Source organism: Sabulicella flocculans (assembly GCF_045449635.1).
Lineage (GTDB): Bacteria > Pseudomonadota > Alphaproteobacteria > Acetobacterales > Acetobacteraceae > Roseococcus.
The window spans coordinates 1-166,281 of the sequence record NZ_JBJJBR010000005.1 but is presented as its reverse complement, the minus strand read 5'-3'; the positions used below and the strand labels follow the sequence as shown (position 1 = coordinate 166,281).

General features: G+C 74.7%; 166 protein-coding genes, 3 tRNA genes, 1 other RNA gene and 1 pseudogene. 102 read left to right on the top strand and 69 right to left on the bottom strand.

All coding sequences use genetic code 11. The annotated features are described in order from the left end of the window. Window positions 1-294 (bottom strand): annotated as a pseudogene (locus ACI6QG_RS08375) (hypothetical protein); the annotation flags it as partial. Between the two features lie 147 nt (window positions 295-441). Here ACI6QG_RS08375 and ACI6QG_RS08370 point away from each other — a divergent pair. After that, window positions 442-2,238 carry a PHA/PHB synthase family protein gene (locus tag ACI6QG_RS08370; protein ID WP_491630721.1) on the top strand — a complete coding sequence of 599 codons (1,797 nt, stop codon included), beginning with the start codon at window positions 442-444 and terminating at the stop codon, window positions 2,236-2,238. A gap of 75 nt (window positions 2,239-2,313) precedes the next feature. Beyond that, a complete protein-coding gene (locus tag ACI6QG_RS08365; protein WP_407024135.1) occupies window positions 2,314-2,697 on the top strand; it encodes a c-type cytochrome in 384 nt (127 codons plus the stop codon). Window positions 2,698-2,721: 24 nt separating this feature from the next. Here ACI6QG_RS08365 and ACI6QG_RS08360 read toward each other — a convergent pair whose 3' ends face one another. The 5 genes from ACI6QG_RS08360 to ACI6QG_RS08340 form a co-directional block, all read right to left on the bottom strand. Further along, window positions 2,722-3,378: a GOLPH3/VPS74 family protein gene (locus ACI6QG_RS08360; RefSeq protein ID WP_407024134.1), complete on the bottom strand. Its 657-nt coding sequence runs from the start codon at window positions 3,376-3,378 to the stop codon at window positions 2,722-2,724. Window positions 3,379-3,461: 83 nt separating this feature from the next. Then, complete coding sequence (locus tag ACI6QG_RS08355; RefSeq protein WP_407024133.1) at window positions 3,462-4,025, bottom strand: GNAT family N-acetyltransferase; 564 nt, start codon at window positions 4,023-4,025, stop codon at window positions 3,462-3,464. Beyond that, the gene (locus ACI6QG_RS08350) at window positions 4,025-5,323 is read right to left on the bottom strand and encodes an RsmB/NOP family class I SAM-dependent RNA methyltransferase (RefSeq protein WP_407024132.1); all 1,299 of its coding nucleotides are present in this window, start codon (window positions 5,321-5,323) and stop codon (window positions 4,025-4,027) included. Before ACI6QG_RS08350 ends, ACI6QG_RS08355 begins: the two co-directional genes overlap by 1 nt. Further along, the gene (locus tag ACI6QG_RS08345; protein ID WP_407024131.1) at window positions 5,320-5,964 is read right to left on the bottom strand and encodes a haloacid dehalogenase type II; all 645 of its coding nucleotides are present in this window, start codon (window positions 5,962-5,964) and stop codon (window positions 5,320-5,322) included. The genes ACI6QG_RS08350 and ACI6QG_RS08345 overlap by 4 nt, the downstream gene beginning before the upstream one ends. An 80-nt stretch (window positions 5,965-6,044) precedes the next feature. Then, a tRNA-Gln gene (locus ACI6QG_RS08340) sits at window positions 6,045-6,118 on the bottom strand. A gap of 133 nt (window positions 6,119-6,251) precedes the next feature. Here ACI6QG_RS08340 and ACI6QG_RS08335 point away from each other — a divergent pair. From ACI6QG_RS08335 to guaB, 3 genes are read left to right on the top strand one after another with little or no spacing between them, the layout of a single operon-like run. After that, window positions 6,252-7,259 carry a Ppx/GppA phosphatase family protein gene (locus ACI6QG_RS08335; protein ID WP_407024130.1) on the top strand — a complete coding sequence of 336 codons (1,008 nt, stop codon included), beginning with the start codon at window positions 6,252-6,254 and terminating at the stop codon, window positions 7,257-7,259. A gap of 9 nt (window positions 7,260-7,268) precedes the next feature. Beyond that, complete coding sequence (locus ACI6QG_RS08330; protein ID WP_407024129.1) at window positions 7,269-7,949, top strand: RlmE family RNA methyltransferase; 681 nt, start codon at window positions 7,269-7,271, stop codon at window positions 7,947-7,949. Between the two features lie 35 nt (window positions 7,950-7,984). After that, on the top strand, window positions 7,985-9,469 hold the full coding sequence (gene guaB / locus ACI6QG_RS08325; RefSeq protein WP_407024128.1) for an IMP dehydrogenase: 1,485 nt from the start codon (window positions 7,985-7,987) through the stop codon (window positions 9,467-9,469). On the opposite strand, the gene ACI6QG_RS08320 is transcribed toward guaB, so the two are convergent. Both ACI6QG_RS08320 and ACI6QG_RS08315 read right to left on the bottom strand, forming a co-directional pair. Beyond that, window positions 9,454-9,747 (bottom strand): hypothetical protein, encoded by a 294-nt coding sequence (locus ACI6QG_RS08320; RefSeq protein WP_407024127.1) that lies wholly within the window; start codon window positions 9,745-9,747, stop codon window positions 9,454-9,456. The genes guaB and ACI6QG_RS08320 overlap by 16 nt on opposite strands. Then, window positions 9,744-10,679 carry a LysR family transcriptional regulator gene (locus ACI6QG_RS08315; protein ID WP_407024126.1) on the bottom strand — a complete coding sequence of 312 codons (936 nt, stop codon included), beginning with the start codon at window positions 10,677-10,679 and terminating at the stop codon, window positions 9,744-9,746. Before ACI6QG_RS08315 ends, ACI6QG_RS08320 begins: the two co-directional genes overlap by 4 nt. Before the next feature lie 76 nt (window positions 10,680-10,755). Between ACI6QG_RS08315 and ACI6QG_RS08310 the strand changes: the two genes are divergently transcribed. Genes ACI6QG_RS08310 through mepA form a run of 3 tightly spaced genes read left to right on the top strand, consistent with a single transcriptional unit; the run spans window position 10,756 to window position 15,481 of the window. Further along, a complete protein-coding gene (locus tag ACI6QG_RS08310; RefSeq protein WP_407024125.1) occupies window positions 10,756-12,270 on the top strand; it encodes a proton-conducting transporter transmembrane domain-containing protein in 1,515 nt (504 codons plus the stop codon). A gap of 8 nt (window positions 12,271-12,278) precedes the next feature. Beyond that, window positions 12,279-14,642: a YbcC family protein gene (locus ACI6QG_RS08305; protein ID WP_407024124.1), complete on the top strand. Its 2,364-nt coding sequence runs from the start codon at window positions 12,279-12,281 to the stop codon at window positions 14,640-14,642. A 17-nt stretch (window positions 14,643-14,659) separates the two neighbouring features. Then, on the top strand, window positions 14,660-15,481 hold the full coding sequence (gene mepA, locus ACI6QG_RS08300) for a penicillin-insensitive murein endopeptidase (protein WP_407024123.1): 822 nt from the start codon (window positions 14,660-14,662) through the stop codon (window positions 15,479-15,481). Here mepA and ACI6QG_RS08295 read toward each other — a convergent pair. Then, window positions 15,472-15,978, bottom strand: coding sequence for a DUF1269 domain-containing protein (locus ACI6QG_RS08295; RefSeq protein ID WP_407024122.1), 507 nt, complete (start codon window positions 15,976-15,978; stop codon window positions 15,472-15,474). The two genes, mepA and ACI6QG_RS08295, sit on opposite strands and share 10 nt — an antisense overlap. Window positions 15,979-16,082: 104 nt before the next feature. Between ACI6QG_RS08295 and lgt the strand changes: the two genes are divergently transcribed. The 6 genes from lgt to purU are packed head-to-tail and all read left to right on the top strand — an operon-like array spanning window position 16,083 to window position 21,262. After that, window positions 16,083-16,886, top strand: a complete 804-nt coding sequence (gene lgt / locus ACI6QG_RS08290) for a prolipoprotein diacylglyceryl transferase (RefSeq protein WP_407024121.1) — start codon at window positions 16,083-16,085, stop codon at window positions 16,884-16,886. 7 nt (window positions 16,887-16,893) lie between these two features. Further along, window positions 16,894-17,844, top strand: coding sequence for a class I SAM-dependent methyltransferase (locus tag ACI6QG_RS08285; RefSeq protein ID WP_407024120.1), 951 nt, complete (start codon window positions 16,894-16,896; stop codon window positions 17,842-17,844). Continuing rightward, window positions 17,844-18,572 (top strand): peptidoglycan editing factor PgeF, encoded by a 729-nt coding sequence (pgeF, locus tag ACI6QG_RS08280; RefSeq protein WP_407024119.1) that lies wholly within the window; start codon window positions 17,844-17,846, stop codon window positions 18,570-18,572. Before ACI6QG_RS08285 ends, pgeF begins: the two co-directional genes overlap by 1 nt. Next, complete coding sequence (locus ACI6QG_RS08275; protein ID WP_407024118.1) at window positions 18,569-19,453, top strand: hypothetical protein; 885 nt, start codon at window positions 18,569-18,571, stop codon at window positions 19,451-19,453. Before pgeF ends, ACI6QG_RS08275 begins: the two co-directional genes overlap by 4 nt. 34 nt (window positions 19,454-19,487) lie before the next feature. Next, complete coding sequence (locus tag ACI6QG_RS08270; RefSeq protein WP_407024117.1) at window positions 19,488-20,420, top strand: ribose-phosphate pyrophosphokinase; 933 nt, start codon at window positions 19,488-19,490, stop codon at window positions 20,418-20,420. Continuing rightward, window positions 20,417-21,262 carry a formyltetrahydrofolate deformylase gene (gene purU, locus ACI6QG_RS08265; RefSeq protein WP_407024116.1) on the top strand — a complete coding sequence of 282 codons (846 nt, stop codon included), beginning with the start codon at window positions 20,417-20,419 and terminating at the stop codon, window positions 21,260-21,262. Before ACI6QG_RS08270 ends, purU begins: the two co-directional genes overlap by 4 nt. Here purU and ACI6QG_RS08260 read toward each other — a convergent pair whose 3' ends face one another. Further along, complete coding sequence (locus tag ACI6QG_RS08260) at window positions 21,263-21,643, bottom strand: VOC family protein (protein WP_407024115.1); 381 nt, start codon at window positions 21,641-21,643, stop codon at window positions 21,263-21,265. Between the two features lie 206 nt (window positions 21,644-21,849). On the opposite strand from ACI6QG_RS08260, the gene ACI6QG_RS08255 reads away from it, so the two are divergent. Further along, window positions 21,850-22,452, top strand: coding sequence for a hypothetical protein (locus ACI6QG_RS08255; protein WP_407024114.1), 603 nt, complete (start codon window positions 21,850-21,852; stop codon window positions 22,450-22,452). An 18-nt stretch (window positions 22,453-22,470) separates the two neighbouring features. Here the strand turns inward: ACI6QG_RS08255 and ACI6QG_RS08250 are convergent, their stop codons facing one another. The 6 genes from ACI6QG_RS08250 to ACI6QG_RS08225 are packed head-to-tail and all read right to left on the bottom strand — an operon-like array spanning window position 22,471 to window position 28,441. Further along, window positions 22,471-23,832: an amidohydrolase family protein gene (locus ACI6QG_RS08250; RefSeq protein WP_407024113.1), complete on the bottom strand. Its 1,362-nt coding sequence runs from the start codon at window positions 23,830-23,832 to the stop codon at window positions 22,471-22,473. Continuing rightward, the gene (locus ACI6QG_RS08245) at window positions 23,829-24,785 is read right to left on the bottom strand and encodes an ABC transporter substrate-binding protein (RefSeq protein ID WP_407024112.1); all 957 of its coding nucleotides are present in this window, start codon (window positions 24,783-24,785) and stop codon (window positions 23,829-23,831) included. Before ACI6QG_RS08245 ends, ACI6QG_RS08250 begins: the two co-directional genes overlap by 4 nt. Window positions 24,786-24,790: 5 nt before the next feature. Next, the gene (locus tag ACI6QG_RS08240) at window positions 24,791-25,540 is read right to left on the bottom strand and encodes an ABC transporter ATP-binding protein (RefSeq protein WP_407024111.1); all 750 of its coding nucleotides are present in this window, start codon (window positions 25,538-25,540) and stop codon (window positions 24,791-24,793) included. Continuing rightward, window positions 25,540-26,283, bottom strand: coding sequence for an ABC transporter permease (locus tag ACI6QG_RS08235; protein WP_407024110.1), 744 nt, complete (start codon window positions 26,281-26,283; stop codon window positions 25,540-25,542). Before ACI6QG_RS08235 ends, ACI6QG_RS08240 begins: the two co-directional genes overlap by 1 nt. 32 nt (window positions 26,284-26,315) lie before the next feature. Beyond that, window positions 26,316-26,861 (bottom strand): hypothetical protein, encoded by a 546-nt coding sequence (locus ACI6QG_RS08230; RefSeq protein WP_407024109.1) that lies wholly within the window; start codon window positions 26,859-26,861, stop codon window positions 26,316-26,318. After that, window positions 26,861-28,441 (bottom strand): ABC transporter substrate-binding protein, encoded by a 1,581-nt coding sequence (locus tag ACI6QG_RS08225; protein ID WP_407024108.1) that lies wholly within the window; start codon window positions 28,439-28,441, stop codon window positions 26,861-26,863. The genes ACI6QG_RS08230 and ACI6QG_RS08225 overlap by 1 nt, the downstream gene beginning before the upstream one ends. Before the next feature lie 77 nt (window positions 28,442-28,518). Here ACI6QG_RS08225 and ACI6QG_RS08220 point away from each other — a divergent pair, with 77 nt between their 5' ends. From ACI6QG_RS08220 to ACI6QG_RS08195, 6 genes are read left to right on the top strand one after another with little or no spacing between them, the layout of a single operon-like run. Further along, complete coding sequence (locus ACI6QG_RS08220) at window positions 28,519-29,442, top strand: tripartite tricarboxylate transporter substrate-binding protein (protein ID WP_407024107.1); 924 nt, start codon at window positions 28,519-28,521, stop codon at window positions 29,440-29,442. Then, a complete protein-coding gene (locus ACI6QG_RS08215) occupies window positions 29,439-30,656 on the top strand; it encodes a CaiB/BaiF CoA transferase family protein (RefSeq protein WP_407024106.1) in 1,218 nt (405 codons plus the stop codon). Before ACI6QG_RS08220 ends, ACI6QG_RS08215 begins: the two co-directional genes overlap by 4 nt. Further along, complete coding sequence (locus tag ACI6QG_RS08210) at window positions 30,653-32,047, top strand: amidase family protein (protein WP_407024105.1); 1,395 nt, start codon at window positions 30,653-30,655, stop codon at window positions 32,045-32,047. Before ACI6QG_RS08215 ends, ACI6QG_RS08210 begins: the two co-directional genes overlap by 4 nt. Before the next feature lie 56 nt (window positions 32,048-32,103). Then, window positions 32,104-32,946 (top strand): fumarylacetoacetate hydrolase family protein, encoded by an 843-nt coding sequence (locus ACI6QG_RS08205; protein WP_407024104.1) that lies wholly within the window; start codon window positions 32,104-32,106, stop codon window positions 32,944-32,946. Window positions 32,947-32,963: 17 nt separating this feature from the next. Next, window positions 32,964-33,101, top strand: coding sequence for a hypothetical protein (locus tag ACI6QG_RS08200; protein ID WP_407024103.1), 138 nt, complete (start codon window positions 32,964-32,966; stop codon window positions 33,099-33,101). Window positions 33,102-33,148: 47 nt separating this feature from the next. Then, entirely contained in the window at window positions 33,149-34,120 is a 972-nt protein-coding gene (locus ACI6QG_RS08195; protein ID WP_407024101.1) for a tripartite tricarboxylate transporter substrate binding protein, read from the top strand. A gap of 2 nt (window positions 34,121-34,122) precedes the next feature. Here ACI6QG_RS08195 and ACI6QG_RS08190 read toward each other — a convergent pair whose 3' ends face one another. Then, a complete protein-coding gene (locus tag ACI6QG_RS08190; RefSeq protein ID WP_407024100.1) occupies window positions 34,123-35,037 on the bottom strand; it encodes a PepSY domain-containing protein in 915 nt (304 codons plus the stop codon). 114 nt (window positions 35,038-35,151) lie between these two features. Between ACI6QG_RS08190 and ACI6QG_RS08185 the strand changes: the two genes are divergently transcribed. Next, the gene (locus ACI6QG_RS08185) at window positions 35,152-35,685 is read left to right on the top strand and encodes a PadR family transcriptional regulator (RefSeq protein WP_407024099.1); all 534 of its coding nucleotides are present in this window, start codon (window positions 35,152-35,154) and stop codon (window positions 35,683-35,685) included. After that, a complete protein-coding gene (locus ACI6QG_RS08180) occupies window positions 35,682-35,972 on the top strand; it encodes a DUF2218 domain-containing protein (protein ID WP_407024098.1) in 291 nt (96 codons plus the stop codon). The genes ACI6QG_RS08185 and ACI6QG_RS08180 overlap by 4 nt, the downstream gene beginning before the upstream one ends. On the opposite strand, the gene ACI6QG_RS08175 is transcribed toward ACI6QG_RS08180, so the two are convergent. The 6 genes from ACI6QG_RS08175 to ACI6QG_RS08150 all read right to left on the bottom strand — a co-directional run bounded on the left by ACI6QG_RS08175 (window position 35,969) and on the right by ACI6QG_RS08150 (window position 40,940). Then, complete coding sequence (locus ACI6QG_RS08175; protein ID WP_407024097.1) at window positions 35,969-36,658, bottom strand: CBS domain-containing protein; 690 nt, start codon at window positions 36,656-36,658, stop codon at window positions 35,969-35,971. The genes ACI6QG_RS08180 and ACI6QG_RS08175 overlap by 4 nt on opposite strands. Before the next feature lie 63 nt (window positions 36,659-36,721). Continuing rightward, the gene (locus ACI6QG_RS08170; protein WP_407024096.1) at window positions 36,722-38,458 is read right to left on the bottom strand and encodes an ABC transporter ATP-binding protein; all 1,737 of its coding nucleotides are present in this window, start codon (window positions 38,456-38,458) and stop codon (window positions 36,722-36,724) included. Between the two features lie 16 nt (window positions 38,459-38,474). Beyond that, the gene (locus ACI6QG_RS08165; RefSeq protein WP_407024095.1) at window positions 38,475-39,647 is read right to left on the bottom strand and encodes a CCA tRNA nucleotidyltransferase; all 1,173 of its coding nucleotides are present in this window, start codon (window positions 39,645-39,647) and stop codon (window positions 38,475-38,477) included. Further along, window positions 39,644-39,856, bottom strand: coding sequence for a hypothetical protein (locus ACI6QG_RS08160; protein WP_407024094.1), 213 nt, complete (start codon window positions 39,854-39,856; stop codon window positions 39,644-39,646). Before ACI6QG_RS08160 ends, ACI6QG_RS08165 begins: the two co-directional genes overlap by 4 nt. Then, a complete protein-coding gene (locus tag ACI6QG_RS08155) occupies window positions 39,856-40,449 on the bottom strand; it encodes an NUDIX hydrolase (RefSeq protein WP_407024093.1) in 594 nt (197 codons plus the stop codon). The genes ACI6QG_RS08160 and ACI6QG_RS08155 overlap by 1 nt, the downstream gene beginning before the upstream one ends. Beyond that, window positions 40,446-40,940, bottom strand: coding sequence for a DUF1285 domain-containing protein (locus ACI6QG_RS08150; protein WP_491630720.1), 495 nt, complete (start codon window positions 40,938-40,940; stop codon window positions 40,446-40,448). Before ACI6QG_RS08150 ends, ACI6QG_RS08155 begins: the two co-directional genes overlap by 4 nt. A gap of 201 nt (window positions 40,941-41,141) precedes the next feature. Between ACI6QG_RS08150 and ACI6QG_RS08145 the strand changes: the two genes are divergently transcribed. Genes ACI6QG_RS08145 through ACI6QG_RS08130 form a run of 4 tightly spaced genes read left to right on the top strand, consistent with a single transcriptional unit; the run spans window position 41,142 to window position 47,757 of the window. Next, window positions 41,142-42,140: an AAA family ATPase gene (locus ACI6QG_RS08145; protein ID WP_407024091.1), complete on the top strand. Its 999-nt coding sequence runs from the start codon at window positions 41,142-41,144 to the stop codon at window positions 42,138-42,140. Window position 42,141: 1 nt separating this feature from the next. Next, complete coding sequence (locus ACI6QG_RS08140) at window positions 42,142-42,990, top strand: DUF58 domain-containing protein (protein ID WP_407024090.1); 849 nt, start codon at window positions 42,142-42,144, stop codon at window positions 42,988-42,990. A 22-nt stretch (window positions 42,991-43,012) separates the two neighbouring features. Then, window positions 43,013-45,673, top strand: coding sequence for a DUF4159 domain-containing protein (locus ACI6QG_RS08135; RefSeq protein ID WP_407024089.1), 2,661 nt, complete (start codon window positions 43,013-43,015; stop codon window positions 45,671-45,673). Then, the gene (locus ACI6QG_RS08130) at window positions 45,673-47,757 is read left to right on the top strand and encodes a hypothetical protein (protein ID WP_407024088.1); all 2,085 of its coding nucleotides are present in this window, start codon (window positions 45,673-45,675) and stop codon (window positions 47,755-47,757) included. Before ACI6QG_RS08135 ends, ACI6QG_RS08130 begins: the two co-directional genes overlap by 1 nt. 3 nt (window positions 47,758-47,760) lie before the next feature. Here the strand turns inward: ACI6QG_RS08130 and ACI6QG_RS08125 are convergent, their stop codons facing one another. The 3 genes from ACI6QG_RS08125 to ACI6QG_RS08115 all read right to left on the bottom strand — a co-directional run bounded on the left by ACI6QG_RS08125 (window position 47,761) and on the right by ACI6QG_RS08115 (window position 50,532). Further along, window positions 47,761-48,165 carry a hypothetical protein gene (locus tag ACI6QG_RS08125; RefSeq protein ID WP_407024087.1) on the bottom strand — a complete coding sequence of 135 codons (405 nt, stop codon included), beginning with the start codon at window positions 48,163-48,165 and terminating at the stop codon, window positions 47,761-47,763. A gap of 145 nt (window positions 48,166-48,310) precedes the next feature. Continuing rightward, a complete protein-coding gene (locus tag ACI6QG_RS08120; RefSeq protein ID WP_407024086.1) occupies window positions 48,311-49,855 on the bottom strand; it encodes an AMP-binding protein in 1,545 nt (514 codons plus the stop codon). Further along, the gene (locus ACI6QG_RS08115; protein ID WP_407024085.1) at window positions 49,852-50,532 is read right to left on the bottom strand and encodes an SDR family NAD(P)-dependent oxidoreductase; all 681 of its coding nucleotides are present in this window, start codon (window positions 50,530-50,532) and stop codon (window positions 49,852-49,854) included. Before ACI6QG_RS08115 ends, ACI6QG_RS08120 begins: the two co-directional genes overlap by 4 nt. 89 nt (window positions 50,533-50,621) lie before the next feature. Between ACI6QG_RS08115 and dctP (ACI6QG_RS08110) the strand changes: the two genes are divergently transcribed. The 4 genes from dctP (ACI6QG_RS08110) to ACI6QG_RS08095 all read left to right on the top strand — a co-directional run bounded on the left by dctP (ACI6QG_RS08110) (window position 50,622) and on the right by ACI6QG_RS08095 (window position 55,679). Further along, window positions 50,622-51,650, top strand: coding sequence for a TRAP transporter substrate-binding protein DctP (gene dctP / locus ACI6QG_RS08110; protein WP_407024084.1), 1,029 nt, complete (start codon window positions 50,622-50,624; stop codon window positions 51,648-51,650). 2 nt (window positions 51,651-51,652) lie between these two features. Beyond that, a complete protein-coding gene (locus ACI6QG_RS08105; protein ID WP_407024083.1) occupies window positions 51,653-52,162 on the top strand; it encodes a TRAP transporter small permease in 510 nt (169 codons plus the stop codon). Beyond that, window positions 52,159-53,445 (top strand): TRAP transporter large permease, encoded by a 1,287-nt coding sequence (locus tag ACI6QG_RS08100; protein WP_407024082.1) that lies wholly within the window; start codon window positions 52,159-52,161, stop codon window positions 53,443-53,445. The genes ACI6QG_RS08105 and ACI6QG_RS08100 overlap by 4 nt, the downstream gene beginning before the upstream one ends. A 71-nt stretch (window positions 53,446-53,516) precedes the next feature. Next, window positions 53,517-55,679 carry an acetate--CoA ligase family protein gene (locus ACI6QG_RS08095; RefSeq protein ID WP_407024081.1) on the top strand — a complete coding sequence of 721 codons (2,163 nt, stop codon included), beginning with the start codon at window positions 53,517-53,519 and terminating at the stop codon, window positions 55,677-55,679. Here the strand turns inward: ACI6QG_RS08095 and ACI6QG_RS08090 are convergent. Genes ACI6QG_RS08090 through ACI6QG_RS08080 form a run of 3 tightly spaced genes read right to left on the bottom strand, consistent with a single transcriptional unit; the run spans window position 55,611 to window position 57,731 of the window. Then, complete coding sequence (locus ACI6QG_RS08090; protein ID WP_407024080.1) at window positions 55,611-56,306, bottom strand: sulfite exporter TauE/SafE family protein; 696 nt, start codon at window positions 56,304-56,306, stop codon at window positions 55,611-55,613. The genes ACI6QG_RS08095 and ACI6QG_RS08090 overlap by 69 nt on opposite strands. A gap of 54 nt (window positions 56,307-56,360) precedes the next feature. Then, window positions 56,361-57,272, bottom strand: a complete 912-nt coding sequence (locus ACI6QG_RS08085) for a class I fructose-bisphosphate aldolase (RefSeq protein WP_407024079.1) — start codon at window positions 57,270-57,272, stop codon at window positions 56,361-56,363. 36 nt (window positions 57,273-57,308) lie between these two features. Further along, a complete protein-coding gene (locus ACI6QG_RS08080) occupies window positions 57,309-57,731 on the bottom strand; it encodes a hypothetical protein (RefSeq protein WP_407024078.1) in 423 nt (140 codons plus the stop codon). 16 nt (window positions 57,732-57,747) lie between these two features. Here ACI6QG_RS08080 and ACI6QG_RS08075 point away from each other — a divergent pair, with 16 nt between their 5' ends. The 12 genes from ACI6QG_RS08075 (at window position 57,748) to ACI6QG_RS08020 (ending at window position 65,336) form a co-directional block, all read left to right on the top strand. Then, the gene (locus ACI6QG_RS08075; RefSeq protein WP_407024077.1) at window positions 57,748-57,966 is read left to right on the top strand and encodes a hypothetical protein; all 219 of its coding nucleotides are present in this window, start codon (window positions 57,748-57,750) and stop codon (window positions 57,964-57,966) included. Then, window positions 57,966-58,319: a cell division protein ZapA gene (locus ACI6QG_RS08070; protein ID WP_407024076.1), complete on the top strand. Its 354-nt coding sequence runs from the start codon at window positions 57,966-57,968 to the stop codon at window positions 58,317-58,319. Before ACI6QG_RS08075 ends, ACI6QG_RS08070 begins: the two co-directional genes overlap by 1 nt. Beyond that, window positions 58,319-59,614 carry a hypothetical protein gene (locus ACI6QG_RS08065; protein ID WP_407024075.1) on the top strand — a complete coding sequence of 432 codons (1,296 nt, stop codon included), beginning with the start codon at window positions 58,319-58,321 and terminating at the stop codon, window positions 59,612-59,614. Before ACI6QG_RS08070 ends, ACI6QG_RS08065 begins: the two co-directional genes overlap by 1 nt. A gap of 36 nt (window positions 59,615-59,650) precedes the next feature. Further along, window positions 59,651-59,807, top strand: a non-coding RNA gene (ssrS, locus tag ACI6QG_RS08060) — 6S RNA. A gap of 40 nt (window positions 59,808-59,847) precedes the next feature. Next, the gene (locus ACI6QG_RS08055) at window positions 59,848-60,375 is read left to right on the top strand and encodes a 5-formyltetrahydrofolate cyclo-ligase (protein WP_407024074.1); all 528 of its coding nucleotides are present in this window, start codon (window positions 59,848-59,850) and stop codon (window positions 60,373-60,375) included. Further along, entirely contained in the window at window positions 60,372-61,181 is an 810-nt protein-coding gene (locus ACI6QG_RS08050) for a TIGR00282 family metallophosphoesterase (RefSeq protein ID WP_407024073.1), read from the top strand. The genes ACI6QG_RS08055 and ACI6QG_RS08050 overlap by 4 nt, the downstream gene beginning before the upstream one ends. A gap of 61 nt (window positions 61,182-61,242) precedes the next feature. Next, entirely contained in the window at window positions 61,243-62,070 is an 828-nt protein-coding gene (locus ACI6QG_RS08045) for an NAD(P)H-binding protein (RefSeq protein WP_407024072.1), read from the top strand. 21 nt (window positions 62,071-62,091) lie between these two features. Continuing rightward, window positions 62,092-63,258, top strand: a complete 1,167-nt coding sequence (locus ACI6QG_RS08040) for a M20 aminoacylase family protein (RefSeq protein ID WP_407024071.1) — start codon at window positions 62,092-62,094, stop codon at window positions 63,256-63,258. Beyond that, window positions 63,255-63,785: a chromate transporter gene (locus ACI6QG_RS08035; RefSeq protein ID WP_407024070.1), complete on the top strand. Its 531-nt coding sequence runs from the start codon at window positions 63,255-63,257 to the stop codon at window positions 63,783-63,785. The genes ACI6QG_RS08040 and ACI6QG_RS08035 overlap by 4 nt, the downstream gene beginning before the upstream one ends. After that, entirely contained in the window at window positions 63,782-64,294 is a 513-nt protein-coding gene (locus tag ACI6QG_RS08030; protein WP_407024069.1) for a chromate transporter, read from the top strand. Before ACI6QG_RS08035 ends, ACI6QG_RS08030 begins: the two co-directional genes overlap by 4 nt. Further along, a complete protein-coding gene (locus tag ACI6QG_RS08025; RefSeq protein ID WP_407024068.1) occupies window positions 64,291-64,812 on the top strand; it encodes a chromate transporter in 522 nt (173 codons plus the stop codon). Before ACI6QG_RS08030 ends, ACI6QG_RS08025 begins: the two co-directional genes overlap by 4 nt. Then, window positions 64,809-65,336 (top strand): chromate transporter, encoded by a 528-nt coding sequence (locus ACI6QG_RS08020; protein WP_407024067.1) that lies wholly within the window; start codon window positions 64,809-64,811, stop codon window positions 65,334-65,336. Before ACI6QG_RS08025 ends, ACI6QG_RS08020 begins: the two co-directional genes overlap by 4 nt. A 7-nt stretch (window positions 65,337-65,343) precedes the next feature. Here ACI6QG_RS08020 and ACI6QG_RS08015 read toward each other — a convergent pair whose 3' ends face one another. From ACI6QG_RS08015 to ACI6QG_RS07995, 5 genes are read right to left on the bottom strand one after another with little or no spacing between them, the layout of a single operon-like run. Continuing rightward, window positions 65,344-65,985: an MBL fold metallo-hydrolase gene (locus ACI6QG_RS08015; protein ID WP_407024066.1), complete on the bottom strand. Its 642-nt coding sequence runs from the start codon at window positions 65,983-65,985 to the stop codon at window positions 65,344-65,346. A 49-nt stretch (window positions 65,986-66,034) separates the two neighbouring features. After that, window positions 66,035-66,421 carry a hypothetical protein gene (locus ACI6QG_RS08010; RefSeq protein ID WP_407024065.1) on the bottom strand — a complete coding sequence of 129 codons (387 nt, stop codon included), beginning with the start codon at window positions 66,419-66,421 and terminating at the stop codon, window positions 66,035-66,037. A gap of 5 nt (window positions 66,422-66,426) precedes the next feature. Then, complete coding sequence (locus tag ACI6QG_RS08005) at window positions 66,427-66,735, bottom strand: hypothetical protein (protein ID WP_407024064.1); 309 nt, start codon at window positions 66,733-66,735, stop codon at window positions 66,427-66,429. A 33-nt stretch (window positions 66,736-66,768) separates the two neighbouring features. Continuing rightward, complete coding sequence (locus ACI6QG_RS08000; RefSeq protein ID WP_407024063.1) at window positions 66,769-68,094, bottom strand: ATP-binding protein; 1,326 nt, start codon at window positions 68,092-68,094, stop codon at window positions 66,769-66,771. After that, the gene (locus ACI6QG_RS07995; protein ID WP_407024062.1) at window positions 68,091-68,822 is read right to left on the bottom strand and encodes a response regulator; all 732 of its coding nucleotides are present in this window, start codon (window positions 68,820-68,822) and stop codon (window positions 68,091-68,093) included. Before ACI6QG_RS07995 ends, ACI6QG_RS08000 begins: the two co-directional genes overlap by 4 nt. Window positions 68,823-68,899: 77 nt before the next feature. On the opposite strand from ACI6QG_RS07995, the gene ACI6QG_RS07990 reads away from it, so the two are divergent. The 6 genes from ACI6QG_RS07990 (at window position 68,900) to ACI6QG_RS07965 (ending at window position 74,363) form a co-directional block, all read left to right on the top strand. After that, a tRNA-Leu gene (locus ACI6QG_RS07990) sits at window positions 68,900-68,985 on the top strand. Window positions 68,986-69,292: 307 nt separating this feature from the next. Continuing rightward, window positions 69,293-69,796, top strand: a complete 504-nt coding sequence (locus ACI6QG_RS07985; RefSeq protein ID WP_407024061.1) for a YciE/YciF ferroxidase family protein — start codon at window positions 69,293-69,295, stop codon at window positions 69,794-69,796. Window positions 69,797-69,862: 66 nt separating this feature from the next. After that, window positions 69,863-71,680: a CocE/NonD family hydrolase gene (locus ACI6QG_RS07980; protein ID WP_407024060.1), complete on the top strand. Its 1,818-nt coding sequence runs from the start codon at window positions 69,863-69,865 to the stop codon at window positions 71,678-71,680. 18 nt (window positions 71,681-71,698) lie between these two features. Further along, window positions 71,699-72,634, top strand: coding sequence for a Bug family tripartite tricarboxylate transporter substrate binding protein (locus tag ACI6QG_RS07975; RefSeq protein WP_407024059.1), 936 nt, complete (start codon window positions 71,699-71,701; stop codon window positions 72,632-72,634). A 15-nt stretch (window positions 72,635-72,649) separates the two neighbouring features. Then, window positions 72,650-73,759 (top strand): S-(hydroxymethyl)glutathione dehydrogenase/class III alcohol dehydrogenase, encoded by a 1,110-nt coding sequence (locus tag ACI6QG_RS07970; protein WP_407024058.1) that lies wholly within the window; start codon window positions 72,650-72,652, stop codon window positions 73,757-73,759. A gap of 76 nt (window positions 73,760-73,835) precedes the next feature. After that, complete coding sequence (locus ACI6QG_RS07965; protein WP_407024057.1) at window positions 73,836-74,363, top strand: hypothetical protein; 528 nt, start codon at window positions 73,836-73,838, stop codon at window positions 74,361-74,363. Between the two features lie 3 nt (window positions 74,364-74,366). Here ACI6QG_RS07965 and ACI6QG_RS07960 read toward each other — a convergent pair whose 3' ends face one another. Then, a complete protein-coding gene (locus ACI6QG_RS07960; RefSeq protein WP_407024056.1) occupies window positions 74,367-75,335 on the bottom strand; it encodes a TAXI family TRAP transporter solute-binding subunit in 969 nt (322 codons plus the stop codon). A gap of 143 nt (window positions 75,336-75,478) precedes the next feature. Between ACI6QG_RS07960 and ACI6QG_RS07955 the strand changes: the two genes are divergently transcribed. Beyond that, on the top strand, window positions 75,479-76,177 hold the full coding sequence (locus ACI6QG_RS07955) for a CBS domain-containing protein (RefSeq protein WP_407024055.1): 699 nt from the start codon (window positions 75,479-75,481) through the stop codon (window positions 76,175-76,177). A gap of 82 nt (window positions 76,178-76,259) precedes the next feature. Continuing rightward, window positions 76,260-77,246, top strand: a complete 987-nt coding sequence (locus ACI6QG_RS07950) for a cyclase family protein (RefSeq protein ID WP_407024054.1) — start codon at window positions 76,260-76,262, stop codon at window positions 77,244-77,246. Here ACI6QG_RS07950 and ACI6QG_RS07945 read toward each other — a convergent pair. Beyond that, window positions 77,238-78,467, bottom strand: a complete 1,230-nt coding sequence (locus tag ACI6QG_RS07945; RefSeq protein ID WP_407024053.1) for an MFS transporter — start codon at window positions 78,465-78,467, stop codon at window positions 77,238-77,240. The two genes, ACI6QG_RS07950 and ACI6QG_RS07945, sit on opposite strands and share 9 nt — an antisense overlap. Continuing rightward, complete coding sequence (locus tag ACI6QG_RS07940; RefSeq protein WP_407024052.1) at window positions 78,464-82,897, bottom strand: NAD-glutamate dehydrogenase domain-containing protein; 4,434 nt, start codon at window positions 82,895-82,897, stop codon at window positions 78,464-78,466. Before ACI6QG_RS07940 ends, ACI6QG_RS07945 begins: the two co-directional genes overlap by 4 nt. 97 nt (window positions 82,898-82,994) lie before the next feature. On the opposite strand from ACI6QG_RS07940, the gene ACI6QG_RS07935 reads away from it, so the two are divergent. The 12 genes from ACI6QG_RS07935 (at window position 82,995) to cysG (ending at window position 97,560) form a co-directional block, all read left to right on the top strand. Then, window positions 82,995-84,215, top strand: a complete 1,221-nt coding sequence (locus tag ACI6QG_RS07935) for a cupin domain-containing protein (protein ID WP_407024051.1) — start codon at window positions 82,995-82,997, stop codon at window positions 84,213-84,215. Then, a complete protein-coding gene (locus ACI6QG_RS07930) occupies window positions 84,212-84,643 on the top strand; it encodes a hypothetical protein (protein ID WP_407024050.1) in 432 nt (143 codons plus the stop codon). The genes ACI6QG_RS07935 and ACI6QG_RS07930 overlap by 4 nt, the downstream gene beginning before the upstream one ends. A gap of 128 nt (window positions 84,644-84,771) precedes the next feature. After that, window positions 84,772-85,323: an ANTAR domain-containing response regulator gene (locus tag ACI6QG_RS07925; RefSeq protein ID WP_407024049.1), complete on the top strand. Its 552-nt coding sequence runs from the start codon at window positions 84,772-84,774 to the stop codon at window positions 85,321-85,323. A 179-nt stretch (window positions 85,324-85,502) separates the two neighbouring features. Beyond that, complete coding sequence (locus tag ACI6QG_RS07920; protein WP_407024048.1) at window positions 85,503-86,441, top strand: ABC transporter substrate-binding protein; 939 nt, start codon at window positions 85,503-85,505, stop codon at window positions 86,439-86,441. Continuing rightward, on the top strand, window positions 86,438-87,685 hold the full coding sequence (locus ACI6QG_RS07915; protein ID WP_407024047.1) for a CmpA/NrtA family ABC transporter substrate-binding protein: 1,248 nt from the start codon (window positions 86,438-86,440) through the stop codon (window positions 87,683-87,685). The genes ACI6QG_RS07920 and ACI6QG_RS07915 overlap by 4 nt, the downstream gene beginning before the upstream one ends. Before the next feature lie 5 nt (window positions 87,686-87,690). Continuing rightward, window positions 87,691-88,551 carry a nitrate ABC transporter permease gene (gene ntrB / locus ACI6QG_RS07910; protein ID WP_407024046.1) on the top strand — a complete coding sequence of 287 codons (861 nt, stop codon included), beginning with the start codon at window positions 87,691-87,693 and terminating at the stop codon, window positions 88,549-88,551. A gap of 5 nt (window positions 88,552-88,556) precedes the next feature. Beyond that, entirely contained in the window at window positions 88,557-89,342 is a 786-nt protein-coding gene (locus ACI6QG_RS07905; RefSeq protein ID WP_407024045.1) for an ABC transporter ATP-binding protein, read from the top strand. Further along, window positions 89,342-90,502, top strand: a complete 1,161-nt coding sequence (locus tag ACI6QG_RS07900; protein WP_407024044.1) for an NAD(P)/FAD-dependent oxidoreductase — start codon at window positions 89,342-89,344, stop codon at window positions 90,500-90,502. Before ACI6QG_RS07905 ends, ACI6QG_RS07900 begins: the two co-directional genes overlap by 1 nt. Continuing rightward, on the top strand, window positions 90,502-92,175 hold the full coding sequence (locus ACI6QG_RS07895) for a NirA family protein (protein WP_407024043.1): 1,674 nt from the start codon (window positions 90,502-90,504) through the stop codon (window positions 92,173-92,175). Before ACI6QG_RS07900 ends, ACI6QG_RS07895 begins: the two co-directional genes overlap by 1 nt. Then, the gene (locus ACI6QG_RS07890) at window positions 92,175-93,704 is read left to right on the top strand and encodes a sulfite reductase subunit alpha (protein WP_407024042.1); all 1,530 of its coding nucleotides are present in this window, start codon (window positions 92,175-92,177) and stop codon (window positions 93,702-93,704) included. The genes ACI6QG_RS07895 and ACI6QG_RS07890 overlap by 1 nt, the downstream gene beginning before the upstream one ends. Further along, window positions 93,704-96,214 carry a nitrate reductase gene (locus ACI6QG_RS07885; RefSeq protein WP_407024041.1) on the top strand — a complete coding sequence of 837 codons (2,511 nt, stop codon included), beginning with the start codon at window positions 93,704-93,706 and terminating at the stop codon, window positions 96,212-96,214. Before ACI6QG_RS07890 ends, ACI6QG_RS07885 begins: the two co-directional genes overlap by 1 nt. Then, the gene (cysG, locus tag ACI6QG_RS07880) at window positions 96,214-97,560 is read left to right on the top strand and encodes a siroheme synthase CysG (protein WP_407024040.1); all 1,347 of its coding nucleotides are present in this window, start codon (window positions 96,214-96,216) and stop codon (window positions 97,558-97,560) included. The genes ACI6QG_RS07885 and cysG overlap by 1 nt, the downstream gene beginning before the upstream one ends. Before the next feature lies 1 nt (window position 97,561). Here cysG and ACI6QG_RS07875 read toward each other — a convergent pair whose 3' ends face one another. The 3 genes from ACI6QG_RS07875 to ACI6QG_RS07865 are packed head-to-tail and all read right to left on the bottom strand — an operon-like array spanning window position 97,562 to window position 100,693. Beyond that, on the bottom strand, window positions 97,562-98,299 hold the full coding sequence (locus ACI6QG_RS07875; RefSeq protein ID WP_407024039.1) for a proteasome-type protease: 738 nt from the start codon (window positions 98,297-98,299) through the stop codon (window positions 97,562-97,564). Window positions 98,300-98,303: 4 nt separating this feature from the next. Further along, on the bottom strand, window positions 98,304-99,242 hold the full coding sequence (locus tag ACI6QG_RS07870; RefSeq protein ID WP_407024038.1) for an alpha-E domain-containing protein: 939 nt from the start codon (window positions 99,240-99,242) through the stop codon (window positions 98,304-98,306). Then, window positions 99,236-100,693, bottom strand: a complete 1,458-nt coding sequence (locus tag ACI6QG_RS07865; RefSeq protein ID WP_407024037.1) for a circularly permuted type 2 ATP-grasp protein — start codon at window positions 100,691-100,693, stop codon at window positions 99,236-99,238. The genes ACI6QG_RS07870 and ACI6QG_RS07865 overlap by 7 nt, the downstream gene beginning before the upstream one ends. 134 nt (window positions 100,694-100,827) lie before the next feature. Here ACI6QG_RS07865 and ACI6QG_RS07860 point away from each other — a divergent pair, with 134 nt between their 5' ends. Beyond that, window positions 100,828-102,423 carry a thiamine pyrophosphate-dependent enzyme gene (locus ACI6QG_RS07860; RefSeq protein ID WP_407024036.1) on the top strand — a complete coding sequence of 532 codons (1,596 nt, stop codon included), beginning with the start codon at window positions 100,828-100,830 and terminating at the stop codon, window positions 102,421-102,423. Further along, window positions 102,420-103,313: a hypothetical protein gene (locus ACI6QG_RS07855; RefSeq protein WP_407024035.1), complete on the top strand. Its 894-nt coding sequence runs from the start codon at window positions 102,420-102,422 to the stop codon at window positions 103,311-103,313. Before ACI6QG_RS07860 ends, ACI6QG_RS07855 begins: the two co-directional genes overlap by 4 nt. Window positions 103,314-103,319: 6 nt before the next feature. On the opposite strand, the gene ACI6QG_RS07850 is transcribed toward ACI6QG_RS07855, so the two are convergent. After that, on the bottom strand, window positions 103,320-104,066 hold the full coding sequence (locus ACI6QG_RS07850; RefSeq protein WP_407024034.1) for an enoyl-CoA hydratase: 747 nt from the start codon (window positions 104,064-104,066) through the stop codon (window positions 103,320-103,322). Continuing rightward, entirely contained in the window at window positions 104,063-106,378 is a 2,316-nt protein-coding gene (locus ACI6QG_RS07845) for a bifunctional salicylyl-CoA 5-hydroxylase/oxidoreductase (RefSeq protein ID WP_407024033.1), read from the bottom strand. The genes ACI6QG_RS07850 and ACI6QG_RS07845 overlap by 4 nt, the downstream gene beginning before the upstream one ends. Before the next feature lie 100 nt (window positions 106,379-106,478). On the opposite strand from ACI6QG_RS07845, the gene ACI6QG_RS07840 reads away from it, so the two are divergent. Genes ACI6QG_RS07840 through ACI6QG_RS07800 form a run of 9 tightly spaced genes read left to right on the top strand, consistent with a single transcriptional unit; the run spans window position 106,479 to window position 113,800 of the window. After that, the gene (locus ACI6QG_RS07840) at window positions 106,479-107,162 is read left to right on the top strand and encodes an SDR family NAD(P)-dependent oxidoreductase (protein WP_407024032.1); all 684 of its coding nucleotides are present in this window, start codon (window positions 106,479-106,481) and stop codon (window positions 107,160-107,162) included. Further along, on the top strand, window positions 107,162-107,638 hold the full coding sequence (locus tag ACI6QG_RS07835; protein WP_407024031.1) for a MarR family winged helix-turn-helix transcriptional regulator: 477 nt from the start codon (window positions 107,162-107,164) through the stop codon (window positions 107,636-107,638). The genes ACI6QG_RS07840 and ACI6QG_RS07835 overlap by 1 nt, the downstream gene beginning before the upstream one ends. Beyond that, a complete protein-coding gene (locus tag ACI6QG_RS07830) occupies window positions 107,635-108,426 on the top strand; it encodes an enoyl-CoA hydratase family protein (protein ID WP_407024030.1) in 792 nt (263 codons plus the stop codon). Before ACI6QG_RS07835 ends, ACI6QG_RS07830 begins: the two co-directional genes overlap by 4 nt. Next, complete coding sequence (locus ACI6QG_RS07825) at window positions 108,426-109,565, top strand: acyl-CoA dehydrogenase family protein (protein WP_407024029.1); 1,140 nt, start codon at window positions 108,426-108,428, stop codon at window positions 109,563-109,565. Before ACI6QG_RS07830 ends, ACI6QG_RS07825 begins: the two co-directional genes overlap by 1 nt. Next, on the top strand, window positions 109,565-111,154 hold the full coding sequence (locus ACI6QG_RS07820; RefSeq protein ID WP_407024028.1) for an AMP-binding protein: 1,590 nt from the start codon (window positions 109,565-109,567) through the stop codon (window positions 111,152-111,154). Before ACI6QG_RS07825 ends, ACI6QG_RS07820 begins: the two co-directional genes overlap by 1 nt. Further along, window positions 111,151-111,546, top strand: a complete 396-nt coding sequence (locus tag ACI6QG_RS07815; protein ID WP_407024027.1) for a RidA family protein — start codon at window positions 111,151-111,153, stop codon at window positions 111,544-111,546. The genes ACI6QG_RS07820 and ACI6QG_RS07815 overlap by 4 nt, the downstream gene beginning before the upstream one ends. Next, window positions 111,543-112,577 carry a tRNA epoxyqueuosine(34) reductase QueG gene (gene queG / locus ACI6QG_RS07810; protein WP_407024026.1) on the top strand — a complete coding sequence of 345 codons (1,035 nt, stop codon included), beginning with the start codon at window positions 111,543-111,545 and terminating at the stop codon, window positions 112,575-112,577. The genes ACI6QG_RS07815 and queG overlap by 4 nt, the downstream gene beginning before the upstream one ends. Further along, window positions 112,570-113,271: a 7-cyano-7-deazaguanine synthase QueC gene (queC, locus tag ACI6QG_RS07805; protein ID WP_407024025.1), complete on the top strand. Its 702-nt coding sequence runs from the start codon at window positions 112,570-112,572 to the stop codon at window positions 113,269-113,271. The genes queG and queC overlap by 8 nt, the downstream gene beginning before the upstream one ends. Further along, window positions 113,252-113,800 carry a VUT family protein gene (locus tag ACI6QG_RS07800; RefSeq protein WP_407024024.1) on the top strand — a complete coding sequence of 183 codons (549 nt, stop codon included), beginning with the start codon at window positions 113,252-113,254 and terminating at the stop codon, window positions 113,798-113,800. Before queC ends, ACI6QG_RS07800 begins: the two co-directional genes overlap by 20 nt. 4 nt (window positions 113,801-113,804) lie before the next feature. On the opposite strand, the gene ACI6QG_RS07795 is transcribed toward ACI6QG_RS07800, so the two are convergent. Together ACI6QG_RS07795 and ACI6QG_RS07790 are read right to left on the bottom strand one after the other, a co-directional pair. Beyond that, entirely contained in the window at window positions 113,805-114,248 is a 444-nt protein-coding gene (locus tag ACI6QG_RS07795) for a hypothetical protein (RefSeq protein WP_407024023.1), read from the bottom strand. Continuing rightward, on the bottom strand, window positions 114,245-115,711 hold the full coding sequence (locus ACI6QG_RS07790) for an N-acyl-D-amino-acid deacylase family protein (protein ID WP_407024022.1): 1,467 nt from the start codon (window positions 115,709-115,711) through the stop codon (window positions 114,245-114,247). The genes ACI6QG_RS07795 and ACI6QG_RS07790 overlap by 4 nt, the downstream gene beginning before the upstream one ends. A gap of 177 nt (window positions 115,712-115,888) precedes the next feature. Between ACI6QG_RS07790 and dctP (ACI6QG_RS07785) the strand changes: the two genes are divergently transcribed. From dctP (ACI6QG_RS07785) to ACI6QG_RS07755, 7 genes are all read left to right on the top strand, one after another. Continuing rightward, the gene (dctP, locus tag ACI6QG_RS07785; protein WP_407024021.1) at window positions 115,889-116,839 is read left to right on the top strand and encodes a TRAP transporter substrate-binding protein DctP; all 951 of its coding nucleotides are present in this window, start codon (window positions 115,889-115,891) and stop codon (window positions 116,837-116,839) included. Window positions 116,840-116,843: 4 nt separating this feature from the next. Continuing rightward, window positions 116,844-117,431 carry a TRAP transporter small permease gene (locus tag ACI6QG_RS07780; RefSeq protein WP_407024020.1) on the top strand — a complete coding sequence of 196 codons (588 nt, stop codon included), beginning with the start codon at window positions 116,844-116,846 and terminating at the stop codon, window positions 117,429-117,431. A 29-nt stretch (window positions 117,432-117,460) separates the two neighbouring features. Then, window positions 117,461-118,738, top strand: a complete 1,278-nt coding sequence (locus ACI6QG_RS07775) for a TRAP transporter large permease (protein WP_407024019.1) — start codon at window positions 117,461-117,463, stop codon at window positions 118,736-118,738. A 71-nt stretch (window positions 118,739-118,809) separates the two neighbouring features. Continuing rightward, a complete protein-coding gene (locus ACI6QG_RS07770) occupies window positions 118,810-120,066 on the top strand; it encodes an ABC transporter substrate-binding protein (protein WP_407024018.1) in 1,257 nt (418 codons plus the stop codon). Window positions 120,067-120,070: 4 nt separating this feature from the next. Then, entirely contained in the window at window positions 120,071-121,312 is a 1,242-nt protein-coding gene (locus ACI6QG_RS07765) for a serine hydrolase domain-containing protein (protein ID WP_407024017.1), read from the top strand. Between the two features lie 52 nt (window positions 121,313-121,364). Further along, window positions 121,365-121,535 (top strand): hypothetical protein, encoded by a 171-nt coding sequence (locus tag ACI6QG_RS07760; protein WP_407024016.1) that lies wholly within the window; start codon window positions 121,365-121,367, stop codon window positions 121,533-121,535. A gap of 39 nt (window positions 121,536-121,574) precedes the next feature. Continuing rightward, window positions 121,575-122,093 carry a biotin transporter BioY gene (locus ACI6QG_RS07755; protein ID WP_407024015.1) on the top strand — a complete coding sequence of 173 codons (519 nt, stop codon included), beginning with the start codon at window positions 121,575-121,577 and terminating at the stop codon, window positions 122,091-122,093. A 1-nt stretch (window position 122,094) separates the two neighbouring features. On the opposite strand, the gene ACI6QG_RS07750 is transcribed toward ACI6QG_RS07755, so the two are convergent. Beyond that, the gene (locus tag ACI6QG_RS07750; protein ID WP_407024014.1) at window positions 122,095-123,459 is read right to left on the bottom strand and encodes a hypothetical protein; all 1,365 of its coding nucleotides are present in this window, start codon (window positions 123,457-123,459) and stop codon (window positions 122,095-122,097) included. A 29-nt stretch (window positions 123,460-123,488) separates the two neighbouring features. After that, window positions 123,489-124,421 carry a glycosyltransferase family 2 protein gene (locus ACI6QG_RS07745; protein WP_407024013.1) on the bottom strand — a complete coding sequence of 311 codons (933 nt, stop codon included), beginning with the start codon at window positions 124,419-124,421 and terminating at the stop codon, window positions 123,489-123,491. Window positions 124,422-124,466: 45 nt separating this feature from the next. Between ACI6QG_RS07745 and ACI6QG_RS07740 the strand changes: the two genes are divergently transcribed. Then, window positions 124,467-126,008 carry a hypothetical protein gene (locus ACI6QG_RS07740; protein ID WP_407024012.1) on the top strand — a complete coding sequence of 514 codons (1,542 nt, stop codon included), beginning with the start codon at window positions 124,467-124,469 and terminating at the stop codon, window positions 126,006-126,008. Here ACI6QG_RS07740 and ACI6QG_RS07735 read toward each other — a convergent pair. Beyond that, window positions 126,001-127,125, bottom strand: a complete 1,125-nt coding sequence (locus tag ACI6QG_RS07735) for an alpha-D-ribose 1-methylphosphonate 5-triphosphate diphosphatase (RefSeq protein WP_407024011.1) — start codon at window positions 127,123-127,125, stop codon at window positions 126,001-126,003. The two genes, ACI6QG_RS07740 and ACI6QG_RS07735, sit on opposite strands and share 8 nt — an antisense overlap. After that, window positions 127,122-127,862 carry a phosphonate metabolism transcriptional regulator PhnF gene (gene phnF, locus ACI6QG_RS07730; protein WP_407024010.1) on the bottom strand — a complete coding sequence of 247 codons (741 nt, stop codon included), beginning with the start codon at window positions 127,860-127,862 and terminating at the stop codon, window positions 127,122-127,124. The genes ACI6QG_RS07735 and phnF overlap by 4 nt, the downstream gene beginning before the upstream one ends. A 66-nt stretch (window positions 127,863-127,928) precedes the next feature. On the opposite strand from phnF, the gene phnG reads away from it, so the two are divergent. From phnG to ACI6QG_RS07690, 8 genes are read left to right on the top strand one after another with little or no spacing between them, the layout of a single operon-like run. Then, on the top strand, window positions 127,929-128,351 hold the full coding sequence (gene phnG, locus ACI6QG_RS07725) for a phosphonate C-P lyase system protein PhnG (protein ID WP_407024009.1): 423 nt from the start codon (window positions 127,929-127,931) through the stop codon (window positions 128,349-128,351). Next, a complete protein-coding gene (phnH, locus tag ACI6QG_RS07720; RefSeq protein ID WP_407024008.1) occupies window positions 128,348-128,908 on the top strand; it encodes a phosphonate C-P lyase system protein PhnH in 561 nt (186 codons plus the stop codon). The genes phnG and phnH overlap by 4 nt, the downstream gene beginning before the upstream one ends. After that, on the top strand, window positions 128,908-130,011 hold the full coding sequence (locus ACI6QG_RS07715; RefSeq protein WP_407024007.1) for a carbon-phosphorus lyase complex subunit: 1,104 nt from the start codon (window positions 128,908-128,910) through the stop codon (window positions 130,009-130,011). The genes phnH and ACI6QG_RS07715 overlap by 1 nt, the downstream gene beginning before the upstream one ends. Further along, on the top strand, window positions 130,008-130,841 hold the full coding sequence (locus ACI6QG_RS07710) for an alpha-D-ribose 1-methylphosphonate 5-phosphate C-P-lyase PhnJ (RefSeq protein ID WP_407024006.1): 834 nt from the start codon (window positions 130,008-130,010) through the stop codon (window positions 130,839-130,841). Before ACI6QG_RS07715 ends, ACI6QG_RS07710 begins: the two co-directional genes overlap by 4 nt. Continuing rightward, on the top strand, window positions 130,838-131,593 hold the full coding sequence (gene phnK, locus ACI6QG_RS07705) for a phosphonate C-P lyase system protein PhnK (protein WP_407024005.1): 756 nt from the start codon (window positions 130,838-130,840) through the stop codon (window positions 131,591-131,593). The genes ACI6QG_RS07710 and phnK overlap by 4 nt, the downstream gene beginning before the upstream one ends. Next, window positions 131,590-132,270 (top strand): phosphonate C-P lyase system protein PhnL, encoded by a 681-nt coding sequence (phnL, locus tag ACI6QG_RS07700; protein ID WP_407024004.1) that lies wholly within the window; start codon window positions 131,590-131,592, stop codon window positions 132,268-132,270. The genes phnK and phnL overlap by 4 nt, the downstream gene beginning before the upstream one ends. Further along, window positions 132,267-133,391 carry an alpha-D-ribose 1-methylphosphonate 5-triphosphate diphosphatase gene (locus ACI6QG_RS07695; RefSeq protein WP_407024003.1) on the top strand — a complete coding sequence of 375 codons (1,125 nt, stop codon included), beginning with the start codon at window positions 132,267-132,269 and terminating at the stop codon, window positions 133,389-133,391. The genes phnL and ACI6QG_RS07695 overlap by 4 nt, the downstream gene beginning before the upstream one ends. Then, the gene (locus ACI6QG_RS07690; protein WP_407024002.1) at window positions 133,388-134,050 is read left to right on the top strand and encodes a DUF1045 domain-containing protein; all 663 of its coding nucleotides are present in this window, start codon (window positions 133,388-133,390) and stop codon (window positions 134,048-134,050) included. Before ACI6QG_RS07695 ends, ACI6QG_RS07690 begins: the two co-directional genes overlap by 4 nt. Here ACI6QG_RS07690 and ACI6QG_RS07685 read toward each other — a convergent pair whose 3' ends face one another. The 4 genes from ACI6QG_RS07685 to cydD all read right to left on the bottom strand — a co-directional run bounded on the left by ACI6QG_RS07685 (window position 134,051) and on the right by cydD (window position 138,455). Next, window positions 134,051-134,638, bottom strand: a complete 588-nt coding sequence (locus ACI6QG_RS07685) for an EF-hand domain-containing protein (RefSeq protein WP_407024001.1) — start codon at window positions 134,636-134,638, stop codon at window positions 134,051-134,053. 113 nt (window positions 134,639-134,751) lie between these two features. Beyond that, window positions 134,752-135,126 (bottom strand): OmpA family protein, encoded by a 375-nt coding sequence (locus tag ACI6QG_RS07680; protein ID WP_407024000.1) that lies wholly within the window; start codon window positions 135,124-135,126, stop codon window positions 134,752-134,754. Between the two features lie 52 nt (window positions 135,127-135,178). Further along, entirely contained in the window at window positions 135,179-136,810 is a 1,632-nt protein-coding gene (gene cydC / locus ACI6QG_RS07675; RefSeq protein WP_407023999.1) for a thiol reductant ABC exporter subunit CydC, read from the bottom strand. Then, window positions 136,800-138,455, bottom strand: a complete 1,656-nt coding sequence (cydD, locus tag ACI6QG_RS07670) for a thiol reductant ABC exporter subunit CydD (protein ID WP_407023998.1) — start codon at window positions 138,453-138,455, stop codon at window positions 136,800-136,802. The genes cydC and cydD overlap by 11 nt, the downstream gene beginning before the upstream one ends. Before the next feature lie 45 nt (window positions 138,456-138,500). Between cydD and ACI6QG_RS07665 the strand changes: the two genes are divergently transcribed. From ACI6QG_RS07665 to ACI6QG_RS07655, 3 genes are read left to right on the top strand one after another with little or no spacing between them, the layout of a single operon-like run. Continuing rightward, window positions 138,501-139,409, top strand: coding sequence for a polysaccharide deacetylase family protein (locus ACI6QG_RS07665; protein ID WP_407023997.1), 909 nt, complete (start codon window positions 138,501-138,503; stop codon window positions 139,407-139,409). Next, window positions 139,406-139,936, top strand: coding sequence for a lipocalin family protein (locus ACI6QG_RS07660; RefSeq protein WP_407023996.1), 531 nt, complete (start codon window positions 139,406-139,408; stop codon window positions 139,934-139,936). Before ACI6QG_RS07665 ends, ACI6QG_RS07660 begins: the two co-directional genes overlap by 4 nt. Beyond that, window positions 139,933-140,520 carry an HD domain-containing protein gene (locus ACI6QG_RS07655; RefSeq protein WP_407023995.1) on the top strand — a complete coding sequence of 196 codons (588 nt, stop codon included), beginning with the start codon at window positions 139,933-139,935 and terminating at the stop codon, window positions 140,518-140,520. The genes ACI6QG_RS07660 and ACI6QG_RS07655 overlap by 4 nt, the downstream gene beginning before the upstream one ends. Before the next feature lie 68 nt (window positions 140,521-140,588). Here ACI6QG_RS07655 and ACI6QG_RS07650 read toward each other — a convergent pair whose 3' ends face one another. The 3 genes from ACI6QG_RS07650 to ACI6QG_RS07640 form a co-directional block, all read right to left on the bottom strand. Then, complete coding sequence (locus ACI6QG_RS07650) at window positions 140,589-141,566, bottom strand: Bug family tripartite tricarboxylate transporter substrate binding protein (protein WP_407023994.1); 978 nt, start codon at window positions 141,564-141,566, stop codon at window positions 140,589-140,591. Window positions 141,567-141,671: 105 nt separating this feature from the next. Continuing rightward, the gene (locus tag ACI6QG_RS07645; protein ID WP_407023993.1) at window positions 141,672-142,301 is read right to left on the bottom strand and encodes a GOLPH3/VPS74 family protein; all 630 of its coding nucleotides are present in this window, start codon (window positions 142,299-142,301) and stop codon (window positions 141,672-141,674) included. Beyond that, window positions 142,298-143,854, bottom strand: coding sequence for a gamma-glutamyltransferase (locus ACI6QG_RS07640; RefSeq protein ID WP_407023992.1), 1,557 nt, complete (start codon window positions 143,852-143,854; stop codon window positions 142,298-142,300). Before ACI6QG_RS07640 ends, ACI6QG_RS07645 begins: the two co-directional genes overlap by 4 nt. A 110-nt stretch (window positions 143,855-143,964) precedes the next feature. Here ACI6QG_RS07640 and ACI6QG_RS07635 point away from each other — a divergent pair, with 110 nt between their 5' ends. Continuing rightward, complete coding sequence (locus tag ACI6QG_RS07635; protein WP_407023991.1) at window positions 143,965-146,106, top strand: malate synthase G; 2,142 nt, start codon at window positions 143,965-143,967, stop codon at window positions 146,104-146,106. Window positions 146,107-146,122: 16 nt separating this feature from the next. Here ACI6QG_RS07635 and ACI6QG_RS07630 read toward each other — a convergent pair whose 3' ends face one another. Both ACI6QG_RS07630 and ACI6QG_RS07625 read right to left on the bottom strand, forming a co-directional pair. Continuing rightward, entirely contained in the window at window positions 146,123-147,121 is a 999-nt protein-coding gene (locus tag ACI6QG_RS07630; protein WP_407023990.1) for a lipid A deacylase LpxR family protein, read from the bottom strand. 38 nt (window positions 147,122-147,159) lie between these two features. Next, on the bottom strand, window positions 147,160-147,354 hold the full coding sequence (locus tag ACI6QG_RS07625) for a DUF2842 domain-containing protein (protein WP_407023989.1): 195 nt from the start codon (window positions 147,352-147,354) through the stop codon (window positions 147,160-147,162). Between the two features lie 126 nt (window positions 147,355-147,480). Here ACI6QG_RS07625 and ACI6QG_RS07620 point away from each other — a divergent pair, with 126 nt between their 5' ends. Both ACI6QG_RS07620 and ACI6QG_RS07615 read left to right on the top strand, forming a co-directional pair. Continuing rightward, a complete protein-coding gene (locus ACI6QG_RS07620; RefSeq protein ID WP_407023988.1) occupies window positions 147,481-148,005 on the top strand; it encodes an adenine phosphoribosyltransferase in 525 nt (174 codons plus the stop codon). A gap of 7 nt (window positions 148,006-148,012) precedes the next feature. Then, window positions 148,013-150,016, top strand: coding sequence for an ATP-binding protein (locus ACI6QG_RS07615; RefSeq protein ID WP_407023986.1), 2,004 nt, complete (start codon window positions 148,013-148,015; stop codon window positions 150,014-150,016). Between the two features lie 50 nt (window positions 150,017-150,066). Here the strand turns inward: ACI6QG_RS07615 and ACI6QG_RS07610 are convergent, their stop codons facing one another. Genes ACI6QG_RS07610 through ACI6QG_RS07600 form a run of 3 tightly spaced genes read right to left on the bottom strand, consistent with a single transcriptional unit; the run spans window position 150,067 to window position 151,699 of the window. Continuing rightward, window positions 150,067-150,429, bottom strand: a complete 363-nt coding sequence (locus ACI6QG_RS07610) for a MerR family transcriptional regulator (protein ID WP_407023985.1) — start codon at window positions 150,427-150,429, stop codon at window positions 150,067-150,069. Further along, window positions 150,426-150,728 (bottom strand): integration host factor subunit alpha, encoded by a 303-nt coding sequence (locus tag ACI6QG_RS07605; RefSeq protein WP_407023984.1) that lies wholly within the window; start codon window positions 150,726-150,728, stop codon window positions 150,426-150,428. Before ACI6QG_RS07605 ends, ACI6QG_RS07610 begins: the two co-directional genes overlap by 4 nt. A gap of 53 nt (window positions 150,729-150,781) precedes the next feature. Continuing rightward, window positions 150,782-151,699: a TIM44-like domain-containing protein gene (locus ACI6QG_RS07600; protein WP_407023983.1), complete on the bottom strand. Its 918-nt coding sequence runs from the start codon at window positions 151,697-151,699 to the stop codon at window positions 150,782-150,784. A 117-nt stretch (window positions 151,700-151,816) separates the two neighbouring features. Between ACI6QG_RS07600 and ACI6QG_RS07595 the strand changes: the two genes are divergently transcribed. Further along, a complete protein-coding gene (locus tag ACI6QG_RS07595) occupies window positions 151,817-152,011 on the top strand; it encodes a hypothetical protein (RefSeq protein ID WP_407023982.1) in 195 nt (64 codons plus the stop codon). Here the strand turns inward: ACI6QG_RS07595 and ACI6QG_RS07590 are convergent. Continuing rightward, the gene (locus ACI6QG_RS07590; protein ID WP_407023981.1) at window positions 151,983-153,971 is read right to left on the bottom strand and encodes a TRAP transporter permease; all 1,989 of its coding nucleotides are present in this window, start codon (window positions 153,969-153,971) and stop codon (window positions 151,983-151,985) included. The two genes, ACI6QG_RS07595 and ACI6QG_RS07590, sit on opposite strands and share 29 nt — an antisense overlap. A gap of 177 nt (window positions 153,972-154,148) precedes the next feature. Here ACI6QG_RS07590 and ACI6QG_RS07585 point away from each other — a divergent pair, with 177 nt between their 5' ends. Both ACI6QG_RS07585 and ACI6QG_RS07580 read left to right on the top strand, forming a co-directional pair. After that, complete coding sequence (locus ACI6QG_RS07585) at window positions 154,149-155,372, top strand: NADP-dependent isocitrate dehydrogenase (protein WP_407023980.1); 1,224 nt, start codon at window positions 154,149-154,151, stop codon at window positions 155,370-155,372. Between the two features lie 4 nt (window positions 155,373-155,376). After that, on the top strand, window positions 155,377-156,066 hold the full coding sequence (locus tag ACI6QG_RS07580; RefSeq protein ID WP_407023979.1) for a DUF599 domain-containing protein: 690 nt from the start codon (window positions 155,377-155,379) through the stop codon (window positions 156,064-156,066). Here the strand turns inward: ACI6QG_RS07580 and ACI6QG_RS07575 are convergent. Next, on the bottom strand, window positions 156,063-156,536 hold the full coding sequence (locus ACI6QG_RS07575; protein ID WP_407023978.1) for an Lrp/AsnC family transcriptional regulator: 474 nt from the start codon (window positions 156,534-156,536) through the stop codon (window positions 156,063-156,065). The genes ACI6QG_RS07580 and ACI6QG_RS07575 overlap by 4 nt on opposite strands. A gap of 100 nt (window positions 156,537-156,636) precedes the next feature. Here ACI6QG_RS07575 and phhA point away from each other — a divergent pair, with 100 nt between their 5' ends. Both phhA and hppD read left to right on the top strand, forming a co-directional pair. Continuing rightward, complete coding sequence (phhA, locus tag ACI6QG_RS07570) at window positions 156,637-157,461, top strand: phenylalanine 4-monooxygenase (protein WP_407023977.1); 825 nt, start codon at window positions 156,637-156,639, stop codon at window positions 157,459-157,461. A 12-nt stretch (window positions 157,462-157,473) separates the two neighbouring features. Further along, window positions 157,474-158,574 carry a 4-hydroxyphenylpyruvate dioxygenase gene (hppD, locus tag ACI6QG_RS07565; RefSeq protein ID WP_407023976.1) on the top strand — a complete coding sequence of 367 codons (1,101 nt, stop codon included), beginning with the start codon at window positions 157,474-157,476 and terminating at the stop codon, window positions 158,572-158,574. Between the two features lie 25 nt (window positions 158,575-158,599). Here the strand turns inward: hppD and ACI6QG_RS07560 are convergent, their stop codons facing one another. The 3 genes from ACI6QG_RS07560 to ACI6QG_RS07550 form a co-directional block, all read right to left on the bottom strand. Next, window positions 158,600-159,076: a hypothetical protein gene (locus ACI6QG_RS07560; protein WP_407023975.1), complete on the bottom strand. Its 477-nt coding sequence runs from the start codon at window positions 159,074-159,076 to the stop codon at window positions 158,600-158,602. A gap of 31 nt (window positions 159,077-159,107) precedes the next feature. Continuing rightward, a tRNA-Pro gene (locus tag ACI6QG_RS07555) sits at window positions 159,108-159,184 on the bottom strand. A gap of 35 nt (window positions 159,185-159,219) precedes the next feature. Next, window positions 159,220-160,278: an alcohol dehydrogenase gene (locus ACI6QG_RS07550; protein ID WP_407023974.1), complete on the bottom strand. Its 1,059-nt coding sequence runs from the start codon at window positions 160,276-160,278 to the stop codon at window positions 159,220-159,222. 100 nt (window positions 160,279-160,378) lie between these two features. Here ACI6QG_RS07550 and ACI6QG_RS07545 point away from each other — a divergent pair, with 100 nt between their 5' ends. Continuing rightward, the gene (locus tag ACI6QG_RS07545) at window positions 160,379-162,619 is read left to right on the top strand and encodes a fused MFS/spermidine synthase (protein ID WP_407023973.1); all 2,241 of its coding nucleotides are present in this window, start codon (window positions 160,379-160,381) and stop codon (window positions 162,617-162,619) included. Here the strand turns inward: ACI6QG_RS07545 and ACI6QG_RS07540 are convergent, their stop codons facing one another. From ACI6QG_RS07540 to ACI6QG_RS07525, 4 genes are all read right to left on the bottom strand, one after another. After that, entirely contained in the window at window positions 162,620-163,105 is a 486-nt protein-coding gene (locus tag ACI6QG_RS07540; RefSeq protein WP_407023972.1) for an RNA pyrophosphohydrolase, read from the bottom strand. Continuing rightward, window positions 163,102-164,127, bottom strand: a complete 1,026-nt coding sequence (locus ACI6QG_RS07535) for a divergent polysaccharide deacetylase family protein (protein ID WP_407023971.1) — start codon at window positions 164,125-164,127, stop codon at window positions 163,102-163,104. Before ACI6QG_RS07535 ends, ACI6QG_RS07540 begins: the two co-directional genes overlap by 4 nt. A gap of 9 nt (window positions 164,128-164,136) precedes the next feature. Beyond that, window positions 164,137-165,513: a S41 family peptidase gene (locus ACI6QG_RS07530; protein WP_407023970.1), complete on the bottom strand. Its 1,377-nt coding sequence runs from the start codon at window positions 165,511-165,513 to the stop codon at window positions 164,137-164,139. Between the two features lie 142 nt (window positions 165,514-165,655). Further along, the coding region (locus ACI6QG_RS07525; RefSeq protein WP_407023969.1) for a murein hydrolase activator EnvC family protein at window positions 165,656-166,281 on the bottom strand (626 nt) is incomplete at its 5' end.

Below are 166,281 nucleotides of genomic sequence, written 5' to 3'. Positions count from 1 at the left end.
AGCCATGACCGGCGCGCCGGGCACCGGCCCGTCCGGCAGGGTGGGCGCGGCCGGCGGGGCGGGCTGGGCGGCGGCGGCGCGGTCGGCCTCCAGCGCGCGGGTCAGCGCCTGGCGGGTGGTGGTGTCCGGCCGCTCCGGCGGCGGCGGCACGCTGGCCAGGCTCGGCGTCGGGCGGTCCATCCCGGGCGGCAGCAGCCGCTGGTCGGCGGCGGCGCCGGTGGCGTCGCGCAGGAAGCGCAGGGGGTCGGGGCGGGTTTCCGGCGCGCCGCAGGCGGCGAGCGCCAGGCAAGCCATCGCTTGCAGCGCCCAGGCGCGCCGCCTACCTTCGGGGCGAGGATTCCTGCGGATCGGGGCACTCATCGGCGGCGGCGGTCCCTGCGGGATGGCGCCCCTCCCTAGAGCGCCGCGGCCCGCCGCGCCAGAGAGCGAAAGGGGCGAAGCTTGAGCCAGAACGACACGGGCCCCGATGTGAAGCTGCCCGACCCCGCCCTGGTGACGCGCACCATGGCCGAGGTGGCGGAGCGCGGCCAGCGCATCGTCGCCGACTTCCTGAAGCGCCAGGCGGAGGAGAGCCCGCAGGCCGACCCGCTGAACATCGGCAACGCCTTCATGGAGATGACGGCGCGGCTGATGCAGAACCCGGCGCGGCTGGTGCAGGCGCAGATCGGCTTCTGGCAGGACTACCTGACTCTGTGGTCCAACACCGCCCGCCGCATGATGGGCGAGAGCGTGGGCCCGGTGATCGAGGAGCCCAAGGGCGACCGCCGCTTCAAGGACGACGCGTGGCGGGAGAACGAGGTCTTCGACTTCATCCGCCAGTCCTACCTGCTCTCGGCCCGCTACTTCACCAGCGCGGTGAACGCGGCCGAGGGGCTGGACCCCAAGACGGCGCAGAAGGTGGATTTCTACACCCGCCAGTTCGTGGACGCGATGAGCCCGGCGAACTTCGTGATGACCAACCCGGAGGTGCTGCGCCGCACCGCCGAGACCGGCGGCACCAACCTGCTGAAGGGCCTGAGCAACCTGCTGGGCGACCTGGAGCGCGGCAAGGGCAAGCTGCGCATCCGCATGACGGACGACACCAAGTTCAAGGTGGGCGAGAACATCGCCGTCACTCCTGGCAAGGTGGTGTTCGAAACGCCGCTGATGCAGCTGATCCAGTACGCCCCCGCCACCGAGACGGTGCTGAAGCGCCCGCTGGTGATCTTTCCGCCCTGGATCAACAAGTTCTACATCCTCGACCTGCGGCCCAAGAATTCCTTCATTCGCTGGGCGGTCGAGCAGGGCCACACCGTCTTCGTCTGCTCCTGGGTCAACCCGGACGAGGCGCTGGCCGAGAAAGGTTTCGAGGACTACATGACGGAGGGCGTGCTGGCCGCGCTGGACGCCATCGAGAAAGCCACCGGCGTGCGCGAGGTGAACGCCATCGGCTACTGCCTCGGCGGCACGCTGCTGGCCACCACCCTGGCGCACATGGCCGCCCGCAAGGACCACCGCATCAAGTCCGCCACCTACTTCGTGACGATGACCGACTTCGAGGAAGCGGGCGAGCTGGGCGTCTTCATCGACGAGGAGCAGCTGAAGGCGCTGGAGGACAAGATGAACCGCCGGGGCTTCCTCGACGGCTCGGAGATGGCGACCACCTTCAACATGCTGCGCGCCAACGACCTGATCTGGTCCTTCGTGGTGAACAACTACCTGCTGGGCCAGGACCCCTTCCCCTTCGACCTGCTCTACTGGAATGACGACAGCACCCGCATGCCCGCGCGCATGCATTCCTTCTACCTGCGCCGCATGTACCAGCAGAACGACCTGGTGAAGCCCGGCGCCATCTCCCTGCTGGGCACGCCGATCGACCTGCGCCGCATCAAGGTGCCCACCTACATGATCTCCACGCGCGAGGACCACATCGCGCCGTGGAAGAGCACCTACCGCGGCACGCAGATCTACTCCGGCCCGGTGCGCTTCGTGCTCGCCGCCTCGGGGCACATCGCGGGGGTGGTGAACCCGCCCGATTCCGGCAAGTACGGGCATTGGGTGAACGAGGACCTGCCCCCCTCGCCCGACGACTGGTTCAAGGGCGCCACCGAGATGGCGGGCTCCTGGTGGCCGGACTGGCAGCGCTGGGTGACCAAGCTGGGCGACGAGCGCGTGCCGGCCCGCGTGCCGGGCGGCGGCCAGCTGCCGGTGCTGGAGGACGCGCCCGGCCGCTACGTCCGGGTGATGGCGAGCGACTGAGCCACGCCCGCCAACCCGGCTTGCGCCCGGCACGTTCGGTCCCATGATGCCCATGACCACCAAAGGAGTCGCCGCATGCGTGCCCTGATCGCCGCCGCCACCCTGTTGCTCGCCCCCCTGGCGCCCGCCGCGGCGCAGGACGCCGATGCCGGACAGCGTGTGTTCAACCAGTGCCGGGCCTGCCACACCATCAACCAGGGCGGCCGCAACGGCGTCGGCCCGAACCTCCACGGCGTCTGGGGCCGCGAGGCGGCGAAGGTCGAGGGCTTCCGCTACTCCACCCCGATGCGCGAGCGCGCGGCGGCCGGGCTGAAGTGGGACGAGGCGACGCTGCGCGCCTACCTCGCCGACCCCAAGGCGGTGGTGCCCGGCGGCTCCATGAGCTTCGTGGGCATCCGCAACGAGCAGCAGCTGAACGACCTGATGGCCTATCTCCAGCGCGCTTCCACCGCGCAGTAGAGGCCCCTGCCCGCCCGGCGCGCCTCAGTGCGCGCCGGCGAAGGCCAGCATCATCGCGTAGACCTCCTTGGTGACGGAGGACAGCGAGCGCCCCAGCTCCTCCAGATCCGCCACCTGGTCCACCCGCGCCGCCGCGCCTTCCTGCTCGGCGGGCGAAAGGATGAGCGGCACCAGCCCCGCCGCGCGCGCCAGCCCGATCATCAGCGACTCGCGCGGCTCGGGGATGGTGTCCTCCAGCAGCACCTCGCGCAGGCGGGCGCGCACCTCCTTCACCTCGGCGGCGCCCTCGGCGCCCTTGGGATAGCGGCGGTCGGGGAAGACCCAGAGGAAGCGCCCCTCCTCCTTGCGCAGCACGCCCTTGCCGGCCAGGCTTTCCAGCACGCGCTCGCGGAAATGGGTGGCGCGGCGGCCCAGCTCGACGATCCAGTGCTTGCTGTCGCGCACCACCGGGCTGGCGGCGATCATCGCCAGCGCCTCGTCCAGCGCGTCGTCGCCGGTGGGGGCGGCGTTGGCCACCACCAGCCGCTCCATGTCGGTGTCCACCCGCCCCTGCAAGGACAATTCCATCAGCATGGCGCTGGCCAGCGCGTAGTCGCCGGCCGGCGCCGGCAGCCCGATCGGCCGCCCGGTGCGGTCATCGAGCAGGAGGAGCATGATCTCCTCCGGCATGGTCAGCTGCATCGCGGGTCCCCTGTCTCTCCTTCCCAGGGTGGAGGGCCGGCGCGGCGCCGGTCAACCCGCCCTTGCCATTGTGGGGAAGGAGGTCAGCCGCCGCGCGGGCTGGCGGCGGTGGCGGTCAGCAGGGTGTGGATGGCCTCCCACGCGTAGGCGCGCTGCGGCAGGGCCGCCCCGGCGAAGCGGATCTCCTCCCGCGCCGCCGGCCGCGCGCCCAGGCGCTCGTAGAAGAAGCGGCTGGGGTTCTGCTCCAGCACCCAGGCGAAGGCGCTCGCCGCGCCCAGGCTCGCGAGGTGGCTGGCCATGGCGCGCATCAGGCGCCGGCCGATGCCGCGCTCGCGGAAGTCGTCCAGCAGGTAGAGCGTCTCCACCTCGCCCTCGGCGATGCCGGGGCGGCGCGCCAGGCCCCCGGTCACGAAGCCCACCACGCCGCCGCCCGGGGCCTCGGCGCCGTCGGCCACCGCCAGGAAGCCGGCATGCCCACCGCGGCCCATCGCCAGCCCGTGCTGGTAGCCCGCCGCCTCCTGCGTCACCGACAGCCCAGCCAGGTAGGCATCGGGCAGGATGCCGGGATAGGTGGTCCGCCACGCCGCCACGTGCACGCGTGCCATCGCCAGCGCGTCGGACGGGCGGGCGCGGCGGATGGTCACCATCACCCGGCGCGCTCCAGCACCGCGCAGAAGAAGCCGTCCGTGCCGTGCGCCGCCGGGCTCAGCGCCAGGTGCGGGCCGTCGCAGGGCGGCGCGCCGGGCAGGCCGGCCTCCGCCCAGGCGCGCGACAGCGGCACGGCCTGGAAGGCCGGATTCGCGGCAAGGAAGCGCTCCACCTGGTCCTCGTCCTCCTCGGGCAACAGCGAGCATGTGGCGTAGGCCAGCCTACCGCCGGGCCGCACCAGCTGCGCCGAGATGGACAGAATTTCACCTTGCTTGGCCACCAGCTCCGCCAGGTCGGCGCCGGTGGTGCGGACCCGCGCGTCGGGATTACGGCGCCAGGTGCCGGTGCCGGTGCAGGGCGCGTCCACCAGCACGCGGTCGAACTGCCCGGCGCGCCGCTTGGCCCAGCGATCCCCGGGCGAGAGCAGGTGCGTCTCGGCGTTGTGCACGCCGGCGCGGCGCAGGCGCTTGTCCGCCCCGGCCAGCCGGGCGGCCGAGACGTCGCAGGCCACGATGCGCCCGCGATTGTCCATGCTCGCCGCCATCGCCAAGGTCTTCCCTGCCGCACCGGCGCAGTAATCCGCCACCCGCATGCCCGGTTGCGCCCCCACCAGGGCGGCGATCAGCTGGCTGCCCTCGTCCTGCACCTCCACGGCGCCGTCCTTGAACAACGGGTGCGCCGCCACGGAGGTGCGCGGCGGCAGCCGCACCCCCCAGGGCGAGAACCGGGTGGCCTCGGCCGGCGCACCCAGCCCGGCCAGCACGGCGGCGCGGGTGGCCTTCAGGGCGTTGGCGCGCAGGTCCAGCGGCGCCACGCCCTCCAGCGCCGCGGCCTCGGCCGCCAGCGCCTCGCCGAAGCGGCGGCGCAGCCCGGGCAGCGCCCATTCGGGCAGGTTCAGCCGCGGGCCCTCGGGCATGGCGGGGTCGGCCAGCGGGCGGCCTTCAAGGGCGCGGGCGGCGGCGGCCTCGGCCGGGCTGGCGGCCTCGGGGCCGAAGCGGCCGCCGGCGAAGGCGCGCAGCGCGGCGGCGGCCGGCACCTTCTGTCCCAGCACCATCTGCGCCAGCACCAGCAGCCGCGGGGTGGCCGGCGCACCAACCGCGGCCAGGTGCCATTCCAAGCGCAGGCGCTGGCGCAGCGCGCCCCAGGCCAGGTCGCTCACCGCCCGCCGGTCGCCGCCACCGATGAAGCGGCGGGCGCGGAAGAACTCGGCGGCGATGGCGTCGGCCGGGCGGCGGGGCTGCGCCGCCACCCCCTCCAGCAACGCGATGGCGGCGGCGATGCGCGCCTCGGGCGTCATGGCAGCGCCTCCAGCGAGGCGATGGGCGTCGCGATGCCGTCCAGCCCGTACTCCACCGGCCCGCCCGTCCGGTTCAGCCAGAAGGCGCGGAAGCCGAAGCGCGCCGCCCCAAAGGCGTCCCACGCATTGGCGGAGACGAAGGCGATGTCCTGCGGAGCCGCCCCCAGGCGGGATGCCGCCATGGCGTAGACCTCCGGATGCGGCTTGTAGCGGCGCAGGCCATGCACGCTCATCACCTCCTCCAGGGCCAGCCCGGCGGAGGCCAGCCCCGCCGCCAGCATCGCCGGCTCGCCATTGGACAGGATGGCGGCGCCCCGCCCGGCCGCACGCAGCCGCGCCAGGGTCGGCGCGGCGTCGGGGAAGGCGTCCAGGCGGCGATAGGCGTCGAGCAGCGCCTCCTCCAGCGCAGCGTCGCGCAGGCCGTGGCTGTCCAGCGCGAAGCGCAGGGCGCGCGCGGTCAGCACGGCGAAATCCTCGTAGGCGCCGGTGGCGGACAGCACCCAGGAGTATTCCAGTTGCTTCTGCCGCCACAGGGCGGAGATGGCCGGCGCGGCCCCGCCCAGCCGCGGCGCATGGCGCGCCACGGCGGAATGCACGTCCAGCAGCGTGCCATAGGCGTCGAAGACGACATGTCGGGTCATCGGTGCATCCTGCCCCGGAAGCGCCGGCACGCCCACCGGGTGCCAGGGCTTGGGGATGCTCGCTCGGGAAGGAAGGGGATTGGCTGGGGGACCTGGATTCGAACCAAGGCTGCCCGGGTCAGAGCCGGGAGTTCTACCGCTAAACTATCCCCCAGCACGGGATCGCTTCGCGCGGTCGCGGGCCACATAGCGCGGCCGCCCCCGCGCCGCAACCCCCGGCCATTTCCGGCTTGCGCGCCGCCCCGCCATGCCCGACCATCGCGCCCGGTCAGACACCCTGGAACCACATGCGCGCCCCCGCCCTCCTCGACTCCCGGAGCGGGGCCGAGGACGGTGCGCTCTTCGCCGCCCTCGACCTCGGCACCAACAACTGCCGGCTGCTGGTCGGCGTTCCCGCCCGCGGCGGCTTCCGCGTGGTGGACAGCTTCTCGCGCATCGTCCGCCTGGGCGAGGGGCTGGCGCGCACCGGCGCGCTGTCCGACGCCGCGATGGACCGCACGCTGGAGGCCATGGCCGCCTGCGCCGAGCGCCTGACCCGCCGCCGCGTGCGCCACTTCGCCGCCGTGGCCACCGAGGCCTGCCGCCGCGCCTCCAACGGCGCCCCCTTCCTGGCCCGCGTCGCCGCCGAGACCGGCCTGCGCCCCCGCGTCATCACCCCGCGCGAGGAAGCCGAGCTGGCGATGGAATCCTGCGCCCCGCTGCTGGCCCCGGGCGACCGCCGCGCCATCCTGTTCGACATCGGTGGCGGCTCGACCGAGATCGCCTGGATCCGCGCCGGCCGCGCGCCGGAGCTGATCGGCTACGCCTCCATCCCCTACGGCGTCGTCACCCTGGCCGAGCGCGCGGGCGCCGATTGCTACTCGCCCGAAGGCTTCCTGGAGGTGGCGGACGAGGTGACGGAGCGCCTGGCCGCCTTCGACCGCCTGCACTGCATCCGCCAGGAGGTGGCGCGCGGCGGCGTGCGGCTGATCGGCACCTCCGGCACCGTCACCACCCTGGCCGGCGTGGTGCTGGACCTGCCGCGCTACCGCCGCCAGTTCGTGGACGGGATCGAGCTGCCGGGCCACGCGGCCGACACCGCGCTGGCCCGCCTGTTCTGCATGGGCCGCGACGGCCTCTCCCTGCACCCCTGCGTCGGCCCGGAACGGGCGGATTTCGTGCTGCCGGGCTGCGCCGTCTACGCCGCCATCCGCCGCCTCTGGCCGGTGGAATCGCTCACCGTGGCCGACCGCGGCCTGCGCGAGGGGATGCTCATGCGCCTGATGCGGGGTGACGGGCGGCGCCGGGCTCACTAAGTCCCCCCGATGGCCGAGCGCAACCTCCACGTGAACGTCAAGACGGCGAAGGCGCGCTCCAACGCCTCCGCCCGCTGGCTGGCGCGCCAGCTCAACGACCCCTACGTCAAGCGCGCCAAGGCCGAGGGCTGGCGCTCGCGCGCCGCCTTCAAGCTGCTGGAGCTGGACGCCAAGTTCCACCTGCTGAAGTCCGGCCAGCGCGTGGTTGACCTGGGCGCCGCCCCCGGCGGCTGGACGCAGGTGGCGCTGAGGGTGGCGGGCGAGCGCGGCCGCGTGGTCGGCCTGGACCTGCTGGAGATGGACCCCATCCCCGGCGCCACCCTGCTGCAGGGCGACTTCACCGAGGAAGCGGCGGAGCGCGCGGTGCTGGACGCCCTGGGCGGCCCGGCCGACCTCGTGCTGTCGGACATGGCGCCCAACACCACCGGCCACGGCGCCACCGACCACCTGCGCATCACCGCCCTGGCCGAGCTGGCGCTGGACTTCGCGGAACGCACCCTGGCCCCCGGCGGCGCCTTCTGCACCAAGCTGTTCGCCGGCGGCGCCGAGCGCGGCATGCTGGCGCGCATGAAGGCCGGCTTCGCCAAGGTGGCGCACGCCAAGCCGCCGGCCAGCCGCAAGGGCTCCTCCGAGCTCTACGTGGTCGCCATGGGGTTCCGAGGGATGGACGCGCTGCCGCCCCGGGCGTAGGAAGGCGCGCCAAGGCATCCCGAGACCGCACCGCCATGGCCACCCCCGCCGTCGAACCCATCCGCATCGCCGAGGCCTACGCCTTCGACGACGTGCTGATGCTGCCCGCCTACTCGCAGGTCCTCCCCTCCCAGGCCGACACCCGCACCCGGCTGACGCGCGAGATCGCGCTGAACATCCCCCTCGTCTCGGCGGCGATGGACACGGTGACGGAAGCGCCCATGGCCATCGCCATGGCCCAGCGCGGCGGCATCGGCGTCATCCACAAGAACCTGTCCGCCGAGGAGCAGGCCGAGCAGGTGCGCCAGGTCAAGCGCTTCGAGTCCGGCATGGTGGTGAACCCGGTGATGGTCCACCCGGACCAGACCCTGGCCGACGTGCTGGCGCTGAAGCAGCGCCACCGCATCAGCGGCTTCCCGGTGGTCGAGCCCGGCACCAACCGCCTGGTCGGCATCATCACCTCGCGCGACCTGCGCTTCGCCACCGACCCCTCGCTGCGCGTCTACGAGCTGATGACGCGCGAGAACCTGGTGACCGCACGCGAGGGCGTGACGGCCGAGCAGGCCCGCGCCCTGCTGCACCGCCGCCGCATCGAGAAGCTGCTGGTGGTGGACGAGCAGAACCGCTGCGTCGGCCTGGTGACCGTGAAGGACATGGAGAAGAGCGAGGCCTTCCCCGCCGCGGTGAAGGACGCCATGGGCCGGCTGCGCGTCGCCGCCGCCACCGGCGTGGGCGAGGACGGGCTGAAGCGCGCCGAGGCACTGGTGGCCGCCGAGGTGGACGTGGTGGTGGTGGACACCGCGCATGGCCACAGCCAGGGCGTGATGCAGGCCATCGAGCGCATCAAGCGCCTGAGCAACACCGTGCAGGTCATCGCCGGCAACGTCGCCACGCCCGAGGCCGTGCTGGCCCTGGCCGAAGCCGGGGCGGACGCGGTGAAGATCGGCATCGGCCCGGGCTCCATCTGCACCACGCGCATCGTCGCCGGGGTGGGCGTGCCGCAGCTGACGGCGGTGATGGAGGGCGCGGCGGCGGCGCGCGAATCCGGCGTGCCCTGCATCGCCGACGGCGGCATCCGCAACTCGGGCGACATCGCCAAGGCGCTGGCGGCCGGCGCCTCCGCGGTGATGATGGGCTCCCTGTTCGCCGGCACCGACGAGGCGCCGGGCGAAACCTTCCTCTACCAGGGCCGCTCCTACAAATCCTACCGCGGCATGGGCTCGCTGGGCGCCATGGCGCGCGGCTCGGCCGACCGCTACTTCCAGGCCGACATCCAGGACCAGATGAAGCTGGTGCCCGAGGGGGTGGAGGGCCGCGTGGGCTACAAGGGCCCGGTCGGCGCGGTCATCCACCAGATGGTGGGCGGGCTGAAGGCGGCGATGGGCTACACCGGCTCCGCCACCATCGCCGACCTGCAGGCCAATGCCCGCTTCCGCCGCATCACCAACGCCGGCCTGCGCGAGAGCCACGTCCACGACGTGAGCATCACGCGCGAGGCGCCGAACTACCGGGCCGAATAGCCCCAACCGCCATGGCCGCGCTGCGCGTCCCGCAGCCCGGCCTCGTAGGCCCGGCGCGCCTCGATCTCGCGCTGCTGGCGCCAGTATTCGCGGCGCATCTCGCGGCGCTCCATGCGCCGCTCCCACTCCGCGCGTTCCCATTCCCCGTGCTGCCAGTCGCCCGGCTGCTGCCAGCCCCAGCCGGGCGGCCTGGGCGCCTCCCAGCCCCAGCCCTGCGCCTGCGCGGCGCCCGAGAGGGACAGCGCCGCGGCGGCGGCCAGCGCGATGCGTCGGATCATGTCACCGGGCCTCCTGCGCCCTTGCCGCGCATGCTGCGCGCCGAGGATGGCGCCGCCGGGGCGTCCTTCGCCGCAATCCCGCCACCGAGCATCTCCGCCACCAGCGGGTTGGGGAAGCGCCGGCGCGGGGTGACGGCGTAGAAGCCCTCGCGCAGGCCGGGCACCTTGGCGCGCTCGGCCAGCAGCCCGGCGCGCAGCTCGTCCTGCACCACGATGGGCGGCACCAGGGCGATGCCGTGCCCCTCGCGCGCCAGCAGGCGCAGCAGGGCCATGTCGTCCACCTCCGCCACCACGCGCGGGCGCACCCCGGCCTGGTCCAGCCACAGCTCGAAGCCCTGGCGCACGGCGCTGTCCGGGCCGGGCAGCAGCAGCGGCACCCCGGCCAGCCCGTGCGGCAGCCGCAGCCGCTTGCCGGGGCGGCCGACCAGCGCCAGCGGCTGCTCGGCCAGCAGGGTGTTGGTGCGCCCGGCCTCCGCCACCGGGGCGTTGGTCAGCACCAGGTCCAGCGCCAGCGCGTCCAGCAGCGCCAGCATCTCCCGCAGCGTGCCGGAACGCAGGGCCAACTCCACGTCGCCCCGCCCCGCGAAGGGGCGCAGCACGCCCAGCACGAAGTTGCGCGACAGCGTGGCCACCGCGCCCACCCGCAGGATGCGGCGCTGCGCCGTGCCCTGGCCGCGCAGCACGTCCAGCAGCTCGCCCCCGGTGCGGAAGATGGTCTCGGCGTGGTCCAGCGCGATGCGCCCTGCCTCCGTCAGCTCCATCCGGCGCGACCGGCGCTCGAACAGGGGCTGGCCCAGCTCCGCCTCCAGCGCCCGCAGCGCGGCCGAAAGGGCGGAGGGCGCGACGTGCAGCACCGCCGCCGCCCGCGTCAGCCCGCCCTCGCGCGCGATGGTCCAGAAATGGCGCAGGTGGTGGTAGTTCAGGCTGGGCATGCTTCGGATTCCGCGAACGGTCGGTTGCAATCTTTGTCATTCCGCGAAGCATCACGAAAGGGTAACAGCCCGGCCCATGCTCGACCTGCTGCCCTGGTTCGCCGCCCTGGCCCCGCTTTCCCTGCTGCTGCCCGCCCTGGTGCCCGAGGCCCTGGCCGACCGCCACGCCGCCCGGCTGCGCCAGTGGGCGCTGGTGGCGGCGCTGGCCGCCTTCGCGGTGGCGGCGCTGACCGTGGCCACCCTGCTGGCCGGCGGCCGCGCCGTGCCCGGCCCGGTGGTGACGCTGGACGCCGTCTCGGCGCCGATGTTCCTGCTGGTATCGGGCATCGGGGCGGTGGTGCTGGCTTATTCCCGCCGCTACCTGGATGGCGAGCCGCGCCAGGGCACCTTCGTGAAGTGGCTGTCGCTGGCGCTGTTCTGCACCCTGGCGCTGGTGCTCTCGGGCAACTTGGTGCTGCTGGTGCTGGCCTTCATCGGCACCGGCTGGGCGCTGGAGCGGCTGTTCCTGTTCTATCCGGGCCGTCCGGGCGCGGTGCTGGCGGCGCGCAAGCACCAGCTGGCCGCGCGCGGCGCCGATCTCTGCCTGGTGCTGGCCGCCCTGGCGCTGTGGGCCTGCCTGGACGCGGCCACCATCCCCGGCATCCGCGCCGCGCTGACCCCCCCGCCGGCCGAGGCGCCCTGGCTGCTGCACGCCGCCGCCCTGGGTCTGGCGCTGGCCGCGCTGCTGAAATCGGCCCAGTTCCCCGCCCATGCCTGGCTGACCGAGGTGATGGAGACGCCCACCCCCGTCTCCGCCCTGCTGCACGCGGGCATCATCAACGCCGGCGGCTTCCTGCTGGTGCGCCTGGCCGACGTGGTGGCGCTCTCGGCCGGGGCGCTGGACCTGCTGCTGCTGGTGGGCGCCTTCACCGCCATGTTCGGCGCGGCGGTGATGCTGACGCAGACCAGCGTCAAGGTGAACTTGGCCTGGAGCACCATCGCCCAGATGGGCTTCATGGTGATGCAGGTGGGGCTGGGCGCCTTCGCCGCCGCGCTGCTGCACATCGTGGCGCACGGCATCTACAAGGCGCACGCCTTCCTGGCCGCCGGCGGCGTGGCCCAGGGCCCCCGCCCCGGCACGCCGGACCCGCTGCCGCTGCGCGTGGTCATCCCCGCGCTGGCCGGGGCGGTGCTGCTGACGCTCACCACCGGCGCGGCCCTTGGCATGCCCGCCACCACCGACCCCGGCCCCGCCGTGCTGGGCGCGGTGCTGGTGATGGCGCTGGTGCCCACCCTGGCCGGGGCGGCGATGTCGGGCGGCGCGGCGGGCTTCCGCGCGCTGCTGATCGCCACCGCCGTCGCGGTTGCCTGGTTCGGCCTGCAGGCGCTGGCGGCGCGGCTGTTCGGCCCCGCCCTGCCCCTGCACGCGGTGGAGCGCTCCATCCTCGCGCCCCTGCTTTCCGTGCTCGCGGTGCTGTCCTTCGCGGCGCTGCTGGTGCTGAACGTGGCGCGCCGCGCCCGCACGCCCTCGCGCCGGGTCGCCGCGCTCTACGTGCACCTGCACCACGGCTTCTACGTGAACGCCCTGCTGAACCGCTGGCTGGCGAAGTGAGCGCGACGATGCCCGACATGACCCACGCCCTGCCCCCCGCCGCGCTGGACGCCGTGCTGGACCGCGTCGCGTCCCTGGTCGCGCCGCTGTGGCCGCTGCGGGACTTCGTGGCGGTGAACCCCTTCCTGGGCCTCGCCGGCCTGCCCTTCGCCGAGGCCGCCGCCACCCTGCGCACCCTGCAAGGGACGGAGCTGCTGCCCCCGCGCGCCTTCGCCCGCGCCGCCCTGGCCGAGGGCCGGCTGGGCGCCGCCGACCTCGCGGAAGCCGGCGCCGACCCCGCCCTGCTGCACGAAACCCGCCCCTCCCCCACGCCCGAGCCCCTTCTGGTGACGGACGTGCTGGACGCCACCCTGGGCACCGCCTGGGGCGCCTTCGCGCTGGAGGAGATCTCCCGCTGGGCCGCCGCCTGGGCCGACGAGGGCCAAGCCGCCTGGGCGATGCCCTGGCGCGACCTGCCGCTGCACGCCGCCTGGCGCGCCGCCATGCGCCACGACCGCGCCGCCGAGGTCGCCGGGCTGCGCGGCTTCCGCGCCGCGCTGCGCGCCCTGCCCGCCGCGCCGCGCGACTGCATCGCCGCCTGCCTGGCGCAGCTCGGGCTCGATGCCGCGGCCGCCGGGCCCTACCTGCACCGGGCCCTGCTTTCCGTGTCCGGCTGGGCCGCCCTGCTGCGCCAGCGCGGCTGGCCCGCCGCCACCGACGAGGTGCTGGAGCTGCTGGCGGTGCGCGTGGCCTGGGACGCCACGCTGCACGCGCTGCACGAGGCGCCGGCCTTCCGCGCCGCCTGGGCCGCCCGCCTCGCCGCCCCGCCCCGCCCGCAGCCCGACATGTCCGGCGACCTGGCGCTGCTGGAGGCGATGGAGGCCGCCCATCGCCGCCGCCTCGCCGCCGCCCTGGCCGCCCCCGCCCCCGCCCGCCCGGCGCCGGAGGCCCAGGCCATCTTCTGCATCGACGTGCGCTCCGAGCCGTTCCGCCGCGCGCTGGAGGAGGTGGCCCCGGCAGTGGAGACGCTGGGCTTCGCCGGCTTCTTCGGCGTCGCGCTGGACTGGATGCCCTTCGGCGAGGACCGCGCGGTCCTGCAGGCGCCCGTCCTGCTCCAGCCCTCGCTGCTGGTGTGCGAGGGCGTGGCCGGCGCCGGCCCGGCAGGCACCGAGCGCGCGCTGGCGGCGCATGGCCTGCGCCGCAAGGTGCGCGACACCTGGGACAATTTGCGCGCCTCCGCCGTCTCCTGCTTCGCCTACGTGGAGACGGCGGGCTTCGCCGCCGCGGCCGGGCTGCTGCGCGGCGCGCTGAACCGCCCGGCGGAGGAAGCGCCGCTGGCCCGCCTGCTGCCCGCCATCGCCCCCGGCGAGTGGCGCGGCCGCCCCGCCGGCCTCTCCACCGAGGGCCGCATCGCCGCCGCCGAATCCATGCTGCGCGCCATGTCCTTCACGGGCGGCTTCGGCGGGCTGGTGCTGCTGGTGGGCCACGGGGCGCGCACGGTGAACAACCCGCACGCCGCCGGGCTGGATTGCGGCGCCTGCGGCGGCCATTCGGGCGAGCGCAACGCCCGCGTCGCCGCCGCCATCCTGAACGACCCGCTGGTGCGCGAGGGGCTGCGCGCGCGCGGCATCGCCGTGCCCGCCGACACCTGGTTCCTCGCCGCCCTGCACGAGACGGTGACCGACACGGTGCGCATCCTGGACGCCGAGCGCATCCCCCCCTCGCAGCAAGCCCTGCTGGACCGGCTGAGCGACCGGCTGGAGGAGGCCGGCCGGCTGGCCCGCGACCGCCGCGCCCCCGGCCTGGGCATCCCCGAGGAGGCCGACCCGCACGCCGACCTCGCCCGCCGCAGCCGCGACTGGTCGGAGGTGCGGCCGGAATGGGCGCTGGCCGGCAACGCCGCCTTCGTCGCCGCCCCGCGCGCCCGCACCCTGGGGGCGGACCTGCAGGGGCGCGCCTTCCTGCATTCCTACGACTGGCGGGCGGACCAGGGCTTCGGCACGCTGGAACTCATCCTCACCGCGCCGCTGGTCGTCGCCTCCTGGATCAACCTGCAATACTTCGCCTCCACGGTGGACAACGCCGCCTGGGGCTCGGGCAACAAGGCGCTGCACAACGTCGCCGCCCGGCTGGGCGTGCTGGAGGGGGTGGGTGGCGACCTGCGCGCCGGCCTGCCCTGGCAATCCGTGCACGACGGCACCCGCTTCCGCCACGAGCCGCTGCGCCTGCAGGCGGTGGTGGAGGCGCCGGAGGCCGAGATGGACCGCGTCATCGCCCGACACCCCCACCTGCGGGACCTGGTGGAGAATGGCTGGCTGCGGCTGCACTCGATGGAGGATTCGGGCGCGCTGCGCCTGCGCCACGCGGCGGGCGACTGGCGCCCCCTCGGCTGAGGGTCCATCCTGGGCGGGTGCTGCGCCCCCTGCTCCTCGCCATGGCCCTGGCCGCGCCCGCCGCGGCGCAGCCCGCCCAGCCCTGGGCCGCCGTGCCCGGACCGTCGGCAGGGCCGGCGCGCTCGGTCGGCGGCGCCGCCCTGGGCTGCCTGGCCGGCGCCGCGCAGCTGCCGCCGGAAGGGCCGGGCTGGCAGGCGGTGCGCCTGTCGCGCAACCGCCACTGGGCGCACCCGGACACGGTGCGCTGGGTGCAGGGCTTCGCCGCCCGCGCCCGCGCCGCCGGCCTGCCCGACATCCTGGTGGGCGACATGTCGCAGCCGCGCGGCGGGCCGATGCCCTACGGCCACGCCTCGCACCAGACCGGGCTGGACGTGGACATCTGGCTGGACGCCACGCCCGGCCGCGGCCCGCTGTCGCGCGCCCAGCGCGAGGACTGGCCGGTCGCCTCCCTGGTGCTGCCCGACCAGTCGGGGCTGGACCCCGCGCGCTTCACCCCGGCGCACGAGCGCCTGATCCGCCTCGCGGCCGAGGCGCCGGGGGTGGACCGCGTGCTGGTGAACCACGGCATCAAGCGCGGCCTGTGCGCCCGCCACCCCGGCGCGCCCTGGCTGCGCAAGCTGCGCCCCTGGCGCGGCCACGACAGCCACATGCACGTGCGCCTGCCCTGCCCCGCCGGCAGCCCGGACTGCCTGCCCGCCCCGCCCATCCCGGCGGGGGATGGCTGCGACGGCAGCCTGGACTGGTGGCTGACGAAGGAGGCCCGCCGCCCCGCCGCCCGCCCGCCCGGCCCGCCGCCGCGCCTGCCGGCGGCCTGCGCGTCGCTGCTGCGTCAGCCCTGAGGGGCGGCGGTCGCGGCGGCGGCCAGGGCCTGCTTCAGCCGGTATTCCTGCTCGTCCGTCAGGTTGGTGCGCAGGATGGTGCCGCCCAGCTTCGCCATCTCCGGCACCACCTTGTCGGCCGTCACCTTGCGCACCAGCACGCACAGCGCCGCCTGGCCGGGCGCCAGCGCCTCCGCGGTGGACTTCATGAAGTCGTCCTTGATGCCGATGTCGGTCATCCAGCCCGACAGCGCGCCCGCACCGGCGCCCACGGCGGCGCCCAGCAGCGGGTTCAGGAACAGCATCCCCACCAGCATGCCCCACAGCCCGCCGGAGGCCGCGCCCGCCGCCGTCATGTTCACCAGCTGGTTCAGCTTCACCGTGCCGTCATCCTGGCGCACCGCCACCACGGCGTCGCCCAGCTCGATCAGGTACTCGCCCTGCAGCTCCATGATGCGGCGGCGCGCGGCCTCGGCGGCGGCTTCGTCGGGATAGGCGATGACGACCAGGTCGGCCATGGGGTGCTCCTCGGCTTGCTTGCCCTGGCATCCTGCCCCCGGCCGGGCGCCGCTGTCACCCGCCCCCTGGCAGGGCCGGGACGCAGGGCCTACACCCTGCACGCATGATTGATCCCGTCGCCCTCCAGATCGGGCCGCTGGCCATCCGCTGGTACGCGCTGGCCTACATCGCCGGCATCGTCATCGGCTGGCGCATCGCCCGCCGGCTGGTGGAGGCCGCCCCGCGCGCCGCGACGAAGGAACAGGTGGACGACTACGTCACCTGGGCCACGCTGGGCATCATCCTGGGCGGGCGGCTGGGCTACGTGCTGTTCTACCGCCCCGGCCACTACCTCCAGCACCCGCTGGAGGCGCTGATGGTCTGGCAGGGCGGCATGTCCTTCCACGGCGGCGCGCTGGGCGTCATCCTCGCCACCTGGCTGTTCACCCGCCGCCATGGCCTGGACCCGCTGCGCTTCGGCGACCGCGTGGCGGTGGTGGTGCCCATCGGGCTGTTCTTCGGCCGCCTCGCCAACTTCGCGAACGGCGAGCTGTGGGGGCGCGCCACCGACGTCCCCTGGGCCATGGTGTTCCCGCACGACCCCACCGGGCTGCCCCGCCACCCCTCGCAGCTCTACCAGGCGGGGCTGGAGGGCATCGCGCTGTCGGCCCTGTTGTGGTTCCTGTGGTGGCGCACCGACGCGCGCGCGCGCACCGGCACCCTGACCGGCGCGCTGGTGGCGGGCTACGGCGTGGCGCGCATCATCGGCGAGTTCTTCCGCCAGCCCGACGCCAACCTGGGCTTCCTGGCCGGCGGCGCCACCATGGGCCAGCTGCTCTCGCTGCCGATGGTCGCCGCCGGGCTGTTCCTGATCCTGCGGGCGCGCCGGGGCGCGGGCGCGCCGGGGGGCCGCCGTGGAGCGGCTTGACGCCTTCATGGCCCGCGCCGCGGCCGCCTATTACGGCCAGGGCGCGGGCATCGGCGCCGACTTCACCACCGCGCCCGAGATGTCCCAGGCCTTCGGCGAGTGCCTGGGCCTGTGGTCCGCCGTGACCTGGGCGGCGATGGGACGGCCGGCGCGCGTGGTCTGGGCCGAGGCCGGGCCGGGCCGCGGCACGCTGATGCAGGACGCGCTGCGCGCCGCCCGCCAGATGGCGCCCGATTTCGCCCAGGCCGCCGAGATCCACCTGGTCGAGACATCGCCCGTGCTGCGCGCCATGCAGAAGGGCCGCCTGGGCGCCGCCGTCGCCGCCTGGCACGACCGGCTGGAGGAGCTGCCCCCCGGCCCCACCCTGCTGCTCGCCAACGAGTTCCTGGACGCCCTGCCCATCCGCCAGCTGGTCCGCCGCGCCGATGGCTGGCAGGAGCGCTGGGTGCAGGACGGCGCCTTCGTCGAGCGCCCCTCCCCCCTCGACCCCGGCCCGGCGCCGGAGGGCGAGGTGCGCGAGCTGGGCGAGGCCGCCCAGGCCGTCGCCGCCTGGTGCGCCGCCCGGGTGACCCGCCACGGCGGCGCCGCCCTGTTCCTGGACTACGGCCCGGCGCGATCCGCACCCGGCGACAGCCTGCAGGCCATGCTGGCCGGCCGCCCGGCCAGCCCGCTGGCCCCGCCCGGCAGCGTGGACCTGTCCGCCCATGTGGACTTCGCCGCCCTGGCCCGCGCCGCCGCCGGGGCGCGCGTGCACGGCCCCATCCCGCAGGGGGTGTTCCTGGCCCGGCTGGGGCTGAACGCGCGCTCCGCCCTGCTGGCCCGTGCCGCGCCCTCGCACGCGCGCGCCATCCTGTCCGCCGCGCAGCGGCTGCTGCTGCCGGAATCCATGGGCCGGCTGTTCAAGGCGATCTGCCTGGCCCACCCCGCCCTGCCCATCCCCGAAGGTTTCCGCGACTGATGGCCGAATCCCTCACCCACCCGGCGCTGGCCGGCTTCCGCCACGGCTTCTTCACCCGCCGCGGCGGCGTCTCCGCCGGCGCCTATGCCAGCCTCAACGCCGGGTTGCGCTCCGGCGACGACCCGGCGGCGGTGGAGGAGAACCGCCGCCGCATCGCCGCCGCGCTGGGCGGCGGCGCGCTGCGCGCCCTGCGCCAGGTGCACGGCGCCCACGCGGTGGACGCCACCGCCGCCTGGGAGGAACTGCCCGAAGCCGACGCCATGGCCACCGGCGCGCCGGGCATCGCGCTGGGCGTGGTCACCGCCGATTGCGCCCCGGTGCTGTTCGCCGACGCGCACGCGCGCGTGGTCGGCGCCGCCCATGCCGGCTGGCGCGGCGCGGTGGCGGGCGTGCTGGAGGCCACGGTGGCGCTGATGGAATCGCTGGGCGCCGCGCGCGGGCGCATCGCCGCCGTCATCGGCCCCTGCATCGCCCAGGCCAGCTACGAGGTGACCGGGGAGCTGCGCGAGGCGGTGGGCGACGGGCGCTTCTTCGCCCCCGGGCGGGATGCGGCGCACTGGCAGTTCGACCTGCCGGCCTATTGCGCGCACCGGCTGTCTGGCCTTGGCGCGGTGCATGTGCTGGGCCTGGACACCCTGGCCGACGAGGCGCGCTTCTTCTCGCACCGCCGCCGCACCCTGGCCGGGGGCGGGGCGCTGGGCCACCAGCTTTCGGGGATCGCGGCATGACGCGCCTGCTGCTCGCCGCCCTGCTGCTGCTGGGCGCCTGCGCCGACATCCCGCGCCCGCACCGCGGCAACCCCGGCGGCAACGCCCTGGTGCTGCGCATCCCCCTGGCGGTGCGCCTGGCGGTGCCGCCGCCGCCCGAGGCCCTGCTGGCCGACGACGCCGCCCGGCTGCTGAGCGAGGAGCTGGCCGCCGCCCTGCAGGCCGAGGACGTGCCCGCCGCCGCCACCGCCGCGCCGCTGCCGCTGGACTGGCGCCTGCTGGTGCTGGCGGAATCGCGCGGCAACACGGTGCAGCCGCGCCTGGTGATCACCGACGCCGACGGCCGCGAGCAGGGCGCGGTGGCCGCCGCCCCCGTGCCGGCGCGCGACTGGGCGGAGGGCAACCCGGCGGTGCTGCGCGCCCTGGCGCAGCAGGGCGGGCCGCGGGTGACGCAGCTGCTGCTGTCCGTCCAGTCGGCCCGCGCCGCCACCACCCCGGCGGCGCTGACCGCCGGGCCGCCGCGCCTGCGGCTGATCCCCGTCACCGGCGCGCCGGGCGACGGCAACGCCGCCCTGACCAACCGCCTGCGCGAGTTCCTGTCCAACCGCGGCTACGTGGTGCAGGAGCTGGCGGAGGGCGCCAACCACGCCGTCACCGCCCAGGTGGCGGTGGCCCCCGGCAGCCCCGGACACCAGCGGGTGGAGATCCAGTGGATCGTCTCCCGCCGCGACGGGCACGAGCTGGGCCGCGTGCTGCAGCTGAACGAGGTGCGCGCCGGCAGCCTGGACCGCTTCTGGGGCGACATCGCCTACGCCGCGGCGCAGGAGGCCGCGGGCGGGGTGGTGGAGATCATCCGCAACGCCTCCTCCGCCCCGGTTGAACCGGCGGGGGGGCGCCGCTAAACGCCTTGGCGGCAAGGACTGGGGACCGCGTGGCATGAAGATCGTCGCCTGCAACAGCAACCGCCCGCTCGCGCAGGCGGTGGCGGACATCCTCGGCACCAAGCTGACGGAGGCCAGCGTCCGCCGCTTCGCCGACATGGAGATCTTCGTGGAGATCCACGAGAACATCCGCGGCGAGGACGTGTTCGTCATCCAATCCACCTCCTACCCCGCCAACGACCACCTGATGGAGCTGCTGATCACGCTCGACGCGCTGCGCCGCTCCTCCGCGCGCCGCGTCACGGCGGTGGTTCCCTACTTCGGCTACGCGCGGCAGGACCGGAAGTCGTCGCCGCGCTCGCCCATCTCGGCCAAGCTGGTGGCCAACCTGATCACCCAGGCCGGGGCGGACCGCCTGCTGACGCTGGACCTGCACGCCGGGCAGATCCAGGGCTTCTTCGACATCCCGGTGGACAACCTCTACGCCGCGCCGATGTTCGCGCGCGACATCCAGGCCCGCTACGCCGGGCGCGACCTGATGGTGGTCTCCCCCGACGTCGGCGGCGTGGTGCGCGCGCGCGCCATCGCCTCGCGCCTGCACACCGACCTCGCCATCATCGACAAGCGGCGCCCGCGCGCCGGCGTGAGCGAGGTGATGAACGTCATCGGCGACGTCTCGGGCCGCGACTGCATCATCATCGACGACATCTGCGACAGCGGCGGCACCCATTGCAACGCCGCCGCGGCGCTGATGAAGAACGGCGCGCGCTCCGTCTCCGCCTACGTCACCCACGGGGTGCTGAGCGGCGCGGCGGTGCAGCGCATCGCCGACAGCCCGATCGAGGCCATGGTGGTGACGGATTCCATCGCGGCGACCGAGGCGGTGCAGCAGTCGCGCAACATCCGCCAGCTGCCGGTGGCGCCGCTGATCGCCGAGGCGATGCGCCGCATCTCCGAGGAAGCCTCCGTCTCCTCCCTCTTCGAATGAGCGCGCTGGTCCTCACCCTCTCCTGCCCCAACCGCCCGGGCATCGTGGCCGGCGTGGCCGGTGCCATCGCCGAGGGCGGCGGCGACATCCGCGAGGCGCAGCAATACGACGACGCCGCCACGGGCCGCTTCTTCATGCGCGTGGTCTTCGCGGCCGAAGGTGGGCCCGAGGCCTGGCAGCCCCGCCTCGCCCCGCTGGCCGAGCGCTTCGCCCTGCGCTGGGCGCTGCGCGACATGGCGGTGCCGCGCCGCGTGCTGGTGCTGGTCAGCAAGCCCGACCATTGCCTGGCCGACCTGCTGTATCGCCGCCGCATCGGCGAGCTGCCGATGGACCTCGTCGCCGTCGCCTCCAACCACCCGCGCGCCACCTTCGCCCATCACGACCTGGACGGCGTGCCCTTCCACCACCTGCCCGTCACGCCCGAGACCAAGATGGAGCAGGAGGCCGCCCTGTGGGCCCTGGTGCAGGAGACGCGGGCCGAGCTGGTGGTGCTGGCCCGCTACATGCAGGTGCTGTCCTCCGGCCTCGCCGCCAAGCTGGCGGGCCGCTGCATCAACATCCACCACTCCTTCCTGCCCGGCTTCAAGGGCGCCAGGCCCTATCACCAGGCGCATGAGCGCGGCGTGAAGCTGATCGGCGCCACGGCGCACTACGTCACCGGCGACCTCGACGAAGGCCCGATCATCGAGCAGGACGTGGAGCGCGTGACCCACCATGACGCGCCCGAGGCGCTGGTCCGCAAGGGCCGCGACATCGAGCGCCGGGTGCTGGCCCGCGCCGTCGCCTGGCACCTGGAGGACCGGGTGCTGCTGAACGGCCACAAGACGGTGGTCTTCGCCTGATCAGCCGCGCTGCAGCAGCTCCACCTGCACGCCATCGGGCGCCTGCACGAAGGCGATGCGCACGCCGGGGCGGATCTCCGTCGGCTCCAGCGTGAAGCGCACGCCCTTGGCCTTCAGCGCCGCGGCGGCCGCCTCCAGGTCATCCACGCGCAGGCCCAGGTGCTCCAGCCCCAGGAAGGGCGGCGCGGGCGGGGCGCCGGTGCCCTCCGGCACGCCCTCCAGGAAGATGGGCAGCCCGCCGAGGTCCAGCATGACGCGCAGGTTGCCCTTGGGCTGGACGGCGCGGCCGGTTTCCGTGGCGCCGAACATCTCCACGTAGAAGTGGGCGGCGGCGTCGGCATCGGTGGAGCGGAAATGCAGGTGGTCGGGGCTGTATCGCATCCGCGCAGACTAGCCGCTGCCGTGGGCTCCGCCACCCCCGGAGGCTGTCGGGAGAATTTTGCACCCGGCTTGTCGGGCGGAACATGTTTGCACGCCAAGTCATTGTTTTTACGGCTTTCACGTGCTCTGGCATGTTTATTGCAATTTCGTTCCGAGAGCGCCCCGAACCACTCCGGGCGGGGGCTCCCAAGGAACGGGAAGACGACATGATGACGCCACGCCACGCCCTCTGCGCCCTCGCCGCCGCGGCCGCCATCTCCCTCGCCGCGCCGGCCCGCGCCGACATCGTCTTCACCATCGGCAACGTGCCCCAGACGGACGAGAACGTGCTGCTCAACTCGGGCGAGACCGGCAACACGGTGTTCGGCGAGACCAACCAGACCTCCACCGTCGTGCGCTTCGATTCCACGCAGACGATCACCCTGCCGGCCAACGGCCAGGCCCGCGTCGAAGCGGACATGGGCGACCTCACCAACGTCGCCATCAGCGTGCCCGGCTTCAGCTTCACCAGCATCATCTTCAACCCGCGCTCCGGCGACGGCGACCTGGATGTGACGGTGAGCGCCTCCGACGGGGTGTTCGGCTTCTCCTACCCGCTGGGCAACGGGCAGAACTTCCTCACCATCACCGCCATCAACGGCGAGACGATCTTCTCCGTCGCGCTCAGCGCCGATGACGGCTTCGCGGACCTCCGGCAGGTTCGCATCGGCGGACTGGCCGCCATCGTGGACGTGCCGGTGCCGATGAGCCTCGCGCTGTTCGGCATGGGCCTCGCCGGCCTCGGCCTCGCGGTGCGTCGCCGGGCCTGACGGCCACGCGCGGGGGCCTCAGCGCCCCCGCCGGACGGCGGAGCGGTGCGCCGCCGAATCCGCGTGCAGCTTGACGATGGGCGCCTTCGCCACCGCCGCCTCCACCCGCGCCGCCACCTCGCGCATCAAGGACCGCCCGTCCCAGCCGACGGGCCAGCCCCGCCACAGCCGCGGCACGCCATCCACCACCACCGCCGTGATCTGGTCGCGGTTGCCGAAGCGCACCAGCTCCCACGCCAAGTCGCGCGAGGGCATGAGTTCCGGCACGTCGAGGTCCACCAGCAGGTAGTCCGCCGCCAGCCCCGGCGCGATGCGCCCGGCCACCGCGCCCATGCCGGCGGCATCGGCGGCGCCGGAGGTCGCGGCCTCCAGCCAGGTCCAGCCGGCGCCCTGCGAGAAATCGCCCTGCGCCAGCCCGTAGGCGACGCGGCTGACGGCCTCGCCCGCATCCATCAGGCGGAAGGCGTCGGCGCGGGTGGCGTCGGTGCCCAGGCCGAAGCGGATGCCCATCTCCCCCATCAGCAGGGCGGGCGCGGCGGCGTTGCCCTTCCATTGCGTCGCCACCGGGCAATAGGCCACGGCGGCGCCGGCATCGCGCAGCATGCCGAGTTCGCGCGGGGTCAGCAGGGTGGCGTGCGCCAGCAGCGCGGCCGGGTTCAGCGCGCCGGCGGCGTGGAGGTGCTCCACCGGGCGCAGGCCGCGCGCAACGATGGAGCGCTCCACCGCCACCAGGTGCTCGTTGGCGTGGGTCTGGAAGGGGGCGCCGGCCTCCAGGCACAGCGCCGCCAGCCGCGCCATCGTGGCATCGGTGCCGAGTTCCGGGATGGACACGGCCAGCGACGGCCGCACCATGCCGGACCAGCGCGCCAGATGCGCCTCGGCGCGCGCCAGCACCGGCGCGGCCTCCTGCCCGGCATCGTTGCAGATCAGCCCCAGCACGCAGCGCAGCCCGGCCTCCTGCGTGGCCCGCGCCACGATGGCCGCGCCGGTTTCGTGCCGCGTGCCGGCATCCACCACGGTGGTGAAGCCGCCGCGCAGCGCCTCCAGCGCCGCCAGCTTGGCGGAGAGGAACACCGTCTCCTCATCCAGGTGCGATTCCAGCGGCACCCAGATGCGGCGGAAGATTTCCGAGGGCTCGCCGAAGGCCAGCGCCTTGCCGAAGCCTTGCGTCAGGTGGGTGTGCGCGTCCACGAAGCCGGGCAGCAGCGCGTGGCCGGGCAGGCGCAGCGGCTCCAGCCCTTCGAAGCTGTGCAGCGGCGCCACGGCGGCGAAGCGCCCGCCCTCCACCAGCACGCCCATGCCCGCGGCGAAGGCGCCGTCCAGCCAGCAGCGGGCGGGGGCCAGCAGCAGGCGGTCGGCGGAAAGCGCCTCCGGCGTCACAGCGCCACGCGCGCGGCGTCCACCGCGTGCAGCGGCGCTTCGGCGACGACGGCGCGCATCAGCGCCACCGTGCTTTCCTGCCCGCGGGCGGCGCCGCGTTCCACCAGCCAGGCGCCCTGGCGCTGCATCAGCGACACCAGCGCCGCATCCAGCACGGTGCGGACCTGGTAGTCACCCCAGTTCTCGCGGATGGCGTCGGCGGTTTGGGCGCGGCCGGCGATGCGGCCCACCGCGGCCTGGGCGGCGGCGGTGTCGGCGGCGACCACCGCGTCGCCCCGCACCAGGGCGCGCAGCACGCGCTGCGCCGCCTCGGCATCGTTGCGCAGGAAGGCCTCGCTGCCGGCGATCAGGTAGGTGGGCTGGTAGCCGCGCACCGGGATCTCCGCCAGGTCCGCGCCCACCGCCCGCCGCGCCCCGGCGTAGAAGGAGGGGAAGGAGGCGATGGCGTCCACGTCGCCGCGCACCAGCGTGGGCACCAGGTCGGCCGGGCCGGCATTGACGATCTCGGCGGTGATGCCGGCCGCGGCCAGCTCGCCCGCCAGCATGAAGTGGGTGTTGGTGCCCACCGTCACCCCCACCTTCTTGCCGGCCAGCGAGGCGACGGTCTCGGTGATGCCCGCGCGGCGGCGGCCCATGATGCGGCTGGCGGTGTAGCGGCTCAGCACCGCCATCACGCCGAAGCGCTGGCCGCGCAGCGCGCCGACCACCGCCGGGAACTCCGTCATCAGGGCGACGTCGAGCTGCCCGCCCACCAGCGCCTCGAAGGCCTCGCGCCCGGTGGGGAAGTTGGTGACGGCGGGGTTCACGCCGGCCTCGCGGAACAGGCCGCGCTCCAGCGCCACGGCGTATTGCGGCGCCTCCGCCGCCAGCCCGCCGCCCACGCGGACGGCGCGCTCCTGCGCTTGCGGGATGGCGGGCACGGCCAGGGCCGCGAACAGGCTGCGTCGGAACATCGGTGTCACTCCTCGCGGTGGCGCAGCAGGGCGATGATGCGCCTGCGGTGGTCCATGTAGGCGGGGCCGTCGCGCGTGGCGCGGTCCCCCAGCTCGATCGTCTCGATGATGCGGCCCGGGCCGGAGGCCATGACGTGGATGCGGTCGGCCAGGGTCAGCGCCTCGTCCACGTCGTGCGTCACGAACAGCACGGTGGTGCGGCGGCGCTCCCACACGCCCAGCAGCAGCTCGTGCATGGATGCCCGCGTCTGCGCGTCCAGCGCGCCGAAGGGCTCGTCCATCAGCAGCACCTTGGGGCGGGCGGCGAGCGTCCGCGCCAGCGCCACGCGCTGCTTCATCCCGCCCGAAAGCTGCGCCGGGAAGGCATCGCCCCGCCCATGCAGGCCGACCTCGGCCAGGGCGGCATCGGCCTCGGCGCGGCGCTCGGCGCGCGGCAGGCGCAGGCGGCGCAGGGCGAACTCCACGTTGCCGCGCGCGGTGAACCAGGGGAACAGCGCGTATTGCTGGAACACCACGCCGACCTCCGGCGACGGCCCCGTCACCTGCGCGCCATCCACCGCCACCCCGCCGGCGGCGGGCTGCACGAAGCCGGCGATGGCGTTCAGCAGCGTGGACTTTCCGCAGCCCGAAGGCCCGATCAGCGCGGTGAAGGAGCCGGGCGCCAGACGCAGCTCGGTGGGCGCCAGCGCCTCCGTCCAGGCGCCGCGCGCCTTGAAGCGGATGGACACGCCGCTGCACTCGACCAAGCCCGCCATCAGGCGCCTTCCCAATGCACCACGCGCCGGGAGACGGAAACGAAGGCCGCGTCCAGCAGCGCCCCCAGCACGCCCAGCAGGATGAGGTTCACGAACATCACCTCGGTCTGCATGAACTGCCGCGCCTCCTGGATGCGGAAGCCGATGCCGGCGGAGGAACCCGTCAGCTCCGCCGCCACCAGCGACAGGAAGGCGAGCGCGGCGCCCATGCGCAGCCCGGCGGTGATGTGCGGCGCCGCCGCGGGAAGCACCACCTCGAAGAACTCGCGCGCCGCCCCGGCGCCGAGGCTGCGCGAGGCGCGGATGAAGGTGCCCGGCACGTGGGAGGCGCCGTGATGCGTGTTCAGCCACACCGCGAGGAACACGGTGTAGGCGATGACGAACCACTTGGACCCCTCGCCGATGCCGAACCAGACGATGGCCAGCGGCACCAGCGCGATGGCCGGGATGGGGCGCAGCAGCGTCAGCACCGGCGTCACCGCCGCGCCGATGAGGCGCGTGCGCGCCGTCAGCAGCCCCACCAGCACGCCCAAAGCCGAACCGATGCCGAAGCCGATGGCCGCGCGCCCGAGCGAGACGCGCAGATCGGCGCCCATGGTGCCGTCGTTCCACAGATCCACGGCGGCGGCCCAGACCAGCGCCGGGCCGGGCACCAGCACCGGGTTCACCTCGCCGAAGGTGGTCGCCGCCCACCACACCAGCAGCACCCCGCCCAGGGAGGCCGCGACTTTCCCGATGCCCATGCTGCCTGCCCTTTCCTGCCAGCGGGCCGATGCTAGGGGCTGCCGGACGGCGGCGCAGCCACTTGGCCGGGTGCCGAGGGTCGCGCCACACCGGCGCTGCCTGCCGGAGTGGCAGCACGGCCTTCCGTTGTCCACCACCATGCCGCCGTCAGGGGCAGCAGCGCCAGCAGCGCCAACCGACCTGCCGCCCAGGCAAGGTCATGGATGGCCCGTGCGTCCTCCCGATCGTCGAAGAAGCGGGGGACCATGCTGACCTGCCAGAGCGCCAGCACCCCCCACGCCACCGCGAGGAGCGGCACCAGCATGAGCGGCACACGCCCCAGCGCGCGCCACGCCGTGCCCGCCGCGAGGCTGGTCGTCAGCATCGGGATCGAAGTCCCAAACATGATGATGAAGGCCGCGAGCAGGGGGGAGGCCAGGGTCTCGGCCAGCACCTGCGTCCAGGGATGGTCGAACTGAACCGCCTTCCACCACAGATGGAGCAGCGCCGCGCCCGTCATGGCAAGCGCCTGCGCCGCGATGAAGACGACGAAGACGTGGCTTCCCGAACGCCCGCCGCGCCGCGCGCGCCGGATCATCACCCCTTCCTGACGTTCCAGAACAGCGGCGCCCCGCTCAGCAGCCCCGTCACGTTGCGGCGATGCGCGGTGGCCAGGAAGTACTGCCCCACCGGGATCATCGGCACGTCCTGCCACGCCTGGGCCTGGATGCGCCGCGCGATGGCCTGCTGCGCCGCCAGCCCATCGGCGGCGAACCAGGCGTCGCGCAGCCGCTCCAGCTCCGGCGCGTTCGGCCAGCCGATCCAGGCATTGGGCCCGTTGCCGCGCAGAGTCGAGGCCCCGGCCGGCGAGGCCAGGTCCAGCCCGCCGGTGAAGGTGTAGAAGCAGGACCACCCGCCGCGCTCCACCGGCTCGCGCGAGACGCGGCGGGCCAGCACCGTGCCCCAGTCCAGCGACTGCACCTCCAGGTTCACGCCCAGGCGGCGCATCATGTCGGCGCCCACCTCGCTCAGCCCGCGCACGATGGGCAGGTCGGTCGCCACCAGCATCACCACGCGCTCGCCGCGATAGCCCGCCTCCTGCAAGGCGCGGCGGGCGGCGGCGAGGTCGCGCGGGCCGGTCAGCACCGACAACCCCTCGTCATTCGCCAGCGGCGTGCCGGGGGTGAAGATGCCCACGCCGTCATTCCACATGGCGCGGTCGGCGCCGGCCACCGCCTGCATGTGGTCGGCCTGGTTCACCGCGCCCAGGAAGGCGCGGCGGATGGCAGGGTTGTCGAAGGGCGGCTGCAGGTGGTTGAAGCGCAGGATGCCCATCCAGCCGGCGGGGTCGTTGCGCGTCACCTCCACGTTGCGGTTGCGGCGCAGCAGCGGCAGCAGGTCGGTGCTGGCCTGCTCCCACCAATCCACCTCGCCGTTCTGCAGGGCGGCGGCGGCGGTGGCGGCGTCGGGCATCACCACCCATTCCACGCGGTCCAGGTGCGCCACCTTGCCGCCGGCGGTGAAGCTCGGCGCGCCCTCGCGCGGGACATAGGCCTCGTTGCGGGCATAGACGGTGCGCGCGCCGGCCACGCGCTCGCCCGCCACGAAGCGGAAGGGGCCGGAGCCGACCATCTCGCTCACCTGCGTCGCCGCGTCCACGCGCGCCAGCCGCTCGGGCATGATGAAGGGCACGGTGACGGTGGGCTTGCCCAGCGCCTCGGGCAGCAGGGGGAAGGGCGCCTTCAGCCGGAAGCGCAGTCGCCGGTCATCCAGCGCCGAGAGCTCGTCGGTGGCGGCCAGCAGCGCCTGGCCGAAGGCGTCGCGCGCGCCCCAGCGGCGGATGCTGCCCACGCAGTCAGCCGCGCGCACCGGCTCCCCGTCGTGGAAGCGCAGGTTGGGGCGCAGGGTGATGGTCCAGCTGCGGCCGCCATCCTCGACCACGTGGCCCTCGGCCATCTGCGGCTGGGCGCGGTATTCGGCGTCCATGCCATACAGCGTGTCGTAGACCAGGTAGGCGTGGTTGCGGCTGACGAAGGCGGTGGACCACAGCGGGTCCAGCACCGTCACGTCGCTTTGCGGCACGAAGCGCAGGGTGCGGGCATTGGCCGGCTGCGCCAGCGCGGGCGCGGCCAGCAGGGCGGCGGGAAGGGCGAGGGCGGCGCGGCGCGTGGCGTTCATGGCCCGCATGGTGGGGCCACGCCGCACCCCGCGCGCAAGGGTTTTCACGCGCCGGGCGGCGGCGCATCCTGCCGCGCATGCTCCGCCGCGCCATCCTCGCCCTTCCCTTGGCCGCCCCTGCCCTCGCCCAGCCGGCGCGGCCGGTGCGCATCGTCGTGCCCTTCCCGCCCGGCGGCTCCAACGACGTCATCGCCCGCCCGCTGGCCGAGCGCCTGCAGGCCCGCATGGGCGTGCCGGTGGTGATCGAGAACCGGCCCGGCGCCGGCGGGGCCATCGGCGCCGGGCAGGTGGCGCAGGCACCGCCGGACGGCACGACGCTGATGGTCACCTCCAGCTCCTTCGCCGCCTCCGCCGTGGTGCAGCGCCTGCCCTATGACGCGCAGGCCTCGTTCCAGCCGGTGGCGCTGCTGGCCCGCGCGCCCTTCCTGGTGCTGACCCACCCGGACTTCCCGCCGCGCGACATGGCGGCGCTGCTGGCCTACGCGCGCGCCAACCCTGGCCGGGTGGACTACGGCAGTTCCGGGCCAGGCGGCATCAACCACCTCATCACCGAACTCCTGGCGCAGAAGGCAGGGGTGCGGCTGAACCACGTGCCCTATCGCGGCATGCCGCCGGCGGTGACGGACCTCGTCGCCGGCCATGTGCCGCTGCTGCTGACCACCATCGCCAGCGCCTCCGGCCCGGTGCGCGAGAACCGGGTGCGCGTGCTGGCCGCCACCGCGCCCGGCAGCGGCCTGCCGGTGCCCACGGTGCGCGAGGCGACCGGGCTGGACTACGAGGCCAGCATCTGGTGGGGCCTGCTGGCGCCGCGCGGGACCGCGGCCGACGCGCTGAACGCCCATGTCCGCGCGGTGCTGGAGGACCCCGCCATCCGCCGCCTCTACGAAGCGGAAGGCGCCACCCCCGCCCCCTCCAGCGCGGCCGAGTTCGCCGCCGCGCTGGCCGAGGACATCGGGCGCTTCCGCGAGGTGGCGCGCGTGGCGAACATCACCGTCGAATGATCCCGCGCAAATCCTTCGACCCCGCGGCGCGCGGCCCGCTGCACGGGTTGCGCGTGGTGGACCTCTCGCGCCTCGTCGCCGGCAACACGGCGACGCGCGTGCTGGCCGATGCCGGGGCCGAGGTCATCAAGGTGGAACCCCCCGAGGGCGACACGCTGCGCGCCTGGCGGGTGGAGGGCATCGAAACCTCCTGGAAGACCATCTGCCGGAACAAGCGCTCGGTCTGCCTGAACCTGCGCGAGCCCGAGGCCATCGCCGTGGTGAAGCGCCTCGTCGAAGGTGCGGCGATGCTGGTGGAATCCTTCCGCCCCGGCGTGCTGGAGGCGATGGGCCTCGGCCCGGAGGTGCTGCACGCCATCAACCCGGCGCTGGTGGTCCTGCGCGTCTCCGGCTGGGGCCAGGACGGCCCGTTCCGCCACAAGCCCGGCTTCGGCACGCTGGTCGAGGGCTATTCCGGCTTCGCCGCCATCAACGGCTTCGCCGACCGCGAGCCGGTGCTGCCGCCCATGTTCATGGGCGACACCTATGCCGGGCTGCACGGCGCCGCGAGCGCGATGATCGCCCTGCGCCACGCCGAGGCCACCGGCGAGGGCCAGGTGGTGGACCTTTCCCTGTTCGAACCCCTGTTCGCCGTGCTGGACCCGCAGATGGCGAACTGGCGCCTGACGCGGCGGAAGAAGCCGCGCACCGGCAGCCGCTCCACCAACACCGCCCCGCGCAACGCCTATGCAACCAAGGATGGCGGCTGGGTCTGCCTCTCCGCCTCCACCCAGGGCATGACGGAGAAGCTGTTCCGCGCCATCGGCCGCGAGGAGCTGGTGAAGGACCCGCGCTACGCCACCAACCCGCAGCGCCTGAAGCACGCGGCGGAGCTGGACGCCATCATCGGCGGCTTCGTCGGCGCGATGACGCTGGCCGAATGCTGCGCCTTCTTCGACCGGGCCGGCGTCACCATCGGCCCGATCATGGACACCGAGCGCCTGGAGCAGGACCCCTACGTGCTGGGCCGCGAGGCGCTGGTGGAGGTGCCGGATGCCGACATGCCCGATGGCTGGCTGCCCATGTCGGGCGAGACGCCGCGCCTGTCGCGCACGCCCAACACGCTGCGCGGCGCCGCCCCCCGCCTGGGCGAGCACAATGACGCGGTGCTCACGCCCCTGCTGGGGGCGGAGGAAGTGACGCGGCTGCGCGCCGCGGGCATCCTGCGCCCATGAGCACGACCGACCCGGCGCTGATGACCGCCGAAGACCTCCTCGCCCACTACGCCACCCGCCGCCTCTCGCCGGTCGAGGCGCTGAAGGCGGTGACCGAGCGGGTGGCGCGCATGAATCCCTGGGTCAACGCCTTCGCCTGCCTCAACCCGCGCGCCATCCAGCAGGCGGGAGAGAGCGAGGCGCGCTGGATGGCCGGCCGCCCGATGGGCGCGCTGGACGGCGTGCCCGCCACGGTGAAGGACCTGCTGAACCTCGCCGGCTTCCCCACCCGCCGCGGCTCCCGCGCCACCGACGCCACCCCGGCCACGGAGGACAGCCCCTCCGTGCTCGGCCTCAAGCAGGCGGGCGCCGTCATCATCGGCAAGACCACCACCACGGAGTTCGGCTGGAAGTCGCCGGGCGACTGCCCGCTGCACGGCATCACCCGCAACCCGTGGGACCGCGCGCGCACGCCCGGTGGCTCCTCCTCCGGCGCCGGCGCGGCGGCGGCGGCCTGCTTCGGGCCGCTGCACATCGGCACCGATGCCGGCGGCTCCATCCGCATCCCCGCCGCGTGGTGCGGGGTGGTGGGGGTGAAGCCCTCCTTCGGGCGGGTGCCGCAATGGCCGCTGGGCGCCTTCTCCGGCGTCGCGGTGGCGGGGCCGATGGCGCGCTCCGTGCGCGACTCGGCGCTGATGCTCAACGCGCTGGCCCGGCATGACCGGCGCGACCCCTTCTGCCTGCCCGACGATGCGCGCGACTGGCGCGACGGCATCGAAGGCGGCGTGCGCGGCCTGCGCGTGGCGGTGGTGCGGCGCCAGGGCTTCGACGCCTTCTGCGACGCCGAGGGCTGGGCCGCGCTGGACGCCGCCGCCGCCGCCCTGGAGTCGCAGGGCGCCATCGTCGAGGAAGCCGAGCCCGCCCTGCCCGACGTGCGCGCCATCTTCGGCCGCGTCTGGGGCGTCGCGCTGGCCAGGCTGGTGGCGGGAATTCCCGAGGAGCGCCGCGCCCTGCTGGATGCCGGCATCCTGGAGGTGGCGCGCGACCAGTCCTCCATGACCGCCGCCGAGTTCCTGGGCGCCGAGGCGCTGCGCATCGAGGCCGCGCACGCCATGGCGCAGTTCCACGCAGGATTCGACCTGCTGCTGACCCCCTGCACCCCCACCGCGGCCATCGCCGCCGACCAGCCCACCCTGCACCCGCAGCAGGCGCTGTGGCGCGACTGGGCGCCCTGGACCTTCCTGTTCAACCTGTCCCGCCAGCCGGCCATCTCCGTGCCGGTGGGCCTGGATTCGGCCGGGATGCCGCGCGCCGTGCAGGTGGCGGCCGCCCTGTACCGGGATGACCTGGCGCTGCGCGGCGCGCGGGCGCTGGAGGCCGCGGTGCAGGCCCCCGCCGCACCGGACTTGTAACGTCAACGTAAACATGCTTCACGCCGCCGCGGCTGGGAACACGGGGCGGAACGCGCATGCGGCTGGTCACCTTCGATTGCGGCAAGGGCCCGCGCCTGGGCTGCCTGACGGCCTCGGGCATCCGGGACCTGGCGCCGCGCACGATGATGGACGCCATCGCCGACCTCCCGGCCGTCCGCGCCGCCTGCGAGGGCGCGCCGGTGGTCACCGAGTGCAGGCTGCTGGCCCCGCTGCCGCGCACGCCCAAGAACATCTTCTGCGTCGGCAAGAACTACCACGAGCACGCCAAGGAATTCGCCGGCTCGGGCTTCGACGGCGGCGCCAAGGACGTGGTGCCGCCCTTCCCGGTGGTGTTCTCCAAGCCGCACACCTCCATCATCGCCCATGGCGAGCCCATCCTCTCCGCCCTCGACCCCACCGGTGGCCTGGACTACGAGGGCGAGCTGGCGGTGGTCATCGGCACCGGCGGCCGCGGCATCGCCAAGGCGGACGCGCTGCGCCACGTCTTCGGCTACACCATCGTCAACGACGTCACGGCGCGGCACCTGCAGAAGCGCCATTCCCAGTGGATCCTCGGCAAGGGGCTGGACAGCTTCTGCCCCATGGGCCCCACCATTCTGACGGCGGATGAGGTGCCGGACCCGGCGGCGCTGACCGTGTCCACCTACGTCAACGGCCAGCGTCGGCAGCACGCCCCGGTGGCGGACCTCATCTTCGACATCCCCACCCTGATCGAGGCGATCTCCGCCGGCATCACGCTGGAGCCGGGCGATGTCATCGCCACCGGCACCCCGGCGGGCGTGGGCATCGGCTCCAACCCGCCGGTCTTCCTCCAGCCCGGCGACATCGTGCGCATCGAGGTGCCGGGAATCGGCGTGCTCGAGAACCCGGTCGCGTAGTCGGAAGGTCCCCTGCCATGCTCCGCCAGCCCCTCGCCCAGGCCGCGCGCCGCCGCCTCGCCGCTGCCCCGCCGCCGCCGCCGCGGCCGCCCGCGCCCTTGCAGGCCGGCGCCCCGGTGAAGCCCGCCCCCGCCCCGGCGCAGAAGGCGGGCTGACAGGCGGCCGCCGCCCGGGCAGCATCGCGCCCGGAGGAACCTCGCCCATGACGCCACGCCGCCCCCTGCTGGCCGCGCCCGCCCTGCTGCTGCCCGGCCTGGCCCGCGCCCAGGCCGCCTTCCCGGACCGCGCCCTGACCATGGTGGTGGGCTTCCCGCCCGGCGGCCAGGCGGACCTCGCCGCGCGCCCGGTGGCCGCGGCCATGGAGCGCGCGCTGCGCCAGCCCGTGGTGGTGCAGAACCGCCCGGGCGGCGCCGGCGCCATCGGCAGCGGCGCCGTGGCCCGCGCCGCGCCGGACGGCCACACCCTGCTGATGGCCCTGTCCTCCCTCGCCGTCATCCCGGAGGCGGAGCGCCTGTGGGGCCGCCCGGCGCCCTACGAGGTGGCGCAGTTCGCCCCCATCGGCCTGGTCAACGCCGACCCGACCATGCTGGCGGTGCCGGCCAACGCCCCCTGGCGCACGCTGGAGGATTTCGTGGCCGCCGCCCGCGCCCGCCCGGGCGACATCCCCTATGGCAGCTCCGGCGCCTACGGCACGCTGCACGTGGCGATGGAGATGTTCGCCGCCGCCGCGGGCGTCCGCCTGCTGCACGTGCCGTTCACCGGGGCGGGGCCGGCCATCACCGCGCTGCTGTCGGGCAACATCCAGGCCCTGGCCTCGGCGCCCGGCACGCTGACCCAGCACGTGCAGGGCGGGCGGGTGCGCGTGCTGGCCTGCTGGGGCCGCGAGCGCGCCCCCGCCTTCCCCGAGGTCCCCACCTTCATGGAGCGCGGCCTGCCGGAGGTGGAGTTCTACATCTGGGCCGGGCTGATGGCCCCCGCCGCGACGCCGGCCCCCATCCAGGCCCGGCTGCGCGAGGCCTTCGCGGGCGCGATGCGTGACCCCGAGGCGCTGCGCGCCTTCGAGGCCGCCGGCAGCCCGCCGCGCTACCTCGACGCGCCGGACTTCGCCCGCTTCCTGGCCGAGGACAGCGCGCGCCTGGTGCGCGCCGTCCAGCGCATCTGCCGGGTGGAGTAGCCTCAGACCGTGCGGGCGCGCAGCAGCGCCGCGCGCATCCGGCGCCGCCGCAGCCACAGCCACACGCCGCTCACGCCCAGCATCAGCAGCGCCAGTGCGGTGGCGATGTTCACCACGGCCCCCCAGGCGCCGCCCCAGGTCCCTTCATGGAGGATGCGCGGCCAGTTGGCGGGCAGCGGCTCCAGCCCCGCCGGCGTGACGCGATAGACCAGGGCGGTGCCGCTCGGCGGCGTTATCCGCGCCAGCCGCGCGCCGCCGCCCACCGGCCGCACCCAGTCCAGCCCGTCCAGCCCGTGGCGCTGCTCCAGCTGCCGCAGCACCTCGCGCAGCGGCAGCGGCGGGCCGGCGGCGGGAGCCGGCGGAGGCGCGGCGAGGGTGATGCCCCAGGCCAGCGCCAGGCCGGTGAGCGGCGAGCCGATGAGCAGCGGCAGCCCCGCCCAGCCTACCCCCTGGTGCCAGCCGCGCAGGGACTGGCGCAGGCGCGGCCAGCCCAGCAGCAGCCCCAGCGGCGCCAGAAGCACCAGCGCCAGGGTGGAGGCGACCACCAGCCAGCCGAGGTCCAGCAGCAGCGTCTCGTGCAGGCGGCGGCTGGACTGAAACAGCCGCGCCAGGCGACCCGGCTGCTCCAGCCGCCGGCCCGTTTCGAGGTCGAAGACGCGCGGCTCCTGGCCGCGCCCGCCCAGCGCCGCCGTGCTCTCATAGGCGCGGATGAACAGGGCGCCGCGCGCCGCCTCCGGCCCGGCGGCGTCCAGGACCGCTTCCAGCCGCGCGAGCGTCACGGTGCCGGGTGGGGCGGCCTGCTTGGCGAGGGGCTCGACGGCCAGCACCAGCCCGGTGGCGGTGACGGCCAGCAGCGGCAGGGCGAAGAGCAGAGCGGCCCAGCGATGGAGCCGCAGCGCGAGGGGTTTCCATGTCATGCGGGGAATTTCTGCCGGGGCGGCCCGGCGGCGGGAACCACCCAGCCTGTGACGAAATGCAACCGACTCGCATCCGCAATTGAAGGGGGCAGGGGAAGATATATCTTCAGTGACATGCATCAACATCACCTCCGGCGCCGCCACGCGCGCCCCGACCACCTCCTGCACGGCCCGCGCGGACCCCACCGCGGCGGCAGCCGCCGCTTCCTTTCCCCCGGCGAGCTGCCGCTGCTGCTGCTGCGCCTGCTGGAGGAGCGGCCGCGCCATGGCTACGACCTCCTCAAGGCCATCGAGGAGGCAACGGGTGGCGCCTATGCTCCCTCGCCCGGCATCATCTACCCCACCCTGGCGATGCTGGAGGAAATGGGCCGGCTGCAGGCCGCGCCCGACGCCGCCGGCCGCCGCCTGCACGCCTTGACGCCGGAGGGCGCCGCCGCACTGGCGGCGGAGCGCGCGGCCGCCGAGGCGCTGCTGCTGCGCCTGGCCGAGGCCGGCCGCCGCGCCCCGCGGCCGGAGGTGGTCCGCGCCATGGAGAACCTGAAGACCGCGCTGCGCCTGCGCCTGTCCGGCCCACCACTGGACGCCGCCCAGTCCGCCGCGGTGGCCGCAGCGCTGGATGTCGCGGCCCTGGCGCTGGAGCGCGCATGATGGCCGCCTCCGCCGCTGAGGTCGCGCTGGACCAGCCCGGCCGCTTCCTTTCGCAGCTCTGCCGGCACTTCGCCCACCGCCTGCCGGTGACGGAGGACGGGGCGCGGGGAAGCATCGCCTTCGCGGGCGGCACCTGCACCCTGCGCGCCGCGCCCGGCGCGCTGCACCTGCGGCTGGAGGCTGAGGACGCCGCCACCCGCGCCCGGCTGGAGGAGGTGGTGGCGAGCCACCTCCTCCGCTTTGCCTTCCGCGACCCGCCGGAGGTCCGCTGGGTGCCGGGAGCCTAGGAAGCCACCATCAGGAAGGGCGGCGGCGGGGCGATGTCCACCTCGACGCTGCGCACGCCCGGCACCTCCTCCGCCAGCACCTTCAGGGCCCGCGCCACGTCGGGCGAGCGCGCGAAGCCGCTGATGGTCACCGCCCCGCCCTGCACCTGCAGGTACACGTAGTTGCGGTCCACCCAGGGCTGGGCGCGCAGCCGCCGGTTCAGCTCCTCGCGCAGGGCCGCGTCGTCGGCGGCGGTGTCGGCCGGGCTTTCCGCCAGCAGCGCCTTCAGCAGGTCGGCGCGCGAGACGACGCCCAGCAGCACCCCCTCCTCCACCACCGGCAGGCGGCGGATGTTGTTGCGTTCCATCATCGCGGCGGCCGATTCGACCGGCGTGCCGGGGCTGATGGTGGTGACGTCGCGCGTCATCACGTCCTCCACGCGGCGGCCATGCGCGCGGGCGTAGCGCGCCGCGGCGTCGCCGGGCTCGCCGAACAGGCGGGTCAGCAGGCCGGGCTTGCCGTCGCGCGCGGCGGCCAGACGGCGCATCAGGTCGCTTTCCGTCACCAGCCCCAGCAGCTTGCCGGCCGCATCCACCACCGGCACGCCGGAGATGCCGCGCTCGCTCAGCAGCGCGGCCAGGGCGGCCACCGGCATGTCGGGGCGCACCGTCACCAGGTTCCGGGTCATCACGTCGCGGGCAATCATGGCATCCTCCATCCAAGATGCCCGCAAGGTGACACGCGCGTCATCCATGCGCATTGACGGACATCAAGCCTCCGCGAAGGCCTGGGAGCGCACCAGCCGCGCGTAGAGACCATCCATCGCCACCAGCGCGGCGTGGGTGCCCTGCTCCACCGCCCGCCCGTCCTCCATCACCACGATGCGGTCGGCGTCCTTCACCGTGGCGAGGCGGTGGGCGATGACCAGGGTGGTGCGGCCCTGGCGCAGCCGGGCCAGCGCCGCTTGGATGGCGGCCTCGTTCTCCGCGTCCAGGGCGCTGGTCGCCTCGTCCAGCAGCAGGATGCGCGGGTCGCGCAGCAGGGCGCGGGCCAGGCTGATGCGCTGGCGCTGCCCGCCGGACAGCACGCCGCCGCCGCTGCCGAGCATGGTGGCGTAGCCTTGCGGCAGGGCGGCGATGAAGCCGTGCGCCCGCGCCGCGCGCGCCGCCGCCTCCACCTCCGCCGCCGTGGCGCCCGGCCGCCCGCAGGCGATGTTGGCCAGGGCGGTGTCGTCGAAGATGACGGCCTCCTGCCCCACATAGGCGATGGCGTCGCGCAGGGAGGCCAGGGTCACCTCGCGGATGTCGGCGCCGTCCACGGTGATGCGCCCCGCCGTCACGTCGTGCAGCCGCGGCAGCAGCGCGATGGCGGTGGACTTGCCGGCGCCCGAGGGGCCGACCAGCGCCACCGTCTCGCCCGGCGCGGCGGCGAAGGACAGGCCCTCCAGCGCCGCCTCGCCGCGGCCGGCGTAGCGGAAGCCCACCTCCTCGAAGGCGACGCGCCCCGGGCCGGCCGGCAGCGGCCGGGCGCCCGGCGCGTCGGCCACGCGGCGCGGCGCGTCCACCACGGCGAACACCCGCGCCAGCCCGGCCAGCCCTTCCTGCAAGGAGGCGTTGAGCGAGCCCAGCGCCCGCACCGGCCGCGCGGCGATCAGCAGCGCGGCAACGAAGCCGGTGAACTCGCCGATGGTGCCCTGCCCGCTCACCACCCGCCAGCCGACGAAGCCCAGCACCACGCCCACCGTCAGCCCGCCCAGCGCCTCCAGGATGGGGTCCACCCGCGCGCGCGTGCGCGCGATGCGGAACAGCGAGGCGCGCAGCTCGGCGAAGGCGCGCGCGGCCCGGCCCTCCTCCGCCTCCTCCAGCCGGTAGGCGCGCACCACGCGGGCGGCGCCGAAGCTCTCGTTCAGCAGGGCCGAGGTCTCGGCCATGCGGTCCTGCATCCCCGACGAGGCGCGGCGGATGCGCTGGCCCAGCGCCAGGATGGGCCACAGCGCCACCGGGTAGAGCACGGCCGCCATCAGCGCCAGCTGCCAGTCCAGCCACAGCATGGAGGCGACGAGGCCGATGATGGTCAGCCCGTCGCCCAGCCCGTTGACGCTGCGGCTCATCGCGTCGCGTATGGCCACGGCGTCGGAGGTGAAGCGCGCCACGTGCCGCGCCGGCGCCTCCGCCGCCACGGCGGCGTAGTCGGCGCGGGTCAGCGCGCGGAACAGGCGGTTCTGCACGTGCTCCACCGTGCGCAGCACCGCGCCCTGGATGGTCACCTGCTGGGCGTACATGAAGGCGCCGCGCGCCGCGGTGACGGCGACGATGACCGGCGGCAGCAGCCACACCGTCGCCGCCTCGCCCCGGCCGAACATGTCGAAGGCCTGCTGGATGATGATGGGATAAAGCGCGGTGACGCCCGAGAGCGCGGCCGTCAGGAGCACCGCCAGGGCGAAGCGCGCGCGCTGGTGGCGCATGTGGTCGCGCCAGAAGCGGCGCAGCAGGGGAAGGCTGTCCATGTCGGGGCCGTGCCTATCAGGCGCGGGCGCGCGCGACCAGTTCGGCCAGGCATTGCTCGCGGCCCGCCGCCGCGCCGCCGGCGATCCACCATTCCCGCACCTCCCCCAGCAGCCGACCCAGCGCCGGGCCGGGCGGCAGGCCGGCGGCCAGGGCGTCGCGCCCCTGCAAGGGGAAGTCGGCGCCCGCCGGCAGGTCGAACAGCGCCGCCCAGGGACCTTGCGGGTCCTCGGCCGCCGCCACCCGCGCCACCTCGCCCGGCGCGGCGGCGGGCGAGCGCGCGCGCAGCCGCGCCGCCATGCGCCGGCGGGCCAGGGCGTCCGTGCGGGGCTCCAGCGCCGCCACGTCGTGCAGGGCACGCATCCGCGCCAGCTCCGCCCCCGACCAGCGCAGCCGCGCCGACAGCGAGGCGAGGTCGGTGCCCGGGGGCAGCAGCGCGGCCAGGCGCAGCAGCGGGTCGCGCGTGTCCAGCACCGGGTCCAGCCGCCCCGGCGACCCGGCCTCGGGCAGCACGGCGCCGAGCACGCCAGATCCGGCCATCAGCGCCAGCGCCCCGCGCGGGTCGGGCGCTTCCAGCAGGCGCTTGAGCTCCATCCACACCCGCTCGGCCGACAGGCGCGCCAGCAGCGGCACCGCGCCGCGGATGGCCTCGAGCGCCGCCGCGTCCGGCGCGCCGCGCCCGTAGCGGGCCTGGAAGCGGAAGAAGCGCAGGGCGCGCAGGTGGTCCTCGCGCAGGCGGATGGCGGCGTCGCCCACGAAACGCACCCGCCCGGCCCGAAGGTCCGCCGCGCCGCCGAAATGGTCGTGCAGCGCGCCGTCGGCGCCCAGGGACATGGCGTTGATGGTGAAGTCGCGCCGGGCCGCGTCCTCCTGCCAGTCGTCGGTCCATTCCACCGTGGCGTGGCGGCCGTCGGTGGCCACGTCGCGGCGCAGCGCCGTCACCTCGATGGGCAGGTGGTCCAGCACGGCGGTGACGGTGCCGTGCGCCAGCCCGGTGCCGAACACCTTGAACCCCGCCGCCTCCAGCGCCGCGGCGATGGCCTGCGGCGGGCCGGGGGCGGCCATGTCCAGGTCGTGCAGCGGCAGGCCGGCCAGCCAGTCGCGCACGCAGCCGCCGACGGCGCGGGCCCTGGGCAGGGCGCGGAACACCGCCTGCGGCGCCGGCGCCAGCAGCGCGGGCGGCAGGCTCACCGCACCTGCCCGTCCCGCAGCACGGCGGGCACGTAGCGCTCGCCGCGCTCGATGCCGCGGCCCAGCCCCCACCAGGCCAGCGCGGCCACGGTGGCCAGCACCAGCACCGCCAGCACCGCCAGCGTGCCGCGCGAGGGCAGCCGGCCCTGGCCCAGCCGCATCCACAGCACGAAGGCCACCAGCGGCAGCAGGAACAGCAGCGCCGCCATCACGCCCCCCGCAAGGCCGCGGCGAGGTTCACCAGGATGCGCGCCGTGGCGCCCCACACGTGGTGCTCGCCGTGCGGCCAAACCCAGTATTCGCGCATCCGCCCCTGCCACATGGCGGATTCGCGGCGCGGGGCATCCGGGTCCGTCACCACCGCCACCGGCAGCTCGAAGGCGGCCGCGACCTCAGCCGGGTCGGGCGTCAGGGCGATCGGCGGCTCCACGCTCGCCAGCACGGGGGTGATGACGTAGCCGGTGCCGGTGGTGTGCCGCGGCAGCCGACCGTGCAGCACGGGCAGGCGGGGGTCCAGCCCCACCTCCTCCGCCGCCTCGCGCAGGGCGGCGGCCTCGGCGGTCTCGCCGGGCTCCATGCGGCCGCCGGGGAAGCTCACCTGCCCGGCATGGGTGGACAGGTGGGCGGCGCGGCGCGTCAGCAGGATGCCCGGCGCCGCGTCGTGCAGCACGCAGCACACCAGCACGGCGGCGGGCTTGATGCTCGTCTCGCTCAGCCCCTCGGCGTCGTCGGAGAAGCTTTCGGGCAGGCCGGCCAGCAGGCCCGGCCGGGCCAGGGCGGCCCGCAGTTCCGCGGTGGTCACTCGGCGGCGGCGTCCAGCGCGGCGACCTCGTCGATGGGGAAGAAGGCGCCCTCGCTCCAGACGCCCAGCACCTCGCGCCCGTCCACGCGCTCGGGCACCGCCAGCGCCACCATCTCGTAGAAGACGGCGCGGGTGATGCGCGCCTCCAGCCCCGGGCGAACCGTCACGTAGGGGCGCGGCTCGCGCGTGCGGGGGTCCAGCGCCACGCGGATCGGGTTCTCCGCGCTGGCGGTCACCACCTCGTCGCAATTGGTGCGGAAGCTCAGGCACTGGCGCGGGGCGCCGTCGCCGCAGGGGCAGTCCTTCCAGGCGAGCTCGACGGCGATGAAGGGCGCGTCCTCCACCTCGATGATGCCGCGCTCGACCGGCGTTTCCAGCACGTAGGCGCCGTCGGCCTCGCGCCGCAGCACGGAGGCGAACAGGCAGACCAGCTCCTTGCGGCCGATCGGGCTGCCCTTGTAGTGCCAGGTGCCGTCGCGGGCGATGCGCATGTCCAGCCGCCCGCAATCATGCTTGGGCCGCCTGGCCCATTCCGGGGCGGGCGTGGGCCGCGCCTCCCTCGCCTGAGGGAGCTTTCCACTGGGCGCTTTGATCCGGCGTTCCGTCAGCATAGGCTTTCCTGAGACCCACCGTGAGCCTGCCAGAGGGGCAACCCGCCCTTCCTGTCCAGGCAATATGGGAGAGGCTGCCGGATGAATGAAGTGCCCCCCGCACAATCCCTGATCGGCGAGGTCGAGGCCCTGTCCGACCGGCTGGCCCGCGCCCGCGCCGCCATCGGCCGCGTCATCTTCGGGCAGGAGGCGGTGGTGGAGCGCGCGCTGGTCACCCTGCTGTCCGGCGGGCACCTGCTGCTGGTGGGCGTGCCCGGCCTGGGCAAGACCAAGCTGGTGGAGACGCTGGGCACCGTGATGGGCCTGGATTCCGGCCGCGTGCAGTTCACCCCCGACCTGATGCCGGCCGACATCCTGGGCTCGGAGGTGCTGGAGGAGGACGCGCAGGGCAAGCGCGGCTTCCGCTTCATCCCCGGCCCGGTCTTCACCCGGCTGCTGATGGCCGACGAGATCAACCGCGCCTCGCCGCGCACGCAATCCGCGCTGCTGCAGGCGATGCAGGAGCACAAGGTCGCCATCGGCGGGCGCATCCTGCCCCTGCCCGCCCCCTTCCACGTGCTGGCCACCCAGAACCCCATCGAGCAGGAGGGCACCTACCCGCTGCCCGAGGCGCAGCTCGACCGCTTCCTGCTGGAAGCCCAGGTGGACTACCCGGACGAGGACGCCGAGCGCGCCATGCTGCTGGCCACCACCGGCGCGCAGGAGGCCCGCCCGCAGCCGGCGATGACGGCCGAGGAGCTGCTCTCCGCCCAGGCGCTGATCCGCCGCATCCCGGTGGGCGAGCAGGTGGTGGACGCCATCCTGCGGCTGGTGCGCGGCGCCCGCCCGGGCACGGAGGGCGCCCTGCCGGAGGTGCAGGCCCACCTTTCCTGGGGCCCCGGCCCGCGCGCCGCCCAGGCGCTGATGCTGGCCACCCGCGCGCGGGCGCTGCTGGACGGGCGCCTGTCGCCCTCCGTCGAGGACGTGCGCGAGCTGGCCGAGCCGGTGCTGCGCCACCGCATGGCGCTGAGCTTCGCCGCCCGCGCCGACGGCGTGCGGCTGGAGGAGGTGGTCGCCGCCCTGAAGGCCCGCATTGGATAGGGTGCTGCCCGCGCGGGCGGAGGCCGCCGCCGCCGCCCTGCCGCCCCTGGTGGTGGAGGCCGAGCGCGTGGCCGCCACCCTGCTGCAGGGCGCGCATGGCCGCCGCCGCGCCGGGCAGGGCGACGCCTTCTGGCAGTTCCGCCCCTACCTGCCCGGCGACGCCGCCGCGCGCGTGGACTGGCGCCAGAGCGCCAAGGCCGACCGCCTGTTCGTGCGCGAGACGGAATGGGAAGCCGCGCAGACCGTGGTGCTGTGGCGCGACGGCAGCGCCTCCATGGACTGGCGCTCCTCGCCCGCGCTGCCGGCCAAGCGCGCGCGGGCGGAACTGCTGCTGCTGGCGCTGGCCGCGCTGCTGCTGCGCGGGGGCGAGCGCGTGCGCCTGCTGCCGGGCCCGGCGCGCGCCTTCGCCGGGCGCGGCGCCCTGCCGGCCCTGGCCGATGCCCTGTCCCGCGCCGGGGATGCGCCGCCGCAGGCCGACGCCGCCCTGCCCCGCCACGCCCGCGTGGTGCTGTTCGGCGACTTCCTGGCCCCGCCGGCCGAGGTGCAGGCGGCCTTGTCGGGCTTCGCCGCGCGCCCACTTCGCGGACAGATGATGCAGGTGCTCGACCCCGCGGAGGAAACCCTGCCCTATGCCGGCCGGCTGCGCTTCGAGGGGCTGGAGGGCGAGGCCCCGGCCCTGGTGCCGCGCGCCGAGGCGGTGCGCGGCGTCTATGCCGAGCGCCTGTCCGCCCACCGCGCCGCGCTGTCCGGCTTCGCCCGCGCCGCCGGCTGGGGATTCGCCACCCACCGCACCGACCAGCCGCCGCAGCTCGCGCTGCTGGCGCTGTGGCAGGCGCTGAGCCCGGCATGAGCCGCATGGGGTCCGCGCCGTGATGTCCTTCGCCGCGCCCTGGCTGCTGCTGGCGCTGCCGGCCCTGCCGCTGCTGTGGTGGCTGCTGCGCGTCACGCCGCCCACCCCGCGCCGGCAGGACTTCCCCGCCGCCATCCTGCTGCAGGACCTGCCGCGTCCGGAGGAGGTGCCGGCCCGCACGCCCTGGTGGGTGCTGCTGCTGCGCGTGGCCGCCGCCGCGCTGCTCATCCTCGGGCTGGCGCGGCCGGTGCTGGGCCCGCCGCCCGGCACGCCCGGCGCCGGGCCGCTGCTGCTGGTGGTGGATGACGGCTGGGCCGCCGGCCCCGACTGGCCGCGCCGCCTGGCCCTGGCCCAGGCCGAGCTGGAGCGCACCGCGCGCGAGGGCCGCGCCGCCGCCCTGCTCGCCACCGCCCCCGGCGAGGGCGGCGCGGCGCCGCGCGTGGTGGGCCCGATGCCGGCGGCCGACCTGCTGGGCCGTCTGGCGGCGCTGCGCCCCCGCCCCTGGCCGCCCGACCGCGCCGCCGCCCTGGCCGCGCTGCGCCCCTGGCTGCGCGGCACCCCCGGCGCCCAGGCGCTGTTCCTGTCCGATGGGCTGGACCACGGCGACGCCGCGGGGGCCGCCGCCTTCCTCGCCGCCCTGCCCGAGCCCGTGCTGGCCCGCGCCGAGGACCGCCCGGTGCGCCTGCTGCTGCCCCCGCGCGCCGAGGGCGACCGCCTGCTGCTGGCGCTGCGCCAATCGCCCCTGGCGGTGGCGACGGAGGCGCAGGTGGTGGCCCGCGCCCAGGACGGCGCCGCCCTGGCCTCCGCGCGCGTCGCCGTGCCGGCCGGCGCGGCCGAGGGCGGCGCGGCGCTGGACCTGCCGGTCGAGGTGCGCAACCGCGTCTTCCGCCTGGACATCGCCAGCGAGGGCGGGGCCGGCGCCACCGTGCTGCTGGACGAGCGCTTCCGCCGCCGCCCCGTCGGCCTGCTGCCCGGCGCCGAGCAGGGCGCCGACGCCCCCCTGATCGGCGAGCTGTTCTACCTGGAGCGCGCCCTGGGCCCCTTCGCCGAGATCCGCCGCGGCGAGGCCCCGGCGCTGCTGGCCCGCCCGCTTTCCGTGCTCATCCTCGCCGACCGGCCGCTGGAGGGCCCGGAGCTGGCGGCGGTGACCCGCTTCGTCGAGGGCGGTGGCACGCTGCTCCGCTTCGCCGGCCCGCGGCTGGCCGAGGCGCCGGACGCCCTGTTGCCGGTGCGCCTGCGCGCCGAGCGCCAGCTGGGCGGCGCCCTGTCCTGGGAGCAGCCGCAGCGCCTGGCGCCTTTCCCCGAGGGCTCGCCCTTCGCCGGGCTGGCGGTGCCGCCGGAGGTGACGGTGGCGCGCCAGGTGCTGGCCGAGCCCTCGGCGCAGCTGGCCCCGCGCATCTGGGCCCGGCTGGCCGACGGCACCCCGCTGGTGACCGGCGAGGCGCGCGGGCAGGGCCGGGTGGTGCTGTTCCACGTCACCGCCAACGCCGAATGGTCGGACCTGCCGCTGTCGGGCCTGTTCGTGCAGATGCTGCGGCGGCTGGTGGCGCTGTCCGCCGGGGTGGCGGGCAACGAGGCGGAGGGGATGCTGCCGCCGGTGGAGTCGCTGGACGGCTTCGGCCGGCTGGGCGCGCCGCCGCCCGGCGCCCAGCCCATCCCGGCGGCGGGCGAGGCCGCCATCGGCCCGCGCACCCCGCCCGGCTGGTACGGCAACGAGGGGCTGCGCCGCGCCGTGAACCTGGGCGGCGCCATCCCCGCGCCCACCCCCTTCGCCGTGCCGCCCGGCACCGCCACCCGCCCCATCGCCGGCATCCCGCCCGAGCGCGACCTGGGCCCCTGGCTGCTAGCCGCCGCGCTGCTGCTGCTGGCCGCCGACCTGCTGCTGAGCCTGCGGCTGCGCGGCATCCCCCTGCTGCGCGCCGCCGTCGTGCTGCTGGCCCTGCTGGCCGCCCCCGCCGCCGCGCAGGACCCGGCGCCGGAGGGCGCGAACGCGCTGGTCACCCGCCTCGCCTTCATCGCCACCGGCGACGGCGCGACGGACGAGGCGGCGCGCGCCGGGCTGGCCGGCCTGTCGGACTTCGTGAACCGCCGCACCTCGGCCAGCCTGGCCGAGCCGGTGGCGGTGACGCCGGGCCGCGACGACCTCTCCTTCTTCCCGCTGCTGCTGTGGATCATCCGCCCCGAGGCCCAGGCGCTCGACGCCGCGGCGCGCGAATCGCTGAACGCCTTCATGCGCGACGGCGGCATCCTTTTGCTCGACACCCGCGACGAGGGCTCGGGCGAGGGCTTCGCCCCCGGCGCGCGCGCCGCGCTGCGCCGCGTGACCCAGGGCCTCGCCATCCCGCCGCTGATGCCGGTGCCGGAGGAGCACGTGCTGCGCCGCGCCTTCTACCTGCTGCCCGAGCTGCCGGGCCGCTTCGCGGGCGGCACCGTCTGGGTCAGCCGCGTCGAGGACCGTGCCAACGATTCGGTCTCGCCGGTGGTGATCGGCGGGCATGACTGGGCCGCGGCCTGGGCGTCGGACGCGCGCGGCAACGCGGTGCACGCCGCCGTGCCAGGCGGGGCGCGCCAGCGCACCCTGGCGCTGCGCTTCGGCGCCAACCTCGTCATCTACGCGCTCACCGGCAACTACAAGGGCGACCAGGTGCACGTGCCCGCCATCCTGGAAAGGCTCGGCAACTGATGGACCGCACGCGCCTCGCGCTGGATTTCGCGCCCGTCCTGCCGCCCTGGCTGCTGGCGCTGCTGGCGGCGGCGGCGCTGCTGGCCCTCGCCCCGGCGCTGTGGCGGCGCGCGCGCGGCGCGTGGTGGCGCGCGCTGGCCTTCGCGCTCATCCTCGCCGCCCTGTCCGGCCCGCGGCTGGTGGAGGAGACGCGCGAGGTCCGCCCCGACATCGCCCTGCTGCTGCTGGACCGCACGGACAGCATCGGCGCCGCCCCCGGCCGCGCCGCCGCGCTGGAAGCGGCGCGCGAGCAGCTGGCGCAGCGCCTGGGCCGCCTGCGCGACCTGGAGGTGCGCACCGCCGAGGTGCCGGAGGGCGGCAACCAGGGCAGCCGCGCCTTCGCCGCCATGGAGCGCGCCCTGGCCGAGATCCCCGCCGCGCGCCTGGCCGGCGTGTTCCTGCTCAGCGACGGGCAGGTGCATGACGCGCCCGCCGCCTGGGCGCCGGGGCCGGAGGTGCCGCTGCACCTGCTGATGCCCGGCCGCCCCGGCGAGGTGGACCGGCGCATCCGCCTGGTCGAGGCGCCGGGCTTCGGCATCGTCGGCCGCGCGGTGGAGCTGAAGCTGGTGGTGGAGGATCTGGGCGCGCCGCGGCCGGAGGGCACGGCGCTGCTGACCATCCGCCGCGACGGCGCCGCCCCAGTGACCGAGACGGTGCCGCTGGGCCGCGAGCACACCCTGTCCATCCCCGTCGAGCGCGCCGGCCCCAACGTGCTGGAGCTGCTGGCCGAGGCGCGCCCCGGCGAGGTGTCGGACGCCAACAACCGCGTGGTGCTGAACCTGAACGGCGTGCGCGACCGCCTGCGCGTGCTGCTGGTGAGCGGCGAGCCCCATGCGGGCGAGCGCACCTGGCGCCGCCTGCTGAAGTCCGACCCCGGGGTGGACCTGGTGCACTTCACCATCCTCCGCCCGCCGGAGAAGGACGACCTGACCCCGCTGAACGAGCTGGCGCTGATCGCCTTCCCGGTGCGCGAGCTGTTCCAGGTGAAGCTGCGCGAGTTCGACCTGATCGTGTTCGACCGCTTCGCCAACCGCGGCATCCTGCCGCCTTCCTACCTGCGCAACATCGCCGACCACGTGCGCCTGGGCGGCGCGCTGCTGCTGAGCGTCGGACCGGAATACGTGGGCGGGGCCAGCCTGTTCTCCACCCCGCTGGGGCAGGTGCTGCCGGCGCGCCCGCTTTCGCCCACCCAGGCCATCCTGGAAGGACCCTTTCGGCCGCGCGTCACCCCGCAGGGGCTGCGCCACCCGGTGACGGAGGGCCTGCCCGGCGCCAACGCCGAGGGGCGGGAGGCGCAATGGGGGCGCTGGTACCGCACCGTCCGCGCCGAGCCGCGCGCGGGTTCCGTGCTGATGTCCGGCGCCGGCGACGCGCCCCTGCTGGTGCTGGACCGCGTGGGCCAGGGCCGGGTGGCCCTGATGCTGAGCGACCACATCTGGCTGTGGTCGCGCCAGCACGATGGCGGCGGCCCGCAGGCCGAGCTGCTGCGCCGCATCGCCCACTGGCTGATGCGCGAGCCGGAGCTGGAGGAGGAGGATCTGGTGGCGCGGGTGGAGGATGGCCGCCTGCTGGCCACCCGCCGCTCGCTGGACCCCGCCCCGCCGCCCGAGGCGGTGGTGACCGCCCCCGACGGCACCGAGAGCCGCGCCCCCTTCGCCCCGCAGGGCGGCCGCGCCGTGCTGGACATCCCGGCCGGCGCGCCGGGGCTGTGGCAGGTGACGGACGGAAGGCGCGTCGCCTTCGCCGCCGCCATGCCCGCCAACCCGCCGGAATGGGAGGATTTGCGCGCCGATGCCGGACGGCTGGCGGCGCTGGTGGAGGCATCGGGCGGCACGGCGCGCCATGTGGGCGACGGGCGCGCGGTGCCCGACCTGCGCCGGGTGGCCCCGGGCCGCGACGCCGGCGGCGCGAACTGGGCCGGGCTGCGCCAGCGCGGCGACCACACGGTGACCGGCATCGCCGCCCTGCCGCTGCTGCCGCCCTGGCTGGCCCTGGCGCTGCTGCTGGGCGTGGCCGTCATCGCGTGGCAGCGGGAAGCGCGGTAGCGCTCACTCCGCCGGCAGGGCCTCCAGGTACAGGGCCGCCATCAGCAGCACCGCCAGCGCCGCGCCGACCGCCAGCGCCACCGAGCCGCCCAGCGCCGCCAGCCCGGCGGCCAGCCCCGCCGTCCCCGCCGCCATCAGGCGCGAGACGGCATCGGCCGCCATGCGCCGCGCCGGGCCCATGCGCGGCATCAGCGAGGCGTGCAGCCCCGCCAGCACCGTCGCCGGCCCCACCAGCAGCGCGGTCGCCGTCCAGGCCCCGCTCTCGCGCGCCGCCAGCACCAGGAAGGCGAAGCCGGTCACCGGCAGCGCGGCGGCGCACCACCCCGCCAGGTCGCGCGCCGGGCGGCGAGCGGCCTCGGCCAGGGCGGCGTGGGCCGCGAGGATGGCGTGGTCCAGCGAAATCGACATGGGCCGGGGCAAGGCAGTCGTCCTTTTCCATCTGTCCCAGGATGCGGGACGGCGCGCATTCTTGGCGCAGCGCGCTTTTGCGGCGCCGCAGCAAAGCGGCCAAGACCGGGGAATTTGCGCAGGGTGCGGCATGCACGCGGGGCGTTCATGCGAAGGAAATCCCTTCCTGCGCCAACCGTTCGCGCAGCAGCGCCTTGGGCACCTTGCCGTAGGCCGATTTCGGCAGCGCCTCCCAGGCCACGGCGTTCAGCGGGTGCTTGTACCGCGCCAACTGCCCGTCCAGCGACGCCAGCACCGCCGCGGGCGGCGTGGCGTCGCGCAGCACCAGGCAGGCCACGCCGGCCTCGCCCCATTTCGGGTGCGGCAGGCCGACCACGGCGCATTCCGCCACCGCCGGGTGCAGCAGCAGCGCCTCCTCCACCTCGCGCGGGTACACGTTGGAGCCGCCGGAAATGAACATGTCGCTCGCCCGGCCCGTGATGGTCAGGAAGCCGTGGTGGTCGAGGTGGCCCAGGTCGCCGGTGTGGAACCAGCCGCCGCGGAAGGCCTGCGCCGTCGCTTCCGGGTTGTTCCAGTAGCCGGCGAACACCGCGGGGCCACGCACGCAGACCTCGCCGGTTTCGTCCGCCGGCAGGCGGGTGCCGTCCTCGGCCAGGATGGCCACCTCCATTCCCGTGCGCGGCTGCCCGCAGGACAGCGCGCCGGGCGCGGCATCGTCGGCGCTGTGCTGGTCGGCGCGCAGCACGGTGATGTTGCCCGTCACCTCGCCCAGGCCGAAATACTGCACCAGGCACGGGCCCAGCCGCGCCAGCGCGCGCTTCTGGTCGGCGCGGTACATCGGAGCGCCGGCGTAGATGACGTGGCGCAGCGCGTACGGCGCGGCCTCCGGGTGCTCCGCCAGCGCCGAAAGGATGGTGGGCACGGTGAACATGTTGGTGACGCGGTGCGCCGCCACCAGCCGCCACGCCTCGGCCACGTCCAGCCGCTCGCCCGGCAGCAGCACGGATGGCGCGCCGCGTGCCACGTTGGACAGCAGGTGGATGCCCGCCCCGTGCGACAGCGGCGCCACCACCAGCGAAGCGTCGCGTTCCGTCAGCCCCGGCATCAGGTCGGCCAGGTGGTTGGTGACGACGAAGTTCATCTGCCCATGGGTCAGCACCGCCGCCTTGGGCCGGCCGGTGGTGCCGGAGGTGAAGAAGAACCAGGCCGGATGCTCCGGCGCCACCGCTTCCTCCGCGTCGCGCGGCCAGGGGGCGGCGGCGGCCAGCGCCGCCTCGTAGTTCTCCTCCTCCGCTTCGGCGTCGCCCACCGCCAGCACGCGCGCCACGCCCGCCGCCTCCGCATGGGCGCGGAAGCCGTGGTCGCGCAGCATCAGCGCGGCGCCGGAGGATTGCGCCACGAAGGCCACCTCCGGCGGAGTGAGCCGGACATTGGTGGGCACCCAGGCGGCGCCGGCCTTCCAACAGCCCCACATGCTCTCGACCATGGCATTGCTGTTGCGCGAATGGACCAGCACCCGGTCGCCCGGCGCGATGCCACGGGCGCGCAGCACGGCGGCCAGGCGGCTGGCGCGGTCGTCCAGCTCGGCCCAGCTCCAGCGGCGGTCGCGCCACAGCAGGGCGGGCGCATCGGGCAGGCGGCGCGCGGTCTGCGCCAGCAGCCGCGCGAGGTTGGCGGTGGGGATGCTCACGCCATCAGCCCGGTGCCGGCGAAGCCGCCATCCACCGCCAGCGCGTGGCCGTTGACGTAGCCGCTGCGCGCCCCGTCCAGCAGGAACAGCGCCGCCTCGGCGATCTCGTCCGGGGTGCCGTAGCGGGCCATGGGGATGCGCGCCGTCCAGCCCGCGCGCGTGGCGGCGTCGTGCAGCGTCGCCACCATCGGCGTCTCGACCGGGCCGGGGCAGATGGCGTTCACCCGGATGCCGCGCGGCGCCAGGTCAATCGCCATCACCTGCGCCATGTTCACCACCGCCGCCTTGGACGCGCCATAGGCCACCCGCCCCTTCGAGCCGCGCAAGCCGGAGACGGAGGAGATCAGCACGATGGACCGGCCCGGCGCCATCCGCCGCGCCGCCGCCTGGGCGCAGAGGAAGGAGCCGATGACGTTCACCTCCAGGATGCGGCGGAAGGCGTCGGCGGTGGTGTCCAGCACCGGCGTGTCGGCGGAGATGCCGGCGCAGGTGACCAGCCCGCTCACCGCCGGCAGGGAGGCCATCCAGGCGTCCACCGCGGCCTCGTCCGTCACGTCCAGCGCGGCGATGCCGGGCACGGCGGTGCGGTCCGCCCCCGCCACCGCCCAGCCCTGCGCGGCGGCGCGCGCCAGCAGCGCGGCGCCCAGGCCCGAGGCGGCACCGGTGATGGCCAGCATGGTCCCCTCCCTTGCGCGGCGCGGCCCGCGCGCGGCATGGTGGCGCCGATGAAGCGGCGCGTGCAAGCCGCCGCCCCGAGGAGACGCCCATGCCCGCCATCACCCGCCGCGCCGCCCTGGGCGGCCTGCTCGCCACGCCGCTGGTCGCCGGCGCCCAGCCCGCCTACAGGCCCGAATACAAGGTGTCTGTGGTGGCCAACCGCCCCATCCCCTTCGCCGAGGGCGCCTTCCAGTGGGCCGAGCTGGTGAACGAGCGCTCGGGCGGGCGCATCAACATGCGCGTCTATCCGCAATCCCAGCTGGTGGGCGGCGACCAGACGCGCGAGCTGCTGGCGATGCGCCAGGGCATCATCGACATGTGCGTGTTCAGCACCATCAACATCGCGCCGCAGGTGCGCGAGGCGGGCATCTTCCAGCTGCCCTTCCTGATGCCCGACCACCGCGCCTTCGACGCGCTGGTCAACGGCGAGGTCGGGCGCGACCTGAACGCGGTGATGGACCGCCGCGACGTGGTGCCGCTGGCCTGGGGCGAGAACGGCTTCCGCGAGATCAGCAACTCCCGCCGCGCCATCGCTGCCCCCGGTGACCTGCGCGGCCTGAAGATCCGCTTCGCCGCCGGGGCCATCTTCAGCGACATCTACAACGCGCTGGGCGCCAACCCCCTGCAGATGAGCTTCGCCGACCTGCAGCCGGCGTTGAGCACCGGCGCGGTGGATGGGCAGGAGAACCCGGTCAACCTGTTCCTGGCCTTCCGCATGGACACGCTGGCCCAGCGCCACCTGACGGTGTGGAACTACGTGAACGACGCGCTGATCTTCGGCGTGGCGAAGTCGGTGATGGCCCAGTTCACCCCGCAGGACCAGGAGCTGCTGCGCGAATGCGCGCGCGAGGCGGCGCGGCGCAACATCGCGCTGGCCCGCAACGGGCTGGGCATCCCCGGCACCGACGACAGCGCCATGCAGGAGCTGCGCCGCCGCAACGTGGAGGTGACGTCGCTCACGCTCCAGCAGAAGCAGGCCTTCGCCCAGGCGCTGCGCCCGGTCTACGAGAAGTGGTCCGCCACCGTGGGCAACGACCTCACCCGCAAGGCCGAGGCGGCGATCCGCGCGCTGTCCTGACCTTGGCGGCGGATTTCGACCCCACGGCGCCGGCGCCCGAGCCGCGCACGCGCATCCCGCTGACGCTGGAGCGCGTGCTGCTGGCCGGCTGCATGGCCGCCATGGCGCTGATCACCTTCGCCAACGTCGTCACCCGCTACCTGACCGACATCTCGCTCGCCTTCACCGAGGAATACTCGGTGGCGCTGATGGTCGTCGTGGCGCTGGTGGGCACGGCGCTGGCCACCGCGATGGACCGGCACATCCGCATCGGCTTCTTCGTGGACAAGCTGCCCCCGCGCGGCCGCCGCGCGGCGGAGATCATCGCCATGGCGCTGCTGGTGCTGTGCTTCGGCCTCATCGCCTACTACGGCGCCTGGATGACCTGGGACGAGTACGATTTCGAGGCGCTCTCCCCCGGGCTGGGCCACCCGCAATGGCTCTACACGGTCTGGCTGCCGGTGCTCTCGCTGCTGGTGATGGCGCGCGCGCTGGGGCGGATTGTGCGGCTGGCGCGGGGCCGCGACATTTGATCGGCAGCATCCTCTTCCTCGCCTTCCTGGTGATGCTGCTGGGCGGCGTGCCGATCGGCGTGGCGCTCGGCCTCGCCGGCGCGCTGGCGATCACGCTGGCGGACCAGTCCATCATGGCCATGCCAACCAACGTCTATGCCGGCATCGCCAAGTATCCGCTCATCGCCATCCCGATGTTCGTGCTGGTCGGCTGCGTGTTCGACCGCACGGGGGTGGCGCTGCGGCTGGTGCGCTTCGCCACCGCACTGGTGGGTGCGGGGCGCGGGGCGCTGGCCTCCGTTTCCATCCTCGTCGCCATGGTCATCGGCGGCATCAGCGGCTCCGGCCCCGCCACCGCGGCGGCCGTGGGCAAGGTGGTGACGGAGGGCATGGTGAAGGATGGCTACCCGCGCCCCTTCATCGCCTCCACCGTCGGCGCGGCGGCGGCGACGGACATCCTCATCCCGCCCTCCATCGCCTTCATCGTCTATGCCGTCATGGTGCCCGGCGTCTCGGTGCCCGCCATCTTCATGGCCGGGATGCTGCCGGGCATCCTCGCCGGCTGCGCGCTGCTGGTGCCCATCCTGCTCATCTCCTGGCTGCGCGACTTCGGCGGCAAGAACCCGGACCGCGGGGCGCTCTCGGTCTGGCGCACCTTCAAGGAGGCGTTCTGGGGGCTGATGGCGCCGGTGGTGATCCTGGGCGGCATGCGCATCGGCGCCTTCACCCCCACCGAGGCCGCGGTGATGGCGGTGTTCTACGGCCTGTTCATCGGCTTCTTCGTGTATCGCTCGATGACGCTGCGCGACCTCTACGAGATGATGGTGGAGGCCGGCGAGATCTCCGCCGTCATCCTCGTCATCGTCGCGCTCGCCTCCGTCTTCGCCTGGAGCACGGCGACGCTGGGCATCGTGCAGCCCATCGCCGGCTGGATCGTCGGCCTCGGCCTGGGGGAATACGGCACCATCGCGCTGCTGATGGTGGCGCTGGTCTTCATCGGCATGTTCCTGGACGGCGTCTCCACCTTCCTGATCCTGCTGCCGGTGTTGATCCCCATCGCGCGCAGCTTCGGCTGGGACCTGACCTGGTTCGGCGTCATCCTCACCATGAAGATCGCCATCGGCCAGTTCACCCCGCCGATGGCGGTGAACCTGATGGTGTCCTGCCGCATCGCGCAGGTCAGCATGGAATCCACCCTGCCCTGGGTGCTGTGGCTGATCCTGGCGATGTTCGCCGCGCTGGCGCTGGTGGTGGCCTTCCCCGGCATCGCGCTGTGGCTGCCGGCGGCGATGGGCGTGCTGTAGCAGCCAGGGGGGTCTTGCCCTCCCGCCCGTCCTGGCACGCAATGCGGGCAAACGCATCACGGAGGAAACCCATGGACCCGCTCCGCACGCCCGGCAGCCTGCGCTGCCTGCTCTCGCCGCGCTCGGTCGCCGTCATCGGCGTCTCGGCCGAGCCCACCGGATTCGGCGCGCGGACCGTGCAGAACATGTCCGGCTTCGCGGGCGACGTCTGGTGCGTGAACCCGAAATACGCCGGGCAGGAGCTGCACGGCCGCCCTTGCGTCGCCAGCGTCGCCGACATCCCGGGCGTGCCGGATTCCGCCGTCATCGCCCTGCCGCGCACCGGCGTGCTGGCGGCGGTGGAGGCGCTGGCCGCCAAGGGCGCGGGCGGCGCCGTGCTCTACGCCTCCGGCTACGGCGAGACCGACCTGCCCGAGCGCGCGGAGGAGGAGGAAGCGCTGCGCGCCCGCGCCCGCGCCCTGGGCTTCCCGCTGCTGGGCGCCAACTGCCTGGGCTTCGTGGACCACGTGCGCCGCTGCGGCGCCACCTTCATGCCAGACTACGCCAAGATGACGGCGCCGGCCGGCGGGGTGGGCATCGTCAGCCAATCCGGCGCCATGGGCTACGCGCTGATGCAGGCGGCCGAGCGCGGCTTCGCGGTGGCGCACATGCTCACGGCCGGCAACAGCACCGACCTCGACGTGTGCGACCTCGCGGCCTTCCAGCTGGCGATGCCGGAGGTGCGCAGCATCGCGCTGGCGGTGGAGGGCGTGCGCGACGCCCGCCGCCTGCTGGCGCTGGGCGAGCAGGCGCGCGCCGCGGGCAAGCCCATCGTGGTGCTGAAGCTGGGGCGGGGCAGCGTCGGCGCCGCCGCCGCCATGTCGCACACCGGCTCGCTGGCCGGCGCCACCGAGGCGTGGTCGGCCGGCTTCCGCCGCGCCGGGCTGCTGGAGGTGGAGGATTTCGACGCCCTGCTGGAGACCGCCGGCTTCCTCGCCAAGGCGCCGCCGCCGCGCGGGCGGGGCGTGGGCATCGTCACCCCCTCCGGCGGCGCCGGCATCATGGCGGCCGACCACGCGGAGGCCGCGGGGCTGGACCTGCCGCAGCCGCGCCCGGACACCGCGGCGACGCTGAAGGCCTCCATTCCCGAATTCGGCTCGCCGCGGAATCCCTGCGACCTGACGGCGCAGGTGGCCACCAATCCGAAGCTGTTCGAGGACTGCATGGCGGCGATGCTGGAGGACGACCAGTACGCCACCGTCATCTTCCCCATCGTCTACCACAACCCCGGCACCACCCCCTCGCGCATGGTGACGCTGGAGGAGATGGCGGCGAAGGCCGGCAAGCCCATCTGCATCATGTGGATCCCCGAGAGCCTGGAAGGCCCGGGCGCCGAGGCCGCCGACACCGCGCCGCACCTGGCGCTGTTCCGCTCCACCCGCCGCATGATGGCGGCCATCCGCCTGTGGCTGCAGCACCACGCCGCCGTGGCCGAGGCCCCGGCCCCCGCCCTGCCCGCCCCCGCCCTGCCACCGGGCGCCGCCACGCTGATGGAGGCCGAGGCCAAGGCGCTGTTCCGCCAGGCCGGCCTGCCGGTGGGCGAGGAGCGCCGCGCCGCCGATGCCGGGGGCGCGGTGGCCGCGGCGCAGGCCATCGGCTTCCCCGTGGTGCTGAAGCTCGACAGCCCGGACGTGGCGCACAAGACGGAAGTGGGCGGCGTGCAGCTCGACCTGGGCGACGCCGGGGCGGTGCGCGCCGCCTTCGCCCGCATCATGGACGGCGCGCGGACGCACGCGCCCCAGGCGCGGGTGGCGGGCGTGCTGGTGCAGCGGATGGAGCCGCGCGGGGTGGAGCTGATCCTCGGCGCGCGGCGGGACCCGCAATGGGGCACCCTGCTGCTGGTCGGGCTGGGCGGCGTGCAGGCGGAGCTGTGGAAGGACGTGCAGATGGACGTCGCCCCGGTCTCGCCCGCGCGGGCGGGGGCGATGCTGCGCGCCCTGGCCGCCTGGCCCTTGCTGGACGGCTTCCGCGGCGCGCCGAAGGTGGATGTGGACCGGGTGGCGGAGGCCATCAGCCGCTTCAGCGCCTTCGCCGCCGCCTGCGGCGCGCGGCTGGAGGAAGCGGAGATCAACCCCCTGCTGTGCCGCCCCGACGGCTGCGTGGCGGTGGACGGGCTGATGACGCTGTCACCCGCGCCCGAGCAGCCACAGGCCCAGCGCCAGCAGGCCCAGCAGGAAGCAGCGGCGGAAGCCTGATTCCGAGAGGCGGCCGCGCACCGCCTCGCCCAGGCGCTGGCCCAGCAGGGCCGGCGCCACCGCCAGCAGCCCCGCCCAGCCCAGCGCCGCCAGTTGCGGCCACACCAGCCCGGCCAGCGCCAGGGTCGAGACGGTGAAGGACAGGCCCAGGGCGCGCACCAGCCCGTCGCGCCCCAGCCCCTGCGCCTGCAGCCAGGGCACGGCAGGCAGCACGAACACGCCGGTGGCCGCCGTCACCGCCCCCGTCGCCACCCCCACCGGCAGGGCGGCCGCCGGCGGCAGATGCGGCTTCCAGCCCGACAGGCCCAGCGCGGCGTACAGCGCCAGCATGCCGCCCAGCGCGGCCCCCGCGTGCCGCCCGCCCAGCCCGCCCCACAGCCACAGCCCCAGCAGCGTGCCGCCCACCACCCCGGCCAGCAGGCCGCGCAGCCGCCAGCCCAGCCTTGCCGCTTCCCGCCAGGGGCGCACCTGCACCAGGTTGGTGACCAGCGAGGGCAGCACCAGCAGCGCGGCGGCCTCGGCCGGGGCCATCGCCAGGGTCAGCAGCCCCATCGCCACCGTGGGCAGCCCCAGCCCGATGACCCCCTTCACGAAGCCCGCGAGGAGGAAGACGCCCAGAATCAGCATGGCCCGGAGGATGCCCCCCGGGCCACGCGCGACGCTTCGTCCGGTGGCGAAGCCTCAGGAACGGTAGATGTCCACCATGTCGCCCAGCAGCTTCAGCGCCTCGTCGCGCGGACGCTGGAAGGCGTTGCGGCCGACGATGGAGCCGTTGCCGCCGCCGGCATGGATGGCCCGCGCCTCGCCGAGCAGCGCGTCGGCGCCCTTGGCCTCGCCGCCGCTGAACACCACCAGGCGGCGCCCGTTGAAGCAGGCCTTCACCACATGGGCGATGCGCTTGGCGGCGTCGTCCTCGACCGGCGAGGAATCGTAGGTCTTCTTCGCGGCATCCAGGCTGATGGCGCCGGTGGGCGGCTTCACCTTGATGATGTGCGCGCCGACCAGCGCGGCCATGTGCGCGGCATAGGCGCAGATGTCCAGCGCCGTCTCGCCCGTCTTGTCCAGCATCGGGCCGCGCGGGTAGGACCACACCACCACGGCCAGCCCGGCGGCCTTGGCCTCGGCGGTCAGCTCGCGCAGCTCCTCCATCATCTCGAACTGGTACTCGCTGCTCGGGTAGATGGTGAAGCCGATGGCCGAGCAGCCCAGGCGCAGCGCGTCGTCCACGCCCGCCGTCACCGCCTGGTCCTTGGTGGTGGACAGCGAGTTGGAGCTGTTCACCTTCAGGATGGTCGGGATGGAGCCGGCGAAGGTGGAGGCCCCGGCCTCGATCATCCCCAGCGGCGCGGCGTAGGCGTTCAGCCCGGCGTCGAGCGCCAGCTGGAAGTGGTAGTGCGGGTCATAGGCGGCGGGGTTCGGCGCGAAGGAGCGCGCGGGGCCGTGCTCGAAGCCCTGGTCCACCGGCAGGATCACCATGCGCCCGGTGCCGCCGAGCTTCCCCTCCATCAGAATGCGGGCGAGGTTCGCCTTGGTGCCGGGGTTGTCGCTCTCGTACCAGGAAAGGATTTCCTTGACCTTGTGCGTCAGCTGCATCGCCGGTGTCCTTCGCGGAAAGGGGATGGCGGGCGCTTAACCCAACTCCGGCGCGTCGGGAAGGCCCAGGGCCTGGCGCAGGAAGGCGCGCCCGCGCGGCGTGTCCAGCCGCACCCCCGCGAGGTCCAGCGCCGGCGGGCGCGCGGGCAGAAGCGCGCAGCCCGCCTCGCCCGCCAGCCCGGCCAGCGCGGCGAAGCCCGGCACGGCAGGGTCCAGCACCAGCCCGCGGGCGCCCAGGCGCAGCGCCGCCAGCGCGTGCCCCGGGGCGCGGCCGCAATCCAGCACCGCGCGCAGCCACGCGGCCTCGCCCACCAGGGCGCGCCAGCCCGGCGCGCCGAGGAAGGCGCCCGCCCCGGGCACCGAAAGGAAGGCGGCTTCCGGCCACAGCGCCAGCACCGCCGCGCGCTCGGCGGCGCGGCGCAGGACGACATGTCGCGGTTGACCATGCGGGGGGGCCATGCGAACGCTCTGCACCATGCCAGGCGACGCCCCGTCCAGCCCCGATCCCGCCCTCGCCGCCCTCGACCGGCTGGAGGCGGCGCTCGATTCCCTGTTCGACCGGATCGAGGCGCGCTTCGCCCGGCTGGAGGAGGACCGCGTGCCGCGCGCCGAGGTCGAGGACCTGTCGCGCCGGCTGGACGAGGCGCTGGGCCGCCTCAAGCTGGCGATGAGCGAGGGGGAGGAGCCGAACTGATGGGCCAGGTCACCGTCAAGCTGAACGGCTACACCCACACCATCGGCTGCCAGGACGGCGAGGAGGACCACGTCCGCAACCTCGTGCAGCAGCTGGAGGAGAAGGTCCGCGCCGTGCGCTCCATGGGCGGGCAATGGAGCGAGCAGCGCATGCTGCTGCACGTCGCCCTGCTGCTGGCCGACGAGGGGCACGACCTGCGCGCCGAGCTGCAGCGCCTGCGCGCCGGCCAGCCGCCCGCCTCCGTCGGGCTGGTGCCGCCCGGCCCCGCCCTGCCCCCGGCCGACCCGCGCGTGGCCGAGCGCCTGGCCGCCCTGGCGGAGCGCATCGAGGCCATGGGCCGCAGCATCGGCTGATGGCCCTGCGCGCCGCCCTGCTGGCCGCCCTGCTGCTGGCGCCGGCGGCGGCGCGCGCGGCGCTGGAGCCCGCCGCCTGCCCCGCCGGCCTGCCCGCCGGCACCGAATGCTTCCGCGGCCGCGACGCCCAGGGCGCCTTCGTGACCGCCGCCCGGCCGCCCGGCGCCCATGGCGGGCTGGTGGTGCACAGCCACGGCGGCCCGCGCCTGGACGCCCCCACCGCCGCCACCGCCGACGAGGACCTGCTGCGCTTCCGCGAGTTCCTGTCAGAGGGCTGGTCCTGGGTGCAGTCCTCGCGCAGGCGCGGCGGCTTCGGCGTGGCAATGGGCGGCGAGGACACGGAGGCGGCGCGCCGCCTCTACGTCGCGCGCTTCGGCCCGCCGGCGCTGACGGTGGCGCACGGCCAGTCCTACGGCGCGCTGGTGACGGCGCTGCTGCTGGAGCGCCACAACGAGCCCGGGCCGGATGGCCGCCGCCCCTATGACGCGGCGCTGCTGACCTCCGGCGTGCTGGCGGGCGCCACCCGCGCCTACGACATGCGCATGGACCTGCGCGCCGCCTTCCAGGCCATCTGCGGCACCCATCCCGGCCCGGAGGAGGAGCCCTACCACCTCGCGCTCGGCCTGCCGGAGGAGGCGCGGATGACGCCCGCCGACCTGCGCGCCCGGCTGGAGGGCTGCACCGGCGGCGCCGCGCCCACCCCCGCCCAGGCCGCCGCCGCCCGCGCGCTGAGCGCGGCCAGCCGTGTGCCGGAGCGCGCCCTGGCCGGCCACCTGAACTGGGCCACCTTCGGCTTCCGCGACGTGGCGCGCCACGTGACGCAGGGCCGCCCGGCCTTCGGCAACGACGGCGTGCGCTACGCCGACCCGGCGCTGGACGCGCGCATCCCGCGCTTCGCCGCCGACCCCGAGGCCCGCGCCGCCCTGGCCGCCGACGCCGACCCCACCGGCCGCACCGGCGCCCTGCCCACCCTGGTGCTGCACGGCGCGGGCGACGCCACCGCCTTCGTCGAGCACGCCGCCGCCTACGCCGCCACCCGCGCCGCCGCCGGCACCGGCGGCAGCCTCGCCGCCCTGTTCGCCGACGAGGTTGAACACTCCAAGATGTCCGCGCCGCTCTACCCGGCGGCGCTGGCGCTGCTGGCGGAATGGGCGCGCGGCGGCCCGCGGCCCGGCCACGCCGCCCTCGCCGCCCGCTGCGCGGCGATGCAGTCCCGCCACCCCGGCGAATGCCGCCTGATGCCCGAGGGCTGGGCGCCGCAGCCGTGGGAGGCGCGGGTCAACGCGCCGCGCTGACTTGCCGCGCCGCCCCGTCGCGCCTATGTCATCGGGGCGAGGCTGCCCGGTTCGTGCGGCACAGACATCCCCAGGGCCAATAAGCAACTCCCGGGAGCTGGCTCTGGCCGGGCCGTGGTCCGGTCATCTGGCGCCCACCTGTCTTGGCAGGCCTTGGGAGGATGCGTTCGCCCACGGCCAGGGTGGCTTCGCACTTGCGCCCGGCGCGCCCCGGCGGCACAGCCCGCCGTAGCATGGACAAGCCCGAACTCCGCCGCCACGCGCTCGCGCGCCGCGGCGGCTCGCCCGATGCCCCCCGGCGCCTGCTGGCGCACCTGCTGCCGCTGGTGCCGCCCGGCGCCGCCGTGGCCGGCTTCTGGCCGCTGCCGGGCGAGCTGGACCTGCGCCCGGCGCTGGCGGCGCTGCATGCGCGCGGCCACGCCCTGGCCCTGCCCTTCACCCCGCCGCGCGGCCAGCCGCTGCGCTTCCGCCGCTGGGCGCCGGGCGAGGCGCTGGCCCCCGGCCCCATGGGCACCGCCCACCCGGCGGCGGAGGTGCCCCTGGTGCCGGGGGTGGTGCTGGTGCCGCTGCTGGCCTTCGACCGCCGCGGCGGCCGGCTGGGCTATGGCGGCGGCTACTACGATCGCACGCTGCCGCTGTTCCCGCATGCCCGGCGCCTCGGCATTGCCTTCGCGGCGCAGGAGGTGGATGAGGTGCCGATGCAGCCGCACGACATCTTCCTGCACGCCATCGTCACCGAGGAGGGCGTGACCCGCCCGTGAGGATCCTGTTCCTGGGCGACGTGGTCGGCCGCGCCGGCCGCGACGCCGTGGTCGCCGCCCTGCCCGCCCTGCGGCAGCGCCTGCGCGCCGAGCTGGTGGTGCTGAACGGCGAGAACGCCTCGCACGGCTTCGGCCTGTCGCCCGACATGGCGCGCGCCTTCCTGGCGGCGGGTGCGGACGTCATCACCCTGGGCAACCACGCCTGGGACCGGCGCGAGATCATCCCCTACCTGGAGGAGCAGCCGCGCGTCATCCGCCCGCTGAACTTCCCCCCCGGCACGCCCGGCCGCGGCGCGGTGGAGGTGGCGCTGCCCGACGGCCGCAAGGCGCTGGTGATGCAGGCCATGGGCCGCCTGTTCATGGACCCGCTGGACGACCCCTTCCGCGCCATCCAGGCCGAGCTGGCGAAGCACCGCCTGGGCGTGACGGTGCAGGCCGCCATCCTCGACGTCCATGCCGAGGCGACGAGCGAGAAGCAGGCCATCGCCCATTCCTTCGACGGCATGCTCTCGCTGGTGGTGGGCACCCACACCCACGTGCCCACGGCGGACCACCGCATCCTGCCCGGCGGCACCGCCTTCCAGACCGATGCCGGCATGTGCGGCGACTACGACAGCGTCATCGGCATGGGCAAGGGCGTGGCGGCGCTGCGCTTCTGGCGCAAGATGCCCGGCGAGCGCCTGGCGCCGGCGGAAGGCCCCGCCACCCTGTGCGGCCTGCTGGTGGAGACCAGCGACGCCACCGGGCATGCGCTGTCCGTGCGCGCCATCCGCCAGGGCGGCGGGCTGGAGGAGTGCTCGCCGTGAGGGGCGCGGGAACCGCATCCACCAAGCCTCCCGGCCTGGCCCGGGCCGCGGCGGGCCGCCCGTGATCGCCCTGGTCGGCGCCACCGGCCGCTCCGGCGCCGCACTGGCGCGGGCGTTGCACGCGCGCGCCATCCCGTTCCGCGCCGTGGTGCGCGATGCGGCGCGATGGGCCGCGCTGGGCATCCCCGCCCCCCACGCCCTCGCCGACCTCGCCGATGCCCGTGCCCTGCGCGCCGCGCTGGCCGGCGCGGCCACCGTTGCCTCCTGCGCCCATGCGCGCCACGCGCCGGCCCTGCTGGCCGCCACCGGCGCGCCCCTGGTGCTGATGGGCTCCACCCGCCGCCATTCCCGCTGGCCCGACGCCCATGGCGACGGCGTGCGGCTGGGCGAGGCCGCCTTCCGCGCCGATGGCCGCCCGGGCGTGCTGCTGCACCCCACCATGATCTACGGCGCCCAGGGCGAGGACAACGTGCAGCGCCTGGCCGCGCTGATGCGCCGCCTGCCCGTGCTGCCCCTGCCCGGCGGCGGCCGCGCCCTGGTGCAGCCCATCCACCAGGACGACGTCACCGCCTGCCTGCTGGCCGCCCTGCGCATCGCCCACCAGGGCCCGCGGGTGCTGGACGTGGCGGGGCCGGAGGCGCTGCCCTACCGCGACTTCTGCGCCGCCGTCGCCCGCGCCGCCGGGCTGCGCCCGCGCCCGGTGGTGCCGCTGCCCGCCGCCCTGCTGATGGCCGCCGCCCCGCTGGCGCGCCTGGCCGGGGTGCGGCTGGGCCGCGACGAGGTGCGCCGGCTGACGGAGGACAAGGCCTTCGACACCGCGGCGATGCGGCATGTGCTGGGCGTCATCCCCCGCCCCCTTGCCGAAGGGCTGCGCCTGACCTTTGCTTGAGGGCGAAGGAGTCCCCCCGCCATGCCCGTGCTCAACCGCATCGCCGAGTTCCACCCCGAGATGACGGCGTGGCGCCACGACTTCCACCAGCACCCCGAGCTGGGCTTCGAGGAGCGCCGCACCGCCGGCATCGTCGCCGCCAAGCTGCGGGAGTTCGGCTGCGACGAGGTGCACGAGGGCATCGCCACCACCGGCGTGGTGGGCGTCATCCACGGCCAGGGCGGTCCGAACGGCAGGGCGGTGGGCCTGCGCGCCGACATGGACGCCCTGCCCATCGAGGAAGCCACCGGCAAGCCCTGGGCCAGCACCGTGCCCGGCAAGATGCACGCCTGCGGGCATGACGGCCACACCACCATCCTGCTGGGCGCGGCGAAGTACCTGGCGGAGACGCGCAACTTCTCCGGCACCGTGCACCTGATCTTCCAGCCGGCGGAGGAGAACCTGGCCGGCGGCGGCGTGATGGTGAAGGAAGGCCTGTTCGAGCGCTTCCCGATGCAGCGCGTGTTCGGCCTGCACAACTGGCCGGGCGGCGAGCCCGGCACCTTCCTGTGGAAGGAAGGCCCGATGATGGCCGCCGTCGCCAACCTGGAGATCGAGCTGAAGGGCCGCGGCGCGCACGGCGCCATGCCGCACCAGGGCAACGACCCGGTGGTGGTGGCCGCCGCCATCATCCAGGCGCTGCAGACCGTGGTGGCGCGCAACGTGGAGCCGGTGGACGCCGGCGTCATCACCATCGGCTGCATCCAGGGCGGGCACACTTACAACGTCATCCCCGAGACGCTGAGGATGCTGGGCACCGCCCGCTGGTTCCTGCCCGAGGTGGGCGACCTGCTGGAGCGCCGCTTCGGCGAGATCATCCAAGGCATCGCCGCCGCCTTCGGGGTGGAGGCGACGCACCGCTTCCTGCGCGCCTACCCCGCCACGGTGAACAACCCCGAGAGCACGCGCCTACTGCTGCCCGCCGCCGAAGCCATCGTCGGCGCCGACAAGGTGAAGGAGCTGCCGAAGCCCACCATGGGGGCGGAGGACTTCTCCTTCATGCTCAACGCCTGCCCGGGCTCCTACGTGTTCCTGGGCGGCGAGGGCAAGGCGCCGGTCCACCATCCGCTCTACGATTTCGACGACGCCATCCTGCCGGTCGGCGCCTCCTTCTTCGCCACGCTGGTCGAGCAGCAGCTGCCGCGTTGAGGCTGCGCGACCTCTTCCTCGGCTACGCCAGGATCGGGCTGCTGGGCTTCGGCGGCGTGGCCGTCATCGCCCGCCACGTCATCGTGGAGGAGCGGCGCTGGCTGACCGAGCGCGACTACGCCGAGGTGCTGGGGCTGGGCCAGGTGCTGCCCGGCCCCAACGTGGGCAACGCCGCCATCATGATCGGCCGGCGCTTCCGCGGCCTGCCCGGCGCGCTGGCCGCCACGGCGGGGCTCTACGCCGCGCCGCTGGCCATCCTGGTGGCGCTGGCCAGCTTCTACGGCGCCTTCGGCCAGGACCCGCGGGTGGCGCCGGTGATGCGCGGCATCGCCGCCGCCGCCGCGGGCATGGTCATCGGCATGGCGCTGAAGATGGGCACGCGGCTGAAGCCGCCGCCGGAACTGGCCGCCATCGCCCTGCTGGCGCTGCTGGCCGGCGCCTGGTTGCGGTTGCCGCTGCCGCTGATCGTGCTGGGGCTGGGGCCGCCGGGCATCTGGCTGGCGCTGCGCCGGGCGCGGGCGGCGTGATCGCGGCGCTGTTCTGGGCCTTCGCCGGCCTGTCCCTGCTGGCCATCGGCGGCGCCAACGCCGTGCTGCCGGAGATGCACCGCCAGCTGGTCGAGATCCACGGCTGGATGGACGACGCCACCTTCGGCCAGCTCTTCGCGCTCGCGCAGGCGGCGCCGGGGCCGAACATCCTGGCGGCCTCCGTCATGGGCTGGCACATCGCCGGCCCGGCCGGGCTGGCGGCGGCGACGCTGGGCATGCTGCTGCCGGCCTCCGTGCTGGCCTGGGGCGTGGCGGGGCTGACCCAGCGGCTGGCCAAGGCGCCCTGGCTGAAGCCGGCGCAGTTCGGGCTGGTGCCGGTGGCGGTGGGTCTCATTGCCGCCTCGGGCGTCATCATGGCCGAGGCGGCGGGAACCGGCTGGCTGCCCTGGCTGGTCATCGCCGCCTCCGCCCTGTTCATCTGGCGGACCGGCTTCTCGCCGCTCTGGGTGCTGGCGGCCGGGGGCGTGCTGGGCTTCCTGTTCCCGTGACGCCGACGCGCGGGCAGCTCTTCCTCGCCTACCTGCGCATCGGCCTGACCGGCTTCGGCGGCGTCAACGCCTGGGCGCGGCAGTTGCTGGTGGAGGAGAAGGGCTGGCTTTCCGACCAGCAATACGCCGAGGCGCTGGGCATGGGGCAGGTGCTGCCCGGCCCCAACGCGCTGAACTGCGCGATCGCCATCGGCGCGCGCTTCCACGGCGCGGCCGGTGCGGCGCTGGCCTGCCTGGGGCTGCTGGCCGGGCCGATGGCGGTGCTGGTGCTGGTCGCCGCCGCCTATGACCGCTACGGCCAGCTGCCGCTGGTGCGCGCGGTGCTGACCGGCATCGCCGCCGCCGCCGCCGGCATGGTGCTGGGCACCGCGGTGAAGATGGCGGTGAAGCTGCGCCCGACGCCGCTGCTGTGGCTCACCGGCGCGTTGGCGCTGGGCCTGGCCATGCTGCACGTGCCGCTGCCCCTGGTGCTGCTGGGGCTGGCGCCGCTGGGCATCTGGGCGGCCTCGCGCCGATGAGCGACGACAGCGGCCTGCACGCCCTGGTCGTCACCTTCCTGGGCCTGTCGCTCGTCTCGGTGGGCGGCGGCATCGCCGTGCTGCCGGAGATGTCGCGCCTGGTGGTGCAGGAGCACGGCTGGATGAGCCAGCTGCAGTTCGCCAAGCTGTTCGCGCTGGCGCAGGCGGCGCCGGGGCCCAACATCATGGTGGTCGGCCTGATCGGCTGGCACGTGGCGGGCGCGGCGGGGATGTTCCTGGCCATGCTGGCGATGTGCGGGCCGACCTCGCTGCTGGCCTACGCCTTCTCCCGGCTCCAGCGGCGCGAGCTTCCCTGGCTGCGCCGCGCCGAGCGCGGGCTGGTGCCCATCGCCATCGGCCTCATCGCCGCCTCCGGCCTGCTGCTGGCCGAGGGCACGGTGAGGGAGGCGCCGCCGGTGCTGGCGGTGGTGCTGGCCTCCTTCCTGTTCGTCTGGCGCACGCAGCGCTCGCCCCTCTGGGTGCTGCTGGGCGGCGCGGGCTTCGGCGCGGCGCTGCTGCGCTGAGGCGCGCTCAGCCGCGCAGGAAGGGGTTGGTCCGCCGCTCCGTGCCGAAATCGCCGCCGGGGCCGTGGCCGCAGGTGAAGCGGACGTCGTCGCCGAGAGGCAGCAGCTTGGTGGTGATGGCGTTGATCAGCGCGGCGTGGTCGCCATAGGGGAAGTCGGTGCGGCCGATGGAGCCGCGGAACAGCACGTCGCCCACGATGGCGAAGCGCAGCGCGGCGGAGAAGAACACCACCGAGCCCGGCGAATGCCCCGGGCAATGCAGCACGGCGAATTCCTGCCCCGCGATGGCGACCTCCTCGCCTTCCTCCAGCCAGCGGTCGGGGGTGGCGTTGCGCGCCCCGTCCAGGCCGTAGGCGCGGCCCTGCTGCTCCAGGTGGTCCAGCAGCATCTGGTCGGCGCGGTGCGGGCCGATGACCGGGATGCCGCCGGCGCGCTCCTTCAGCTCCAGCGCCCCGCCGGCATGGTCGATGTGGCCGTGGGTCAGCACGATCTGCTCGGCCGTGAGCCCCTCGGACTCCAGGGCCTGGAGGATGGTGTCCACGTCGCCGCCCGGATCCACCACGGTGGCCGCCCTGGCGGCGTCGTCCCACACGATGGCGCAGTTCTGCGCGAAGGCGGTGACGGGGATGATGGCGGCCTTCAGGGACATGGCGGTGCTCCTCCGCGCCGGGGGCGGCGCGGAGGGGTGTGTGCCCGGCCTACCAGCGCCGGTCCAGGTCCCGGCGCTCGCGTTCCAGCTGGCGGCGTTCCCGCTCCAGCTCGCGCTCGCGCTCGGCGAGGCGGCGTTCGTCCTCGCGGTAGGCGCGGCGCTCGGCGCGGTCGGGGATGCCGTCGCGGTCGCGGTCGCGGCCATAGGCGCGGCGTTCCTCGCGGTCGTCCACGCCGTTGCGGTTCTGGTCCACCCGGCGGCGGTTCTCCTCCCAGTCGGGCACGCCGTTGCGGTTGCGGTCATCCGCCTGGGGCTGCGGCACCAGGCCCGGGGCGATCTGCTGGATGATCGTCCCCAGGTCCTGCGCCTGGGCGGCCGGCGCCGCCCAGGGAGCAAGCAGGCCCAACGCCGCCGCGCCCAGGATCAGCGGGCGCACGGCCCTCACTGCCGCCGGTTGGAGGGCACGCCATGCCCCTGGCGGATCAGCTCGGCGCGCTCGCGCTCCCACTGGCGGCGCTCCTGCTCGCGCAGGGCATCCCAGGAGGCGCGGTCCATCGCGGTCGGCATCTGCGCCATCGGCGCGGCCGGCATCGCCATGGGCGCGACGGGGGCCATCGGCACGGGGGCCAGCGCGGGCTGGCCCTCGTACAGCGTGGCGGAAGGCTGCGGCACGCCCATGTTCTGGGCCATGGCGGCGGAGCCGAGGAGGGCGGCGCCGGCCAGGACCGGCGCGAGGAGCAGCTTGTTCATGGCGGTCCAAACGGCGGGCGTGGCGCGCCGGTTTCAACCGGGCAGGGAGAGTTCCGCCCGCAGCCCGCCACCCGGGCGGTTGCGCAGCAACAGTTCCCCGCCATGGGCGCGGGCGATGGAGCGCGCGATTGTCAGCCCCAGCCCGGTGCCGCCCGTCTCGCTGTTGCGGCTCTCCTCCAGGCGGTGGAAGGGGCGGAACACCTCCTCCAGCGCCGCCTCGGGGATGCCGGGGCCGTCATCCTCCACCGCCAGCAGCGCGCCGCGCGGCCCGCGCGCCAGCGTGATGCGCGCGGCGCCGCCGTAGCGCAGGGCGTTGCCCACCAGGTTGGCCAGCGCCCGCTTGGCCGAAAGCGGGCGCAGCGGCAGCACCAGGCGGTCGGGCCCGGCATAGGCGGTGACGGCACCCTCCTGCCCGTCCGCCGCCTCGTCCAGCACGGTGCGCGCCAGCGCGGCGAGGTCCAGCGGCACCGCCTGCTCCTGCGCCGCGTCGTCGCGCGCGAAGGCCAGGGTGGCGGCGATCATGCGCTCCATCTCCTCCAGGTCGCGCAGGGTGCGCTCGCGCAGGCGGTCATCCTCCATCAGCTCGGCGCGCAGGCGCAGGCGGGTGATGGGGGTGCGCAGGTCATGGCCGATGGCGGCCAGCATCTGCGTGCGGTCGGCCACGAAGCGCCGGATGTTGCCGGCCATGGTGTTGAAGGCCGCCGCGGCGGTGGCGACTTCGCGCGGGCCGGCCTCCGGCAGCGGCGGGGCGTTGACGTCGCGCCCCAGGCGCTCGGCGGCCGCGGCGAGTTCCGCCACCGGCCGGGTCAGGCGGCGCACCGCCCACAGGATCAGCAGCGCCGCCGCGGCCGACATCAGCGCAAAGGCGATGGCGAAGGTGGGCGAATGCCAGGGGCGCGGCCGCGGCGGCGACACCTCCAGGTTCAGCCAGCCGCGGTCGGGGAAGCGCAGGGACACCAGCACGCGGCCGCGCTCGGACCCGCTCAGCACCTCGGCCGGGCGGAAGCGGCGCCCCGGCCCGGGCGATGGCGGGCCGTCCAGGCGGAACAGGCCGGAGAGGCGCTCAGGCACCGGGCGCATGCCGGGCGTCACCGACGGCGCCTCGTCCAGCGTGGCGGCGAGGCCGGGCGGCAGGTCGGTTTCCGCCAGCAGGGCCGGGCGGCGCTCCGGCGCGGTCGTCACCAGGGCGCGCCACAGCGCCACGGTGCGGAAGGACACCTCCCGCGCATCCTGCCGGCGCTGCAGGTCCACGCGGTCCAGCGCGTGGATGGTCAGCCCCGCCGCCTGCACCGCCATCAGCGCCAGGATCAGCACCAGCGCCGTGCGCCCGGCCAGGGTGCGCGGCCAGAACCGCCTCATGCGCGCTCCACCGTCGCGGCCAGCACGTAGCCGCCGCCGCGCACGGTCTTGATGATCTGCGGGTTGCGGCCGTCATCCTCCAGCTTGCGCCGCAGGCGGGACACCGCGACGTCGATGGCGCGGTCGAAGGGGCCCGGCTGGCGGTTGTGCAGCAGGTCCATCAGCATGTCGCGCGTCAGCACGCGGTTGGGGCGCTCGACCAGGATGGTCAGCAGGTCGAACTCGCCGCCCGTCAGCGGGATCTCCACGCCCTGCGGGCTGAGCAGGCGGCGGCGGGCGGTTTCCAGCTCCCAGCCCCCGAAGCGGAAGCGGCGGTCGGGCGGGCCGCCGGGGGCGGCGGCGCCCTCGGCGCGGCGCAGCACGGCGCGGATGCGCGCGAGCAGCTCGCGCGGGTTGAAGGGCTTGGCCATGTAGTCGTCGGCGCCGAGTTCCAGCCCGACGATGCGGTCGGTCTCCTCGCCCATCGCGGTCAGCATCACGATGGGCACCTGGGAGTTGGCGCCGCCCTGGGAGCGAAGCCAGCGCGCCACGTCCAGCCCGCTCTCGCCGCCCGGCAGCATGAGGTCCAGCACCACCAGGGAGAAGGCGGCCCCGGGCCACAGCCGCCGGAACTCCCGCGCGTCGCGCGCCAGCGTCACGCGCAGGCCCTGGCGCTCCAGGAAGGCGCCCAGCAGCTCGCGGATCTCCCGGTCGTCGTCCAGCACCAGGATGTGGGGGGTGGTGTCCATCGCGGCCCCGAATGTAACAGCGGGGATTGTAACGCGGGGTGACGAAGCGTGGCGGGGCTGCTATCCCCCCGTCGCACGGGGGCGTGCCGGAACGGTAGACGGACTCGGCTCAAAATCGAGCGGCCTCGCGGCCATGGGGGTTCGAGTCCCCCCGCCCCTACCAGGACGCGTCGCGCGCGGCCGGAGGTGTTTCTGATGCCTTCATCTCCGCCCGCCTGGAGCGGGCGGCCGCGCCGGGCGCCCGCTCCACGGGCCTTGCTGCAGCCCCCTGGAGGGAGCCGGCGCGTGCCGTGCGCGCGCATCCTGCTTGCCGCGGTGGGGCCTTGGCAGGGCGGTGGAGGCTGGCCGGGCTTGCCTTCGGCATTGCCCTGTGGCGGCTGCGCTGTGCTGGGGCCGCCGGCCAACCCCAGACCAACCCGGCGCCCGGCCGGGCGTTCCCCAGCCTCCACGCACAGCAACGGAGGCGCGCCATGGGCCTGTTCAGCAAGAGCATCAAGACGCTGGACGACCTCTTCGTCCACACCTTGCAGGACATCTACTACGCCGAGCAGCAGATCGAGAAGAACCTGCCCACCATGATCGAGAAGGCGCAGGACCCCAGCCTCAAGCAGGGCCTGCGCCAGCACCTGGACGAGACGCGCGGCCAGATCGGCCGACTGGAGCAGGTGTTCCGCCAGCACGGCCACGACCCCAAGGGCGTGCAATGCGCCGCCATGGACGGCATCCTGGCCGAGGCCAAGGAAATCCTGGGCGACGTCTCCGACCCCGAGGTGACGGACGCGGCCATCATCTCCTCCGCCCAGGCGGTCGAGCATTACGAGATGACGCGCTACGGCACCCTCATCGCCTGGGCCAAGCAGCTCGGCCGCGCCGACTGCGCCGCCCTGCTGCAGGCCAACCTGGATGAAGAGAAGGCGGCCGACGCCAAGCTCACCATGGTGGCCGAGACGCGGGTGAACCGCGCCGCGGTGTGACCGACCGCCCCGGCGGCTTGGCGAAGCCAGCCGCCGGGGCCAAGCTGCCGTCCATCACCGGCAAGGATGGATGGCGTGGCGGACGGCGATGCGGGCAGCACGGCTTGGCAAGAGGCACCCTCGGCCTACTGGGCCAGGCGTTCCGCGGACTTCACCGTCCCATCCAGGCCGCTCTCGCGCTACCTGCCGATGCGCGACGGCTGCCGGCTGGCGCTCGACGTCTGGCTGCCACAAGGCGCCGACGGCCCGGTGCCCGCCATCGTCATCCTGACTCCCTATTACCGCAGGTTCGCGCTGGCGCCGGGCGCCGTGGCGGAGCCCTGCCCCAACGCCGCCAAGTTCCGCGACGCCTTCGTCCCGCGCGGCTATGCGCTGGTGGTCGTGGACGTGCGCGGCACCGGCGCGAGCTTCGGCACGCGCGACAGCTTCCGCTCGCCGAAGGAACGCGACGACTCGCGCGAAGTGGCGGACTGGGTCATCGCCCAGCCCTGGAGCGACGGGCGCATCGGCGCCACCGGCATCTCCTATCCTGGCGCGGCAAGCGACTTCCTCGCCAGCACAGGCCACCCGGCGGTGAAGGCCATCGCGCCGCTTTTCGCCGTATGGGACACCTGGGGCGACCACTACTATCCGGGCGGGATTTATCTGAACCGGCTGGCACAGGTGTACGACGACCTGATGGTGGCGATGGACCATGACCGGCGCGACCTGCTGCGCCGCTTCAGCTACTTCGCCGACCCCGCCCTGGCCGGCCCGCACCCGGTGGACGAGGACACGGACGGCGCGCTGTGCCGCGCCGCGGTGGTCGGCCATCTCGGCAATTTCCGCCAGCCCGACTTCATGGGCGACCTGAAGTTCCGCGAGGATCCCCTGCCCTCCGACCCCGGCTTCTCCTCGGCGGACATCAGCCCCTATGCCGCCAGCCCCGGCATCCGCGACGACGTCGCGGTGCTCTGCGTCTCCGGCTGGATGGATGGCGCTGGCTACGCGAACAGCGCCATCGCCCGCTTCCTGACGCTTGAGCGCAACCCGCGCCACCTGCTGCTGGGCCCGTGGGATCACGGGGCGCGCTGCAACACCTCACCCTGGCGCGGCGGCGTCGAGCCGGAGTTCGCCCTGCTGGCCGAGGTGACGCGCTTCTTCGACGAATACCTCATGGGCCGCGACACCGGCTTGCGCCGCGAGGCGCCGATCCACTACTTCGCCCAGCACGAGGAGGCATGGCACGCCGCACCCGCATGGCCGCCAGCCCCGCAAGGCAAACGCCTGCACCTGGCCGAGGGCGGCGCGCTGCAGCCGGCCCCTGCGCCGCTGGCCGCCGCCGTGCAGGCCGATTTCGCCTGGGGCAGCGGCGACGGCACGCGCTACGAGCGCATCGCCGGCATCAACAGCACCACCTACCACGCCGACTGGACCCAGCGCGCCGCCGCCCTGCCCTGCTTCGACAGTGCACCGCTGGAGGCGCCGCTGGACCTTGCCGGGCACGCGGTGGCGGAGGTGACGCTGGAGTGCTCGGAGAAGGACGGGGCCCTGGTGCTCTACCTTTCGGAGGTGGAGGCGGACGGCACGGTGCGCTACGTCACCGAAGGGCTGCTGCGCCTGCTGCACCGGCGGGAAGGCACCCCGCCACCCACCTACCGCTGCGCCTGGCCGTGGCGTTCCTTCCACCGGGCCGACGCCGCGCCGATGGCGCCGGGCATCGCCGAGACCATCCGCCTCGCGCTGCTGCCCACCGCATGGCGCTTCGCGGCCGGCAGCCGGATCCGGCTCTCGGTGGCCGGGCACGACGCCGACCACTTCGTGCAGACGCCTCATGGCCGCCCGCCCGGCCTCACGCTGCGCGCGCCCTCCTTCCTCGACCTTCCCCTTCGTGCCGGAGCCTGAGCCATGCTGCGCCGAACCTTGATCGCCCTCCCCCTCGCCGCGCCGGCCCTGGCGCAGACGGCGGCGGGCGGAAACGCACTGCGGATGATTCTCACCCAGGCGCCCGGCTCCTCCAACGACATGGTGGGGCGCATCATCCAGGACCCGGTTTCCGCCGCTCTGCGGGTGCCGGTGGTGATCGAGAACCGGCCCGGCGCCAATGGCGCGGTCGCGGTGAATGCGTTGAAGGCGGCGCGCAACGACGGGCAGACCGTGCTGTTGACCGGCGTCTCGCAGCTTGCCTTCAACCCGCACCTGTTCCGCAACCTGCCCTACGACGTGCAGCGCGACTTCACGATGATCGCGCCCGTCACCGACACGCCCTTCGTGCTCATCGCCTCCAGGAAGTCGGGCATCACCAGCCTGCGCGCCCTGGTGGAGGCGGCGCGCACGCGCGACCTCTCCTTCAGCAGTGCCGGCATCGGCAACTCCACCCACCTGGCGATGGAGATGCTGACGGACCGCGCCGGGGTGCGGATGACCCACGTGCCCTATCCTGGCACGGCGCAAGGCGTCACCGCCGTCCTGACCGGCGAGGTGGATGCGATGATTCCTACCTTCGGCGTCGCCTTCCCGCAGATCCAGGCCGGCGGGGTCAACGCCCTGGCGGTGGTGGCGCCGCAACGCATGCCCCAGTTGCCTGAGCTGCCGACCCAGGCCGAGGCTGGGCTGGACGTGCCGGTGATGCCGGGCTGGTTCGCCCTGGTCGGGCTGGCGGGAATGCCGGCGGAGGCGGTATCGCGGCTGAACGCAGCCGTCACCGGTGCCCTGGCCGATGCCGGCGTGCGCCGCCGCCTGGACGAGCAGTTCCTGATTCCCCTGCAAGGCAGCGCCGCTGCCATGCAGGACCGGCTGGACCACGAAAGCCGCCTGTGGGGAGACTTCATCCGCGGCCGCCAGCTGACCGTGCAGTAAGGAAGGACGCCCAGCATGAAGACCCGCGCCGCCGTCGCCTTCGAGGCGAAGCGCCCGCTCGAGATCGTCGAGGTGGACCTCGAAGGCCCCCGCGCCGGCGAGGTGCTGGTGGAGATCATGGCCACCGGCCTGTGCCACACCGACAAGTACACCCTCTCCGGCGCCGATCCTGAAGGGATGTTCCCCGCCATCCTGGGCCACGAGGGCGCGGGCGTGGTGCGCGAGGTCGGGCCGGGCGTCACCTCGCTGAAGCCGGGCGACCACGTGATCCCGCTCTACACGCCCGAATGCCGGGAATGCGAGTACTGCCTGAACCCCAAGACCAACCTCTGCCAGAAGATCCGCACCACCCAGGGGCGTGGCGTGATGCCCGACGGGACCTCGCGCTTCTCCTACAAGGGCACGCCGATCCTGCACTACATGGGCTGCTCCACCTTCAGCAACTTCACCGTGCTGCCGGAGATCGCGCTGGCGAAGGTGCGGGAGGACGCCCCCTTCGACAAGGTCTGCTACATCGGCTGCGGCGTCACCACCGGCATCGGCGCCGTGCTGTGGACGGCGAAGGTCGAGCCGGGCGCCAACGTGGTGGTGTTCGGCCTGGGCGGCATCGGGCTGAACGTCATCCAGGGCGCGCGCATGGCGGGTGCGGCCATGATCGTCGGCGTGGACCTGAACCCCGGCCGCGCCGAGATGGGCCGGGAGTTCGGCATGACGCACTTCGTCAACCCGGGTGACGTCACGGGCGACCTGGTGGCGCACATCGTGGAGCTGACCGGCGGCGGCGCCGACTACTCCTTCGAATGCGTGGGCAGCACGGCGCTGATGCGCCAGGCGCTGGAATGCGCGCACAAGGGCTGGGGCGTCTCCACCATCATCGGAGTGGCGCCCGCGGGCGCGGAGATCAGCACCCGACCCTTCCAGCTGGTCACCGGCCGGCGCTGGCAGGGCAGCGCCTTCGGCGGCGCGCGCGGCCGCACCGACGTGCCGAAGATCGTGGACTGGTACATGCAGGGCCGCATCGAGATCGACCCGCTGATCACCCACACCCTGCCGCTGGAGCGCATCAACGAGGGCTTCGACATGATGGCCCGCGGCGAAAGCATCCGCACCGTCGTGCTGTTCTGAGCCGGGCGTCCCGGCCCGTGGCGCGCCGTCCCGCGCCGCTGGACGGCGCGGGACGCGGCCGCGCACCCTCGGCGGCATGGTGAACTGGGACGCCCTGACCCCCATCCTGGCCGGCACCGGCGTGCTGCTGGCCAGCTTCGTCACCCTGGCCGTCACGGTGTTCTCCCTGCGGCGCAACCACCGCAAGGACGTCTCGCTGCGCCTCGCCGAGCACCGCCTGCGGCGCATGGACGAGCTGGCGGCGGAAATGGCGAACTACCTGGGCGCCGTCGCGCGCCTGTCCATGCGCGGCAAGGCCAGCGAGCGCGCGGTGCAGGAATACGCCCGCGCCGCCACCAAGGTGCAGCTCCTCCTCAACCACGAGGACCAGGAATACGCCCGCCTCGACGCGCTGATGGAGGAGGTGGACCTGCTGCTGGCCGACGCCAAGCGTGGCGGCACCGAGCCGCCCTCGGCGGAGGTCGAGCGGCTGGACGACGCCTTCGTCGCCATCGCCGACCGCGTGATGCAGCGCGAATGGACCCGCACGCAGGAAGCCCTGCGCGCCGACACCGGGGATGCGCGCGCGCTGTCCGCCCTTTCGGGGCGCAAGCGCGCGCGCTGAGCGCTACAGGCTGGCGCCCTGGCCGCGCCAGAACGCCTCGGCCGCCGGGTGCCAGGGCACGCCGGCCGCCGCCGTCTTCTGGGCGCCCAGGTTGAAGTTCCGCGCCTCGGCATGCACGCGCGCCCAGTCCTCGCGCTGGCCCCACAGGGTGTTCAGCACCCCGGTCACCAGCGCGGCCGGCGCGTCCTCGCGCATCGCCAGGATGTTGGCCACCGAGAGCTGCTTGTTCGGCGCCGTCTGTCCCGGATAGGTGCCGGCGGGAATCTCCTCGGCGAAGTAGACCGGCCCGTGCTCCTGCACGATCGGCCCCAGGTGCTCGGCGTGGTCCACCAGCACCATGGTGGTGCCCGGCGTGGCGGCGAGGTCGGTGATGGCGCTGGTCGGCACGCCGGAGACGAAGAAGTAGGCGTCGATCTTGTTGTCGCGGATGGCGTTGGTGCTTTCCGCTGGGCTCAGCCGCTCCACCCCGCGGAAGTCGCGCTCGATGTTCAGGCCGGCGGCGGCGATCAGGCGGCGGGCGAACAGCTCGGTCGCGCTCTGCGGCGCGCCGGTGGAGACGCGCTTGCCCCGCAGGTCGGCCATGGTGCGGATGCCGCGGTCGGCCGTGGTCACCACCTGCATGCGGTTGGTGTAGAGCACCGCGATGGCGCGCGTGGGCACCTGCCGGCCGCGGAACTGCCCGGCGCCGCGGATGCTGTCCACCGCCGCGTCCACCTGCCCGAACACGATCTGCGCCCGGTTGGCGCCCAGCAGCTGGAAGTTGGCGGTGGAGCCCGCCGTCACCTCGGCGGTGGCGGAGGTGTTGGGCAGCCCGCGCGACAGGTAGTTGGCCAGCGCGCCGCCGAGCGGGAAGTACACGCCCCCCGTGGTGCCGGTGCCGATGACGAGCTGCTGGGAGGATTGCGCCAGGGCGGGTGCGGCCAGCGCGGCGGCGGGCAGCGCCAGCGCGGCGCGGCGGGTGATCTCGGACAACGCGTTTCTCCCCTTGGAAACTTCACTTCCCATCCAGATAGGGCGGCCCCACCCCCGCGGGAAGCCCCGATGTTGCGCCGGATCAAGGCGCGGCCCCGGCGAGGGCGGCACCCTGGCGGCCGAGATCCAGGGAGACCCCCGCCATGAATCGCCTCACCGCCCGCGACCTGATGACGCCCGACGTCGTCACCGTCCCCCTCGCCACCCCCGTGCTGGCCATCGCCCGCCTGCTGGCCGAGCGCGGCATCTCCGCCGTGCCCGTGCTGGGCGAGGCCGGCGACGTGATGGGCGTGGTGACGGAGGCCGACCTGATCCGCCGCCTGGCCGGCGAGGCCGAGAAGCCCGCCGCCTGGTTCCGCACCCTGTTCGCCAACCCGGCGCAGGAGGCCGAGCGCTTCGCCCGCACCCACGGCCTGCGCGCCGCCGACGTGATGACGGAGGAGGTCGTCTCCGTCACCGGCGACACCCGCGCGAGCGAGATCGCCGCGCTGATGGAGGAGAAGGGCATCCGCCGCGTGCTGGTGATCGAGGACGGGCGCCTGGCGGGCCTGGTCTCGCGCGCCGACCTGCTGCGCGCCCTGGTCGCCGAGCCGCCGGAGATGGCCGACTGCTCGGACGACCGCATCCGCCGCGCCGTGATGGCCCTGATGCGCAAGCAGCCCTGGGTGGACAGCTTCCACACCCTGGTCGAGGTCAAGGACGGCGTGGTGGAGTTCCACGGCTTCATGCGCGACGAGGGCGTGAAGCGCGGCCTGCGCGTGCTGGCGGAATCCGTGCCCGGCGTGCGCGCCGTGCGCGACGAGACGATGCCCATGCCGGCCTACCTCTACACCGGCGTCTGAACGCGCTGGACGCCGCGCGCCCGCGCGTGGCAGCGTGGCCGGGCGCTGAGCCGGGCCGCGCGCAACGCGGAGGGAACGCAACATGAAGGGTCTTTCGCGGCGGGCGCTGTTCGGCGCCTGCCTGGCCTGCGGCACGGGCCACCTCGGTCTCCAGGCCAGCGCGCAGCCGGCACCCGGCGGCGCCTGGTCGCCGCCGGCGCCGCAGCAGCGCTGCCCCTCGCGCTGGGGCGCCGCCGACCGCCGCGGCTCGCTGAACACCATGACGCCCGAGCGCATGCGCGACGCCGCCGCGATGATCCGCGAGGGCCGCAAGATCGAGATCGGGCACGAGCTGGCGCAGTCCATGCCCTTCTTCGGCACGCGCCGCTTCGACGTCCACCTCAAGCGCACCTTCATGAACCCCGAGGCCAACCAGCGCGGCTCCAACGAGGAGCTGGTGGTGGGCGAGATCGCGCAGGTCGGCACGCAGTTCGACGGCTTCCCGCACCAGACCATCGGCGACCTGACCTACAACTGCGTGGACGTCGCCTCTATCGCCACCCGCGGCGGCTTCCGCGAGATGGGGATCGAGACGGTGGGCAGCATCCTGGCCCGCGGCGTGCTGATGGACGTGGCCGGGCTGAAGGGCGTGCAGACCCTGCCCGACGACTACGAGATCACCGTGGCCGACCTGGAGCAGTGCCTCTCCCGCCAGCGCCTCGAGCTGCGCGAGGGCGACGCGATGATCGTCAACACCGGCTGGGGCCACCTGTGGGGCCGCGACAACGCGCGCTACGTCCGCACCTGCCCCGGCCTGGGCATCGCCGCCGCCGAGTGGCTGATCCAGCGCAACCCGCTGCTGCTGGGCGCCGACAACTGGCCGGTGGAATGCGCGCCTTCCAAGACCATGCCCAACGCCTCGCTGCCGGTGCACCAGATCGCGCTGGTGGTGAACGGCGTGCACCTGCTGGAGAACATGAACCTGGTCGAGCTGGCGGCAAGCGGGCGCAGCGAGTTCTGCTTCATGATGCAGCCGCTGCGCATGCGCGGCTTCACCGGCAGCACGGTGGCCCCCGCCGCCCTATTCTGAGGGGCGCACGGCGGCCAGCAGCAGCGCGCCGCCGCCCAGCAGGGCCAGCACCACGGCCATGCCCCAGCGCTGGCTCTGCGTCGCCGCCGTCACGGTGGCGAGCAGGGCGGGGCCGAGGAAGGAGGTGGCGCGGCCCGACAGGGCGAACAGGCCGAAATGCGCCGCCACCTCGCCCTGCGGCGCCATGCGCGCCATCAGCGAGCGCGAGGCCGCCTGCGCCGGGCCGAAGAACAGCCCCAGCGCCACCCCCAGCACCCAGAACAGCGCCTTGTCCTGCACCAGCAGCATCGCGGCGCCCAGCGCCATCAGCGCCACCAGCGACAGCAGCACCGTCTCGCGCGCGCCCAGCCGCTCCTCCAGGAAGCCGCCGGCCAGCGCGCCGATCCCGCCGGTGACGTTGAGCGCGATGCCGAACAGCAGGATCTCGGTGAAGCCCATGCCGAAGGCGCCGGCGGCGAACACCGCGCCGAAGGCGAACAGGGTGTTCAGCCCGTCGGTGTAGAGCAGGCGCGCCAGCAGGAAGCGCAGCAGGGCAGGCCGCCCTGGCAGGCGGCGCAGCACGCCGCCCAGGGCGCGCAGCCCGCCGCGCCAGTCGCCGCCGCGCGCCTCCGGCGGGGCGTGGCGCAGCAGCGGCAGGGCGAACAGCAGGGTCCAGCCCGCCACCAGCAGGGCGGTGGCGCGCACGTGCTCGGCCCGCGCGCGGTCCAGCCCGAAGGGCGAGGGGTCGGGCTGCACCAGCAGGACCAGGCACAGCCCCAGGCAGGCCAGCCCGCCCGCGTAGCCCAGCGCCCAGCCGATGCCCGAGACGCGGCCCAGGCGTTCCGGCGGCGCCACCTCCGGCAGCATGGCGTTGTAGAACACCGTCCCCAATTCAAAGCACAGCGTCGCCAGGCCGACGCAGGCCAGCGCCCACAGCGCCCATTCCGCGCCGGGCTGCGCGAACCAGATGCCGGCGGTGAACAGCGCCGTCAGCCCGGTGAAGCCGGCCAGGAAGGCGCGCCGCCGCCCCCCGGCATCCGCCATCGCCCCCAGCAGGGGCGAGAGCAGCCCGATGCCCAGCCCCGCCAGCGCCTGCGTCCAGCCCCACCACACCTGCCCCGTCACCGGGTCCGGCGCCAGGCCGCGGGTGACGTAGGCGGCGATGACGAAGGTGGAGACGACGGTGGGGAAGGCGCTGTTCGCCCAGTCGAAGGAGGCCCAGGCCCATTCCTGCCGCGTCATGCCTCCGCCAGCGCCCGCACCGCCACGGAGGCGGCGGCGAAGTCGGGCGTGCGCGCCGCTTCCGCCAGCAGGACGCGCAGCTCCCGCGCCTCCGGCAGGCCGCCGCGCAGCGCCTGGGCGGCCAGCCGGGCCTGGGCGTCGCGCACCCCGCCCAGCAGGGCGGCGCGGGCGCGGTCGGCGAAGGGGCCGCGCAACGGGGCGCGGCGGATGGCGTCGCGCAGCGCTTCCAGCGCGAAGCCCTCGCCCGCCTCGCGCCATGCACGGGCGGCGTCCTCCGGTGCGGCGCCCGTCTCGCTGGCCAGGCGCAGGATGGCAGGGGCGGCGGCGCCCTCGCCGGCCAGGGCCGCGAAGCCGGGGCGCAGCCGCGCCAGCGCTGCGCCCGGCCCCTCGGCGGCGAAGGGCAGCAGCTCGGCGGTGGCGGCTTCCATCAGGGCGCGCAGGGCGTCCTGCGCCGGCAGGCGCTCGGCCACCGGCAGGGCCTCGGCTTCCGCGAAGCGCGCTTCCAGCCCGTAGAGCTCCCTGGCCAGCCAGGCGGCGGCGACCACCTCGGCCGGGGCGGCGGCGGCGGCCAGCCGGCCCAGCGCGGCCGGGCCCAGCCGGTTCACCACCATGTTGCCCAGCGCGGTGGCCACCAGCTCCCGCCGCAGCCGGTGGCGCAGGATGCCGGGGTCGTCGCGCAGCGGGGCGGGGAAATAGGCGCGCAGCAGCCCCTCGAACACCGGGTCGTCCGGCAGGGGGCCTGCCTCCAGCGCCTCGTTCAGCCACAGCTTGGCGAAGGGCATCAGCGCCGCGACCTCCGGCCGGGTCAGCGGCTCGGTGCGCGCGGCCATGGCGGCGGCGTCGGGCAGGCCGGCCACCGCGCGGTCCAGCACGCCCGCCTTCTCCATCTGCGCCATCAGGGCCGCCTGGGCCGGCAGGGCGGCGGCGCCCGCGCGCTCCTCCAGCGTCATCGCCACCGATTGCAGGTGGTTGTCGGCCAGCACCAGGGCGGCGACCTCGTCGGTCATCGCCGCCAGCTGCTCGTCGCGGGCGCGGCGGGTCAGGCGGCCCTCGGCCTCGGCGGCGGCCAGCAGGATCTTGATGTTGACCTCGTGGTCCGAGGTGGAAACGCCGGCCGAGTTGTCCATCGCGTCGGTGTTGATGCGGATGCCCTGGCGCGCCGCCTCGATGCGCCCGGCCTGGGTGACGGCCAGGTTCGCCCCCTCCCCCACCACCTTGGCGCGCAGCTCCTTGCCGTCCACGCGCAGGGCGTCGTTGGCGCGGTCGCCGGCCGCGGCCTGGCTCTCGGCGCTGCCCTTCACGTAGGTGCCGATGCCGCCGAAATACAGCAGGTCGCACGGCATGCGCAAGATGGCCTGCATCACCGCCGCCGGCTCGGCGCTGTCGCCTTCCAGCCCCAGCATCTCCCGCACCTGCGGCGAGAGCGGGATGGACTTGGCGTTGCGCGGGAAGACGCCGCCGCCGGCGCTGATGCGCGCCGCGTCGTAATCGGCCCAGGAGGAGCGCGGCAGCGCGAACAGCCGCGCCCGCGCCTCCCACGAGGCCGCGGGGTCCGGGTGGGGGTCGAGGAAGACGTGGCGGTGATCGAAGGCGGCGCGCAGCCGCGCCTGCTTCGACAGCAGCATCCCGTTGCCGAACACGTCGCCCGACATGTCGCCCACGCCGGCCACGTCGAAGGGCGCGTCGTGGATGGAGCGTCCCAGCGTCTCGACGAAGTGGCGCTCGATCATCACCCAGGCGCCGCGGGCGGTGATGCCCATGCGCTTGTGGTCGTAGCCGGCCGAGCCGCCGGAGGCGAAGGCGTCGCCCAGCCAGAAGCCGTATTCGGCCGACAGCGCGTTGGCGATGTCGCTGAAGCTGGCGGTGCCCTTGTCGGCGGCGGCGACGATGTAGGGGTCGTCGCCGTCGCGGCGGCGGATGCCGGGGGGCGTCACCACCTCCTCGCCGCGCAGGTTGTCCGTCAGGTCCAGCATGCCGCGCACCAGCGTGCGGTAGGCGGCGACGCCGGCCGCCTGGAAGGCCTCGCGCCCCTCCGGCACGGCGCCCTTCAGCACGAATCCGCCCTTGGCGCCGGTGGGCACGATGACGACGTTCTTCAGGCGCTGCGCCTTCATCAGCCCCAGGATCTCTGTGCGGAAATCCTCCCGCCGGTCGCTCCAGCGGATGCCGCCGCGCGCGACCGGGCCGGCGCGCAGGTGGGTGCCCTCCATGCCCGGGGAATGCACGAAGATCTCCCGCCACGGGCGCGGGCTGGGCATCTCGCCCGCGCGGGCGCTGTCCAGCTTGAAGGCGAGGTAGTCCTTGCCCTGGAAGAAGTTGGTGCGCAGCATGGCGTCCAGCACGCGCTTCAGGCGGCGCAGGATGCGGTCGGCGTCGGCGTCCTGCACGCCGTCCAGCGCGGCCAGCAGCGCGGCCTCGGCGGCGGCCTCGTCGCCCGCCTCGCCGAAGCGGGCGTGGAACAGCGCCAGCAGAAGCCGCGCCGCCTCGCTCTCCCTGGCCAGGGCGTCGGCCACGCTTTCCTGGGCGAAGGGGAAGCCCACCTGCTTGGTCCAGCGGAACAGGGCGCGCAGCAGCCAGCACTCCCGCCAGGACAGCCCGGCGCGCAGCACCAGCCGGTTGAAGCCGTCCGCCTCCGCCCGCCCGGCCAGGAGGGCGGACAGCGCCTCCAGCAGCAGCGGCGCGCGCTGCGGGTCCCAGGGCACGCCGGCCTCCAGCTGGAAGACGTGCAGCGTCGCGCCGTCGGAGCCCTCCGGCTGCAGGCGGTGCGGCACTTCCTCCATGGCGCGGAAGTCCAGGCTCTCGAACAGCGGCAGGGCGTCGGCCAGGGCCAGGGGCGTGCCGGGCATGGCCAGGCGCAGCTCCACCCGGCGCTCCGGCTGGCCCGGCTCGCGGCGGATCACGGCGCGCGGGGCTCCCTCCGCCAGGGCCTGCTCGGCCAGGGCGAGGTCGGCGGCGGCCTGGGCGGCGCCCTCCATGTCGCGGTAGCCGGGGGGGAAGGCGTCGCGCCAGGCGGCCAGCGCCTCGCCCGCCGCGGCCTCGCCGCGCCCGGCCACCAGCGCCTCGCCCAGCCGCTCGGTGAAGGAGCGCGCGGCCTGCGCCACCGCGGCTTCCAGCGCCACGGGGTCGGGGCGCTGCGCCGCGCGCGGGTCGGTGCCGATGATGTAGTGCACGCGCGCCAGCGGCGCGTCGCCCAGCGCGATGTAGAAGGCGCTCAGCCGCCCGCCATGGGCGCGGGCCAGCAGCTCCCCCACCTTCTGGCGTAGCGCGGTGTCGAAGCCCTCGCGCGGCAGCCAGGCGATGGCGGAAACGAAGCGCCCGAAGGGGTCGGCGCGCAGGTACAGCGCCGGGCGCGGGCGGATGGACAGGTCCAGCGCCTTGCGCGCGCCTTCCAGGATCTCCGCCTCGCCGGCCTGGAACAGCTCGTCGCGCGGCCAGGTGTCCAGGATGTTGCGCAGCGCCCGCCCGTCATGGGTGCCGGCCGAGACGCCGGCGGCGTCCAGCACGCGCTCCACCTTGCCGCGCAGCAGCGGGATGGAGCGCGGGTTGCGGTTGTAGGCCGCCGCGGCGAACAGGCCCAGGAACAGGCGCACGCCATCCGGCCCGCGCACCGCCACCACGTCGGCGTGCTGCGGGCGGTGGACGGTGGCGCGCATGTTGGCCTTGGCCACCGTCACCGCCGGGCCTTGCGCCAGGGCGGCGCGGGCGGCGGGCGGCAGCACCGGCAGGGCGGCCAGCGCGTCGAACACCGGAAGGGCCGCCTCGCGCAGCAGGCCCAGGTTCTCGGCCTCCACCTGGGCGGCGCCCTCGCCCTCCAGCACCAGGCGGCGGTGGCCCAGCAGCACGAAGTTGTCCTCGCGCATCCAGCGCAGGAACTCGGCCTCCTCGCCGGCCAGGGTGGCCTCGGCGGCGCGCAGGTGGGCCAGCATGGCGGGGAAGTCGTCCACGGCGGCGCGGGTGTCGGCCAGGGCGCGGGCGATGGCGGCCTCCACCTGCGCCCAGCCGCCGGGCCGCATGCCGGGCAGCAGGTTGCCCGGGGCGGCGGCGACCACCACGCGCATCAGGCTCTGCCCCTCCAGGATGGGGTGCAGCAGCTCCTGCACCACGCGGCCCTGCTGGGTCAGCGCGCCCAGCACGCTGTCCACCAGGAAGGGCATGTCGTCCGTGGCGATCTCGATCACCGCGGGGCCCGGGCCGGGCGGCGTCAGCCGCAGCGCCGCCGCCCCGGGGGCGCGCCCGGCGGCGAGGTCGGCCAGCGAGGCGGCGGCGGCGGCCAGCGCCTCCGGCGGGCGGGCGGCCAGCTCAGCGGTGGGCAGGGCGGCATGCAGGGCGGGCAGCAGGCGGCGGGCGGGACCCCCCTCGGGCAGCCGGGCCTCGGCGGCGGCCAGCACCTCCGCGCGCAGGGCGTCGGTCGGGTGGGGGGCTTCGGGCATGCGGTTCCTCCGTGCTGCGGCGACCATGGGCCAGGGGCGGCGGCGGCGTCCAGGCCGCCGTTCCCCAATGCGCCGCGGGCCGCTAGGATTTCATCCCATGAGCATGACCCTCGCCGAGCTGCTGGCCCCGATGAGCCCCGAGCAGTTCTTCGCCGAATACCATGACAAGCAGCCGCTGCACCTGAAGGGCGCGGCGGGGAAGTTCGCCTCCGTGCTGTCATGGCGCGGCATCAACCGCCTGCTGGACATGACCCACATCTGGACCTCGCGCTCCCTGATGCTGGTGCTGGACGGCAAGCCGGTGCCCGCGGCCGAGTACTGCGAGGCGCAGACCGCGCGCGACGCCAACGAGCGCCTGATGCAGCCCGTGGTGGGCAAGGTGCGCGACTGGGTGCGGCGCGGCGCCTCCGTGGTGATGAACGACGTGGACAGCCTGACGCCCGGCCTGGCGGGGGTGAGCGAGGCGCTGGAGAATGCGGGGCTGGGGAAGGCGCAGGCCAACGTCTACATCTCCTGGCAGTCGCACAAGGCCTTCCCGGCGCATTACGACACCCACGACGTCTGGGCGGTGCAGGTGGAGGGCGAGAAAAGCTGGAACATCTGGGAGGGCCGCGCCGAATGGCCCATCTCCCACCCCGTGTTCCGCTCCCAGACGCAGGAGCACCATGAGCAGGCCAAGGGCCGGCTGCGCGCCAAGGTCACGCTGAAGACCGGCGACCTGCTCTACCTGCCGCGCGGCTGGTACCACGACGCCCTGGCCGAGGCCCCGGCCTCCGTCCACGTCGCCTACGGCGCGCACGCGCCGCTGGGCATGGACCTGATGACCATCCTGGGCGAGCGCGTGCTGTACGACGCCGCCTTCCGCCAGCCGCTGCCGCGGCAGGACGGCACTGCGGCGGCGAAGTTCGCCCTGACCCAGCGCGCCGGCCAGCTCGGCGCCCGCCTTGCGGAGCTGTGCAAGGACCCCAAGGTGCTGGAGGTGCTGACCGGCTTCGTCGCCAGCTACCGCTACGGCCGCGGCGGCAACGACCTGCTGGGCTGGCGCGGCATGGCGCCCGAGGGGGCGGAGGCCGGCGATGGCGGCGATTCCCCCAGCTTCCGCGTGGTGGCCGCCGGGGCGAAGCCGGTGCGCCGCGGCGCCGACTGGGTGCTGAAGGGCGCCGGCAGCCCCGTGGCGCTGACCCCGCCCGAGGCCGAGGCCGCCGCCTGGGCGCTGGCGCGCGGCGAGGTGACGGAGGCGGAACTGGCCAAGGCCCACCCGGCGGCGCCGGCCACGCTGGCGAAACTGCGCGAGGCCGGGCTGGTTGTGGCGGCATGATCCGCCCTGCCCTGCTGCTGCTGCCCCTGCTGCTCGCCGCCCCGGCCCAGGCGCAGGTGCGCGACTTCTCCTGCGTCGGCGCCGAGCAGCTGGAGGGCGTGGTGCTGGAGTTCCCGCAGGGCCGCGACCGCGCCGGCCTCGACGCGCTGGCGCCGCTGGTCGAGCGCGCGAAGGCGGAGCAGGCGCTGAACCTCTGCGTGCTGGGCTTCGCCGGCGCCGGCGAGGGCGGGGCCGAGACCGCCTCGCGCCTCGCCGCGCGGCGGGCGCGCTTCGTGGCGCAAGAGCTGGCGAAGCAGGGCGTGGAGCGCGACCGCATCCGCGCCGAGGCGCGCACCCGCGGCTTCCTGGACCCCGCCCGCCGCGGCGGGGAGGGCGGGGTGCGCCGCGCGCCGGGCGTGCGCGTGGTGCTGATGCCGGTCGCCGGCTAGCCGGCGCGGCGCTCGTTTCCCGTCTCCCTTCCGGATGATTCCCTCGCCGCCCGCCTTGCTGTAGCATCGGCGCACGGGGAAGGCGCCGGCACGCCTGCGAAGGGTGGCCGAGGCTGAAGGTTCTGCTGGTGGACAACGACGCCGCGCGCGCCGCGGCGGTGCGCGAGGGGCTGGAGGCCGCGGGCTGCGCCGTGGTCGCCATCGCCCCCGATGCCGCGCGCCTGACCGCCCGGGTGCGCGAATGCGGCGCCGACGTCATCGTCTGCGACCTCGACGACCCCTCCCGTGATGCGCTGGAGGCGATGCGCGCCCTGAACCGCGACGAGCCCCGCCCGGTGGTGCTGTTCGCCGAGCGCGGCGCGCCGGAGCAGATCGCCGCCGCGCTGGAGGCCGGGGTCGCCGCCTACGTGGTGGAGGGCCTCTCGCCCGCCCGCGTGCGCCCGGTGCTGGAGGTCGCCATCCTGCGCTTCCGCGCGCACGAGGCGCTGCGCGCCGAACTGGCGCAGGCCCGCGCCACGCTGGAGGAGCGCGACCGCATCGCCGCCGCCAAGCGCCGCCTGATGCGCGACGAACGCCTGAGCGAGCCGGAGGCGCACCGCCGCCTGCAGCGCCTGGCGATGGCGCGGCGCATCCCGCTTGGTCAGGCCGCCGCAGACTACCTGGCTGATTTCAGGGCATGATGCGCGCTTTTCAGGCTACACACGTCTTGATGCGCTGATTCAGGGCAGAAATGCCTTGCTGCACCCGCGAACAACCTCCTAGGTTGCGCTGGTGGGCGGGGTGCAATGGCGCATCCCATCGCGGCCCATCCCCTTCCCGGCGGCCCAGGATGGCCCGCCCGAGAGCCCGGTCGCCGCGCGTGCCCCTGGACCTGCCCGCCCCCAACCTGCGCCCCGACGCCCCCGCCCTTCGGCTGGGCCACCTGCCGCTGATGGACGCCGCCCCCCTGCTGGTGGCGGAAGCCAAGGGCATGTTCCGCGCCGTCGGCCTGCGGGTGGCGCTGGACCCCGAGACCGCCTGGGCCGCGCTGCGCGACCGGCTGGCCTTGGGTGCGCTGGACGGCGCCCACCTGCTGGCGCCGCTGGCCCTGGCGCTGGCGGGCGGCGCCGGCGGGGTGCGGGCGGAACTGTCCATCGGCTGCACCCTGTCGGCTAATGGCAACGGCATCTTCCTGTCGGCGGCGGCGCTGTCCGGCGGGCTGCGGCCCGGGGCGCGCTTCGGCATCGTCCACCCCTTCTCGGCCCATCACGTGCTGCTGCGGCGCTGGCTGGAGCGCCAGGGGCTGCGCGACGCCACGCTGGTGGCGGCGCCGCCGCCCGCCATGGCAGGGCTGGTCGCGGCGGGGGAGCTGGACGGCTTCTGCGCCGGCGCCCCCTGGCCCGCGGCGGCCGAGGCTGCGGGGCTGGGCCGCGTGGTCGCCGGCACCGCCGAGGTGTGGCCGGACCACCCGGAGAAGGTGCTGGCCTTCCGCGCCGACCGGCGGCGCGAGGTGGCGCTGGCCGCCACCGCCGCCGTGCTGGCCGCCGGCCGCTGGCTGAACGAGGACGCCAACCGCGCCGAGGCCCTGGCGCTGCTGCGCGACCGCCTGTTCCCCGGGATGCCGCAGGTTGTCCTGGCCTCGGCCTTCGACGCCACCCATCGCATGCGCTTCGTCCCCGGCACCGACCGCGCCGCCGCCGCGCTGTTCCTGCCCGACCTGCCGCCGATGGACCCCTCCGCCGCCCTCGCCCCCTGGGACCGCTGCCTGGAAGCGCAGGCCGGCGCCCGCCTCTCGACACCCACGGAGTCACCCGTATGAACCGCCGCGCCCTCCTCGCCACCGCCGCCACCCTCGCCGCCGTCCCGCGCATCGGCGTCCAGGCCCAGGGCTCCTCCGCGCCGGAGGTGCGCAAGGCCACGCTGGGCTACATCGCGCTGACCGACAGCGCGCCGCTCATCATCGCGCGCGAGAAGGGCTTCTTCGCCAAGCACGGCCTGCCGGAGGTCGAGGTCTCCAAGCAGGCCAGCTGGGGCGCCACGCGCGACAACATGGTGCTGGGCGGCGGCGCGGGCGGCATCGACGGCGCGCACCTGCTGACGCCGATGGCCTACCTCATCCACACCGGGCGCATCGTGCAGAACGGCCAGCCGGTGCCGATGGCGCTGCTGGCGCGGCTGAACACCAACGGGCAGGGCATCTCCATCGCCGCCAAGCACGCCGCGCTGGGGGTGAAGCTGGACAGCGCCCCGCTGAAGCGCGCCGTGAACGCCGACAGCAAGGTGGCCATGACCTTCCGCGGCGGCACGCACGACCTGTGGATCCGCTACTGGCTGGCGGCCGGCGGCGTGAACCCGGAAACCGACGTCTCCACCATCGTGGTGCCGCCGCCGCAGATGGTGGCCAACATGCGCGTGGGCACCATGGACGCCTTCTGCGTCGGCGAGCCCTGGAACGCGCAGCTGGTGAACCAGCGCCTGGGCCACACCGCGCTGGTGACCGGCGAGCTGTGGAAGGACCACCCGGAGAAGTGCCTGGCCATGCGCGCCGAGTGGGTGGAGCGCCACCCCAACGCCGCCCGCGCCCTGACCGCCGCCGTCATCGAGGCCGCGCAATGGTGCGACCTGCCCGCCAACAAGGAGGAGATGTGCAGCATCCTCGGCCGGCGCGCCTGGTTCAACGTGCCGCCCGCCGACATCATCGGCCGCATGCGCGGCGAGGTGGACTACGGCGACGGCCGCCGCGTCACCAACACCGACATCACCATGAAGTTCTGGCGCGACCACGCCAGCTACCCCTTCCGCTCGCACGACCTGTGGTTCCTGGCGGAGAACCAGCGCTGGGGCATCCTGCCGATGGACCTCGACCTCAACGCCCTGGTGGCGCAGGTGAACCGCGAGGCGCTGTGGCGCGAGGCCGCCGAGCGCGCCGGCGTGCCCGCCGCCGATACGCCGCGCGGCACCAGCCGCGGGCGGGAGACCTTCTTCGACGGCAAGGTCTTCGACCCCGAGAACACCCGCGCCTGGATCGAATCCCAGCCGATCCGCCGGGCGCAGGGGGCCTGAACGCCATGACCGTCTCCGCGCCCCGGCCCGCCCCGGCCAAGCCCCTGCTCTCCCTGCCGCGCCGCACCATCCTGGGCGAGAGCGCCTGGGCGGGGCGGGCCCGCGCGGTGCTGCCGCCGCTGCTCGTCGTGCTGCTGCTCGGCCTGGTGTGGGAAGCGGCGATGCACGCGCCCGGCGCCACCCTGCCGCCGCCCTCCAAGGTGTGGGCCGACAGCCACGCGCTGATCACCGACCCGTTCTTCGACAATGGCGGGCTGGACAAGGGGCTGTTCTGGCACCTCGCCGCCTCGCTCTCGCGCGTGGCGCTGGGCTTCGCCATCGCCGCGGCGGTGGGCATCCTCACCGGGTTGCTCATCGGCACCTCGCCGCTGGCGATGCGCGGGCTGGACCCGATCTTCCAGGTGCTGCGCACCGTGCCGCCGCTGGCCTGGCTGCCGCTCTCCCTCGCCGCCTTCCGCGAGGCGCAGCCCTCGGCCATCTTCGTGATCTTCATCACCAGCGTCTGGCCGGTCATCATCAACACCGCGGTGGGCGTGCGCAACGTCCCGCAGGACTACCGCAACGTCGCCGCCGTCATCCGCCTGAGCGGCGTGCAGTACTTCTGGCGCATCCTGCTGCCGGCCGCGGCGCCCTTCATCTTCACCGGGCTGCGCATCGGCATCGGCCTGTCCTGGCTGGCCATCGTGGCCGCGGAGATGCTGATCGGCGGCGTGGGCATCGGCTTCTTCATCTGGGACGCCTGGAACTCCTCCAACCTGTCGGACATCTGCGTGGCGCTGGCCTATGTCGGCCTGACGGGCTTCTGCCTGGACCGGCTGGTGGCGCTGCTCGGCCGCCTGGTCACCCGCGGCACGTCGGAGGGCTGAGCGCCATGGCCCCCTTCCTGGAGATCTCCCGCCTTTCCGTCGCCTTCCCGCGCGCGCCGCTGCCGGTGCTGCACGACGTGGAGCTGCGCATCGCGCGCGGCGAGTACGTGGCGGTCATCGGCCATTCGGGCTGCGGCAAGTCCACCCTGCTGAACGTGGTGGCCGGGCTGCTGCCGGCCTCCCTCGGCGGGGTGCTGCTGGAAGGGCAGGAGGTGACGCAGCCCGGCCCCGACCGCGCCGTGGTGTTCCAGAACCACTCCCTGCTGCCCTGGCTGACCGCCTACGAGAACGTGCGCCTGGCGGTGGACCGCACCCTGGGCGCCGCCATGTCCCGCGCCGAGCGCCACGCCTGGACGCTGGAGAACCTGGAGCTGGTGCGGATGTCGCACGCCCGCGACAAGCGCCCGGCGGAGATCAGCGGCGGCATGAAGCAGCGCGTGGGCATCGCCCGCGCGCTGGCGATGAAGCCCAAGGTGCTGCTGCTGGACGAGCCCTTCGGCGCGCTGGACGCCCTGACCCGCGCCCACCTGCAGGACGAGGTGATGCGCATCCACGCCGGGCTGGGCACCACCGTCATCATGATCACCCACGACGTGGACGAGGCGGTGCTGCTGAGCGACCGCATCGTGATGATGACCAACGGCCCCAACGCCACGGTGGGCGAGGTGCTGGAGGTGGAGCTGCCCCGCCCGCGCGACCGCCTGCGGCTGGCGCACGACGCCCGCTTCCAGGGATACCGCGCGCAGGTGCTGGAGTTCCTGCACGCCCGCCACGCCCAGCCGGTGCCCTGATGCGCGCGCTGGTCATCGGCGCCGGGCCGGCGGGGGCGCGCTGCGCCACCCGCCTGGCCGAGCGCCTGCCCGGTGCGGCGGTGACGCTGTGCGGGGCCGAGGCCGCCCTGCCCTATGACCGCGTGGCGCTGGGACGCTGGCTGTCCGGCGCCTGCGCCGGCGCCGACCTCGTCACCCACCCGCTGGCGGCGATGCGGACCCTGGGCATCGCCTTCCGCCCCGCCACCCCCATCCTGGCGCTGGAGGGACAGGAGGCCGTCACCGCCCGCGGCGAGCGCCTCCCCTTCGACCGCGCGGTCATCGCCACCGGCTCGCGCGCCATCCGGCTCGACGTGCCGGGGGCGGGGCTGCCGGGCGTCGTCGCCTACCGCTCCTTCGCCGATGTCGCGGCGATGCGGCGCTCCGAGGGGCCGGCGGTGGTGGTGGGCGGCGGCTTGCTGGGGCTGGAGGCCGCCGACGCCCTGGCGGCGCGCGGGCTGGAGGTGACGGTGGTGCACCCGCTGGGCTGGCCGATGGAGCGCCAGCTCGACGAGGGCGCCGGCACGCTGCTGGCCCGCCGCCTGCAACGGCGGCGCATCCGCTTCGCCATGCCCGCCGGCCTCGCCGCCATCGAGGGCGAGGGGCGCGCCACGCACGCGGTGCTGTCCGACGGGCGGCGCCTGCCGGCGCGGCTGGTGGTGATGGCGGTGGGCATCCGCCCGGAGGTGGAGCTGGCGCGGCGCAGCGGCCTGGCTGTGAACCGCGGCATCCTGGCCGACGCCTCCCTGCGCACCTCGCGCGAGGACGTGCTGGCCATCGGCGAATGCGCCGAGGTGGAGGGGCGCTGCATCGGCCTGGTGGCGCCGGCGCTGGAGCAGGCGGAGGCCGCCGCCGCCACCCTGGCCGGCGAGGCGCGCGCCTGGGCGCCGCGCCCGGACTCCGCCTCGCTGAAGGTCAGCGGCACCGCCGTGTGGTCGGCCGGCGAGATCGCCCCGGAGGCCGAGAGCGTGACGCTGCACGATGCCGGGGGCGACACCTACCGCCGCCTGTTCCTGCGCGACGGCCGGCTGGTGGGCGCCGTGCTGTACGGCGACACCGCGGCCTCGGGCTTCTTCCTCGACTGCATCGCCTCCGGGCGCGCCATCGGCTCGCGCGCGGACCTCGTGCTGGGAGCGACGTGATGGACGGCCAGGGCTTTTCCCCCGAGCAGCAGAACTACCTCCAGGGCTTCATGGCCGGCGTCGAGGCGCGCCGCGGCGGCCTCGCCCCCGCGCCCGCCGGGAGCGCCGACCCGCTGCGCGCCGCGCAGGACCGCGCGCTGGCGGCGGGCGGCACGCTGGTGGCGCAGGAGCAGGCCAAGCGCGACCGCCACCCGCTGGACCGCTGGGACGAGATCACCGCCCGCGCCGAGCAGGGCGCCTTCCCCAAGCCGCTGGACGACTTCATCGGCCGCTACCACGGGCTGTTCTTCGTCGGCCCGGCGCAGGACGCCTTCATGTGCCGCCTGCGCATCCCCGGCGGCATCCTCACCGCCGCCCAGGCCATCGAGGTCGCGGCCATCGCGGAGGAGTGCGGCGGCGGCTACGTGGACTGCACCACCCGCGCCAACCTGCAGATCCGCCTCATCCCCGCGCACAAGGCGGCCGAGGTGGTCGAGCGCCTGGGCATGGCGGGGCTGCTGCCGCGCGGCACGGGCGCGGACAACATCCGCAACATCACCGCCTCGCCCACCGCCGGGATCGACGCCACGGAATGGCTGGACACGCGGCCGCTGGTGCGCGCGCTGCACACCCACATCCTCAACAGCCGCGACCTGTTCGGCCTGCCGCGCAAGTTCAACATCAGCCTCGACGGCGGCGGCCGCGTGGCGGTGCTGGAGGAGACCAACGACATCGCGCTCTCCGCCATCCGCCTGCCGGATGGCGAGGTGCGCTTCCGCCTCGGCCTGGGCGGCATCACCGGCCACCAGGACCTGGCGCGCGCCAGCGACGTGGCGGTGCCGGCGAAGGACGTGGTTCGGCTGTGCGACGCCATCCTGCGCGTCTTCCTGGCGCATGGCGACCGCACCGACCGCAAGAAGGCGCGCCTGAAGTACCTGCTGGACCGCTGGGGCCACGACCGCTTCCTGTCGGAGGTCGAGGCGCTGTTCGGCCCGCTGCCGCGCGTCGCGGCATTCGAGGCGCTGCCGCCAAAGGACCGCACGGCGCACCTCGGCGCGCAGCCGCAGGGGGATGGCGCGCACTGGCTGGGCGTGGTGGTGCCGGCCGGCCGCCTTTCCGCCGCCCAGCTGCGCGGCCTGGCCGCCCTGGCGCCGGAGCTGCGGCTGACGGTGTGGCAGAACCTGCTGCTGCCCCATGTGCGCGACCTCGACGGCACGCGCGCCGCGCTGGCCGCGCTGGGCCTCACCACCGAGGCCAACAGCCTGCGCGCCGGCCTGGTCGCCTGCACCGGCAGCGCCGGCTGCAAGTTCGCCGCCGCCGACACCAAGGGCGACGGCCAGCGCATCGCCGCCTTCCTGGAGACCCGCATCGCCCTGGACGCGCCGCTGAACATCCACCTCACCGGCTGCCACCATTCCTGCGCGCAGCACTTCATCGCCGACATCGGCCTGCTGGGCGCGAAGGTCGAGCAGGGGGAGGACAGCGTGCCCGGCTACGACATCCACCTGGGCGGCGGCACCGCGCAGGACGCCGCCATCGGCCGCCTGATCCGCCCCAGGGTGGCGGCGGAGGCGGTGGCGCCGCTGCTGCTGAACCTGCTGCGCCACTTCCAGGCGCAGCGCGCGGCGGGCGAGGGCTTCCAGGATTTCTGCGCCCGGCACGACGACGCCGGGCTGGACGGGATGCTCGGCTGATGGACATGCTGGCCCAGCACTTCGGCACCCCCGCCCCGGTGCCGCTGATCCCCGAGACCGCGCCCTTCACCGCCGAGCAGCGGGCCTGGCTGAACGGCTTCCTGGCCGGCCTCTACGGCGGCGCGGCGCAGGGCGCCCCCGCCGCCGCCCCGCCCGCCGCGCCGGAGGACTACCCCTGGCACGACCCGGCGCTGGAGCTGCCCGAGCGCCTGGCGCTGGCGGAGGGCAAGCCCCCCGCCCGGCGCCTGATGGCCGCCATGGCGCAGCTCGATTGCGGGCAATGCGGCTACGTCTGCAAGACCTACGCCGAGGCACTGGCCACGGGGGGCGAAACCTCGCTCTCCCTCTGCCAGCCCGGCGGCAAGCCGACGCGCGACGCCATCAAGGCGCTGCTGGCCGAGGCGAGGCCCGCCGCCGCGCCCGCCGCCGCGCCCGCCGCCGCCGCACCCAAGGCCCCGGCCGGCCCGGCGGCCGAGACAGTGCCCGTCCGCCTCAGCCAGCGCCTGACGGGCGAGGGCAGCGGCAAGGACGTGCGCCGCATCGCGCTGGACCTGTCCGGCACCGCGCTGCGCTACGAACCCGGCGACAGCCTGGGCGTGGCCGCGCGCAGCGACCCGGTGCTGGTGGAGCAGGTGATGGCCGCCCTGGGCACGGAGGACGCGGAGCTGCGCGAGGCGCTGCTCGCCCGGCACGACATCGCCCGCCCGCTGGACCGCACCACCGACCTGCTGGCCGGCGCCGCCACCGACCCCGCCGAGGCCGCCGCCCTGCGCCGCCTGAGCGACGGCGAGGACGGCGTGCTGGACGGCTTCGACCTGCTGGACCTGCTGCGCGCCTTCCCCTCCGCCCGGCCGCCGCTGGCGGACCTGCTGGCCTCGCTGCCCACGCTGAAGCCGCGGCTCTACTCCATCGCCTCGTCGCCGCTCGCGGTGCCGGGGCAGGTGGAGCTGTGCGTGGGCGTGGTGCGCGAGGAACGCCGCGGGCGCCGGCGCGAGGGCGTGGCCAGCACCCACCTGGCCTTCCGCGCCGCGGCGGTGCCCGCCTTCGTGCAGCCCAGCCATTTCCGCCTGCCGCAGCGCCCGGAGGCGCCGGTCATCATGGTGGGCCCCGGCACCGGCATCGCGCCCTTCCGCGCCTTCCTGCAGCACCGCGCGGCCCAGCGGCTGAAGGGCCGCACCTGGCTGTTCTTCGGCGACCGCCACCAAGCCACCGACTTCCTGTTCCGCGACGAGGTCGCCGCCTGGCAGGGCGACGGCACGCTGGAGCGCCTCTCCCTGGCGTGGTCGCGCGACGGCGGCGCCAAGGATTACGTGCAGCACCGCATGCTGGAGCAGGCGCCCGACCTGTGGCGCTGGCTGCAGGACGGCGCGCACTTCTACGTCTGCGGCGACGCCTCGCGCATGGCAAAGGATGTGGACGCCGCGCTGCGCCAGGTGGCGATGCAGCAGGGCGCCATGGACGCCGAGGGCGCGCGGCAATGGGTGGTCGCCCTGGCCAGGCAGGGGCGCTACCAGCGCGACGTGTACTGATGCCGGACGGCACCCTGCCCCTGCCGGGCGAGACCCGCACCACCTGCCCCTATTGCGGCGTCGGCTGCGGGGTGCTGGCCACCGCCGCCGGCGCGGTGCGCGGCGACCCGGCGCACCCGGCCAATGGCGGCCGCCTGTGCTCCAAGGGCACCGCCCTGGGCGAGACGCTGGGCCCAGAGGGCCGGCTGCTGCACCCGGTGGTGAACGGGCGGCGCGCCTCCTGGGACGCCGCGCTGGACGCGGTGGCCGAGGGCATCCGCAAGGCCCTGGCCGAGCGCGGGCCGGAGGGGGTGGCGCTCTACGTTTCCGGCCAGTTGCTGACGGAGGACTACTACGCCGCCAACAAGCTGGCGAAGGGCGTGCTGGGCACGGGCAACATCGACAGCAACTCCCGCCTGTGCATGGCCAGCGCCGTGGCCGCCCACCGCCGCGCCTTCGGCGAGGACCTGGTGCCCGGCGTCTACGACGACCTGGAGCAGTGCGACCTGCTGGTGCTGGTGGGCTCCAACCTCGCCTGGTGCCACCCGGTGCTGTTCCAGCGCGTGATGGCCGCCAAGGCGGCGCGGCCCGCGCTGCGCGTGGTGGTGGTGGACCCCCGGCGCACCGCCACCTGCGAAGGCGCGGACCTGCACCTGCCGCTGCGCCCCGGCACCGACGTGGCGCTGTTCGGCGCGCTGCTGCGCCACCTGCGCGGGCAGGCGTGGGACGCCTCCGCCACCGGCCTGCCGCGCTCTCAGGTGGCCGCCTTCCTGGCCGAATGGGCCGCCACCGAGAAGGTGGTGACGCTGTGGTCGCAGGGGGTCAACCAATCCTCCGCCGGCACCGACAAGGCCAGCGCCATCCTCGACGCCCACCTGGAGACGGGGCGCATCGGCCGCCCCGGCATGGGCCCGTTCAGCGTGACCGGGCAGCCCAACGCCATGGGCGGGCGCGAGGTCGGGGCGCTGGCCAACATGCTGGCCGGCCACCTGGACTGGGCGGACGCGCCGCACCTCGCGCGGTTCTGGGGCATGCCGCATCTGGCCACCCGGCCGGGGCTGAAGGCGATGGACCTTTTCCGTGCCGCCGGGCAGGGCGGCATCGGCGCGCTGTGGGTGATGGCCACCAACCCCGCCATGTCCCTGCCGGATGGCGAGGCCGCCCGCCGCGCCCTGGCCCGCCTGCCCTTCCTGGTGGTGAGCGACTGCCACGCCGGCACCGACACCCAGCTGCACGCGCACGTCCTGCTGCCCGCCCTGGGCTGGGGCGAGAAGGACGGCACGGTGACGAACAGCGAGCGCGTCATCTCCCGCCAGCGCCCCTTCCGCCCCGCTCCGGGCGAGGCGCGGGCCGACTGGTGGATCATCGCCCAGGTGGCGCGGCGCCTGGGCTGGGGCGACGCCTTCGCCTGGGACGGCCCGGCCGCCATCTTCCGCGAGCACGCGCAGGTCACCACCCTGGCGCGCCCGGCGCCGCGCCTGTTCGACCTGGGCGGCCTCGCCGCCATCACCGACGCGCAATACGCCGCGCTGCGCCCGGTGCAGTGGCCGGTGCCGGCGAACGGCGCCTGGGGCGGCCGCCTGCTGCCGCCCACCCGCCGCCTGGTGGAGCCCGCCTACCGCCCGCCCGCGCATCCCGGCGCGCTGGTGCTGCTCACCGGCCGCCTGCGCGACCAGTGGCATTCCATGACGCGCACCGGCCGCGTCCCCCGCCTGATGACCCACGCCCCCGAGCCGGAGCTGGTCGCCCACCCGGCGGACGCGCCGGGGCTGGCGGATGGCGCGCTGGTGGAGGTGCGCTCGGCCTGGGGCGCGGCGGTGCTGCGGCTGCGGCTGGACGCGCGCCAGCGCCCCGGCGCCTGCTTCGCGCCCATGCACTGGACGGCCGAGCTGGCGCCGCGCGCGCGGGTCAACAGCGCGGTGAACCCCGATGCCTGCCCCGAGAGCGGCCAGCCCGAGCTGAAGCACACCCCCGTGGTGCTGACGCCCTTCCACGCCCGCAACCACGGCTTCCTGCTGGCGCGCACCCGGCTGGACCCGCGCGTGGCCGCCTGGGCCGCCATCGCCCCCTGCGCGCACGGCGCGGTGCGCCACGAGCTGGCGGGCGCCGACCCCGCCCGGCTGGCCGGCGCGCTCGGCCTGGGCGAGCCGTGCCTGCGCCTGGACGCGCCCGACGCGGGCGAGCACCGCTGGGCCTGGCTGAAGGATGGCCGGCTGGAGGCGGTGCTGATGCTGGCACCCCCCGACGCGCCCCTGCCGGCGCGGGACTGGCTGCTGGCCCGCTTCGCCGAGGCCGGGCTGGCGCCGGAGGACCGCGCTGCCCTGCTGCGCGGCGCGCTGCCCGGCGGCCCGCCGCCCTCTCCCACCGTGTGCGCCTGCCACGGGGTAAGCAAAGACCACATCCGGTCGGCGATTGTGGGAGGCGCGCTGGATGTGGCAGCCATTGGCCATGCCTGCGCCGCGGGCACGGGTTGCGGCTCTTGCAAGCCCGAACTGGCCGCCCTGCTGGCGGAGACGCTGGAGTCCGCCTGATGCGCCACTTTCCGGCCTTCCTGGACCTTTCGGGGCGCACCGCCCTGGTCCTCGGCGCGGGCGAGGCCCTGCAGGCCAAGGCGGAGCTGCTGCGCCAGGCCGGCGCGCTGCTGCTGCCGGCCGAGCGCTTCCACCCCGCCCTGCTGGAAGGCGTGGCGCTGGCCGTCGCCGCCGGCGCGCCGGAGGAGGAGCTGTCGGCGCTGCACGCCGCCTGCGTGGCGCGCGGCATCCCGGTGAACGTGGTGGACCGGCCGGAACTCTGCTCCTTCATCACGCCCGCCATCATCCGCCGCGACGACGTGACGGTGGCGGTGTCCACCGGCGGGGCGGCGCCGGTGCTGGCGCGCCTGCTGCGCCAGCGCATCGAGGCGGTGCTGCCGCCGCTGCTGGGGCGCGTCGCCGCGCTGGGGGCCAAGTTCCAGTCCCGCGTGCGCGCGCGCATCCCCGCCCTGCCGGCCCGCCGCGCCTTCCTGGAGCGCGCGCTGTCCGGCACCCCGGCCAAGCTGGCCGAGGCCGGCCGCCAGATGGAGGCCGAGGCCGCCTTCGCCGCCATGCTGGACGACGCCGAGGCGACGCCGCGCGGCTTCGTGCAGCTGGTGGGCGCCGGCCCCGGCGCGGCCGACCTGCTGACGCTGCGCGCCCTGCGCGCCCTGGGCGAGGCCGACGTGGTGGTGCACGACCGCCTGGTGCCCGAGGGCGTGCTGGAGCTGGCGCGCCGCGACGCCCGGCGCATCTACGTCGGCAAGCGGCGCGCCGAGCACTGCGTCCCGCAGGAGGGCATCAACACCCTGCTGGTGGAGCTGGCGCGCGAGGGGCTGCGCGTGGTGCGCCTGAAGGGCGGCGACCCCTTCATCTTCGGCCGCGGCGGCGAGGAGGCGCAGGCCCTGCACGAGGCCGGCATCCCGCACGAGGTCATCCCCGGCGTCACCGCCGCGCTGGGCTGCGCCGCCCAGGCCGGCATCCCGCTGACGCACCGCGACTGCGCGCGCATGCTCACCCTGGTCACCGGCCACACGCGCGACGGCGTGCTGGAGCTGGATTTCGGCGCCCTTGCGCGGCCGGGCCAGACGCTGGCGGTGTACATGGGCCTCAGCACCCTGGACGCCCTGCACCAGGGGCTGATCTGGGAAGGCTACGACGAGACGACGCCCGCCATCCTGATCGAGCGCGGCGGCAGCGAGCACCAGCGCGAGCTGCGCGGCACCCTGGCCGAGATCGTGGAGGCCGCGCCCGGCTGGGCGGGCGACGGCCCCGTGCTGCTGCTGCTGGGCGAGGCGGTGGGCATGGGCGCGCCGCCCCTGCCGGCCGCGGCGGCCGCCGCCGCCGCCAGCCTGCCCCTGCCCTGACTCAGACCGCCGGGAAATCCGGCTTGGGCAGGTTGAGGTAGGCTTCGCGCAGCGCGCCGGCCCAGCCTTCGCGGATGGCGCGGTAGTAGGCGTCCTCCTCGGTGATGCGCTTGCGCGTGCCCACCGCCAGCGCGTCCCGCCGGATGACGGCGAGGTCCAGCGGCAGGCCGACCGAGAGGTTGGAGCGGATGGTGCTGTCCATGGAGATCAGCGTCAGCGCCACCCCCTCGCTCAGCGAGGTGCCCATGTTCAGCACGCGGTCCAGGATGGGCTTGCCGTACTTGTGCTCGCCGATCTGCAGGAAGGGCGTGTCCTCCGTCGCCTCGATGAAGTTGCCGGCGGAGTAGACGAGGTAGAGGCGCGGCGGCCCGCCCGCCACCTGCCCGCCCAGCAGCAGCGAGCACTCGAAGGCGAAGCCCTGGGCCAGCAGCGCGGGGCCGTCCATCTGCTGCACCTGGCGCACCGCCGCGCCCACCAGCCGCGCGGCGTGGAACATGTCGGGCACCGTCTCCAGCCGGCGCTGCTGGCCATCCAGCCACACGCCCTGCTGCAGCAGGTTCCACACCGTCTGCGTCACCGCCAGGTTGCCCGCGGTCATCAGCACCAGGGCGCGCTCGCCCGGCACCTCGGCCACGAACATCTTGGAGAAGGAGGAGATGTTGTCGAGCCCGGCATTGGTGCGCGTGTCGGAGAGCATGACGATGCCCTCGTCCACGCACAGGCCCACGCAGTAGGTCATCGCCTCACTCCCCGCGGATGTAGAAGGCCTCGATGGCCGAGCCGAGCTGCGCGGTGCGCTCGATCAGCCGCGTCAGCCATTCGTGCAGGCCCCCGGCCAGGATGTCCTCCAGCCGGCCGTAGCGCAGGGAGGCGGCGATCTCGCCGGCCAGGCGGTGGCACTCGCCGCGCCGCCCGCCCTGCCCGGCGGCGATGGCCTCCAGCACCTCGCCCACGCGCGCGTGGCACGCCAGCAGGGAGCGCGGCAGCTCCGGCCGCAGGATCAGCAGCTCGGCGATCTTGGCCGGGTCCAGCCGGTCGCGGAACACCCAGTGGTAGGAGCGCAGCGCGGAGGCCGATTGCAGGATGGCCTGCCACTGCGCGTATTCGGCCGCGCCGTGGGTGCCGTGCGCCAGCAGGTCCGCCTTCACGTCCAGCAGGCGGGCGGTGTTGTCCGCGCGCTCCAGCGCGGTGCCCAGCTGCACGAAAAGGAAGGCCTCGCCGCGCAGCATGGTGTCCTGCGCGGCGCCGTTGAACAGCAGCACGCGCTCGCGCACGCGGTCGATGAAGCCGGGCAGGCGCTCGCCCTGGAAATCCGCCTCGCCGGCGTCGCGGAACTGGGACCAGCTCTCGTTCAGCGCGCTCCACATGTCCACCGTCAGCGCGGTGCGCACCTGCCGGCCGTTGGAGCGCGCGGCGGCGAAGCAGGACAGGATGCCCGAGGGGTTGCCGGGCTCGCGCACCAGGAAGTCCACCGCGGCCTCGGGCGTCACCGCGCCGTGCCGCGCGGTGAAGCCCGGCTCGCATCCGGTGGCGATCAGCAGGCGGCGCCACTCGTCCCCCCTGGCGTCGCCCGTGCCCAGCCCGGCCATGCGCCAGGCGACGTTGAGGCCGCGCGCGACGTTGGCCGCGCGCTCGGTGTAGCGGCCCAGCCAGAACAGGCAGTCGGCGGTGCGGCTCAGCATGACACGTAGCCCTGGCTCTGCACCTGGGCCGAGGGCGCGTCGTCCAGCACCCAGGTGTCCTTGGTGCCGCCGCCTTGGGAGGAGTTCACCACCAGCGAGCCCTCGCGCAGCGCCACCCGCGTCAGCCCGCCGGGCACGATGCGCACGCTGTCCCTGGTGCTCAGCACGAAGGGGCGCAGGTCCACGTGGCGGGGCGCGATGCCGGCCTCCACCAGCGTGGGCACGGTGGACAGCGCCAGGGTGGGCTGGGCGATGTAGTGCGCCGGGTTGGCCTCGATGCGCGCGCGGAACTCCTCGCGCTGGGCGCGCGTCGCGTGCGGGCCGATCAGCATGCCGTAGCCGCCCGACCCCTGCGCCAGCTTCACCACCAGCTTGTCCAGGTTGGCCAGCACGTGGGCGCGGTCCTCCGCGCGCTCGCACAGGAAGGTGTGGACGTTGGCCAGCCGCGGCTCCTCGCCCAGGTAGAAGCGGATCATCTCCGGCACGTAGGGATAGATGGCCTTGTCGTCGGCGATGCCGCAGCCCGGGGCGTTGGCCAGCGCCACGTTGCCGGCGCGGTAGGCGCGCATCAGCCCCGGCACGCCCAGCATGGATTCCGGCTTGAAGGCCTCGGGGTCCAGGTAGTCGTCGTCGATGCGGCGGTAGATGACGTCCACCCGGCGCGGGCCGGCGGTGGTGCGCATCATCACCACGTCGCCGTCCACGCAGAGGTCGGCGCCCTCCACCACCTCCACGCCCATCTCGTCGGCCAGGAAGCAGTGCTCGTAGTAGGCGCTGTTGTAGTGGCCGGGCGTCAGGATCACCACGGTGGGGTCGTGGCCGGCGCGCTCGGGCGCGGCGGCCTTCAGCGTGGCCAGCAACTCCTCCGGGTAGCGGCTGACCGGGGCGATGCGGTGGGCGGCGAACAGGCGTGGGAACAGGCGCAGCATCGCCTCCCGGTTCTCCAGCATGTAGGAGACGCCGCTGGGCGTGCGGCAATTGTCCTCCAGCACGTGGAACTCGTCCGGTCCCGTGCGCACCAGGTCGATGCCGGCGATGTGGGTGTACACGCCGCCGGGCGGCGCGAAGCCGGCCATCTCCGGCCGGAACTGCTCGTTCTGGCGCACCAGCGCGGCGGGGATGCGCCCGGCGCGCAGGATCTCCTGCGCGCCGTAGCAATCGGCCAGGAAGGCGTTGAGCGCGCGCACGCGCTGGGACAGGCCGGTGGCCAGGCGGTCCCACTCCGCGCGGGCCAGGATGCGCGGGATGATGTCGAAGGGAATCAGCCGCTCGGGGTCGCCGCCCTCCCCGTACACGGCGAAGGTGATGCCGACCTTGCGGAACAGGTACTCCGCCTCCGCCCGCTTGGCTTCCAGCGCCGCTGCGGGCGTGGCCGCCAGCCAGCGGGCGATCTCGGCATAGGCGGCGCGGAGCTGCGGCCCCTCCCCCATCTCGTCGAATGCGGCTCCCATCGCGGCTCCCTGGCAATGCCGTGCGTTGGGCGCGATTGCAGCCCGCCCGGCCCGGCCTGTCCAGCGGGACGGCTTGCGCCGCGCCCCGCCCTGCGGTGCAGTCGCGCCACGGGACTGCCCAGGGGGAAAGCAGGGTGAACGGTGCGGAAGCGATCGCGGCGGCCTTCGCGGCGGCGGGGGTGCCGGCGGTGTTCGGGGTGCCGGGCGGCGGCTCCTCGCTGGACCTGCTGGCGGCGGCCAAGGCGCGCGGCATCCCCTTCCACCTCGCGCGCACCGAGGCCGGGGCGGTGACCATGGCGCTGGCCACGGCCGAGCTGGCCCACCGCCCCGCCGCGGCGCTGGTGACGCGCGGCCCGGGCGTGGCGGCCGCCGCCAACGGCCTGGCCAATGCCAGCCTGGAGCGCGCGCCGCTGGTGCTGGTGGCCGACGGGCTGGGCACCGCCGAGTCGCGCTTCGCCACCCACCAGCGCTTCGACCAGGCGGCCATGGCCGCGCCGCTGACGCGCGCGCAGGCCCATGCCGGCGAAGGCGCGGGCGCCGCCGCCCACCGCGCCCTGCTGGCGGCGCTGGGCGCGCCGCGCGGCCCCGCCTACCTGGAACTGCCCGGCGACGCCGCCCGCGCCCCGGCCGAGCCCCCGCCGCCCTGGCGCCCGCCCGCCCTGCCGCCCCCGTCCTCCGACGCCGTGGCGCGGGCGCGGGCGATGCTGGCGGCGGCGCGTCGCCCCGCCATCATCGCGGGCCTTGAGGCCACGGCGCCGGCCCGCTGCGCCTGGGTGCGCGCCCTGGCCGAGGCGCTGCACGCCCCCGTGCTGGTCACCTACAAGGCCAAGGGCGTGCTGCCGGACGCCCACCCGCTGTTCGGCGGCGTGTTCACCGGCGGCGCGGCCGAGGCGCCCCTGCTGCACGAGGCCGACCTCATCCTCCTGGCGGGCGCCGACCCGGTGGAGTTCATCCCGCAGCCCTGGCGCTTCGCCGCGCCGGTGCTGGACCTCGCCGACTGGGAGCGCGGGATGGACTACGCCGCGCCCGCCCTGCGGCTGGCCGGCGCGTGGGAGGCCGCCGACCTCGCCCCCACCCGCGCCGCCTGGCCCGACGGCGCCATCGCCCGGCATCGCCGCGCCTGGCTGGCGGCGCTGGAGAACGGGCCATCCGGCAACCGGGGGCTGTCGCCCTCGGCCATCGTGCGGGGCGCCCAGGCGGCGGCGCGGCAGGCGGGCGCGGACCCGCGCGCGGCGGTGGATGCCGGGGCGCACATGTTCCCCTGCACCTCGTTCTGGCAGGCCGAGCGCCCGGGCGACCTGCTGATCTCCAACGGCCTCGCCACCATGGGGCACGCGCTGCCCGCCGCCATCGCCGCCGCCATCCACGACCCCGGGCGGGGCGCGCTGGCCTTCACCGGCGATGGCGGCCTGCTGATGGCGATGGGCGAGCTGGCGACCGCCTGCGCGCTGCGCCTGCGGCTGGTGGTGGTGGTGTTCAACGACGCCGCGCTCTCGCTCATCGGCATCAAGACCGGCGGGCGGGACCTGCCGGCGCGCAGCCTGGACTGGCCGGAATGCGACTTCGCCCAGGTGATGCGCGGCCTGGGCGGCCAGGCCTGGCGCGCCGGCAACGAGGCGGAGCTGGCCGCCGCGCTGCGCGCCGCCTTCGAGTGCGCCGGCCCGGCGCTGGTGGATGCGCGCTGCGACCCGTCCTCCTACGCGCGGCAGATCGCGGCGCTGCGCGGATGAGGGCGCTGCTGGCCCTGCTGCTGCTGGCCGGCTGCGCCGGGCGCGAGCCGCTGCGCGCGGGCATCGAGAGCGAGCAGGCCTGCGCCCTGCCCGCCGTGCCCCCCGCCGCCCCGCTCCCCCCGGCCGCGCCGCCCGCCGCGCTGGAAGCCGCCGCCGCCCGACTGTCCCTGCCCGCCGAAGCGACGGAGGCGGCGGACACGGTCGGCGCGCTGCCGGCCCTGGAGGCGCTGGCCGCCCCGCCCGCCCCCGGGCTGCGCGGCGAGGTGGCGCGGCTGCGGCTGCGCCAGGAGGTGCAGCGCCGGGTTCTGCTGGGCATGCTGGACGTCGCCGGCACCCTGGCCGCGCTGGATTGCGAGGGCGAGCGCGGCGACCAGCTCCGCGCGCTGCTGTCAGCGCGGGAGGCGCGGCGCGGCCGGGCGCTGAACCTCGCCGCCATCGCCTTCGGCGCCGGCACCGCGGCGGTCAGCGGCGGGCTGGCGCTGGCGGGCTCCACCACGGCGGCGGATGCGCTGTCGCTGGGCGGCGGCATCGGCGAGGGCGCGGCCGGCGCCGGGCTGCTGTTCAACCGCTCCCGCGCCGAGCTGCGCCACGCCCGCAACATGCTGCGCGAGGTGCTGGACGGGCCGGAGCAGGCGGAGCACTTCCCGCCCCTGGTGTGGCGCCACCTGGTGCGGCCGCGCCCGGACGGCACCACCGGGCGCGGCCGCATCCTGGCGCAATGGCGCGCCGGCGGCTTCCTGGGCGAGGACGCCCAGGCGGCGCTGCTGCTGGGCGCCGGCGGCCGCTACGGCGTGGATGAGCTGGATGCGCGCGACGAGCTGCTGGGCGCGGTGGAGGCGGAGGTCGCCACCCTGCACCGCGGCCTGGCGCTGCTGCTGCGGTCGGAGTGAGCCGCCCTACCGCTTGCGCGCCAGGAAGGCACCCAGCATCCGGCGCGGCTCCTCCGTCGCGAAGGCGGCGGCGAAGCTGTCCACCCCGGCCTGGATGGCGTCGTCCAGCCCCAGCCCTTCCCAGCGCGAGATCAGCGCCTTCTGGTGGCGGATGGCGCGCGGCCCGGCCTCCGCCAGCAGATGCAGCCATTCGTCCAGCGCCTGGTCCAGCGCGTCATGCGCCACCACGCGCTCCACCAGGCCCCAGGCTTCGGCGGTGGCGGCGTCGAGCGTCTCGGCCAGCAGCAACAGGCGGCGGGTGCGTCCCCAGCCGATGAGGCCGGGCAGCAGCGCCGCCTCCACCACGCTGGGGATGCCCACCCGCACCTCCGGCATGCCGAACTGCGCGCGGTCGCTGGCCAGGCGCAGGTCGCAGGCTGCGGCGATCTCCAGCCCGGCGCCCAGGCACCAGCCCTGGATGCGCGCCACCACCGGCACCGGGCAGGCGCAGATGGCCGCGCACGCCTGGTGAATGCGCGTGATGAAGGCCCGCGCCTGCTCCGGCGAGGCGATGGCGCCCATCTCGCGGATGTCGGCGCCGCCGATGAAGGCGCGCGGCCCCTCGCCGGCCAGCACCACGGCGCGCACCTCCCCGCCCACCGCGAAGGCGCCGGCCAGCGCCTCCAGGATCGGGGTGTTGACCGTGTTCAGCTTGGCGTCGTTGCGCAGCGTGACGTGGCGGATGCCCGCGCTCTCCGTGACCTCGACGCTCATTCGGCGGCGTCGCGCAGCGGGGCGGGGGCGTGGCTGGCGGGGCGGGCCTTGCGGCGCAGCTCCATCAGCTCCTCGCGCTCCTTCTGGCGCTGGCGGAACAGCGCCTGCTTGCCGTACTCGTACTGCACCGGCGTCGCCACCGCCCGCACGCCGTAGTCGGCGGCGGCGTGCAGGGTGAAGGCGGGGTCGGTGAGGTGCGGGCGGCCCAGCGCCACCAGGTCGGCGCGGCCGGCGGCGAGGATGGTGTTCACCTGGTCCGCCGTGGTGATGGAACCCACGCACATCACCGCCATGCCGCCCTCGTTGCGGATCATGTCGGCCCAGGGCAGCTGGAACATGCGGCCATACTGGGGCGCGGCATCGGCCACAGTCTGCCCGGTGGAGACGTCGATCAGGTCGCAGCCGGCGTCTCGGAAGGCGCGGGCGATGGCCAGGGTGTCGGCGTCGGTGATGCCGCCATCCGCCCAATCGGTGGCGGACAGGCGCACGGACATCGGCCGGTCCTGCGGCCAGGCGGCGCGCAGGGCGCGGAACACCTCCAGCGGGAAGCGCAGGCGGTTCTCCACGCTGCCGCCGTATCCGTCCGTGCGCCGGTTGGTCAGCGGCGAAAGGAAGGAGGCCAGCAGGTAGCCGTGGGCGCAGTGCAGCTCCAGCAGGTCGAAGCCGCATTCGGCGCCGCGCCGGGCGGCGGCCACGAAATCGTCGCGCACCGCGTCCATGTCGGCGCGCGTCATCTCCCTGGGCACCTGCGAGTGCGCGAAATAGGGGATGGGGCTGGCCGAGAGGATGGGCCAGGCGCCGTCCTCCAGCGGTTGGTCCATGCCCTCCCACATCAGCTTGGTGGCCCCCTTGCGCCCGGCATGGCCCAGTTGCAACGCCATGCGCGCCCCGGCGGCGTGGACGTTGCCGACGATGCGCGTCCAGGCCGCCTGTTGCGCGTCGTTCCACAGCCCGGTGCAGCCGGGGGTGATGCGCGCCTCCGCGGAAGGGCAGGTCATCTCGGTGAACACCAGCCCGGCGCCGCCCATGGCGCGGGCGCCGTAGTGGATCAGGTGGAAGTCGCCCGGCACGCCGTCCTGCGCCGAGTACATGCACATCGGCGAGACGACGACGCGGTTGGGCAACTCCAGCCCGCGCAGGCGCAGCGGCTGGAACATCGGCGGGTGGCGCGGCTCGCCGCCCGGCGTCTCGGCGGCCACCAGCGCCTGCACCTCGCCCACGAATTCCGGCGCGCGGAGCTGCAGGTTGTCCCAGGTGATGGCCTTGGAGCGCGTCATCACCCCGAAGGCGAAGCGCGCCGGGGCGAAGTGCCAGAAGCGCTTCACGTGCTCGAACCACACCAGGGAGACGTTGGCGGCGTGCTGGATCTTCTCCACCTCCTCGCGCCGGGCGCCCTCGTAGCGGGCGAGGCATTCGGCGATGCTGCCGCCGGCCATCAGGGCGCGGTGCAGGCCGATGGCGTCCTCCATCGCCAGCTTGGTGCCGGAGCCGATGGAGAAATGCGCGCTGGCCTTGGCGTCGCCCAGCAGCACCAAGTTGCCGCGCACCCAGCGCGCGCAGCGGAAGGCCGGGAAGTTGCGCCAGTTGGAGCGGTTGGTGAGCAGACGGTGGCCCTGGAGTTCCTCGGCGAAGACCTCCTCCAGGAAGGCGGCGGACTGCGCCTCGTCCATCGCGCCCAGCCCGGCGCGGGCGAAGGTCTCAGGGTCCGTCTCCATCACCCAGGTCGAGCGGCCGGGCTCGTACTGGTAGCAATGGGCGATGAAGATGCCCTCCGCGCGCTCCTTGAAGAAGAAGGTGAAGGCATCGAAGGGGCGGGTGCTGCCCATCCAGGCGAAGCGGTTGGGGCGCAGGTCCAGCTGCGGCTGGAAGTGGTCGCGCCAGCGCTCGCGGATGGGGGAGTTGATGCCGTCGGCGGCCACCACCAGGTCGGCGTCGGGGAAGTCCTCCGGCTGGGCTTCGCGGCGGAACTCCAGCTCCACGCCCAGGCGGCGGGCGCGCTCCTGCAGCAGCAGCAGCAGTGTGCGGCGCGAGCAGCCGCAGAAGCCGTTGCCGCCGATGCGGTGCTCGGCACCCTTGGCGGCCACCACGATGTCGTCCCAATAGGCGAAGGACTGGGTGATGGCGCGGTAGGAGGGCTCGTCGGCATCCTTGAACACGTCCAGCGTGGCGTCGCTGAACACCACGCCGAAGCCGAAGGTGTCGTCGGGCTGGTTGCGCTCCACCGCGGTGACGCGCGCCTGCGGCATGTCGCGCTTCACCAGGATGGCGAAGTAGAGGCCGGCGGGGCCGCCGCCGATGATGGCGATGCGCATGGGCGCTGCTCCTTGCTGCCTCCACAATATGCTTGCGGGGGCGCGGGCCGCAATGCTTTAAGCTCAAAGCATGTGGCGGCTGGATGGCAGGACGGCCCTGGTGAGCGGCGGAGGCACCGGCATCGGCCTGGCCTGCGCCCGCGCCCTGACGGCCGCCGGCGCGCGCGTGACGGTGCTGGGCCGGCGGGAGGCACCGCTGCGGGAAGCGGTGGCGTCCGGCGCCGCGGCGGATTGGCTGGCCGGCGATGCCTGCGCCCCGCCGCCCCTGCCCGCCTGCGACGTGCTGGTGAACGCCGCCGGTGCCGCAGTCTCGGCCCCCTTCCTGCGCACCGATGACGCGGCCTTCCGCGCCGCGCTGGACGCCAACCTGCTGTCCGCCGTGGCGCTGACCCGCGCCGCGTTGCCGGGCATGGCGGCGGCGGGCTGGGGGCGGGTGGTGAACGTCGCTTCCACCGCCTCGCTGAAGGGCTACGCCTATGTGGTGCCCTACGTGGCGGCCAAGCACGCGCTGCTGGGCTTCACCCGCGCCCTGGCGCTGGAAGTGGCCCGGCAGGGCGTGACGGTGAACTGCGTCTGCCCCGGCTTCACCGAGACGCCGCTGCTGGAGGAGAGCGCGGCGCGCATCACGCAGAAGACCGGCAAGGACGGCCGCGCCGCCCTGGCCGCCAGCAACCCGCAGAACCGCCTGTTCACGCCGGAGGAGGTGGCGGAGGCGGTGCTGTTCCTGTGCGGCGCGCCCGGGGTGAACGGCGCGGCGCTGACGGTCAGCGGGGGCGAGGTGTGATGGACGCCGAGACCGGCCTCGCCGACCTGCCGCCCGGCCACCGGGACGCCCTGCGCCTGTGGCTGCGGCTGCTGACCTGCGCCACGCTGATGGAGGGCGAGATCCGCCGCCGCCTGCGCGTGCAGTTCGCCACCACCCTGCCGCGCTTCGACCTGCTGGCGGCGCTGGAGCGCGCGCCGGAGGGCCTGACCCTGGGCGAGATCGGGCGGCGCATGATGGTGAGCAACGGCAACGTCACCGGCCTGGCTGCCCGGCTGGAGGAGGAAGGCCTGGTGGAGCGCGGGGTGGACGCCGCCGACCGCCGCGCCTTCCGCCTGCGCCTGACCGCGCGCGGCCGCGCCGAGTTCGCCCGCTGGTCGCGGGCGCATGAGGGATGGGTGGACGCGCTGCTCGGCGGGATGGACCACCACGACCGCGCGGCGCTGCACGCCCTGCTGGGCCGCGCCAAGCACAGCATCCGGGAGGGCATGGGATGATCGCGCCGCAGCACCTGCGCATGGAGAGGGAAGGCGGCGTGGTGACGCTGACGCTCGACCGCCCCGAGCGCAAGAACCCGCTGACCTTCGACAGCTACGCCGAGTTGGTGGGCATCTTCCGCGCCGCCGCCGCGGAGGACGCCATCCGCGCCTTCGTCGTCACCGGGGCGGGGGGCAATTTCTGCTCGGGCGGCGACGTGCACGAGATCATCGGCCCGCTGCTGGAGCGCGACACCAAGGGGCTGATGCGCTTCACCCAGATGACCGGCGACCTGGTGAAGGCGATGCGCGCCTGCCCGCAGCCCATCATCGCCGCGGTGGACGGCGTGGCGGCCGGGGCGGGCGCGATCATCGCCATGGCCAGCGACATCCGCCTCGCCACGCCGCGCGCCAAGGTCGCCTTCCTGTTCAACCGCGTCGGGCTGGCGGGCTGCGACATGGGGGCCTGCGCCATCCTGCCGCGGCTGATCGGCCAGGGGCGCGCCAGCGAGTTGCTGTTCACCGGCCGCGCCATGCGCGCGGAGGAAGGCGAGCGCTGGGGCTTCTTCAACCGCCTCTCGGACCGGGTGCTGGAGGACGCGCAGGCCCTGGCCGCCGAGATCGCCGCCGGCCCCGGTTTCGCCCACGGCATGACGAAGCGCATGCTGGCGATGGAGTGGGCCATGGGCGTCGAGCAAGCCATCGAGGCCGAGGCGGTGGCCCAGGCGCTGTGCATGACCACCGCCGATTTCCGCCGCGCCTACGAGGCCTTCGCCGCGAAGCGCACGCCCGTCTTCCAGGGGGATTGATGGCCGACCGCGATTTCCTCCGCTGGCCCTTCCTGGAAGACGCGCATCGTGATTTCGCCGCGCGCGTCGAGGCCTTCGCCGCCACCCTGCCGGCGCATCACGACGACGCGGATGCCGCGACGCGCGACCTCGCGCGCGCGCTGGGCGAGGCCGGGCTGCTGGCCGCCGCGGTGCCCGAGGATGGCCGGCTGGAGGTGCGCAAGCTGTGCCTGGCGCGCGACATCCTGGCGCGGCATTCGGGGCTGGCCGACTTCGCCTTTGCCATGCAGGGGCTGGGCACCGGCGCCATCACCCTGTTCGGCAGCGATGAACTCAAGGCCCGCGTGCTGCCCGGCGTGCGCGCCGGCACCACCCTGGCCGCCTTCGCGCTGAGCGAGCCCGAGGCCGGCAGCGACGTCGCCGCCATGGCCACCACCGCCACCCGCGATGGCGAGCACTGGGTTCTGGACGGCGAGAAGACCTGGATCAGCAATGGCGGCATCGCCGGCAGCTACGTGGTTTTCGCCCGCAGCGGCGAGGCGCCGGGCGCGCGCGGCCTGTCCTGCTTCTGGGTGCCGGGCGAGGCGATGCGCGTGGTGGAGCGCATCCACACCGCCGCGCCGCACCCGCTGGCCCGGCTGGCGCTGGACGGCGTGCGGGTGCCGGATGCGCACCGCATCGGCGTACCGGGCGATGGCTTCCGCATCGCCATGTCGGTGCTGGATGTCTTCCGGTCCACCGTGGGCGCCGCCGCGCTGGGCTTCGCCCGCCGCGGCCTGGACCTGCTGCTGAAGCGCGCCACCACCCGCCGCCTGTTCGGCGCGCCGCTGTTCGAGCAGGGCCAGGTGCAGGCCGCCATCGCCGACGCCGCGATGGACGTGGAGGCCTCCGCCCTGCTGGTCTATCGCGCCGCCTGGCTGAAGGACCAGGGCACGCCGCGGGTCTCGCGCGAGGCGAGCATGGCCAAGCTGCACGCCACCGAGGCCGCCTTCCGCGTGGCGGATGCCGCCGCGCAGTTCCACGGCGGGCTGGGCGTCGTCGCCGGTTCCGCACCGGAGCTGCTGACGCGCGAGGTGCGGGCGCTGCGCGTCTACGAGGGCGCGTCGGAGATCCAGCGCGTGGTGATCGCCCGCGCCGAGAGGGACAGGAGGGCCGGGTGATGGACAGCTTCTGCCGCGACAACCTGCCGCCGCCGGAGGAATGGCCGGTGCTGACGCCCCTTCCCTACCCAGCGCGGCTGAACTGCGCGGTGGAGCTGCTGGACCGCAACCTCGCCACCCGCGCCGACCACCCCGCCATCGTCACCCCCGAGGAGACGCTGACATACGCCCAGCTGGCCGCGCGGGTGGACCGCATCGCCCACGTGTTGGTGCAGGAGACGGGGCTGGTGCCCGGCAACCGGGTGCTGCTGCGCTCGGCCAACAACGCTTGGATGGTGGCGGCGTATTTCGCCGTGCTGAAGGCCGGCGGCGTGGTGGTCGCGACCATGCCGCTGCTGCGCGCCAAGGAACTGGGCGAGATCCTCCGCAAGGCCCGCATCACCCACGCCCTGTGCGACGCCCGGCTGCGCGACGAGCTGGCGAAGGCGGACGCGCCGGACCTGTGCCACGTGCTGCACTGGGGCGATGGCGAGCTGGAGGCCGCCTGCGCCCGCCAGCCCGCGCAGTTCACCGCGGCCGACACCGCCAGCGACGACATCTGCCTGATCGGCTTCACCTCCGGCACCACGGGCGAGCCCAAGGGCACCCTGCACTTCCACCGCGACATGCTGGCCATCTGCGACCACTACGCGGCGCAGGTGCTGAAGCCGACGGCGGAGGACCGCTTCATCGGCTCGCCGCCGCTGGCCTTCACCTTCGGCCTGGGCGGGCTGGTGCTGTTTCCCTTCCGCGTCGGCGCCACCGGCATCCTGCTGGAGAAGGCCTCGCCCGACGACCTGGGCGCCGCCATCGGCCGCCACCGCGCCACCATCTGCTTCACCGCGCCCACCGCCTACCGCGCCATCGCGGCGAAGGCGCGCGAGTTCGACCTGTCCTCGCTGCGCAAGTGCGTCAGCGCGGGCGAGCACCTGCCGCGGCCCATCTTCGAGATGTGGCAGGCCGCCACCGGGCTGAAGCTGATGGACGGCATCGGCGCCACCGAGATGCTGCACATCTTCATCGCCGCCCCGGAGGAGGCGATCCGCCCCGGCGCCACAGGCCTGCCGGTGCCGGGCTACGAGGCGCGCGTCATCGGCCCCGACGGGCTGGAGGTGCCGCGCGGCACGCCCGGCCGGCTGGCGGTGCGCGGGCCGACCGGCTGCCGCTACCTGGCCGACCCGCGCCAGCGCAACTACGTGCAGGATGGCTGGAACATCACCGGCGACACCTTCCTCCAGGACGCCGACGGCTACTTCCACTACCAGGCACGCAACGACGACATGATCGTCAGCAGCGGCTACAACATCGCCGGCCCCGAGGTGGAGGCCGCCCTGCTGTCGCACCCCTGGGTGCGGGAGGCCGGCGTGGTCGGCACGCCCGACGAGGCGCGCGGCATGGTGGTGACCGCCTTCGTGGTGCTGCACGACGGCGTGCCGGAGGACGAGGCCACCGCCAAGGCCCTGCAGGACCACGTGAAGGCGGAGATCGCCCCCTTCAAGTATCCCCGCCGCATCGAGTTCCGCGAGGCCCTGCCGCGCACCGAGACGGGCAAGCTGCAACGCTTCGCCTTGCGCGGCGCCGCAACCCCCGCCACAAGCCCCGTGCCATGACGCTGACGCCGCTGCATCCCAAGGGCTGGCCCGCCCCCAAGGGCTACTCGAACGGGCTGATGGGCGAGGGGCGCCTGGTGATCCTGGGCGGGCAGATCGGCTGGGACGCGCAGGGCCGCTTCGCCGAGGGCTTCGTGGCGCAGGTGAAGCAGGCGCTGGCCAACATCCTGCTGGTGCTGGCCGAGGCCGGCGGCCGCGCCGAGCACATCGCCCGGCTGACCTGGTACGTCACCGACATCGCCGCCTACCGCGCCTCGCTGGCTGAGCTGGGGCCGGCCTACCGCGCGGTGATGGGCCGCCATTTCCCGGCGATGACGCTGGTGCAGGTGGTGGCACTGGTGGAGCACGAGGCGATGGTGGAGATCGAGGCGACCGCCATCCTGCCGGCGTGAGGCCCGTGAAGGAGGAGATCCGCGCCGAGGCCCTGCGCCTGGGCTTCGACGCGGTGCGCTTCACCGCCGCGACCCTGCCGCCCGAGGCGCGGCAGCGCCTGGACGCCTTCCTGGCCAGCGGCGCGCACGGCACCATGGACTGGATGGAGCGTCGCGCCGAGCAGCGCGCCCACCCCCGGGCGCTGTGGCCGGAGGCGGTGAGCGTCATCGTGCTGGGCACCAACTACGGCCCCGCCTACGACCCGCTGGAATCCCTGGCCTGGAGGGACCGCGCCACCCTGTCCTGCTACGCCCAGGGGCGCGACTACCACGACGTGGTGAAGAAGAACCTGAAGGCGCTGGGGCAATGGATGGCGCGGCGGTTCCGCGACCAGCCGCTGAAGGTGTTCGTGGACACCGCGCCGGTGATGGAGAAGCCGTTGGCGCAGCAGGCCGGGCTGGGCTGGCAGGGCAAGCACACCAACCTGCTGTCGCGCGAATGGGGCAACTGGCTGTTCCTGGGCGAGGTCTTCACCACCCTGTCGCTGGAGCCCGACGCCCCGGAAGGCGAGCATTGCGGCTCCTGCACCGCCTGCCTGGAGGCCTGCCCCACCGCCGCCTTCCCTGCGCCGTTCCGGCTGGATGCGCGGCGCTGCCTGTCCTACCTCACCATCGAGCACCGCGGGCCCATCCCGGCGGAGTTCCGCAGGCCGATGGGCAACCGCATCTACGGCTGCGACGACTGCCTGGCCGCCTGCCCCTGGAACAAGTTCGCCCGCCGCAGCCGGGAGATGCGCTTCGCCCCCGGCGGCGACCGCGCCCCGCCCCTGGCGGAGCTGGCGGCGCTGGACGATGCCGGCTTCCGCGCGCGCTTCGCCGGCTCGGCGGTCAAGCGCATCGGGCTGGCGCGGTTCCGGCGCAACCTGGCCATCGCCATCGGCAACAGCGCCGACCCCGCGCTGCTTTCCGCCGCCCGCGCCATCGCGCAGGATGCCGACCCGGTGGCGGCGGAGGCCGGCGTCTGGGCGGCGGGGGAACTGGCCCATGGATGAGGGGGCGCCCGGGGCGCTGGTGCTGTTCAGTGGCGGGCAGGACAGCGCCACCTGCCTGGCCTGGGCGCTGCGCGAATTCGCCCGCGTCGAGACGCTGGGCTTTGACTACGGCCAGCGGCACCGGGTGGAGCTGGATGGCCGCGCCGCCTTGCGCGCCGGCATGGCCTCGCCCCGGCTGGGGCCGGACCACCTGCTGCGCCTGCCCGTGCTGGGCGCCATCAGCGAGACGGCGCTGACGCGAGACAGCGAGATCGCGATGCAGGCCAATGGCTTGCCCTCCACCTTCGTGCCCGGGCGCAACCTGGTGTTCCTGACCCTGGCCGCCGCGCTGGCCTACCGGCGCGGGCTGCGCCACATCGTGCTGGGCGTCTGCGAGACGGATTATTCCGGCTACCCGGATTGCCGGGACGACACGGTGAAGGCCATGCAGGTGGCGCTGAACCTGGGCCTGGACGCCCGGCTGGTGCTGCACACCCCGCTGATGTGGCGCGACAAGCGGGCGACCTGGGAACTGGCCCACGCGCTGGGCGGCGATGCGCTGGTGGAGCTGATCCGGCGGGACAGCCATTCCTGCTATCGTGGCGAGCGCACGGCGCATCCCTGGGGCGCCGGCTGCGGCCGCTGCCCGGCCTGCGACTTGCGCGCCCGGGGCTGGGCGGCCTATGCGGCGGGGCATGACCAAGCAGCGCGCTGAAGGCTTCCTGTTCCTGGCGGGCTTCGGCCTGTGCATCCCCGCGGCCAACTGGCTGATCGGCCATGCCGGCACCGTGTGCGTGCCGCAGGGCCCGTGCCTGATCCCGGTGGCGCCCGGCGTCATGGCGCCCTCGGGCGTGCTGATGATCGGGCTGGCGCTGGTGCTGCGGGACCTGGTGCAGCGGCGCCTGGGGGTCGGCTGGGCCTTCGGCGCCATCCTGGCCGGCGCCGCGCTTTCCGCCCTGCTGGCGCCGCCGGCGCTGGTGGTCGCCTCCGCCCTCGCCTTCCTGCTCAGCGAGCTGGCGGACCTCGGGGTCTACACCCCGTTGCAGCGCAAGGGGCTGGCGCGGGCGGTGCTGGCCTCCTCCGCCGTGGGGCTGGTGGTGGACAGCGTGGTGTTCCTGTGGCTGGCCTTCGGCTCGCTGGACTACCTGGCGGGGCAGGTCATCGGCAAGGCGTGGATGGTGCTGCTGTCGCTGCCGCTCATCGCGCTGCTGCGGCGGCGGGACCACCGGCTCGGCCTCGCCTGAGGCTTCAGGGCAGGCGCCCCTCGCGCATCGTCACCGCCATTCCGGTCATCCGGCCCTCCGCCACGGTCAGCACCGCGTCGCTGTCCAGCATGCGGCGGGATTCCAGCGGCCGCCGCAGGTGGCAGCGCCAGGCGCCCTCCGTCCCGCCCGGCGCCTGGCAGGTGAAGCCCAGCGCGATCAGCCGCTGCACCGCCGGGCCGGCATCCTGCCCGGCGGGCGACAGGGCGGACAGGTCGCGCCGCAGCGCCTCCGCGCCCGCGTTGCGGCCCATGCGGAGGTAGGCGTCCATCGGGTGGCGCGGCGCGCCGCCGGCCCAGAACGCGGCGAAGACCACGCCGGCCCCGAAGATCAGCGCCGCCATCAGCAGGGCGCGCGGCAGGGTGCCGCCCTCCAGCGTCCCCGCCACCATGCGCCAGCCGAAGCGCCGCTGGCTGTGCGGCGCCGTCACGCCGCGCGGCGCCGGGGGTTGCCGAGGAAGCGGCCAGGTGCCGCGCCGGGGCTGGGCGCGCCCTCGCGGAAGGTGGTCTCGCCGTTGCACCAGACGCGGCGGATGCCCTCGCTGATCGCGTCCGGGTTGGCGTAGGTGGCGTGGTCGCGCACGGTGGCGGGGTCGAACAGCACCAGGTCGGCGGAGGCGCCGGGGCGCAGCGTGCCGCGGTCGGGCAGGCCGAAGACCTGGGCGGTGCGGCCGGTCATCTTGTGCACCGCGGTTTCGAGCGAGAACAGGCCGACGTCGCGGACGTAGTGCCCCAGCACGCGCGGGAAGGTGCCCCAGAGGCGCGGATGCGGCTTGGCGTCGTGCGGGATGCCGTCGGAGCCGATCATGGAGCGCGGATGCGCCATGATGCGGCGCACATCGGCCTCGTCCATCTGGAAGTAGATGGCCCCCGCTGGCAGCAGCTTCTCGGCCGTGGCCTTGCGCGTCATGCCCCAGTCGCGGGCGATGGCGTCGAGGTCGCGGCCCGCCTGCTCGGGGTGGGGGACGGACCAAGTGACCTGGACGGGCACGTCCTGGCGCAGCCGCTCGGGCATCAGCACGGTGGAGCCGGCGGGGTAGGGATAGACGTCGAAGGCCAGCGGCTGGTCCTGGCCCAGCGTGTCGATCAGCGCCAGCGTCTCGCGCGAGCGGCCGAAATTCTCCGGCATGGAGCATTTGTGGTGGGAGATGACGACCTCGATCCGCCCCGCCTCGCGGCCGATGCGCGCGGTCTCGCGGATGCTTTCGGCCACGCGGTCGGCCTCGTCGCGCATGTGGGTGGCGTAGAGGCCGCCCTCCTGCGCCACCACCTCGGCCACCGCGATCACCTCCTCGGTCGGCGCGTGCATGTTGGGGGGGTAGTAGAGGCCGGTGGAGAAGCCGCCCGCGCCCTCGCGCAGGCTCTCGCGCAGGCGGTCCTGCATGCGCGCGATCTCGCGGTCCGTCGCCGGGCGGTAGACGTCGCCCTCCATCGCTTCCACGCGCAGGGATTGGTGGCCGCAGAAGGCGAAGGTGTTGACGGCGGTGGGGCGCCGCGCCAGCGCCTCGGCGTATTCGCCGAAGCCGCCCAGGGTGAACCAGCTCTCCTCGCCCAGCAGGTCGAGCGGCGGCGGCGGGCGCTTCGCCAGCCGCAGCGGCGCCAGCGAGACGCCGCAATTGCCGACCACGACGGTGGTGACGCCCTGGCTGGTCTTGCAGTGCACGCATTCGGGGCCGCACAACACCAGCCGGTCGTCATGGGTGTGGGCGTCGATGAAGCCGGGCGCCAGGGCCAGCCCCGCCGCATCCACCTCCTCGGCGCCGCTGACGGAGCCGAGGTCGCCGACCGCGCGGATGCGGTCGCCCTCCACCGCCACGTCGCCGGTGAAGCGCGGCGCGCCGGTGCCGTCCAGGATGGTGGCGTGGCGGATCACGAGGTCGCAGCGCAGGGTCATGCGGCGCAGCTTGCCCCAGGGCGCCCAGGCGCGGAAGCGTCCCCGACACTCGCGGAAGCGCCCGGCGCGTTCGCGGAGGCGCCCCGGCCCATGGCGGGCCGATGGACGGCGGCGGCGCGATGCGCTAGGGGCGCGGGGTCCAGAATGCATCCGGGAGGTTCATCCATGTTGCGTCGCATGCTGCCCGTCGCCGGCCTACTGGCGGCGATGTCCCTGCCCGCCGCCGCGCAGACCCAGGTGACCATCCAGCACCCGCTGCCGCTGAACAGCCACTACGGCGCCGGCGCCACCGCGGTGAAGGAGGCGTTCGAGCGCGCCACCAACAACCGCTTCCGCGTCAACATCCAGCGCAACGACAACGAGCGCGAGGCGATCGAGTCGGCGCAGATCGGCACCATCGAGTGCTACCTGGGCTCCACCGGCCCGGTCGGCAACTTCGTGCCGGAGGTGCGGGTGCTCGACGTGCCCTTCCTGTTCCGCGATTCCGCCCATGCCCGCGGCGTGCTGGATGGCGAGATCGGCCAGGGCCTGCTGGCGCGCTTCCAGCCGCGTGGGCTGGTCGGCGTGGCCTGGATGGAGAACGGCTTCCGCCACCTGACCAACAGCCGGCGCGAGGTGAACACGCCCGGCGACATGCGCGGCATGAAGGTCCGCACCATGGAGAACCAGGTGCACATGCGCGCCTTCTCCGCCCTGGGCGCCCTGCCGACGCCGATGGCCTTCAGCGAGCTGGTGCCCGCCCTGCAGCAGGGCACGGTGGATGGGCAGGAGAACCCGATCCCCGTCATCGTCGCCAACAACCTGAACCAGGTGCAGCGCTTCCTGACGCTGACCAGCCACGTCTATTCGCCGGCCATCCTGATCTGCAACCCGGCCTTCATGGGCCGGCTGAACGCCGCCGACCGCGCCGCCTTCACTGAGGCCGCACGCGCGGGCGCCGCCGCCAACCGCGCCCGCGTGACGGCCGACGAGCAATCGGGCGTGGAGGAGCTGCGGCGCCGCGGCATGACGGTGGTGACGCAGGTGGACAACGGCGCCTTCCAGTCCGCGCTGGCCCCGCAGGCGGCGCAGATCGAGCAGCAGCTGGACCAGGCGCTGCTGCGCCGCATCCGCGAGTGGCGCCAGTAAGGGCATGAACCCGGCCAACCTCGTCCCGCTCCAGGTCATCGGGGCGCTGAGCCTCGCCGCCGTCGCGCTGGCGCTGTGGGTCGGCGCGCGTGGCGGCGCCCTGCGCGCCGCCGTGCTGGCGGCCGACCGCTGGGTGACGGGGCTGGCCGGGGCGCTGGCCTGCCTGGCGCTGGCCATCGCGGTGCTGGCCGGGCTGTGGCAGGTGGTGGCCCGCTTCGCCACCGAGACGCCCTCGATCTGGAGCGAGGCGCTGGTGCGCACGGCGCTGATCTGGATGGCCTATCTGGGCCTCGCCGTGGCGCTGCGAACCGGCGCGCTGGTCTCCATCGACGTCGCGCACCGCTACACGCGCGGGGCGGTGCGGCGGGCGGTGGAAGCCTCGGCGCTGGCCTTCTCGCTGGCGCTGATGGGCGTGCTGTTCTGGTTCGGCTGGGCGATGGCCGAGCGCGTGCAGTTCCAGGAGATGGCGGGGCTGGAGGTCTCGATGTCCTGGGGCTACGCCGCGCTGCCGGTGGGCGCCGTCTTCGCCGCGGTGGGCGCGCTGGCCAACTTCCTCGACCGCCGCGCCGAAGAACTGGAGAACGCGGTCTGATGCACCGCCACGCCTGGGGGATGCGATAGATGTCGGGCGCCATGCTCACCATCATGCTGGTGCTGTTCGCCGCCGCGGTGCCGGTGGCGGTCGCCATCGGCATCGCCGCCGTCTGGGGCATCGCCGGCCATACCAGCTTCCCGCTGGTGGTGGCGGCGCAACAGCTCTTCGTCTCGCTCGACAAGTTCCCGCTGGCGGCCATTCCCTTCTTCATCCTGGCCGGCAACCTGATGGACGTGGGCGGCATCTCCCGCAGGCTGGTGGACTTCGCCAAGTCCATCGTCGGCGGGGTGCAGGGCGGGCTGCCCTGCACCTGCATCATCACCTGCATGATCTTCGCGGCCATCAGCGGCAGCAGCGTCGCCACCACCTTCGCCATCGGCGCCATCATGATCCCGGCCCTGGTCAAGCACGGCTACCCGGTGGCCTTCGCCGCCGCGCTGCAGGCCACCTCGGCCGAGCTGGGGGTCATCATCCCGCCCTCCATCCCGATGATCCTGTTCGGGGTGACGACGCAGACCTCCATCCCCGAGCTGTTCATGGCCGGCTTCGGTCCCGGCCTGCTCATCGGCGGGGCGCTGATCGCCACCGTGCTGGTGTGGTGCCGCCTCAAGGGCTGGGGCAAGCAGGATGGCGACGGCCGGCTGCCCGTGGGCCTCGCGCTGCGCCAGGCCGGCTGGGCGCTGTTCATGCCGGTGGTGGTGCTGGGCGGCATCTATGGCGGCATCACCACGCCCACCGAGGCCAGCGTGATCGCCGTGGCCTACGCCATCCTGGTCGGCATGTTCATCCACCGGGAGCTGGGCTGGCGCGACCTCTACGGCATCATGCGCAAGTCGGTGATCTCCTCGGCGGTCATCATGTTCATCATCGCCTGCGCGGGCCTCTTCTCCTGGCTGCTGAACCGGCAGGGCGTGCCCGACCTCGCCGCCGCCTGGCTGGTGGAGACCTTCGACGGGCCGGGCTGGTTCCTGCTGGGCGTCAACCTGTTCCTGTTCGTGGTGGGGATGTTCGTGGAGACCTCGGCCTCCATCATCGTGCTGGCGCCCATCCTGCAGGAAGCGGCGGAGCGCTTCGGCATCGACGGCGTGCATTTCGGCACGGTCATGGTGGTGAACCTGGCGCTGGGGATGATCACGCCGCCCTTCGGCGTCAACCTGTTCGCTGCCGCCCAGGTCGCCGGAACCTCGATCGACCGGATGATGAAGTACCTTCCGGTGTTCATCGGCGTGATCTTCCTGTGCCTGATGGCCATCACCTACGTGCCGGCCATCGCGCTGTTCCTGCCGCACCTCGTGTTTCGCTGAGGCCGGGCCCCGGGGGCGTTGACGCGCCGCCCCGCGGGGCGGCACGCTCCCCCGAAACCGGAGGAAGCACCATGCACAGCATCACCCGCCGCGCCGCCCTCGGCGCCGGGGCCGGGCTGGCCGCCCTGCCCGCCGCCGCCCAGCCGGCGCGCGACGCCACGCCCCGCCCGCCCGCGCAGGACACCATCCGCATCGGCGTGCTGGCCGATTTCTCCGGCCCCTACCGCGACACCTCCGGCCCCACCTCGGTGGCCGCCGTGCAGCAGGCGGTGGAGGATCTGGGGCTGGGCCAGCGCGGCATCAACGTCGAGGTCATCCAGGGCGACCACCTGAACCGTCCCGACGCGGCGCTGGCCATCGCCCGGCAATGGGTGGACCAGCGCGGCGTGGACATGATCTGCGAGGTCAACAACAGCGCCATCGCGCTGGCGGTGGCCAACCTGGTGCGGGAGAAGGACAAGGTCCAGCTCGCCTCGGGCGCCGCCTCCTCCGCGCTCACCGGCGCGCAGTGCTCCTCGCACACCATCCAGTGGACCTACGACACCTGGATGTTCGCCAACGTGGTCGGCGGCGCCTCCGTGCGCTCGGGCGGCGACACCTGGTTCATGCTCACCGCCGACTACGCCTTCGGCCACCAGCTGGAGCGCGACGTCACGGGCTTCGTGCAGCGGGCCGGCGGGAGGATGCTGGGGGCGGCGCGCTTCCCCTTCCCCGGCACCACCGACTTCAGCAGCTACCTCCTGCAGGCCCAGGCCAGCCGCGCCAAGGTGGTGGGGCTGGCCACCGCAGCGCAGGACACGGTGAACGCCATCAAGCAGGCGCGCGAGTTCGGGCTGACGCGGCGCGGCCAGCAGCTGGCCGGGCTGGTGATGTTCATCACCGACGTCCACGCCATCGGGCTGGAAACGGCGCAGGGCCTCATCATGAGCGAGGTGTTCTACCACGACCTGAACGACCGCACGCGCGGCCTGGCGCGCCGCATCCTGCGCCGCACGCCGACGAACATGCCCAACCAGGAGCACGCCGGCACCTATTCCTGCGCCATCCACTACCTCAAGGCGGTGGCGGAGGTCGGTGCGGCGCGGGCCAAGCAGTCGGGCGCGGCGGTGCTGGAGGTGATGCGCCGCATGCCGACCGACGACGACGCCTTCGGCCCCGGCCGCATCCGCGAGGACGGGCGCAAGATGCATCCCGCCTACCTGTTCGAGGTGAAGAGCCCCGCCGAATCCAGCGGCCCGTGGGACTACTTCAAGCTGCGCGCGACGGTGGGAACGGAGGAAGCCTGGCGGCCGCTGAGCGAAGGCGGCTGCCCCCTGGTGAGGAGCTGAGACGATGATCGCACGACGCACCCTGCCGGTCCTGGCCGGCGGCCTGCTGGCCACCCCCGCCCTGGCGCAGACCGAGGCGCTGCGCCGCGGCTTCTCGCCCGCGCGGCTGGACCGCTTCGCGCCCGCCATGGCGCGCGAGATCGAGCGCGGATCCTTCCTCGGCGCCGTGGCCCTGGTGGCGCGGGAGGGCGAGGTGGTCCACCACGCCGCCTACGGCCACCGCGACCAGGCCCGGCGGCAGGCGATGACCAACGACAGCGTCTTCCTCATGGCCTCCATGACCAAGCCGCTGACCAGCGTGGCGGCGATGATGCTGGCCGAGGAAGGGCGCATCCAGCTGCGCGACAACATCGCGCAGTACCTGCCGGAGCTGCGCTCCCTGGTGGTGCACACCCCGCAGGGCGACCAGCCGCTGGCCCGCCCGGTGACGGTGCAGGACCTGCTGCGCCACTCCTCGGGCTTCGTCTACGCCGACGCCGCGCCCGAGCGCATCCGCGACCTCTACCGCCAGCACGACATCGAGGCGCGCAACGGCCTCCTGCCGGGCGACGAGATGCTGCGCCGGCTGGGCACCATCCCGCTGGCCTTCCAGCCCGGCACGCAGTTCTTCTATTCCATCAGCACCGACGTGCTGGGGCTGCTGCTCGAGCGCGCCGCAGGCGAGCGGCTGGACCGCATCATCGAGAGCCGCCTCACCGGCCCGCTGGGCATGCGCGACACCGTCTGGTTCGTGGACGACGCCCGCGCCGCCCGGCTGGCCGAGGCGCCGGACGCCGACCCGCTGAAGGCCGGCATGTGGGCCTCCTACCGCATCCGCCAGGACGAGCGCGAGCGCTCCTACCTCAAGGGCGGGGCGGGGATGGTGGGCACCGCGGCCGACTACCACCGCTTCTGCCAGATGCTGCTGGACGGCGGCACGCTGGACGGGCGGCGCTACCTCTCGCCCAGCACCGTGCGCTTCATGATAAGCAACCACATCGTGGGCATGGCGGGCTCGCCCATGGCGTCCACCGGGCCGGGCTACGGCTTCGGGCTGGGCTTCGGCGTGCGGCTGGACCACGGCATGGGCCACGCGCCGGGCAGCCCCGGCGACGCCATGTGGGCCGGCGCCTGGGGCACCTCCTTCACCATCGACCCGGCGCAGCGGCTGGTGGGCGTGTTCATGGCCCAGGGCCCGTCGAACCGCGTGCACACGCGCATGCTGTTCAAGAACCTGGTCTACGGCGCGCTGGTGGAGAACGGTTGACCCCGGCCGGCGCCGCGCCATCTTCCCCCCAGGCAAGACGGAGGATGGCGCGATGATCCTGCGACCGATGGGCGCGACGATGGGGATGCTGTCCCTGGCGCTGGTGGCGAAGTGGGCTTTCCTGGCGGGGATGGCGGCGGGCTCGGTGGCGATCGGCGCGCTGTGCGCCCTGCGGGGCCGCCGCACGGCCGCGCCCACGATGGACGAGCCGCCGCCGGCCTGACGCTGGACGGCGGCGCGCCGCCGTGGCAGGGCGCGGGGGATGATCCAGACCCTCTCCTCCGCCGCCGGCCTGCGCTTCGCGGCCCTGGCCTTCCTCGGCTCCCTCGTGCTCGCCGCCTCGGCGCAGGCGGCGGTGCCGCTGTGGCCGGTGCCGATGACGCTGCAATCCCTCGCCGTGCTGCTGCTCGGCGCGCTGGGCGGCGCGCGGCTGGGCGCGGCTTCCGTCGCGCTCTACCTGGCGGAAGGCGCGCTGGGCATGCCGGTCTTCGCCAATGGGCAGGGCGGGCTGGCCGCGCTGGCGGGCCCCACGGCGGGCTTCCTGCTGGGCTTCCTGCCGGCCGCCGCCCTGGCCGGGCTGGCGGCGCGCGGCCCCTGGTGGCGCCAGGGCGGCGCCCTGCTGGCGGCGCACCTGGTGCTCTTCGTGCCGGGCGTGCTGTGGCTGGCGGGCTTCGTCGGGCTGGAGCGCGCCTTCTGGGCCGGCTTCGTGCTGTTCATCCCGGGCACGCTGGTGAAGGTGGCGCTGGCCCTGGCGACGCTGCGGGCGCTGCCCCGGCGCTGAATCAGCGCAGGCGGCAGTCGCGGCCCATCTCCAGCACCAGGCTGCCGGCCTCCGCCGACCCGTCCAGCGAGAGCTGGACCGGCGGCCGCCCCTCGCTTCCGTCGAAGGCCGGGCGCCCGAAGATGGCGCGGCGCACCACCCAGTCCGGCGCGTCCGCCGCGAAGCGCAGGGTGAGCGACGGCGCGCCGGCCGCCGCGGCGAGGCCCGCCTCCAGCGCCGGCAGGACCACCGCCTGGCAGGCGCCGCCGCGGAAGATGCGCCACTGAATGAGCGCCTGGTTGGCCAGCATCAGCGTCGCGGCGAGGCCCAGCGCGGCCAGCGCGGCGCCCCGGCGGCGCCACGCCTCGCGCCCCAGCGCGGCCAGCAGCAGCGCCAGCGGCGCCGCGGCGGCGTAGAGGTAGTGCGCCGCCGGTTCCGGCAGCGACAGCACCGGCAGCAGGAACACGAAGTAGGCCACGAGGTAGAGCGGCACCACCCGCCAGCCGAACCAGCGCCCCGCCAGCGCCAGCAGCCCGGCATGCAGCAGCCCCGCGGCCAGGAAGGCCGGCAGTCCCAGCCGCGACTGGCGCGGGAAGTCGGTCAGGTGCGGCAGGAAGGGGAAGGCCCAGTAGCCGGACAGGTTGCGGTCCAGGAAGCGGCCGCCCGGCGCGTAGTAACCGGCGCCGGTGCGCCCGGCCAGGGTGGCCTCGATGGCGGGCAGGCGGGCCAGCAGGTAGGCCGCCACCGGCAGCGCGCCCAGCGCCAGCACCGCCGCCGCCCGCCGCCACGAAAAGCCCCCCGGCGCCGGGGCCAGGGCGCGCTGCGCGGCGATGGCCAGCATCAGCGCGAGGGGCAGCGCGGCCGCGGCCTCCTTCGACAGGATGGCCCCGGCTGAGCACAGCAGCAGGGCGGCGCCGCGCCGCGCGTCCAGCCCCGCCGCCATGATGCGCCAGGCGGCCGCCGCCGCCAGGATGGCGAAGAAGGTGAACCAGCGGTCGAAGGAGGCGCCGACCCAGCCGGTAGCCGCGGTGGCCAGGGGCGAGGCGACGAAGGCCAGCCCGGTGCCCAGCGCCAGCCCGCGCGGCGCGCCCAGCTGCGCCAGGGCCAGCATCAGCGCCGCCGCCACGCCTCCGTGCATCAGCAGGTCCAGCCCGTGCACGGCCTGGGGCGAACGCTCCATCAGCAGCGCCCACAGCCCCTGCTGCAGGAAGCCGATGGGCCGCACGGGATGGCCGAAATCCGGGCCGGGATGCACCTCGGCGTAGCGGCGAGCGTAGTCCCACCAGCCGGCGCGGCGGATGTGGTCCAGCCGTTCCCACTCGTCGTGGGAGAAGAAGCCGGGGTTGAGCAGCAGCAGCGGGTGCAGCAGCAGCGCCGCCGCCAGCATCGCCGGGACGGCCCAGGCGGGCAGGCGCGTCAGCTTCCCGCCGCCAGGTAGGCCAGGCGCTTCATCTCGCGGCGGCTGTGGGTGACGGCGGCGAGGATGAGCCCCACCGCCAGCGCCAGCAGCGCCGACAGCACCAGCCCGGAGGCCAGCACCGCGGTAGGCAGGCGCGGCACCAGCCCAGTGGACAGGAATTCCAGCACCACCGGCAGGCCCAGCCCCAGCCCGGCCAGCAGCAGCAGCGCCGCCACGGCGCCGAAGAACTCCAGCGGCCGCTCGCGCTGCACCAGCACGCCGATCAGGCGCAGGATGACGAAGCCGTCGCGGTAGGTGGCCAGCTTGGAGGTCGAGCCCTCGGGCCGCTCGCCGTAGGGGGCGCTGATCTCGCCGACCGGGAGCTTCAGCTCCAGCGCGTGGATCATCAGCTCCGTCTCGATCTCGAAGCCCGCCGACATCGCCGGGAAGGACTTCACGAAGCGGCGGGAGAACACCTTGTAGCCGCTCAGCATGTCGTTGGTCTGCTGGCCGAAGACGCGGCCCACCAGCCCGGTCAGCATCCGGTTGCCGAAGCGGTGGCCGCGGCGATACGCCTTCTGCCCCGTCTCCTCGCGCGCGACGTTCACCATGTCCAGCCGGTGCGCGATGGCGTGGTCCACCAGCCGCCGCGCGGCGGAGGCGTCGTAGGTGGCGTCGCCGTCCACCATCACGTACCAGTCGGCCTCGATGTCGGCGAACATGCGGCGCACCACGCTGCCCTTGCCGGGGCGGGTCTCGGCGCGCACCTCGGCGCCCGCGGCGCGCGCCGCATCCGCCGTGCCGTCGGTGCTGTTGTTGTCGTACACGTAGATGACGGCGCCGGGCAGCGCGGCGCGGAAGCCGCGCACCACCTCCGCCACCGTCAGCGCCTCGTTGTGGCAGGGGACGAGGACGGCGATGGCGGGCCGGGGCGGGTTCGGTTCAGGCACGCGGGTCGTCTAGCGGCGGCAGGCGGCTTGTTGCAATACGGCCCCATGCGCCGCCTCCCCCTCCTGCTGCTCGCCTGCTGCCTGGCCGCGGGGCTGTGGTCGGTGCTCGCCGGCACCGACCGCAACTGGGACCTGCGGAACTACCAGCTCTACGTCGCCTTCGCCTGGCTGGAGGGGCGCCTGTTCCAGGACGTCGCGGCGGCGCAGATGCAGGCCTTCTACAACCCCGTGCCCCACCTGCCCTGGTATGGCCTGCTGCGCGGGCTGAACGATTACCCGCGCCTGTTCGCCTTCGTCGGCGGCCTGCCGGCGGGGGTGCTGGCCTTCCTGTTCCTGCGCGTGGCCCACGCCCACGCGGCCGTGGTGGTGCCCGGGCGGGGGGTGGCGCTGCTGCTGGCGGCGGTCGCGGGGCTGGCGGGGCTGACCGGCGCGGCCTTCGTGCCGGCCATCGGGCTCTCCTCCGCCGACGCGGCGGTGGCGGTGCCGGTGATGGCGGCCTACGCCCTGGTGCTGCGCGCCGCCCTCCGCCGCGGCACCATCGGCGAGCGGCCCAGCCTGGCCGCCATGGCCGGCGCCGGGCTGCTGCTGGGCCTGGCCGGCGGGCTGAAGATGACGGCCGCCCCCTTCGGCGCCGCCATCGGCCTGATGATCCTCGCCACCCTGGGGCTGCGGGCCGCCGCGGCGGCGGGGCTGGCGCTGGCGGCCGGCTTCCTGCTGACCTGGGCGCCGCATGCGCTGACCCTGTGGCGGGAAACCGGCAACCCGCTGTTCCCGCACTTCAACCACGTCTTCCGCTCGCCGCTGCTGCCGGCGGAGGCCATCCGCGACGAGCGCTTCCTGCCGCGCTCGGCCTTGCAGGCGGTGCTCTACCCCTTCTGGTGGCTGCGCGAGACCTCCGGGCTGGTGACGGAACTGCGCTTCCGCGACTGGCGCATCCCGCTGGGCTACCTGGCGGCGCTGGCGGCGCTGCCGCCGCTGCTGGCCGGGCGCGCCGGGGCGGGGGCACGGGCCGCCTGGCTGCTGCTCGGCGCCTGCGCCCTCTCCTACGCGCTGTGGGCGTGGCTGTTCGGCGTCTATCGCTACCTCATCGTGCTGGAGATGCTGGCCTGCCTGCTGCCGATGCTGGCGGCGGCGCTGTGGGCGCGCGGGCGGTGGCGCCCGGTGCTGGCGGTGGCGCTGCTGGCCGCCGTGGCGGCCCTGGCCACCACGGTGCGGCCGAACTGGGGGCATGGGCGGCACGGCGCGCAGGTCATCTCCGTGCCGCCGCTGCCGGTGCCGCCCGGCGCGCTGCTGCTGGCCACGGGGGACGAGCCGCACGGCTACCTGGCGGTGTTCATGCCGCGGGACGCCCGCATGATGAACCTGGGCGCCAACTTCATCACCCCCGCCGAGACCGCCCTGGTGCGCCGCATGCGCGAGGTGCTGGCGGCCCACCAGGGGCCGGTCTGGTCGGTGTCCCTGCCGGAGGCCGCGGCGCGGCGCGACGCCACGCTGGCACGCTTCGGCCTGGCCATCGCCGGCCCGTGCGAGACGGTGCGGACCAGCCTGGACGCGCACGCCTTCTGCCCGCTGCGCAAGTTCAACTGAGGCGCGGCGCCGCCCCCGGCGCCAGCCACGCCAACTCCCCGCCCGCCAGCACCGCCACCGCCGCGCCCCCCGGCGTCGCCAGCAGCACGTCCGCGCGCATGCCGTCCTCCAGCGTGCCGCGGTCGTGCAGGCCCATCGCGGCGGCGGGGTGCGCGCTGGCCAGCGCCCAGGCGGCGGGCAGGTCCATCGCGCCGCGCGCGGCCAGGACGAAGGGGGCGCGCAGCAGGGCGGGCCAGTGGTAGTCGCTGGCCAGCACCGTCACCAGCCCGCGCTCGGCCAGGGGCGCGGCGCTGGCCCAGCCCAGGTGGCTGCCGCCGCGCACCACGTTGGGCGCGCCCATCACCACCGGCTCGCCGTGGGCGCGGGCGTCCTGCGCCACCGCCTCGGCCATGGGGAACTCGCAGCAGCGGGCCCCAAGGGCACGGAAGGCGGCGCGCTGCGCCGGCGTGGCGTCGTCGTGGCTCAGCATGGGCACGCCGGCGGCGGCGCAGGCGGCGGCCAGCCGCGCCTGGCTGGCCGGCACCTCCGCGTGGCGGGCGGCGGCGGCGCGGGCCAGGGCGGCGAACTCGGCCTCCGCGCAGCCGGCGCGGCCGGCGTACTTGCCCAGCTGCTTCGGGTCCTCCAGGCGGCGCAGGATGCCGGGCGTGTGGTCGTTGAAGCCCAGCACCGCCACGCGCCCGGCGGCGATGGCGGCCAGGGCGTCGGGCTCGGCGTCGAGGTTGTCGGCCTCCCAGCGCAGGTGCAGCCGCAGGTCGGGGCCGGGCGGCGGCGCCGCCAGCGCGTCCAGCAGCGCGCGGAAGCTGGCCAGCGAGCGCAGCCCCGGCTCCCAGGACAGGGTGACGCCCAGCGCGGCGGTGGTGATGCCGCTGGCCAGCATCTGCGCCGCGGCGTCGGCCAGGGCGAAGGGCGCGGGGAAGGCGACGCCCGGGCGGGGCTGCAGGCAGCGCTCATGCGCGTCGCCGTGGATGTCCACCAGTCCGGGCAGCACCAGCAGCCCGCTGGCGTCCAGCCGCCGCCCGCCGGGGGCGCCGATGACGCCGCCCTCGATGCCCAGGGTGGCGGGTTCCAGGCGGCCGCCGCGCAGCACGCGCCCGCCCGCGATGCGCCAGCCCGTCATGCCTCCCCCACCACCAGCTGCGCCCGCCCGGCGGCGTAGCGCGTCACCGTCGCGTCTACCGGCCGCGCCTCGCCGTCCACGTTCACCGCCTCGCTCACCAGCACCGGGCGGGCGCGGGATTGCGCCAGCGCCTCCGCCTCCTCGGCCGTGGGCATGCGCGCGGTGATGCGCGTCACCTGCCGGCGGTAGTCCGGCACGCCGCAGGCGGCCAGCGCGCGGGTGATGGAGGGGTCCTGCCGCAGCAGGTTGGCGATGCGCCCGAAGCGCGCGGCGGGGAAGTGGTGCGCCCCCAGCGCCACCGGGCGGCCATCGGCCATGGCCAGGCGCTCGGCCAGCACCACGCGGGCGCCCTTGCGCAGCCCCAGCAGCTCCGCCACGCGCGCATCGGCGGCGATCTCGGCCAGGCGCAGCAGGCGGCCCTGCGGCTCGCGGCCCTGGCGCTGGATGATCTCGCTGAAGCGGGTGCGCGGGCCCAGCGGGTAGTCCAGCACGTCCTCCGCCACGAAGGAGCCGCGGCCCTGCTCCACCCGCACGACGCCCTGGGACTCCAGGTGCTCCATGGCGCGGCGCAGGGTGTGGCGGTTCACGCCGAAGCGGGCGGCCAGCTCGCCCTCCGTCGGCAGGCGGGCGCCCGGGGCATGGCGGCCGGCGGCGATGGCGCCGGCCAGCGCCTCGGCGATCTGCCGCCACAGCGCGAGGCCGGAGCCGCGGTCGAGCGTCACGGAATCTTCAACCAAGACCGGACCTCCAGCCCGTACATCCGCGTTGACCCTGGCATGGCAGATGTGTAGCTGTCTAGACCTATGAGTACGCGAGCGGAATGGATGGCGGTGCTGGCGCGGGCCGACGGGCCGGCGCTGCGCGCGGCGGCGGGGCCCCTGCCCCCCTGGCGCCGGGTGCGCGGGCCCGAGGCCGGGCTGACCATGCTGCGCGGCCGCGCCGGCGGCGACGGCGCCCCCTTCAACCTGGGCGAGGCGACGGCGACGCGCTGCACCGTGGCGCTGGCCGACGGCACGCTGGGCCATGGCTGGCGCCTGGGCCGCGACAAGGACGCCGCCGAGGTCTCGGCGGTGCTGGACGCGCTGCTGCAAGGGCCGCAGGGCGCCGCGTGGCACGCGCGCGTGGTGGCCCCGCTGCGGGAGGCGCTGGCGGCGGCGGCGGCGCGCGACGCCCGGCGCGCCGCCGCCACCGCGGTGCGCTTCGCCACGCTGGGGACGATGCGATGAGGGCCGGCTTCGCGGACCCCGTGCTGGGCGCGCAATCCGCCTTCCGCGCGGCGATGGAGGCGACGGCCCGGCCCGGCAGCATCCAGGCCCTTCCCGTGCTGCCCGACGCCCCGCCGGGGCTGGACCTCGCGGCGGCCGCCCTGCTGCTGGCCCTGGCGGACGACACCACGCCGCTGTGGACCGCGGCCGGGGCGGAAGCGCGCGGCTGGCTGGCCTTCCATTGCGGCGCCCCCTTCGCCCTGCCCGCGGCCGCCGCCTTCCTGCTGGGACCGCCTCCGCCGCTGGCGACGCTGGGCCTGGGCAGCGACGAGGCGCCGCAGGACGGCGCCACCCTGCTCCTCCCCGTCGCCGCGCTGGAGGATGACGGGCCGCTGCTGCTGCGCGGGCCGGGCATCCGCGGCGAGCGCCGCCTGGGCGTGGCCGGGCTGCCGGAAGGCTTCTGGGCGGCGCGCGCCGCGCTGGCGCCGCTGGCGCCGCGCGGCCTGGACGTCTTCCTGTGCTGCGGGGCACGGCTGGCCGCCCTCCCGCGCTCCACCCGCGTGACGGAGGCCGGCTGATGTACGTGGCGGTGAAGGGCGGCGAGGCCGCCATCGCGGCGGCGCACCGCTGGCTGGCGCACGAGCGCCGCGGCGACCCTGCCCTGCCGGAGCTGGGCGTGGCGCAGCTGGAGGCGCAGCTCGGGCTGGCGGTGGAGCGCGTGATGGCCGAGGGCTCCTGCTTCGACCGCGGGCTGGCGGCGCTGGCGGTGAAGCAGGCGCGCGGCGACCTCATCGAGGCGGCGTTCCTGCTGCGCGCCTACCGCACCACCCTGCCGCGCTTCGCGTCCGCGCAGCCGCTGGACACCGGCGCCATGCGGGTGCGCCGGCGCATCAGCGCCACCTACAAGGACCTGCCGGGCGGGCAGGTGCTGGGACCCACCTTCGACTACACCCACCGCCTGCTGGACTTCGCCCTGGCCGCCGAGGGCGCGCCCCCCGCCCCGCCGGAGGAGGAGGAGGCCGGCGCGGCACCCATGCCGCGGGTGACGGAGATCCTGGCGCAGGAGGGCCTGATGGCGCGCGACGACGCGGCCGCCGCCGAGGCCCCGCACGACCTGACGCGCGAGCCCCTGCCCTTCCCCGCCGGTCGCGACGCCCGCCTGCAGGCGCTGGCGCGCGGCGACGAGGGCTTCCTGCTCGGCCTGGGCTATTCCACCCAACGCGGCTACGGCAACGCCCACCCCTTCGTGGCCGAGCTGCGGGTGGGCGAGGTGGAGGTGTTCGTGGAGCCCGCCGAGCTGGGCTTCGCCGTCAGCCTGGGCGAGGTGACGGTGACGGAGTGCCAGATGGTCAACCAGTTCGCCGGCGCGAAGGAGCGCCCGCCGCAATTCACCCGCGGCTACGGGCTGGTGATGGGCCACAACGAGCGCAAGGCCATGGCCATGGCCCTGGTGGACCGCGCCCTGATGGCGCGCGAGCTGGGCGAGGAGGCCGGCGCCCCGGCCCAGGACGAGGAATTCGTGCTGCTGCACGCCGACAACGTGGAGGCCACCGGCTTCGTGGAGCACCTGAAGCTGCCGCACCACGTGGACTTCCAGAGCGAGCTGGAGAAGCTGCGCTCCGTCCGCGCCCGCTGGGAGGCGCAGCGCGCCGCCCCGCCGGCGCAGGAGGCCGCGGAATGAGCCACGACCCCGGCTACAACTTCGGCTACCTCGACGAGGCGACCAAGCGGATGATCCGCCGCGCCATCCTCAAGGCGCTGGCCATCCCCGGGCACCAGATCCCCTTCGGCGCGCGCGAGATGCCGCTGCCCTATGGCTGGGGCACCGGCGGCATCGCCGTCACCGCCGCCGTGCTGGGCCCGAGCGACGTGCTGAAGGTGATCGACCAGGGCGCGGACGACACCACCAACGCGGTGTCCATCCGCCGCTTCTTCGCCCGCGTGGCCGGGGTGGAGACCACGACGGAGACCGCCCGCGCCACCGTCATCCAGACGCGCCACCGCATCCCGGAGCGCCCGCTGGCGGAAGGCCAGGTGATGGTGTTCCAGGTGCCGATGCCCGAGCCGCTGTTCCGCCTGGAGCCCCGCCTGGCCGAGACGCGCCGCCTGCACGCGCTGGGCGACTACGCCCTGGCGCAGCTGCGCCTCTACGAGGACATCGCGCACCAGGGCGAGGGCGGCTCCTCCTACAACCACCCGGTGATGGTGGCGGGGCGCTACCTGATGTCGCCCTCGCCCATCCCCGGCTACGACAACCCGAAGCTGCACATGTCGCCCGCCACCCTGCTGTTCGGCGCGGGGCGGGAGAAGAAAATCTACGCCGTGCCGCCCTGGACGGAGGTGCGCAGCCTGGACTTCGACGACCACCCCTTCACCCCGGTGCGCGCCCGCCAGCCCTGCGCCTTCTGCGGCAGCCCGGACAGCTACAAGGACGAAATCGTGGCCGATGACCGCGGCGGGCGCGTCTTCGTGTGCTCCGACACCGACTTCTGCCGGGAGAACCAGGCATGAGCCCGCTGCTGGAGGCCGCGGGGCTGCGGCTGCGCTTCGGCGCCACCCGCGCGCTGGACGACGTGGCGGTGGCCATCTGGCCCGGCGAGGTGGTGGCCATCGTGGGCGAGAGCGGCTCGGGCAAGTCCACCCTGCTGCGGGTGCTGTCCGGCCAGCAGGCGCCCGACGCCGGCAGCGTGCGCCACGCCGGCGAGGAGGTGCACGACCTGCCCGAGGCGCGGCGGCGGCGGCTGATGTGCACCGAATGGGGCTATGTCCACCAGAACGCGCGCGACGGGCTGCGCATGGGCGTCTCGGCCGGGGGCAACATCGGCGAGCGGCTGATGGCTGCCGGCGGCCGGCACTATGGCGGCATCCGCGCCGCCGCGGCGGAATGGATGGCCCGCGTGGAGCTGGACCCGGCGCGGATGGACCAGCTGCCGCGCACCTTCTCGGGCGGGATGCAGCAGCGGCTGCAGATCGCCCGCTGCCTGGTGACGCAGCCCCGGCTGGTGTTCATGGACGAGCCGACCGGCGGGCTGGACGTCTCGGTCCAGGCGCGGCTGCTGGACCTGGTGCGCCGCCTGGTGAGCGAGCTGGGGCTGGCGGTGTTCTTCGTCACCCACGACATCGCCGCCGCGCGGCTGCTGGCGCACCGCATCCTGGTGATGCGCCACGGGCGGGTGGTGGAGGAAGGCCTGGCCGACCGCGTGCTGGACGACCCGCGCCACCCCTACACGCAGCTGCTCGTCGCCTCGGTGCTGGCGGCATGAGCGTGCTGCTGTCCGTCGAGGGGCTGGGCAAGTCCTTCACCCTGCACCTGCAGGGCGGCCTGACGCTGCCGGTGCTGCGCGGCGTCTCGCTGGAGGTGCGCGCGGGGGAATGCGTGGCGCTGTCCGGCCCCTCGGGGGCGGGGAAGTCCACGCTGATGCGCTGCCTGCAGGGCAATTACGGCGCCGATGCCGGGCGCATCCGCATCCGCCACCGCGGCGCCTGGCTGGACCTCGCGGAGGCCGACGCCCGCGCGGTGCGCGAGGTGCGGGCGGAGACGCTGGGCTACGTCTCGCAGTTCCTGCGCGCCATCCCGCGCGTCCCGGCGCTGGAGCTGGTGATGGAGGAAGGGCTGGACCGCGCCGCCGCCGCCGCCCTGCTGCGCCGCCTGAACCTGCCCGGGCGCCTGCACGGCCTGCCGCCCGCCACCTTCTCGGGCGGGGAGCAGCAGCGGGTCAACCTGGCGCGCGGATTCGCCCGCCCCCGCCCGGTGATGCTGTTGGACGAGCCCACCGCCAGCCTGGACGCCGCCAACCGCGACGTCGTCGTCGCCCTGATCCGCGAGGCCAAGGCGGCCGGCAGCGCCGTCATCGGCATCTTCCACGACGCCGAGGTGCGCGACGCCGTGGCCGACCGCCTCTTTCCCGTGCTCCCGCTCGCCGCTACCGAGGCCGCATGATCCTGACCAACGCGATGCTCGTCCTGCCCGACGAGGTAGTGCACGGCACCGTCCACCTGGAGGACGGGCTGATCCGCGACATCCAGCCCGGCCCGGCCCGCCACCCCGGCGCGCATGACCTGGAGGGCGACCTGCTGATCCCGGGCATCGTGGACCTGCACACGGACAACCTGGAGCGCCAGGTGCAGCCGCGCGCCAACGCCCGCTGGCCCTCGCGCTCCGCCTTCCTGGCGCATGACGCGCAATGCGCGGTGGCCGGCGTGACCACCGTGCTGGACGCGCTGTGCCTGGGCGACCTGGGCTTCGACCAGGGCCGCGACCAGACCTTCCAGGAGGGCGTGGGCGACCTGACCCACTGGTCCGGCACCGGGCTGCTGCGCGCCGAGCACCTGCTGCACCTGCGCTGCGAGCTGCCGGCCAAGGACATGCCGGCCCTGCTGGACGGCGTGGCCGAGCACCCGCTGGTGGCGATGGTCTCGCTGATGGACCACTCGCCGGGCGTGGGGCAGTACCGCGACCTAGAGCGCTACAAGGCCATGCGCATCAAGCAGACGCGCATGACCCCGGCCGAGGTGGACCAGCGCATCGCCGAGCTGCAGGCCAACCGCGACGCGACGCTGGAGAAGCAGCGCCGCTGGGTGCTCGACCGCCTGGCCGACCGCGGCATCCCCCTGGCCTCCCACGACGACGAGAGCGCGGCGCAGGTGCGCCGCAACGCCGCGGACGGCATCCGCATCAGCGAGTTCCCGGTGACGCGCGAGGCCGCGGAGGCGGCGCGCGACATCGGCGTGGGCGTCATCGCCGGCGCGCCCAACGTGGTGCGCGGCGGCTCGCACAGCGGCAACGTGGCGGCGATGGAGCTGGTGCGCGCCCGCGCGGTGGACGCCCTGGCCAGCGACTACGTGCCCCCCGCCCTGGTGGAGGCCGCCTTCCTGCTGGCCGGGGAAACCGGCCTGCCCGCGGCGGTGCGGACGGTGACGGAGGCCCCGGCCCGCATGGCCGCGCTGCACGACCGCGGCGCCCTGCGCCCCGGCCTGCGCGCCGACCTGGTGCGCGTGCGCCGGCACGAGGGGATGCCGGTGGTACGCGCCACCTGGCTGCGCGGCGCACGGGTGGCATGATGCGCGCGGCGCTGTACTGGGCGCCGGATGTGGCGGACCCGCTGCACGCCGCCGGCTCCGCCTGGCTGGGCCGCGACGCCGAGACCGGCGCCACGCTGCCGCAGCCCGACGACCGGCGCGAGGTGACGGCGGAGGCGCGGTCCTACGGCCTGCACGCCACGCTGAAGCCGCCGTTCCGGCTGGCCCATGGCTGGGGCCCCTTCATGGAGGACGTCCAGGCCTTCGCCGCGCGCCTCGCCCCCTTCGCCCTGCCGCCGCTGGCGGTGATGGACCTGAAGGGCTTCCTGGCGCTGCGCGAAGCCGCGCCCTGCGCCGCGCTGCACGCCCTGGCGGACGCGGCGGTGCAGGAGCTGGACGCCCATCGCGCCCCCGCCCCGCCGGAGGAGCTGGCCCGCCGCCGCCGCGCCGGGCTCTCGCCGCGGCAGGAGGCGCACCTGGCCGACTGGGGCTACCCCTGGGTGCTGGACGAGTGGCGTTTCCACGTGACGCTGACCCGGCGCCTGGACGCCGCCGAGCGCCCCCGCTGGATGGCGGAGGCGCAGGCCGTGCTGGGCGAGGCCGCCGCCCGCCCGCGGCTGGTGCGGGAGGTCTGCGTCTTCACCCAGGCGGGGCCAGGGGCGCCGTTCCTGGTGGCGGAACGGCTGCCCCTGGGCGGGTAGTCAGCGCGCTGGCGCGTCGCCGCGCGGGCCGCCGTGGTGCGGGCCGCCGTGGTGCAGGCCGTGGCCATGCCGGTAGCCACCGCCATGCCGGCCCATCCGCGGCAGCTCCGCCCGGTCCACCGCGCCGTCGCCATTGGCGTCCATGGCGCGGAAGCGGGCCGAGAGCGGCGCCTGCATCTCCGCCAGGGTCAGGTTGCCGTCGGAATTGGCGTCCAGGGCGCGGAACATCGCGGCGCGGCGCTCAGAGCCGCGCTGCAGGTGCTCGGGGCGCGGGCCGGGCTGGGCGGCGGCGCCGTCGCGGCCCGGGGCGCGCAGGTTGCCGAACTCGGCGAAGGACAGGCTGCCGTTGCGGTCGGCGTCGGCGGCGCCGAAGCGCTCCTGCGCCACCGCCCATGCCTCGTCCCAGGCCACGCGGCCGTCGCGGTTGGCGTCCAGGCGCTCGAACATGCGCTCCAGGCCGCCGCGGGGGCCGGTGGCCTGCGCGCCGGGGCCGGCGCCCTGCGGGGCGGGGGCGGCGGGCTGGGCCAGCACGGGGGCGGCGGCGAGCAGCGCGGCGCCCATCGCCAGGAAGGCCTTGGTCTTGGTCATCTCGGTCATGCTCCTGTCGGGGCCAGGGAAGGCGGCCCCGTCACCAGCAAGATGGGCGGGGCATGTAACGCCCACCCCGCCGCTGCGGTGACGAAATGCAACGGCCGCCGCCCTCAGTCGAAATGCACCTCCACGCGGCGGCTCTCCACCGGGGCCAGGTCGAACGGCACCTCGCCGCGGGCGGAAACGGTGATGCGGCCCGGCGCCACCCCGGCCTCGCGCAGCCCGGCGGCCACCGCCTCGGCGCGGGCGCGGGACAGGGCCTGGTTGGCGGCGCTGTCGCCCGCCGGGCCGGTGTAGCCGCGAACGGTGATGCGGCTGTTGGGGAAGCGGCGCGCGCGGCCGGCGGCGCCCGCCACCACCTGCCGCGCCGCCGGGTCCAGCGCGGCGCTTTCCGGGGTGAAGAAGACGGTACGCACCGGCTCGTCGTCCACCGTGGCGCAGGCGGCCAGGACGGCAAGCGGGGCGAGCAGGAAAAGGCGGCGCATGGTTTGGTCCCTCCAGCGGTTCCTGGGGGGAACGGTGCGCGGCAGGGAAGGTTTACCCCAGGCTCTCCACCAGCCGCCCTTCCACCAGGCGGAACACGCGGTCCAGCCGCTCCACCCCCGTCAGCCGGTGCGTCACCAGCAGCAGGGAGCGACCCTCGGCGGCGGTGTCCAGGGTCTGGAGGAAGGCGCGCTCGGTGGCGGCGTCCAGGCCGGCGGTGGGCTCGTCCAGCAGCAGGATGGCGGCGGGCGGCAGCAGGGCGCGCGCCAGGACCAGGCGCCGGCCCTCCCCGCCCGACAGCAGCGCGCCGCCCTCGCCGCAGCGGGTCCGCAGGCCATCCGGCAGGGCTTCGACCTTGCGGGCCAGGCCGGCGCGCGCCAGGGCCCGCCACAGCGCGGCGTCCGGGGCGTCCGGCGCGGCGAGGCGCAGGTTGGCGGCCACCGTGTCGTCGAACACCCGGGCATGCTGGGACAGCACGACCAGCCGCCGGCGCAGCGCCGCCGCGTCCCATTCGCGCAGGTCCAGCCCGCCCAGGGTGATGCGGCCGGCATCGGGGTCGCGCAGGCGTTGCAGCAGCGCCGCCAGCGAGGACTTGCCGGCGCCGGACGGCCCCAGGATGGCCACGCGCTCGCCCGGCGCCAGCGTCAGGTGCACGCCGCGCAGCACCGCCGCGCCAGGCGCCCAGCCGAAATGGACGCCCTCCAGGCGCAGGGTGGCATCGGCCGGCTCCCCCTGCGGCGCGGCGGGGGGCTGCACGGGCGCGGGGGTGTCGGCGGCGTCGAACAGGCGGCGGGCGCCGGCGGCGGCCAGGGCCAGGGCGGCGCCGGCGCGCGGCATCACGCCCAGCGCCTCCGCCGCCGCCACGCCCAGGAACAGCGCCAGCACCGCCAGCGGCGGCGCGCCCCCGGCCAGCCCCCAGCCCAGCGCACCCAGCAGCGCCGCCTGCACCAGCAGCCCGCCCAGCGACCCGGCCAGCGCCGAGCGCGCGGCGAAGCGGCGCTGCGCCCGCATCATGGCGGTGCCGGCTTCCTCAAGCCGGGCGGCGGCACGGCCCTCGCCGCCCGCCGCCAGCACGTCCTCCACCCCGGCCAGGGGGTCGGTGGCGGCGGCGCGCAGGGCGCCGCGCGCCTCGGTGGCGCGGTGCGCCGCGCGGGCGGCGGCGGGGGCCAGCACCAGGGGCAGCGCCAGGGCCAGCGCCAGCGGCAGCGCCACCAGGGCCAGGAGCGCCGGCTCGGCCCCCAGCAGCGCGGCGATGGCCAGCACCACCGCCAGCGCCGCCGCCGCCGGGGCCAGCGCGGCGAGGTAGAGGCGGTCCAGCGCGTCCACGTCGGCGATCAGCCGCCCCAGCAGGTCGCCGGAGCCGCGGTGGCCGATGCCGCCCGGCATGCGCTCCGCCAGCCGGCGGAAGAACCAGACGCGGGTGTCGGCCAGCGCCGCGAAGGCGGCCGCGTGAGTGACGTAGCGCTCGGCCCAGCGCAGGGCGGGGCGCAGCGCCACGAAGGGCCGCACCCAGACCAGCGCCGCCAGCCCGGCCGTGCCCGCCACCCCGGCCGCGACGCCCCGCCCGGCCAGCGCCAGCAGCGCCACCGCCGACAGCGCCGAGAGCACCGCCACCGCCGCGCCGGCCCACAGCGCCGCCCGCCGCGGCCGCCACAGCGCCAGCACCCGCCGCAGGTCAGCCCACATGGGACAGCTCCATCACGCGCGCCGACAGGGCGCGGAAGGCGGGCGAATGGGTGGCGATCACGGCGGTGCGCCCGGCCACCAGGCGGCCGATGGCCTCCACCAGCCCGGCCTCGGTGGCGGGGTCCAGGTGGGCGGTCGGCTCGTCCAGCAGGATCAGGGGGGCGTCGCGCAGGAAGGCGCGGGCCAGCGCCACGCGCTGCGCCTGCCCGCCCGACAGGCCGAAGCCGCCCTCGCCCACCAGGGTGTCCAGGCCCTGCGGAAGCCCGGCGGCGAAGGCGTTGACGCGCGCGGCCTCCGCGGCGCGGTCCAGCTGGGCCGGGGTGGCGTCGGGGCGGGCCAGCAGGATGTTCTCGCGCAGGGTCCCGGCGAACAGGTGCGGGCGCTGGCCGACGAAGGCGATGGCGCGGCGCAGCTCGGCCGGCGCCAGCCGCCCGGCATCCTGGCCGTTGAGGGCGATGCGCCCGCCATCCGGCCGCGCGAAGCCCATCAGCAGCCGCAGGATGGAGGTCTTGCCCGAGCCCGACGGCCCCATCAGCAGCAGCGTCTCGCCTGGGGCGACGGCGAAGGTGACGCGCTGCACCGCCGGGGGGCGGGCGGGGTCCGGCCGCCAGGTCAGGTCGGTCACCGCCAGGGCCACCCGCGGCGGCACGGCGTCCAGCGCCAGGCCGGGGCGGGGCGCCGCTTCCAGCAGGGCGCGCAGCTCCCCGGCGGCGCCGGCGGCGGATTGCGCCTCGTGATAGGCGGCGGAGAAGGCGCGCAGCGGGGCGAAGAAGGCGGGCACCGCCAGGATGCAGAACAGCGCGCCCACCGGCGCCTCGTGCCGCGCGCCCAGCAGCGCGCCGTGCCGCCAGGCGAGGTAGGCCAGGGTGCCGGCAGCCAGGAATTCCAGCGCGGTGGAGGACAGGAAGGCCACGCGCAGCACGCGCAGGGTGCGGGCGCGGAACTCGGCCGCCGCCTCGCCCAGGGCCTTCGCCTCGGCCTCGGCCCGGTTGAACTGCACCAGGGTGGCGAGGCCGCGCAGCCGGTCGAGGAAGCGCGAGCCCAGCTGGTCCAGCGCGGCCATCTGCCGCCGCGCCTCGCGCGCCGCGCCGATGCCGGTCACCGCCATGGCCACGGGCACCAGCAGCCCCATCACCGCCAGCACCAGGGCGGACACCCAGTCGAACCACGCCACCGCCGCCAGCACCAGCAGCGGCGAGAGCACCGCCAGCGTGGCGGAAGGCAGCCAGCGGGCGAAGAAGCCGTCCACCGCCTCCACCCGGTCCACCACCAGGGCGGACTTGGCGCCCAGGCCGCGCCCGTCCAGCGGGCCGGCATCCAGCAGGCGGGCGAAGGCGTCGCGGCGCAGCCGGGCGCGGGCGGCCTCGCCCGCCGCCAGCTGCGCGCGCTCCTGCACGGTGGACAGGGTGGCGCCCAGCAGGGCGAAGGCGGCGGCCAGCGCCAGCTCGGCCCAGCCGCCGCCCTCCGCGAAGCCCAGCAGGGTGGCCAGCACCCGCGCCACCAGCAGCGCGAACAGCAGGGCGCAGCCGGTGCCGGCGAGGCCCAGCAGCACGGGACGGAGCAGGTGCGCCCGCTGGCCGCGCGCCTGCCGCATCAGCCAGGCCCGGGCCGCGCGGCCTTCGGCGGGCGAGTCCATGGGCGCCATGTAACCAGCCTTGCGGGGCGGCGCCATCCCGGCCATGTCCGGCCCATGCAGCTTCCCACGCATGGCCGCTTCCCCTACCGCCCCTGGCGCGGGCGCCCGCAGGAATCCTGGCCCGGCGGGCGCAAGCTGGCCGTCTACCTGGGGGTGAACCTGGAGCACTTCGCCTTCGGCGAGGGGCTGGGGGCGGAACTGGCGCCCGGGGCTGGCAGCGGCGCCGGCCCGCAGCCCGACGTGCTGAACTACGCCTGGCGCGACTACGGCAACCGCGTCGGCGGCTGGCGCCTGCTGGAGCTGCTGGACGAGCTGTCCCTGCCCTGCACCGTGCTGCTGAACACCGCCATGTACGACCACGCGCCGGAGCTGGTGGCGGCCCACCGCGCCCGCGGCGACGAGATGGCCGGGCATGGCCGCACCAACAGCGAGCGCCAATCCACCCTGCCGGAGCCGGAGGAAGCGGCGCTGATCGCCGAGTCCACCGCGCGGATGCGGGCCGAGGAGGGCGTGGCCCCGCGCGGCTGGCTCTCGCCCTGGATCGCCGAGAGCCGGGTGACGCCCGACCTGCTGCAGGAGGCGGGCTACGGCTACAGCCTGAACTGGTGCCACGACGACCAGCCGGTGTGGAAGCGCACGCGGGGCGGGCGGATCCTCAGCATCCCCTACCCGCAGGAGGCCAACGACATCCCGGCCATCATCGCCCGCAAGGACGGCGCGCGCGCCTTCGCCGAGCTGGTGCAGCAGGACTTCCGCGAGCGCCTGCGGCAGGTGCGCGACGGCATCCCGCAGGTGATGGGCATCGCCCTGCACCCCTACATCGTCGGGCAGCCGCACCGCATCCGCGCGCTGCGGCGCACGTTGGCGGAGGTGGCGGCGCGGCGCGAGGAGGTGTGGCTCACCACCGCCGGCGCGGTGTTCGACCACGTGACGACGCAATGGGCGGAGGATTCCATCCCGTGAAGAAGCTGGCCTTCCTGGCGTTCCTGGGCCTGGGCGGCTGCGCGGTGCCGCAGCCCGACGCCACCACCCCGCGCACCGTGGCCGCGGTGGACCTGGCGCGCTACGCCGGCACCTGGCACGAGGTGGCGCGCTTCCCGCAGCGCTTCCAGGACAACAGCCGCCTGCGCTGCGAGGAGGTGACGGCCACCTACACCCCGCGCCCCGACGGCCAGCTGGAGGTGCTGAACGCCTGCGCCAACGCGCTGGCCGAGGGCCGCCCCCGGCGCGAGGCGCGCGGCGTGGCCTATGCCGTCGAGGGCTCGGACAACGCCCGGCTGCGCGTCAGCTTCTTCCGGCCCTTCTACGGCGACTACTGGGTCCTCGGGCTGGATCCGGACTACCGCTGGGCGGTGGTGGGCAGCCCGGACCGGGATTCGCTGTGGGTGCTGTCGCGCGCCAAGCCGATGGCGGAGGCGGACTTCCAGGCCGCGCTGGCGGTGGCGCGGCGCGAGGGGTTCGACCTGTCGCGGCTGCAGCGGACGCCGTGACGGCCCCGGTGGCCGGCGCGCGGCCGGCGGCGTGGTCCAGTCTCGCGGAGGCGGCGTCCCTGGCCTTCCGGCTGCACGGACCGCAGCGGCGCAAGGGCACCGCCATCCCCTACGTCTCGCACCTGATGGCGGTGGCGGCGCTGGTGCTGGAGCATGGCGGCGACGAGGAGCAGGCCGTCGCCGCCCTGCTGCACGACGCCATCGAGGACTGCGGCGCGGAGCACGAGGCGGAGATCGCCGCCCGCTTCGGGCCGCGCGTGGCGGCCATCGTGCGCGCCTGCACCGATGCGGAGGTGCTGCCCAAGCCGCCCTGGCGGGCGCGCAAGGAAGCGTACCTGGCACACCTGGAAGGGGCCGGCGCGGACGCGCTGCTGGTTTCCGCCTGCGACAAGCTGCACAACGCGCGGGCCATCGTGGAGGACCTGCGGGAACTGGGCCCCGGCATGATGGCACGCTTCAACGCGGGGCGCGACGGCACCTTGTGGTACTATCGCGCCCTGGCCGAGGCCTTCGCCCGCCTGCTGCCTGGCAGGCTGTCCGCGGAACTGGGGCGGGCGGTGACGGAGATGGAGGCCCTCGCCTAGATCATGATCAAGCCTTTGCTGAGAGGACGATTCACCGCCTTGATGCTTCCATCAAGGCGGGTCGTGCTCTAGCTGGCGACGATGTTGAAGCGGCGCGCCACGGCGGTCCAGGCCGCGCGGTCCTCCTCGATGACCTTCACGAATTCGGCGCCGACCGGGGGCGGGTTGCGCGGCAGCGTCTGCAGGTCGCTGAAGCGCTCCATCAGCGCCGGCTGCTTCAGGATGTCGGGCACCAGCGCCGCCAGCCGCTCGGTGATGGGCGCCGGCAGCCCCTTGGGCGCCGAGAGGCCCAGCCACTGCGCCGAGGTGAGGCGGCCGTAGCCCAGCTCGGCGAAGGTCGGCAGGTTGGGGAAGGCCGGCAAGCGCTGCGGCGAGGAGACGGCGAGCGCCCGCAGCGTGCCGTCGCGCATCATCGCCACGTTGGTGGTGATGGGGTCGATGAAGCTCTCGATCTGGTTGGCCATCAGGTCCTGCAGCGCGGGGGCGGAGCCGCGGTAGGGCACATGGTCCAGGTTGGCGGCGTTGCTCTCGCCGGCCAGCATGGCGCCCAGCATGTGCGGCGCCGAGCCGATGCCGGAGGAGCCGTAGCGCACCGGCTGGCGGCGCGCCGTCTCGATGTACTGCGCCAACGTCTGGATGGGCGAGGCCGCGCGCACCAGCAGCACGTTCGGCGCCTCGACCAGGTGGGCGATGTGGGTGAAGTCCGCCACCGGGTCGAAGGGCATGGCCGGCAGGGTGGCCGCCGCGAAGACGTGCACCGAGGCATGGGAGACCAGCAGCGTGTAGCCATCGGCCGGCGCCTTGGCGACGAAGTCGGTGCCGATGACGCCGCCGGCGCCCGCCCGGTTCTCCACCAGCACCGTCTGGCCCAGCGCGGAGGACATGAAGGGCGCCATCAGGCGCGACACCGTGTCCACCAGCCCGCCGGGCGGGAACTGCGCGATGAGGCGGATGGACCCGCGCGCCGGCCAGGCGGCCTGCGCGTGGACCGCCGGCGCGGCCAGCAGGCCGGAAGCGGCGAGAAGAAGGGTGCGGCGCTGCATCATCGAGAGGCTCCTGCGCGGGGGCGCGGCACCCTACTGCCCGGATGGTGGGCAGAAAGCCGGCGCAGGCCCCCGATGCCTCACTTCTGTGCAATCACCATGCCATGTTCAGCCGGAAAGTCGGGATACCCGCAAGTCGGCCACCACGTCGCCCAAGGAGCAGCCCAGCGCCTCCAGCCCGGCCAGCCAGCGCAGGCGGTCCTGGCGCTGCTCCAGCAGGGCGGGCGGCAGCAGCACCGGCAGCAGCCCGGCCGCCCGGGCAAGCGCCACCAGCAGCGCCTCGCGCGGGTCGGGGATGTGGGCGCCTTCCAGGGCGCGGCGCAGGCGGGCCAGCGCCTCGGCGGGCTCGGGCCGGTCCTCCGCCTTCACCCAGCGGCGGGAGGGGAACAGCAGCAGCACGCGCCCTTCCTCGCGGCGCAGCAGGCCGCGCGCCTCCAGCCCGGCCAGCACCGCGGCGCGCAGCCGCGGCTCCTCGCGGGCCAGCAGCAACAGGGCGCCGCGGCTGTCCGGCGCCTCCGGCAGCAGGGGCAGCGCCAGGTCCAGCACGGGGTCGCCGGTGGGGGCGTCGGAGACGCGGTGCAGGGCGTGGCGGTCGGTGTCCACCCGGCCGGCCAGGGCCAGCTCCATCATCACCGCCCCGGCCAAGGCCAGCGAGGCGGCCAGGCCCTGCCGGCCCAGCGGCCGCCCGGCCTCGTCCAGGGTGAGGAGGACGGCCTCCTCCGGCAGGGAGAGCGTCATTCCGCCACGGCGGCCGACCAGGGGGACATGACGTCGGTGATGCCCACCCGCGTGCCGCCCTGCTGGAGGATGAGGTTGGGGCAGGCGAAGTTCACCGGCATCACCGCGTGCTCCACCACCTCGACCGGCGCCTCGGCGGCCAGCGCGGCGATCACCGCCTCGCCCAGGCGCGCGTCGGCGGTCACGCCCTCGGGGCCGCTGACGTCCAGGCGCGGCAGGTGGGCGGCGGCCTCCGGGTCCATGCCGAAATCCAGCACGTAGGACAGCATCTGCACCACGGAGGCCATGATGCGCCGCCCGCCGGAGGCGCCGGCCGCCAGCAGCGGCGCGCCATGGGCGTCCAGCGCGATGACCGGGCACATGTTGCACAGCGGGCGCTTGCCGGGCGCGATGGCGTTGGGCGTGCCCGGCTGCGGGTCGAACCACATCACCCCGTTGTTCATCAGCACGCCGGTGCGCGGCAGCACCATGCGCGAGCCCATGGAGGACAGCAGCGTGGTGGTCATCGCCACCATCATGCCGTCGCGGTCGGCCACCGTCAGGTGGGTGGTGCAGGAATCGGCGCCCTGCGGCTCGGCATCGCCCAGGCCCTGCAGGCGCTCGGCGTAGCCCTCGCGCAGGGCGCGGGCCAGGTGGGCGTACCAGGCGGCGTCGGGCGCGCCGCTGAACGGCGCTTCCTCCAGCTTCGCCAGCACGGCGCGCAGGGTGGGCGCGGCGGTCAGGCCATTGGCCAGCATCAGGCGGCGGCAGCGATACGGCGCCTCCATCGCCGGCAGGAAGCGCGCCTGGCAGTCGCGCAGGTCCTCCGCGGCGACGAAGCCCTCCATCTCCCGCATGTCGGCGGCCAGCTCGCGGGCGATGTCGCCCTCGAAGAAGTCGCGCAGGCCGGCGCGCGCCAGGCGCTCCAGCGTGTCGGGCAGGCGGCCCAGGCGGAAGAAGCCCGGCTTGCCCTGGTAGGGCGGCACCGGCGGCAGCCCGTTCGGCAGGTAGATGCGCGCCGATTCGTCGTAGAGGCGCAGCACGGCGGCGCTGTTGGCCACCTTCAGCGTGGTGAACCAGTCCTGCGGCAGGCCGCGCCTCGCTAGGGCGATGGCGGGCGCCAGCACGTCGGCGATGGGCAGCTTGCCGAAGCGCTCGTGCAGCAGGGCGTAGCCCGCCACGGCGGAGGGGATCAGCGCCGATTTCGGCCCGTGGATGTTGGCGTCGCCCGCCACCTCCGGCCAGGCGAACAGGTCCTGCTTCATGCGGCCGGTCAGCGGATAGGCCGCCGGGTCCAGGCCGCGCGGCGCCCGCGGGCCGAAATCCAGCGTCTCGCACGCTCCGCCCGGCGCCATCACCTGCGCGAAGCCGATGCCGCCCAGGCCGCTGTTCCAGGGCTCCACCGCCGCCAGGGCGAAGGCCGCGGCCACCGCGGCGTCCGCCGCCGTGCCGCCGGCACGCAGCATGGCCGCCCCGGCCTCGGCCGCATCCCGGGCCTGGGAGGCGACGATGCCCTTCTCGCCGCGCGCGGCGGGCTTGCGGAGCTGCCAGTGCTGGGTGGCGTATTGGTCCATGCCGGGGCGTCCTTCGTGATTCGCCGCATGGTCGGGCCGCGCTGCGCCCTTCCGCAAGTGGGCCGGAGGCCCTAGATGGCCCCCAAGCTGAACGACTGGGAGAGTCCGGCATGAGCCTGCACGTTGCGCCCGAGCTGAAGCGCTTCATCGAGGAGGAGGCCCTGCCGGGCACGGGCGTCGAGGCCGCGCGCCTCTGGTCCGGGCTGGAGGCCCTGCTGCGCGAGCTGGCGCCCCGCAACGCCGCCCTGCTGGCCAAGCGCGACCGCCTGCAGGCCCAGATCGACGAGTGGCACCACGCCAACCCGGCCCGCCCGGTGGACGTCGCCGCCTATGGGGAGTTCCTGCGCGAGATCGGCTACCTGCTGCCCGAGCCGGCGGACTTCCAGGTGAGCACCGCCAACACCGACCCGGAGTTCGGCCAGGTGGCGGGCCCGCAGCTGGTGGTGCCGGTGTCCAACGCCCGCTACGCGCTGAATGCCGCCAATGCCCGCTGGGGCAGCCTGTACGACGCGCTGTACGGCAGCGACGCCATCCCCGAGGCCGACGGCGCCGAGAAGGGCCAGGGCTACAACCCCGCCCGCGGCGCGCGCGTCATCGGCTATGCGCGGCGGGTGCTGGACCAGGCCGCCCCGCTGGCCGGCGCCGGCCACGCCGAGGCGCTGAAGTATGCGGTGAAGGACGGCGCGCTGTCCGTCTCTCTGCAGGGCGGCGGCGCGGTGGGGCTGAAGGACCCGGCGCGCTTCGTGGGCTTCCGCGGCGAGGCGGCCTCCCCCACCTCGCTGCTGTTCCGCAACAACGGGCTGCACCTGGAGCTGGTGCTGGACCGCGAACACCCCATCGGCAAGGGCGACGCCGCCGGCGTGGCCGACCTGGTGCTGGAAAGCGCGCTGTCCACCATCCAAGATTGCGAGGACAGCGTCGCGGCGGTGGACGCCGAGGACAAGGTGCTGGTCTACCGCAACTGGCTGGGGCTGATGCGCGGCGACCTGTCGGCCGACTTCCCCAAGGGTGGCAGGACCGTGACGCGGCGCCTGAACGAGGACCGCTCCTGGACCACGCCGGACGGCGCGGGCACGCTGACGCTGCCCGGGCGCTCCGTCATGCTGGTGCGCAACGTCGGCCACCACATGCTGACCGACGTGGTGACGCTGGACGGCCACGAGGTGCCGGAAACCATGCTGGACTGCGTGTTCACCAGCCTGATTGCGCTGCACGACGTGAACGGCCGGCGCATGAACTCGCGCGCCGGCTCGGTCTACATCGTCAAGCCCAAGCTGCACGGGCCGGAGGAGGTGGCGCTGGCCAACGAGCTGTTCGCCCGTACCGAGGACCTGCTGGGACTGCCGCGCGACACGCTCAAGATGGGCATCATGGACGAGGAGCGGCGCACCACCGTCAACCTCAAGGCCTGCATCAAGGAAGCGGCCAGCCGCGTCGCCTTCATCAACACCGGCTTCCTGGACCGCACGGGGGACGAGATCCACACCTCCATGGAAGCGGGCGCCATGATCCGCAAGAACGACATGAAGGGCACCGCCTGGATCAAGGCCTATGAGGACTGGAACGTGGACATCGGCCTGATGTGCGGGCTGCGCGGCCGCGCGCAGATCGGCAAGGGCATGTGGGCGATGCCCGACGCCATGGCCGCGATGCTGGAGCAGAAGGTGGCCCACCCCAGGGCCGGCGCCAACACCGCCTGGGTCCCCTCGCCCACCGGCGCCACGCTGCACGCCCTGCACTACCACCAGGTGGACGTGAAGGCGCGGCAGGAGGAGATCGCCCAGGGCGGCCGCCGCGCCCGGCTGGAGGACCTGCTGACCGTGCCGGTCGCCACCGCCACCAACTGGGCGCCCGAGGCCATCCAGCAGGAGCTGGACAACAACGCCCAGGGCATCCTGGGCTACGTGGTGCGCTGGGTGGACCAGGGGGTCGGCTGCTCCAAGGTGCCCGACATCAACGACGTCGGCCTGATGGAGGACCGCGCGACGCTGCGCATCTCCGCCCAGCACATCGCCAACTGGCTGCGCCACGGCATCGTCAGCGAGGAGCAGGTGATGGCGACGATGCAGCGCATGGCCGCGAAGGTGGACGCGCAGAATGCCGGCGACGCCGCCTATGTCCCGATGGCGCCGGGCTTCGACGGCGTGGCCTTCCGCGCCGCCTGCGCCCTGGTGCTGGAGGGCACGACGCAGCCCAACGGCTACACCGAGTTCCTGCTGACGCGCTTCCGCCGCGAAGCCAAGGCGGCCTGAGCCGCCGCGGCGGGATTCAGAAGCGGAAGCTCAGGTTCACCGAGCCGAAGCTCTGCATCCCGCCGCGCTGGCCGTAGAATTCCTCCGTGCGCCACACCTGGGTGTAGGAGACGCGCACGCCCCGCCACGTCATCGCCGCGCCGGCAGTCAGGTCCATCACCACGGGGCGGGCGTCCACCCCGCGGTTGGCGCCGCGCCCGGCCAGCGTCAGGTCATGCGCCACGCCGCGCGCCTCGCCGCCGCCGAACACGTACCAGCCCAGCGCGTCGTAGGGGCGGTCGGCCGGCGGCTGGAAGAAGGCCGAGCCGGCCAGCGAGGGGCGGATGCGCGGCGGGCCGAAATCGCCCTCCAGCCCCTGGCCCAGGCGCAGGATGCCGCCGGCCGCGGCGTGGATGTTCAGGTTGCCCGCCACCAGGGTGACGTTGGGCACCGCCTCGGTCTCCAGCCCGCCCAGCCGGCCCAGCGGCGTGCGCCAGCGCCGGTCCAGCGCCAGGTTGACCACCGGCGTGTTGGGGATCTGCGACGACCAGCCCTGCGCCTTGCGGACGCCGATCAGCGCGTGCCAGTTGTTCTGCACCTGCTCGCCCCCCGCCGCCGGGCCGAGGATGCCGGCCTGGAACTCCACGGTGGACAGGCTGGAGGCGGTGACGCGGTGCAGCGACAGCGAGCCCAGCAGCAGCCCGGCATAGGGCCGGTCGCGCGGGTCCGGCACGGCGGCGCGGATGTCCTGCGGGGTGAAGATGGCGTGGTTCAGCGAGGCGCCCCAGCGCAGCACGCCCGGCCCCTGCAAGGCGTCAAGCTGCCGGTCCAGCCAGGCCAGCGGCGCCGGCAGCCCGGCCGAGGAGGAGCCGAGCGCCAGCAGCAGCCCGTTGGAGTAGTAGCGGTCGGTCCCGCCGCCGAAGACATCGTTCTCCACCCCCAACGACAGGGTGGCGCGCGTGTCGGGGCGCGGCGGCGCCGGCTGGGCGAGCGCGGGCGCGGCGAGGAGGCAGAGGACGGGCAGCAGGGTGCGCATGACGGGGGGAAGCGGGCGCGGCCGGCGCCGGTTGCGTCTCACGCCCGCTTTCCCGCGGCCCAGAACATCAGCCACTTGGCCGGCCACACCCAGGCGATGCCGGCCAGCGCGTAGAACGCGAACTGCAGGGCCCAGTGGCGGTGCACCACCCAGTCGCCCAGCACCATCACCCCCGCGACATAGAGCAGGAAGCCGAGGACGCCGGACAGGGAAGCGAGGAGGACGCGCGACATGCCGGGCAGATGGCGCGTCCCGCCGGGCTTGCCAAGCCGCATCCTTGCTGGACGCGCGCGGTCTTCGGGGCCTAAGCTGCCCCGGCGCCCATGGCGCGCCATCCCCGACAGCGCATCCAGGACATCGTGACCGAAGACGAGCTCAAGTCGCACATCCGCGGCATTCCGGATTTTCCCAAGCCGGGCATCCTGTTCTACGACATCTCCACCCTGCTGCGGAACGGCCCGGCCTGGAAGCAGGCCAGCGCCCAGCTGGCCGCCCGCGTCGCCGTGCACAAGCCCGACCTGCTGGCGGGCATCGAGAGCCGGGGCTTCCTGCTGGCGGCGCCGCTGGCGCTGGAGCTGGGCCTGGGCTTCGTGATGCTGCGCAAGCGCGGCAAGCTGCCCGGCCGGACGGTGGGCCTGGACTACGCCCTGGAATACGGCACCGACCGCATCGAGATGCAGGAGGACGCAGTGGCGCCCGGCCAGCGCGTGGTGGTGCTGGACGACCTGCTGGCCACCGGCGGCACCATGAAGGCCGGGGTGGAGCTGCTGCGCCGGGCCGGCGCCGTGGTGCCGGCAGCTGCGGTGATGATCGAGCTGTCCTTCCTGGAGGGCCGCCGCCGCCTGGACCTGCCCGTCGAGGCGCTGATGGCCTACGGCAGCTGAGCCGGTGATGGTCGCCGCCCCCCTGCCGCGCATCCGCACCGACGGGGGCGGCAACGCCCTGCTGGATGGCGGCGAGGGCGCGGTGGCGGCCGCGGGGCTGGACGGCATCCTGGCGCTGGCGGTGGCCGCCGCGCCCACCGGCATCGTGGTGGCCGACCCCTCGCTGCCCGACTGCCCGCTGGTGTTCGTGAACCCGGCCTTCGCCCGCATCACCGGCTACGCGCCGGAAGACGCGCTGGGCCGCAACTGCCGCTTCCTGCAAGGCCCGAGCACGGAGCGCGAGGCGGTGCGCGCCCTACGCCGCGCCACCGCGCAGGCCGAGGCGGTGACGGTGGAGCTGACCAACCACCGCAAGGACGGCAAGCGCTTCGTCAACGAGTTGCGCATGGCGCCGGTGAAGGACGCGCGCGGCCGCGTCGTCGCCTTCGTGGGCATCCAGCACGACGTCACCGCCCGCAAGCGCGCCGAGAAGGAAGCTGCCCGCGCCCGCAAGGCCGCCGAGAAAGCCAGCCAGGAGAAGAGCGACTTCCTGGCCTTCGTCTCGCACGAGGTGCGCACGCCGCTGCACGGGGTGATGGGCACGCTGTCGCTGCTGCTGGACACGCCGCTGGACGCCGAGCAGCGCGCCTACGCCGAGACGGCGCGGCGCTGCGGCACCACCCTGCTGCGCACGGTGAACGAGCTGCTGGACCTCAGCCGCATCGAGGCCGGCAAGCTGGTGCTGGACCCCCAGCCCTTCCCCCTGGCCGAGGTGGTGGGCGAGATCCTGGACCTGCTGGCCCCCGCGGCGGCCGAGAAGGGGCTGGAGCTCAGCGCCAGCCTGGACCACCAGCTGCCCGCCCGGATGGTGGGCGACGCCAACCGCCTCCGCCAGGTGCTGATGAACCTGGCCGACAACGCGGTGAAGTTCACCCATCGCGGCACGGTGGAGGTGCGCATCGCCGCCCTGCCCGACGGCCATGTGGGCTTCGCGGTGACGGACACCGGCATCGGCATCCCGCCGCGGCTGCGCGCCTCGCTGTTCACCCGCTTCGCCCAGGCCGAGCCGGTGGGCGAGCAGTCGGGCTCCGGCCTGGGGCTCGCCATCTGCAAGCGGCTGGTGTCGCTGATGGGCGGGCAGATCGCGGTGGACAGCACGCCCGGACAGGGCTCCACCTTCTTCTTCGACCTGCCCCTGCCCGCGGTGCCCGAGAGTGGCACCCCGCCCACCCGTCTGGCGCCGGCGCCGGAGGCCCCGCCCCTGCCCGCCGCCCATGGCCGCATCCTGCTGGCGGAGGACGGCAAGGCCAATGGCCTGGTCGCCGCCGCCATCCTGCGCAAGGCCGGCTACACGGTGGAGCTGGCGCGCGACGGCAGCGAGGCGCTGGCCGCCGCGGAATCCGCCGATTTCGACCTGGTGTTGATGGACCTGCGCATGCCGGTGCTGGACGGCTACGCCGCCACCCGCGCCATCCGCGCCCTGAAGGGGGCGCGGGCCCGCGTGCCCATCATCGCCATGACCGCCAGCGTCATGCCCGGCGACGAGGAGCGCTGCCTCCAGGCCGGCATGGACGGCCACCTGGCCAAGCCGCTGGACCGCGCCTCGCTGCTGTCGGCGGTGCAGAAGGCGCTGGACCGCCGCCCGCGCCGCCCCCGCGCCGCCGCCCCCGCCGCCGAGCCCGGCGCCACTGCCCCCCTGCTGGACCGCGAGACGCTGGAGGAGCTGCGCGCCGCCGTGGGCCCCGGCCGCCTGCCCCGCCTGCTGGCCGTCTTCGCCGAGGAGACGCGCGGCCGGGTGCGCCGCATGCAGGGGATGGAGGACGTGAAGGCGCTGGAGGACGAGGCGCATGCGCTGAAGGCCGCCGCCGCCACCTTCGGCGCCGCGGCGCTGCGCGACGCCGCCCAGGCGCTGGAAACCGCCAGCCGCGCCGCCCCGCGCGACGAGCTGGCGCGCCGCGTGCGGTCCCTGCCCGAGCTGGTGGAGCGCACGGTCGCCGTGCTGCCCAAGGCCCGCGCCCGCGAGCGCGAGTAGCGGAAGCGCGCTGCCGCCCCGGCCTCGCCGGGGGCGCTGCGCCGCCTTCCCTATCCGCGCCGGCTCAGGCGGCGCAGGGCGGCGGCGATGGCGTCCAGCTCCTCCATCACCCCGGCCTCCGGGCTGGCGGGCGGCGGTGCCTCGCTGTCCTCCAGCAGGCGCTGCACGCCCTTGATGGTGTAGCCCTGGGTGTAGAGCAGGTCGGCGATGCGGCGCAGCAGCGCCAGGTCCTCGGGCCGGTAGTAGCGGCGGCCGCCGCCGCGCTTCAGCGGCTGCAATGTGGGGAACTTGGTTTCCCAGAACCGCAGCACGTGCTGCGGCACGTTCAGCTCCTCCGCGGCCTCGCTGATGGTGCGGAAGGCGCCGGCGGCCTTGCGCGGGCGGGCCCCGTTGGCATGGGCCACGGCGCTCATGCCGGAACCGCCTCGCGCGGGTTGATGCGGCCGCGCAGCTGCTGCGAGGGGCGGAAGGCCAGCACCCGGCGGGGCGGGATGGGCACCTCCTCGCCGGTCTTGGGGTTGCGGCCGACTCGCTGGCCCTTGTGCCGCACCGCGAAGGTGCCGAAGCCGGTGATCTTCACCTGCTGGCCGTCCTCCAGCGCGGCCGACACCGCCTCCAGCACCGCTTCCAGCAGCGCGGCGCTTTCGCTGCGCGAGAGGCCGACCGCCGCGTAGATCGCCTCGGCAAGGCCCGATCGGGTAAGGGTCTCCATCGAATCCTGCGAAGTGGCTGGAATCGCAGGGAAGCCGCTGGAGGCCCTGCCCGTCAACCTGTCTGCTGGATCGCCGACAGCTGCCAGGGCCCGCCGGGCACGCGGACGAAGGTCCACAGCTCCGTCGCCACGTCGCGGCGCTCGGGGTCGCCCTCCGTCACGCGGCCGGTCGCGGTCTCGCGCGTCACGTCCACCAGGGAGAAGCGCATGGCCACGGTGGCGTATTCGCGCGCGCCCTCCCGCCATGTCTCGGCGAGGTCGCCCTGCTCCAGCCGCACGTCGCGCGTCTCGTTGCGCCAGCCGCGGGCGTCCAGCGCGGCGTAGTCGTCGCGGAAGTAGCCCACCATCTCCGGCGTCGCGAGGCGCGACAGGGCGGACAGGTCACGGGCGGACCAGGCGGCGTTGACGTCGCGCAGCAGCGCCTCGAAGGCGGCGTAGTCGGCCTGGGCGATGGAGACCGGCGCCGCGGCCGCGCCGGCGGAGCCGCCAAGGCGTGGCGCCCCGCCCTCCATGGTGCGGGCCATGCCGGCCGGGGCCGGCTGGGCGCGGCGCCGCAGCACCGCCATCAGCAGCAACACCAGCCCGGCGATGAGGGCGAGCTGCAGCATGACCCCGAGCAGGCCGGCGAACCCGCCGGACAGGAAGCCGCCGCCCAGCATCAGCCCCAGCAACCCGCCGCCCAGCAGCCCGGCGAGGAAGGGGTTGCGGCCGAAGAAGCCGCCCTGCGCCCCTTGCGGGCGCAGCGCGCCGGGGGCCGCCTGCGGGGCGGCCGGGCGCGCGGCCTCGGTCTGGGTGCGCTCGAACGGGCGGGCCTGGTTGGGCGCGGTGTTGGTCGGGGGAGGCGCCTGGTAGGTGCGCGCCCCGCGCGAACCGGAGGACGCCCTGCCGCCCGGCCGGGCCTCGGCCAGCACGGGGGCCAGCGCCAGCAGCGCGGCGGCGGCGATGGTCAGGATGCGGGCAGGGCGGCGCATGGGGCGGCGATTCCTTCGGCTTCTCTCAACTGTGACATAAATGGTGCGGGACATCCCCGATTGCGAGGGCATGCACCGCTCTGTCATCCTGGCCCAATGCGGGACAGGAGGGTTCGGATGCGCAGGATGGCGCCGCTGGCGGTGCTGCTGGCCGTGGCGGGATGCGCGGCGAGCCCCATCCCGCCCTGGCCGCGGGCGGGGATGATGCCGCCCTCCCCCCACATGCCGGTGCCGCTGGACCGCGACGATGACGAGGAGGAGGAGGGCGTGATGCTGGCCGGCCTCATCCCCCGGCCGGGGCCGGCGGCCTGACGCGCCGGGCCCACTGGGCCGCCAGCAGCAGCGCCCCCAGCCCCAGGCCGACCCAGTGCGGGGCGGGGATGGAATCCCGCGCCACCGCCTCGACGATGGCGGGGAACACCATCAGCAGCCCGGCCAGGCCCATCAGCCAGCGCTCCCACACGGGCATGACGCGGATGGCGAAGCCCTGGCAGGCGGCGGCCAGCGCCGCCAGTCCCAGCGTGGCCAGCACCACCTGCCAGGCCACGTCCACCCAGGTCATGTCGCCCACGAAGTTCAGCAGCAGCCCCACCCCCTGCGGGTCGGTGACGAAGACGAAGGGCAGCACGAAGGCCGGCAGGGTGTACTTCCACGCCATCAGCGTGGTGCGGTAGGGGCCGGCCCCGGTGATGGCGGCCGCCGCGAAGGGCGACAGCGCCGTCGGCGGCGACACCTCGCTCAGCACCGCGTAGTAGAACACGAACATGTGCGCCGCGTAGTCCGGCACGCCCAGCTTGATGAGGGCGGGTGCGGCCACCACCGCGCAGATGATGTAGGAGGCGGTGACCGGCACCGCGAGCCCGACGATCCACACGATCAGCGCGGTGTAGAGCGCGGTGACGATGAGCGAGCCGCCGGCCGCCTGGATGGCGATGTCGCTGAACTTCAGCCCCAGCCCGGTCAGCGTGATGCAGCCCACGATGATGCCGGCGCAGGCGCAGGTGGCGGCGATGCCGATGGCCTGTTCGGAGCCGTTGGCCAGGGTGCGGACCAGGCGCAGCGGCGTCAGCGCCGTCTCGCGGTCCAGGAAGGACAGCGCCACGGCGAGGCCCATGGCGTAGAGCACGCTCAGCGTCGCCGAGTAGCCCAGCGCCATGAAGCCGATGATCGCGACCAGGGAGGTGAAGTGGTACCAGCCGCGGCGGAACATCGCCCCCGCGCGCTCGGTGGCCAGCGGCGCGTCGTCCAGAGCGGCGTCCCCGCGCGCGGCGCGGATGCGGCGCTGGTCCAGCTCCACCATGAAGATCAGCGCGGCGTAGTAGAGGACGGTGGGGATGAGGGCCATCACCAGCACGTCGAGGTAGGAGATCTTGAGGTACTCGGCGATCAGGAAGGCCGCCGCGCCCATGATGGGCGGCGAGATGATGGCCCCCAGCCCGCCCGCCGCCAGCAGCCCGCCGGCGTCGTGCGGCGTGTAGCCCACCTTGCGCATCATCGGCCACGCCACGGTGCCGATGGTCACGGTGGTGGCCACGCCCGAGCCCGAGGGCCCGCCCAGCAGGAAGGCGCTCAGCACCACGGTGCGCCCCGCGCTGGACGGCTTGCCCCCGGTGGCGGCGAAGGAGAAGTCCACGAAGAACTTGCCCGCCCCCGTCGCGCCCAGGATGGCGCCGTAGATGGTGAACAGGATGATCAGCGTGGCCGAGACGTCCACCGCCGTGCCGAACACCCCTTCCAGCGTGATGGCGAGGTGGGGGATCAGGCGCTCGGCGTCGTAGCCGCGGTGCTGCCAGGGCGGCGGCAGCAGGTTGCCGAAGGAGGCGTAGAGCAGGAAGCAGATGGCCACCACCGGCATGATCCAGCCGGTGCAGCGCCGCGTCACCTCCATCACCAGGGCCAGCAGCAGCCAGCCGACGGCGAGGTCCATCGGCTCGGGGAAGATGATGCGGTCCTGCAGGTCGTCGCCGCCCGAGATCAGGTACCAGGTGACGTAGATGCCCGCCGCCACCAGCGCCCAGTCCCAGGGCATGAAGCGGTCGCGGAAGCGCCGCGCGGCGGGGAACAGCAGGAAGCCCAGCACCAGCGTGAAGCCCACATGGGCGAAGCGCAGCGTGGTGGTGGGGACGATGCTCCAGGCGGCGTAGAGGTGGAACAGGCTCATCAGCAGGGCGATGCCCACGGCCACCTTGCCCAGCAGGCCGTGGAAGCGGTTCATCGCGCCTTCCTCGGCCTCGATGAGCTGCTCCACCCGCGCCGCGGTGGCGGCGTCCATTCCTGGCGTCTGGCTCATCGCCGCGACTCCCCCTGCTTGCGCCCTCTGTGCCGCAATGCGCGGCCGGCGGGAAGCCCGGCTTGATGGCGGCCCCCCGGGGTGCGATGGTCCGCCGCGCTGACGGGCAGCGAGGCGCCGGGGGAAGCCGGCCGATTTCAAGCTAGGGCAAGGACGAGCATGGCCAAGATCAAGGTCAAGACGCCGGTCGTGGAGATGGACGGCGACGAGATGACGCGCATCATCTGGGGGTTCATCAAGGACCGCCTGATCCTGCCCTACCTGGACATCGACCTGAAGTATTACGACCTGGGCATCGAGTACCGCGACCAGACCGACGACCAGGTGACGGTGGACGCCGCCCACGCCACCAAGCAGTACGGCGTGGCCGTGAAGTGCGCGACCATCACCCCCGACGAGGCGCGGGTGAAGGAGTTCGGCCTCAAGAAGATGTGGCGCAGCCCGAACGGCACCATCCGCAACATCCTCGACGGCACCATCTTCCGCGAGCCGATCATCTGCTCCAACGTGCCGCGCCTGGTGCCGCACTGGAGCAAGCCGATCGTCGTCGGCCGCCACGCCTATGGCGACATCTACCGCGCCGCCGAGACCAAGATCCCCGGCGCCGGCAAGGCGACGCTCACCTGGACCCCCGCCGGCGGCGGCGAGGCGGTGACGCTGGAGGTGACGAACTTCCCGGCCGGCGGCGGCGTGCTGATGGGCATGCACAACACGCGCGCCTCCATTGAGGGCTTCGCGCGCGCCTGCCTGAACTATGGGTTGGCCCGCAACTACCCGGTTTACCTGAGCCACAAGAACACCATCCTCAAGGCCTATGACGGCGAGTTCAAGGACATCTTCCGCCGCGTCTTCGACACCGAGTTCGCCGACCGCTACAAGGCCGCCAGCCTCACCTACGAGGACCGCCTGATCGACGACATGGTCGCCTGCGCCCTGAAGTGGGAAGGCGGCTATGTCTGGGCCTGCAAGAACTACGACGGCGACGTGCAGAGCGACATCGTGGCGCAGGGCTTCGGCAGCCTGGGCCTGATGACCTCCGTGCTGCTGTCCCCCGATGGCGCCACGGTGGAATCCGAGGCGGCGCACGGCACGGTGACGCGCCACTACCGCCAGCACCAGAAGGGCCAGGAGACGAGCACCAACCCGATCGCCTCCATCTTCGCCTGGACGCGCGGCCTCGCCTATCGCGGCAAGTTCGACAACACGCCCGACGTGGTCGCCTTCGCCGAGGCCCTGGAGAAGGTGTGCGTGGACACGGTCGAGGGCGGGCAGATGACCAAGGACCTCGCCATCCTCATCGGCCCGGAGCAGCCCTGGCTGAACACCCAGGCCTTCCTCGCCGCGCTGGACGAGAACCTGAAGAAGGAAATGGCGAAGGCCTGACGCCATGTGGGGCGTGCCGGCGCTGGACCTCCTGGCGCTGGCCGTCTTCGCCCTGTGCTGGGTGGGCTACGCGGCCATCGTGGACCGCGTGCCCGCCATCCGCGCCCGCTCGGTGATCGCCGCGATGGACGAGCACCGGCGGCGCTGGATGCTGGCGTTGCTGGAGCGCGACAACCGCATCCTCGACACGCAGATCGTCGGCAACCTGATGAACTCGACGAGCTTCCTGGCCAACACCTCTATCTTCATCCTGGGGGGCCTGGTGGCGCTGCTGGGCGCGCCTGACCTGGGGCGGCGCGTGCTGTCCTCCCTGCCCTTCGCCGAGCCGCCGACCAACGACTGGGCGTGGGAGATCCGCATCGGCCTGCTGCTGCTCATCTTCATCCGCGCCTTCTTCGAGCTGACCTGGGCGCTGCGGCACTTCAACTACGGCTCCATCGTCATGGGCTCCATCATGCCCGGCAAGGCCGACCGCACGCGGGCGCTGGCGGCGGCGGAGGTGATGAACCGCGCCGGCCGGCACTTCAACACCGGGCTGCGCGCCTACTACTTCGGCCTCGCCGCCCTGGCCTGGATCGTGCACCCGGTGGCGCTGATGCTCGCCTCGCTGCTGGTGGTGCGGGAGCTGCACCGGCGGGAGTTCAAGTCGGTGCTGCGCGAGGCGCTGACGCGCGAGGCATCGCGCGGCTTCTAGACCGGCACGCGCCCCGGCGGCTTCAGCGTCGCCAGCACGAAGCTGCTGCGCGTCTCCTTCACGCCGGGCAGGCGCAGCAGGGCGCGGGTGGCGAAGTCGCCGAAGGCGTCCATGTCGGGCGCCAGCACGTGCAGCAGGTAGTCCATGTCGCCGCTCATCGTGTAGGCGGCGATCACCTCCTCGCGCTGCGCCAGGGCGGCGTGGAAGCGCTCCACCACCTCCTCGGCGTGGCTCACCAGCGCCACCTGCACGAAGGCCTGCAAGGGCAGGCCCAGCCGCCGCGGGTCCAGCCGCGCGCCATAGCCCTGGATGACGCCCTCCTCCTCCAGCCGGCGCACCCGGCGCTGGCAGGGCGTGGCGGAGAGGCCCACCTGCTCAGCCAGCGCCACCACGGGCAGGCGCCCATCGCCCTGCAAGGCGCGCAGGATGCGGCGGTCGGCGGCGTCCAGCGCCACCGGAGGGGATTTCACCACGCAAGCCTTCCTTCTGGGTGATTTCGCGCTGCACAAGAGCTGGCAACGGCGCATCTTCGGCGAAAACCGTCATCCGTGGTAGGGTATTCCTGGAGGCATGAACGCGATCGCCCCCGCCCCGAACCTGCGCGGCGACTACGCAGCCGCCGCGCCGGACTACACCCTGCCGCAGCGCCACGCCGCCATCCCGCCGGCCGACCACGCCACCTGGCGCGAGTTGCACCGCCGGCAATCGGCGCTGTTTCCCCGCCACGCCGCCCGCGCCTCTCGGGACGGGCTGGCGCTGCTGGACTGCGCCGATGGCGTGCCCGACCTGGCGCGCGCCTCCGCCGCGCTGGGCGCGCGCACCGGCTGGTCGCTGGTGGCGGTGCCGGGGCTGATCCCAGAGGACGCCTTCTTCGCCCACTTGGCGGCGCGCCGCTTCCCGGTGACGCACTGGATCCGCCGGCCGGAGGAGATGGACTACCTGGAGGAGCCGGACATCTTCCACGACTTCCTGGGCCACGTGCCGCTGCTGGCCCATCCGGACTTCGCCGACTTCCTGCAAGGCTACGGCGCGCATGGCGCCTTCGCGCAGCGCCACGGCGCGTTGCGGCCGATGGCGCGGCTGTACTGGCACATGGTGGAGTTCGGCCTGATCCGCGAGGAAGGTGGCGTGCGCGCCTACGGCGCCGGCATCCTGTCCTCCGCCGCCGAGACGGTGTTCGCCACCGAGAGCGCGGTGCCCCGCCTGCGCTTCGACGCCGCGCGGGTGCTGCGCACCGAATACCGCATCGACGACCTCCAGCCGCTCTACTTCGTCATCGAGCACTACCGCGAGCTCTTCGCCCTGCTGGACGGGCTGGAAGGCGCGCTGCTGGCCGCGCGCGACGCCCCGCCCATCCCGGTCGGCGCCGTGCTGCCCACCGACACCCGCATCTGAGAAGGACCGACCATGGACATCCCCCCCGACCGCACCGCCGACGCCGGGACCATCACCGACCTCAACCCGATGGGCACCGACGGCTTCGAGTTCGTCGAGTTCACCGGCCTCGACCAGGCGCAGCTGCGCGCGGTGTTCGAGCGGCTGGGCTTCAGCATGGTGGCGCGGCACCGCTCCAAGGACGTCTCGCTGTGGCGGCAGGGCCAGGTGAACTTCATCCTGAACGCCGAGCCCTCCTCCTTCGCGCAGGCCTTCGGCAAGGTGCACGGCCCCTCAGCCTGCGCCATGGCCTTCCGCGTGGCCGACGCCACCTACGCCTATGACCGCGCCATCCAGCTCGGCGCGCGGCCCTTCCACGGCAAAGTGGGGCCGATGGAGCTGAACATCCCGGCCATCGAGGGCATCGGCGGCAGCCTGATCTACTTCGTGGACCGCTATGGCGCACACGGCTCCATCTACGACGTGGACTTCAAGTTCCTCGACGGCGTGGACCCGCACCCCAGGGGCCACGGGCTGACGGTGATCGACCACCTAACGCACAACGTGCATCGCGGCCGCATGGACGCCTGGGCCGGCTTCTACGAGCGCCTCTTCAACTTCCGCGAGATCCGCTACTTCGACATCGAGGGCAAGCTGACCGGGCTGAAGTCCAAGGCGATGACCTCGCCCTGCGGCCAGATCCGCATTCCCATCAACGAGTCCAGCGACGACAAGAGCCAGATCGAGGAATACCTGCGCGCCTATGGCGGCGAGGGCATCCAGCACATCGCCATGGGCACGGAGGACATCTACGCCTCCGTCGAGGGACTGCGCGAACGCGCGGTGCGCTTCCTCGACACCCCCGACACCTATTACGAGCTGTTGCCGCAGCGCCTGCCGGACACCGGCGAGGACCTCGCGCGCATGGCCCGCAACCGCATCCTGATGGATGGCTCGCCCTCCGGCGGGCGCTTGCTGCAGATCTTCACCGAGACGGTGATCGGCCCGATCTTCTTCGAGCTGATCCAGCGCAAGGGCGACCAGGGCTTCGGCGAGGGCAACTTCCGCGCCCTGTTCGAATCCATCGAACTCGACCAGGTGCGGCGCGGCGTGCTGAAGCCGGCCGCCGAGTAGGCCGGCGCCCGGGGCGCCGCCCGCCTCAGCGACGCGGCGCCTCGGCGATCCCGATGCGGAAGGCCGCCGGGCTGGACCGCGAGCGCCAGCGCAGCCCCAGCCCGCGGCTGCCGGGCGGAATGCGCTCCGCCTCGCTGTTCTGCACTTCGATGGCGTTGCCCGCGGCATCGAGGAACGACACCTCGGCCAGGATGTCCACCGCATCGAAGGAACAGGATTCAACGGTGACGGACACTTCCGCCGTCCCGCCGGGCAGGCGGGCCGCCGCGACCTCCGTCACCAGCAGCGCGCGGTTCAGCGCCGCGCCCTCCACCACGGCGCCGCGCCGGCCGCGATTGGCCATCGGTTCCGGGCCCGCGGGCAGGATGCCGGGGGCGCTGGCCGTCTCGGCATTCACCAGGGGCGCGGCCTCGCAGGGGCCGGAGGCGGTGCGCAGCGTCGCCATGCCGTCGCCGCAGGCGGAGAGGGCGAGCAAGGGCAGCAGGAACAGGCAACGGTTCAAGGACGACCTCCGCGTCACGCGCGGGGCCGGATGGTCGGAGCGGCGGGATTCGAACCCACGACCCCCAGTCCCCCAGACTGATGCGCTACCAGGCTGCGCTACGCTCCGACTGGCGCCGCCTGTAGCACCGCTTCGCCGGCGGCTCAACCCGCCGTCAGGATGATGCGCCCAGTCACCTTGCCCTCGCGCAGGCGGTTCAGCGCCCAGTCCGCTTTCTCGAAGGGCTCTTGCGAGACGGGGATGGGCGGCACCTGCCCCTGCTGCGCCAGCCCCACCAGCTCCCGCAGCTCGGGCAGGGAGCCGACATAGCTGCCCTGGATGGTCAGCGCCTTGATGGGCATCAGCGGCAGCGGCACCCGCATCTCGCCGCCGAACAGCCCCACCTGCACCAGCTTGCCGCCCTTGCCCAGCGCGTCGAAGGCCGCCGCGGCGGTGGCCGAGCCGTTCACCAGGTCCATCACCGCCATCACCGGCCCGCCGCAGGCGGCCAGGATGCGCTTGGCCGTGTCCTCGCCCGCCTGCACCGTGGCGCTCGCGCCCTGGGCGGTGGCGGCCTCCAGCTTCGCCGGGTCCAGGTCCACCGCGCAGATGGCGCGGTGGCCCAGGGCGCGCAGGATGGCGATGGCCTGCAGCCCCAGCCCGCCGGCGCCCACCACCACCACGAATTCCTCCGCGCCCAGCGGCATCAGCTTGCGGATGGCCGAGAACACCGTGACGCCCGAGCACGCGTAGGTGGCTGCCAGCGCCGGATCCAGCCCCTCGATCGGCACCAGGTGCTTCCAGTGCGTCGCCAGCACGTGGGTGGCGTAGCCGCCGTGCTGGTACACGCCCAGCGCGCGCGGGCGCACCGCGCACATGTTCTCCTCCTCGGCGGCGCAGCGCGCGCAGGTGCCGCAGCCCACCCAGGGGAACACCAGCCGCACGTCGCCCGCCTTCACCCGGCCCTCGGCGCCCGGTCCCCACTTGGCGACGCGGCCGACGATCTCGTGCCCCATGGCCAGCGGCAGGGACAGGCCGCGGTCGGCCATGCGCAGCTTGCCGCGCGCGCCCAGGTCGTACTCGCCCTCCCAGATGTGCAGGTCGGAATGGCAGACGCCGGCATGCGTCACCTCCAGAAGCACCTCGTCGCCCTGCGGCTCGGGCGTGGGCAGCTCGATCTCCTGCAGCGGCTTCCCGTTCTCGACGACGGCCCAGGCCTTCATGGACGTTCCCCTTTTCCTTGCCCGACAGATGGGAAACCCCGCGCGGCGGCGGGTCAAGCGGCTTGCCGCACGCCGCGCCCGCCAGCAATCTGGCGCGCACATGACGCGCCTGATGACCGCCTTCTTTCTCTCCGGCTTCGGGGCGCTGCTCTGCCAGATCGTCTGGCAGCGCATGCTGGGGGTCTTCGCCGGCTCCGACACCATCTCCGCCGCGCTGGTGGTCGGCGCCTTCCTCACCGGGCTGGGGCTGGGCTCCATCATCGGCGCCAAGTGGGCGGACCGGCTGTCGCCGCGCGCCGCCCTGCTGGGCTTCGCGCTGTGCGAGGCGGGGGTGGCGGGATTCGCGCTGCTGTCCAAGCCAATCCTCTACGACCTCATCGCCATGCGGCTCTCCGCGCAGGTGTCCAGCGCGCCGGCCACCTTCGCCCTGTGCTTCGCCGCGCTGGTGGTGCCCACCACGCTGATGGGCGCCTCCCTGCCCTTCCTGGCGCGCGCCATCGCCACCAGCCTGGACACGGTGGCCGAGCGCATCGGCGCGCTCTACGGCATGAACACCCTGGGCGCCGGGCTGGGGGCGCTGCTGGGCGGCTGGCTCATCGTCGGCAAGCTGGGCTTTCCCGGCGCGCTGGGCCTCGCCGCGGGGCTGGACCTGCTGGCCGCCGCGCTGGCGCTGACCCTGCTGCGCGCCACCCCGGCCACCGCCCCCGCCCCGCCCGCCCGCGCCGCCGCCACCGGCGCGGCGGCGCCCTTCGGCGGGCTGCCCCTGTGGTGCGTGCTGGTGTTCCTGTCGGGCTACGTCATCGTCGCGCTGGAGATCGTGTGGGTGCGCGTGCTGGGCCAGTTCGGCCAGTACCACGCCTACCTGTTCCCCACCGTGCTGGGGGTGTTCCTGCTGGCCGACGGCGCCGGCATGGCCCTGGCCGCGCGCATGGTCCGCCGCCTGTCCGACCCGCGCCCGGCCTTCTTCCTCACCCAGGGGCTGGGCTTCGTGCTGGGCGCGGCGCTGCTGGGCGCGCTGTGGCTCGCCATCGGCCTGCCGCCGCTGCGCGACTGGATGGGGGCCGACTTCGACCGCTTCGGCGGGCGCGAGGTCGCGCTGTCCACCGCCATCATCGTGCTGGTGGTGGCGCCGCCTTCCTTCGTCATCGGCATGACCTTCCCCTTCGTGCAGCGCGCCGTCCAGCAGGACCTGGCCAGCGTCGGCGCGAGGGTGGGCTGGGTGCAGCTGGCCAACATCCTGGGCAACGCCGCCGGCTCCCTGCTCACCGGGCTGGTCACCTTCCACCTGCTGGGCACGGCGGGGACGATGACGCTGCTGGCCGTGCTGTCGCTGCTGCTGCTGCTGTTCTGGCTGGCGCAGTCCCGCGCCGCCCGCGCGCCGATGCTGGCCCTGGCCGCCGCCACCGCCGCCATCGCGCTGCTGACGCCGGCCAACGCCGCCTTCTGGCGCCGCATGCACGGCGTCACCGGCCCCACCTTCGCCACCTGGGGCGAGGACCGCTCCGGCGTCGTGCTCTACCGCGAGCGTGCCACCCTGCCGGGGCGCGAGGACGGGCGCTTCTTCATCATGGGCCACGGCCAGGGCTTCGTGCCCTTCCTGGACACCCACATCCTGCTGGGCATGCTGGGCCCGGTGCTGCACCCCGCGCCGCGGCGGGTGCTGGCCATCGGCATCGGCTCCGGCGGCACGCCCTACGGCGCCACCTTCAACCCGCGCACGGAGGAGGTGCGCGCCATCGAGCTGGTGGGTCCCGTGCTGGATTCGCTGCGCGCCATCGCGCGAGAACGCCCGGACGGCCCGGTGGCCGCCCTGCTGGACGACCGCCGCGTCACCCTGGAATACGGGGATGGCCGCCGCGCCCTCACCCGCGGCGAGGGCCTCTACGACGTCATCGAGGCCGACGCCATCCGCCCGCAATCCTCCCATTCCGGCCTGCTGTATTCGGCCGAGTTCCTCCAGCAGGTGCGCGCGCGGCTGGCCCCGGGCGGCCTCTACGTGCAGTGGGCGCCGACCTGGCGGGTGGTGGACACCTTCGCCGCCGCCTTCCCGCATGCCGTGCTGCTGACGCCGGTGAACGTGATGATCGGCAGCGACCGCCCCATCCCGCTGGACCAGCCGGCCCTGCTGGACCGCCTGCGCGCCCCCGACGCCACCGCCTTCGCCCGCCGCGGCAACCCGGCCTCCACCGACCTCGCGAAGCTGGTGGAGGGCCCGGTCACCGCCTGGACGCCGGCCACCCCGCGCGTGGCGCCGCCGCTGACGGACATGTTCCCGCGCGACGAGTTCTTCCTGAACCACACCCACCTGGACAGCTGGCGCCCGCGCGACGCGCCGCGCTGATCACCCCGCCGCGAAGCGCGCGAAATCCGCCGCCAGCCGCCCGTAGATGGCGCGCTTGAACGGCACCGCCATCGCCGGCAGCTCCGCCAGCGGCGCCCAGCGCCAGGCGTCGAATTCCGGATGCGGGTCGAGGTCCAGGCGGATCTCCGCATCCGTGCCCAGGAAGCGCAGGGCGAACCATTTCTGCGCCTGCCCGCGCCACTTGCCGCCCAGCGCCACGCCGACCAGGTGCGCCGGCAGGTCGTAGCGCAGCCATTCCGGGTGCTCGGCGAGGATCTCGGCGTTGCGGGTGCCGATTTCCTCCTCCATCTCGCGCAGCACGGCCACCGCCGGGTCCTCGCCGGGGTCCATGCCGCCCTGGGGCAGCTGCCAGCCGCCGGCTGCGCCCTCGGCATTGGGCAGGTCGGCGCGGCGGGCCACCAGCACCAGCCCGGCGCGGTTGAACAGCACGGCGCCCACATTGGGGCGATAAGGCAGGTCGCTCACCGCGTCGCTCCGGGCAGGGGGATTCGCACCAGGGCGGAGGGCGGGGCCAGCACCAGCCCGCGCCCCTCCAGCCCCGCCGCCCAGGCGGCGATGCGCCCCACCGCCACCGGCGAGGCGTCGCCCACGTAGCCCAGCGCCGAGCCGCGCTCGCGCGCCACGCGCTCCAGCTGCGCCAGCCGGGCCTCGATCTCGCCGCGGGTCGCCGGCTCGTCCACCACCAGGTCGGTGCCGCGGCCGAGGGCGCGGCCGGGCGGCGGGCTGCCGGGGCGGGGGTCGAAATACAGCAGGCCGCGGCGGCCCAGCGCCTCCTGCAAGGCGCCGAACGGCTCCGGCGCGGCGGCGAAGCGCTCGCCGCGCATCGGCCCCAATGCGCCCACCGCCCCGGCATGGCCGGGGAAGCGGCTCAGCAGCCAGTCCAGGCGGTTGGCGTTCTCGCCCGGCGGCAGCACGGTCAGCAGGGCGCGGTCGCCGGGGTCGTTCAGCGGGAAGCCGGTGGGCTCCAGCGGCAGGGCCAGCAGCGTCTCGAAGCCGCGCGCGCGCGCCTGCTCGATCAGCGGCCGCGCCCAGGAGGCATAGGGGCTGAAGGCCAGCCCGGTGGCCGGCGGCAGCGCGGCGATGGCCTGCTCGGTCAGGGCGGCGTTCATGCCCAGCCCGCCGACGATCAGCGCGATGCGCGGCCGCGCCTCGCGCTGGTCGAAGGGGCGCGAGTACACCAGCATGGGCGAGCGGCCGTCGGGCGCGGCGCGCGGCAGCAGGCCCCAGGCGGAATTTTCCACCAGGTCACGCTCCACCATCGGCGGCAGCGGACCGGCGGGCGGGGTGGGCAGGGCGGCGGCGGGCGGCAGCGGCGCCACCGGCGCGGCGGGGGCGGGAGGGGCGGGCGTGGCTTCAGGCGCGGCGGCGGTCGCCCGCGGCCCGGGCGGCCCGAGCCAAGCCAGCACGGCGGCCCCGCCGCCCAGCAGCAGCAGGATGACGAGCCAGAACCCGGCCAGCGCCCGCCAGCCGGGCACGCGCAACGCCATGCCGGGCCCTCAGCGCGCGGCGCGGCGCTGCGGCTGCGCGCCCAGGGCGCGGGCCAGCACCAGCGCCTGCTGGAGCTGGAAGTCGGTTTCCGGCTTGGTCGGGTCCAGCGTGGGGAAGCCCTCAGGGGGCTGGCGCTGCACGCGGTCCAGCACCGCGGCGGGCAGGTTCAGCGGCGGCGGCGCCGCCTGGGCCTGCGGCGTGCCGCCCTCGTTGCGCAGCGAGCGCCGGAGGTCCGCCTCGCGCTCGCGCGCCGGGGCGGCGGCCTGGGCGTCCTGCCGCGTGGCCCGCACCTCGATGTCCGGCTCGATGCCGGTGTTCTGGATGGAGCGGCCGGAGGGCGTGTAGTAGCGCGCCGTGGTCAGCCGGATGGCGCCGTTCTGGGCGCCTAGCGGGATGACCGTCTGCACCGAGCCCTTGCCGAAGCTGCGGGTGCCGATCACCACCGCGCGCCGGTGGTCCTGCAGCGCGCCGGCCACGATCTCGGAGGCGCTGGCCGAGCCGCCGTTGATGAGGATGACCAGCGGGATGCCGCCGGTGATGTCGCCCGCGCGGGCGTTCCAGCGCTGCGCGTCCTCGTTGCGGCGGGCGCGGGTGGAAACGATCTCGCCCTGCTCCAGCAGGTCGTCCGTCACCTGCACCGCCTGGTCCAGCAGGCCGCCGGGGTTGTTGCGCAGGTCCAGGATGATGGCCCGCAGCCCCTGCCCGCCCTGCGAGCGGATGCTCTGCACCGCGCGGCGCAGGTTGACTTCCGTCTGCTCGTTGAAGGAGGACATGCGGATGTAGCCGACGTCGTTGCCCTCCATGCGGAAGCGCACCACCTGCGGGCGGATGACGTCGCGGGTGATGGACAGCTCGATCGGCCGGGCCTCGCCCTCGCGCCGCACGGTGAGGCGGATGGCGGTGCCGCGCTCGCCCCGCATCTGCTCCACCGCCTCCTGCAGGGTCAGCCCCTGGGTGGAGTTGCCGTTCAGGTGGGTGATCATGTCGCCGGGCTTGATGCCCGCCCGCGCCGCCGGCGTCTCGTCGATGGGGGAGATGACGCGGATGAAGCCGCCCTCCTGCGTCACCTCGATGCCCAGGCCGCCGAACTCGCCGCGCGTCTGCACGCGCATGTCCTCGAAGTTGCGGGGGCTGAGGTAGGAGGAATGGGGGTCCAGGCCCGAGAGCATGCCGTTCAGCGCGTTCTCGATCAGCTCGCGGTCGCGCACCGGCTCCACGTACTCGGCGCGCACCCGGCCGAACACGTCGCCGAACAGGGACAGCAGGCGGTAGGTCTCGGCGCGGCCGCCATCGGCCTGGGCGAAGGCGCCGACCACGGGCCCGGCGACCAGCCCGGCGGCGAAGGCCCCGGCGACGGCAACGGTGATCCCCAGCTTGGACTTCATCGCGGAATGGCCCCAATCCGGCCCGGTGGAGCCGGACCTTTCCCTGTCATCATAGACGCGCCCCGCCCATCGGGGAAACGCCGGATATCTCCTATGTGGCCCCGGACATGGCGCCATCCACCCTCGGGACATGATGAAGCCGTCAGGAAGGGCGCAGCCAGGGGCGCGGGTCGGCCGCCTCGCCGCGCCTTCGGAGCTCGACATACAGCACCGGGCGGCCTTCGCGCGCCATGACGCCCAGCGGCTCGCCCGCGCCCAGACGCGCGCCCATTCCGACGTCCAGCCGGTCCAGCCCGGCCAGCACCCAGTGCTGCCCGCCGCCGCAATCCAGGATGACCATGCGCCCGTAGGAGCGGAACGGGCCGGCGAAGGCGACCGGCCCGGCGCAGGGCGCGGTGACGCGCGCCCCCGGCGGCGCGGCGATGCTCAGCCCGCGCGACGGCCCGCCCTCGCCCGCCTGGCCCCAGCCGCGCAGCAGGGTTCCGGCCACCGGCCAGGCGCCGGGCTGGGCGGGGGGCTCGGGCGCCGGGCGGGGCTCCGGCCGTGGTTCGGGGCGCGGCGCGGCGGGGCGGCGCGCCGCCTCCAGCCGGCCGCGCGCCTCCTGCCGGTTGCGCTCGGCCTCGATGCGGGCCAGCGCTTCCTCCAGGGTGCGGGCGCGGGCCACCTGCATCTCGGCGCGCAGCAGGGCCTCGCGCTCGGCGGCGCTGCGGCGCTCCGCCTCGCCGCGCGCCTCCGCGATCTGGCGGTCCAGCGCCCCGGCGGCGGCCG

Excerpts from the sequence above, each read along its gene's own strand:
- ACI6QG_RS08365 (WP_407024135.1), top strand. The coding sequence starts at position 2,314 with ATGCGTGCCCTGATCGCCGCCGCCACCCTGTTGCTCGCCCCCCTGGCG.
- ACI6QG_RS08360 (WP_407024134.1), bottom strand. The coding sequence starts at position 3,378 with ATGCAGCTGACCATGCCGGAGGAGATCATGCTCCTCCTGCTCGATGAC.
- ACI6QG_RS08355 (WP_407024133.1), bottom strand. The coding sequence starts at position 4,025 with ATGGTGACCATCCGCCGCGCCCGCCCGTCCGACGCGCTGGCGATGGCA.
- ACI6QG_RS08350 (WP_407024132.1), bottom strand. The coding sequence starts at position 5,323 with ATGACGCCCGAGGCGCGCATCGCCGCCGCCATCGCGTTGCTGGAGGGG.
- ACI6QG_RS08345 (WP_407024131.1), bottom strand. The coding sequence starts at position 5,964 with ATGACCCGACATGTCGTCTTCGACGCCTATGGCACGCTGCTGGACGTG.
- ACI6QG_RS08335 (WP_407024130.1), top strand. The coding sequence starts at position 6,252 with ATGCGCGCCCCCGCCCTCCTCGACTCCCGGAGCGGGGCCGAGGACGGT.
- ACI6QG_RS08330 (WP_407024129.1), top strand. The coding sequence starts at position 7,269 with ATGGCCGAGCGCAACCTCCACGTGAACGTCAAGACGGCGAAGGCGCGC.
- guaB (WP_407024128.1), top strand. The coding sequence starts at position 7,985 with ATGGCCACCCCCGCCGTCGAACCCATCCGCATCGCCGAGGCCTACGCC.
- ACI6QG_RS08320 (WP_407024127.1), bottom strand. The coding sequence starts at position 9,747 with ATGATCCGACGCATCGCGCTGGCCGCCGCCGCGGCGCTGTCCCTCTCG.
- ACI6QG_RS08315 (WP_407024126.1), bottom strand. The coding sequence starts at position 10,679 with ATGCCCAGCCTGAACTACCACCACCTGCGCCATTTCTGGACCATCGCG.
- ACI6QG_RS08310 (WP_407024125.1), top strand. The coding sequence starts at position 10,756 with ATGCTCGACCTGCTGCCCTGGTTCGCCGCCCTGGCCCCGCTTTCCCTG.
- ACI6QG_RS08305 (WP_407024124.1), top strand. The coding sequence starts at position 12,279 with ATGCCCGACATGACCCACGCCCTGCCCCCCGCCGCGCTGGACGCCGTG.
- ACI6QG_RS08295 (WP_407024122.1), bottom strand. The coding sequence starts at position 15,978 with ATGGCCGACCTGGTCGTCATCGCCTATCCCGACGAAGCCGCCGCCGAG.
- lgt (WP_407024121.1), top strand. The coding sequence starts at position 16,083 with ATGATTGATCCCGTCGCCCTCCAGATCGGGCCGCTGGCCATCCGCTGG.
- ACI6QG_RS08285 (WP_407024120.1), top strand. The coding sequence starts at position 16,894 with ATGGCCCGCGCCGCGGCCGCCTATTACGGCCAGGGCGCGGGCATCGGC.
- pgeF (WP_407024119.1), top strand. The coding sequence starts at position 17,844 with ATGGCCGAATCCCTCACCCACCCGGCGCTGGCCGGCTTCCGCCACGGC.
- ACI6QG_RS08275 (WP_407024118.1), top strand. The coding sequence starts at position 18,569 with ATGACGCGCCTGCTGCTCGCCGCCCTGCTGCTGCTGGGCGCCTGCGCC.
- ACI6QG_RS08270 (WP_407024117.1), top strand. The coding sequence starts at position 19,488 with ATGAAGATCGTCGCCTGCAACAGCAACCGCCCGCTCGCGCAGGCGGTG.
- purU (WP_407024116.1), top strand. The coding sequence starts at position 20,417 with ATGAGCGCGCTGGTCCTCACCCTCTCCTGCCCCAACCGCCCGGGCATC.
- ACI6QG_RS08260 (WP_407024115.1), bottom strand. The coding sequence starts at position 21,643 with ATGCGATACAGCCCCGACCACCTGCATTTCCGCTCCACCGATGCCGAC.
- ACI6QG_RS08255 (WP_407024114.1), top strand. The coding sequence starts at position 21,850 with ATGATGACGCCACGCCACGCCCTCTGCGCCCTCGCCGCCGCGGCCGCC.
- ACI6QG_RS08245 (WP_407024112.1), bottom strand. The coding sequence starts at position 24,785 with ATGTTCCGACGCAGCCTGTTCGCGGCCCTGGCCGTGCCCGCCATCCCG.
- ACI6QG_RS08240 (WP_407024111.1), bottom strand. The coding sequence starts at position 25,540 with ATGGCGGGCTTGGTCGAGTGCAGCGGCGTGTCCATCCGCTTCAAGGCG.
- ACI6QG_RS08235 (WP_407024110.1), bottom strand. The coding sequence starts at position 26,283 with ATGGGCATCGGGAAAGTCGCGGCCTCCCTGGGCGGGGTGCTGCTGGTG.
- ACI6QG_RS08230 (WP_407024109.1), bottom strand. The coding sequence starts at position 26,861 with ATGATCCGGCGCGCGCGGCGCGGCGGGCGTTCGGGAAGCCACGTCTTC.
- ACI6QG_RS08225 (WP_407024108.1), bottom strand. The coding sequence starts at position 28,441 with ATGAACGCCACGCGCCGCGCCGCCCTCGCCCTTCCCGCCGCCCTGCTG.
- ACI6QG_RS08220 (WP_407024107.1), top strand. The coding sequence starts at position 28,519 with ATGCTCCGCCGCGCCATCCTCGCCCTTCCCTTGGCCGCCCCTGCCCTC.
- ACI6QG_RS08215 (WP_407024106.1), top strand. The coding sequence starts at position 29,439 with ATGATCCCGCGCAAATCCTTCGACCCCGCGGCGCGCGGCCCGCTGCAC.
- ACI6QG_RS08210 (WP_407024105.1), top strand. The coding sequence starts at position 30,653 with ATGAGCACGACCGACCCGGCGCTGATGACCGCCGAAGACCTCCTCGCC.
- ACI6QG_RS08205 (WP_407024104.1), top strand. The coding sequence starts at position 32,104 with ATGCGGCTGGTCACCTTCGATTGCGGCAAGGGCCCGCGCCTGGGCTGC.
- ACI6QG_RS08200 (WP_407024103.1), top strand. The coding sequence starts at position 32,964 with ATGCTCCGCCAGCCCCTCGCCCAGGCCGCGCGCCGCCGCCTCGCCGCT.
- ACI6QG_RS08195 (WP_407024101.1), top strand. The coding sequence starts at position 33,149 with ATGACGCCACGCCGCCCCCTGCTGGCCGCGCCCGCCCTGCTGCTGCCC.
- ACI6QG_RS08190 (WP_407024100.1), bottom strand. The coding sequence starts at position 35,037 with ATGACATGGAAACCCCTCGCGCTGCGGCTCCATCGCTGGGCCGCTCTG.
- ACI6QG_RS08185 (WP_407024099.1), top strand. The coding sequence starts at position 35,152 with ATGCATCAACATCACCTCCGGCGCCGCCACGCGCGCCCCGACCACCTC.
- ACI6QG_RS08180 (WP_407024098.1), top strand. The coding sequence starts at position 35,682 with ATGATGGCCGCCTCCGCCGCTGAGGTCGCGCTGGACCAGCCCGGCCGC.
- ACI6QG_RS08175 (WP_407024097.1), bottom strand. The coding sequence starts at position 36,658 with ATGATTGCCCGCGACGTGATGACCCGGAACCTGGTGACGGTGCGCCCC.
- ACI6QG_RS08170 (WP_407024096.1), bottom strand. The coding sequence starts at position 38,458 with ATGGACAGCCTTCCCCTGCTGCGCCGCTTCTGGCGCGACCACATGCGC.
- ACI6QG_RS08160 (WP_407024094.1), bottom strand. The coding sequence starts at position 39,856 with ATGGCGGCGCTGCTGTTCCTGCTGCCGCTGGTGGCCTTCGTGCTGTGG.
- ACI6QG_RS08150 (WP_491630720.1), bottom strand. The coding sequence starts at position 40,940 with ATGCGCATCGCCCGCGACGGCACCTGGCACTACAAGGGCAGCCCGATC.
- ACI6QG_RS08145 (WP_407024091.1), top strand. The coding sequence starts at position 41,142 with ATGAATGAAGTGCCCCCCGCACAATCCCTGATCGGCGAGGTCGAGGCC.
- ACI6QG_RS08135 (WP_407024089.1), top strand. The coding sequence starts at position 43,013 with ATGTCCTTCGCCGCGCCCTGGCTGCTGCTGGCGCTGCCGGCCCTGCCG.
- ACI6QG_RS08130 (WP_407024088.1), top strand. The coding sequence starts at position 45,673 with ATGGACCGCACGCGCCTCGCGCTGGATTTCGCGCCCGTCCTGCCGCCC.
- ACI6QG_RS08125 (WP_407024087.1), bottom strand. The coding sequence starts at position 48,165 with ATGTCGATTTCGCTGGACCACGCCATCCTCGCGGCCCACGCCGCCCTG.
- ACI6QG_RS08115 (WP_407024085.1), bottom strand. The coding sequence starts at position 50,532 with ATGCTGGCCATCACCGGTGCCGCCTCGGGCCTGGGCGCCGCGCTGCTG.
- dctP (WP_407024084.1), top strand. The coding sequence starts at position 50,622 with ATGCCCGCCATCACCCGCCGCGCCGCCCTGGGCGGCCTGCTCGCCACG.
- ACI6QG_RS08095 (WP_407024081.1), top strand. The coding sequence starts at position 53,517 with ATGGACCCGCTCCGCACGCCCGGCAGCCTGCGCTGCCTGCTCTCGCCG.
- ACI6QG_RS08090 (WP_407024080.1), bottom strand. The coding sequence starts at position 56,306 with ATGCTGATTCTGGGCGTCTTCCTCCTCGCGGGCTTCGTGAAGGGGGTC.
- ACI6QG_RS08085 (WP_407024079.1), bottom strand. The coding sequence starts at position 57,272 with ATGCAGCTGACGCACAAGGTCAAGGAAATCCTTTCCTGGTACGAGAGC.
- ACI6QG_RS08080 (WP_407024078.1), bottom strand. The coding sequence starts at position 57,731 with ATGGCCCCCCCGCATGGTCAACCGCGACATGTCGTCCTGCGCCGCGCC.
- ACI6QG_RS08075 (WP_407024077.1), top strand. The coding sequence starts at position 57,748 with ATGCCAGGCGACGCCCCGTCCAGCCCCGATCCCGCCCTCGCCGCCCTC.
- ACI6QG_RS08070 (WP_407024076.1), top strand. The coding sequence starts at position 57,966 with ATGGGCCAGGTCACCGTCAAGCTGAACGGCTACACCCACACCATCGGC.
- ACI6QG_RS08065 (WP_407024075.1), top strand. The coding sequence starts at position 58,319 with ATGGCCCTGCGCGCCGCCCTGCTGGCCGCCCTGCTGCTGGCGCCGGCG.
- ACI6QG_RS08055 (WP_407024074.1), top strand. The coding sequence starts at position 59,848 with ATGGACAAGCCCGAACTCCGCCGCCACGCGCTCGCGCGCCGCGGCGGC.
- ACI6QG_RS08040 (WP_407024071.1), top strand. The coding sequence starts at position 62,092 with ATGCCCGTGCTCAACCGCATCGCCGAGTTCCACCCCGAGATGACGGCG.
- ACI6QG_RS08020 (WP_407024067.1), top strand. The coding sequence starts at position 64,809 with ATGAGCGACGACAGCGGCCTGCACGCCCTGGTCGTCACCTTCCTGGGC.
- ACI6QG_RS08015 (WP_407024066.1), bottom strand. The coding sequence starts at position 65,985 with ATGTCCCTGAAGGCCGCCATCATCCCCGTCACCGCCTTCGCGCAGAAC.
- ACI6QG_RS08005 (WP_407024064.1), bottom strand. The coding sequence starts at position 66,735 with ATGAACAAGCTGCTCCTCGCGCCGGTCCTGGCCGGCGCCGCCCTCCTC.
- ACI6QG_RS08000 (WP_407024063.1), bottom strand. The coding sequence starts at position 68,094 with ATGAGGCGGTTCTGGCCGCGCACCCTGGCCGGGCGCACGGCGCTGGTG.
- ACI6QG_RS07995 (WP_407024062.1), bottom strand. The coding sequence starts at position 68,822 with ATGGACACCACCCCCCACATCCTGGTGCTGGACGACGACCGGGAGATC.
- ACI6QG_RS07985 (WP_407024061.1), top strand. The coding sequence starts at position 69,293 with ATGGGCCTGTTCAGCAAGAGCATCAAGACGCTGGACGACCTCTTCGTC.
- ACI6QG_RS07980 (WP_407024060.1), top strand. The coding sequence starts at position 69,863 with ATGGATGGCGTGGCGGACGGCGATGCGGGCAGCACGGCTTGGCAAGAG.
- ACI6QG_RS07970 (WP_407024058.1), top strand. The coding sequence starts at position 72,650 with ATGAAGACCCGCGCCGCCGTCGCCTTCGAGGCGAAGCGCCCGCTCGAG.
- ACI6QG_RS07965 (WP_407024057.1), top strand. The coding sequence starts at position 73,836 with ATGGTGAACTGGGACGCCCTGACCCCCATCCTGGCCGGCACCGGCGTG.
- ACI6QG_RS07955 (WP_407024055.1), top strand. The coding sequence starts at position 75,479 with ATGAATCGCCTCACCGCCCGCGACCTGATGACGCCCGACGTCGTCACC.
- ACI6QG_RS07950 (WP_407024054.1), top strand. The coding sequence starts at position 76,260 with ATGAAGGGTCTTTCGCGGCGGGCGCTGTTCGGCGCCTGCCTGGCCTGC.
- ACI6QG_RS07945 (WP_407024053.1), bottom strand. The coding sequence starts at position 78,467 with ATGACGCGGCAGGAATGGGCCTGGGCCTCCTTCGACTGGGCGAACAGC.
- ACI6QG_RS07940 (WP_407024052.1), bottom strand. The coding sequence starts at position 82,897 with ATGCCCGAAGCCCCCCACCCGACCGACGCCCTGCGCGCGGAGGTGCTG.
- ACI6QG_RS07935 (WP_407024051.1), top strand. The coding sequence starts at position 82,995 with ATGAGCATGACCCTCGCCGAGCTGCTGGCCCCGATGAGCCCCGAGCAG.
- ACI6QG_RS07930 (WP_407024050.1), top strand. The coding sequence starts at position 84,212 with ATGATCCGCCCTGCCCTGCTGCTGCTGCCCCTGCTGCTCGCCGCCCCG.
- ACI6QG_RS07915 (WP_407024047.1), top strand. The coding sequence starts at position 86,438 with ATGAACCGCCGCGCCCTCCTCGCCACCGCCGCCACCCTCGCCGCCGTC.
- ntrB (WP_407024046.1), top strand. The coding sequence starts at position 87,691 with ATGACCGTCTCCGCGCCCCGGCCCGCCCCGGCCAAGCCCCTGCTCTCC.
- ACI6QG_RS07905 (WP_407024045.1), top strand. The coding sequence starts at position 88,557 with ATGGCCCCCTTCCTGGAGATCTCCCGCCTTTCCGTCGCCTTCCCGCGC.
- ACI6QG_RS07900 (WP_407024044.1), top strand. The coding sequence starts at position 89,342 with ATGCGCGCGCTGGTCATCGGCGCCGGGCCGGCGGGGGCGCGCTGCGCC.
- ACI6QG_RS07895 (WP_407024043.1), top strand. The coding sequence starts at position 90,502 with ATGGACGGCCAGGGCTTTTCCCCCGAGCAGCAGAACTACCTCCAGGGC.
- ACI6QG_RS07890 (WP_407024042.1), top strand. The coding sequence starts at position 92,175 with ATGGACATGCTGGCCCAGCACTTCGGCACCCCCGCCCCGGTGCCGCTG.
- ACI6QG_RS07885 (WP_407024041.1), top strand. The coding sequence starts at position 93,704 with ATGCCGGACGGCACCCTGCCCCTGCCGGGCGAGACCCGCACCACCTGC.
- cysG (WP_407024040.1), top strand. The coding sequence starts at position 96,214 with ATGCGCCACTTTCCGGCCTTCCTGGACCTTTCGGGGCGCACCGCCCTG.
- ACI6QG_RS07875 (WP_407024039.1), bottom strand. The coding sequence starts at position 98,299 with ATGACCTACTGCGTGGGCCTGTGCGTGGACGAGGGCATCGTCATGCTC.
- ACI6QG_RS07870 (WP_407024038.1), bottom strand. The coding sequence starts at position 99,242 with ATGCTGAGCCGCACCGCCGACTGCCTGTTCTGGCTGGGCCGCTACACC.
- ACI6QG_RS07865 (WP_407024037.1), bottom strand. The coding sequence starts at position 100,693 with ATGGGAGCCGCATTCGACGAGATGGGGGAGGGGCCGCAGCTCCGCGCC.
- ACI6QG_RS07855 (WP_407024035.1), top strand. The coding sequence starts at position 102,420 with ATGAGGGCGCTGCTGGCCCTGCTGCTGCTGGCCGGCTGCGCCGGGCGC.
- ACI6QG_RS07850 (WP_407024034.1), bottom strand. The coding sequence starts at position 104,066 with ATGAGCGTCGAGGTCACGGAGAGCGCGGGCATCCGCCACGTCACGCTG.
- ACI6QG_RS07845 (WP_407024033.1), bottom strand. The coding sequence starts at position 106,378 with ATGCGCATCGCCATCATCGGCGGCGGCCCCGCCGGCCTCTACTTCGCC.
- ACI6QG_RS07835 (WP_407024031.1), top strand. The coding sequence starts at position 107,162 with ATGGACGCCGAGACCGGCCTCGCCGACCTGCCGCCCGGCCACCGGGAC.
- ACI6QG_RS07830 (WP_407024030.1), top strand. The coding sequence starts at position 107,635 with ATGATCGCGCCGCAGCACCTGCGCATGGAGAGGGAAGGCGGCGTGGTG.
- ACI6QG_RS07825 (WP_407024029.1), top strand. The coding sequence starts at position 108,426 with ATGGCCGACCGCGATTTCCTCCGCTGGCCCTTCCTGGAAGACGCGCAT.
- ACI6QG_RS07820 (WP_407024028.1), top strand. The coding sequence starts at position 109,565 with ATGGACAGCTTCTGCCGCGACAACCTGCCGCCGCCGGAGGAATGGCCG.
- ACI6QG_RS07815 (WP_407024027.1), top strand. The coding sequence starts at position 111,151 with ATGACGCTGACGCCGCTGCATCCCAAGGGCTGGCCCGCCCCCAAGGGC.
- queC (WP_407024025.1), top strand. The coding sequence starts at position 112,570 with ATGGATGAGGGGGCGCCCGGGGCGCTGGTGCTGTTCAGTGGCGGGCAG.
- ACI6QG_RS07800 (WP_407024024.1), top strand. The coding sequence starts at position 113,252 with ATGACCAAGCAGCGCGCTGAAGGCTTCCTGTTCCTGGCGGGCTTCGGC.
- ACI6QG_RS07790 (WP_407024022.1), bottom strand. The coding sequence starts at position 115,711 with ATGACCCTGCGCTGCGACCTCGTGATCCGCCACGCCACCATCCTGGAC.
- dctP (WP_407024021.1), top strand. The coding sequence starts at position 115,889 with ATGCTGCCCGTCGCCGGCCTACTGGCGGCGATGTCCCTGCCCGCCGCC.
- ACI6QG_RS07780 (WP_407024020.1), top strand. The coding sequence starts at position 116,844 with ATGAACCCGGCCAACCTCGTCCCGCTCCAGGTCATCGGGGCGCTGAGC.
- ACI6QG_RS07775 (WP_407024019.1), top strand. The coding sequence starts at position 117,461 with ATGTCGGGCGCCATGCTCACCATCATGCTGGTGCTGTTCGCCGCCGCG.
- ACI6QG_RS07770 (WP_407024018.1), top strand. The coding sequence starts at position 118,810 with ATGCACAGCATCACCCGCCGCGCCGCCCTCGGCGCCGGGGCCGGGCTG.
- ACI6QG_RS07765 (WP_407024017.1), top strand. The coding sequence starts at position 120,071 with ATGATCGCACGACGCACCCTGCCGGTCCTGGCCGGCGGCCTGCTGGCC.
- ACI6QG_RS07760 (WP_407024016.1), top strand. The coding sequence starts at position 121,365 with ATGATCCTGCGACCGATGGGCGCGACGATGGGGATGCTGTCCCTGGCG.
- ACI6QG_RS07755 (WP_407024015.1), top strand. The coding sequence starts at position 121,575 with ATGATCCAGACCCTCTCCTCCGCCGCCGGCCTGCGCTTCGCGGCCCTG.
- ACI6QG_RS07750 (WP_407024014.1), bottom strand. The coding sequence starts at position 123,459 with ATGCTGGCGGCGGCGCTGCTGCTGCACCCGCTGCTGCTGCTCAACCCC.
- ACI6QG_RS07740 (WP_407024012.1), top strand. The coding sequence starts at position 124,467 with ATGCGCCGCCTCCCCCTCCTGCTGCTCGCCTGCTGCCTGGCCGCGGGG.
- ACI6QG_RS07735 (WP_407024011.1), bottom strand. The coding sequence starts at position 127,125 with ATGACGGGCTGGCGCATCGCGGGCGGGCGCGTGCTGCGCGGCGGCCGC.
- phnG (WP_407024009.1), top strand. The coding sequence starts at position 127,929 with ATGAGTACGCGAGCGGAATGGATGGCGGTGCTGGCGCGGGCCGACGGG.
- phnH (WP_407024008.1), top strand. The coding sequence starts at position 128,348 with ATGAGGGCCGGCTTCGCGGACCCCGTGCTGGGCGCGCAATCCGCCTTC.
- ACI6QG_RS07715 (WP_407024007.1), top strand. The coding sequence starts at position 128,908 with ATGTACGTGGCGGTGAAGGGCGGCGAGGCCGCCATCGCGGCGGCGCAC.
- ACI6QG_RS07710 (WP_407024006.1), top strand. The coding sequence starts at position 130,008 with ATGAGCCACGACCCCGGCTACAACTTCGGCTACCTCGACGAGGCGACC.
- phnK (WP_407024005.1), top strand. The coding sequence starts at position 130,838 with ATGAGCCCGCTGCTGGAGGCCGCGGGGCTGCGGCTGCGCTTCGGCGCC.
- phnL (WP_407024004.1), top strand. The coding sequence starts at position 131,590 with ATGAGCGTGCTGCTGTCCGTCGAGGGGCTGGGCAAGTCCTTCACCCTG.
- ACI6QG_RS07695 (WP_407024003.1), top strand. The coding sequence starts at position 132,267 with ATGATCCTGACCAACGCGATGCTCGTCCTGCCCGACGAGGTAGTGCAC.
- ACI6QG_RS07690 (WP_407024002.1), top strand. The coding sequence starts at position 133,388 with ATGATGCGCGCGGCGCTGTACTGGGCGCCGGATGTGGCGGACCCGCTG.
- ACI6QG_RS07685 (WP_407024001.1), bottom strand. The coding sequence starts at position 134,638 with ATGACCAAGACCAAGGCCTTCCTGGCGATGGGCGCCGCGCTGCTCGCC.
- ACI6QG_RS07680 (WP_407024000.1), bottom strand. The coding sequence starts at position 135,126 with ATGCGCCGCCTTTTCCTGCTCGCCCCGCTTGCCGTCCTGGCCGCCTGC.
- cydC (WP_407023999.1), bottom strand. The coding sequence starts at position 136,810 with ATGTGGGCTGACCTGCGGCGGGTGCTGGCGCTGTGGCGGCCGCGGCGG.
- cydD (WP_407023998.1), bottom strand. The coding sequence starts at position 138,455 with ATGGCGCCCATGGACTCGCCCGCCGAAGGCCGCGCGGCCCGGGCCTGG.
- ACI6QG_RS07665 (WP_407023997.1), top strand. The coding sequence starts at position 138,501 with ATGCAGCTTCCCACGCATGGCCGCTTCCCCTACCGCCCCTGGCGCGGG.
- ACI6QG_RS07650 (WP_407023994.1), bottom strand. The coding sequence starts at position 141,566 with ATGATGCAGCGCCGCACCCTTCTTCTCGCCGCTTCCGGCCTGCTGGCC.
- ACI6QG_RS07645 (WP_407023993.1), bottom strand. The coding sequence starts at position 142,301 with ATGACGCTCTCCCTGCCGGAGGAGGCCGTCCTCCTCACCCTGGACGAG.
- ACI6QG_RS07640 (WP_407023992.1), bottom strand. The coding sequence starts at position 143,854 with ATGGACCAATACGCCACCCAGCACTGGCAGCTCCGCAAGCCCGCCGCG.
- ACI6QG_RS07635 (WP_407023991.1), top strand. The coding sequence starts at position 143,965 with ATGAGCCTGCACGTTGCGCCCGAGCTGAAGCGCTTCATCGAGGAGGAG.
- ACI6QG_RS07630 (WP_407023990.1), bottom strand. The coding sequence starts at position 147,121 with ATGCGCACCCTGCTGCCCGTCCTCTGCCTCCTCGCCGCGCCCGCGCTC.
- ACI6QG_RS07625 (WP_407023989.1), bottom strand. The coding sequence starts at position 147,354 with ATGTCGCGCGTCCTCCTCGCTTCCCTGTCCGGCGTCCTCGGCTTCCTG.
- ACI6QG_RS07615 (WP_407023986.1), top strand. The coding sequence starts at position 148,013 with ATGGTCGCCGCCCCCCTGCCGCGCATCCGCACCGACGGGGGCGGCAAC.
- ACI6QG_RS07610 (WP_407023985.1), bottom strand. The coding sequence starts at position 150,429 with ATGAGCGCCGTGGCCCATGCCAACGGGGCCCGCCCGCGCAAGGCCGCC.
- ACI6QG_RS07605 (WP_407023984.1), bottom strand. The coding sequence starts at position 150,728 with ATGGAGACCCTTACCCGATCGGGCCTTGCCGAGGCGATCTACGCGGCG.
- ACI6QG_RS07600 (WP_407023983.1), bottom strand. The coding sequence starts at position 151,699 with ATGCGCCGCCCTGCCCGCATCCTGACCATCGCCGCCGCCGCGCTGCTG.
- ACI6QG_RS07595 (WP_407023982.1), top strand. The coding sequence starts at position 151,817 with ATGCGCAGGATGGCGCCGCTGGCGGTGCTGCTGGCCGTGGCGGGATGC.
- ACI6QG_RS07590 (WP_407023981.1), bottom strand. The coding sequence starts at position 153,971 with ATGGACGCCGCCACCGCGGCGCGGGTGGAGCAGCTCATCGAGGCCGAG.
- ACI6QG_RS07585 (WP_407023980.1), top strand. The coding sequence starts at position 154,149 with ATGGCCAAGATCAAGGTCAAGACGCCGGTCGTGGAGATGGACGGCGAC.
- ACI6QG_RS07580 (WP_407023979.1), top strand. The coding sequence starts at position 155,377 with ATGTGGGGCGTGCCGGCGCTGGACCTCCTGGCGCTGGCCGTCTTCGCC.
- phhA (WP_407023977.1), top strand. The coding sequence starts at position 156,637 with ATGAACGCGATCGCCCCCGCCCCGAACCTGCGCGGCGACTACGCAGCC.
- hppD (WP_407023976.1), top strand. The coding sequence starts at position 157,474 with ATGGACATCCCCCCCGACCGCACCGCCGACGCCGGGACCATCACCGAC.
- ACI6QG_RS07550 (WP_407023974.1), bottom strand. The coding sequence starts at position 160,278 with ATGAAGGCCTGGGCCGTCGTCGAGAACGGGAAGCCGCTGCAGGAGATC.
- ACI6QG_RS07545 (WP_407023973.1), top strand. The coding sequence starts at position 160,379 with ATGACGCGCCTGATGACCGCCTTCTTTCTCTCCGGCTTCGGGGCGCTG.
- ACI6QG_RS07535 (WP_407023971.1), bottom strand. The coding sequence starts at position 164,127 with ATGGCGTTGCGCGTGCCCGGCTGGCGGGCGCTGGCCGGGTTCTGGCTC.
- ACI6QG_RS07530 (WP_407023970.1), bottom strand. The coding sequence starts at position 165,513 with ATGAAGTCCAAGCTGGGGATCACCGTTGCCGTCGCCGGGGCCTTCGCC.